The sequence below is a fragment of the Micromonospora aurantiaca ATCC 27029 genome, from assembly GCF_000145235.1.
Lineage (GTDB): Bacteria > Actinomycetota > Actinomycetes > Mycobacteriales > Micromonosporaceae > Micromonospora > Micromonospora aurantiaca.
Window position 1 is genome coordinate 5,593,753 of the sequence record NC_014391.1, and the last position, 227,570, is coordinate 5,821,322.

213 protein-coding genes, 2 tRNA genes and 3 pseudogenes (2 of these 218 only partly in view) are annotated in these 227,570 nt (G+C 72.7%); 90 read left to right on the top strand and 128 right to left on the bottom strand.

Translation table 11 applies throughout. The features are described 5' to 3' along the window. Positions 1-502 carry the 5' end (the start) of an Rv2231c family histidinol phosphate aminotransferase CobC gene (gene cobC, locus MICAU_RS24745; protein ID WP_013288083.1) on the bottom strand. 581 nt of this gene lie to the left of the window's left edge, so only the first 502 of its 1,083 coding nucleotides appear in the window; it begins with the start codon at positions 500-502; its stop codon lies beyond the left edge, outside the window. Between the two features lie 121 nt (positions 503-623). Here cobC and MICAU_RS24750 point away from each other — a divergent pair, with 121 nt between their 5' ends. Next, the gene (locus MICAU_RS24750; RefSeq protein WP_013288084.1) at positions 624-2,756 is read left to right on the top strand and encodes a transglycosylase domain-containing protein; all 2,133 of its coding nucleotides are present in this window, start codon (positions 624-626) and stop codon (positions 2,754-2,756) included. 112 nt (positions 2,757-2,868) lie between these two features. Here MICAU_RS24750 and MICAU_RS24755 read toward each other — a convergent pair whose 3' ends face one another. Both MICAU_RS24755 and MICAU_RS24760 read right to left on the bottom strand, forming a co-directional pair. Further along, positions 2,869-3,438, bottom strand: a complete 570-nt coding sequence (locus tag MICAU_RS24755) for a GNAT family N-acetyltransferase (RefSeq protein ID WP_013288085.1) — start codon at positions 3,436-3,438, stop codon at positions 2,869-2,871. Then, the gene (locus tag MICAU_RS24760) at positions 3,435-4,805 is read right to left on the bottom strand and encodes a cobyrinic acid a,c-diamide synthase CobB (protein ID WP_013288086.1); all 1,371 of its coding nucleotides are present in this window, start codon (positions 4,803-4,805) and stop codon (positions 3,435-3,437) included. Before MICAU_RS24760 ends, MICAU_RS24755 begins: the two co-directional genes overlap by 4 nt. 134 nt (positions 4,806-4,939) lie before the next feature. Here MICAU_RS24760 and MICAU_RS24765 point away from each other — a divergent pair, with 134 nt between their 5' ends. Both MICAU_RS24765 and MICAU_RS24770 read left to right on the top strand, forming a co-directional pair. Next, the gene (locus MICAU_RS24765; RefSeq protein WP_013288087.1) at positions 4,940-5,758 is read left to right on the top strand and encodes an SURF1 family cytochrome oxidase biogenesis protein; all 819 of its coding nucleotides are present in this window, start codon (positions 4,940-4,942) and stop codon (positions 5,756-5,758) included. Positions 5,759-5,839: 81 nt separating this feature from the next. Beyond that, positions 5,840-6,589 carry a hypothetical protein gene (locus MICAU_RS24770; RefSeq protein ID WP_013288088.1) on the top strand — a complete coding sequence of 250 codons (750 nt, stop codon included), beginning with the start codon at positions 5,840-5,842 and terminating at the stop codon, positions 6,587-6,589. A gap of 4 nt (positions 6,590-6,593) precedes the next feature. On the opposite strand, the gene MICAU_RS24775 is transcribed toward MICAU_RS24770, so the two are convergent. The 4 genes and pseudogenes from MICAU_RS24775 to MICAU_RS24790 all read right to left on the bottom strand — a co-directional run. Continuing rightward, on the bottom strand, positions 6,594-8,177 hold the full coding sequence (locus tag MICAU_RS24775) for an ATP-dependent DNA ligase (RefSeq protein ID WP_013288089.1): 1,584 nt from the start codon (positions 8,175-8,177) through the stop codon (positions 6,594-6,596). 88 nt (positions 8,178-8,265) lie between these two features. Then, positions 8,266-8,472 (bottom strand): hypothetical protein, encoded by a 207-nt coding sequence (locus MICAU_RS24780; RefSeq protein ID WP_030273275.1) that lies wholly within the window; start codon positions 8,470-8,472, stop codon positions 8,266-8,268. A 78-nt stretch (positions 8,473-8,550) separates the two neighbouring features. Next, positions 8,551-9,915, bottom strand: coding sequence for a dipeptidase (locus tag MICAU_RS24785; protein ID WP_013288091.1), 1,365 nt, complete (start codon positions 9,913-9,915; stop codon positions 8,551-8,553). Then, positions 9,890-10,590, bottom strand: a pseudogene (locus tag MICAU_RS24790) (uridine kinase family protein); the annotation flags it as partial. The pseudogene MICAU_RS24790 and the gene MICAU_RS24785, both read right to left, overlap by 26 nt. Positions 10,591-10,701: 111 nt before the next feature. On the opposite strand from MICAU_RS24790, the gene MICAU_RS24795 reads away from it, so the two are divergent. Further along, entirely contained in the window at positions 10,702-11,103 is a 402-nt protein-coding gene (locus MICAU_RS24795; RefSeq protein ID WP_013288093.1) for a rhodanese-like domain-containing protein, read from the top strand. On the opposite strand, the gene MICAU_RS24800 is transcribed toward MICAU_RS24795, so the two are convergent. The 3 genes from MICAU_RS24800 to MICAU_RS24810 form a co-directional block, all read right to left on the bottom strand. Beyond that, positions 11,097-12,641, bottom strand: coding sequence for a cobyric acid synthase (locus MICAU_RS24800; RefSeq protein ID WP_013288094.1), 1,545 nt, complete (start codon positions 12,639-12,641; stop codon positions 11,097-11,099). The genes MICAU_RS24795 and MICAU_RS24800 overlap by 7 nt on opposite strands. Continuing rightward, on the bottom strand, positions 12,638-13,663 hold the full coding sequence (locus tag MICAU_RS24805; RefSeq protein WP_013288095.1) for a cobalamin biosynthesis protein: 1,026 nt from the start codon (positions 13,661-13,663) through the stop codon (positions 12,638-12,640). The genes MICAU_RS24800 and MICAU_RS24805 overlap by 4 nt, the downstream gene beginning before the upstream one ends. A gap of 87 nt (positions 13,664-13,750) precedes the next feature. Then, positions 13,751-14,443, bottom strand: a complete 693-nt coding sequence (locus MICAU_RS24810; protein ID WP_244879669.1) for a single-stranded DNA-binding protein — start codon at positions 14,441-14,443, stop codon at positions 13,751-13,753. Between the two features lie 7 nt (positions 14,444-14,450). Here MICAU_RS24810 and MICAU_RS32295 point away from each other — a divergent pair, with 7 nt between their 5' ends. Beyond that, positions 14,451-15,995: a recombinase family protein gene (locus tag MICAU_RS32295; protein ID WP_167545745.1), complete on the top strand. Its 1,545-nt coding sequence runs from the start codon at positions 14,451-14,453 to the stop codon at positions 15,993-15,995. A 66-nt stretch (positions 15,996-16,061) separates the two neighbouring features. On the opposite strand, the gene MICAU_RS24820 is transcribed toward MICAU_RS32295, so the two are convergent. The 9 genes from MICAU_RS24820 to MICAU_RS24855 all read right to left on the bottom strand — a co-directional run bounded on the left by MICAU_RS24820 (position 16,062) and on the right by MICAU_RS24855 (position 22,553). Further along, positions 16,062-18,356, bottom strand: a complete 2,295-nt coding sequence (locus MICAU_RS24820; RefSeq protein ID WP_013288097.1) for a phage tail protein — start codon at positions 18,354-18,356, stop codon at positions 16,062-16,064. Between the two features lie 124 nt (positions 18,357-18,480). Beyond that, positions 18,481-18,765: a hypothetical protein gene (locus MICAU_RS24825; RefSeq protein WP_041799097.1), complete on the bottom strand. Its 285-nt coding sequence runs from the start codon at positions 18,763-18,765 to the stop codon at positions 18,481-18,483. Between the two features lie 49 nt (positions 18,766-18,814). Next, positions 18,815-19,228, bottom strand: coding sequence for a hypothetical protein (locus MICAU_RS24830; protein ID WP_013288099.1), 414 nt, complete (start codon positions 19,226-19,228; stop codon positions 18,815-18,817). Positions 19,229-19,372: 144 nt separating this feature from the next. Beyond that, entirely contained in the window at positions 19,373-19,672 is a 300-nt protein-coding gene (locus MICAU_RS32100) for an HNH endonuclease (protein ID WP_041799098.1), read from the bottom strand. 99 nt (positions 19,673-19,771) lie between these two features. Then, entirely contained in the window at positions 19,772-20,821 is a 1,050-nt protein-coding gene (locus MICAU_RS24840) for a hypothetical protein (protein ID WP_013288100.1), read from the bottom strand. Between the two features lie 25 nt (positions 20,822-20,846). After that, positions 20,847-21,119, bottom strand: a complete 273-nt coding sequence (locus MICAU_RS24845) for a hypothetical protein (protein ID WP_013288101.1) — start codon at positions 21,117-21,119, stop codon at positions 20,847-20,849. Beyond that, entirely contained in the window at positions 21,103-21,384 is a 282-nt protein-coding gene (locus MICAU_RS24850) for a hypothetical protein (protein WP_013288102.1), read from the bottom strand. Before MICAU_RS24850 ends, MICAU_RS24845 begins: the two co-directional genes overlap by 17 nt. 627 nt (positions 21,385-22,011) lie before the next feature. Then, on the bottom strand, positions 22,012-22,188 hold the full coding sequence (locus MICAU_RS32300; RefSeq protein ID WP_244879671.1) for a hypothetical protein: 177 nt from the start codon (positions 22,186-22,188) through the stop codon (positions 22,012-22,014). A 74-nt stretch (positions 22,189-22,262) separates the two neighbouring features. Continuing rightward, positions 22,263-22,553 carry a hypothetical protein gene (locus tag MICAU_RS24855; protein WP_013288104.1) on the bottom strand — a complete coding sequence of 97 codons (291 nt, stop codon included), beginning with the start codon at positions 22,551-22,553 and terminating at the stop codon, positions 22,263-22,265. Positions 22,554-23,055: 502 nt separating this feature from the next. Between MICAU_RS24855 and MICAU_RS24860 the strand changes: the two genes are divergently transcribed. Both MICAU_RS24860 and MICAU_RS24865 read left to right on the top strand, forming a co-directional pair. After that, complete coding sequence (locus tag MICAU_RS24860) at positions 23,056-23,841, top strand: helix-turn-helix domain-containing protein (protein ID WP_041799099.1); 786 nt, start codon at positions 23,056-23,058, stop codon at positions 23,839-23,841. Then, on the top strand, positions 23,832-24,023 hold the full coding sequence (locus MICAU_RS24865) for a DUF397 domain-containing protein (protein ID WP_041799100.1): 192 nt from the start codon (positions 23,832-23,834) through the stop codon (positions 24,021-24,023). Before MICAU_RS24860 ends, MICAU_RS24865 begins: the two co-directional genes overlap by 10 nt. Before the next feature lie 55 nt (positions 24,024-24,078). Here MICAU_RS24865 and MICAU_RS33250 read toward each other — a convergent pair whose 3' ends face one another. From MICAU_RS33250 to MICAU_RS32105, 4 genes and pseudogenes are all read right to left on the bottom strand, one after another. After that, a complete protein-coding gene (locus tag MICAU_RS33250) occupies positions 24,079-24,837 on the bottom strand; it encodes a helix-turn-helix domain-containing protein (RefSeq protein ID WP_013288108.1) in 759 nt (252 codons plus the stop codon). Then, a complete protein-coding gene (locus MICAU_RS31565; RefSeq protein ID WP_013288109.1) occupies positions 24,834-25,463 on the bottom strand; it encodes a helix-turn-helix domain-containing protein in 630 nt (209 codons plus the stop codon). The genes MICAU_RS33250 and MICAU_RS31565 overlap by 4 nt, the downstream gene beginning before the upstream one ends. Positions 25,464-25,465: 2 nt before the next feature. Beyond that, on the bottom strand, positions 25,466-25,750 hold the full coding sequence (locus MICAU_RS24880; protein ID WP_013288110.1) for a hypothetical protein: 285 nt from the start codon (positions 25,748-25,750) through the stop codon (positions 25,466-25,468). A 98-nt stretch (positions 25,751-25,848) separates the two neighbouring features. After that, positions 25,849-26,019 (bottom strand): annotated as a pseudogene (locus MICAU_RS32105) (single-stranded DNA-binding protein); the annotation flags it as partial. A gap of 285 nt (positions 26,020-26,304) precedes the next feature. On the opposite strand from MICAU_RS32105, the gene MICAU_RS24890 reads away from it, so the two are divergent. After that, positions 26,305-26,715, top strand: a complete 411-nt coding sequence (locus tag MICAU_RS24890; protein WP_013288112.1) for an HPF/RaiA family ribosome-associated protein — start codon at positions 26,305-26,307, stop codon at positions 26,713-26,715. A gap of 154 nt (positions 26,716-26,869) precedes the next feature. Next, positions 26,870-27,886, top strand: coding sequence for an alpha/beta hydrolase (locus tag MICAU_RS24895; RefSeq protein ID WP_041799101.1), 1,017 nt, complete (start codon positions 26,870-26,872; stop codon positions 27,884-27,886). 63 nt (positions 27,887-27,949) lie between these two features. Here MICAU_RS24895 and MICAU_RS24900 read toward each other — a convergent pair whose 3' ends face one another. Further along, on the bottom strand, positions 27,950-28,684 hold the full coding sequence (locus MICAU_RS24900) for a hypothetical protein (protein ID WP_013288114.1): 735 nt from the start codon (positions 28,682-28,684) through the stop codon (positions 27,950-27,952). 170 nt (positions 28,685-28,854) lie between these two features. On the opposite strand from MICAU_RS24900, the gene MICAU_RS24905 reads away from it, so the two are divergent. Both MICAU_RS24905 and MICAU_RS24910 read left to right on the top strand, forming a co-directional pair. Next, positions 28,855-28,927 (top strand) — tRNA-Arg (locus MICAU_RS24905). 89 nt (positions 28,928-29,016) lie between these two features. After that, positions 29,017-29,640 carry a DNA topoisomerase IV subunit B family protein gene (locus MICAU_RS24910; protein ID WP_013288115.1) on the top strand — a complete coding sequence of 208 codons (624 nt, stop codon included), beginning with the start codon at positions 29,017-29,019 and terminating at the stop codon, positions 29,638-29,640. 458 nt (positions 29,641-30,098) lie between these two features. On the opposite strand, the gene MICAU_RS24920 is transcribed toward MICAU_RS24910, so the two are convergent. After that, positions 30,099-30,545 carry a hypothetical protein gene (locus MICAU_RS24920; protein ID WP_157547423.1) on the bottom strand — a complete coding sequence of 149 codons (447 nt, stop codon included), beginning with the start codon at positions 30,543-30,545 and terminating at the stop codon, positions 30,099-30,101. 391 nt (positions 30,546-30,936) lie between these two features. On the opposite strand from MICAU_RS24920, the gene MICAU_RS24930 reads away from it, so the two are divergent. Next, positions 30,937-31,404, top strand: a complete 468-nt coding sequence (locus MICAU_RS24930) for an NUDIX domain-containing protein (protein WP_041799105.1) — start codon at positions 30,937-30,939, stop codon at positions 31,402-31,404. Positions 31,405-31,465: 61 nt separating this feature from the next. Here MICAU_RS24930 and MICAU_RS24935 read toward each other — a convergent pair whose 3' ends face one another. Together MICAU_RS24935 and MICAU_RS24940 are read right to left on the bottom strand one after the other, a co-directional pair. Further along, on the bottom strand, positions 31,466-32,002 hold the full coding sequence (locus tag MICAU_RS24935; protein WP_013288119.1) for a barstar family protein: 537 nt from the start codon (positions 32,000-32,002) through the stop codon (positions 31,466-31,468). Positions 32,003-32,092: 90 nt separating this feature from the next. After that, positions 32,093-32,821, bottom strand: a complete 729-nt coding sequence (locus tag MICAU_RS24940) for an SDR family oxidoreductase (RefSeq protein WP_013288120.1) — start codon at positions 32,819-32,821, stop codon at positions 32,093-32,095. Between the two features lie 75 nt (positions 32,822-32,896). Here MICAU_RS24940 and MICAU_RS24945 point away from each other — a divergent pair, with 75 nt between their 5' ends. Next, the gene (locus tag MICAU_RS24945) at positions 32,897-33,256 is read left to right on the top strand and encodes a MerR family transcriptional regulator (protein ID WP_013288121.1); all 360 of its coding nucleotides are present in this window, start codon (positions 32,897-32,899) and stop codon (positions 33,254-33,256) included. A gap of 27 nt (positions 33,257-33,283) precedes the next feature. Here the strand turns inward: MICAU_RS24945 and MICAU_RS24950 are convergent, their stop codons facing one another. From MICAU_RS24950 to MICAU_RS24960, 3 genes are all read right to left on the bottom strand, one after another. After that, positions 33,284-34,135 (bottom strand): hypothetical protein, encoded by an 852-nt coding sequence (locus tag MICAU_RS24950; protein ID WP_013288122.1) that lies wholly within the window; start codon positions 34,133-34,135, stop codon positions 33,284-33,286. A gap of 146 nt (positions 34,136-34,281) precedes the next feature. Then, positions 34,282-34,692, bottom strand: coding sequence for a TIGR03618 family F420-dependent PPOX class oxidoreductase (locus MICAU_RS24955; RefSeq protein ID WP_013288123.1), 411 nt, complete (start codon positions 34,690-34,692; stop codon positions 34,282-34,284). A gap of 41 nt (positions 34,693-34,733) precedes the next feature. Then, on the bottom strand, positions 34,734-35,174 hold the full coding sequence (locus MICAU_RS24960; RefSeq protein WP_013288124.1) for an Rv0361 family membrane protein: 441 nt from the start codon (positions 35,172-35,174) through the stop codon (positions 34,734-34,736). Between the two features lie 74 nt (positions 35,175-35,248). Between MICAU_RS24960 and MICAU_RS24965 the strand changes: the two genes are divergently transcribed. The 5 genes from MICAU_RS24965 to MICAU_RS24985 all read left to right on the top strand — a co-directional run bounded on the left by MICAU_RS24965 (position 35,249) and on the right by MICAU_RS24985 (position 40,054). After that, positions 35,249-36,049 (top strand): class I SAM-dependent methyltransferase, encoded by an 801-nt coding sequence (locus tag MICAU_RS24965; RefSeq protein WP_013288125.1) that lies wholly within the window; start codon positions 35,249-35,251, stop codon positions 36,047-36,049. A 148-nt stretch (positions 36,050-36,197) separates the two neighbouring features. Next, complete coding sequence (locus tag MICAU_RS24970; RefSeq protein ID WP_013288126.1) at positions 36,198-37,364, top strand: ATP-binding protein; 1,167 nt, start codon at positions 36,198-36,200, stop codon at positions 37,362-37,364. Continuing rightward, positions 37,354-38,550: a hypothetical protein gene (locus MICAU_RS24975; protein WP_013288127.1), complete on the top strand. Its 1,197-nt coding sequence runs from the start codon at positions 37,354-37,356 to the stop codon at positions 38,548-38,550. The genes MICAU_RS24970 and MICAU_RS24975 overlap by 11 nt, the downstream gene beginning before the upstream one ends. Then, positions 38,520-39,236 carry a response regulator transcription factor gene (locus MICAU_RS24980; RefSeq protein WP_013288128.1) on the top strand — a complete coding sequence of 239 codons (717 nt, stop codon included), beginning with the start codon at positions 38,520-38,522 and terminating at the stop codon, positions 39,234-39,236. Before MICAU_RS24975 ends, MICAU_RS24980 begins: the two co-directional genes overlap by 31 nt. Positions 39,237-39,310: 74 nt before the next feature. Continuing rightward, positions 39,311-40,054 carry a hypothetical protein gene (locus tag MICAU_RS24985; RefSeq protein ID WP_013288129.1) on the top strand — a complete coding sequence of 248 codons (744 nt, stop codon included), beginning with the start codon at positions 39,311-39,313 and terminating at the stop codon, positions 40,052-40,054. 46 nt (positions 40,055-40,100) lie between these two features. Here the strand turns inward: MICAU_RS24985 and MICAU_RS24990 are convergent, their stop codons facing one another. After that, positions 40,101-40,853 (bottom strand): lysophospholipid acyltransferase family protein, encoded by a 753-nt coding sequence (locus MICAU_RS24990; RefSeq protein WP_013288130.1) that lies wholly within the window; start codon positions 40,851-40,853, stop codon positions 40,101-40,103. Positions 40,854-40,952: 99 nt separating this feature from the next. On the opposite strand from MICAU_RS24990, the gene MICAU_RS24995 reads away from it, so the two are divergent. Both MICAU_RS24995 and MICAU_RS25000 read left to right on the top strand, forming a co-directional pair. Next, the gene (locus MICAU_RS24995; protein WP_013288131.1) at positions 40,953-41,612 is read left to right on the top strand and encodes an alpha/beta hydrolase; all 660 of its coding nucleotides are present in this window, start codon (positions 40,953-40,955) and stop codon (positions 41,610-41,612) included. A gap of 9 nt (positions 41,613-41,621) precedes the next feature. Next, positions 41,622-42,011: a VOC family protein gene (locus tag MICAU_RS25000; RefSeq protein ID WP_013288132.1), complete on the top strand. Its 390-nt coding sequence runs from the start codon at positions 41,622-41,624 to the stop codon at positions 42,009-42,011. A gap of 6 nt (positions 42,012-42,017) precedes the next feature. Here the strand turns inward: MICAU_RS25000 and MICAU_RS25005 are convergent, their stop codons facing one another. From MICAU_RS25005 to MICAU_RS25035, 7 genes are all read right to left on the bottom strand, one after another. After that, the gene (locus MICAU_RS25005) at positions 42,018-44,078 is read right to left on the bottom strand and encodes an amylo-alpha-1,6-glucosidase (RefSeq protein WP_013288133.1); all 2,061 of its coding nucleotides are present in this window, start codon (positions 44,076-44,078) and stop codon (positions 42,018-42,020) included. After that, the gene (locus MICAU_RS25010) at positions 44,078-44,449 is read right to left on the bottom strand and encodes an SCP2 sterol-binding domain-containing protein (protein ID WP_013288134.1); all 372 of its coding nucleotides are present in this window, start codon (positions 44,447-44,449) and stop codon (positions 44,078-44,080) included. The genes MICAU_RS25005 and MICAU_RS25010 overlap by 1 nt, the downstream gene beginning before the upstream one ends. A 160-nt stretch (positions 44,450-44,609) precedes the next feature. Continuing rightward, on the bottom strand, positions 44,610-45,026 hold the full coding sequence (locus MICAU_RS25015) for a CBS domain-containing protein (RefSeq protein WP_013288135.1): 417 nt from the start codon (positions 45,024-45,026) through the stop codon (positions 44,610-44,612). Positions 45,027-45,090: 64 nt separating this feature from the next. After that, on the bottom strand, positions 45,091-45,333 hold the full coding sequence (locus tag MICAU_RS25020; protein WP_013288136.1) for a hypothetical protein: 243 nt from the start codon (positions 45,331-45,333) through the stop codon (positions 45,091-45,093). Positions 45,334-45,386: 53 nt separating this feature from the next. Further along, the gene (locus MICAU_RS25025) at positions 45,387-46,409 is read right to left on the bottom strand and encodes an aspartate-semialdehyde dehydrogenase (protein ID WP_013288137.1); all 1,023 of its coding nucleotides are present in this window, start codon (positions 46,407-46,409) and stop codon (positions 45,387-45,389) included. Between the two features lie 97 nt (positions 46,410-46,506). Next, positions 46,507-47,850, bottom strand: coding sequence for a M16 family metallopeptidase (locus tag MICAU_RS25030; RefSeq protein ID WP_013288138.1), 1,344 nt, complete (start codon positions 47,848-47,850; stop codon positions 46,507-46,509). Further along, positions 47,850-49,139 (bottom strand): M16 family metallopeptidase, encoded by a 1,290-nt coding sequence (locus MICAU_RS25035; protein ID WP_013288139.1) that lies wholly within the window; start codon positions 49,137-49,139, stop codon positions 47,850-47,852. Before MICAU_RS25035 ends, MICAU_RS25030 begins: the two co-directional genes overlap by 1 nt. 85 nt (positions 49,140-49,224) lie before the next feature. Between MICAU_RS25035 and MICAU_RS25040 the strand changes: the two genes are divergently transcribed. Further along, the gene (locus MICAU_RS25040) at positions 49,225-49,938 is read left to right on the top strand and encodes a hypothetical protein (protein WP_013288140.1); all 714 of its coding nucleotides are present in this window, start codon (positions 49,225-49,227) and stop codon (positions 49,936-49,938) included. Here the strand turns inward: MICAU_RS25040 and MICAU_RS25045 are convergent. Next, positions 49,913-50,134 carry a hypothetical protein gene (locus MICAU_RS25045; RefSeq protein WP_013288141.1) on the bottom strand — a complete coding sequence of 74 codons (222 nt, stop codon included), beginning with the start codon at positions 50,132-50,134 and terminating at the stop codon, positions 49,913-49,915. The two genes, MICAU_RS25040 and MICAU_RS25045, sit on opposite strands and share 26 nt — an antisense overlap. A gap of 253 nt (positions 50,135-50,387) precedes the next feature. On the opposite strand from MICAU_RS25045, the gene MICAU_RS25050 reads away from it, so the two are divergent. The 3 genes from MICAU_RS25050 to MICAU_RS25060 are packed head-to-tail and all read left to right on the top strand — an operon-like array spanning position 50,388 to position 51,996. Then, a complete protein-coding gene (locus tag MICAU_RS25050; protein ID WP_030271308.1) occupies positions 50,388-51,485 on the top strand; it encodes a 3-deoxy-7-phosphoheptulonate synthase in 1,098 nt (365 codons plus the stop codon). Between the two features lie 40 nt (positions 51,486-51,525). Then, the gene (locus tag MICAU_RS25055; RefSeq protein WP_018786980.1) at positions 51,526-51,759 is read left to right on the top strand and encodes a hypothetical protein; all 234 of its coding nucleotides are present in this window, start codon (positions 51,526-51,528) and stop codon (positions 51,757-51,759) included. 27 nt (positions 51,760-51,786) lie between these two features. Further along, entirely contained in the window at positions 51,787-51,996 is a 210-nt protein-coding gene (locus MICAU_RS25060) for a hypothetical protein (RefSeq protein ID WP_013288144.1), read from the top strand. A 58-nt stretch (positions 51,997-52,054) separates the two neighbouring features. Here MICAU_RS25060 and MICAU_RS25065 read toward each other — a convergent pair whose 3' ends face one another. Genes MICAU_RS25065 through MICAU_RS25075 form a run of 3 tightly spaced genes read right to left on the bottom strand, consistent with a single transcriptional unit; the run spans position 52,055 to position 53,245 of the window. After that, complete coding sequence (locus MICAU_RS25065) at positions 52,055-52,594, bottom strand: DUF1360 domain-containing protein (protein ID WP_013288145.1); 540 nt, start codon at positions 52,592-52,594, stop codon at positions 52,055-52,057. Positions 52,595-52,628: 34 nt separating this feature from the next. Beyond that, complete coding sequence (locus MICAU_RS25070) at positions 52,629-52,946, bottom strand: hypothetical protein (protein WP_013288146.1); 318 nt, start codon at positions 52,944-52,946, stop codon at positions 52,629-52,631. Beyond that, on the bottom strand, positions 52,946-53,245 hold the full coding sequence (locus MICAU_RS25075) for a DUF6158 family protein (protein WP_013288147.1): 300 nt from the start codon (positions 53,243-53,245) through the stop codon (positions 52,946-52,948). The genes MICAU_RS25070 and MICAU_RS25075 overlap by 1 nt, the downstream gene beginning before the upstream one ends. Before the next feature lie 123 nt (positions 53,246-53,368). On the opposite strand from MICAU_RS25075, the gene MICAU_RS25080 reads away from it, so the two are divergent. Together MICAU_RS25080 and MICAU_RS25085 are read left to right on the top strand one after the other, a co-directional pair. Further along, complete coding sequence (locus MICAU_RS25080) at positions 53,369-53,797, top strand: hypothetical protein (protein WP_041799106.1); 429 nt, start codon at positions 53,369-53,371, stop codon at positions 53,795-53,797. 25 nt (positions 53,798-53,822) lie between these two features. Then, complete coding sequence (locus MICAU_RS25085) at positions 53,823-54,152, top strand: DUF3817 domain-containing protein (protein WP_013288149.1); 330 nt, start codon at positions 53,823-53,825, stop codon at positions 54,150-54,152. Positions 54,153-54,159: 7 nt separating this feature from the next. Here MICAU_RS25085 and MICAU_RS25090 read toward each other — a convergent pair whose 3' ends face one another. Beyond that, positions 54,160-54,678 carry a DUF6232 family protein gene (locus tag MICAU_RS25090; RefSeq protein ID WP_013288150.1) on the bottom strand — a complete coding sequence of 173 codons (519 nt, stop codon included), beginning with the start codon at positions 54,676-54,678 and terminating at the stop codon, positions 54,160-54,162. 415 nt (positions 54,679-55,093) lie between these two features. Here MICAU_RS25090 and MICAU_RS25095 point away from each other — a divergent pair, with 415 nt between their 5' ends. Continuing rightward, positions 55,094-56,059 (top strand): C40 family peptidase, encoded by a 966-nt coding sequence (locus MICAU_RS25095; protein ID WP_013288151.1) that lies wholly within the window; start codon positions 55,094-55,096, stop codon positions 56,057-56,059. Between the two features lie 72 nt (positions 56,060-56,131). Here MICAU_RS25095 and MICAU_RS25100 read toward each other — a convergent pair whose 3' ends face one another. The 3 genes from MICAU_RS25100 to MICAU_RS25110 form a co-directional block, all read right to left on the bottom strand. Continuing rightward, entirely contained in the window at positions 56,132-57,121 is a 990-nt protein-coding gene (locus MICAU_RS25100) for a sigma-70 family RNA polymerase sigma factor (protein ID WP_041784543.1), read from the bottom strand. A 482-nt stretch (positions 57,122-57,603) separates the two neighbouring features. After that, the gene (murQ, locus tag MICAU_RS25105) at positions 57,604-58,551 is read right to left on the bottom strand and encodes an N-acetylmuramic acid 6-phosphate etherase (RefSeq protein WP_013288153.1); all 948 of its coding nucleotides are present in this window, start codon (positions 58,549-58,551) and stop codon (positions 57,604-57,606) included. Next, positions 58,548-59,462 carry a MurR/RpiR family transcriptional regulator gene (locus tag MICAU_RS25110; protein WP_013288154.1) on the bottom strand — a complete coding sequence of 305 codons (915 nt, stop codon included), beginning with the start codon at positions 59,460-59,462 and terminating at the stop codon, positions 58,548-58,550. The genes murQ and MICAU_RS25110 overlap by 4 nt, the downstream gene beginning before the upstream one ends. Positions 59,463-59,719: 257 nt before the next feature. Here MICAU_RS25110 and MICAU_RS25115 point away from each other — a divergent pair, with 257 nt between their 5' ends. Then, positions 59,720-60,397: an SDR family NAD(P)-dependent oxidoreductase gene (locus MICAU_RS25115; RefSeq protein ID WP_013288155.1), complete on the top strand. Its 678-nt coding sequence runs from the start codon at positions 59,720-59,722 to the stop codon at positions 60,395-60,397. Here MICAU_RS25115 and MICAU_RS25120 read toward each other — a convergent pair. After that, a complete protein-coding gene (locus MICAU_RS25120) occupies positions 60,382-61,128 on the bottom strand; it encodes a dTMP kinase (protein WP_013288156.1) in 747 nt (248 codons plus the stop codon). The genes MICAU_RS25115 and MICAU_RS25120 overlap by 16 nt on opposite strands. Before the next feature lie 149 nt (positions 61,129-61,277). Between MICAU_RS25120 and MICAU_RS25125 the strand changes: the two genes are divergently transcribed. The 5 genes and pseudogenes from MICAU_RS25125 (at position 61,278) to MICAU_RS25140 (ending at position 63,702) form a co-directional block, all read left to right on the top strand. Further along, positions 61,278-61,859: a nucleotidyltransferase gene (locus tag MICAU_RS25125; RefSeq protein WP_013288157.1), complete on the top strand. Its 582-nt coding sequence runs from the start codon at positions 61,278-61,280 to the stop codon at positions 61,857-61,859. A 56-nt stretch (positions 61,860-61,915) separates the two neighbouring features. Beyond that, on the top strand, positions 61,916-62,125 hold the full coding sequence (locus MICAU_RS25130; RefSeq protein WP_225319459.1) for a hypothetical protein: 210 nt from the start codon (positions 61,916-61,918) through the stop codon (positions 62,123-62,125). Between the two features lie 10 nt (positions 62,126-62,135). Then, a pseudogene (locus MICAU_RS25135) lies at positions 62,136-62,916 on the top strand (metallophosphoesterase family protein). Next, entirely contained in the window at positions 62,907-63,053 is a 147-nt protein-coding gene (locus tag MICAU_RS32770; RefSeq protein WP_013288160.1) for a GPGG-motif small membrane protein, read from the top strand. Before MICAU_RS25135 ends, MICAU_RS32770 begins: the two are co-directional and overlap by 10 nt. Before the next feature lie 151 nt (positions 63,054-63,204). Further along, entirely contained in the window at positions 63,205-63,702 is a 498-nt protein-coding gene (locus MICAU_RS25140) for a TspO/MBR family protein (RefSeq protein WP_013288161.1), read from the top strand. A 43-nt stretch (positions 63,703-63,745) separates the two neighbouring features. Here MICAU_RS25140 and MICAU_RS25145 read toward each other — a convergent pair whose 3' ends face one another. Then, positions 63,746-64,522, bottom strand: a complete 777-nt coding sequence (locus MICAU_RS25145; RefSeq protein WP_013288162.1) for a M23 family metallopeptidase — start codon at positions 64,520-64,522, stop codon at positions 63,746-63,748. Positions 64,523-64,759: 237 nt separating this feature from the next. Between MICAU_RS25145 and MICAU_RS25150 the strand changes: the two genes are divergently transcribed. From MICAU_RS25150 to MICAU_RS25170, 5 genes are all read left to right on the top strand, one after another. Further along, on the top strand, positions 64,760-66,100 hold the full coding sequence (locus MICAU_RS25150) for an ABC transporter substrate-binding protein (protein WP_013288163.1): 1,341 nt from the start codon (positions 64,760-64,762) through the stop codon (positions 66,098-66,100). Between the two features lie 71 nt (positions 66,101-66,171). Further along, on the top strand, positions 66,172-67,218 hold the full coding sequence (locus MICAU_RS25155) for a carbohydrate ABC transporter permease (protein ID WP_013288164.1): 1,047 nt from the start codon (positions 66,172-66,174) through the stop codon (positions 67,216-67,218). A 1-nt stretch (position 67,219) separates the two neighbouring features. Continuing rightward, positions 67,220-68,179: a carbohydrate ABC transporter permease gene (locus MICAU_RS25160; RefSeq protein WP_013288165.1), complete on the top strand. Its 960-nt coding sequence runs from the start codon at positions 67,220-67,222 to the stop codon at positions 68,177-68,179. A gap of 61 nt (positions 68,180-68,240) precedes the next feature. Beyond that, a complete protein-coding gene (locus MICAU_RS25165; protein WP_013288166.1) occupies positions 68,241-69,311 on the top strand; it encodes a LacI family DNA-binding transcriptional regulator in 1,071 nt (356 codons plus the stop codon). Positions 69,312-69,352: 41 nt separating this feature from the next. Next, the gene (locus MICAU_RS25170; RefSeq protein ID WP_013288167.1) at positions 69,353-70,996 is read left to right on the top strand and encodes a glycoside hydrolase family 13 protein; all 1,644 of its coding nucleotides are present in this window, start codon (positions 69,353-69,355) and stop codon (positions 70,994-70,996) included. Between the two features lie 58 nt (positions 70,997-71,054). On the opposite strand, the gene MICAU_RS25175 is transcribed toward MICAU_RS25170, so the two are convergent. From MICAU_RS25175 to xylA, 3 genes are all read right to left on the bottom strand, one after another. Beyond that, positions 71,055-72,488 (bottom strand): MFS transporter, encoded by a 1,434-nt coding sequence (locus tag MICAU_RS25175; protein WP_013288168.1) that lies wholly within the window; start codon positions 72,486-72,488, stop codon positions 71,055-71,057. 109 nt (positions 72,489-72,597) lie between these two features. Further along, positions 72,598-74,040, bottom strand: coding sequence for a xylulokinase (gene xylB, locus MICAU_RS25180; protein WP_013288169.1), 1,443 nt, complete (start codon positions 74,038-74,040; stop codon positions 72,598-72,600). Between the two features lie 11 nt (positions 74,041-74,051). Further along, positions 74,052-75,239 (bottom strand): xylose isomerase, encoded by a 1,188-nt coding sequence (gene xylA / locus MICAU_RS25185; RefSeq protein WP_013288170.1) that lies wholly within the window; start codon positions 75,237-75,239, stop codon positions 74,052-74,054. Positions 75,240-75,292: 53 nt separating this feature from the next. Between xylA and MICAU_RS25190 the strand changes: the two genes are divergently transcribed. The 3 genes from MICAU_RS25190 to MICAU_RS25200 all read left to right on the top strand — a co-directional run bounded on the left by MICAU_RS25190 (position 75,293) and on the right by MICAU_RS25200 (position 79,381). After that, positions 75,293-76,552: an ROK family protein gene (locus tag MICAU_RS25190; protein WP_013288171.1), complete on the top strand. Its 1,260-nt coding sequence runs from the start codon at positions 75,293-75,295 to the stop codon at positions 76,550-76,552. Between the two features lie 133 nt (positions 76,553-76,685). After that, complete coding sequence (locus tag MICAU_RS25195; protein WP_030271342.1) at positions 76,686-78,353, top strand: PP2C family protein-serine/threonine phosphatase; 1,668 nt, start codon at positions 76,686-76,688, stop codon at positions 78,351-78,353. Continuing rightward, a complete protein-coding gene (locus MICAU_RS25200; RefSeq protein WP_013288173.1) occupies positions 78,350-79,381 on the top strand; it encodes a cobalamin B12-binding domain-containing protein in 1,032 nt (343 codons plus the stop codon). The genes MICAU_RS25195 and MICAU_RS25200 overlap by 4 nt, the downstream gene beginning before the upstream one ends. A gap of 1 nt (position 79,382) precedes the next feature. Here MICAU_RS25200 and MICAU_RS25205 read toward each other — a convergent pair whose 3' ends face one another. Further along, the gene (locus MICAU_RS25205; RefSeq protein ID WP_013288174.1) at positions 79,383-79,898 is read right to left on the bottom strand and encodes a MarR family winged helix-turn-helix transcriptional regulator; all 516 of its coding nucleotides are present in this window, start codon (positions 79,896-79,898) and stop codon (positions 79,383-79,385) included. Positions 79,899-79,992: 94 nt separating this feature from the next. On the opposite strand from MICAU_RS25205, the gene MICAU_RS25210 reads away from it, so the two are divergent. Then, the gene (locus tag MICAU_RS25210; protein ID WP_013288175.1) at positions 79,993-81,123 is read left to right on the top strand and encodes a PP2C family protein-serine/threonine phosphatase; all 1,131 of its coding nucleotides are present in this window, start codon (positions 79,993-79,995) and stop codon (positions 81,121-81,123) included. A gap of 10 nt (positions 81,124-81,133) precedes the next feature. On the opposite strand, the gene MICAU_RS25215 is transcribed toward MICAU_RS25210, so the two are convergent. The 7 genes from MICAU_RS25215 to MICAU_RS25245 all read right to left on the bottom strand — a co-directional run bounded on the left by MICAU_RS25215 (position 81,134) and on the right by MICAU_RS25245 (position 89,628). Continuing rightward, positions 81,134-82,615, bottom strand: a complete 1,482-nt coding sequence (locus MICAU_RS25215) for a sugar transferase (RefSeq protein ID WP_013288176.1) — start codon at positions 82,613-82,615, stop codon at positions 81,134-81,136. A 212-nt stretch (positions 82,616-82,827) separates the two neighbouring features. After that, positions 82,828-84,582, bottom strand: coding sequence for a substrate-binding domain-containing protein (locus tag MICAU_RS25220; RefSeq protein ID WP_049794844.1), 1,755 nt, complete (start codon positions 84,580-84,582; stop codon positions 82,828-82,830). A 177-nt stretch (positions 84,583-84,759) separates the two neighbouring features. After that, on the bottom strand, positions 84,760-85,794 hold the full coding sequence (locus MICAU_RS25225) for a lactonase family protein (RefSeq protein WP_174361738.1): 1,035 nt from the start codon (positions 85,792-85,794) through the stop codon (positions 84,760-84,762). A gap of 101 nt (positions 85,795-85,895) precedes the next feature. Further along, positions 85,896-86,498, bottom strand: a complete 603-nt coding sequence (locus MICAU_RS25230; protein WP_013288179.1) for a GTP-binding protein — start codon at positions 86,496-86,498, stop codon at positions 85,896-85,898. Then, entirely contained in the window at positions 86,479-86,868 is a 390-nt protein-coding gene (locus MICAU_RS25235; protein ID WP_013288180.1) for a DUF742 domain-containing protein, read from the bottom strand. Before MICAU_RS25235 ends, MICAU_RS25230 begins: the two co-directional genes overlap by 20 nt. Then, entirely contained in the window at positions 86,858-87,280 is a 423-nt protein-coding gene (locus MICAU_RS25240) for a roadblock/LC7 domain-containing protein (protein WP_013288181.1), read from the bottom strand. Before MICAU_RS25240 ends, MICAU_RS25235 begins: the two co-directional genes overlap by 11 nt. Next, entirely contained in the window at positions 87,280-89,628 is a 2,349-nt protein-coding gene (locus MICAU_RS25245) for a sensor histidine kinase (protein WP_013288182.1), read from the bottom strand. The genes MICAU_RS25240 and MICAU_RS25245 overlap by 1 nt, the downstream gene beginning before the upstream one ends. 303 nt (positions 89,629-89,931) lie before the next feature. Between MICAU_RS25245 and MICAU_RS25250 the strand changes: the two genes are divergently transcribed. From MICAU_RS25250 to MICAU_RS25270, 5 genes are all read left to right on the top strand, one after another. After that, complete coding sequence (locus MICAU_RS25250) at positions 89,932-90,531, top strand: hypothetical protein (protein WP_013288183.1); 600 nt, start codon at positions 89,932-89,934, stop codon at positions 90,529-90,531. A gap of 13 nt (positions 90,532-90,544) precedes the next feature. After that, positions 90,545-91,612: a hypothetical protein gene (locus MICAU_RS25255; RefSeq protein WP_013288184.1), complete on the top strand. Its 1,068-nt coding sequence runs from the start codon at positions 90,545-90,547 to the stop codon at positions 91,610-91,612. Between the two features lie 125 nt (positions 91,613-91,737). Next, entirely contained in the window at positions 91,738-93,396 is a 1,659-nt protein-coding gene (locus MICAU_RS25260; RefSeq protein WP_013288185.1) for a sodium:solute symporter family protein, read from the top strand. A 17-nt stretch (positions 93,397-93,413) separates the two neighbouring features. Then, on the top strand, positions 93,414-93,737 hold the full coding sequence (locus MICAU_RS25265; RefSeq protein WP_013288186.1) for a hypothetical protein: 324 nt from the start codon (positions 93,414-93,416) through the stop codon (positions 93,735-93,737). A gap of 74 nt (positions 93,738-93,811) precedes the next feature. Further along, positions 93,812-94,195, top strand: coding sequence for a hypothetical protein (locus MICAU_RS25270; RefSeq protein WP_013288187.1), 384 nt, complete (start codon positions 93,812-93,814; stop codon positions 94,193-94,195). Between the two features lie 108 nt (positions 94,196-94,303). On the opposite strand, the gene MICAU_RS25275 is transcribed toward MICAU_RS25270, so the two are convergent. Beyond that, complete coding sequence (locus MICAU_RS25275) at positions 94,304-96,112, bottom strand: glycoside hydrolase family 6 protein (protein ID WP_013288188.1); 1,809 nt, start codon at positions 96,110-96,112, stop codon at positions 94,304-94,306. A 648-nt stretch (positions 96,113-96,760) separates the two neighbouring features. Here MICAU_RS25275 and MICAU_RS25280 point away from each other — a divergent pair. Together MICAU_RS25280 and MICAU_RS25285 are read left to right on the top strand one after the other, a co-directional pair. Further along, on the top strand, positions 96,761-97,993 hold the full coding sequence (locus MICAU_RS25280; RefSeq protein WP_244879672.1) for a hypothetical protein: 1,233 nt from the start codon (positions 96,761-96,763) through the stop codon (positions 97,991-97,993). Further along, positions 97,980-98,780 (top strand): class F sortase, encoded by an 801-nt coding sequence (locus MICAU_RS25285; protein ID WP_041799107.1) that lies wholly within the window; start codon positions 97,980-97,982, stop codon positions 98,778-98,780. Before MICAU_RS25280 ends, MICAU_RS25285 begins: the two co-directional genes overlap by 14 nt. A 64-nt stretch (positions 98,781-98,844) precedes the next feature. On the opposite strand, the gene MICAU_RS25290 is transcribed toward MICAU_RS25285, so the two are convergent. Then, positions 98,845-103,908 (bottom strand): NAD-glutamate dehydrogenase, encoded by a 5,064-nt coding sequence (locus MICAU_RS25290; RefSeq protein WP_013288191.1) that lies wholly within the window; start codon positions 103,906-103,908, stop codon positions 98,845-98,847. Between the two features lie 288 nt (positions 103,909-104,196). Here MICAU_RS25290 and MICAU_RS25295 point away from each other — a divergent pair, with 288 nt between their 5' ends. Further along, on the top strand, positions 104,197-106,164 hold the full coding sequence (locus MICAU_RS25295) for a penicillin-binding transpeptidase domain-containing protein (protein WP_013288192.1): 1,968 nt from the start codon (positions 104,197-104,199) through the stop codon (positions 106,162-106,164). Between the two features lie 10 nt (positions 106,165-106,174). Here the strand turns inward: MICAU_RS25295 and MICAU_RS25300 are convergent, their stop codons facing one another. The 3 genes from MICAU_RS25300 to icmA all read right to left on the bottom strand — a co-directional run bounded on the left by MICAU_RS25300 (position 106,175) and on the right by icmA (position 110,189). Beyond that, a complete protein-coding gene (locus MICAU_RS25300; protein WP_013288193.1) occupies positions 106,175-107,344 on the bottom strand; it encodes an arginase family protein in 1,170 nt (389 codons plus the stop codon). Between the two features lie 58 nt (positions 107,345-107,402). Then, complete coding sequence (locus MICAU_RS25305) at positions 107,403-108,320, bottom strand: tetratricopeptide repeat protein (protein WP_013288194.1); 918 nt, start codon at positions 108,318-108,320, stop codon at positions 107,403-107,405. 180 nt (positions 108,321-108,500) lie between these two features. Continuing rightward, positions 108,501-110,189, bottom strand: a complete 1,689-nt coding sequence (gene icmA / locus MICAU_RS25310) for a coenzyme B12-dependent isobutyryl-CoA mutase large subunit (RefSeq protein ID WP_013288195.1) — start codon at positions 110,187-110,189, stop codon at positions 108,501-108,503. A gap of 318 nt (positions 110,190-110,507) precedes the next feature. On the opposite strand from icmA, the gene MICAU_RS25315 reads away from it, so the two are divergent. Beyond that, positions 110,508-110,888 (top strand): hypothetical protein, encoded by a 381-nt coding sequence (locus MICAU_RS25315; RefSeq protein ID WP_013288196.1) that lies wholly within the window; start codon positions 110,508-110,510, stop codon positions 110,886-110,888. 3 nt (positions 110,889-110,891) lie between these two features. Here MICAU_RS25315 and MICAU_RS25320 read toward each other — a convergent pair whose 3' ends face one another. Continuing rightward, positions 110,892-112,535, bottom strand: coding sequence for a PucR family transcriptional regulator (locus MICAU_RS25320; RefSeq protein ID WP_013288197.1), 1,644 nt, complete (start codon positions 112,533-112,535; stop codon positions 110,892-110,894). A 107-nt stretch (positions 112,536-112,642) separates the two neighbouring features. On the opposite strand from MICAU_RS25320, the gene MICAU_RS25325 reads away from it, so the two are divergent. The 5 genes from MICAU_RS25325 to MICAU_RS25345 all read left to right on the top strand — a co-directional run bounded on the left by MICAU_RS25325 (position 112,643) and on the right by MICAU_RS25345 (position 119,070). Further along, on the top strand, positions 112,643-114,175 hold the full coding sequence (locus MICAU_RS25325) for a CoA-acylating methylmalonate-semialdehyde dehydrogenase (RefSeq protein WP_047890592.1): 1,533 nt from the start codon (positions 112,643-112,645) through the stop codon (positions 114,173-114,175). A gap of 20 nt (positions 114,176-114,195) precedes the next feature. Beyond that, entirely contained in the window at positions 114,196-115,527 is a 1,332-nt protein-coding gene (locus MICAU_RS25330; protein WP_013288199.1) for an aspartate aminotransferase family protein, read from the top strand. A 118-nt stretch (positions 115,528-115,645) separates the two neighbouring features. Continuing rightward, a complete protein-coding gene (locus tag MICAU_RS25335; protein WP_013288200.1) occupies positions 115,646-116,776 on the top strand; it encodes a thiamine pyrophosphate-dependent dehydrogenase E1 component subunit alpha in 1,131 nt (376 codons plus the stop codon). Between the two features lie 27 nt (positions 116,777-116,803). Continuing rightward, the gene (locus MICAU_RS25340; protein WP_013288201.1) at positions 116,804-117,778 is read left to right on the top strand and encodes an alpha-ketoacid dehydrogenase subunit beta; all 975 of its coding nucleotides are present in this window, start codon (positions 116,804-116,806) and stop codon (positions 117,776-117,778) included. Positions 117,779-117,792: 14 nt separating this feature from the next. After that, positions 117,793-119,070: a dihydrolipoamide acetyltransferase family protein gene (locus MICAU_RS25345; protein ID WP_013288202.1), complete on the top strand. Its 1,278-nt coding sequence runs from the start codon at positions 117,793-117,795 to the stop codon at positions 119,068-119,070. A 75-nt stretch (positions 119,071-119,145) separates the two neighbouring features. Here the strand turns inward: MICAU_RS25345 and MICAU_RS25350 are convergent, their stop codons facing one another. From MICAU_RS25350 to pdxR, 9 genes are read right to left on the bottom strand one after another with little or no spacing between them, the layout of a single operon-like run. Further along, the gene (locus MICAU_RS25350; RefSeq protein ID WP_013288203.1) at positions 119,146-121,446 is read right to left on the bottom strand and encodes an arylsulfatase; all 2,301 of its coding nucleotides are present in this window, start codon (positions 121,444-121,446) and stop codon (positions 119,146-119,148) included. 8 nt (positions 121,447-121,454) lie between these two features. After that, positions 121,455-122,210 (bottom strand): SDR family NAD(P)-dependent oxidoreductase, encoded by a 756-nt coding sequence (locus tag MICAU_RS25355; protein ID WP_013288204.1) that lies wholly within the window; start codon positions 122,208-122,210, stop codon positions 121,455-121,457. After that, positions 122,207-123,031 carry an ATP-binding cassette domain-containing protein gene (locus MICAU_RS25360; protein WP_013288205.1) on the bottom strand — a complete coding sequence of 275 codons (825 nt, stop codon included), beginning with the start codon at positions 123,029-123,031 and terminating at the stop codon, positions 122,207-122,209. Before MICAU_RS25360 ends, MICAU_RS25355 begins: the two co-directional genes overlap by 4 nt. Continuing rightward, entirely contained in the window at positions 123,028-124,014 is a 987-nt protein-coding gene (locus tag MICAU_RS25365) for an ABC transporter ATP-binding protein (RefSeq protein WP_244879673.1), read from the bottom strand. Before MICAU_RS25365 ends, MICAU_RS25360 begins: the two co-directional genes overlap by 4 nt. A 5-nt stretch (positions 124,015-124,019) precedes the next feature. Continuing rightward, positions 124,020-124,904, bottom strand: a complete 885-nt coding sequence (locus tag MICAU_RS25370; protein WP_013288207.1) for an ABC transporter permease — start codon at positions 124,902-124,904, stop codon at positions 124,020-124,022. Then, a complete protein-coding gene (locus MICAU_RS25375; protein WP_013288208.1) occupies positions 124,901-125,845 on the bottom strand; it encodes an ABC transporter permease in 945 nt (314 codons plus the stop codon). Before MICAU_RS25375 ends, MICAU_RS25370 begins: the two co-directional genes overlap by 4 nt. A 22-nt stretch (positions 125,846-125,867) precedes the next feature. Then, positions 125,868-127,310, bottom strand: coding sequence for an aldehyde dehydrogenase family protein (locus MICAU_RS25380; protein ID WP_013288209.1), 1,443 nt, complete (start codon positions 127,308-127,310; stop codon positions 125,868-125,870). After that, a complete protein-coding gene (locus tag MICAU_RS25385; protein ID WP_013288210.1) occupies positions 127,307-128,551 on the bottom strand; it encodes a M20 family metallopeptidase in 1,245 nt (414 codons plus the stop codon). Before MICAU_RS25385 ends, MICAU_RS25380 begins: the two co-directional genes overlap by 4 nt. Before the next feature lie 11 nt (positions 128,552-128,562). Then, entirely contained in the window at positions 128,563-130,089 is a 1,527-nt protein-coding gene (pdxR, locus tag MICAU_RS25390) for a MocR-like pyridoxine biosynthesis transcription factor PdxR (RefSeq protein ID WP_013288211.1), read from the bottom strand. 185 nt (positions 130,090-130,274) lie between these two features. Between pdxR and MICAU_RS25395 the strand changes: the two genes are divergently transcribed. The 3 genes from MICAU_RS25395 (at position 130,275) to MICAU_RS25405 (ending at position 133,975) form a co-directional block, all read left to right on the top strand. Then, positions 130,275-131,363, top strand: a complete 1,089-nt coding sequence (locus MICAU_RS25395; RefSeq protein ID WP_013288212.1) for a 3-isopropylmalate dehydrogenase — start codon at positions 130,275-130,277, stop codon at positions 131,361-131,363. A 7-nt stretch (positions 131,364-131,370) separates the two neighbouring features. Then, a complete protein-coding gene (locus MICAU_RS25400; protein WP_013288213.1) occupies positions 131,371-132,333 on the top strand; it encodes a formylglycine-generating enzyme family protein in 963 nt (320 codons plus the stop codon). A 124-nt stretch (positions 132,334-132,457) separates the two neighbouring features. After that, a complete protein-coding gene (locus MICAU_RS25405) occupies positions 132,458-133,975 on the top strand; it encodes an ABC transporter substrate-binding protein (RefSeq protein ID WP_013288214.1) in 1,518 nt (505 codons plus the stop codon). Between the two features lie 686 nt (positions 133,976-134,661). On the opposite strand, the gene MICAU_RS25410 is transcribed toward MICAU_RS25405, so the two are convergent. From MICAU_RS25410 to MICAU_RS25425, 4 genes are all read right to left on the bottom strand, one after another. After that, on the bottom strand, positions 134,662-136,134 hold the full coding sequence (locus tag MICAU_RS25410) for a P1 family peptidase (protein ID WP_013288215.1): 1,473 nt from the start codon (positions 136,132-136,134) through the stop codon (positions 134,662-134,664). A gap of 191 nt (positions 136,135-136,325) precedes the next feature. Continuing rightward, on the bottom strand, positions 136,326-137,042 hold the full coding sequence (locus MICAU_RS25415; RefSeq protein WP_225319458.1) for a FadR/GntR family transcriptional regulator: 717 nt from the start codon (positions 137,040-137,042) through the stop codon (positions 136,326-136,328). Between the two features lie 114 nt (positions 137,043-137,156). Then, positions 137,157-137,567 (bottom strand): Asp23/Gls24 family envelope stress response protein, encoded by a 411-nt coding sequence (locus tag MICAU_RS25420; protein ID WP_013288217.1) that lies wholly within the window; start codon positions 137,565-137,567, stop codon positions 137,157-137,159. Between the two features lie 91 nt (positions 137,568-137,658). Next, positions 137,659-139,794, bottom strand: coding sequence for an ABC transporter permease (locus MICAU_RS25425; protein ID WP_013288218.1), 2,136 nt, complete (start codon positions 139,792-139,794; stop codon positions 137,659-137,661). A gap of 151 nt (positions 139,795-139,945) precedes the next feature. Between MICAU_RS25425 and MICAU_RS25430 the strand changes: the two genes are divergently transcribed. Then, a complete protein-coding gene (locus MICAU_RS25430) occupies positions 139,946-140,593 on the top strand; it encodes a TetR/AcrR family transcriptional regulator (protein ID WP_013288219.1) in 648 nt (215 codons plus the stop codon). A gap of 33 nt (positions 140,594-140,626) precedes the next feature. Here MICAU_RS25430 and meaB read toward each other — a convergent pair whose 3' ends face one another. Together meaB and MICAU_RS25440 are read right to left on the bottom strand one after the other, a co-directional pair. Next, on the bottom strand, positions 140,627-141,628 hold the full coding sequence (meaB, locus tag MICAU_RS25435; protein ID WP_013288220.1) for a methylmalonyl Co-A mutase-associated GTPase MeaB: 1,002 nt from the start codon (positions 141,626-141,628) through the stop codon (positions 140,627-140,629). Positions 141,629-141,633: 5 nt separating this feature from the next. Further along, on the bottom strand, positions 141,634-142,827 hold the full coding sequence (locus MICAU_RS25440; RefSeq protein ID WP_013288221.1) for an acetyl-CoA C-acetyltransferase: 1,194 nt from the start codon (positions 142,825-142,827) through the stop codon (positions 141,634-141,636). Between the two features lie 62 nt (positions 142,828-142,889). Here MICAU_RS25440 and mce point away from each other — a divergent pair, with 62 nt between their 5' ends. The 5 genes from mce (at position 142,890) to MICAU_RS25465 (ending at position 150,310) form a co-directional block, all read left to right on the top strand. Then, positions 142,890-143,354 carry a methylmalonyl-CoA epimerase gene (gene mce, locus MICAU_RS25445; RefSeq protein WP_013288222.1) on the top strand — a complete coding sequence of 155 codons (465 nt, stop codon included), beginning with the start codon at positions 142,890-142,892 and terminating at the stop codon, positions 143,352-143,354. Between the two features lie 300 nt (positions 143,355-143,654). Continuing rightward, the gene (ccrA, locus tag MICAU_RS25450; protein WP_013288223.1) at positions 143,655-145,010 is read left to right on the top strand and encodes a crotonyl-CoA carboxylase/reductase; all 1,356 of its coding nucleotides are present in this window, start codon (positions 143,655-143,657) and stop codon (positions 145,008-145,010) included. A 263-nt stretch (positions 145,011-145,273) separates the two neighbouring features. Further along, a complete protein-coding gene (locus tag MICAU_RS25455) occupies positions 145,274-146,524 on the top strand; it encodes a DivIVA domain-containing protein (RefSeq protein ID WP_013288224.1) in 1,251 nt (416 codons plus the stop codon). Between the two features lie 172 nt (positions 146,525-146,696). Next, the gene (locus tag MICAU_RS25460) at positions 146,697-148,793 is read left to right on the top strand and encodes a hypothetical protein (protein ID WP_013288225.1); all 2,097 of its coding nucleotides are present in this window, start codon (positions 146,697-146,699) and stop codon (positions 148,791-148,793) included. Between the two features lie 419 nt (positions 148,794-149,212). Next, positions 149,213-150,310 (top strand): AI-2E family transporter, encoded by a 1,098-nt coding sequence (locus MICAU_RS25465; protein ID WP_174361816.1) that lies wholly within the window; start codon positions 149,213-149,215, stop codon positions 150,308-150,310. A gap of 4 nt (positions 150,311-150,314) precedes the next feature. Here MICAU_RS25465 and MICAU_RS25470 read toward each other — a convergent pair whose 3' ends face one another. The 7 genes from MICAU_RS25470 to MICAU_RS25500 all read right to left on the bottom strand — a co-directional run bounded on the left by MICAU_RS25470 (position 150,315) and on the right by MICAU_RS25500 (position 156,814). Then, positions 150,315-151,124 carry an alpha/beta hydrolase gene (locus MICAU_RS25470; RefSeq protein WP_013288227.1) on the bottom strand — a complete coding sequence of 270 codons (810 nt, stop codon included), beginning with the start codon at positions 151,122-151,124 and terminating at the stop codon, positions 150,315-150,317. Between the two features lie 67 nt (positions 151,125-151,191). Beyond that, positions 151,192-151,518, bottom strand: a complete 327-nt coding sequence (locus MICAU_RS25475; RefSeq protein ID WP_490387452.1) for an Rv1322 family protein — start codon at positions 151,516-151,518, stop codon at positions 151,192-151,194. 68 nt (positions 151,519-151,586) lie between these two features. After that, complete coding sequence (locus tag MICAU_RS25480; protein ID WP_013288229.1) at positions 151,587-152,639, bottom strand: hypothetical protein; 1,053 nt, start codon at positions 152,637-152,639, stop codon at positions 151,587-151,589. Further along, entirely contained in the window at positions 152,636-153,130 is a 495-nt protein-coding gene (locus MICAU_RS25485; RefSeq protein WP_013288230.1) for a SigE family RNA polymerase sigma factor, read from the bottom strand. The genes MICAU_RS25480 and MICAU_RS25485 overlap by 4 nt, the downstream gene beginning before the upstream one ends. Before the next feature lie 40 nt (positions 153,131-153,170). After that, positions 153,171-154,961, bottom strand: coding sequence for a 3-hydroxyacyl-CoA dehydrogenase family protein (locus tag MICAU_RS25490; RefSeq protein WP_013288231.1), 1,791 nt, complete (start codon positions 154,959-154,961; stop codon positions 153,171-153,173). A gap of 123 nt (positions 154,962-155,084) precedes the next feature. Further along, the gene (locus MICAU_RS25495; protein ID WP_013288232.1) at positions 155,085-156,149 is read right to left on the bottom strand and encodes an alpha/beta fold hydrolase; all 1,065 of its coding nucleotides are present in this window, start codon (positions 156,147-156,149) and stop codon (positions 155,085-155,087) included. Positions 156,150-156,367: 218 nt separating this feature from the next. Continuing rightward, positions 156,368-156,814, bottom strand: coding sequence for an FHA domain-containing protein (locus MICAU_RS25500; RefSeq protein WP_013288233.1), 447 nt, complete (start codon positions 156,812-156,814; stop codon positions 156,368-156,370). Positions 156,815-157,032: 218 nt separating this feature from the next. Here MICAU_RS25500 and MICAU_RS25505 point away from each other — a divergent pair, with 218 nt between their 5' ends. Next, positions 157,033-158,535: an aldehyde dehydrogenase family protein gene (locus tag MICAU_RS25505; RefSeq protein WP_013288234.1), complete on the top strand. Its 1,503-nt coding sequence runs from the start codon at positions 157,033-157,035 to the stop codon at positions 158,533-158,535. A gap of 9 nt (positions 158,536-158,544) precedes the next feature. On the opposite strand, the gene nucS is transcribed toward MICAU_RS25505, so the two are convergent. Beyond that, positions 158,545-159,204, bottom strand: a complete 660-nt coding sequence (gene nucS / locus MICAU_RS25510) for an endonuclease NucS (protein WP_030271426.1) — start codon at positions 159,202-159,204, stop codon at positions 158,545-158,547. Positions 159,205-159,275: 71 nt separating this feature from the next. On the opposite strand from nucS, the gene MICAU_RS25515 reads away from it, so the two are divergent. Then, complete coding sequence (locus MICAU_RS25515) at positions 159,276-159,893, top strand: DUF4126 domain-containing protein (protein ID WP_013288236.1); 618 nt, start codon at positions 159,276-159,278, stop codon at positions 159,891-159,893. Positions 159,894-159,952: 59 nt separating this feature from the next. Further along, entirely contained in the window at positions 159,953-160,249 is a 297-nt protein-coding gene (locus MICAU_RS25520) for a DUF1540 domain-containing protein (RefSeq protein ID WP_013288237.1), read from the top strand. A gap of 105 nt (positions 160,250-160,354) precedes the next feature. Here the strand turns inward: MICAU_RS25520 and MICAU_RS25525 are convergent, their stop codons facing one another. The 4 genes from MICAU_RS25525 to MICAU_RS25540 all read right to left on the bottom strand — a co-directional run bounded on the left by MICAU_RS25525 (position 160,355) and on the right by MICAU_RS25540 (position 165,811). Beyond that, positions 160,355-162,358, bottom strand: a complete 2,004-nt coding sequence (locus MICAU_RS25525) for a protein meaA (protein WP_041799108.1) — start codon at positions 162,356-162,358, stop codon at positions 160,355-160,357. Positions 162,359-162,459: 101 nt separating this feature from the next. Beyond that, positions 162,460-164,613: an FtsX-like permease family protein gene (locus MICAU_RS25530; protein WP_013288239.1), complete on the bottom strand. Its 2,154-nt coding sequence runs from the start codon at positions 164,611-164,613 to the stop codon at positions 162,460-162,462. After that, positions 164,610-165,290: an ABC transporter ATP-binding protein gene (locus MICAU_RS25535; RefSeq protein ID WP_013288240.1), complete on the bottom strand. Its 681-nt coding sequence runs from the start codon at positions 165,288-165,290 to the stop codon at positions 164,610-164,612. Before MICAU_RS25535 ends, MICAU_RS25530 begins: the two co-directional genes overlap by 4 nt. Then, a complete protein-coding gene (locus MICAU_RS25540) occupies positions 165,287-165,811 on the bottom strand; it encodes a PadR family transcriptional regulator (RefSeq protein ID WP_013288241.1) in 525 nt (174 codons plus the stop codon). The genes MICAU_RS25535 and MICAU_RS25540 overlap by 4 nt, the downstream gene beginning before the upstream one ends. 86 nt (positions 165,812-165,897) lie before the next feature. On the opposite strand from MICAU_RS25540, the gene MICAU_RS25545 reads away from it, so the two are divergent. The 3 genes from MICAU_RS25545 (at position 165,898) to MICAU_RS25555 (ending at position 168,484) form a co-directional block, all read left to right on the top strand. Next, positions 165,898-166,746, top strand: coding sequence for an ABC transporter ATP-binding protein (locus tag MICAU_RS25545; RefSeq protein WP_013288242.1), 849 nt, complete (start codon positions 165,898-165,900; stop codon positions 166,744-166,746). Next, on the top strand, positions 166,743-167,588 hold the full coding sequence (locus tag MICAU_RS25550; protein WP_013288243.1) for an ABC transporter permease: 846 nt from the start codon (positions 166,743-166,745) through the stop codon (positions 167,586-167,588). Before MICAU_RS25545 ends, MICAU_RS25550 begins: the two co-directional genes overlap by 4 nt. An 86-nt stretch (positions 167,589-167,674) precedes the next feature. Then, a complete protein-coding gene (locus MICAU_RS25555; RefSeq protein ID WP_013288244.1) occupies positions 167,675-168,484 on the top strand; it encodes an alpha/beta hydrolase in 810 nt (269 codons plus the stop codon). Positions 168,485-168,541: 57 nt separating this feature from the next. On the opposite strand, the gene MICAU_RS25560 is transcribed toward MICAU_RS25555, so the two are convergent. Together MICAU_RS25560 and murA are read right to left on the bottom strand one after the other, a co-directional pair. Continuing rightward, positions 168,542-169,390 carry a 3-hydroxyacyl-CoA dehydrogenase family protein gene (locus tag MICAU_RS25560; protein WP_013288245.1) on the bottom strand — a complete coding sequence of 283 codons (849 nt, stop codon included), beginning with the start codon at positions 169,388-169,390 and terminating at the stop codon, positions 168,542-168,544. A 69-nt stretch (positions 169,391-169,459) separates the two neighbouring features. Further along, positions 169,460-170,881 carry a UDP-N-acetylglucosamine 1-carboxyvinyltransferase gene (gene murA, locus MICAU_RS25565; protein WP_030271442.1) on the bottom strand — a complete coding sequence of 474 codons (1,422 nt, stop codon included), beginning with the start codon at positions 170,879-170,881 and terminating at the stop codon, positions 169,460-169,462. On the opposite strand from murA, the gene MICAU_RS25570 reads away from it, so the two are divergent. Next, the gene (locus MICAU_RS25570) at positions 170,880-171,452 is read left to right on the top strand and encodes a cob(I)yrinic acid a,c-diamide adenosyltransferase (protein WP_013288247.1); all 573 of its coding nucleotides are present in this window, start codon (positions 170,880-170,882) and stop codon (positions 171,450-171,452) included. The genes murA and MICAU_RS25570 overlap by 2 nt on opposite strands. Next, complete coding sequence (locus tag MICAU_RS25575; RefSeq protein WP_013288248.1) at positions 171,428-171,844, top strand: VOC family protein; 417 nt, start codon at positions 171,428-171,430, stop codon at positions 171,842-171,844. The genes MICAU_RS25570 and MICAU_RS25575 overlap by 25 nt, the downstream gene beginning before the upstream one ends. A 60-nt stretch (positions 171,845-171,904) precedes the next feature. Here MICAU_RS25575 and MICAU_RS25580 read toward each other — a convergent pair whose 3' ends face one another. The 14 genes from MICAU_RS25580 to glyA form a co-directional block, all read right to left on the bottom strand. Then, positions 171,905-172,480 carry a hypothetical protein gene (locus MICAU_RS25580; RefSeq protein WP_013288249.1) on the bottom strand — a complete coding sequence of 192 codons (576 nt, stop codon included), beginning with the start codon at positions 172,478-172,480 and terminating at the stop codon, positions 171,905-171,907. An 862-nt stretch (positions 172,481-173,342) separates the two neighbouring features. Then, positions 173,343-173,798 (bottom strand): DUF2550 domain-containing protein, encoded by a 456-nt coding sequence (locus MICAU_RS25585; RefSeq protein ID WP_013288250.1) that lies wholly within the window; start codon positions 173,796-173,798, stop codon positions 173,343-173,345. Positions 173,799-173,810: 12 nt separating this feature from the next. Then, positions 173,811-174,089 carry a F0F1 ATP synthase subunit epsilon gene (locus tag MICAU_RS25590; protein ID WP_013288251.1) on the bottom strand — a complete coding sequence of 93 codons (279 nt, stop codon included), beginning with the start codon at positions 174,087-174,089 and terminating at the stop codon, positions 173,811-173,813. A 109-nt stretch (positions 174,090-174,198) separates the two neighbouring features. Continuing rightward, on the bottom strand, positions 174,199-175,344 hold the full coding sequence (locus tag MICAU_RS25595) for an LCP family protein (protein WP_041799109.1): 1,146 nt from the start codon (positions 175,342-175,344) through the stop codon (positions 174,199-174,201). A 214-nt stretch (positions 175,345-175,558) separates the two neighbouring features. Then, positions 175,559-177,004 (bottom strand): F0F1 ATP synthase subunit beta, encoded by a 1,446-nt coding sequence (atpD, locus tag MICAU_RS25600; protein ID WP_013288253.1) that lies wholly within the window; start codon positions 177,002-177,004, stop codon positions 175,559-175,561. Further along, a complete protein-coding gene (locus MICAU_RS25605) occupies positions 177,004-177,933 on the bottom strand; it encodes a F0F1 ATP synthase subunit gamma (protein WP_013288254.1) in 930 nt (309 codons plus the stop codon). The genes atpD and MICAU_RS25605 overlap by 1 nt, the downstream gene beginning before the upstream one ends. 4 nt (positions 177,934-177,937) lie before the next feature. Then, positions 177,938-179,590, bottom strand: a complete 1,653-nt coding sequence (gene atpA, locus MICAU_RS25610; RefSeq protein ID WP_013288255.1) for a F0F1 ATP synthase subunit alpha — start codon at positions 179,588-179,590, stop codon at positions 177,938-177,940. A gap of 85 nt (positions 179,591-179,675) precedes the next feature. Continuing rightward, positions 179,676-180,497 (bottom strand): F0F1 ATP synthase subunit delta, encoded by an 822-nt coding sequence (locus tag MICAU_RS25615; protein WP_013288256.1) that lies wholly within the window; start codon positions 180,495-180,497, stop codon positions 179,676-179,678. After that, positions 180,497-181,036 carry a F0F1 ATP synthase subunit B gene (locus MICAU_RS25620; RefSeq protein WP_013288257.1) on the bottom strand — a complete coding sequence of 180 codons (540 nt, stop codon included), beginning with the start codon at positions 181,034-181,036 and terminating at the stop codon, positions 180,497-180,499. Before MICAU_RS25620 ends, MICAU_RS25615 begins: the two co-directional genes overlap by 1 nt. Positions 181,037-181,063: 27 nt before the next feature. After that, on the bottom strand, positions 181,064-181,297 hold the full coding sequence (locus tag MICAU_RS25625; protein ID WP_013288258.1) for an ATP synthase F0 subunit C: 234 nt from the start codon (positions 181,295-181,297) through the stop codon (positions 181,064-181,066). 70 nt (positions 181,298-181,367) lie between these two features. After that, positions 181,368-182,165 carry a F0F1 ATP synthase subunit A gene (gene atpB, locus MICAU_RS25630; protein ID WP_013288259.1) on the bottom strand — a complete coding sequence of 266 codons (798 nt, stop codon included), beginning with the start codon at positions 182,163-182,165 and terminating at the stop codon, positions 181,368-181,370. Between the two features lie 11 nt (positions 182,166-182,176). After that, complete coding sequence (locus tag MICAU_RS25635) at positions 182,177-182,413, bottom strand: AtpZ/AtpI family protein (protein WP_013288260.1); 237 nt, start codon at positions 182,411-182,413, stop codon at positions 182,177-182,179. A 174-nt stretch (positions 182,414-182,587) separates the two neighbouring features. Next, the gene (locus tag MICAU_RS25640; RefSeq protein WP_013288261.1) at positions 182,588-183,019 is read right to left on the bottom strand and encodes a Cg1360 family ATP-synthase-associated protein; all 432 of its coding nucleotides are present in this window, start codon (positions 183,017-183,019) and stop codon (positions 182,588-182,590) included. Then, positions 183,012-184,301 carry a serine hydroxymethyltransferase gene (glyA, locus tag MICAU_RS25645; protein ID WP_030271779.1) on the bottom strand — a complete coding sequence of 430 codons (1,290 nt, stop codon included), beginning with the start codon at positions 184,299-184,301 and terminating at the stop codon, positions 183,012-183,014. Before glyA ends, MICAU_RS25640 begins: the two co-directional genes overlap by 8 nt. Positions 184,302-184,336: 35 nt before the next feature. Here glyA and MICAU_RS25650 point away from each other — a divergent pair, with 35 nt between their 5' ends. Then, positions 184,337-185,803, top strand: a complete 1,467-nt coding sequence (locus MICAU_RS25650) for an SDR family oxidoreductase (RefSeq protein WP_013288263.1) — start codon at positions 184,337-184,339, stop codon at positions 185,801-185,803. Here the strand turns inward: MICAU_RS25650 and MICAU_RS25655 are convergent. Further along, on the bottom strand, positions 185,800-186,642 hold the full coding sequence (locus MICAU_RS25655) for an SDR family NAD(P)-dependent oxidoreductase (protein WP_244879674.1): 843 nt from the start codon (positions 186,640-186,642) through the stop codon (positions 185,800-185,802). The genes MICAU_RS25650 and MICAU_RS25655 overlap by 4 nt on opposite strands. A 61-nt stretch (positions 186,643-186,703) precedes the next feature. Here MICAU_RS25655 and MICAU_RS25660 point away from each other — a divergent pair, with 61 nt between their 5' ends. After that, on the top strand, positions 186,704-187,330 hold the full coding sequence (locus MICAU_RS25660; RefSeq protein WP_013288265.1) for a TetR/AcrR family transcriptional regulator: 627 nt from the start codon (positions 186,704-186,706) through the stop codon (positions 187,328-187,330). Positions 187,331-187,340: 10 nt separating this feature from the next. On the opposite strand, the gene MICAU_RS25665 is transcribed toward MICAU_RS25660, so the two are convergent. The 4 genes from MICAU_RS25665 to prmC all read right to left on the bottom strand — a co-directional run bounded on the left by MICAU_RS25665 (position 187,341) and on the right by prmC (position 191,712). Further along, entirely contained in the window at positions 187,341-189,449 is a 2,109-nt protein-coding gene (locus MICAU_RS25665; protein ID WP_013288266.1) for a transglycosylase domain-containing protein, read from the bottom strand. Positions 189,450-189,565: 116 nt separating this feature from the next. Next, positions 189,566-190,177 (bottom strand): arsenate reductase/protein-tyrosine-phosphatase family protein, encoded by a 612-nt coding sequence (locus MICAU_RS25670; protein WP_013288267.1) that lies wholly within the window; start codon positions 190,175-190,177, stop codon positions 189,566-189,568. Further along, entirely contained in the window at positions 190,178-190,822 is a 645-nt protein-coding gene (locus MICAU_RS25675) for an L-threonylcarbamoyladenylate synthase (protein WP_013288268.1), read from the bottom strand. Next, positions 190,822-191,712 (bottom strand): peptide chain release factor N(5)-glutamine methyltransferase, encoded by an 891-nt coding sequence (prmC, locus tag MICAU_RS25680; protein WP_013288269.1) that lies wholly within the window; start codon positions 191,710-191,712, stop codon positions 190,822-190,824. The genes MICAU_RS25675 and prmC overlap by 1 nt, the downstream gene beginning before the upstream one ends. A 130-nt stretch (positions 191,713-191,842) precedes the next feature. On the opposite strand from prmC, the gene MICAU_RS25685 reads away from it, so the two are divergent. Then, complete coding sequence (locus tag MICAU_RS25685; RefSeq protein WP_013288270.1) at positions 191,843-193,396, top strand: GGDEF domain-containing protein; 1,554 nt, start codon at positions 191,843-191,845, stop codon at positions 193,394-193,396. Between the two features lie 68 nt (positions 193,397-193,464). Here the strand turns inward: MICAU_RS25685 and prfA are convergent, their stop codons facing one another. From prfA to argS, 12 genes are all read right to left on the bottom strand, one after another. Further along, a complete protein-coding gene (prfA, locus tag MICAU_RS25690; RefSeq protein WP_013288271.1) occupies positions 193,465-194,553 on the bottom strand; it encodes a peptide chain release factor 1 in 1,089 nt (362 codons plus the stop codon). Positions 194,554-194,644: 91 nt separating this feature from the next. Continuing rightward, positions 194,645-194,869, bottom strand: a complete 225-nt coding sequence (rpmE, locus tag MICAU_RS25695; protein WP_013288272.1) for a 50S ribosomal protein L31 — start codon at positions 194,867-194,869, stop codon at positions 194,645-194,647. A 352-nt stretch (positions 194,870-195,221) separates the two neighbouring features. Continuing rightward, entirely contained in the window at positions 195,222-198,647 is a 3,426-nt protein-coding gene (locus MICAU_RS25700; protein WP_013288273.1) for a phosphodiester glycosidase family protein, read from the bottom strand. Positions 198,648-198,788: 141 nt separating this feature from the next. Further along, entirely contained in the window at positions 198,789-200,894 is a 2,106-nt protein-coding gene (rho, locus tag MICAU_RS25705; RefSeq protein WP_013288274.1) for a transcription termination factor Rho, read from the bottom strand. A 337-nt stretch (positions 200,895-201,231) separates the two neighbouring features. After that, the gene (gene thrB, locus MICAU_RS25710) at positions 201,232-202,134 is read right to left on the bottom strand and encodes a homoserine kinase (protein WP_013288275.1); all 903 of its coding nucleotides are present in this window, start codon (positions 202,132-202,134) and stop codon (positions 201,232-201,234) included. Between the two features lie 64 nt (positions 202,135-202,198). Next, positions 202,199-203,443, bottom strand: coding sequence for an MFS transporter (locus tag MICAU_RS25715; protein ID WP_013288276.1), 1,245 nt, complete (start codon positions 203,441-203,443; stop codon positions 202,199-202,201). A gap of 9 nt (positions 203,444-203,452) precedes the next feature. Beyond that, on the bottom strand, positions 203,453-204,274 hold the full coding sequence (locus MICAU_RS25720; protein WP_013288277.1) for a polysaccharide deacetylase family protein: 822 nt from the start codon (positions 204,272-204,274) through the stop codon (positions 203,453-203,455). Between the two features lie 117 nt (positions 204,275-204,391). Further along, positions 204,392-207,637 carry an efflux RND transporter permease subunit gene (locus MICAU_RS25725; protein ID WP_013288278.1) on the bottom strand — a complete coding sequence of 1,082 codons (3,246 nt, stop codon included), beginning with the start codon at positions 207,635-207,637 and terminating at the stop codon, positions 204,392-204,394. A gap of 544 nt (positions 207,638-208,181) precedes the next feature. Next, positions 208,182-209,231: a threonine synthase gene (thrC, locus tag MICAU_RS25730; RefSeq protein ID WP_013288279.1), complete on the bottom strand. Its 1,050-nt coding sequence runs from the start codon at positions 209,229-209,231 to the stop codon at positions 208,182-208,184. 112 nt (positions 209,232-209,343) lie between these two features. Next, positions 209,344-210,648: a homoserine dehydrogenase gene (locus MICAU_RS25735; protein WP_013288280.1), complete on the bottom strand. Its 1,305-nt coding sequence runs from the start codon at positions 210,646-210,648 to the stop codon at positions 209,344-209,346. After that, complete coding sequence (lysA, locus tag MICAU_RS25740; protein ID WP_013288281.1) at positions 210,645-212,030, bottom strand: diaminopimelate decarboxylase; 1,386 nt, start codon at positions 212,028-212,030, stop codon at positions 210,645-210,647. Before lysA ends, MICAU_RS25735 begins: the two co-directional genes overlap by 4 nt. 4 nt (positions 212,031-212,034) lie before the next feature. Next, positions 212,035-213,702, bottom strand: a complete 1,668-nt coding sequence (argS, locus tag MICAU_RS25745; protein WP_013288282.1) for an arginine--tRNA ligase — start codon at positions 213,700-213,702, stop codon at positions 212,035-212,037. A gap of 98 nt (positions 213,703-213,800) precedes the next feature. Here argS and MICAU_RS25750 point away from each other — a divergent pair, with 98 nt between their 5' ends. The 8 genes from MICAU_RS25750 (at position 213,801) to MICAU_RS25785 (ending at position 221,137) form a co-directional block, all read left to right on the top strand. Further along, on the top strand, positions 213,801-214,637 hold the full coding sequence (locus MICAU_RS25750) for a thioredoxin-like domain-containing protein (protein ID WP_013288283.1): 837 nt from the start codon (positions 213,801-213,803) through the stop codon (positions 214,635-214,637). A gap of 10 nt (positions 214,638-214,647) precedes the next feature. Further along, positions 214,648-215,322, top strand: coding sequence for a DUF305 domain-containing protein (locus tag MICAU_RS25755; RefSeq protein WP_013288284.1), 675 nt, complete (start codon positions 214,648-214,650; stop codon positions 215,320-215,322). A 420-nt stretch (positions 215,323-215,742) separates the two neighbouring features. Continuing rightward, positions 215,743-216,438, top strand: a complete 696-nt coding sequence (locus tag MICAU_RS25760) for a winged helix-turn-helix domain-containing protein (protein ID WP_013288285.1) — start codon at positions 215,743-215,745, stop codon at positions 216,436-216,438. A 76-nt stretch (positions 216,439-216,514) separates the two neighbouring features. Further along, a tRNA-Arg gene (locus tag MICAU_RS25765) sits at positions 216,515-216,586 on the top strand. A 166-nt stretch (positions 216,587-216,752) separates the two neighbouring features. Next, positions 216,753-217,148, top strand: a complete 396-nt coding sequence (locus MICAU_RS25770) for a GntR family transcriptional regulator (RefSeq protein ID WP_013288286.1) — start codon at positions 216,753-216,755, stop codon at positions 217,146-217,148. Next, positions 217,145-218,044 (top strand): ABC transporter ATP-binding protein, encoded by a 900-nt coding sequence (locus tag MICAU_RS25775; protein WP_013288287.1) that lies wholly within the window; start codon positions 217,145-217,147, stop codon positions 218,042-218,044. The genes MICAU_RS25770 and MICAU_RS25775 overlap by 4 nt, the downstream gene beginning before the upstream one ends. Continuing rightward, on the top strand, positions 218,041-219,012 hold the full coding sequence (locus tag MICAU_RS25780; protein WP_013288288.1) for an ABC-2 membrane transporter-related protein: 972 nt from the start codon (positions 218,041-218,043) through the stop codon (positions 219,010-219,012). The genes MICAU_RS25775 and MICAU_RS25780 overlap by 4 nt, the downstream gene beginning before the upstream one ends. 115 nt (positions 219,013-219,127) lie before the next feature. Further along, positions 219,128-221,137 (top strand): helix-turn-helix domain-containing protein, encoded by a 2,010-nt coding sequence (locus MICAU_RS25785; protein ID WP_013288289.1) that lies wholly within the window; start codon positions 219,128-219,130, stop codon positions 221,135-221,137. A gap of 61 nt (positions 221,138-221,198) precedes the next feature. Here the strand turns inward: MICAU_RS25785 and MICAU_RS25790 are convergent, their stop codons facing one another. Both MICAU_RS25790 and MICAU_RS25795 read right to left on the bottom strand, forming a co-directional pair. Then, positions 221,199-222,326 carry a cupin domain-containing protein gene (locus MICAU_RS25790; protein WP_244879675.1) on the bottom strand — a complete coding sequence of 376 codons (1,128 nt, stop codon included), beginning with the start codon at positions 222,324-222,326 and terminating at the stop codon, positions 221,199-221,201. Between the two features lie 10 nt (positions 222,327-222,336). Continuing rightward, positions 222,337-222,681, bottom strand: a complete 345-nt coding sequence (locus MICAU_RS25795) for a hypothetical protein (protein WP_225319765.1) — start codon at positions 222,679-222,681, stop codon at positions 222,337-222,339. Between the two features lie 88 nt (positions 222,682-222,769). Here MICAU_RS25795 and MICAU_RS32550 point away from each other — a divergent pair, with 88 nt between their 5' ends. The 3 genes from MICAU_RS32550 to MICAU_RS25805 all read left to right on the top strand — a co-directional run bounded on the left by MICAU_RS32550 (position 222,770) and on the right by MICAU_RS25805 (position 224,419). After that, on the top strand, positions 222,770-222,913 hold the full coding sequence (locus MICAU_RS32550) for a hypothetical protein (protein WP_244879676.1): 144 nt from the start codon (positions 222,770-222,772) through the stop codon (positions 222,911-222,913). 105 nt (positions 222,914-223,018) lie between these two features. Then, entirely contained in the window at positions 223,019-223,801 is a 783-nt protein-coding gene (locus MICAU_RS25800; RefSeq protein WP_013285023.1) for an IS5/IS1182 family transposase, read from the top strand. 18 nt (positions 223,802-223,819) lie between these two features. Beyond that, positions 223,820-224,419: a DUF1275 family protein gene (locus tag MICAU_RS25805; protein WP_244879677.1), complete on the top strand. Its 600-nt coding sequence runs from the start codon at positions 223,820-223,822 to the stop codon at positions 224,417-224,419. A gap of 12 nt (positions 224,420-224,431) precedes the next feature. Here the strand turns inward: MICAU_RS25805 and ligD are convergent, their stop codons facing one another. Beyond that, the gene (gene ligD / locus MICAU_RS25810) at positions 224,432-225,391 is read right to left on the bottom strand and encodes a non-homologous end-joining DNA ligase (RefSeq protein ID WP_013288292.1); all 960 of its coding nucleotides are present in this window, start codon (positions 225,389-225,391) and stop codon (positions 224,432-224,434) included. Between the two features lie 90 nt (positions 225,392-225,481). Between ligD and MICAU_RS25815 the strand changes: the two genes are divergently transcribed. From MICAU_RS25815 to MICAU_RS25825, 3 genes are all read left to right on the top strand, one after another. Then, on the top strand, positions 225,482-225,883 hold the full coding sequence (locus MICAU_RS25815; protein ID WP_013288293.1) for a winged helix-turn-helix transcriptional regulator: 402 nt from the start codon (positions 225,482-225,484) through the stop codon (positions 225,881-225,883). Between the two features lie 91 nt (positions 225,884-225,974). After that, positions 225,975-226,520: a TetR/AcrR family transcriptional regulator gene (locus MICAU_RS25820; RefSeq protein ID WP_013288294.1), complete on the top strand. Its 546-nt coding sequence runs from the start codon at positions 225,975-225,977 to the stop codon at positions 226,518-226,520. A 27-nt stretch (positions 226,521-226,547) separates the two neighbouring features. Continuing rightward, positions 226,548-227,570, top strand: partial view of an MMPL family transporter gene (locus MICAU_RS25825; RefSeq protein ID WP_013288295.1) — the start only. It continues 1,158 nt past the right edge of the window; the window shows 1,023 of its 2,181 coding nt (coding positions 1-1,023); the start codon lies at positions 226,548-226,550; its stop codon lies off the right edge, out of view.

The following is a 227,570-nucleotide window of genomic DNA, read 5'->3' on the forward strand; positions in this document are numbered from 1 at the left end:
CGATGGTGTCCGCCGGGTGCAGGACCGAGGTCGGGTTCGTGGGGTTGCCGATCATGACCAGGTCGGCGTCGCCGGGGACGCGGGCCGGGTCCAGGCGGAAGCCGTCGGCCGGGTCGAGCAGCACCCGGTCGACCCGGTGCCCGGCGGCCCGCAGCGCGGCCTCCGGCTCGGTGAACTGCGGGTGCACCACAACGGGGTGGCGGACGCCGGACAGCGCGCGGGCGAGCAGGACGAAACCCTCGGCGGCGCCGGCGGTGAGGAGTACCTCCTCCGGGGGTCGCCCGTGCCGGTGAGCGACGGCGGCGCGGGCCGGGGCCGGGTCCGGATACGCGGCCAGGTCGCCCAGCGCCGCGGTGATCGGGTCGGCCAGCCAGTCCGGCATCGGGGCGCGGCGCACGTTCACCGCCAGGTCCACCAGGCCGGGAGTGGCCTCGGCGTCCCCGTGGTGGCCCAGGTCGGGCTCGTCGAGCGCGGCGGCGCTCCCGGTCGGTGCTGCGGGCATGTCCGCGATCCTGCCGGGTAGCCGCCGCCCGGGACAGCGCATCCCGGCGTGGGTCGCGTCACGGTCCGCCGGTTTATGAGTTCTTCTCATTTTCGAATCGGAAATGTCATAGCTTGACCCCGTGAGCAGTCGTCCCCTTGCTTCCGCTGGCCGTCTCGTTCCCCTTCTCCGCGCCGGGCTGATCGCCGGCATCGTGGTCGCCGCCGCCCTGTATCCACTGGTCGCCGTAACCGGCATCGGGGCCAAGGCCACCGCGCACGCGATCGAACAGAAGACGAGCATCCTCAAGACCGCGCTGCCGGCCGAGACCTCGTACGTCTACGCGCCGGACGGCAAGACCGTGCTGACGATGTTCTACGAGGAGTACCGGCAGTACACCAAGATCGAGAACATGTCGCCGAACATCCAGCAGGCGATCGTCGCCGCCGAGGACAACCGCTTCTACCAGCACCACGGCGTCGACCCGAAGGGCGTGGCGCGTGCTTTCGTGTCCAACGCCCGATCCGGCGGCGTCTCCCAGGGCGCCTCGACGATCACCATGCAGTACGTGCGGATGGCGCTGCGGGACAGCGCGACCACGCCCAAGGAGGTCCAGGAGGCGACCCAGCAGACCAGCCTGCGCAAGGTCAAGGAGATGCGCATGGCGCTGGACATCGAGAAGCACCTGAGCAAGGAGCAGATCCTGGAGCGCTACCTCAACTCGGCCTACTTCGGTCACCGCGCGTACGGGATCTACGCCGCCTCGCAGATCTTCTTCTCCAAGACCCCGGCCACGCTCACCCCGGTCGAGGCGGCCACGCTGGCCGGGCTGGTGAAGTCGCCGTCGGAGTACGACCCGATCACCTCGGACCAGAAGGACGCCACCGGGCGGCGCAACTACGTGCTGGACAACATGGCCCGCCTCGGCTACCTGTCGCCCGATGCCGCCGCCGCGGCCAAGGGCCAGCCGATCAAGCTGAAGCTGACCACCCCGCCGAACGACTGCGCCGCGATCGACGGCGGCCACCGCAGCTGGGGCTTCTACTGCGACTACCTGAAGAACTGGTGGAGCTCGCAGCCCGCGTTCGGCGAGAACCGGCTGGAACGGATGGACAAGCTGCGCCGCGGCGGCTACCGGATCGTGCTCGCCGTCGACCCGAAGACCCAGGCGGCGGCGGAGAAGAACGTCGGCGCCAAGGACAACACCGGCAGCCCGTTCGCCAACGGCATCGTGGTCGCCGAACCCGGCACCGGACGGATCAAGGCGATGGCGGTGAACCGGAACTACTCGCTCGACCTGGCCGAGAACCCGAACAGCTCGAACCCGGAGGCCGGCCCGAAGGTCAAGGCGAACTACCCGAACACCGTGGCGCCGCTGCTCGGCGGCGGGACGCTACCGGGCTACCAGGCCGGTTCGACGTTCAAGATGTTCCCGATGCTCGCCGCGCTGAACGCCGGGATGCCGCTGTCCACCGCGTACGACTCGCCGCACACGTACAAGTCGGCCGTCTACGACGGGTGGGCCCCGTCCAACGCCAGCGGCGCGATGACCGGCCGGCAGACCATGTGGTCCGGGTTCGGCAAGTCGGTGAACACGTACTTCGTCCAACTGGAGGAGAAGATCGGGGCGGACGCCGGGGTGCGCCTGGCCGAGCAACTGGGGCTGCGCTGGCGTACCGACGTGGACAAGGAACAGGCGTCGCCGGGCAAGGCGAAGAAGTGGGGCGCGTTCACGCTCGGCGTCTCCGACGCCACCCCGCTGGAGATGGCGAACGCGTACGCCGCCATCGCCGCCGACGGGCGCTACTGCGAGGCCATCCCGGTCAACGCGATCATGAACCGGGACGGCACGCCGGCCACGTACACGACGGCGGGCGGGGTGCAGCGGGAGGTCGCCAAGCCGCGGTGCCGGCAGGTGGTGAACGCCGACGCGGCCCGCGCCGCCACGGACGCGGCGCGCTGCCCGACCGGCGACACCCCGGCCAAGGGGAGCTGCGGCGGCTGGTCGACAGCCGACAGCGTGCGGGGCACCGTGGGCCGCCCGGTCGCCGGCAAGACGGGTACGACGGACAGCACCCGGTCGGCGTGGTTCGTCGGCTACACGCCGGAGCTGGCGGCGGCGAGCTTCATCGCCGACCCGGACAATCCGTTCAACGCGGTGGGTGACGGCCAGTCGCAGATCCCGGTGAACGCGGTGGCGCAGACCCTGCGGGACTCCCTGAAGGGCCAGCCCACCCGCCAGTTCACCCCACCCTCCGACCAGATGGTCGGCTGACCCACCTGATCCGCCCGGGGGTGCGCCCGGGTAGTTGATCAAGGAGTTTGCGTCCCGGATCGGCCGATCCGCCGACGCGAACTCCTTGATCGACGTTGTGGGGCGGGAGCGGTCAGCGGAGGTCGGCGGCGACGAAGGACCACAGCTCCAGGTCGACCCGGGCGCCGCGGACGATACCGGCGTTGCGCAGCAGACCCTCGTAGCTGAAGCCGGCCTTCTCGGCGACCCGCCGGGACGCCACGTTGCCGGCCGCCACCCGCAGCTCCACCCGCTGGAACCCGTGCTCCAGGATCAACGCGATGGCCACCGCGTCCACCGCCTCTACCGCCAGGCCGTAACCCCGGGCGTGCGGCGCGATCGCGTACGACAGCTCGGTGAGCCGGGCGCCCCAGTCGGTACGGCGGGCCCAGAGCGAGCCGACCACCCGCTGGTCCTCCCGGCGGACCACCGCCCAGTGGTCGCCGTCGCCGCTGTCGCGCCGCTGCCGGGCCAGCTCGGTGCACCACGCCCGCCCGTCGATCTGCCCGGACGCCTCGGCCAGCGGCAGCCAGCGCTGCGTCTGCCGGTCGGCGAACACCTCGTCCACCGCCTCCGCGTCGGCGGCGACGAGGTGCCGCACCTCGATGCGCGGGGTCGAGACGGTGAGCGCCGGGAACCGGCGTACCGCCACCTGCCCGATCACGCCGGCGCCCCCACCGGCGCCAGCGCGGCGGCCACCAGCCGGGCCGCGATGTCCGGATGCGCGGCCCAGTGCGGCACGAGCTGCGAGGCGTGCACCGCCTGCCGGACGAAGCCCTCCGGGTTGCCACCCTCCCAGCGCCAGGCCGGACGGTCACCGGCCCGCGGAGTGAGCACTGCGGCGTGCTGCTTGTGCCCGGTCACCGTCGTGCCGGCCGCGGCCACCACGCTGTCGGTGACAGCGGTGGCCGTGCGGTAGCCGACCACCAGGCCGTCCCGGATCGTGCCGACCGCGTCGAGCACCCCGCACATGGGCAGGCCGTCCAGCTCCCGTGCCAGCCAGAGCAGGCCGGCCCCCTCGGCGATCACCGGGCGGCCCGAACGGGCCAGCTCGGCCACCGCGATGCAGAGGCGGCGGTTGGCGGAGAGCTGCTCCGCGTACGTCTCGGGCAGCCCGCCGCCGACGACGAGCGCGCGCGCCCCGGCGGGCAGCGCCTCGTCGCGCAGCGGGTCGAGCGTGACCACCTCGGCGCCCGCGGCGCGCAGCAGCTCGGCGGTCTCGGGGTGGCTGTAGGCGCCGGCCGGTCCGCCGGCGAGCGCCACCACCGGCCGCTCCCCCGACGGCTGCGGCGCGTCGGCCGGCTCCGGCGACCACGGCTCCACGGTGAGCGCGGGGGCGGAGCGGGCCAGCGCCAGCAGCCGGTCGAGGTCGACGGTGGCGGCCACCGCCTCACCGAGCCGGCGTACGCCGCGTTCGGCGTCCGCGTCGGCACGCACCACGGGACCGGTGCCGTACCGGCGGGCGGGCAGCACCGGGGGCAGCTCGTGCCGGCGCAACGCCCCGTAGACCGGCACGCCCACGTCGTCGAGCGCCTCGCGCAACAGCGCCTCGTGCCGGGGCGAGGCCACCCGGTTGAGGATCACGCCGCCCAGCCACAGCTCGTCGTCGTACGCCCGGAAGCCGTGCACCAGCGCGGCCACCGACTGGCCCATCGCGGCCACGTCCACCACGAGCACCACCGGGCTGCGCAGCGCGGTGGCGACTGCTGCCGTGGACTCGCTCTCCGGTCGTCCGCCGACCGAGTCGTAGAGGCCCATCGTGCCCTGCACCAGCGCGAACCCGGCGCCGGCCGCGCCGTACGCGAAGAGGGGGGCGATCCGCTCCGGGCCGACGAGTCTCGGGTCCAGCGTGCGCCCGGCGCGCCCGGCGGCGAGCCCCAGATACGCCGCGTCCACCTGGTCCGGCCCGACCTTGAACCCGGCCACCGGGATCCCCCGGTCGGTGAACGCCGCGAGCAGGCCGAGGGAGACGGCGCCGGTGCCGTGCCCCGAGGAGGGCGCACTCAGCACGACGCGCGGCACGTCGGTCATCATCGACTCCTGATGTGGGTGGTTTCCGCCCGCGTGACCATACCCGTCCGGCCCGGCGCGCGAGAGCCGCGCACACCGCTGTTTCTGCCTGGCAGCGGCGAGTGGCATCGCTCATACGGGTAGCCTTGGCCAACGTGTACCGGTTCCTGCTGACCCCGCGCTGGCTCGGCTACCTCGCGCTCACGCTCGTCGCCGCCACGGTGATGGTGTTCCTGGGCAACTGGCAGCTGGACCGCTACCGGGGCCGGACGGCCGTCAACGAGCGCATCGACGCCGGGGCCACCATGACGCCCGCGCCGCTGCGCGACGCGCTCCCCGCGCCCAGCGGCGGCGACGTCGGTCCCGCGCCGTCCGAGGAGCTCACCTGGAGCCGGGTCACCGCCACCGGCCGGTACGACAGCGCGAACACCGTCCTGATCCGCGGCCGCACCGTCGACCGGACCGTCGGCTTCGAGGTGCTCACCCCGCTGGTGCTGGCCGACGGCACCGCGGTGCTCGTCGACCGGGGCTGGATCCCGCCCGTGCCGGGCGCCGGCGCGACAGTCCAGCCGGAGGTGCCGGCGGCGCCGGCCGGCGAGGTGACAGTGACCGGCCGGGTGGTCGGCAGCGAGAGCGGCGGCGGCGCGGTCAGCCGGCGCGACGGCAAGCTGGAGGCCCGGCGCATCGACATCCCCCGCCTGGCCGAGCAACTCCCCTACCCGGTGACCGGCGGCTACGTGCTGCTCGACGGCCAGACGCCGGCCGCCGACCCGGCCTTCCAGGCGGTCCAGATCGGACACACCAACAACTGGCAGAACTTCGGCTACGTGTGGCAGTGGTGGATCTTCGCGGTGATGAGCCTGTTCGGCTACGGCTGGGTGGCGCGCCGGGAGGCCCGCCGCCGGGCCGGGCTGGACACCCCGGGTGAGCCGGTGGACCGCGCCGCCGAGCCCGCCGCCCCCACCTCCGCCTGAGTACGTCGCCCTCCCGGTGGGCACACCTGGGGGCGGGGACGTTGTAGGGTCCGCGGATGATCGTCAATCGTGGGGGTCGCGGTGACCTCTGACGCCACGACGCCCCCGGCCGCCGAGCCACCCGCGTACGACCCGTGGTCGGCCATGCCGCCTGCGGTCGCGCCGCCCACCGAGCAGTTCCCGGTGATCGCCGCGCCGGAGGCACCCGTCACCCCCGCCCCCACCGCGCAGTTCCCCGCCCCGCCGGTGGCCCCGCCTTACTCCGCGCCGCCGTTCTCGGCCCCACCGGCGCCGCTCTCCGCGCCGCCGGCCACCGCGCAGTTCCCGGCCGCGCCGCAGTTCTCCGCGCCGCCCGCGCAGTACTCCGCGCCGCCCGCGCAGTTCTCGGCGCCGCCCGTACCGCCGGCCGGGGTGGTCGCGCCGTACTACGGGCCCGCACCCGGGGCGTATCCGCCGCCCGGGCCGGTGCCGCCCACGCAGTCGGCGGTAGCCGTGCAGATCGCCGAGATCATGGTGACGCCGCCTGTCATCCGCACCCCGGCCGGCGTCCTGCCGCTCGCCGGCGCCTCCTGGTACGTGACCGACTACTGGCAGAAGGAGGAGAAGATCGCCCAGTGGGCCATCGTCGCCGCGATCCTCGGCTTCTTCTGCCTGACCGTGTTCAGCCTCCTCTTCCTGCTGGTCAAGGAGACGCGGCACTACGGCACCGTGCAGGTGACGGTGAACAGCGGCGGGCACCAGTACGTCGCGCGGATACCGGTGACCGACCAGTTCCAGGTGCAGCAGCTCAACAACCAGGTCAACTACGCCCGGTCGTTGTCGGCCGGCTGAGCCGTCAGCCGGTGACCCGGCCGGCGTGGATGGCGCGGACCGCGTCGATGGTGTCCGCCTCGGCGGCGGTCTTGTCGTCGCGGTAGCGCAGCACGCGGGCGAAGCGCAACGCCATGCCGCCCGGGTACCGGCTGCTCGTCTGCACCCCGTCGAACGCGATCTCGACCACCTGCTCCGGCCGGACCCGCACCACCCAGTCGCCCTTCTCCACGGCGAGCGACAGGAACCGTTCGGTCTGCCAGCGCAGGAGCTCGTCGGTGAGCCCCTTGAACGTCTTGCCGAGCATGACGAACTCGCCGGTGCGCGGATCGCGGGCGCCGAGGTGCAGGTTGGACAGCCAGCCCTCCCGCCGGCCGCTGCCCCACTCGACCGCGAGGACCACCAGGTCGAGCGTGTGCCGCGGCTTGACCTTGACCCAGGCCGAGCCGCGCCGGCCGGCGTCGTAGGGCGCGGCCGGGTCCTTGACCACCACGCCCTCCTGACCGGCGTCGACAGCCGCGGCGAACGCCGTGGCCGCCTGCTCCACGTCGTCCACCTCGATTCGGTCGACGAGCAGCGAGGCGTCGACCGCGCCGGCCAGGGCCGCCCACCGCTCCCGTCCGGGCGCGTCGATCAGGTCGGTGCCGTCGAGGTGCAGCAGGTCGAAGAAGTACGGCGTGAGCACCGGTTCGCCGGTGCGCTCGGCGGCGGCCAGCACGGCGGGCGCGACCGGTGCCTGCCCGGTGGTGCTGGGCGTGGTGCGCCGGGCTGCCCGGCTGGACGTCTCCTGGAACGGCAGCGGCCGGCCGGCGGCGTCCAGCCCGATCGCCTCGCCGTCGAGCACCAGCTCGCGGGCGGGCAGCGCGCGGACGGCGGCCACCACCTGGGGCAGCCGGCCGGTGATCTCGTCCAGGCTGCGGGTGAAGACCGCGATGTCCGGGCCGGAGCGGTGCACCTGGATGCGGATGCCGTCGAGCTTCACGTCGACCATCGCCGGCACGCCGGTGGCGGTGAGCGCCTCGTCGACCGAGGGCGCGCTCTGCGCCAGCATCGGCGCGAGCGGCCGGCCCACCTGGAGCCCGAACCCGGCCAGCGCGGCGGCGCCGCCGGTGAGCGCCGCGACCGCCACCGCCCGCAGGTCACCGGCGAGCAGCAGGGCCCGCCGGACGGCCGTGACCGGGACGTCGGCGGCGCGCGCGACCGCGTCGGCCAGCAGCCCGGCCTGCGCGCCCTGGCGCAGCTCGCCCCGGAACAGGCCGGTCAGCAGGCGCTGCTCGTCGGCGGTGGCGGCGGCGAAGAGACGGCCGACCAGTTCCCGGCGCCGGGCCTGCGAACCGGCCCCGGCGACGCGGGAGATCTCCTCGATCGCCGCGTCGACGGCGGCGACGGTGAGCGTCGGCTCGGCGGCCGGCGGAGGCAGGTCACGCAGGCCCGCCCAGCCGACACCGGTCTGACGCTGGCGCAGCTCACCGGCGAGATAACCGGCACCGGCCGGGATCTCGCCCGGCTCCAGCCCGCGCAGCGCGGCGGCCAGCAACTCCACCTTGGCCCGTCGGCCGCTGGTGGCCCCGACCGCGGCCGAGGTGGCCGCCAGCTCCGCGAAACGCACGCCCACATCCTGCCAGTCGCGTGTGACATCGGGGTGGATCCGGCGGCCCGGCACACCGCACGGGTGCGCCGGGCCGACGGGCCGACGGTCAGGCCGAGACCGGTTCCTCGATGCGCAGGCCGCGCCCGCGCACGCCCTCGGCGACCCGGGTGAGCAGCGCGTCGAGCGTGACCAGGGCGGCGGAGAGCTCGCCGATCTGTTCGTTGAGCGTGTCCTCGGACCACGCGGAGACGTCGACGTCCCCCAGAGCACGGACGGCGGCCTGGAGCCGCTCCATCTCGTCGTTCGTACGCATGTTCGAAAGGCTATAACACCCCGCCCGCCGACACACCACAAACTCCGACATCCGCCCCGAAGTTACGGTTTCGACACCTCAGGCGCGGTTTCCGGCCTCGGCCACCCGGGCCAGCAGCAGCGCCTCGGCCAGGCACACCCGCGCGAACTCGCCCAGGTGCAGGCTCTCGTTCGGCCCGTGCGCCCGCGCGTGCGGGTCCTCCACACCGGTCACCAGGATCGCGGCCCGCGGGAACATCTCCTGGAACGTGGCGATGAACGGGATCGACCCGCCCACCCCGATGTCGACCGGGTCGGTGCCGTCCCAGGCCGTCCGGAACGCCGACCGGGCCGCGTCGAACATCGGCCCCGAGGCGTCGATGACGCAGGGCGCGCCGTCGTGCTCGAACGTCACCGACACCTGAGCGCCCCACGGCGCGTGCCGCTCCAGGTGCGCGGTCAGCGCCGCGTACGCCTTCTTCGGGTCGTCGCCCGGCGCCAGCCGTACGCTCAGCTTCGCCTTCGCGGACGGCACCAGCGCGTTCGGGGCCTCGCCGGTGGACGGCGCGTCCACGCCCAGGATCGCCAGCGCCGGCTTCGTCCAGAGCCGGTCGGTGATCCGGCCGGTGCCGAACAGCCGCGCGCCGTCGACCAGGCCGGCCTCGGCGCGGAACCGGTCCTCCGGGTAGTCGACGCTGGCGCCCTCGCGGGCGGCCAGCCCGTCCACCGCTACGTCACCCGCCTCGTCGTGCAGCGTGCCGAGCAGCTTCACCAGCGCGGTGAGCGCGTCCGGCACGGCGCCGCCGAACATGCCGCTGTGCACCGCGTGGTCGAGCGTGCGCACCTCCACGAAGCAGTTCACGATGCCGCGCAGCGAGGTGGTCAGCGCCGGCACGCCGACGTCCCAGTTGGTGGAGTCGGCGATCACGATGACGTCCGAGGCCAGGTCGTCACGGTGCTCGGCGAGCAGCCGCTCCAGCGAGTCCGAGCCGTACTCCTCCTCGCCCTCGATGAACAGCACCACGCCGACCGGCAGCCGGTCGCCGAACGCGCGCAGCGCGGCGACGTGCGCCATGATGCCCGCCTTGTCGTCGGCGGCGCCCCGGCCGTAGAGGCGGCCGTCGCGCTCCACCGGCTCGAACGGGTCCGACTCCCACAGCGACAGGTCGCCGACCGGCTGCACGTCGTGGTGCGCGTACATGAGCACTGTGGGCGCGCCGGCCGGGGCCGCCTTCGTGCCGATCACCGCGGGCTGGCCGCCGGACCGGACGATCCGCGTGTCGAGGCCGCAGCCGCGCAGCAGCTCCGCCACCGCCTCGGCGGAGCGCTCCACGTGCGAGTGGTCGAAGCCCTCGAAGGCGATGCCCGGGATGCGGACGAGTCGCTCGAGGTCGGCACGGACGCCGGGGAGTTCCCGCTCGACGGCGGCCCGCACCTCGGACTCGGAGAGGATCGGAGTGGTCATGACCGGAATCGTATGCTGGCCTTACCCCGCCACGTCGCCCGAGCCCGGTCGCCGCCCCACGCGCACGTAGTAGCGGTCCGCGTCGTGCGGCAGGTCCGGGGCGCCGTCGACGACCAGGTCCACAGCAGCCTCGGTGCCGTCGGCGGCGAAGTGCGACCGCTCCCCCGCGTGCCAGCGGCGCAGCTCCGGCAGGATCCGCTCGCCGTCGCGGGCCAGCGCCCGGCGCAACCCCAGCTCGGCCGGCGCGGTGACGAGCACCGACAGCGTCAGCTCGGGGCGTACCGCGGCGCGGGCGGCGCTCACCCCCTCGACGATCAGCACCGGACCGGCCGGCACCGGCACCACCCGGTCCAGGAAACGACGGCGCACCCAGCTGTAGCGGCGGTAACCGCCCGCCCGGCCGGCCCGCAGCGGGCCGAGGACCTGCTCCTCCAGCCGGGTCCAGAACGTGAGCTGGTCGTCCCAGCCGTCGAGCAGGTCGTCGGTGTGCACGAGCGGCGGGCGGACGCCGCCCACCCCCGCCGCCAGGGCGTCCGCGAGGCGCGTCGCGAACCGGCTCTTGCCCGCGCCGCTGGGCCCGTCGACGGCGACCAGCCGGGTACGCCCCAACCGCGCCGGCCCGGCCAGCACCCGACGGGCCAACCCGGCGTACGCCTCGATCAGGGCAACGTTCACCCGACCGACGCTAACGTTCCCCCGTCCGCTGGAAACTGCGACCCGGGCGGACCGTTTCGCCGAGCGGCGGCGCGGCGCGCTGGGCATCATCGGGGGGTGCTCCATGACGTGATGTGTCCGGGCGTCGACGCCCTCCTGGAACAGGCCCGCGCCGGTCTCCGCCGGCTCACCCCGCACGAGACCGTCGAGGCGGTCCGTGGCGGCGCGCTGCTGATCGACACGCGTACCGAGGCGCAGCGCCGCGAGGAGGGTGAGCTGCCCGGCGCGATCGTCATCGACCGCACGGTGCTGGAGTGGCGACTCGACCCGGCCAGCGCGTGGCGCATACCCGAGGCCACCGGGTACGACCGCGAGATCGTCGTGGTGTGCCGGGAGGGGTACAGCTCCAGCCTGGCCGCCGCCAGCCTCCAGACGCTGGGGCTGCGGCAGGCCACCGACATGATCGGCGGCGTGCAGGGCTGGCGGGAGGCCGGACTGCCGATGTCCGACCGCCCGGCCGACGTGCGCTACTGAGCCGGTGGCGCGCCGGGTGGCACGAACGGCAGTCCCGGCGGTGGGCCGGACTCGATCAGCCGCCACAGCGCGTCGGTGTCGAGGTGCTCCTCCACCAGGTCGCCCAGCAGGTCCAGCGTCCGTTCCCGGGCCGCCGCGAAGGACGTGTCCGGCGCGACCTTGAACCCGGTCCGTCCGGCCGCCTCCGCGACCTCGGTCAGGAACCGGCGGCGGAACGCGTCCGAGGAGAAGGCGCCGTGCCAGTGCGTGCCGTACACGGTGCCGAGGCGCGCGCCCTCGCCGGTGCCGTCGGCGTAGCGCAGCAGCGGCGCGAGGCCCGGGTCGGCGGCCGTGACCCGGCCGTGGTGGATCTCGTACCCGTGGACCGGCACGTCGCCGGCGGCGGTGCCCTCGGCCCGGCGGACCGTCTTGCGGGGCTCGAAGGTGATCTCGACGGGCAGCAGCCCGAGGCCGGGTACGGTGCCCCGGCGGCTCTCCACCGCATCGTGGATCGCCCGGCCCAGCATCTGGAAGCCGCCGCAGATGCCGAGCAGCGGCCGTCCGGCGGCGGCGTGCGCCCGGACCGCGTCGGCCAGGCCGGTCTCCCGCAGCCAGGCCAGGTCGGCGACTGTCGACTTGGTGCCGGGGAGCACCACCAGATCGGCGGCAGCGAGTTCGGCCGGCTCGACGGTGAGGCGGACCCGCACACCCGGTTCGGTCGCCAGCGCCTCCACGTCGGTGGCGTTGCTGATCCGGGGCAGCCGGACCACTGCGACGTCGAGCCAGTCGGTGCCCCGGGGCGCGGGCGGCCGGCCGAGCACCCGCCCGTACGCGAGCGAGTCCTCCGCGTCGAGCCACAGGTCCAGGGCCCAGGGCACCACCCCGTACGTCGGGCGGCCGGTGACCCGGTGCAGCATGTCCAGCCCCGGCTGGAGCAGGCCGCGGTCACCCCGGAACTTGTTCACCACGAACCCGGCCAGCAGCGCCTGGTCGGCCGCGTCGAGCAGGGCGACGGTGCCGAACATCGAGGCGAACACGCCGCCCCGGTCGATGTCGCCGACCACGATCGTGGGCAGCCCGGCCTGCCGCGCCAGCCCCATGTTGACGTAGTCGCCGTCGCGCAGGTTGATCTCGGCGGGGCTGCCCGCGCCCTCGCAGATCACCACGTCGTACTCGGATCGCAGCTCGGCCAGCGCCGCGTACGCCGTGCTGGCGAGCCGGGACCGTACCTCGTGGTAGTTGCCGGCGGTGACCGTGTCCACCGCCTCACCGAGCAGCACCACCTGGCTGGCGTGGTCGCTGCCCGGCTTGAGCAGCACCGGGTTGAAGCGCAGGTCGGCGTCGAGCCCGCAGGCGGCGGCCTGCATCGCCTGGGCGCGGCCCAGTTCGCCGCCGCGACCGTCCGGGCCGACCACCACGGCGGAGTTGTTCGACATGTTCTGCGCCTTGAACGGGGCGACCCGGACGCCCCGGCGGCGCAGCCAGCGGCAGATGCCGGCGGTGAGCACGCTCTTGCCGGCGTCGGAGGTGGTGCCGGCGACCAGCAGCCCGCCGCTCACCGCCCGCTCCCCCGGCCTGAGCCACGGGCCGCTCGGGTGACGACGCCCAGCGCGGCCCGGCCGGCAGCGCCGACCAGGCGACCGACTGTCACCGGGTAGAGCGCGGCCAGGCCGAGCGCGGCCACACCCACCGCGCCCGAGATCCGGGCGGCCCGCTTCAGGTGCCGCGCCTCGGGGCGGGGCCCGTCACCGAGGAAGGGCCGGGTCTCGGCGCGGCCGAAGTAGACGTTGCGCCCGCCGAGCCGGACGCCGAGCGCGCCCGCCATGGCCGCCTCGCACTGACCGGCGTTCGGGCTCGGGTGGTCGGCCCGGTCCCGTCGCCACACGTGCCAGGCGGCGGCTCGGTCCCCGTGTGCCACCGGCGCGACGGCCACCGTGAGCAGCCCGGTGAGCCGGGACGGCACGAGGTTCAGCGCGTCGTCCAGCCGGGCCGCCGGGGTGCCGAAGCGGGCGTACCGGGGCGAGCGGTGGCCGACCATCGCGTCGAGCGTGTTCGCCGCCCGGTAGCCGAGCAGGCCGGGCAGGCCCGCGACCGCGCCCCAGACCAGCGGGGCGACCACGGCGTCCGAGGTGTTCTCGGCGACCGACTCGACCGTGGCGCGGGCGAGTTCGGGCTCGTCGAGGGCCGACGGGTCGCGTCCGCAGAGGTTGCCCAGGCGGGACCGGGCGGCGGGCAGGTCGGCCCGGCCCAGTGCCCGTGCCATCACCCGGGACTCGTGCCGCAGCGTGCGCCCGCCCAGCACCGTCCAGGTGCCGGCGGCCACCAGCGCGGCCCGGGCCACCGGATGGCGGCGGGTCGCCAGCGCGGCGGCGGCGCCGAGCAGGACCGGCGCGCCGACGGCGAGCGCCGTGAACGCCGTGCCGGCCGTCCGGTCGGGGCGGTAGACCCGCCGTTCCAGCGCGCCGGCCGCCGTGCCGAAGCCGGCCACCGGATGCCACCGGCGGGGGTCGCCGAGCAGTGCGTCGAGCGCGTAGCCCACCACCAACCCGGTCGCGTTCGCCATGGCGGTCGCCTGCCGCACCCGTCACCACCTCCGGCCGGCCAGCCTAGTCGTACCGCGGGGTGGTGACGCCGACGTCACCACCCCGCGCCCCCGTCGGACGAAGGGTCAGGCGGGCACCGGGGTACGCCGCCGGCCACGGCGCCCCGACGCGGTCCCGCCGGTGCCATCGGTCCCGCCCGGGCTCGCGCCGCCCGGCTCGCCCTCACCCGGCCCGGAACCACCCGGTCCGCCGACCTCCGACGGTGCGACCTCGCCCAGTTCGTCGTCCTCGACCGGGGCCGGCCCGTCGTCCGCCACGTCGCCCAGCTCGTCCTCCTCCCCCGCCGGACCGCCCGGCCCGCGGTCGTAGTCGGTGGCCCGCGCACCGGGCCGGGTGTCGAACGGGTCGGGCTCGCCCACCCGCTCGACGGTGCCGACCAGCCCGACCCGGCTGCCCCCGTACTCCGACGGCGGGAAGTCGTCGTCGAAGGGCCGGTCGTCGAACGTCGCCGGCGCCTGGGCATCAGGCACCGGCTCGGTCGCCTCGCCGTGCACCCGCTGCTCGGCCTCCGCGTCCTCGACCGTGCTGGTGGCCGCGCGGGGCTGGTTGCGCAGGAAGCGGGCGCGGCCCCGGGACAGGTCGTGCCCGACGGCGACCGCCTCCAGCTCGTAGAGCGTGCGGTGGGTGCCCGCCTCGTCGGTCCAGTCCCGGGTGTAGAGGCGCCCGGCGACGATCACCGGATCACCGACCGCCACCGAGGCGGCCACCCCCTCGGCGAGGCGGCGCCAGCAGTTGACGCGCACGCAGAAACGTACCATGTCCCACATGACATTGCGAGATCCCCTCGGCCGGGTACGAGCGATCATCTACGTTCGACTGTCGTCTCATCGAGGCGACATCGACCCCTCCACCTCTCCGGCGAGGCAGGAGGAGGTGTGCCGGGCATATTGCCTGGCGAAGGGCTGGGAAGTCCATCCGCACGTCGTGCGTGACCTCGACGTCAGCGGCTCGGACAAGGGGCTCCGGCTCGACCGCCCAGGGCTGCGCGAGATTCGCGAACGTTGGCCGGATGTCGACGTGGTGATCTTCGCGAAGCTGGACCGGCTCGCCCGGAACGTGATCGACTTCCGGGCCTTCGCCGACGAAGCCGCAGAGAACGGCGCGGCCCTGGTCTCGGTCGCCGAATCGCTCGACCTCACGACAACCTCGGGGCGCTTTGTCGCAACCATCCTCGCGGCGTTCGCCGAGATGGAGGCCGCGACCATCGCCGAGCGGACGACGGCCGGCATCGAAAAAGCGCGAGAGCTTGGCCGCTGGGCCGGCGGCGCTGCTCCGTACGGCTTTCAGGTGGTGCCCGCCCCGGACGGGCCCGGCTTCGTTCTCGCCCCTGAGCCGGAAGCCGCCGCAGTTGTCCGCGAGGCAGCCGAGCGAGTCCTAGCGGGCGAGTCGCTCTATGCGATCTCGAAGGACTTCAACGCGCGGGGAGTGCCGACGCGGTCAGCAAAGCTCATCGCCGAGGGCCGCACGAAGCGGGAGAAGGCCGCGCCCTGGGCGACACAGACCCTTTCCCAGGTTCTTACCAACCCGGCAACCGTCGGCCGATCTGTGTATCGCGGTGAGCTGATCCGAGACGACCGCGGGATGCCGCGCCAGCTATGGGCACCGCTCCTCCCGCTCGAAGCCTGGCATCGGCTTCGAGCCGTCCTAGCAGTCAACGGCGAGGCCGCCGAGGGGCGCGGCCGGCGCGTGCGGGCGGCCCGGCTCCTCTCCGGGATCGCGTACTGCGCCGGATGCGGCCGGAAGCTCTACGCCTCTTCGCGCAAGCACCCGAGCGGGAACACGGTCCCGACCTACGCTTGTGCGGCGCGGCGCAACGGCCAGGGGTGCGAAGGGGTAGCGATCACTGCCGAGATGACCGAGGAAGCCGTCACGCGGCAGTTCCTCGCCCGTGTCGGCGCGTGGTCGGTCGTGGAAGCGGTCACCGTGACTGTCGATGACGGGCGACGGGCGGACGTAGAAGCGGGCATCGCCGACCTGGCGCGTCAGATGACCGAGCGGGGCGCGAACGTCGCGGCGCTGGCGGCGCGGTTGGCCGAGCTACACGCGGCGCGCGAGGCATTGCCAGCAACGGCCGCTACCGAGGTTCGTCGAGTGGAGACCGGGCGAACATTCGGCGAAGAGTGGGCCGCGCGAGACACCGACGGCCGGCGGGCGCTTCTCGCTTCGTGCGGCGCGCGGGCAGTCATTCACCGGGCGGCGGTACGCGGACGGAAGCTGTTCGACGAATCTCGCATTGACTTGCGGCTAGGCGAGTTCGACGACCCCGAGGCCCAGCGCCTCGCCGAGATTGCGGCCGAGGAGGCATCCTGAGCGTGTAAACGCCCCTGAACGCCGAAAGGCCCCGCCCCCGGGACAGTCCGGGGACGGGGCCTGCGTTCATCGGGCCCTTCCGTGCCGCGCCGTGATCGCCTGCCGGCGCTGGAGGGCGCGAAGCTGGGCGAGCGTGGCCTGCGAGTCGTGGAGGTGGTATTCGACCGTCTCTCCGGTGCCGGCCATGACGGGCTGGAGCGCGCTCGCGATGGTGACTCCGACGTTGCCGTTCGGCGCGGCGCGCTCGGCGATGCGGCTCAGGTTGGCGGCGGCGCGAGTCACGCGGCCGGCACCCTGGTTGATGCCCAGGGCCATGCCTTCGGCGACGTGGAGACCGAGCTTCGCGAAGACCCGCGACGGGCTGTGAATCCCGAGAGCGCTCCGGACGAAGCCGGGTAGCGCGTTGGTGATGGTCGAGCGGACGGCGTCGATGATCCGGCCCGCTCCGGCGCGGATGCCGCGGACGAAGCCGGCGATCACGTCGCTGGCGATCCCGTAGAACCGCGAGGCGAGACCCGAGAGCGCGCCGATTGCCTTGGAGGCCAGCCCGCGCAGCGCGGCGACGACGCGGCCGACGCCGGAGGTGACGGCGGATACGGCGCGGCCCATCATGGACGTGAAGAACGAGGCGACGCGGGAGACCAGCCCGGACACGGCTGAGATGGCTCGGCCGCGGAGGCTGACGAAGTGCCCGACCATGCGGGCGGCCCAGCCGGCGGCGGCTGATCCGATCTTGCCGAACATGCCGGCGAACCAGCCGCCGAGCTTGCCGACGAGGCCCTTCACCAGGCCGCCGATGCGCCCGACCAGCAGGATTTGCACCGTGCCGAGGAGCGACTTCAGGAAGCCGGACGCGATGGTCGTCAGGCCGGACCATATCTTCGACCAGTCGCCGGTGAAGATGCCGGCCAGGACGGTGAAGATGCCGCGGACGATGCGGATAGCGCCGGTCAGGACGTTCACCACGCCGCTGAAGGCGGTCTTGATCGTGTCGAGGACGATCTTCCCGAGGCCGAGCTTCGTCCAGAGGAAGCCGAAGACGGTCGCGATGCCCTGAACGATCGGCGTCAGGTTGGTGATGACCGACCGGATGGTCTGGCCCCACTCGGAGAACAGCGGTCCGAGCTTCGCGCCCAGCTCGGCGAAGAACGGCTGAAGCTGCGAGCGCCAGACGCCCATGAACCGGCGGCCGATGTCGGCCAGGGCCGCGCCGAGCTGCGCGAGGGGTGCCTTCAGGGTGCCGAGGAAGCCCTTCAGGCGGGCGAAGACGCCGTCGCCGGACTTCGCCCCGGCGATGAAGCTGCGGACCGCGGTCGCGACCTTGGAGAACGCCGGGGCGACCAACGCGGCGATCTGCCGGCCGGTGGAGACCATCAGCCCGAAGCGGTTCGTCAGGTCGCCGAGGTAGCCGGCGATCAGCGGCGGGGCCTTGGTCAGAACGGTCATGAAGCCGCTGATGAACGTCAGCGCGCCGGGCCCGGCCTCGGCCATGCGGGCGAAGAACGTCCCGAGGCCCGTACCGAACGCCGGTAGCTTCGCGGCGATGGTCTCGAAGAGCGGGACCGCGCCCTTCAGCCCGGCGAGTACGCCGGGAAGCATGTTCTTCGCCATCTTGGCCAGCGCCGGGGCGAGGAGGTCTACCAGCGGCGCGGTTGCCTTGCCGATCTGCGCCAGCTCGGGCGACATGCCCTTCAGCGCCTTGGAGAACGTCCCCGCGGCCCGGATCAACGGGGCCTCGAACGGCTTCGAGAACTTCGCGAGCGCGCCTTCGGCGGTCTTCCCGAAACCGGCCCACGCCTTGCGGACCTTCGACGACTTCGCGGCCCCCGCGATGCCTGCGGCGAGCACGCCGCCGCCGAGGCCCAGCAGCACGCCGGACGTGACCGCCGCGCCGACAGCCGGGGCGACGCCGACCGCGATAGCCGCTCCCGCGACAGCCGGCGCACCGGACGCAGCGAGCCCGCGCAGCGAACCGAGGACCGAGCCCGTCAGGGAGGGCCCTACGCCGTCGCTGACCGCGCTCGACAGCGACGCGCGCAGCTTCCCGTGCACGCCGTCCGCGCCCGACAGAACGCCGGTCCGGACGCCGTTCCGGGCTCCCTCGTGAGTGCCCTTGGAGACCCGGTCGCGCAGCGCGCCCGCCGCCTGGTCGCCGCCCGCCTCGGCACCGCTGGTGATGGATGCCGCGAGCCGGTCGCCGACACCCGTCTTCGCGACGGCGGTCGATATCTGGTCGCCGATGTCCCGCCCGGCGGTCTTCGCCCACGCGGAGAGGACCGGGTCGGCTTCCTTCTGAAGGTGGCGGCGCAGATTTTTGAGGCTGGGAAGGACTTGCAGGGTTGCGTAACCCACGTTGGACATAGGCGTTTCCTCGGGTGCGGGCACGCACGACAAGCCCGCGCACGCCTCGTGCGAGGGCGTGCGCGGGCTGTCGCGTGCGGGTGGTGGGTCAGGCCGGGCCAAGGGCTCTCAGGCCGTCTGAGGGCTACTCGTCAGCGGCCCACGCCGCGGGCTCCGGGTCGTGGCCGGTGAGCCGGTTGATTAGCTCCTGACGGCGCAGGCTCCCCGCACCGCTCGGCGTGCCCGGCGCGGCGTCGTACGCCGCTGAGAAGGCGTGCCAGGCGGCGCGGGCCGCGCCCCGGCGTAGGTCGTGGGCGCGGGCGTAGCGGACCGCCGCGAGCCATACGGCGTCGAGCGTCCAGCCCTCGGCGGGGCGGTCGACGTATTCGCTCGGCGTGAAGTCGGGCAGCTCGACGCCGGCCAGGTACACGGAGACCGTGTAAACGTTCGCGGTGCGGATCGGGCGAGAGCCCTTGCGGCTACCCATGGAAGCGGCCCCGCTCGCCGCGGGCGTGCGCCCGATCCCAGCGAGCACGCGCGGCCTTCGACGCCGCGCGTGAGCCCGCCATGCCGGAGCGCGGTGCGGGCGCTTCGTCGATCGGCAGGTCCAGCAATCCCAGCAGGCGAACCAGGATCGCGCGCTGTTGTCGGGCCTCGACCAGCAACGGCGACGGTCGTCCGTTCACGACCGGGCCGGTCTCGCGAATGGCGGCCTCAATCGCCGCCAGGGCGTCGATCGTCTCGGCGACCTGAAGGAGCGCAGCCTCCTCCGGCAACGTGAGGTCGTAGTCGGCGGCAACGCGGACGAAGAACTCGCGGCCGGCGTCGCCGAGGTGGGCCGGCGGGGCGACGTCGGGTCCCGGGTCGCCGTCAACGGCGTGAAGCTCGGTCAAGGTGCCCTCCTAGGGCGTAACACACGGTAGTTAGGGCGGGAGCGCCGGAGAACACGGCATGGCTCGCAGCCAGGAACGCCATGCCGGATAGGTAACGGGGTTTGCTCGACGAGGGCCCGTCCCCACCCCTCCCGGCTTCGTCACTCAGAGTGATCCGGGATGCCGCTCGGATGGACGCTCGCGCCTCGGCCTCGCGCGCCTCGCCTCGGCTGCCTCGGCTGCGGTCTTCTGTCCGTGGCAGTAGGTGCACAGGGCTTGAAGGTTCGCGTCGCGGTGGTCGTCGCCGCGCTGAATGTGGTCAACCTGGTTGGCCGGAGCGTTGCACCGCTCGCCCGTGCTGAACACCTGGCGGCACCTGTAGCCGTCACGGCGAAGGACGCGGGCGCGACGGGTGGCCCAGTCGCGGGGAAGGCGGGCTCGTCTGGTTGACCCCTCCCAACTCACAGGGGGTGGCCTTTCTCTTGGCAGGGGCAGGCTTTTCGAGGCCCCCCAGGTACGGCGAACGCCCCCAGGTGGTCCCGGGGGCGTCCGTGCGGGGGTAGGTCAGGCTTCCGTCTCGTGCGCCAGCGGTCGCCCGCCGTGGTAGCGGTCCCGGTAGCGCTGCTTCGACTCTTCCGGCGCGTCGGCCCAGATGCGACGCCAGGCATCACGCGACTGCGCGAATCCGCCGGGAAGGTAGATCGTGTCGGGGCCGGGAACCACCGTCGGGTCGCAACGGCGAAGCTGGCCGAGTGCGTCGCGGGCCTGGCCGAGAAGGTCGGCCGGGCTTCGGTGGTACCTCTCGGCGCTTCGGTAGAGCTGCGTCTTCGAGCTTTCGAGAAGATCGCCTGCGATCCTCATCCGCTGGTGCTCCGACACCCGTACGCCGTCCTTCTTCAGCCCGGCGGCGATCTCCAGCGACCGCCACACGGCGATGACGTCGAGGAGGGCTTCCGCTCCGGCCACCTTCTCGGCGGCGGCCTGAAGGGCGTCGGCGGCGTCCTCCAACTGAGGGGCCCAGCGTTCGACCATCGCGGCGGCGTACTGCGGGGCGTACTTCTCGGCGAGCTGGTCGGCCTTCCTCGCGGCGGTCGACGCTTCGGCGCGGCACCTGTCCACCACGCCGGACAGGACGGCGACCTCCCGGGCCTCGGCCTCCTCGCTGATCGCCGCGGGGATCGGCGGGCGGCGCTTGCCCTGATGGACAGCGGCGGAGGCATCCCGAATCGCGGCAGCCTCCGCAGCGCGGGAAGCCTGGGCGGTGTCGCGGTAATCCGCGACCGCGTCCACGGCGTCACGCCATGCGGCGTCGAGGCGGTCGAACTCGGCCATCGCTGCGGCATGGTCCTCAGGCACCTCGACGCCGGTCGGCGGGGCCAGGGGCTGAGTCGGGTCGCGGAACTCGCCGTCGTCGTGGTGGTGGCTCGCGGTCGGCGGGCGCGGCGGCATCTGCGCGGCAACTGCGGCGGCGTCGAAGGCTGGGCCGGCGTGGTCGTTCGCCGCGCGACCGGGGCTCAGGGCCAAGGCGGGGCCGCCGTCGATCGGCTTCGGCAAGCCAGGAAGCGGGTCGGCCGGGGTGAAGGGCGCGGGGTCGAGCGGGGCGGGGTCGGTCACGGTGGGGTCTCCTTTGTGGGGTCGGTCAGGACGGGTCGGCCGTGAGGCGGAAGGTCCACACGCGCGGGCCGTTAATGAGCTTGTGGCGACAGAAGTCGATCCCCAGCGCCCGCAGCTCGGCCCGCGCCGCGCGGACGGATAACGCGGCGGCGGTCGGGCTCTTCCCGGCGGGGCCGTCGGGGATCTGGGCCCGGAACAGCTCGCGGAGTTGCCCGGCCGACGCCTGGTATTCGCCGCGCCCCTGAAGGACGCGCTCGGCGAGGGCGTGAACGACGCGGGGGTCAGGCTGCGCGGGCATCGGGCTCCTTCGCGGGAGGGGTCGGGGTACCGAAGAGGGCGGCGGCCTCGCGGTCGATCTGGGCCAGGGCCTCGCGGTCCTGGGCGATCACCGCGGACGTCTGTCGCCGAAGGAGGTCGAGCGCCTTCGCGCGGAAGCGGGCGTCGGCCTCGGCGCGGAGCCGGCGGGAGCGCCGCTGTCGGCACCGATCGCCACAAGTAATCCGCTCAGGGCCGGCGGCGGCCTGGGCGAGAGCACTCCCGCATTCCGGGCACGGCTCAGCCATGGCTCCTCCTCTCTATTTGTGAGTCACGTCAATTGCCAAAGAAAAAGGCGGGCCGAATGACCCGCGGAGAAAAGGAGAAGACCGCCGCCGGACCCCGGGCGGCGACGGCCCTCCTACAGTGCTCATGCGCCAGGGGTGGGTGTCGCGATCGATGGGCGCAGATACGCGCAGGCCCACGTCTCGCATAGGGCGTCAGAGTGCATATGCGCCAGCGGGCCGCGGAGTGTTCACGCGGGGCGCGGCGACGCGCGCCGGGCGGCGGCCGGGCGCGGCTATAAGCGCCGGGAAGGGCCGGCGACGGCGTCAGGAGTGACGAAGTGCTCCCAGTAGCTACACTCCTATATTTCTTCTTCTAGGAGGAGGAGTCTTAGAGGGGTAATAGGAGAGTGTAGCTACTGGGGTCACTTCGTCACTCAGACTTTTCCCGGCGCTCCCCCGGCGCAAATAGCGGCGGCCCGCTCAGACGCTCTCAGAATTGTTGGAGGGGCCTCGCCCTACCCGACCCCCAGGTCCGGCCCTGCCGTGAATTCCTAGGCTTTCCTACGGGGCCGCACGACCCGCGCACAGAGACCCGCCCCGGGCTCCTCGGGGAGCACGCGGGACGGGTCGGCGGCGGGGCGGGGTGCGCTATTCCAGTAGGTCAATCGCCCACCCTAGGAAGCGGTCCGTCAGGCCCTCCGGGACGGTCCCCGAGTCCTGGGCCGCGTAGTCGTCGATCGCGTCGGCGAGCTGCGCGCCGAGAAAGAGGATCAACCCCGCGCGGTTGCCTGCGTACGCGACACGCAGCTCTGTCACGGCGGTCATGCATGGCCAGGGACGGCCCGTCGCGCGGCACGTCCACGCCGGGCGGACCGGGGAGTGGTCGTCGGTCGGCGGGTTCACGCGCTCACCCCCGCGGCGGCCAGGCGGCGCGGGGCCGCGGGACGGCGGGGTGGGGCGTCGAGCTTGCGGACGCCGTCGGCGCGGACATACAGCGACCGGCGGGCGGTCGCGCCACCGTCCGGGCCGAGCTGGTAGCCGTCAACCCAGCGCCACCCGTCGAACGTCGACCACTCCAGCTCGCGGATTACGCGGAGCGTGATCGGGTGCGCGAACTGAGGTGACGCCGAGCGGGTCAGGTGAAGGACGTCGCCCGCGCGGAACACTGGCACGGCCGGCGGCGCACTCACCGCGGGCCCTCGTTGCGCCGGAAGACGGTCGTCGTCGCGGGGGAGGACGTCCACGCGTGGCCGTTCGTCGGGCGGCCGGCGGCCGGCGGCGGAGGCGAGTACCACGGGGTTACCTGGGCCCGGCGGCGCAACTTCAGACAGTAGCGCCAGGTCATCAGTCCGCACGAACAGGCCAGGCCGGGCGGGAACAGCCGTAGGCGGGGGCGGTGGAAACGGGAGGACAGGACGGCAGTCCGGTAGAGCCTCGGCTTCTTCCTGGGCACGGCGCGCTCCTCTCGTAGGACTGGGAGGGGGACCGCCCCGCGCGGGTGCCAGCCGGGCGAGACGGTCCCCTGACGGACACGGACACCGGACCCTCATCACGCCGGCCGTGCCGTCTGTTCCAGGTTGGACGGCGAGCCGCTACCGTCGGAAGACAAAGGCCCACGTTGAACCGGGTGCGATGGTGGTTGCGGGGGCGCGAAGGAAACGCCGGGAAGTCTGAAGGGGTGGTGAGGGCGCGGTGAAGTCTGGCGCTGACTTCCTATTGGCGGAGCTTCGCGCAGCTCGCACGGCACGCGGGATGAGTCAAGAGGACTTTGGGAAGCTCATCAATTATTCGGGCACGCACGTGGGCAACGTCGAGAGCGGCACTCGCCCCCTGAAGGCTGACTATGTGGCTGCCGTCGACCAGGCGCTCAACACGAACGGGCTGTACTCGCGTTTGCTGGAGCGGCTCGGCGCTCCGATCTGGCTTCGTGAGTGGATCGATGAAGAGCAGCGCGCCACGGCCCTTCGTTGGTATGAGCCAGCATGGATGCCCGGTCTGTTGCAAACGCCCGAGTACGCGCGGGCGACGCTTGCTGATGAGCTGTTGAGCGCGGATGTGGCCGACCGGCTCGTTACGGCCAGGCTCGCGCGACAGGCGCTGTTGCGGAGGGACCCGCCGCCGTTGGTGACGGTGGTTCTTGACGGCACGGTAATTCGGCGCGTGGGTGACGGACAGGAAAGTATGATCGCGGCGCAGCTCGCGTACCTCGCCGAGTGTGCCGAGTTGCCGCATGTGCAGGTGCACATCGTTCCGGAGAGCGTAGGGATTTACACGGGCCTGACGGGGCCCTTCGTGCTCGCCAGCCAGCCCGGCGGGGGCTGGGTGGCATGCGCGGACGGGCAGCTCACCGCGCAGATAACCGACCGGCCCGAGGACATTGCTACGCTCGAAAGGCGGTGGGACCGCATCTGCGGCGTGGCGCTCCCGCGCCGCGACTCCCTCGAACTCATCAGGAAAGCGGCAGGATCATGGACATGACCGGCGCGTCGTGGCGCAAGAGCACCCGCAGCGGCAGCAACGGCGGCAACTGCGTCGAGGTCGCCGACAACCTTCCCGGCGTCGTCGGCGTGCGAGACTCGAAGGACCCGGCCGGGCCGGCGCTCGCCTTTGAGCCTGCGTCGTGGCGGGCGTTCGTCGCCCAGGTTGCCGAGCGCGGCTGACCCAACTCGACCCCAGAGCGCCCCGGACCCACGCGGCCCGGGGCGCTCTTCTGTGTCAGGCGGCGGCCGGCGTCGGCACGCGCCGCGCGCGGCGGCGCGCTGGCGGCACCTTGTCGGCGGGCAGGTAGCGGCGGGCGGTGCGCTCGCTCACGCCCAGGCGTGCGGCGATCTGCGCGGGCGTCGCCCCGGGCGTCTCGGCGAGGACCGCCGCCACGCGCTCGGCGGTCGTGGGCGGTGCCGCCACCGGGACGGGCGTGGCCGGCGGCGTGCCGACAACGGCGACCAGCGGCAACGCCCGGACGCCGGGCGGGACCACGGGCGGGCGCGGGCGAGGTGTGGGCGTGGCCGGGCGAGTGGCGGGCGAGAGCGGGCTAGCAGCGGCCGGCGGCGGGGCCGCCACGGGCGAGGCGCTGGCGGCTACCGGGCGAGCGGCGGGCGTACGGGCGAAGACCAGCTTGACTAGCGCCGTGAACGCCAGGGCCGGCACGGCGGACAGCAGCCAGCCCGACGGGCTCGGCTTCGCCACGGCGAGCTGAGCGGCCAGCGAGAGACCGCCCCCGGCGACCAGCAAGGCGAGCGGGTAGCCGACCGGGGCCGCCGCCCGGCGACGACGCCGGATCTCCAGCAGGGCCGCCACGGGGACCAGCTCGGACACGACGGCGTTGACCCATCCGAAGGCGTCCGGCGTGCCCGCGGGCGTGTTCGCCATCGTCCAGTCGTGGACGTGTGTAAACGACGCCCAGCCGGACGCCCCGCCGACAACGACGAGGATTGCGACCAGTAGCGCGCCCTCGGCGCGCTCGGCCCGGGTCACACGACACCGCCCAGCGCCTCGCCGCGGCAGGGGCCGCAGTTGCCGGCGGGACTCCCCCGGTGCCGCGGACACTGACCCGCGCGGGGGTCGGTCGGGAGCGCGACGCCGCCCCGAAGGGAGCGGGCGCGCGGGGATGGTTCTTTAGGGTTCAAGGACGGTTCGTACGTCGTGGGCGACGTGTCGTTGCGTCGTGGGCGACGTGTCGTCGCGTCCTCGGCGACGCGTCGCCGGACCGGGGCGACGCTGACGACGCCCCGGTTATCCACAGGCTCTAGCAGCTCGGCCGGGCGGCCCGACTGCGGCTCGGCGAGGTTGCTCAGCTCGGCCGGCGTCTCCCGTCGGCGCTCGACCGCCAGGTCCCACACGACGGGCCGCCGGTCGGCCGGCATGTGCTGTACGTGGCGCTGGTTGCCGCGCCGGATCAGGCCCCGGCGCTCCAGCTCGGCTAGGTCACGCTGAACGGCCCGGACGCCCTTCCGGCCGTAGTGCGCCAGGCGGGTCTGAGACGGCCACGCGGCCCGGCCGTCCGGGTGCGCGTGGTTGGCGAGACCGATCAGGGTCACGAGGGCGGTAGGCGGGACCTCGGGGGCGTCGTTCAGCGCCCAGGAAACGGCTTCGATGGACACGCTCAGACCTCGGCGAGCATCGCGGCGAGGTCGACCACCGGAACGCCCAACTCACGGGCGAAGACCGGCTCCCAGAGGGCTTCAGCGCCGGGCAGCGCGACCATGACGTCCGCCCGCTCGATGGCGGCCTGATCCGCGGCCACGGCCCCGATCAGGTCGTCGGCGGTGTCCCCGATCGGGGAGGCGGTCACGACCTCGAAGCCGAGAGCGAGGATCGCAGCGACAGCGGCGGCCAGCGCGACGGCAGAGCGCGCGGGAGCGGTCAGGTACACGGTAGGATTGCGCATGGTCAGGGCCTCTTCCTGATCCGTGCCCCGGGGGGTGTTCCCGCACCCGCCGGGGCTCTCTTCTCGGTCGGCGGGCTGTTCGTGTGGCACTGCTTCACAACCCGCACCCGAAGGCTGTTGCCGTCGACCCAGCGGCCGCTGTCGCGGTCGAGCCGGCGGGCGGTCGAGGCGACCTTGAAGTTGGCCACCAGCGTTCCGCTCTGCGTGGTCCGGCGCCACTCCGGCGCGGTCAGCACGTTGCCGACGATCGTCACGTACGTATCGAACATCGCCCCTCCCAGGGATCGACTTGTCCCGGTGAGCGTCGGCCGGTCGCCCGGCCCGGACCACCCGCCGGCCCGGACCTGTGGACGACGGGCCGCCCTGTGGACAACCACCTGATCAAGGTCCCGGTCTGCTAGGCCGACCGGCCCTACGTGCCTGACCTGCGGCGACGCATGATCGAAAGGAACCGGCAAGCAGGCGTTCCGGAATCCCGCCGGTTGGGTAAGTACTTGATCAACCGAGAGAAAGGGAGCTCCCATGCTTCTCCGAGACGTCCGCGAGGCAGCGCGATGAGCGCCGTGGCGAACCCCGCGACCGTGGCCGAGTGCCTGCGGGTCGGCGCCGGGTTCTCCCAGGGCGACCGCAACTGGATCGCCGAGCAGTTCGCGACCCTGGACGCCCGGCTCGCCGGCTTCCACGCCGACGCCACCGAGCTGGAGGTGTCCGTCAAGGACCGCGAGGCCCGGGGCCAGAAGGTGACCCTGGAGTGCTGGGTCGCCGGGCGGCAGAAGATCGTCACCACCTCGACCGAGGAGGATCTGCACGCCGCGCTCAACGACGTCCGGGACGACCTGCGCCGCAAGCTCAACGACGCGAAGACCCGGCAGGAGCCGCGCCACAACAAGCACCTGCGCGCCGTCGACCAGCCCGAGGGCACCCCGTTGCAGGACGCCGAGCGCGAGGACGCCGAGACCGTCTGAAGTCCGGCACGGCCCGCCCGCACGGTGCCGGCGGGCGGGCCGTGCCGTTTGTTAACAAGGGGCCCTTCCTCTACCGGATGCGTTAACAAGGGCCCCCTCGTTACAACCCCAGCACCCCTACCGCCGGGTAGCAAGGCGGCGTACCGTCGCGGTCGTGGAACCGGACGTGCTGGGCGCCCCCTACGAGCGGCGGACGATCGAGCTGGGCACCGACGACGAGGGGCCGGTGGTCGCGACCCTGGTGCGGCGGCGCGCCGACCGCCCGACCGGCCGCGCCGTGCTCTACGTGCACGGCTTCGTCGACTACTTCTTCCAGACCCACGTGGCCGACTTCTTCGCCGAACGCGGCTGGGACTTCTACGCGCTCGACCTGCGCAAGTACGGCCGCAGCCTGCTCCCGCACCAGACCCCGAACTTCTGCCGCGACCTGAGCGACTACTTCCCCGAGCTGGACGCCGCCGCGGAGATCATCCGCGCCGAGGAGGGCCACGACACCCTGCTCGCCATGGGCCACTCGACCGGCGGCCTGATCATCTCGCTGTGGGCGCACGACCGCCGCGACGCCGGCCTGGTCGACGGCATCGTGCTCAACAGCCCCTTCTTCGACATCAACGCGCCCTGGATGGTCCGTCGACCCCTCGCGGCCGCCGTCTCCCGCCTGGGCCGCAGGGCGCCGCAGCGTGTGCTGCCGTTCGGCCTGGGCACCGTGTACGGCGAGAGCCTGCACGCCGACCACCGAGGCGAGTGGCGGTACGACCTGGCCTGGAAGCCGCTCGCCGGGTTCCCGGTGCGGGCCGGCTGGATCAACGCGATCCGCGCCGGTCAGCGTCGCCTGCGGGCCGGGCTGGACATCCCGGTGCCGGTGCTGCTCGCCTGCTCGACGCGCAGCTTCCGGGGCACGAAGTGGCACGACAGCGCGACCGGCGCCGACGCCGTGCTCGACGTCGAGCACATGGTGCGCTGGGCGCCCCGCCTCGGCCGGCACGTCACGCTCGCCCGCTTCGACGGCGGGCTGCACGACCTCACACTGTCCAGTCCCGGCGTACGCGAGAAGGTCTTCGCGGAGGTCGGACGGTGGGCGGAGGGATTCCTGCGCGCCGGGCCGACCGAGCCGGAGCCCACGACGCCGCCGGCCCCGCGGCGGCCGGCCGACGCGACCGCCGAGGGCTGAGGCCAGGCGTCCCGGCGGCGGGACGCCCGGCTCGGTCGGCCGTCCCGCCGCCGGACGGCCGGTTCAGTCGGCGACGACCGCCGTGAGCGCGGCGCGGATCCGGTCGAACGTGGCGATCGGATGGCCACCGGCCTGCGGCGGCAGCACCACGCCCAGGCAACGCAGCGCGGGCCCGCCGTCCGGCCCGGCCTCGACCGCGAACACCGGCGCGCCCACGTAGCCCGCGGGCAGCTCCGTCGTGACCCGCACCTCGCCGCCGTCGCGGGCGACCCGCTCGACCACCGCCTCCAGCGGCCGCGACCCGCCGTCGCCGACACCGAGGGCCAGCACGAACGCCGAGGCGGGCGCCGCGCCGATCCGGGCGACCGCTTCGGCCGGTGCGGCCACCGCCTCGGTGACCTGCTGGGTACGCCAGCGCCAGCCCCGATCGTCGGCGTAGCCGTGCAGACCGCCGGTCGGCATCGCGGCGAGCCCCAGTTCCGGCAGGTGCAGCCAGTAGTCGGCGAAACCGGGCAGGTCGATCGGCTCGTCCGCCCCCTCGGCCGGGTCGGTGACGCTCGGCCGCAAGCCGATCTCGCCGTACGCGCGGTCGGTCAGCGCGTCGGCGGTGAGCAGCCACTCGTGCGCGATCTCGCCGTCGTCGGTGGCGCCGACCAGCTCGCTGTAGAAGAAGGCGGTGCCGAGCACGCCCGCCGGAGCGCCCGGCGCATCCGAGCCGGTGAGGGGCAGGATGGCCCGCCCGAGGAGCTGGCACAGCTCGAAGACGATCTCGTTCTCGGTTTCCTGGTCGAGCAGCATCCGACGAGGGTACGGATCGCGTCCCGCCCGGCCCGCGCCGGACCCGCCGCAACTGTGGTGCCGGTCCGGGCCCCGGCGTGGGACGCTGAGGGGCGGAACGGACGCGCCGACCCGTACCCCCGGGCACGCGGGGAGCGGCGGTACCCTCTTGGCGCGACGACCGTCGGCGCGCGCCCGTAGCTCAGCGGATAGAGCAGGGGACTTCTAATCCCAAGGCCGCAGGTTCGAATCCTGCCGGGCGCACCTCACCACCGTGAAGCCAAGTCGGCCGAAGACGAGACGTCCTGTCATGCCGATAGCCGCGTGGGCCTCGGCTGGATAGCGTGGGTGGCGTGACGGAGCCTGACTACAGCCTCGCGAAGATCAGGGTCCTGGAGTTCGACGAATCCGTACGCGAGCGACCCGGTATGTATTTCGGGGTAGGCAGGGACGATCCGCGTCTGGCGACTCGGGTGCTGTGCGCGGTCGTGGGGCACGCGTTTCACCCGGCAACCATTGTCGCCGCGAGCCACACGCCCGACGTCGTAGCGGAGATCAACGCTGACCTCATCTTCTCGGTGACCGACGACCAGGCGGACGTCCTGACCGGCCGGGGCATGCCGAAGCTCGGCTACCACGGCTCGCTGCTCACCAGCGAGCGCTGGTCGAGCGCCGCGGCGGCGGCAGTGAGTTCGCAGACCACTGTCGAAGTCTGGCGACACGGCCACGGCTTTCGGCAGCGCCTCGTCGGCTTGCGGCCGGTCGAGCCACCTGCGGAGTTCGCCGCTCCCGCCGGAGCCGGTACCCGTGTGGCCTTCGTCCTCGATCCCGCCTACTTCGGCTCGGCCGCGATCACCACCGATATCGCCAGCCTCGACGTACACGGCCCGGACTGCACCAATACCATCGGGTCCGGCAAGGTCGTCATTCGGGACCGCAGAGAGCGGAGTCGCCCGAACGAATACCGGTGTGCCTGACTGCGGGCATCCGGATCTGCCGCCGTCGCCGAGTTCGGAGACGCTGTCGTGCAACAGCCTCAGCCCGTCCAACCCGGCCATGCCGCTGCCCTCGAAGCCCAGCCCCATCTCGTCGAAGTGGGCGGCCAACTCCTCCGCGAGGTGCGCTGCGGGGTCGAGCTGATCCAGGAACCGCTTATGGGCCGGCGTAATGAACACCGTCAGGTCATGGACGTTGTTGACGGCCGCTGACTCGGCATCGAACTCCGACTGCTCCAGGTCTACGTCGCGGTCCTCCAGATAGCTCAGGACGTGCAGCACGCAGTACCCCGACCAGTCGTACGCTTCCTGGAGTTCGCGGCCGTGTTCGGTCAGGTACGAGCGAAGTGACGAGGACGAGGTGCGGGCCGACCGAGCCAGCTCGGGGACGCTGCTCCTGGGGACCGAGGTCAGTGACACGACAGCAGACAAGACAGGCCTCAGAGATGCCGCCGCAGATCACCCGCTGCGGCTATCAGAACCACCGGACCGTGGGTGTCGCACAGGCCGACGCCGACACAGATACTCCGATCTTCAAGGTGCCACGCGGACACCTCCGACACGATTCCGGCGAGGAACCCGGGAAGTTCAGGCACCGCCTCGCCGCGCACCATGCTGTCCATGAACGGCCGGAGGTCGACGCTCACTGGTGGTCCCCAGAATTCGCTCACTGCCGCTTCAAGGCCGGCGCAGTCCTGCTCGAAGCGCTCCAGGACCTCGACCACGTGTCCGTTGTCATCGAACTCTTCGCTGGCACTCAAGTACAGGACCAGGTAGTCGTCTCCCACGACCCGCGAAGCGGCGGTATCGGGACCGGGTAGAGGTTGCGTTGCGAGATCAAGCGTCCGAAGGTCGAGCACCCGCTCCACGCTGCCGGTGAGATCCACAGCCCCGGACTCTAGGCGTTCCGCGATCTCCCCTCAGTCCCGAGGCCGAGGTTCGACACAACCCCCGGGCCATCGGCCTAGCCTTGGAGCCGCTGCGCCCAGTACACCTGCCCGTCCGGACCCATGTAGACGAGGGCCAGCAGCAGGTCGGACATCTGAACCGGAGCGGTCGCCATCAACGTTTCCGGGTCAGGCTCCTCGACGTACGGGAAGAGCGCGACGAAAGTGACCGGGGATGCCGTGGAGAGGCCGGGGCGGGGTCTGCCAGGAGAGCCGGCCGAGCACCAACTGGTCACGTCCGGAGGCGAACGGAGCGGATCCGTTCTCACCGAGTGCGGCCTGGGCCGCCTCGTTCGTCACGAAGGCGACGCGCAGGGGCTACCGTGCCCTGATGGCCATCTCCCCGCACCTGGCCCGGCTCCGCACGATGATCGGCCACGAGTTGATCCAGATGCCGTCGGTCTCGGTCGTCGTCGTCGACGAACGCGCACGGGTCCTGCTCGTACGTCATGCCGAGGACGGGAACGGGTGGGCGGTGCCCGGCGGCGCTGTCGACATCGGAGAGTCCCCGGCCCAGGCGGCCGTGCGCGAGATCCGCGAGGAGATCGGCGTGCGGATCAGCCGGCCGCGGCTGCTGGACGTGCTCGGCGGCCCCGACTACGAGGTGAGCTACCCGAACGGCGACCGCGTCGCCTACGTCACCGCGGTCTACCAGGCGACCATCGCCGACGGAGAGCCGCTCCCCGACCACGACGAGATCAGCGAGCTGGACTGGTTCACCCCACCGCAGCTAGCCGGTGCCGATCTCAACCGCTTCTCCCGGGCTCTGCTGCGGGCCACCGGTCACCTCGCCGGTTGACGGCCACCGCTCCTCGCAGGCCGCTCCGCCGCCGACGGTCGACCGAAAGGCAGCTTCCCGGTCAGTCCGGTCGGCGGTTGGCGTCCGCCCACTCCGCGTCGTTCCAGAGCGCGGGGACCGCGCCGACCGGCTGGAACCGGATCTGCGGATCGTTGCTCTGCACGAGACACATGAGACGGCGGCCGATCAGGCTTGCGCTTCGGGAGTGACACGCCATCGTGTCCAGCACGATCTGGGCGGACCGCGGGCAGTGCGTGGCGAACGTGTCGTAGCCGGTGAACACGAGGACGAGCCCGGCCGCCTCGGGCGTCCACCCGTACTCCTGGCTCACCACGTCGCGCATGCAGTCGTTGAGGGCATCGAGGTTGTGCCCGTAGTAGCCGGGGAACCCGAGCACGGCGGCCATGTCCCGGTGCATGGCCTCCTCGGTCGTCCAGCCCGAGGCGTCCAGGTGGGTGACCTGGTAGCCGTGATCACGCAGCCATCCGGTCGTCCGATCGAGGATCGACGAGCGCCAGAAAAGAGTCACCGGCGTATTGCTCATGAGGCGGAAAGCCCGGTCCCCGCTGAGATCGGCTTCCGCGTCGAAGGCGGCCACGACCGGGAGAGTACAGCCATGCCCGTACGCGAGTACGACGCTCCTCGACGGCGTCTTCCCGGCCGTCGAGGAGCGCGGCCGGTAGGCCGATCAGGCCGCCGTCAGCGCCGCCAACGCCCGGTCCATCGCGGCGTTGAACTCCTCCGGCGTCAGCGTCAGCCGGGACTTGACGTCGCGGCTCCACTGGTCGGCCAGCACCTCGGCGGCACCCGCCTCGACGCCGTCGAGCGCCGCGTCGGCCAGGTCGGACGGCGCGATCTTGTCCACGAGCCAGCCGGCGGACATGTCGGTGTCGGCCAGGCCGAGGTGTACCGCCGTCACGAGCGTGCCCTGGTCGGCGAGTTCCAGGCGTACGCCGTTCGTCATCGCCCACGCGGCGGCTTTGGTCAGGTGGTACGCGCCTGCGCCTCTGGTCCCGAACCACGACATGGCGGAGAGCACGTTCACGATCGCGCCTCCGCCGTTGCGGGCGAGTGCCGGCGCGAATGCGCGGATCATCTCCAGGTGGCCGAGCACGTTGGTGTCCACCTCGTGCCGCACCGCGTCCAGTGAACCGGCCACCAGGTCGGTTCCGGTCTGGATCCCGGCGTTGTTGACGAGCAGCGTGACGTCCGGGGCGGCAGCGGCGACGGCGCGTACGGATGCGGGACTGGTGATGTCCAGCGGCAGCACCTCCACGCCGGGCAGGTCCACGGTCTCGGGCCGGCGTGCGGTCGCGTAGACCTTGTGGGCGCCGCGTTCGAGCAGGCGCTGGGCGAAGGCGCGGCCCAGGCCACGGTTGGCTCCGGTGACGAGGGCGACCGAGTTGTTGATGTCCATGCCCGGTACGCTAAAACCTGACGTCGACGTCAGAGGCAAGTGTTCATCGCCGAGACCGGGGTGAGAGGAGTCACCGTGACCGAGCCGCTGATCCGCATCGGCGAGGTGGCGCGCGACGCAGGTGTGTCGGTGCGGGCCGTGCGCTACTACGAGGAGCAGGGTCTTCTCTTCCCCAGGCGCAGCGCGTCCGGTCAGCGCCTCTACCGGCCGGACACGGTCACGCTGGTGCGCTTCATCCAGCAGATGTACGCGGCGGGCCTGACCAGCAGCCGGATCGCCGAACTCCTGCCGTGCTGGGACGCCGGGCACACCGACCCCGGGCAGCGGGCCATGCTGCGCGCCGAGCGCGAGCGCATCCAGGCCAAGGTCGACGACCTCCGGGCCGCGCTGGACCGCCTCGACGAGGTCATCGCGATCACCGACACGCACCCGTAGGCGCGGCCCGCCGGACGCCGTGGGTTCTCAGCGGCCCGCGGTCTCGCGGTGGGCGCGCAGTGCACCGGCGACCGCCAGCCCCACGCCGCCGAGAGCGACAGCCGTCTCCACTGCCGAGGACACCTGAAGGGCGCCTCCCGGAGCAGCACCCACGCTCATCATGATTCCCGGTTGCAGGAAGGCGTCCTCGGCGGGCCTGACCAGCGGCCACCAGCTCGCCCAGGCGGCGGCGAGATCGGCGCAGACCCGCACGGCGACCAGCGACAGCAGGACCATCCCCGCCGGGAGGAGCCCACGCCGGTCGCCCCGCCGTCCGGACCACGCCAGCACCCCGGCCGTCACCAGCACGGCGAGCAACGCCGGCCACACCGCCGCGAACAGGTCGGGCAGCGGCGGTTCGCCGGGCGTCAGCGCCACGCTCGCCACGCACCAGACGAGCACTGCCACCGCCAGGACCGTCGTCACCACACCCCGCCGCCCGCCGCGTGCCGGCAACGCCGACACGGCAGCGCCAAGCAGGAGTACGCCGAGAGCCAGGCCCCCGGCTGTCAGCCGCTGCCGGTCGATGCCGTACTGCCAGCTCTCCAGCAGGTACGCCCCCGCCCCAGCCTGGCCCCGTGCCGGCTCGCCCACCTCCGCCACCTGTTCCCGGTACCGGTGCAGGTTCGCCACCGCCACCAGGGCGAACAGCCCGGCACCGGCGGCGACGCCCCACTTCACCCGGGGCATGGCGGTGGCGGTGAACGCGTGGCCGGCCAGCGCAGCCAGCGTGACCACTGCCCACAGAAGCGACGCCTCCCGCATGGCGAGCAGCGCCGCTCCGACCGCCAGCAGCCCGGCCACCACCGCGGCGACTCGCAGACCCGACGACAAGCGCATGGCGCAGAGAGTGGCACAGGAATCCGGGCCGCGATGACCCGCCGGTTTCGTCGGTGGTCTCGGGCATGATCGCGTGCGCCGCCGTGCGGTGCCGGATCCCCGGACCGCGTCGGCGAACTGCGCCGCCAGGTCTTCGGGGCCGGGAACTAGCGTGCCGTTCCGGCGAGCAGCCACCGCCGGACGGGCACCTCCAGCAGCACGCGGTCCCCGTCCGGGGTGACCGGCTGCCGGATGTCCCATCCCCCGTACTTCTCCGCGAACGCCGCGACGACCCCGGGCGGGAAGCCGGCTCGGTGCAGGCGGGCGGTGCCCTCCGCGACGACCGGGTGGACCCCGTCCTCCAGGGCGAGTGAGACGCGGGGGTCGGCCGCCACGTTGCGGGCCTTGACGCTGCGCGCCTCGCAGCCGATCCACCAGACGCCGTCGGCGTAGACGAACCACACCGGCGTGACGTGCGGGGAGCCGTCACGGCGCAGCGTGCAGAGCCAGACGTTGCGTTCGCGGGCGAGCCGGTCCGCGACGGCCGGCGGAAGCGGTGCGGTGGGAGGTGGGGCCATGCGACAAGTGGATCAGGTGCGCGCGGAGGCCCGCTACCGGCTCACTCGCAGATCCGCCACTCCCCGTCCTCCTTGACCATCGGGAACGACTGCGTCACGTTGGTGCCGACCGCCGGGGTGAAGCGGATGGTCGTCGACCCGCTCACCCGCCCGTTGTTGTTGGACACGTTCAGCCCGGTGATGTCGTAGCCGGTGAACTCCGGCTGAGAGGACTGCTGCCGGGTGAAGTCCGCCTCGCTGACCCGGTCGCGTACGCGGGTGCAGAGCTGCCGGTACGCGGCGGGATAGTCGCGGTCAACGATCGCCTCGGCGAACGTCTCCGCTGTGGACCGCGCCGGACCGGTGGCCTCCTGCACGGCCCGGAAGAGGAAGAAGCCGCCGAGCACACCGCCGGAGCAACAGATCGCCAGCACCACGCCCAGCACGATGAACAGGGTTCGCTTGGACTTCTTCGGCGGCACCATGGCCGGCTGGTATGCCATGCCCGGCAGGGTAGGCGGGCCGGGCAACCGCTAAAACGGATGCCCGTGCTCCGCTTCTCGGCGACCATCGATCGATGCCCGCACACCGCCCGGCCGAGCCGGACATCAGTCGCTACTACACCGAGATCTACGTCGAGGCCGACCGGCTGGAAGGGTCGCCGCAGGGCCGGCTGGAGGCACGGCGTACCCGGGATCTGCTCGCCCGGCTGCTGCCCGCCGCACCGGCGGACGTGCTGGACGTCGGCGGCGGTCCCGGGGCGTACGCAGGTCCGCTCGCGGCGGCCGGCTACCGGGTGCACCTGGTCGACCTGGTGCCCGCGCACGTGGCGGCCGCACGGTCGGCGTACCCGCTGGTCACGGTGTCGGTGGGTGACGCCCGCGCGGTGCCGTCGCCCGACGCGGCGGCGGACGCGACGCTGCTGCTCGGCCCGCTCTACCACCTGCCACGGCAGGCCGACCGGGTGGCGGCGCTGCGCGAGGCGGCGCGGGTGACCCGGCCGGGCGGGACGATCGTGGCGGCGGCGATCAGCCGCCACGCCGCGCTGATCGACCTGAGCGTGCAGGGCCGCCTCGACGAGGACAACCGGCGGTCGTTGCGCGCCCAGTACGAGACCGGGGTGAACGACCCGGCCACCGGCTTCACCACCGCGTTCTTCCACCGGCCGGAGGAACTGGTCGCCGACTTCGTCGCGGCCGGACTGCCCACCCCGGAGGTGTACGGGGTGGAGGGTCCGCTGTGGCCGCTGCTGAACGCGCTCGGCACCGGGCCGCACGAGCGGTTGTTCGCCGACGCGGTGGCCTGCGCCGAGACGTTCGAGCGGGACGCCGCGATCCTCGGTGCCAGCGCCCACCTGCTCGCCGCCGCGCGCCGCTGACCGCCGGGCCGGAGAGCCGGCTGCTTTACGCCGGAGCGAAACTCGTCAAGCACCAAGGGTGACCAGTTGCGACAAACCATGTTATTCTCCAGCGTCAATCTATGCCGCGCGGACCCGGCCGGGTCGCTGCCGGAAGGACATCCCCCCGATGCCGGTCGCTGCCGCCATGCCTCTGTCACGGGCCCCGCTGGCCCGCCCGGCGGGTGACGCGTTCAGCCTGATCTTCACCACCCTGCCGGCGCTGCTGCGGCTCACCTGCGGCCTGGTCGGCGCGGTGGTCGCGCTGGCGGTGCGTACGCCGCCGGTGCGGGTGGCGCTGCTGATCCCCGCGGTCGTCGTGCTGACCGCCTGGTCGGTCTGGTACGCGTTCCGCGCGTTCCGGCACGGCATCGGCGGCGCGCTGGTCGCCGGTGACGTGGCGCTGACCACCGCCGCCGCGCTCGCCGTCCCGTGGCTCGTCGCGCCGGAGGTGCTGCCGGGCGAGGCGAGCTGGATCGCGGTGCTGGCCAGCTCGACAGTCATCAACGCGCAGGCCACCGCCCCGGCCCACTGGTCCGTGCCGGCCGGCCTGCTGGTCACCGCCGCGTACGTCACCGGCACCACGCTGGCCGGCAACCCGGTCGAGGCGCGGGCGCACGCCGGGACGCTGCTGGTGCAGACCGGCAGCGCGGCGGTGATGACAGCGGTGATGCGCCGCCGGATCGCCCGTGCCGACGCCGCGTTCGCCGACTACCAGCGGTTGTCCCACGAGGCGGTGGTGGCGCGCGCCGCCCGCGAGGCCGAACGGCGGCAGAACCGCGACCTGCACGACACCGTGCTGGGCACGCTCACCATGGTCGGCCTCGGCGCGGTGCCCGACTCGGCGACGTTGCGCGAGCGGTGCGCGGACGATCTGCGTACCCTCTCCGCCCTGGCGGGTGCGCGGACCACCACCGCGGCCGGCGAGGCCGACCTGGACGAACGGCTGCGCGAGGTGCTGGCCGGGACGGCGGTGACCGCCACGCTTGCGCCGTGCCGGCTGCCGGCGGAGGTCGCCACGGCGCTCGCCGACAGCGCCGCCGCCGCGCTGGCGAACGTGGCGCGGCACGCGCCGGGGGCGGCCGCGTCGCTGCGTCTGGCCCGCGAGGGCGGCACCGTCGTGGTCGAGGTGGTCGACGACGGTCCCGGTTTCGACCCGTCCACGGTCCCGGCCCACCGGTACGGGCTGCGCGAGTCGATCCACGGGCGGATGAGCACTGTGGGCGGCCGGGCGGTGGTGACTTCCGCCCCTGGCGCCGGCACCCGGATTCGGCTGGAGTGGTCCGATGTCGAGTGAGTCGGGCACGGCGGTGACGGCCGCCCCCGCGCTGCGCCCGCTGCCCCGGCCGCGGGCGGCGACGCGCTCCGGAGCGGTCACCGCCCCGCCCGAGGCGCACGCGGTGGCCGACGCGTCGGACCGGGGCGCGCGGGTCGCCGCGATCGTCATCGCCGCGGCCTGGCACCTGGCTGTCGCGTTGCCGGCCGTGCTGCGGGCCGGGCAGGGGATGGCGGCCCCGGCCGTGGTGGCGGCGGGCTGGCTGGTGACCGCGCTGGTCGGGGTCGGAACCGGGGTACGCCTGCTGCGCGGCGGGCTGCCGGCGGCCGGGCCGCTGGCACTGGCGCTGCTGGTGGTCGACGCGGCGGTGGTCGCGGGCGCCGGCGAGCGGTTCCTGTTCAGCACCGCCAACTGGGTGTGGGGCGGCCTGGCCTGGTTCTTCCTGCTGGTGCTCTGGCGGCGGCCGGTGCGCTGGCTGCTGCTCATGCTCGCCGCGCACGGCACGATCGCGCTGGTCGCGGTGGTGCTGTACGGGGCGACCGCCCCGGCCGACCTGAGCCGGACCGCGATGTACGTCTACGGCACCTCCACCCTGCCGGTGGCGGTCTTCGTCGGCGCGGCGGCGATCACCGCGCAGGCCCGGGACCGGGCCGCGACCGCGGCGGCGACGCTGGCCGTGGCGGCGGAGCAGGAGGCGGCCGAGCGGGCCCGCACCGAACGGCAGGCGCGGCTCGCACTGGTCAGCGGCACCGCCGAGGAGGTGCTGGCCGAACTGGCGGCGGGCGACGCCGACCCGGCCGACCCGGCGGTACGGCGACGCGCGGTGCTGGCCGCGGCCCGGCTGCGCCGGCTGATCGCCGAGTCCGACGACGTGCCGGACGCGCTGCTGCACGAACTGCGCGCGGCGGCCGACCTGGCCGAGCGCAACGGACTGCCGATCGACCTGGTGTCGGTCGGTACCCCACCGGAGCTGCCGGTGGAGATCCGGCGCGGGCTGGCCGACCCGCTCACCGCAGCGCTCGCCGCGGCCGAGGGCTGGGCGCGGCTCACGGTGGTGGCGGGCCCGGACGAGGTGGTGGTCAGCCTGGTGACACCGGATCACGACGGCCCGGACGAGCCGGCGACCGGCGGGGACGGGCCGGTGGAACACCTGCACGAGCGGGACGGGGAGATCAGATGGACGCAGACCCGCTGGCGGCGGACGTGAACGCCGGAACCCCGATCGGGGTGGCGATCGTGGACGACCATCCGGTGGTGATCGACGGGGTGCGCGCCTGGCTGGCCGGCGAACCCCGGTTGCGGGTGCTGGCCACCGGCGACGACCCGGACGAGGTGCTGCGGGCCGCGCCGGACGCCGAGGTGGTGCTGCTCGACCTGCGCCTGCACGGCCGGATGGTGCTGGACAAGCTGGCCGAGCTGAGCGCGGCCGGGCGCCGGGTGGTGGTCTACTCCGAGCACAGCGACCCGCAGACCATGCTCGCCGCGCTGGACGCCGGGGCGGTCGCGTTCCTGGCCAAGCACGAGGGGCGCGAGCACTGCGTGGCGACGGTGCTGGCGGCGGCGAGCGACCGGCCGTACGTGCCGCCGGCGCTGGCCGGGGCGATGGTCGGTGACGCCCGTCCGGACCGTCCGTCCCTGTCGGACAAGGAGCGCGAGGCGCTGCTGCTGTGGTTCCAGTCGATGTCGAAGGCATCGGTGGCGCGCCGGATGCAGATCAGTGAGCACACCGTGAAGCAGTACGTCGACCGTGCGCGGATCAAGTACACCCGAGCGGGCCGTCCGGCCGCCACGAAGGCGGCGCTGCTCGCCCGGGCGATCGAGGACGGACTCGTCCGACCGGAAGATATCGGCATCTACCGGTCGCAGGCTTCGGCCGACCGGCCGACCCCCTAACAGGTGTCATGACAGTCACCCCAGGAATCGGGCAGGCTCACCGGTACCGCCAACCGTCATCGGGAGGTCGTACCGTGCCGGAGGACGCCACACCCTTCTTCGTCGGACCGCATCGGTTCGACGCCGACGACGACCCCACCCGTCCCGTGCTCGACCGGCGTTACGAGCTGGTGCCCGAGCCGGGCGAACGCCTGCTCGGTCAGCACGTCCTGCGCGTCGCCGGTCACCTGCTCGGCCCGACCGAGGACGTCCGCTGCTGGTCGCTGCCCGCCCCGGCGACGATCACCGTGACCGAGCGCCAGCTGGCGTACGTCTGCACCGGCTCGGACCTGTCGGTGGTCTCCGGGCGGGACAGCCGGGCGGCCGCCCGGCACCGGCGTCCGGTCCGGCTGTCCCGCCTGGTCAGCGGGCAGATCCGCTGGCAGTGGCCGTCCCGGCTGGAGCTGGCCGAGGTGGGCGACGGCATCGGCGAGCTGCGCATCGTGTGCGACGCGCTGCGCACCATCCGGCAGCCGGCGCTGGCGCTGACCGGCCCGGTCGGTCAGGTGGCCGCGCTGGCCCGGCAGGTACGCCGCTCGGTGGCCGGTTTCCGGCTCGCCAACGCCGAACTGGTGGACCTGTCCCCGCCGGAACGGGACGTCCTCGCCGTCCGGGCGGCCGCCTCCCCCGGCCCGACGCTGGGCACCGTGACGCTGCCGGGCTCGCTGCCGGTGGAGTTCCTGTCCCGCGACGACTACTACCGTCCGCCGGAGGACGAGGCGTCGCCGTGGGCGTGGTCCGGCTTCCCGGCCCACGGCCAGCCCGGCTCCGCCTGCTGACGGTCCCCCGTCACGGGCGGCCGGCCGGCCGGGCGCGCGGGCGCGGTCAGGAGGCGCTGCGGGTGCGGCGCTCGGACCGGTCCAGCTCGACCGCCTCCTCCGGGGTCGGCGCGCTGCCGCCCAGGTGGGCCGGCTGCCACCAGGTGTCGTCCGGGCCGGACGGCTTGTCCGGGTACTCCCGTTGGGCCCGGTCGACGAGCGCCGACAGGCGGGTACGCAGGTCGGCGGTCATGGCCGTGGCGTCCGGGTAGGCGGACGGGTCCATCGGCTCGCCGACGATGATGGTGATCGGCGTGTGCCGGCGGGTCAGCGTGCGCGGGCGGCCCTTGGTCCACAGCCGCTGGGTGCCCCAGAGCGCGACCGGCAGCAGCGGCACGTCCGCCTCCTGCGACATCCGGGCCGCGCCGTTCTTCAGGTCCTTGACGGTGAAGGAGCGGCTGATCGTCGCCTCCGGGAAGACGCCGACCACCTCGCCCCGGCGCAGCGCGCCGACAGCGGCGGCGTACGACCCGGCGCCGGCGGCCCGGTTGACCGGGATGTGCTTCATGCCGCGCATCAGCGGACCGGAGACGCGGTGCCGGAAGACGCTGTCCTTGGCCATGAACCGGACCAGCCGCTTGGCCGGGTGCGCGCCGTAGCCGCAGAAGATGAAGTCGAGGTAGCTCACGTGGTTGGACGCGAGCACCGCGCCGCCGGTGTGCGGCACGTGCTCGCTGCCGGACACGTCCAGGCGCAGGTCGAGGAGCCGGAACATCGTCTTCGCGGCGGTGATCACAGGGGGGTACACGAGTTCCGACATGTCGAAACTTTACCCCGAGTAGGTTACGCGACCGTAGGGCCGATCTGCCCTCGGCAGACCCGGGTCGCGCACCGGCCCGGGCCCGGCGACGATGGCGTCATGACCGAACGCGCGGTGCTGCTCTGGATCCACGGCGGAGGCTGGCGGGCCCGCGCCGAGGAGGACGGGGCCGCGCTCGCGTCGCTCGGGCTGCGCGTGGTCGAGGCCACGTACCGGTTCTCCCACCAGGCGCGCTGGCCCGCTCAGCTCGACGACGTCCGCGCCGCGGCCCGGGCCGCCCGGGCCGCGGCGGGCGGCCTGCCGCTGCTGGTGGCCGGTGACTCGGCGGGCGGGATGCTGGCCCTCCAGCTCGGCCTGCGCGGGGTGGACCGGCCCGGCGACGTGGCGGGCGTGCTCGCGTACTGGGCCCCCGTCGACCCGCTCGACCCGGAGCAGCGGCGCCGGCGCGCCCCCGGCGACGACCCGTGGACGGACCTGCTGGGCCACCCGCCGGCCGCCGGTGACCCGGCCACCGCCGACGCGACGGTCGCCACCCACCTCGGCTCCGGCGTGCCGGTGCTGCTGGTCCAGGGCCGCGACGACGTGGCGGTGCCGGCCGCCCAGCCGGTCGAGCTGACCGGCTGGCTGCTCGCCGCCGGGCACCCGGCGCATCTGTGGCTCACCCACGGCGGGCACGCGCTCGACCTGGCCCGGCCCGACCTGCGCGCGGCTGCCGCCGCGTTCCTGGACAGCGTCCTGCCCGCCGTCGCGGGCCACTAGGTTCGAGGCATGCCCGATCTCGCCGCGATCGTCATCCACTGCCGCGACCCCTACCTGCTGGCCCCGTTCTGGAGCGCGGTCACCGGGCTGCCGGTGGTCGAGGCGGACCAGGTGAAGCTCGCCGAGGGCACGCTCGCGCCGACCGAGGCGGTGCTGCTGCACGATCCGCACGGGCGGCGTCCGGACCTGTGGATCAGCCCCGCCGACGTGCTGCCGGAGCCCGGCCGGATCCACCTCGACCTGGTCGGCGACGCCGAGGAGCGGGCCGCGGTGCTGGAGGCGGGCGCGACAGTCGTCCGCGAGCTGCCGCGCTGGACCGTGCTGGCCGACCCGGAGGGCAACGAGTTCTGCCTGCTCCCGCCGAACGAGGCGCACACGGCGTCGCCGCCCGGGCACTGAGCCGGCTCAGTCGGCCAGTTCCTCGATGTTGAGCCGACCTCGGGCGAACGCGTCCACCCGGCCCCAGCGACCAGGGATGTCCAACACCTCGATCCGTCCCATGCCCACCGGCAGCCGTGGGTCGACAGCCAGGTGCTGCTCGTGCGGCTCCAGACCGAGCATGGTGCGCAACAGCAGCAGCGGCGCCCCTGTGGACCAGGCCTGCGGGCTGCACGCGGTCGGGTACTCCACCGGGAACTTGGTCAGCTCGCGCGGGTAGCCGCCGAACGCCTCCGGCAGCCGGCCGTCGAAGTAGGTGGCCGCGTCGAGGATGCCGTTGGCCACCGTGGCGGCCTCCTCGGCGAAGCCGTACCGGCGCAGACCCCAGGCGACGAACGAGTTGTCGAACGGCCAGATCGTGCCGTTGTGGTAGCCGATCGGGTTGTAGCGGACCTCGCCCTCGGCCAGCGTCCGCACCCCCCAGCCCGACCAGAGCCGGGGACCGACCAGATGCTCGGCGACCTTCGCCGCCCGCTCGTCGTCCACGATCCCGCTCCACAGCAGGTGGCCCATGTTGGAGCTGAGCACGTCGCACTGACGCCCGTCCGGGTCCAGCGCGAGCGCGTAGAAGCCGCGGTCGGCGACCCACCAGTCGTTGTTGAAGCGCCGCTTCAGCTCCGCCGCCTCGCGTTCCAGCTGATCGGCGTACGCGGGGTCGTCCCAGAACAACCGGGCCATCCGGGCGGCCCGCATCTTCGCGTCGTACGCGTACCCCTGCACCTCGCAGGTGGCCCGGGGGAACGGCGGCAACGTGCCGTCGGCGTACGAGATGGAGTCCCACGAGTCCTTCCAGCACTGGTTCTCCAGGCCGGTGTCGGTGTTGCGCCGCTCGTACCAGATGTAGCCGTTGCCGAGCAGGTCGGCGTAGTCGTCGACCCACTTCAACGCCGCCCGGCACTCCCGTTCCAGCTCCTTGACCAGCGCGCCGTCGCCGCTCCACCGCTCGTACTCGTCGAGCAGCACCACGAACAGCGGCGTCGCGTCCACCGAGCCGTAGTACGGCGAGTGCGGCTGCTCCTCGAACGCGGCGGTCTCGCCGTACCGCATCTCGTGCAGGATCCGGCCCGGATCCTCGTCCCGGAAGTCGTCGAACCGGGTGCCCTGGAGCGCGCCGAGGATCCGCAGCGTGGTCTTCGACATCTCCGGCGCGAACGGCAGCACCTGGAGGCAGGTGAGAATGCTGTCCCGGCCGAACATGGTCATGAACCAGGGCAGGCCGGCCGCGGGCAGCGTCTGCCCGCCGAGCGACAGCGGCGAGAAGCGCAGCGCCGCGAGGTCGACGAGGCTCCGCCGGTACGTCGCGGCGAGTTCCTCGTGCTCGCTGTTCAGCTTCGGTGCCCGGCTGATCCACTCCTCCAGGTCGTGCTGGAGCGCGAGCCGCTCGGTGCCGTGCGCGCGCAGCCCCATCCGCAGGTCCCGGCCGCCGGGGCCGATCGCGAACGTCTGCACGTCGATGACCGCTTCCCACTGCTCGTTGGGTTCCAGCCGGATGCTCCAGGCGAAACCACGCTGGTCGTAGCGGGCCGGCTGGTTGGCGGAGACGAGCGTCTCGCGCCGGAAGTTGCCCCGCCGGTAGCCCAGGCGCAGCCGGTCCGACTCGGCCTCGGCGTAGTGTTCGCCCTTCTTGTTCAGGATCTCGTCCTTGACCTGGAACAGGTCGGCGAAGTCCGATCCGGCGTCCATCCGGATCTCCAGGTCGACCGGCTTCTCGTCGTGGTTGAGGATGGTCAGCGTCTCGCGGAAGCTGCCGCCGACCGCCCGCTCCCGGATGACCGACAGCTTCGCGTCGATGTAGTGCGTGGCCATGCCGGGCACCAGGAAGAACCGGGCCTCGTAGTACTGGAGGTCGTCGTAGGACAGCGCGTTGAGCCGCTCGCCGTTGATCGTGAGCACCCATTTCGACAGGTACCGCGTGTCGAGCGAGAACAATCCGGTCGGCTCGCTCGGTGTGGCCTCGATGTCGCCGGTGTCCTCGCACACCACGAACGTGTTGCCGTCCAGGATCCGGACGGAGTTGCTACCGGGCATCAGGCACCCCTCCCGCCGAACGTGTGGTGCGGTCCCCGGGAGTCCGGCGGACCGGGGAAGACCCGCTCGACCTGCAACATGAGCCGCAGGTCGCCGACGACTGTCATGTCGCCCCGCAGCAGCGCCGCGACGGCGTTCTCCTCACCGCCGACCAGCTCGGCGAACAGGCGCGGCTCGGTACCGACCACCGTGTCCGCCTCGCCGTCCTCCTGCCGGACCCGCAGGTTGCCGTGATCGATCTCCAGCAGCCAGTGCGTGGTGTGCGGGCCCTCGTGCAGGTCGAAGCGGAGCGTTCCGGATGTCTTGACCAGCAGCGGCTCGAACCCCCGCCGATCCAGGTCCTCGAAGAATCTCGTGGTCATGTCCACCATCCGGGCGACTCCTCCCGCGATCCGCGGTCTACCTGTCGAGGCTCGTGTCCCCACCCGATCCGGGGTCAACCTCGCCCGAACCGGGTGAGCGCGGCGCCACGGCACGGACGCGCGACGCCGGCCCCCGAACCGGGAGCCGGCGTCACCGCGGCAGGCAAGTCTAGTTGTTGGGCTCGTCGGCGCTGATGTCCGCGAGCACCGACTGGGGTTCCCGCTCCACCGCCAGGTCACCCATGGAGATCAGGCCGACCAGCCGGCCGTCGTCGATCACCGGGAGGCGACGGACCGCGTACGTGCGCATCAGGTCCGCGGCGGCCACGGCGTCGTCGTACTGGCTGACGGTCACCACGTCCTTGCTGGTGACCTGGTTGAGCCGGGTGGCGGTGGGGTCCATGTTCTCGGCCACGCCCCGCACCGTGATGTCCCGGTCCGTCACGATGCCGACCACGTTGTCGCCGTCGGTCACCACCACGTCGCCGATGGCACTGTCGCGCATCTCCTGCGCGGCGGCCATGAGCGTGTCGTTGCCGTCCATCGTCACCAACCGGGTCGTCATGAACTCTCCGACCGTTGTCATGGTGCTCCCCTCTCGCTGTCGGCACCGCGGTCTACCCGCCGGCGCAGGCGGGGTAACGCGTGCCTCACCGCCGGTGGCGCAGCCGTCGGCGCAGGTCGTAGGAGCCGTTGCTGGACAGCCCGTAGAAGATCGGCAGCAGCAGGAGCACCACGAGCGCCGCCGGCACGCTCAGCAGCACGCCCACCAGACCGGCGATCGCGTACGCGAGCACGCCGAGCAGGGCCCGGACGCATTCGGCCTCGAAGAACCGCAGGTCATCGGCACCCCCGCCCTGCCGGCACGGGGCGGCCGGCGACCCGGCGGGCATACCCGCTGAGCAGGCGTCCGTGCCGGGTGGCCCGGCACGGACGCCCTGGCGGGTCAGCGCTCGGCGGCGACCAGCTCGGCGAGCTGCACGGCGTTCAGCGCCGCGCCCTTGCGCAGGTTGTCGTTGGCGCAGAACAGCGCGAGCCCGTGCTCGACGGTCTCGTCGGCCCGGATCCGGCCCACGTACGTCGGGTCCTGGCCGGCCGCCTCCAGCGGCGTCGGCACGTCGCGCAGCGCCACGCCGGGCGCGCCGTCGAGCAGCTCACGGGCCCGGTCCGGGTCGATCGGCCGGGCGAACCGGGCGTTGATCTGCAGCGAGTGGCCGGTGAAGACCGGCACCCGCACGCACGTGCCGGAGACCTTCAGCCCGGGGATCTCCAGGATCTTGCGGCTCTCGTTGCGCAGCTTCTGCTCCTCGTCCGTCTCGAAGGAGCCGTCGTCGACGATCGAGCCGGCCAGCGGGAGCACGTTGAAGGCGATCGGACGGGCAAACGAGCGCGGCTCCGGGAACTCCACCGCCCGGCCGTCGAAGGCGAGCCCGGCGGCGTCCTCGGCCACCTTGCGGACCTGCTCGTCCAGTTCCGCCACACCGGCCAGGCCGGCGCCGGAGACCGCCTGGTAGGTGGCGACGACGAGGCTGACCAGTCCGGCCTCGTCGTGCAGCGGGCGCAGCACCGGCATGGCGGCCATCGTGGTGCAGTTCGGGTTGGCCACGATGCCCTTCGGGCGGTCCGCGATCGCGTGCGGGTTGACCTCGGCCACCACCAGCGGCACCTGCGGGTCCATCCGGAACGCCGAGGAGTTGTCGATCACCACGGCGCCGGCCTCGGCGACCCGGGGAGCCAGCTCCTTCGCGGTCCCCTTGCCCGCCGAGAAGAGCACGATGTCCAGGCCGCGGTAGTCCGCGGTGGCCGCGTCCTCCACGGTGACCTCGCCGTCGCGCCAGGGCAGCGTGCGCCCGGCCGACCGGGCCGAGGCGAACAGGCGCACCTGCTCCGCCGGGAACTCGCGCTCCGCCAGCACCTGCCGCATGACGCCACCGACCTGGCCGGTGGCTCCCACAATGCCGATCCTCATGCCCGCGAGGCTACCCAGCCGGGCGGTGCGGGTGGGAAACGTTTCCCACCGCGCGGATGCGGGGCGACGGGAATCACAGGCCCGCCGCCCCGCCCGGTCACGTGTGGTCGACCACCTCGCCGAGACCGCTGGCGACCAGCTCGTCCCGGATGACCGCCGCGTCCCCCTCGATCACCATCGTCAGCGACTCCGGGTGCAGATAGGTGGCGGCCGCCGCGGAGACGTCCTCGACCGTCGCCGCGAGCAGTTGCTCCCGCAGCCGCGCGTGGTAGTCGTCCGGCAGGTCGTGCACGACCAGCGTGGTCAGGGCCGCGGCGATGGCCCGCGGGCTCTGCAACTCGACCGAGAGCTGCCCGGCCCGCCAGGAACGCGCCACCTCCAGCTCGTCCTCGGTGACACCGGTGAGCTGGGTACGCGAGATCTCGCCCACCGACTCGACGAGCGCCGGGGCGGTCACCGCGGTCTGCACGCCGGAGCTGACCGCGAACCGGCCGAACCGCCGGGACGAGGCGAAGTCGCCGCGGATCCCGTACGTGTAGCCGCGTACCTCCCGGATCAGGTGGTTGAGCCGGGACGTGAACGCGCCGCCGAGCACGGTGCCGGCGAGCGTCATCGGCACGTGGTCGGGGTGGGCGCGATGCGGGGACGGGTGGCCGAGCCGCAGCGTGGACTGCACCGAGCCGGGCCGGTCGACCAGGATGACCCGGCGCTGCCCGGCCAGCGGCACGTCGATCGGGCCGCCGCGTTCCACCGGGCCGCCGCCGGCGCCGGCGAACGCCGTCGCGGCGAGCGCGTCCAGGTCGATCCGCTCCAGGTCGCCGGCGACGACGAGCGTGCCGGGGCGGATGAACCACTCCGAGTGGAAGACGGTGACGTCGTCCACCTCCAGCGCGGCCACGCTGTCCGGGTCGCCGTAGAGCGGGCGGCCCCACCGGTGCTCCGCGCCGAACAGCTCGGCCCGGAGCACCGCGTCGGCACGCGGGCCGGGGTTGGCCCAGTCCATCCGCAGCGCGGTCGCCTCGTCGTCGCGTACGCGCAGTACGTCGGCCGGGTCGAGCCGGGGCGTACGGACCGCCTCGGCCAGCAGCTCCACCGCGGCGGTCAGCCGGTCCACCGGCACCTGCACGCTCACCTGGAACGAGTCCCAGTCGAGCCCGGTCGCCAGCTCGGTGCCGAGCGCCTCGATGGCCAGCGCGTACGCGGTGGCGTCCCGCTGCGCGGTGCCCTCCTCCAGCGCCTTGGCCAGCACCGCGCCGAGGCCCTCCTTGCCGACCGGCTCCCGGCCCGCGCCGCCGTCGAGCAGCAGCAACGCGACGGCGAGGTTCTGCCCGGGCAGGTGCGCGGCGACCACCTGACCGCCGGCCACCGTCCGCCGGACCACCTGCGGGAACCGGTAGGCGCGGGCGGCGCCGGGGCCGGGACGGGTGGCGATCAGCGACATCAGTTCTCCTCGGGCAGGTAGGTCAGGATCACCCGGTCGGCGGCGCCGAGCAGCTCGGCGGCCTGCTCGGCGATCTGCTCCGCGGTCACCGCGAGCCAGGCCGGCAGCCGGTCGGCCGCGCGGGCCGGGTCGCCGAACTGGGTGGCGTAGCGGCCGAGCGTGTCCGCCCGACCGTCGACGGTGGACATCTGCCGCCACCACATGGTGCTCAGCAGCGCCTTGGCGCGGTCCAGCTCGGCGGCGGTCACCGGCACGGTGGCCAGCTCGTCGACCACCTCGGCGAGCCCGTCGCGCAGCCGCTCGGCGCTCACCCCGGGACGGGCCGTGGCGGTGGCGATCAGCGGGGCGGGCGCGTGCGCGAGGTCCACCCCGTACGCGCCGACCAGGTCCGGCTGGGCGATCCGCTCACCGTCGGCGAGCCGCTGGTAGAGGCGGCTGCCCCGGCCGCTGCCGAGCACGGTGCCCAGCACCGTGGTCACGTCGTACCCCTGGGTGCCGAACGGGTGGGTGCGGTGCGCGACGTAGACGCGGGGGGCGGGCACGTCGGCGGTGACTGTCTCCACCGCCGGGCGGCCGGTGGCCGGCACGGTGCGGCCGTCCGGCGCGGCCGGGATGTCGGCGCGCGCGGTGAGACCGCCGAAGTACTTGTCGGCGAGCGCGAACACCTCCGCCGCCTCTGTGTCGCCGACCACTGTGAGGACCGCGTTGTTCGGCGCGTAGTACGTGCTGTGGAACTCCTGGAAGGTGGCCAGGTCGGCGGCGTTCAGGTCGGCCATCGACCCGATCGTCGCGTGGTGGTACGGGTGGCCCGGCGGGTAGAGCAGCGGCAGCAGCCGCAGCCACGCGTCGCCGTACGGCACGTTCTCGTAGCGCTGACGGCGCTCGTTCTTCACCACGTCACGCTGGTTGTCCAGCGTCTCCTGGGTCAGCGCCGGCACCAGCCCGCCCATCCGGTCGGCCTCCAGCCAGAGCGCCAGTTCCAGATGCTCGGCCGGGACCGTCTCGAAGTAGTTGGTCCGGTCCGGGTTGGTGGTCGCGTTGAGCGAGCCGCCCGCGCCCTGGATCAGCTTCATGTGCTCGGTCTTCGCCACGTTCACCGAGCCCTCGAACATGAGGTGCTCGAAGAGGTGGGCGAAGCCGGTCTGTCCCGCCGGTTCGTGGCGTGAGCCCACGTCGTACCAGAGGTTGACCGCCACGGCCGGGGCGGTGCGGTCCTCGCTCACCACCACACGCAGGCCGTTGTCCAGTCGGGTCGTCTCGATCGGCCAGGGGAAACCGCTGTCGGGCATGAGACGACGCTATCCGATCTCGGAGGCGGAAAGGTGACACGCGCGCCGGAGCATCGCCGGTGCGCGCCGGGGTACCCGTGCGGGCATGGCCGCCACCGCACCCTCCGCCGCCGAGCGCGCCGCCGCCGCGTTGGCCCGGCTCCGGCACGCCCGGCTGCTGCATCCGGCCGGGCGCACGTTCGCCGGCGAGACCCGGATCTGGGGTACGCCGGGACCGCCGACCGGGGTGCCGCTGCTCGACCTGCCGGGCCGGTGGCCGGCCACGATCCGCCTGTCCAAGGGCGTGCCGACGCCGGGTGGCTGGCCGGACGTGCTGGGCGTGGCGGTACGGCTGCACCGCGATCCGGAGCCGCCGGTGGACCTGCTGTGGAGTTCCAGCGCCGCCGCGCCGGTGCTGCGGAACCTGCCGCTGCCCCGGCGGCGCTTCACCGGGACGTACACGTCGATCATGCCGTTCCGGGCCGGCGGGCGGCGGCTGTTCCTGGCCGTGCTGGCCGACCCGGAGTCACCCGACCTGGGTCGCGGCCTGGCCGAGGCCGGCGCGGCGGTGGCCGGCGACGAGCCCCGGCTGGTGCTGGCGGTCGCCTCGGCGGTGGGCCGGTGGCGGCCGTTCGGCGAGGTACGCCTCGACGACGAGCGCGGCGCCGCCGAGGACGCCGCGCTCGCGTTCGATCCGATCGGCAACGTGCCGCCGGGGTTGCGTCTGGCCGGCCCGCTGGCCCGGCTGCGGGACGACAGTTACCGGGGTTCCCGCCGGGCCCGGGGTGCCGGGCTCAGTCGGGCGGCTCGACGGGGGTGACGGTCTGCTCGGACGTGCGGTGCTCCAGCACCGTGTCGGGGGCGGCGTTCTGGTCCGCCTCGCGGATGTCGGACTCGGTGAGGATCGCGTCGGCCTGCGCCTCCGCGTCGTCGCTGCCGGCCGCCGCCTCCTCCGGCAGCAGATGCGCTCGGGACTCGATCCGTTCCTGGTCGCTCGGGTCGTGGCTCGTGGTCATGCCGATCACATACCCCGCGTTCCGCACTTCGGAACGACAGCGGGCTTTCCGCCGCGCGTCGGGTACGCTGGCCGACGTGACGCGGTCGTATCGATGGTTTAGGCAGCCGGCTGGAGGAGCCGGTGACTCGACCATGAGCTGACGTCACCACCTCTTCGAGCCGGCGGGCAGGGATCGATTTCCCTGCCCTTTCGTATGCGAGCAGCCGGCTCGATCCCCCGGACCCGGCACGGGGGCACGGTCGGCGGAAGGAATCCCCACCGTGACCACGTCCCAGGACGCCCATCGGGTCATCGACCAGCGCATCGACCGTGTGGTGCCGCTGACCACCCCGGCCCTGCTGCACCACCACCTGCCGCTCGAGACCCCGCTGGCCGAGGCCGTCGTGGCGGGCCGCCGTGCCGTCGGCCGGGTGCTGGACCGCGACGACGACCGGCTGCTCGTCGTCGTCGGCCCCTGCTCCGTGCACGACCCGGCCGCCGCCCTGGAGTACGCGGGCCGGCTGCGCGAGGCCGCCGCCCGGGTCGCCGACGATTTGCTCGTGGTGATGCGTGTCTACTTCGAGAAGCCGCGCTCGACGGTGGGCTGGAAGGGCCTGATCAACGACCCGGCGCTGGACGGCTCCGGCGACGTGAACACGGGCCTGCGTACCGCGCGGGCGCTCCTGCTCGACGTGCTGCGGCTGGGCCTGCCGGTGGGCTGCGAGTTCCTCGACCCGATCACCCCGCAGTACATCGCGGACACGGTGGCCTGGGGCGCGATCGGCGCGCGGACGGTGGAGAGCCAGGTGCACCGGCAGCTCGCCTCCGGGCTGTCCATGCCGATCGGCATGAAGAACCGCCCGGACGGCAGCATCGCCACCGCCGTGGACGCGATCCGGGCCGCCGGGGTGCCGCACGTCTTCCCCGGCATCGACGTCTCCGGCACCCCGGCGATCATGCACACCCGGGGCAACGCGGACGGGCACCTCGTGCTGCGTGGCGGGGGCGGCCGGCCGAACTACGACGCGGAGTCGGTGGCCGGGGCGCTGGAACTGCTGCGGGCCGCGGGCCTGCCGGAGCGGGTGGTGGTCGACGCCAGCCACGCCAACAGCGGCAAGGACCACCGCAACCAGCCGCTCGTCGCCGCCGACGTGGCCGCCCAGCTCGCCGCCGGCCAGCGCGGGATCGCCGGCATCATGCTGGAGAGCTTCCTGGTGCCGGGCCGGCAGGACCTGGACCCGACCCGGGAGCTGGCGTACGGCCAGTCGGTCACCGACGCCTGCATCGGCTGGGACGCCACCGCCGAGGTCCTCGACCACCTCGCCCAGGCCGTGCGGGCCCGCCGGGCCACGCTCCCGGCGCCGGCCTGAGCGGGGTTGGGGCGAGTTTGACCGGTTCGGTGCCGGGTAGGTGGTCGGCGTGACCGATGACGCGCCCGTGACCGAGCAGCCCGACACCAGGCCGCTCGACGACCTGCTCGACGACATCTACCACGGCCAGGAGCGGATCACCCAGGCGGACATCTACCGCCGGGCGGTGGCCGCCGAACTCCCCGCGGAGCTGCTCACCCGGATCGCCGCACTCCCCCAGGGCGAGTACGCGGCGGACGAGGCGGCGGATCTGCTGGGCGGCACGGTCGCCTGAGCCCCCGGAAGACCGAGAGGACGCGAGATGACCGATCGCAACCCCGACCACGAGCACCTGGCGGCGCTCGGCCAGCCCCCGGAGGGCGTCGACACGCTGCCGGAGCCGGACTTCGCCAACGAGCACGAGCGCACCGCTGTGGACCGGGACGTCGTCACCGGGGAGGACGAGGACGAGCGGGAGCCGGAGGCGTCGCGCGGCTGGGCCGGCGAGGACCACGGCACCACCCCCACCTGACCGTGGGAGACACGGAAAAGGGGGCCGGCGCGCGCCGGCCCCCTTTCGTGTCCTCGGGTCACGCCTCGTGGCGACCGCCCTCGGCCGCCTGCTGGGCGACCGCGTACCCCATCTGGAGGAAGTCGGAGGCGGCCACCGCGGTCAGCGCGGTGGCGACCAGCCGGGTCAGCCGGGGCGCCAGCACCAGACCGCCGGTGAGCCCGGTGGCCACCCACACCGCCAGGCAGAACGGGCAGCTCACCAGCTCGCCGAGCGCGTGCCGGGTCGGGCTGCCCTCGTCGCGGACCTGCTCCATCACCTCGCCGCTGCCGATCGGGTGGTCGTAGCGGGTGAACGGCGCCCGCAGCGGGCTGGTGATCGCGTCCTTGGACAGCAGCCGGCTGAGCTTGTGCGTGGCGATCGAGAGCAGCACCACGTCCGCGGGCGTGGGCCGCTCGGGCACCGGCCGGCCGGTCGCGCGGACCAGGCCGACGAGCGCGGCTGTGACACCGGCGTACGTGCCCATCGCCTTCAGGTAGCCCTCCAGCGGCCGGTGCTCGTGCGGTGCGTACGCCTGGCGCAGGCGCGCCACCTTCTGCTTCAGGCCACTCCCGGTCAACCCGGCCTCCTCGTGCTCGTCGTGCGGGCCGGGCTCAACCGGCGGTCAGGTTGTCGGCCACCTCGCGGTCGAGGTTGGCCAGGATCTCGTCGGCCAGGTCGTGGTCCGGCCCGGCCAGGTCCAGCCGCACCCGGGCGCCGCCCGCGCCGGCCGGCTCCACGTCGATCTCGGCGGACCAGTCCGCGGCACTCCACCGGGCCCGCATGTCGTCGGCGTCGACGACCTCGACCCGGCATGTGCCGGAGCTGCGCAGCCGCTCGGGCAGCCAGGCCGAGGAACGGTCCGGATCGGTGGCCGTGTTGAACACCACCTCCGGCGGCGCGGACATGCCGCGCTCGGCGTGGCTGGCCATCAGGCGTCCCGCAGCCGGCTCGGGTCGACCTCCCGGCCGGGGTGCCGGGCCAGGTACTCCGTCTCCAGTTCGGCGGTGCGCCGCAGGTGGTTGGCGAGCGCCGAGTCGGTGGCGTGCCGCAGCGTGTCCAGCCGGGTGCGGTGCAGGCTCTGCATCTCCCGGACCAGGTCGTCGTCACCCAGCTCCACCGGGTCCACCCCGAGTTGCTCGCCGTCCGCGTCGACGGTACGGGCGTGGTCGCCGTCCCACTCCGCGACCCGCTGTTCCGGGCTCGCGTCCCGGCGTACCGATTCGGTCATCGTCGCCCCCTCGTCTCGTTCGGGTTGGCACCTGTTCGGATGCCCAGCGGGCGTGTCACCAAACCCCGCCCGGACTACGACGCCGTGTCGGAGACGACCGGCGGCCCCGGTACTCTCGTTGGCATGAATCGGCTCTGGACACCGGCGTGGATCGTCCGCCACGTGGCCATGGTCGTGCTCGTGGCGGGTTGCCTCGGCATGGGTTGGTGGCAGGTCACCCGCGCCGCCGGGGGGAACGCGATCAGCTTCGGTTACGCGATCGAGTGGCCGGTCTTCGCCGGTTTCGTGATCTTCGTCTGGTGGCGTGAGGTCCGCCAGACGCTGCGCGCCGCCGACCCGGCGTCGGCGCCGGCGGAGGACACCGCGCCGTCGGCCGGTCCCGCGCCGTCGGTGACCGCCGGCACCCCGGCGGTACGCCGGCCGGTGCGCGTCGTGCGGGCGCCGTCCGCCCCGGCCGACGGGGCGGACGACGCCGAGCTGGCCGCGTACAACAGCTACCTATCCTGGTTGAACGCCAATCCGGGCGCCCGGCCCGGCGACTATCCCGGCTGAGGCCGGTGCGGAAGGACGGACGACGGTGGGCGGAGCCTTTACCCGGTACCGCGTGATCGCCTGGATCGTGGGCGTGGCGCTCGTGGTGCTGGTCCTGATCGGCATGCCGCTGAAGTACGGCTTCGACAACCCGAGCGTGGTGGCCGTGGTCGGCGTGGCGCACGGCTGGCTGTACATGCTCTATCTGGCGCTCACGTTCGATCTGTCGCGCCGGGCGAACTGGCCGCTGAAGCGGATGCTGCTGGTGATGCTCGCCGGCACCGTGCCGTTCGTCTCGTTCTACGCCGAGCGGCGGGTGAGCCACTGGGTGGCCGCCGAGGCCCGGCCGCGGACGCCGGAGCCGGTCGCGGGCTGACCGCGTCTCACCGGGCCGGCCGCCACGGCTCGGCCGCCGGCGGGTCGGCCCAGCCGCCCAGCCGCGCCGCCTCCCGGGCCCGCCCCAGCGCGCGGGCGACCTGGCCGAACTGCCGCTCGTCGTCGCTGCTGAACAGCAGCACCTCGGTGCCGCGCACCCGTCCCCACAGCTCGTGCGAAGGGGGCCGCACGCGGTCGCCGATCAGCACGAGCAGCAGCGGCACCAGCCCGACGGCGCCGAGCATGAGGTACGCCCCGGCGGTGAGCCGGTGCAGGCCGCCGGTGAAGCCGAGCAGCAGGCCGACCGCGGCGATCATCGCGGCGGACACGGCGACCGCCCGGATCGCGAGCCGGTCGTGCGGCCCGCGGTCGGTCCGGAGCTGGGTGATCTCGGCCACCGGCCAGCTGTTGCGGCCGACGGTGAAACGCTCGGCGGTGACGACGATGCCGGGCCGGGCGTAGAGCAGCCTGGGTGCGGCCGGTCGCGGCGAGCGGGGCGGCTGGGCGGCGGAGCGGTCGGTCTGCACGGCGGCCTCCCGGGAGCAGGGATCCCGTGGTGGGATTTCCCGTCCGGGCTTCATTGTGTTGGCCTCGCGCCACCTGACCTCGGGGTTTCGGCGGTCGCGGGGGTCATCGGCCCGGCCCTGCCCGCCGGAAACAGAGAACGATTTCCGTCTTTGTCATGACTTTGCCTGGCGTTGCCTGGCGACATCCGCCCAGAACGACGAATCGGGCGAGTCGCCTCATCCACCCACCGGTTCCCCCTCATCACTTTCCGCCACTTTGCCAACTTTCGCCCCTGCTTGAACTCCCGACTACTGCGATCACGGGTTAGGTTGTCCAGGTCGGCCCGGTCGACAGCCGTCCACCCGGACGGCCCCGGGCCGGTGTCGCCGGGTCGCGAACGTGCCCGGCGACCGGTGGGAGAGGAGCTTTCCGCTCTTGTCGTCCTTACGGATGCTGCTCCGCTCGCTGGCGGTGGCCGGCCTCTCGGCCGCGTTGCTCGCCCCGGCGCAGGTGGCCCGGGCCGAGCCGACCCCCGCCGAGCTGACGAAGCAGATCGAGAAGTCCTCGACTGAGCTGGAGCGAATCGTCGAGTCCTACAACAAGCTCAACGAGGACATCAAGACCAACAAGGCCACCGCGGCCAAGTTGGAGGCCCGGATCGGGCCGCTGCAGGAACAGGCCGAACGCAGCCGCGCCGACGTGGGCGTGCTGGCCGCGACGGCGTACAAGACCGGCGGCATGCGCACCGCGGCGGCCCTGCTGGACCCGGGCGGCCAGGCCACCCTGCCGGAGCGGCTGGGCACGCTCGACCAGCTCACCCGCCAGCGGCAGCGCACCATCAACAGCTTCACCGCCGACCAGAAGCGGCTGATCGACCAGAAGACCGCGCTGGACGTCACGCTCGCCCGAGAGGCGGCGCAGGCCAAGCAGCTCAAGTCCGCGAAGACGCGGATCGAGGCGGACCTGTCCGACCTCTACGAGATGCGGCGCAAGGCGTACGGGCGGGCCACGGAGGCACCCGGCAACCCCAGCTCGGCGGGCAAGCCGCCGGCCGTCTCCGGCGACGCCGGCACGGCGGTGCGGTACGCCTACGGCGCGGTCGGCAAGCCCTACGGCTACGCCCAGGACGGCCCCGGCAGCTACGACTGCTCCGGCCTGACGCTCGCCGCCTGGCGGGCGGCCGGGAAGTCGCTGCCGCACAGCGCGGCGCAGCAGTGGGGGGCCACCACGCGGATCAGCCGCAGCCAGCTGCAACCGGGTGACCTGGTGTTCTACTCCGGGCTCGGGCACGTGGCGCTCTACGTCGGCAACGGCCAGATCATCGACGCGCCCAGCGCCGGACGCAACGTCAGCAAGCGCGGCATGAACATCATGACGATCGCCGGCTACGGCCGGGTCTGAGCACCGCGAAGACGGCGAACGGCCGGCGTCCCCCTGTCGGACGCCGGCCGTTCGCCGTTCATTGTTACCAGGTCAGGCCGCCTGGAGCCCCTCCGCGCGAGCCAGCTCACGCAGCCGGCCGAGAGCCTGGATCTCCAGCTGGCGGATGCGCTCGCGGGACAGCGAGAACCGCGACGCGACCTCGGTCAGCGAGTGCTCCCGCCCGTCCTCCAGGCCGTACCGCGCCCGCATGATGCCGGCGGAACGGTCGTCGAGGTGGTTGAGCAGGCCCTCGATCCGCTGCCGCTCCAGGCCGGTCAGCACGATCTCCTCGGGCGACGGCGCGTCGCTGTCGGCGACCAGGTCACCGAGGTTGGTGTCACCGTCGTCACCCACCGGGGTGTCCAGCGAGACGGTGTCCTGCGACCAGCGGACCAGCTCGTTGACCCGCTCGACGGTCACGCCGAGCGCGGTCGCGATCTGCTCCGGCTCCGGGTCGCTGCCCAGCTCACGGGTGAGCTGCCGGGCCACGTTGCGCATCCGGTTGACGTCCTCGACCAGGTGCACGGGCAGCCGTACGGTCCGCTCCTGCTGGGCGATCGCCCGGCTGATGGCCTGACGGATCCACCAGGTCGCGTAGGTGGAGAACTTGAAGCCCCGCTCGTAGTCGAACTTCTCGACCGCCCGGACCAGGCCGGTGTTGCCCTCCTGGATCAGGTCCAGCATGGGCATCCCGGAGCGCACGTAGCGCCGGGCGATCGACACGACCAGTCGCAGGTTCGCGCGGATGAACAGGTCCTTCGCGCGCTCACCCTCGGCGACCAGCCGCTCCAGGTCCTCCCGGTCGACGCCGTCGGGGATCCGATCCTCGTCGAGCAGGTGCTCGGCGTAGAGGCCCGCCTCGATCGCCTTGGAGAGGTCGACCTCCCGGGCGGCGTCGAGCAGCGGCGTCCGGGAGATCTCGTGCAGGTAGACGCCGACCAGGTCCCGCTCCTCGGCGACCTCGTCGGTACGCATGCCGATGTTCTTGTCCACGATTGCCACGGTCCCCTCGCTCGCGCCGGTTGCCCGGTTCCTTGCCATCCCCACGTTCATCAGCCCTCCCCGTAACCTCCGCTGTGCCCGTAGGTGCTGACACCTACACAACAGATGTGACGCGTCGGGGATTCCATGTCGTGAGTCGAAACTGTCACGAATGCCTGAGTAGTAGCTGAGAGCCCGGTCCATGTTTCCTGTTACCGGCCCGGTTCGGGCGGCTCGCGGGCGCCGTTTTCGGCGCACACCGGAGCTGCGAAATCGCCGTTCGCCCATGGAATGGCACCATTGCCTGTTCCATGAACACAGCGAGCCGCGTCACCGAGTCGTTGCGATCCTGGTCACTGCGAGATACGCGCCTGCGGACCGGTCGGTTCAGCCGTGCTCAAGGATTACCCTCCGCCTCGTTGAACAATCCGTGCGGGAGGAGTCGTCCCCTCCCTGCACGTGATACGCGTCGCACCCGCCTGGCGGATGCGCCGGGCGGGTGGATCGGCGGTACGGGGCCGGCCCGCGGGCGGGCCGGACGGTCAGGAGGCGAGCAGTTCGAGCGCGCCGCGTACCTGGTGGGCGGAGCGGGCCAGCGCGGCCCGGGCGGCCGGCACCTCGGCGCCGGAGACGAGCGCGACGAGCGCGGTCTTGAGGTCGCCGTCGGCCTCCCGCAGGGCGACCCGGCACACCTCCTCGGCGCAGCCGGTGGCCTCCATGAGAATCGAGATCATGCGGCCGCGCAGTTTGGCGTTGGTCGCCACCATGTCGATCATGAGGTTCGAGTAGACCCGGCCCAGACGCACCATCACGGCCGTGGAGAACGTGTTGAGCACCAGCTTCTGCGCCGTGCCGGCCTTCATCCGGGTCGACCCGGTGACCACCTCCGGCCCGGTGTCCACCCCGATGAAGACGTCCACCGACGCGGCGGCCTCGGCCTCCGGATTCGCGCAGAGCAGCACCGTACCGGCCCCCTGCGCCCGGGACGCGGCGAGCGCCCCGAGGACGTACGGGGTGCGCCCGCTGGCCGCCAGGCCCACCACGAGGTCGCCGTGGCGTACGCACTCGGCGGCGTCGGCGGCGCCACCGCGCTCGTCGTCCTCGGCGTCCTCGACGGCCCGCCACATCGCGTCCGGGCCGCCGGCGAGGTGCGAGCAGAACCAGTGCCGCGGCGAGTTGAACGTCGGCGCCAGTTCGGCCGCGTCCAGCACGCCGAGGCGACCGGAGGTGCCGGCCCCGAAGTAGTGCACCCGGTGCCCGTCGCGCAGCGCGGCCACGGCCAGGTCGACCGTCTCGGCGATCTCGTCCAGCACCGCGGCGACCGCGGCCGGCACCCGCCGGTCCGCCTCGTTGATCACGGTGAGCACGTCCCGGGTGGACATCAGGTCGAGGTCGACGCTGTGCGGGTTGCGCCGCTCGGTCGGCGCGCCGACGCGCACCACCGGTCGCACCGCCGCCACGCCGTCCCGCTCCACCCGACCCGCCGTCATCCCCGCCTCCGCCCGGGGCCGACCCGGTGCGACTGGACCGCCTCGGCGGTGGCCTCCAGGGCCTTCTTCGTCCGGGCCCGGCTGCGGGCGGCCACACCGACGAAGAGGCAGTCGACCACTGTGAGCTGGGCCAGCCGGCTGGCGGTCGCGCCGGAGCGGTATGTCGTCTCCCGGGCGGCAGTGGTGAGCACGTGGTCCGCGACCTCGGTGATCGGCGAGCGCGGGAAGTTGGTCAGCGCCACTGTCGTGGCACCGCGCGCCCGGGCCTGCTCCAGCACCTCGATGACGTCGGACGTGGTGCCGGTGTGCGAGATGCCGACCGCCACGTCGCCGCGGCCCAGCAGGGCGGCGGAGGTGAGCGCGGTGTGCACGTCCGGAAAGTAGAACGCGATGCGGCCGATGCGGTGCAGCTTCTGCTGGAAATCGGAGGCGACGAAGCCGCTGGCGCCCGCGCCGTAGACGTCGATCCGGCCGGCCGCGCCGATCGCCTCGACCACTCGCTCGCAGACCGCCGGGTCGAGCTGCTCGGCGGTCTCCTCCACGGCCCGGGCGTCGTTGAACGCGATCGTGGCGATGATCTGGGCGAGGTCGGCACCCGGCGGGATGTCGCCGCCGACCACCCGCGCGTCCGGCGGCTCGATCCGGCGGGCGGCCTCGGCGGCGAGCCGGATCCGCAGCTGGGGGTAGCCGTCCATGCCGACCGAGCGGCAGAAGCGGATCACTGTCGCCTCGGACGTCTCGGCGGCGGTGGCGAGGTCGGTGATCGTACGCCGGGCCGCGTCCGCCGGATCGGCGACGACCAGCCGGGCCACCCGCTGTTCGGCCGGGGACAGCGAGGGCAGCAGGCCGCTGATGTGGACGATCAGTCCACCGGGCTCGTGACTCGCAGAAATCTTCGAACTCTTCGCCACGGATGAAACTTACTTTCACACGGCGTGAGCGTCAACCATGACACCGCGTATCGGGAAATTTACCGTCTTCCGTGCCCGCCGCCGGGCCAAGGATCCCATTGTCGCAGCCCCGCCGCCTCATCCGCTCCGGTCGAGTCACTCCTGCCGCCCGACGTGCCGGTCCGCCGTCGCGCGGCAGGGCCTGCCTGGTCGGCCTCGACCGGACGGGCCGGACGGCCCACCGGTCCGTCGGCAGGGCGGTTGGCTAGCGTGTGTCCATGACGGAACGCACGGTGCTGGTGACCGGAGGCACGGGTGGGCTCGGCGGCGCGGTCACCGCCGCCTTCCTCGACGCGGGCTGGCGGGTGGTCGTACCCCAGCGGGAGCCCGGGACGGACGACGGCCCGGTCCGGGTCGTGGCCGACCTGCTGACGCCCGAGGGGGCCGCGCGGGCGGTCGAGGCCGCGACCGCCGAACCGGCCGCACCGCTGCGCGCGGTGGTCAACCTCGTCGGCGGGTACGCCGCCGGCGCCCTGGTGCACGAGACCCCGGTCGAGGACTTCGAGCGGATGCTGCGGCTCAACCTGCGCCCGACGTACCTGGTCACCCACGCGGCGCTGCCGCACCTCATGGCGTCCGGCGACGGCGCGGTGGTCTGTGTCTCGGCCCGGGCGGCGGTCACGCCGTTCCCCGGCGCCTCCGGCTACGCCACCGCGAAGGCCGCGGTGCGGGCGTTCGCCGAGACGGTCGCGGTCGAGTACCGGCAGCGCGGCGTGCGGTGCAACACCGTGCTGCCGAGCGTCATCGACACCCCGGCCAACCGCGCCGCCCAGCCCGACGCCGACCACGGGCGCTGGGTGCCGCCGGCCGAGATCGCCGAGGTGATCCGCTTCCTGGCCTCCCCCGAGTCCGCGCCCACCAGCGGCGCGAGCATCCCGGTCTACGGGCGGGCCTGAACCGGCACCGGCCCGTCCCGCCCGGCGCCACCGACCGGGCGGCGCGGGCCGGCCGGAGCCGGGCCGGCCGGAGCCGGGCCGGGACCGGCTGACGGGTCGTCGGGCAGCCACTCGCTCAGGTGCGCCCGGATCCGGCGGGCCACCTCCTCCGGCGGGCCGGTGCCGTCCACCACCACGAAGCTGCCGTACTCCGGCAGGTCCCGGTACGCGGCGGCCGCGGCGGTCAGCCACTCCATGGTCTCGTGGTCGGTGCCGCGCCGCTCGATCCGCCGGTACGCCTCGGCGGGGTCGACGGTGAGCAGGAACGTCACCCGGGGCGCCGGGAAGATCCGGTACCCGGCCCGGGCCAGCCGCTCCCACCGCTGCCCGCCGTGTGCCCGGATGCTGGCGTACTGGCAGGCGGACCACCTGTCCATCACCGCGGTACGCCCGGTCACCAGACAGCTGAGCAGCGCGAGCGCGATGGCCAACCATCGCAGCACCGACTCGACCACGAGCAGGCCGTCGCGCCCGACGAGCCGCTGCGCGTCCGGACGGCCGACCCGCTGGGCGATACGGCCGAGCCAGCGTCGGCCACCGGCGTTGCGGTGGTACGTGGCGGGACGGCCGGCCGCGGTGAGCGCCTGGGCGAGCCGGTGGGCCTGGGTGGTCTTACCTGAGCCGTCGATGCCGATCAGGGCGACGGTGCGCAGTCGGGCCCTGCCCCGCCGCGTCCGCAGTGAGCTGGCCACCCTCCCGAGGTTATCCGACCGATGCTCACACCGGCCCGTATGTCGCTTTCCTGCCCTGGCGGGCCGATCGCGCCGCAACAGGTGTGACCGGAGCGTCCGCCGGGTACGCATCGTGGTCCCACCGCCCAATGACGACGAGGGAGCCGCAGATGGCCGAGCGCGGGGACGAGACCCTGGTGCACACGCTGAAGAAGGTCGCCGCCGTGCTCAAACAGTCCGAGATCCCGTTCGCGCTCGGTGGCAGCTTCGCGGTGTACGCGCACGGCGGTCACTCCAGCGACCACGACGTGGACTTCCTGCTTCGCGAGGTGGACGTCGACCGGGCGCTGGAGGCGCTGGTCGAGGCCGGCTTCACCGCCGAGCGCCCGCCGGAGGACTGGCTGGTCAAGGTCTACGACGAGGACCGGATGGTGGACCTGATCCACCGGCCGGTGGAGACGCCGGTGACCGAGGAGACGTTCGCCGACACGATCGTGCGCCCGGTCGACGCGATCCACATGCCGGTGCTCTCGGCCAGCCAGCTCATGGTGCACAAGCTGCTCAGCTTCTCCCAGCACTACTGCGACTTCGCCCGCGCCCTGCCGCTGGCCCGCTCACTGCGGGAACAGATCGACTGGGAACGGGTACGGAAGGAGACGCAGCACTCGCCGTACGCGGAGGCGTTCCTGGTGCTGCTCGACCGGCTGGACGTGCTGCCCGGCGGCGCGCCTGGCGGAAGGGAGACCCTGTGACCGGACTGTCCGGCGACATTCCCCCCGACGAGTACGTCGAGGCGGAGATCCAGAGCATGCTGGCCGAGGACCCGACCGTGGCCGAGCAGGGCATCACGGTGGTGCGGCGGGAGAACGGGCTGGTGCTCTACGGCGAGGTGGAGAGCCCGCACCGGCGGGAGGAGATCCTGCGGCGGGTGGCCGAGCGCTTCCCGGACACCCACGTGACGAGCGACATCGGGGTGATCCGCACGCAGGCGCCCACCCAGGTCGAGGAGTTGCCGTGAGGGAGGTTCGATGGTGATCCGGATCGCCGCCGTGGGCGACGTGCATCTGGACGAGGACGTGGTGGGCCGGTTCCGCCCCGCGCTGGAGGAGTTGCCCGGCTGCGCCGACGTGCTCCTGCTCGCCGGTGACCTGACCCGGCACGGCACCGAGGCCGAGGCGCGGTGCGTGGCCCGGGAGTTCGGCGACCTCGGCGTACCGGTGATCACCGTGCTCGGCAACCACGACCACCAGTGCGACGAGGTGCCGCAGGTGGTGAAGGTGCTGGAGGACGCCGGGATCACGGTGCTGGAGGGCACCGGCGTCGTGGTGGACACCCCCGGCGGACGGCTCGGGGTCGCAGGCGTGAAGGGGTTCGGCGGCGGGTTCGCCGGGCGGTGCGCCAGCGACTTCGGCGAGCCGGAGATGAAGGCGTTCGTGCGGACCACCAGGGAGAGCGCCGACGCGCTGACCGACGCGCTGCTCTCGCTGGACTGCGACGCGCTCGTCGCGCTCACCCACTACTCCCCCGTACCGGACACGCTCGCCGGCGAGCCGCTGGAGATCTACCCGTTCCTCGGCTGCTACCAGCTCGGTCAGGCGATCGACTCCGCACCTACCGCGCTGGCGCTGCACGGGCACGCCCACCACGGCACCGAGCGCGGCACCACACCGGGCGGGGTCCGGGTCCGCAACGTGGCCCACCCGGTGATCAAACAGGCGTACAGCGTCTTCCACCTGGGCGGTGATCAGCTCGACTGAGCGGGAGGTTTCCGGTATCGGGCGCACGGGTATCCAGCCGACATGGAGCTGATTCTCTGGATTCTCGCAGTCGTACTGGTGGTCGCCGGAATTCTCGCCCTGTTCCGCCGGCAGATCCTCTGGGGCATCGTCCTCATCGTCGTCGGCCTGCTGGTCGGCCCGGGTGGCGTCAGCATCTTCAACACGTAACAGCGGTTCTCGTACCCGCCGGGGTCGCCGGGCCCGGGTGTTCCGTCCTGCCGGACCGGAACGTCCGGGCCGGGTGACTCCGGCTTTTCCGCGTCCGGGTCCGGCGGCGCCCGGGCGTTTGCCGGGCCGGTCGAGCGGAAACATCTCGGCCATGGAGATGCCGCAGAGTGTCACCCGGCGCACCGCCGGAGCCCGCCAGTGGTTGGCGTTGCTCGGCTTCGGCGCCGCCACCTTCGCCGCCGCCGCGATCGGCGGGCTGGGTGTCCAGGGCACCTCCGCCGAGTACCAGGGCCTGGAGCAGCCCGCCTGGGCGCCGCCGTCGTGGCTGTTCGGCCCGGTCTGGACCGTGCTCTACGTGCTCATCGCGATCGCCGGCTGGCTGGTCTGGCGGCGGGTCGGTTTCGGCCCCGCGCTCTGGGCCTGGGTCGTGCAGCTCGTGCTGAACGCGATCTGGACCCCGCTGTTCTTCGGCGCCGGGGCGTACGGGCTGGCGTTCGCCGAGATCGTGCTGATGTGGCTGGCGATCGGGGTGACGGTGGCCCTGTTCCGGCGCGTCTCCCGACCGGCCACGCTGCTGATGCTGCCGTACTGGGCCTGGGTGACGTTCGCGTCCGCGCTGAACTTCGCGGTGTGGCGGCTGAACTCCTGACCGGTACGGGCGCGGGAGCCGCTCGCCCCCGCGCCCGCCCGGTTCAGCAGCGGGGTACGCCCGGGATGTAGCCGTCGTACCCGGTGTAGACGTACGCGTCGGAGATGAACCGGCCGGAGCCGATCCGGTCCCAGATCGAGCTGGTGCCGTAGGTGCCGGTGACGCTGGTGCCGCTGGTCTGGCACTGGATGGTCACCTTCGCCCCGTCGGCCACCGTGCCGACCGAGCTGTAGCCGGTGCCGGGGCCGGAGCGGACCGTCAGCGGGGAGCCGGCCGTGTTGACGGTGCCCTCGCCGGTGTTCGTCCCGCCGCAGCCGTTGTCACTGGTGTAGGTCTTGGTGCCCCAGTAGAGCGCCTGGACGCCGTTGAACTTGATCTTCACAGAGCTGCCGTTGAGACGCTGCTCGTAGTGCAGGTGCGGGCCGGTGGAGCCGCCGGTCGTGCCGACGTACCCGATCACCCGGCCGTAGCCGACGGTCTGCCCGACGGAGACGTTGAAGGCGTTCAGGTGGGCGTAGTAGGTGGTGTGACCGCCGCCGTGGTTGATCCGGACGTACTTGCCGTAGCTGGTGTCGCCGAGGTTGGTCACCACGTCGACAGTGCCGGGTGCGCTGGCGACCACCGGGTCGCCCAGGTCGTCGGTGCGGTTGAAGTCGATCGCGTTGGCCGGGCTGTGGTTGGTCCGGGTCTGACCGGACCAGGACTGGTTGCACGGGAACGGGACCTTGAACGTCGGGGCGGCCATCGCCGGCGCGGCCGGTACGAGGGTCGCCGCCAGGACCGCGGCGCTCGCCCCGAGGGCGAGCCATCGCTTACGCATCCACTGCCTCCAATGTTGAAAGTCTTCAATGTGATGCGGACATCCTGACAGAAAGTTCCGTTCCCGGGAAGATTCGTGGGAGCGCACCCATCACCGGTGGTCAGGGTTTCGGGATTGTTACCGGGCCGTGTCCGGCCAGGGGTGGACCCGGCACGATGCAAGCGCTTACATGTGAGGACGACCATCGGACCGGCGCGGGTTCGATCCCCCCACGCGCCGGCAAGGAAGGAGATCGGCATGGCGTTTGCCAGATCGCGCCAGGCGCTCGCGGTCGCCGGCGTCCTGGGGCTGGCGCTCGGCGTCGCCGCCTGCGGCACCGGCAACGACAAGAAGAGCAGCAACGCGGGCTCGGCCGAGTGCGGCGCATATGAGAAGTACGACGGTCACGACGGCAAGAAGGTGACCATCTACTCCTCGATCCGTGACATCGAGGACGAGCGCCTCCAGCAGTCCTGGAAGGAGTTCGAGGACTGCACCGGCATCGAGATCGACCACGAGGGCTCCGGCGAGTTCGAGGCGCAGCTGCCGGTGCGGGTGGACGGCGGCAACGCCCCCGACCTCGCCTTCATCCCGCAGCCGGGTCTGCTGAAGCGGTTCGTCGACTCGGGCAAGCTCAAGCCGGTCGGCGCCGACACCAAGGCGATGGCCGAGCAGAACTACTCCGCCGACTGGCTGAAGTACAGCACCGTCAACGGCCAGCTCTACGGCGCCCCGCTCGGCTCGAACGTGAAGTCCTTCGTGTGGTACTCGCCGAAGACCTTCAAGGAGAAGGGCTGGACGGTCCCCACCACGTGGGACGACATGATCAAGCTCTCCGACCAGATCGCGGCCAGCGGCACCAAGCCGTGGTGCGCCGGCATCGAGTCCGGTGACGCCACCGGCTGGCCGGCCACCGACTGGATCGAGGACGTGCTGCTGCGTACCGGCGGCCCGGACGTCTACGACAAGTGGACCACCCACGAGATCCCGTTCAACGACCCGCAGGTGGCTGACGCCCTCAACCGGGCCGGCAGCATCCTGAAGAACGAGAAGTACGTCAACGGCGGCTTCGGCGGCGTGAAGAGCATCGCCACCACCTCCTTCCAGGAGGGCGGCACGCCCATCACCGCCGGCAAGTGCGCGCTGCACCGCCAGGCGTCCTTCTACGCCAACCAGTGGCCCGAGGGCACCAAGGTGGCCGAGGACGGCGACGTCTTCGCGTTCTACTTCCCGGCCATCGACCCGTCGAAGGGCAAGCCGGTGCTGGGCGGCGGCGAGTTCGTCGCGGCCTTCGCCGACCGTCCCGAGGTCCAGGCGGTGCAGACCTACCTGGCCTCCGGCGAGTACGCCAACAGCCGCGCCAAGATCGGTGACTGGGTCTCCGCGAACAAGAAGCTGGACCTGAACAACGTCCCGAACCCGGTGGACAAGCTCTCCGTGGGCATCCTCCAGGACGAGAAGACGGTCTTCCGCTTCGACGGTTCGGACCTGATGCCGGCCGCGGTCGGCGCCGGCACCTTCTGGAAGGGCATGGTGGCCTGGATCAACGGCAAGGACACCACCGCCGTCCTGAACGACATCGAGGGCAGCTGGAAGTGATCTAGCAGGTGGCCCGGTCCGCGGACGCGGACCGGGCCACCTCTGCTAGCCGAACCCTTGAGGGAGGGTCGATGGAGTTCGACTTCGCGGCGGAGCAGCCGAAGTTCCTCATGCTCATGTACGGGCTGATCGCCTTCGTCGCGGTGGTGGGCGGGCTGCTCCTGCTTCTCGACGTGGTGCCGTCGTTCTTCGCCCGGCGCCGGGAGGCGCAGCTGGTCGCGGCCTCCGCGAGCGGCGCGCCGCTGCCCCGCCGGCGCAAGCAGCGCGAGGGCACGTTCGCGTTCTTCTTCCTGTTGCCGACGCTGCTGCTGCTCGCCGTCGGGCTGGTGGTCCCCGCCATCCGCACCACGCTGCTCTCCTTCATGGACTCCGGCAGCAACAACTGGGTGGGCCTGGACAACTACCGCTGGATGTTCGCCGAGGACTCGATCGTCCGGGTCCTGATCAACACGCTGATCTGGGTGCTCCTGGTGCCGCTGGTGGCCACCGGGTTCGGCCTGATCTACGCGGTCCTGGTGGACAAGGCCCGGTTCGAGGCCGTGGCCAAGTCCCTGATCTTCCTGCCGATGGCGATCTCGTTCGTCGGCGCCTCCATCATCTGGAAGTTCGTCTACGCCTACCGGGGCGAGGGCGACCAGATCGGCCTGCTCAACCAGATCGTGGTGAGCCTGGGCGGCGAGCCGAAGCAGTGGCTGCTGGACTCGCCGCTGAACACGTTCCTGCTCATCGTGATCATGGTGTGGATCCAGGCCGGTTTCGCGATGGTGGTGCTCTCCGCCGCGATCAAGGCCATCCCGGCCGACATCGTCGAGGCGGCCCGGCTGGACGGCACCACCCCGTGGCAGATGTTCTGGCGGATCACCATGCCGAGCATCCGGCCGGCGCTGATCGTCGTGGTGGTGACGCTGTCCATCGCGACGCTCAAGGTCTTCGACATCGTCCGGACCGCCACGAACGGCAACTACGACACGAACGTGATCGCGACCGAGATGTACAACCAGGCGTTCCGCTACCAGGAGAACGGTCAGGGCTCGGCGCTGGCGGTGTTCCTGTTCGTCCTGGTGATCCCGATCGTGATCTACCAGATCCGCAACCTGCGCAAGCAGCGGGAGGGCTGAGATGACCACCGCCACGCCCACCGTCGGAGTCGGCGCCCAGGCCACCGAGCCGACCACCCGGGGCGCCCGGGTGCGCAAGCGCCTGAACAGCCGTACCGCCACGCTCGTGTCGATCGTGATCGCGGTGCTCTGGACGATCCCGACCTTCGGCCTGTTCATCTCCTCGATCCGGCCGGAGAACGAGATCAAGACCACCGGGTGGTGGACGTTCTTCAGCAACCCGCAGATCACGCTGGAGAACTACCAGGAGGTGCTGTTCAGCCGCGGCTCGTCCGGGCAGCTGGCCAGCTACTTCATCAACTCGCTGGCGATCACCATCCCCTCGGTGCTCTTCCCGCTGGCCTTCGCGTCGCTCGCCGCGTACGCGCTGGCGTGGATGAACTTCAAGGGGCGGGACTGGGTCTACATCGGGATCTTCGCGCTGCAGATCGTGCCGTTGCAGATGGCCCTTGTGCCGCTGCTGCGGTTCTTCTCCACCGGCGTCACCATCGCCGGGGTGCAGATCCTCCCCGCGTGGGACCTGGTCGACGAGCAGAAGTTCGCCCAGGTGTGGTTCGCGCACACCTGCTTCGCGCTTCCGTTCGCCGTGTTCCTGCTGCACAACTTCATCTCGCAGCTCCCCGGCGACCTGATGGAGGCGGCCCGGGTCGACGGGGCCACCCACCCGAAGATCTTCCGCACCATCGTGCTGCCGCTGATCACGCCCGCGCTGGCGGCGTTCGGCATCTTCCAGTTCCTCTGGGTCTGGAACGACCTGCTGGTCGCGCTGATCTTCGCCGGCGGCGGCGACGAGACCGCCCCGATGACAGTCCGGCTCGCGGAGCTGGCCGGCACCCGCGGCAACGAGTGGCAGCGGCTGACGGCCGGCGCGTTCGTGTCGATCGTCGTACCGCTGATCGTGTTCCTGTCCCTCCAGCGCTTCTTCGTGCGAGGTCTGCTCGCCAGCAGCGTCAAGGGTTGATCCGGCGCCCCGCCGCCGGCACGGCCGGCGGCGGGGTCCGGGTCACAGCGGGGAGCTCACGATGACCAGGATTGACGACGTCGCCCGTCTGGCCGGGGTCTCCACGGCCACCGTCTCCCGGGCGCTGCGGGGCCTGCCGACGGTCTCGGCCGCGACCCGCCGCCGGGTGCTCGCCGCCGCCGAACAGCTCCAGTACGCGGTGTCGCCCAGCGCGAGCCGCCTGGCCGGCGGCCGGACCGGCACCGTGGCGGTGGTGGTGCCCCGGATCACCAGATGGTTCTTCGGCACCGTGGTGGAGGCGGTCGAGGAATTCCTCCAGGACAGCGGCTACGACCTGCTGCTCTACAACCTCGGCGGCCGGGAGCAGACCCGGCAGCGGGTGCTGCGCACGGCGAGCCTGCACAAGCGGGTGGACGCGATCATCCTGGTCGCGACCCCGCTGCGCGCGGCCGACGTGCACGCGCTGACGAAGCTGGACCTGCCGGGCGTGACGATCAGCTCCGGCAGCGAGGTGCCCGGGTGGCCCTGCGTCCGGATCGACGACGTGGCCGCTGCCCGGACCGCCACCCGCCACCTGCTCGACCTCGGCCACACCCGGATCGCGCACATCTCCGGCGACCCGGACGACGAACTGGCCTTCACCACCCACCTGGACCGGCGGCGCGGCTACCAGGAGGCGTTGCGGGCCGCCGGGCTGCGGCCCGACCCGAGCCTCGACGTCGAGTCGCGCTTCACCATCGACGGGGGCACCCGGGCCACCACCGAGCTGCTGGCCCGGGGCGAGCCGCCGACGGCCATCTTCGCCGCCTGCGACGAGATGGCGATGGGCGCGATCACCGCGCTGCGCGACGCCGGGCTGCGGGTGCCGGAGGACGTCAGCGTGATGGGCATCGACGACCACGACCTGGCCGGCGTGCTCGGGCTCTCGACGATCGCCCAGCCGGCCGCCGAGCAGGGGCTGCTCGCCGCCCGCATCCTGCTCGACCCGCTCGGCGTACGGGCCGCCGAGCCGTACCCCGGCCTGGTGCCCGCGCCGCGCGGCCCCGACACCGACGACGGGACACCGCCCCCGGTGATCCTGCCCACTCGCCTGGTGGTGCGCGAATCGACAGCGCCGCCCCGGGCACACTGAAGAACTCGCTCGTCCCGCACCACCCAGACAGGAGTAAGGCGCTGAACACCGACGCGACGCAGCAGGCCCCGGGCACCGGCTGGTGGACCGAGGCGGTCATCTACCAGGTCTACCCGCGCTCGTTCGCCGACTCCGACGGCGACGGGATCGGCGACCTGCCGGGCATCACGTCCCGGCTCGACCACCTCGCCGAGCTGGGAGTCGACGCGCTCTGGCTGTCCCCGTTCTACCCGTCCCCGCAGGCCGACGCCGGGTACGACGTGTCCGACTACCGCGACGTCGACCCGCTGTTCGGCACGCTCGCCGACGCCGACAAGCTGATCGCCGAGGCGAAGGCCCGCGGGCTGCGGGTGATCGTCGACCTGGTGCCCAACCACACCTCCTCCGCGCACCGCTGGTTCACCGCGGCAGTCGCCGCCGCGCCGGGCAGCCCGGAACGGCAGCGCTACGTCATCCGCGACGGCAGGGGCCCGGACGGCGCCGAGGCGCCGAACGACTGGGTGAGCGTGTTCGGCGGCCCCGCCTGGACCCGGCTGCCCGACGGGCAGTGGTACCTGCACCTGTTCGACTCCGGCCAGCCCGACCTCAACTGGGACAACCCGGAGGTGCGCGAGGAGTTCCTCGACGTGCTGCGCTTCTGGCTGGACCGGGGCGTGGACGGCTTCCGGGTGGACGTGGCGCACGGCCTGATCAAGCAGGCCGACCTGGCCGACTGGCAGGAGCCGCAGGAGATCCTCTCCGGCAGCGAGGTGGACAAGCCGCGCCCGCCGATGTGGGACCAGGACGGCGTGCACGAGATCTACCGGGAGTGGCGGCGGGTGCTCGACTCGTACCCCGGTGAGCGGATCCTGGTCGCCGAGGCGTGGGTGGAGCCGGCCGAGCGCCTGGCCCGGTACGTGCGCCCGGACGAGATGCACCAGGCCTTCAACTTCGAGTACCTGCTGGCCGCGTGGACCGCGCCGGCCCAGTACGCGGTGATCACCCGCTCGCTGGAGGCCACCGACTCCGTCGGCGCGCCCACCACCTGGGTGCTGTCCAACCACGACGTGGTGCGGCACGCCTCCCGGCTCGGGCTCGGCACCGCCGGCGGCCGGGCCAACGGCGTCGGCGTGGACGACCCGCAGCCGGACGCCGCGCTGGGCCTGCGCCGGGCCCGGGCGGCCAGCCTGCTGATGCTCGCGCTGCCCGGCTCCGCCTACCTCTACCAGGGTGAGGAACTGGGGCTGCCGGAGCACACCACGCTGCCCGACGAGGCCCGCCAGGACCCGACCTGGAAGCGCAGCGGGCACACCGAGCGCGGCCGGGACGGCTGCCGGGTGCCGATCCCGTGGGAGGCCGACGCCCCGTCGTACGGCTTCGGGCCGACCGACGCGAGCTGGCTGCCCCAGCCGCCGGTGTGGGCCGAGTACGCGCTGGACCGGCAGCGCGGCGTGCCCGGCTCGACGTACGAGCTGTACCGGACCGCGCTGCGGCTGCGCCGCGAGCACGCGCTGGCCCGGGGCCCGCTGCGGTTCCTGACCTCCGGCGACGAGGTGCTCACGTTCACCAACGGCGACCTCACCGTGCTGACCAACTTCGGTGCCGACCCGGCGCCGTTGCCGGCCGGCGCGCAGGTGCTGGTGTCGAGCGCGCCGCTGGACACCGCCGCGGTCCCCACGGACGTCACGGTCTGGTTCCGGGTGTAAGGAAGGGCCCCTTCTTAACGCCTCCGGTAGAGCAGGGGCCCCTTCTTAACACTCACCGTTAAGAAGGGGCCCTTCCTTCCTCCAGGCGGTCGGCGCGAGCGTGCAGCAGGTCGTGCACCTGCGCGATGTCCCGCGGCGACGTACGCGCGGCCAGCCAGTACATGATCCCGGTCGGGATGAAAAAGAGCTGGAACGCGGCCAGCCCGACCGCGTAGTTCAGCGGCGGCGGGAAGGCCGCCCGCAGCCCGGCGAACGCCACGCCGACCAGCCCGTTGCCCGCCGCCCGGCCCACGCCGTTGACCAGGTTGCCCAGGCTGTAGACGGTGCCCCGGTGCTCGGGCGGGTTGACGTCGGCGATCAGGGCGAACCAGTTCGGCGAGTTCGCCGACGTCAGCGCCAGCGCCACCACGGCGGTGAGCAGGCTCAGCCCCACCGACGGCTCGGTCAGCACGCTTGCGAGCACTGCCGTCACCACCGCGCCGGAACCGGCGCCGTCGGGCACGTCGATGCGGATCGGCACGAAGAACAGGACCAGGTAGAACGGCAGCGCCGCGAGGATGCCGACGGCCGCGACCATGGCCCGGCCGCTCGGCGTACGCCGTTGCAGCGCGTCACCCACCAGACCGCCCACGATGGACAGCACGCCGCCGAGCTGGAACAGGGTGGCGAAGACGCTGCCCACCACCACGGCTGTGGCCGGTGAGTAGCCCTGCGCCTCGGCCCGCTGGCTGAACAGCACCGGCAGCCATACCAGCGAGCCGAACGCGGCCTGGGCGGTCAGCCCCTGCATGATCAGCCAGCGGTTGGTCCGGCGGGCCAGGATCCGGGGCAGGTCGGCACGGCTGATCCGGTAGTCGTACTCGTTCCCGGCGTCGATCGCCCCGGCCAGCTCCGGTTCGCTCTGCCCGCGCCGGATGTCGTAGGTGAACAGGTACGCCACTGTGGCGGCCAGGCCCACGCCGGTCAGCAGCAGGAACGGCCGCCGCCAGTCGGTAGCGCCGAGCACGCCGCCGAGCAGCGTCCCGGCCAGCGTGCCGACGCCCTGGGACAGCCCCCAGAAGCTCATCACCAGGCCCCGGCGGCGCGGTGAGATCAGGTCCGTGACCACCGAGAAGCCGACCGAGCCCACCGCGCCGAGCCCGACCGCGCCGACGAACTGCGCGACCAGGAACGTCGCGTACCCCCCGGCGAGCGCGCTGCCCGCGGTGCCGGCCGCCCAGAGCAGCGTGCCGACCATGAGCAGCGGCTTGCGGTTGGTGCGGTCCCCCACGTAGGCCCAGGCCACCGCCGCCACCGCGCTGACCAGGAAGCTGACGGCGGTGACCAGGCCGAGCATCCGCTGGGGTACGTCGAGGGCGGTGGAGATCGGCCCGTACAGCGGGGGCACCAGGCCGATCGCCACGTTGTCCAGCGAGGCGAGCACCACGAAGACCACGACGCTGTAGAACCGGTGTGCCGTGTTCCCGCGCCGGGAGATCCTCGTGCCCTTCATGCAGGGCAGCCAATCAGGTGCGGGCCGGATCCGGGACACCGCCCCCGGCCGGCGCGCGTGTTAAGAAGGGGCCCCTCCTCTACCGCAGGCGTTAAGAAGGGGCCCTTCCTTACCCCCGGGCGTGGGCGTAGCGCTCGCGGATGGCGGGCACCGCCTCGCCGGTGTACTCCTCGGTGTCGCCGATCGACCAGGCGGGCGGGGTGTCGCCGCCGAGCGCCACCCAGGCGGCCTGCCGGGCCGCGCCGTCGGCCACGTACTCGCCCGGCGGCGGCACCACCACCGGGCGGCCGAAGACCTGCGGCGCGATCCGGCGCACCGCCTCGGACCGGGCGCCGCCGCCGACCAGGATGATCCGGTCGGCGCGGGCACCCTGTGCGATGAGCGCGTCCAGGCCGTCGGCCAGCCCGCAGAGCATGCCCTCCACCGCCGCCCGGGCCAGGTGCGCCGGGGTCGAGGTGCGCAGCGTCAGGCCCTTCAGCTCGCCGGTGGCGTGCGGCCGGTCCGGCGTCCGCTCCCCTTCCAGGTACGGCACCAGCACCAGCCCGTCCGCGCCGGGCGGGGCGGACAGGGCCAGCTCGCCGAGCCGGTCGAGGTCGACGCCGAGCAGCGTCGCGGCGGCGTCCAGCACCCGGGCGGCGTTGAGCGTGCACACGAGCGGCAGGTACCGGCCGGTGGCGTCGGCGAACCCGGCAACCGCGCCGGTGGAGTCGGCGGCCGGCGTGTCCGCCACCGCGAAGACGGTGCCGGAGGTGCCGATCGAGACGACCACGTCGCCCGGAGCGGCCCCGGCGCCGAGCGCCGCGGCGGCGTTGTCCCCGGTCCCCGGCCCGAGGAGCACCGGGCCTCCGGACGGACCGGCCGCGCCGGACGCCGCGCCGCCGCCGAACACGGCCGGGTCGAGGTGCCCGGCCACCTCGGCGGGGCCGAGCACGACCGGCACCTTCGGGCGCCGGCCGAAGGCCCGCTCCAGCAGGTCCAGCCGGTACTCGCCGGTACGCGGCGACCAGTAGCCGGTGCCGCTGGCGTCGCCCCGGTCGGTACGCAGCGCGTCCAGCCCGGGCGCGCCTGCGAGCCGCCAGGTGAGCCAGTCGTGCGGCAGGCAGACGGCGGCGACCCGGTCGGCGTTGTCCGGCTCGTGCCGGGCCAGCCAGCGCAGCTTCGTCGCGGTGAAGCTGGCCACCGGCACCGCGCCGGTCGCCTCGGCCCAGAACCGGCGGCCGGTCTCCCCGCCGCCGGCCTCCTCGACCAGTTCCCGGGCCGCGTCGGCGGAGCGGGTGTCGTTCCACAGCAGCGCCGGGCGGACCACCTCACCGGAGGTGTCCAGGCAGACCATGCCGTGCTGCTGGCCGCCGACCGAGACGGCGGCCACGTCGCCCAGGCCACCGGCCTCGGCGACCGCCGCCTGCAGGGCCTCCCACCAGGCGTACGGGTCGACCTCGGTGCCGGGCGGGTGCGGCGCGCGGCCCTGCCGGACCAGCGCGCCGGTCTCCGCGTCCCGGACGACCACCTTGCAGGACTGGGTCGACGAGTCGACCCCCGCGACGAGCGGCATGGCGGGCCGCCTCAGCGCGCGCCGAGCACGTGCTCGACGGCGAGCTGGTTGAGCCGGACGAAGCCGAAGCCCTTCGCCCCGGCGGCCTCCGGGTCGAACTCCTCGAACGCGGTCCGGTCGGCCAGCAGCTCGCGGTAGCCCTCACCGGGGTTGAGCGTCGGGGTGGCCAGCTCGGCCACCCGGGCGGCGGCGAGCGCCTCGACCACCTCCGGGTCGGCGCGGAACGCCGCGGCCCGCTCCTTGAGCAGCAGGTACGTCCGCATGTTCGCCTCGGCGGAGGCCCACACGCCGGTCATGTCCTCGGTGCGGGACGGCTTGTAGTCGAAGTGGCGCGGGCCGTCGTAGGCCGGGCCGCCGTTCGGGCCGCCGTGCTCCAGCAGGTCGACCAGGGCGAACGCGTTGAGCAGGTCGCCGTGGCCGAAGACCAGGTCCTGGTCGTACTTGATGCCGCGCTGGCCGTTGAGGTCGATGTGGAACAGCTTGCCCTGCCAGAGCGCCTGGGCGATGCCGTGGGCGAAGTTCAGCCCGGCCATCTGCTCGTGCCCGACCTCCGGGTTGAGCCCGACCATCTCCGGGCGGGCCAGCGTGGAGATGAACCCGAGCGCGTGGCCGACCGTGGGCAGCAGGATGTCGCCGCGCGGCTCGTTCGGCTTGGGCTCCAGGGCGAAGCGCAGGTCGTAGCCGTTGTCGACGACGTACTCGCAGAGCAGGTCGACGGCTTCGCGGTAGCGGTCCAGCGCGGCCTGGACGTCCTTCGCGACGTCGTACTCGGCGCCCTCCCGGCCGCCCCACATGACGAACGTCTTCGCGCCCATCTCGGCGGCCAGGTCGATGTTGCGCAGCACCTTGCGCAGCGCGTACCGGCGGACGTCGCGGTCGTTGCTGGTGAAGCCGCCGTCCTTGAACACCGGGTGGTTGAACAGGTTGGTGGTGACCATCGGCACGACCAGGCCGGTCTCGTCGAGGGCCTTGCGGAAGCGGCTCAGCCGGGCGTCGCGGGTGGCGGCGTCCGCGCCGAACGGGACCAGGTCGTCGTCGTGGAAGGTGATGCCGTACGCGCCCAGCTCGGCGAGCCGGTGCACCGCCTCGACGGCGTCCAGCTCGGGCCGGGTGGCGTCACCGAACGGGTCACGGGCCGGCCAGCCCACCGTCCAGAGACCGAAGGAGAACTTGTCCGCGGGGGTGGGGCGGGGTGCCATGGCAGACCTCCAGGTGGTGGTGTCGTCCGCGATTTGTTCAGCGGTTGAATTAAATGGCGGCGATGTGGCAGTGTCAAGAGGTGACAAGCGCCAGCACCGCCGGGGCGGTCCGGCAGGGCAGCCTGCGCGAGTTGAACCTCGCAGTGGTGCTGCGGCGGATCGCCGCCGCCGACCGGCCGCCCTCGCGCGCCGGGATCGCCGCCGACACCGGCCTGACCCGGGCCACCGTCTCCGCCGTCGTGGACGACCTGATCGCCGGCCGGCTGGTCGCCGAGGCGGAGCCGGAGCCGCGTACCGGTGCGGGCCGTCCCGCCCGGGGCCTGGTGCTCGCCTCCGACGGCCCGGCCGGGCTCGGCCTGGAGGTGAACGTCGACTACCTGGCGGCCTGCGTCGTCGACCTGACCGGCACGGTCCGGCACCACCTGGTCCGCCGCGCCGACCTGCGCCCGGTCTCCCCCGCCGACGCGCTCGCCCGGCTCGCCGCGCTCGCCGCCGAGGCGCGCGCTGCCGCCGTACGCGACGGGCTGACCTTGGCCGGCGCGGCGCTCGCCGTGCCGGGCCTGGTGGGCGACGGCGGCCTGGTCCGGCTCGCGCCGAACCTGGGCTGGCGGGACGTGGACGTGCCGGCGCTGCTGGCCGGGCACCCGCTGGCCGAGCCGGTCGACGGGGTGCCGCCGCTGGTGGTCGACAACGAGGCGAACCTGGCCGCGCTCGGCGAGCTGTACGCCGGCCCGCCCGGCCCGCGCAGCTTCCTGCACGTCACCGGCGAGATCGGCATCGGCGCCGGGATCGTGCTCGACGGCGCGCTCTACCGGGGCGCGCGCGGCTGGAGCGGAGAGATCGGTCACTTCCCGGTGCAGCCGCAGGGGCGGCCGTGCCGCTGCGGCGGCCAGGGCTGCCTGGAGCGGTACGCGGGCCAGGAGGCGATCCTGGCCGCCGCCGGGCTGCCCGGCGCGGAACTGCCGGCTGATACCGCCGCCACCCGGCTCGCCGACCTGGCCGAGGCCGGTGACCCGGCCACGCTGACCGCCCTGACCGACGCCGGCACCGCCCTCGGGGTGGCGGTGGCGGGCGTGGTGAACCTGCTGGATCTGGACACGGTGGTGCTCGGGGGCGGATACGCCCGGCTCGCGCCCTGGCTGCGGCCGACTGTGGAGGCGGAGGTCTCCCGCCGGGTGCTCACCGCCGGGTGGGCGCCGGTCACTGTGCGGCCGGCCGTGCTCGGCGCGCAGTCCGCGGCGGTCGGCGGCGCCGGGTCGGTGGTCCGCCGGATCGTCGACCGGCCGGTGGGCTGGCTGGCCCGGACCACCTGACCCGGGATGATCCTCGACGGGCATTCCGTGCCTGCGCTCGGTACGCTTGCCGCCGGGCAACAAGTCCGCCGAGCGAGGGGTGCACCGACAGCATGCGCAGGGGTCGACCGACCGAAGCGCCCGGCCACCGGAGGTGACCGCCGCGCGCCGGGGCGGTGTCGCGGGGCCGGTCAGCGGCGGTGGACACGCCTCGCGGAGACGGCCCCGGCGGGTTGCCGAGGCCGCGCTACCGGCTGACGACCGTCTGGCCCGGGAGCTGCTGGACGGGCTCGCCGAGGCCGTCGTGACGGTCGACCACGCAGGCGTGGTGACGCTCGTCAACGCGATGGCCGCCGACCTGCTCCCCGAGGTGGCGCCCGGCGTCGACCTGGCCGCGTGCCGGGTACCGGCGCTGGCCGACGCGGCCGCCGCCGGATCGGACGCGTTCGAGACCGAACACCACGGCCGGCGGCTGCGCGGCCTGCGGCGTCCCCTTGCCGACGACCGCAGCGCCTGGTACGTGCGGGACGTCACCGAGGAACACGCGCGCACCGACGCGCTGCTGGCCGAACGGTCGCGCACCGCGTTCCTCGCCGAGGCGGGCAGCCGGCTCGGGCTGTCCCTGCACCGCGAGCAGACGCTGCGTACCGCCGTGACGCTGCCGGTGCCCTACCTGGCCGACGCGGCAGTCGTGGTGCACCGCCCGCCTCCGCCCGCCGAGGACCAGCCGCACTGGATCCGGTACGCCACCGGCGATCCCGGCCCGGTCACCGGCCTGGCCGGCTGGCACACGGTGGAGTCCGTCCCCGGCCTGGTCGAGGCGCTCGAAGGCGACCTCACCGAACCGAGTCCCTGGCTGGACGCCGAGCTGGCCGACCTGGCCGAGGTGCTGCCCGCCGGGTTCGGCCGCCCGGGCACCGTGTTGATCAGCCCGATGCCCAGCGCGGGCGGTCCGGCCGGCGCGCTGGTGCTGGCCCGCCGCCGGGAGCGGCCCGGTTTCGACAAGCGGGAGATCGGCCTGGCCCGGGAGTTCGCCGGCCGGGCCGGTGCCGCGCTGGCCGCAGCCGAGCTGTACGGCGAGCAGGCGCACCTGGCCCGGGTGCTCCAGAACAGCCTGCTCCCGCCGGCGCTGCCCCGCCTGCCCGGGATGACGCTCGCCGGCGGTTACCGCGCCGCCGGGGACAGCCTGCGCATCGGCGGCGACTTCTACGACCTGTTCCCCACCGGCGACGGCGGCCTGTTCGCGCTCGGCGACGTCTGCGGCAAGGGCGTCGGTGCGGCCGTGCTGACCGGCCGGGTCCGCCAGTCACTGCAGACCCTGCGCCTGGTCGAGCAGCGTCCCCGGGAACTGCTGGAGCTGCTCAACCGGGCGCTGCTGGACGCTCCCGACGCGGCCCGCCGGGCCCAGTTCACCACGCTCCTGCTCGGCGCGCTGCGCCGTGAGCCGGACGGCGGGCTGCTGATCCGGGTGGCGGGTGGCGGGCACCCCGCTCCGCTCGTCGTCCGTGCCGGCGGCGGCGTCGAGACGATCCGGGTCGGCGGCATGCCGGTGGGCGCGCTCACCGACGCCCGGTTCGCCGACGCAGAGGTCCGGCTGGCCCCGGGTGACCTGCTGCTGGCGTACACCGACGGGGTGACCGAGGCCCGGGGCGGCCCGACCGAGCCGGCCATGTTCGGCGACGCCCGGTTGCGTCAGGCGCTCGCCACCGGCACCGGGCTTCCGCCCGCCGCGCTCGTGGACCGGGTGCTCCAGCTCGTCGACGAGTGGCTGGACGGGCAACCCCACGACGACATCGCCATGCTCGCCGTGGCGGCCGGGTGACACCACCGCCGCCCGACCGCCCCACCCCCGCGGCCGGGCGCCGGATCGGGCCGGAGACGCTCGCCGCGTACCTCGACCACCTGGACGCCGCCGACCGGTCCGGCGCTGTGGCGCTGGCGCGCGGCCTGCTGGCGGACGGCTTCTCGGTCGCGGACGTCCTGGTCGACCTGGTCGCGGTGGCGCAGCGGGAGGTCGGTCGGCGCTGGCTCACCGGCTCGTGGAGCGTCGCCCAGGAGCACGCCGCCACTCACGTCAGCGAGCAGGTGGTGGACGCGCTGGGCGCGACGGTCGGCCCACCGCGACGCGGGCACGTGGTGATGGCCTGCGTGGAGGGCGAGTGGCACGCGCTGGCCGCCCGCATCGTCACCGAGGTGGTCCGGGCGGCCGGCTGGCGGGTGACGTTCCTCGGTGCCAGCGTGCCGGCCCGGCATCTGGTCTCGTACCTGCACCAGACCGGCCCGGACGCGGTGCTGCTGAGCTGCGTGCAGCCGAACCGGCTGGTCCGGGCGGCGCGGATGGTGGAGGCCAGCCGCGCGGCCGGTGTGCCGGTGCTCGCCGGTGGTCCCGGCTTCGGCCCGGACGGCCGGTGGGCCACCGCGATCGGCGCGGCGGGCTGGGGCGCCAGCGCCCGGGACGCGGTGGCGCTGCTGGAACGGCCGTTGTCGGCCGCGCACACCGGGTCGCCGCCGCCCCCGCCCGACGACGCGTACGTGGCGGTACTGCACCGGCGGCGTGAGCTGGTCGGGCTCGCGCTCGCCGCGGTGGACCCGCCGCAGGAGAGCGCCGAGGAGGTCGCCGCCGGCATCGCGCACCTGGTGGACGCGCTGATCGCGGCCGTGCGGGTGGACGACGACCGGCTGCTGCGCGACTTCGTCGGGTGGCAGGAGGAGGCGCTGACCTCCCGGGGCGGCCGGGCGCTGCTGGACGAGGTGCTCGGCACGCTGGAACGGGCGCTCACCGAGCATCCCCGGGTGGCGGCCCGGCTGCGGGCCGCCCGCGAAGCCGCGCCGGACGGCCGTTCAGGCTGAGTCAGGCGGTACGGGCCACCGGCGGCTCACCGGACGGCCGGGCGGGGTCGCCGATCCGTTCCCCGGACGGTTGCAGCATCGGCCAGCCCTCCGCCACCGGGGCCTCGCCTCGCCGGCCCACCTCGTCGAACTCGCGCATGCCGCGTACCAGCGCGGCCCGGCCCTCCGGGCTCATCCCGGCGAGGATCCGCTCCAGCCGGTGCCGCCGGTCGGCACGCAGCTCGGCGAGGAGCCGGAGGGCGGCGGGCGTGAGGTGCAGCGAGATCTCCCGCCGGTCGTAGCGGCCCGGCTCGCGTTCCAGCATCCCGGCCGCGACGAGCCGGTCGCACAGCCGGCTGGCGGAGGAGAGCAACATGTCGGTGAGGGTGGCGAGCCGGCGGAGGTTGATGCCGTCATACTGCTCGACGACCATGATCGCGCGTAGCTGGGCACTCGACAGCCGGCTGGTGGTGCGCTCCCGGGCCGCCTCCCAGACGGCGAGCAAGGTGCCTGCCGCCTCGTCCAGTGCGGCGGACATACTCGTTTCAGGTTCCCGGGGACTGCGCTCTTCGGTCATGGTGGCCCGAGACTACTCCCCGGATCTGCCCGGCGACCTGTGCAAAGGAGCAAAGATGAGCGGAGCGGAGGGCCGCGCGCGCCGGGTCCTGACCGAGGCGCCGACGGATCTCATCGTGGACCGGCTCGCCGCCGAGCTGGCGCGCACGTACGGCGTCGCCCGCACCGAGCTGTACCAGGTCGACTACCGGCTCGCCGAGCTGCTGCCGCTGGATGACGGCCCGTCGGTCACCGGCCCCGGCCACCCGGCCTGGCGCGCCTTCGACCACCAGGAGCCGGTGATCGCCGACGGCGTCGGCTGGTTCCCGGTGGGCATGCGCGGCGAACGCCGGGGCGTGCTGAAGGTCTCGCCGGTACCCGCCGACCCGCACGCCCGCCGGGAGCTGGACACCATCGCCACTGTGCTCGGGCACGAGCTGAGCGCGGTCACGGCGACCACCGACATCTACCGCACCGCCCGGCGCAGCCGGCGGCTCACGCTGGCCGCCGAGATGCAGTGGGAGCTGCTGCCCGGGCGCAGCCGGATCCGGCCGTCGTTCAGCCTGGCCGGGCAGTTGGAGCCGGCGTACGCGGTGCGCGGGGACAGCTTCGACTGGTCCGACGACGGTCACCGGCTCTGGCTGGCGGTGCTGAACGGCTACGGCGAGGGGGTTGCGGCGGCGCTGCTCGCCTCGCTGGCCACGTACGCGCTGCGCAACGCGCGCCGGGCCGGGCTCGACCTGGCCGACCAGGCGGCGCTGGCCGACCAGGCGATCTACGCCCAGCACCGGGGCGAACAGCACGTCTCCGTGCTCCTGATCGAGCTGGACCTGGCCACCGGCGAGATGACTGTGGTCGACGCCGGTTCGCCGCGGCTGCTGCGGCTGCGGGCCGGTGAGGTGACCGAGCAGGAGCTGGACAAGCAGTTCCCGCTCGGCATGTTCGAGGGCACCGACTACCGCCCGCAGCGGTTCCGGCTGGAGCGCGAGGACCGGCTCTTCGTGGTCAGCGACGGCGTGATCGACGCCACCACCGAGCAGGTGCGCTACGGCGAGGTGGCGCTGGACCGGTTCCTGCGCCGGACCGGCCCGATGGAGCCGCTGGACGCGGTCCGGTCGCTGATCGGCGACCTGCGGGCCTTCGTCGCCGGTGACCTGGTGGACGACGCGGTGGTGGTCTGCCTGGACTGGCTCGGGCCGCAGCCCTGACCCGCCCCCCTCAGTACGCGCCGCGGCTGTTGAGCACCGCGCCGAACGTCTTCCAGAGGATGGTCAGGTCCGCGGCCAGCGACCAGTTCTCCACGTAGTAGAGGTCCAGCCGGATGCCGTCCTCCCAGCTCAGGTCCGACCGGCCGCTGACCTGCCAGAGGCCGGTCATGCCGGGCTTGACCAGCAGCCGGCGTGCCACGTCGCCGTCGTAGCGGGCAACCTCGGACGGCAGCGGCGGGCGCGGACCGACCAGGCTCATCTGGCCGAGCAGCACGTTGGCGAGCTGGGGCAGCTCGTCCAGCGACCACTTGCGCAGCAGCCGGCCGACCCGGGTGACGCGCGGGTCGTCGCGCATCTTGAACATCAGGCCGTCGGTCTCGTTGCGCGCGGCCAGCTCGGCGAGCAGGGCGTCGGCGTTGACCACCATGGTGCGGAACTTGAAGACGCCGAACTCCTCGCCGCCCTGGCCGACCCGGGTCTGCCGGAACAGCACCGGGCCGCGGCTGTCGATCTTGATAGCCAGCGCGATCACGATCAGCAGCGGCGCCAGGACGAGCAGGGCGATCAGCGAGAGGGACCGGTCGACGAAGCCCTTGACCAGCTTGCGGGCGCCGCGGAACTCGGGCGCCTCGACGTGGATCAGCGGCAGGCCGGCGACCGGACGGGTGTGGATGCGGGGGCCGGCCACGTCGGTGAGCGCCGGCGCCACCACCAGGTCGACGCCGGTGCCCTCCAGCTGCCAGCCGAGGCGGCGCAACCGGGTCGCGGTCAGCTCGCCCGAGGCGGTGACCGCCACCGTGTCGGCGCCGATCGCGGTGGCGGCCTCCGGGATGCCCCGGAAGCTGCCAACCACCGGCACGTCGCCCAGCCGCTGCGGCACCGGGGCGAGCAGCGCGTCCGGGATGCACGCGCCGACCACCTGGTAGCCGGCGTACGGCTCCCGGCGCAGCGTGTGCACCAGCTCCAGCACGTGCGCGGTGTCGCCCACCACGAGCACCTTGCGGGACCAGCCGGCGCCCCGGTCGCGGGCCCGGTGCAGCCGCTTGCGGGCCGCAAACCGCGCCACCTCCAGGCCGATCGTGCCGACCGCGAAGGAGATGGCCAGGAAACCCCGGGAGACGCCGACGTCGGCGATGTACCCGGCGATGGCGATGCCGCCGGCGAGTCGCATGCTGGCCGCGCTGACCCGGCGGTACTCGTCGGCGCCGTAGCCGAGCACCTGGTCGTCGTAGCAGCGCATCGCCTTGAGCGAGACGAGCCAGACCAGCAGGAGCGCCGGGGCGACCACCACGTACGGGATCTCGGACCCGGTCGGTTCCTCGTCGCCGAACCGGGCCAGGTAACCGACCAGGATGGCCACGGCGAGCACGGCGGTGTCCAGCACCACCAGGACCCGGATGTAGGCCCGCTCCGCGGCTCGTGTCGTCTTGCCGGGGCGTTCACCACCGGGTCGCGACGACGTGGCAGGGGTCAACAGCGTCGCCGAGGTCACCGGCCCTCCCCACTTCGCTCAGGACCGCCCCGTCGCCGCCCGGCTCCGGTGTGGAGCCCGCGGTCGAGGCACCCGGTCATCATGCCTGGACAATTATGGTTACCGATTGATTCGGACGCATTACCGTCAGTTCTCATCCCGTGTCTTGACCCGGGAAGCCTTCCGCCGTACCGGATTTCCGGTACGGCGGAAGAGTAGCGCTGAGCTTCAGGTCAGCGGGGGGCGGGCGGCCGCAGCGCGATCGCCCGGAGGAAGATCTCGCCGATCTTGCTGGGGTCGGTGGTGACGAAGGCGCCACCGCCGGTGACCTTGGTGATCGACTCCAGCTCGGCCCGGTTCACCTCGGTGCCGATGCCGATGATGATGACCTGGACCGGCTGCTCGTCGTCCTTCAGCTTGTTCAGCTGGTCCAGCAGCGCCTTCTGCGAGATGCCGTCGTCGTCCTCGTTCTTGCCGTCGGTGAACAGCACGATCGAGTTGACCTTGCCCGGCTCCCAGTCCTGCTGCACCTTCTTGTACGCCGCGAGCATGGTGTCGTACAGGCCGGTGTTGCCGCTGGAGGGCTTGATCGAGGCCAGGCCGCGCTGGAGCGAGCCCCGGTTGCTGGACAGAGGCTTTATTCCGACCAGCTCGCTCCAGTCCTGCGAGCCCTGGAGGTTGGTGGAGAACGTCCAGAGGCCGATCGACCAGGAGTCGTCGAACAGCCCGAGGCCCTGGCTCGCGGCGGCGACTGTGACCTGCTCCCGGCTCGCGCCGTTGGCGGTCGCGACCGGCTTCTTCATCGAGCCGGACACGTCGATGACGCAGAGCATCCGGCCCGACTGGGTGGCCACCGACCAGGTCGTGGTCGCGGTCGAGATGGCACCCGGGTCGAGGTCGGCCGCGCCGCCCTGGCCCGACGGCGGCACCTGGCTCGCGCCGCCGTTGGCCGGGCTCGGTGCGCCGGTCGGCGCCTGGAAACCCCGGCCCCAGTTGCCGTCCGGCGCGCGCAGCGCCTGCGAGGCGAGCCGGTCCTTGAAGCCCGGCGTACGCAGGACCTCGAAGAGGACCCGGGCGGCGGACGCCTTGGTCGGCTCGATGCCGGGCAGCACCGCGAACGGGTAGTCCAGCGGGATCGGCGCCGGCTCCAGGTAGAGCGCGGCGAGCCGGATCGGCGGCTTGGTGCTGTTGTAGGCGATCACGTCCTCCTCGGACAGCGCCGCCGCCCCCAGCCCGTTGGCGATCGCCGTCGGGTCGGACGAGCGCGGGAACCGCGCGAGGAGGTCCTGCCGCAGCGAGGAACGGTTGGTCGCCAGCGCCCGCAGTGCGCCGACCATCGCCTCCTGCGCCTTCGGCGAGCCGGACTCGCCGGTGGAGCTGGCCGCGGCGGTCAGCGACAGCAGGCCGGACAGGCCGGCCGCGTCCTGGGTCGGCTCGACGATCCCGGCCCGCAGCGGCTTGCTGGCGGTGACCTGGGTCAGCAGGTCGGACCAGCGGAGCTTCTTGTCCGGCCACCCTATGCGCGAGGCCACCGGCTCGGGCAGCGCCACCACGACCGGGCTACGGGCGATCGAGGCGCCGTTGGTCGGCGCGAACGCGCTGGCCCCGCCGCTCTTGAGCCGGACCAGCCAGGTCGACGAGTCCGGCACCCAGACGTCGGGGGTGACAGCGGTGCCGCTGGCCTGCCCGACGCCGGCGAGCGTGGCGCCGTGCTTGCTCGCCACCGCGGCGGCCACCTCGACCGACTCGGACGAGGAGACGTTCACCGCGATGCAGGTCCCGCCCACCGCCGCACCGTCGGCGACCCACTGGTCGGCGGCGGCGCGCACCGCGGGGGCGATCTCCGGGGCGGTCGCCACCGACAGCTCGATCCGGCCCGAACAGTTCGGGCCGGCCAGCTGCTGGTAGCCGAACCAGGAGCCGGCTACGACGGCGACCAGGGCGGCCGCCACGGCGGCGGCACCTGCTCCGCGGAGGTGAGAACGCATGCGATGGCGGCCAGACACGGTGACCATCTTGCGTACCTCGTGGGGTTACCACCACAACCGTTCGGACGAAAGTTACGCAGCAGAAACAGTTGATCAGCTAACTCATACGCTAAGTTACTGGTCAGTCATTTATGGTGATGTCAATCCACTTCGGACCGCCAATTGGTAACCGTCCGGTCACGGTAGGACGCACGTCGGGCTCGCCACCGGCACCGGCTCCCCCACCGGCTCGGGCACCCCGCCGTCCGGATCGACCCGGAAGATCCTGATCATGTCGGCCCGCTCGTCGGCCACGTACAGGTGCTCACCGGCGAACGCGAAGTGCCGCGGCCACTCACCGCCGGTGTCGACCTCGGCCACCAGCTCCGGCGCGGCGCCGTCCAGCGCGAAGACAGCGATCGTGCCCACGCCGCGGTTGCCCACGTAGAGGAAACGCCCGCCCGGCCCGACGGCCACCTCGGAGGGCTGGACGTGGCCGGTCCGGCCGCTGGCGTCGACACGCGTCGACTGACGCGGCCCGTCCGGCGTCAGCTCGTACGCGGTGACAGTGGCGTCCAGCTCACCGACGAGCCAGCAACGCCGCCCGTCCGGGTGCCGGGCGAGGTGCCGGGGACCGGTCCCGGGCGCCGTCCGCAGCCGGGGCTCCCGCTCGGCCAGCCGGCCGGTGGACGCGTCGACGTCGTACCGGTAGACGGAGTCGGTGCCCAGGTCGACCGCGAGCAGCCCACCCCCGGCCGGGTCGGGCGAGACCATGTGGCAGTGCGCGTGCTCCTGCCGCTGCGGGTCGGCGCCGTGCCCGGAGTGCCGGACCAGGTCGGTGCGCTCCCCCGGCACGCCGTCGGCGTCCAGGCCGAACACCGCCACGCTGCCGCCGCCGTAGTTCGCCACGAACAGGTGCCGCCCGTCCGGGGCGACCGCCAGGTGGCACGGCTCCGCGCCACCTGTCTCGCGGACGCCCAGCGGCGTGAGATCGCCGTCCGGGGCGAGCCGGAACGCGCTCACCAGCCCGTCGGGCAGCTCGTTGCACCCGTACAGCACCGGCAGCGCCGGATGCCGCACCAGGAACGACGGCGACGGGGTGACCGCCACGACGCCCAGCGGGGTCAGTTCCCCGGTCGCCCGGTCCCGCCGGGCCGCCACGACGCCCTCGGCCCGCCCACCCGTCTCCGCCGTGTAGCCGCCGATGTGGACGATCTCGTCCTGCCCGGTCACCGCTCCCACCTCTCGTCGGTCCTGACTGCGATCCAACCAGAGGCTTCCCGGTGACGCGCCCGGTCAGTCCTGCCAGACCCGACGGATCGGGCGTCGAGGGCTCAGCCCACCGGCACCGGCTCGCCGCGCTGCCGCGCCACGTGCTCGACGAGCGAGATCAGCACCAGCTTGCCCGACTGCCGGTCCCGGGCGTCGCAGAGCACGAGCGGGACGTCCGGGTCGAGGTCCAGGGCGTCGCGGACCGCCTCCAGGCCGAACCGGCGGGAGCCCTCGAAGCAGTTGACGCCCACCACGAACGGGATGCCCCGCTGCTCGAAGTAGTCGATCGAGGGGAAGCAGTCGGCCAGCCGCCGGGTGTCGGCGAGCACCACCGCGCCGAGCGCGCCGAACGCCAGCTCGTCCCAGAGGAACCAGAACCGGTCCTGGCCCGGGGTGCCGAACAGGTAGACCTGGAGGTCGTCGTTGATGGTGATCCGGCCGAAGTCCATCGCCACCGTCGTCGTCGACTTCTGCTCGACCCCGGAGACGTCGTCGGTGCCGAGCCCGGCCCCGGTCAGGACCTCCTCGGTCTGCAACGGCCGGACCTCACTCAACGCGCTGACCAGCGTCGTCTTTCCGGCGCCGAAGCCACCGGCGATGAGGATCTTCAAAGCCAGCGGCACTCGCGGCGCCCCCGGCTCCCGGTCATAGCGCACGGAGTCCACTGACCACCGCCTTGAGGATGTTGTCGTCGGGCAGGTACGCGGTGGCCGGTGGCCGGTGCACCGCGACGAGCCCATGGGCGAGAAGGTCGCCGAGCAGCACCCGGACCACGCCCACGGCGAGGTCCAGGTCGGCGGCGAGGTCGGCCACGGCCTTCGGCCGCCGGGCCAGCTCGATCAGGCGGCGGTGCTCCGGCTGCAGACCGGGCGTGCCGGCCGGGTCCGCGTCAGAAGTGGCGAGCACGAACGCCAGCAGGTCGAAGCCGTCGACGGGTGGGCGCACCCGGCCGCCGGTGAGCGTGTACGGACGCACCACCGGCCCGGCGTCGGCGTCCAGCCACTCGTGCTGCGGCCCCGGCGACTCAGCGCGCATCGGTCCGCTCCCCCGCCACCCGGCTCGGCGCGGCCAGGTTCTCCCCGACCCGGATGACGAGCATCGCCATCTCGTACGCCACCAGGCCGATGTCGGCGTCGGCGTCGCTGGCCACCGCCAGGCAGGCGCCCTGCCCGGCGGCGGTCACGAACAGGTAGGCCGACTCCATCTCCACCACCGTCTGGCGGACCGCGCCGCCGCCCAGGTGCCGGGTGGCGCCCTTGGCCAGCCCGGAGAAGCCGGACGCCAGCGCGCAGAGGTGTTCCGCGTCGGTGCGGTCCTGGTCGGTGGAGGCGCCGAGCAGGAGCCCGTCCGCCGAGAGCACCACCGCCTGGCGGGCGGCGGGGACACGCTCCACCAGGTCGTCGAGCAGCCAGTCGAGATCGGCGTTCTGCCGCGTCGTGTGCACCACTAGGCGTCCCTCTCAGTCGCGGTTCGTTGGTCCGGCGCCGGCGGGGCGGGCTGAACGGCTGGCCCCGCGGTGGTGGACGGCGTACCGGTGTCGCGCGGTTCGGTGGTGGGGGTGGTCGGATCGGTTCCGGCGGCGCGCGAGCCGTCCCGGCGTCCCCGCGCGGTGCCGGCCTGCAACGCGGACATGGCCCGGCGGGCCTCCTCCGGGGTGCGGTGGGCCGGGGTGTCGGCGACCGCCGCGCGGGGTCGCGCGGTCGCGCCGCGGCGCCGGATCCGACGAGGCAGGCCGTCGCCGTCGGCGGGTGGCTCCACAGTCGAGGCGCGGGCCGACTGCAACGGGACGACTGTGTTCTCCGACCGGTCCCGGCCCGGCCGGGCCGGCCGCCCCGGCCGGGGCACAGTGGTCAGCCGGGTCACCTTGGCCAGGCGCCGCCGTTCCGGCCCGGCGGAGGCGTCCGCGCCCACCGGCGGCTCGTCGGTGATCAGTTCCGACGGTACGAACACCGCGGCGACGATCCCGGCCGGGCGGGACGGCCGCAGCTCCACCCGTACGCCGTGCCGGGCGGCCAGGCGGGCCACCACGAACAGCCCGAGCCGGGCACTGCCGGCCGGGTCGAACTCCGGCGGCTCGGCCAGCTTGCGGTTGGCCTCGGCCAGGGCCGGCGCGGACATGCCCAGCCCCCGGTCGGTGATCTCGATGGTGTAGCCGCCCGGGACGCTCCGGCCGCTGACGTCCACCCGGGTGCCGGGCGGGGAGAACGTGGTCGCGTTCTCGATCAGCTCGGCGAGCAGGTGGATCACGTCGCCGACGGCCCGGCCCAGCACCCCGGCCGGCGCCACCTCGCCCACGTCGACCCGGTCGTACGCCTCGACCTCGGAGATCGCGCCGCGCATCACGTCGACAGCCGCGACCGGGCGGCGCCAGCCCCGTCCGGGCGCGGCACCGGCGAGGATGACCAGGTCCTCGGCGTGCCGCCGCAGCCGTGTCGCCAGGTGGTCGACCTGGAACAGCCCGGCCAGCTCGTCCGGGTCCTCGGTCCGCCGTTCCAGCCGGTCCAGCAGCGCCAGCTGCCGGTGCACCAGCCCCTGGCTGCGCCGGGCGAGGTTGAGGATCACCTCGTTGAAGCCCCGGCGCAGCGTGACCTCGTCGACGGCGGCGCGGACAGCGGTCCGGCGCACCTCGTTGAAGGCGCGCGCCACCTGGCCGATCTCGTCGCCGCCGTGGTCCAGCTCGGGCGCCTCCCGGGCCACGTCGACCTCCTCGCCCCGGCGCAGCCGGGCGACCACGTCGGGCAGCCGGCGTTCGGCCACCTCGGTCGCGGCGGCGCGTACGCCGGTCAGCCGCTGCGCCAGCGACCGGCCGACCCGCAGCGCCACCAGCACGCACACCACGATCGCGATCAGGCCCAGCACACCGGCGGCGGCGAGCTGCACGAGGATCCGGGTGGCCATCGGCACCGACCGCTCGGCCAGGGCGTCCGCGCCGCGCAGCTCGAAGTCGCGCAGGCTCTGCCAGACCTCGGCGTGACCGGTGTCCCACGCCCGCATGTCGAACCGGGCGGGCAGCGCGGACGAGCGGATCAGGCTGTCCTGGAGCGCGCGCAGCTTGAGGAACCCGGCACCCTCGGTCATCCGCTGGTACGCGGTCCGCTCCCCCGGCGGCAGGTCGGCGACCGCGATCTCGGCCAGGAAACGCTGGTTCTCGACTGTGCGTACCAGTTGCTCGTGCTCGCCCTCGGCGTACCGGCCCGCGGTGACGGCGCCGGCCAGCAGCGCGTCGGCCTGGCCGAGCAGTTCCCGGGACCGGCCCAGAGCGGTCAGCGCCGTCGCCTCCCGGTTGAGCTGCGCGTCGGGCAGCGCGGCCATCGCGCCGAACGCCTGGAACGCCGAGCCGATCATGCCGCTGTAGAGCCCGACGGCGCCGGCCCGGTCGACCTTCCGGTCGTCGATGAAGGCGCGCCCGGCGGGCAGCGCGTCGAGCGCCGAGACCAGTTGGTCGAGCCGGTTGTCGAGCTGGGCGTCGGCGACGTCGCGCAGGTCCCCGCCGTCGACCTTGCGGCGCAGCTCGACGATCGCGTCGTCGGTGCGTACCCGCTGCTCGGTCAGCTCGGGGAGGGCGCGGTCACCGGCGAGCTGGACCACCGACAGCCGCCGCTCCCGTTGCAGCTCGGCCACCACGGCCTCGCCGGGACGGCCCAGATCGTAGAGGAGGGTACGCGCGGAGAGCAGGTCGAGCGCGGGCCCGAAGGTGAGCGTGGTGGCGAAGATCCACAACGCCAGCAGCCCGGTCACCGGGCCGATGACCAGCGCGGTCAGCTTGGCGCGGATCGGCCAGTCACGGGTGTTCAATCAGACCTCGCCCGGGAAGGTGTCGCTCGGTGGCGCCGGCAGCGGCCGTCACGTTCGCCGGCCACGACGCCGGGCCCCGGCCCGGACGCCTTGGGCAGGATACGTAATCCGGGGCGGATGCACTACCGGCCGTCTCGGCTCTCGCTACGGTCCGAGACGGGCAGGAGGGCCTCAGTCGGACATCGGCCCGGCACCGGACGGCGGTCGCGACATCGCGCCTTTTCCCGGCCGGGGCGGAAAGTACGGCACAACGGGATTGGCGATCACCCGCGCGAGGGAATACCAGCGTGCGAAGGAGGAGCCATGTCGTCCACCCAGGTAGTCGTCATAGTCATCGTCGTCGCCGTCATCGCCGCGCTCGTCGCGGTCGCCGTGGTCGCCAGCCGCCGCCGGGCGCTGCGCGAGCGCTTCGGCCCCGAGTACGACCGGGTCGTCGCCGAGCAGGACAGCCGCAGCGCCGCCGAGCGTGAGCTGCGGGAACGCGAGCGCCGGCACGCCGAGCTGGAGCTGACCCCGCTGAGCCCGGAGTCCCGGGCCCGCTACGCCGCCGCCTGGGAGGAACTCCAGGTGCGCTTTGTCGACTCCCCCGCGGAGACCGTCGGCGAGGCCGACGAGCTGGTGAGCCGCCTGATCGCCGAGCGCGGATACCCCACCGGGGACTTCTCGGACCAGATCGCCCACCTCTCCGTCGAGCACGCCCGCACCCTCACCCACTACCGCGACGCCCACGAGATCCGGCAGCGCAACGAGCGCGGTGAGGCCGGCACCGAGGACCTCCGGCAGGCGCTCGTGCACTACCGGGCCCTCTTCGCCGACCTGCTCGGCGAGGAGCCGGTGCCCACGTCCACGCAGCAGCCGGAGCAGCGCCACCCCGACCACGACCACGACGTCCCGAGCCGCTGAGGAGGCCGCCGCCATGCGCCAGGAGGAACAGCAGGTCACGCAGGACCACCCCGAGGCCGTCCGGTCCGCACCGGTGCCGGTGCCGCAGCCGGGTGAGCACACCGACGCCGGCCGGCGCGACGCCGACCGGGCCGACGTACCCGAGGACGCACTGGACGACCGGGGCACCTTCGACGACCCGGCGGTCGCCGACGAGCGGCGCGACGCCGAGGTCGACGAGACCCGCGCCTACGACGCCGGGGAGCTGCGCGACGCGGCCGACCGGACCGACGACGACGGGCGGGCCCCGTACCACGAGCCGGCGCCGCTGCCGACGGCGTTCGGGGCGGCCACGGTGGGCGACGCGGTCGCCGCCTCGGCCCTGGCGGGCGGTCGCCCGCAGGACGAGCGCGACGCGCGCGACGAGGACACCGCGGCGCCGGGCGACGGCGCGCCGGGACGTACCGACCCGCTGGACGACGAGCGGGCCGACCCGACGGCCGGGGACCGCCTGCACGACCGCGACCGCTGGGACGCCGAGCACACCGACGGCGACGGCCGGGACGACCGAACCGGCGACGACGTGGCCCGGGACGACCGCGTGGTCGACGGCGTCCGCCGGGACGACGCGGTCGCCGACGGCGCGGTCGGGTACGGCAGCGCCGAGCCCGGCCTGGTCGACCCGGACGCCGAGGCCGTCCCCGCGGCCGACGGCGCCGACCGGCGGCACGACCGGGTGGACACCGACACCGCCACCGCGGCGGCGGGCGCGGCAGCCGCCGGCGCGGCGCTGTCCGGCGCGGAGCGGCCCACGCCCGGCGCGGTACCCGCCGACGCGGCGACGCTGTTCGCGCCGGAGGCCGCGCAGGGTTTCCGGGATCGCTGGCGCGACGTGCAGCTCCGCTTCGTGGACGACCCGCGCGCCGCGGTCGGCGAGGCGGAGTCGCTGGTCGAGGAGGCGATCGAGGCGCTCTCCACCGCCCTGCGGGAGCAGCGCACCCGGCTCGGCGCCTGGCAGGAGTCCGGCTCCACCGACACCGAGCAGCTCCGGGTGGCCGTACGCGGCTACCGCGACTTCCTGGACCGCGTGCTGGGCCGCTGAGAAACCGCCACGAAGCCCCGGCCGGTGACCGGCCGGGGCTTCCGCGTACCCGGACCGAACAGCAGGTATGAAACCTCGCAATCCGGGTAGGTGCGGGCAGCGGTGCACACGAGGGGAGCACGGGCATGGGCGGCGGCGGCCTGCGGTTGAACATGAACGCCCTGGACTATCTGATCCTGGCGCTCTACTTCGTCACGGTGCTCGGCGTCGGTTTCGCCGCCCGGCGCGCGATCCGTACCAGCGTGGACTTCTTCCTCTCCGGCCGCTCGCTCCCCGCCTGGGTCACCGGCCTGGCGTTCGTCTCGGCCAACCTGGGCGCGCTGGAGATCATCGGCATGGCCGCCAACGGCGCCCAGTACGGCATCATGACGGTGCACTACTACTGGATCGGCGCCGTGCCGGCGATGGTCTTCCTCGGCATCGTGATGATGCCGTTCTACTACGGCTCCAAGGTCCGCAGCGTCCCCGAGTACCTGCGGCTGCGCTTCAACCGCCCCACCCACCTGCTCAACGCGATCAGCTTCGCTGTCGCGCAGGTGCTCATCGCGGGCGTGAACCTCTACGCGCTGGCCCTGATCATGCAGGCGCTGCTGGGCTGGCCGCTCTGGTTCGCGATCATCGTCGGTGCGGTGATCGTGCTGGCGTACATCACCGTCGGCGGGCTCTCCGGCGCGATCTACAACGAGGTGCTCCAGTTCTTCGTGATCATCGCCGGTCTGGTGCCGATCACGGTGATCGGGCTGGTCAAGGTCGGCGGCGTCAGCGGCCTGATGGACGCGGTCCGCGACTCCAGACTCGGCGAGGCCGGACTGCACGCCTGGGAGGGCACCGGCAGCACCGGCAACCCGCTCGGCGCGCACTGGCTGGGCATCGTGTTCGGCCTGGGCTTCGTGCTCTCCTTCGGCTACTGGACCACCAACTTCGCCGAGGTGCAGCGCGCCCTGTCCGCACGGAACATGAGCGCCGCCCGGCGTACGCCGATCATCGCCGCGTACCCGAAGCTGCTCATCCCGGCGGTCACCGTGATCCCCGGCCTGATCGCCCTGGTCACCGTGAAAGGGCTGGGCGCCGACGAGGGCGACCTGGTCTACAACAACGCGATCCCGCTGCTCATGCGCGACCTGCTGCCCAACGGCGTGCTCGGGATCGCAGTCACCGGCCTGGTGGCCTCGTTCATGGCCGGCATGGCGGCGAACGTCAGCGGGTTCAACACCGTCTTCACGTACGACATCTGGCAGGCGTACTTCCGGCGGGACCTGCCGGACGAGCACTACGTGAAGGTGGGCCGGATCGCCACCGTCGGCGCGGTGGTCATCGGCATCGGCACCGCGTTCATCGCGGCCGGGTTCAGCAACATCATGAACTACATCCAGGCGCTGTTCTCGGTCTTCAACGCGCCGCTGTTCGGCACGTTCATCATCGGCATGTTCTGGCGGCGGATGACGCCGCTGGCCGGGTTCTGGTCGCTGCTGTCCGGCACTGTCGTCGCCACCGCCACGTACCTGCTCTACAAGGGCGGCGTGATCAGCTTCAACTCCGACCTGGAGGAGAGCTTCTGGGGCGCGGGCCTGGCCTTCGCCACGGTCGCGGTGGTGGCCGCGATCGTCACGCCGCTGACCCGGCCGAAGACCGACGACCAGCTGACCGGGCTGGTGTACGGCCTCAGCGACACCACGCTCGCCGACGACTCGCTGGCCGGCGACACCGCCTGGTACCGCTCCCCGGTGCTGCTCGGCGTCGTCGCCGTGATCCTCGCCGCCCTGTTCTACATCCCGGTCTTCTGAAGGAGGGGACGCACGCCATGGCAGACAACGCGGACCGCCACTACCAGGGCGGCGAGGCGCACGACCCGCTGGTCGACGAGACCGAGGACGCCCGGGAGGAACGCTCCGCCGCGGCCCGGCTGTTCGACATCCGCCGGGTCATCGGCGGCCTGTTCGTGGTGTACGGGCTGATCGTCGGCCTCATGGGGCTGTTCGACACGTCCGCCGAGATCGACAAGGCGCAGGGCGTCCGGATCAACCTGTGGGCCGGCGCGGCGATGCTGGTGTTCGGCCTGCTGATGCTGCTGTGGCAGCGGCTGCGCCCGACCGAGACGCCGGAGCCGCACCGCGACGAGTCCTGACCCCTCCGCCCGCATGGCGCGGCCCGCACCGGGTAGGCCACGGGGATCACGCGAAGGGACAGGAGGGCAGCAGCATGACCGATCGTGACCGCGGTGGCGAGCGGCCGCTGGAGGAGACCCCCGAGGTGGCCGCGGCGGTGGACGACGACAGCACGGTGCCCCAGTTGCGCAACGACGGCACCGACCCGGACAACCCGACCTTCACCGAGCCCGACGGCGCGGTGCCGGACACCGGGTCGCCGAACCTCATCGGTGACCCGTACGCGGCCGGGACCGGCGCGACCGGCACCGGTACCGGCGCCGCCCCGGACGACATCCGCACCGGCGCCGAGCAGCCCTGGGATCCGGAGGACCTGGTGCAGGCCCGGGGTCAGGACGTGACGCCGGAGAACCTGGAGCGGGCCCGCCGCGACCTGGCCGAGCTGGGCCGGGCGGCGATCGAGCGCACCGTTCCCTGACACCGGAACGGCCGAGGGCCCCTGGCCGACGTGGGCGTCGACCAGGGGCCCGGGGAACCCGCGCGGCGGTGCCTCACTCCCGCCGCCGCGGGTGGCCCTCACCGCGGCTCAGGAGAGCGGCGGGTACGCGTTCTGCATGAGCTGCTGGAACTGGGCCGGGAACCACGCGCCGGAGATCGGCGCGTCCGGCAGGGCGCCGGACATGCTGTTGCCGTTGCGGGCGTTACCGGTGTAGGTCGGGTCGCACATCCGGTCGAAGCCCTTGCCCTCGTTGTTCGGGATCTCCTTGCTGGAGCCGTCCGACTCACCCGGGGGCTTCACCCAGACGTAGGCGTCGATCCCGGTCTCCGGGTTGGCCCGCGGCCGCTCGCCGAGACCCGCGCCGGCCTGGTTGCACCAGTTGCCGGCGTGAATGCGCCGGTCGACCCGGCCGCCGTCGACGTAGGCGTCCACGCTGGTCATGGGGCCCGGGCCGGTGGGCCGGGCGGAGCCGCCCCAACCGTTACGGGAGGTGTCGATCAGCATGCCGATGTTGCTGTCGAAGCCGACCGAGACCAGCTTCTGCCGGAACGCCTGGGCGAACGACAGCTCGTCGACGTACTGGTTCCAGTCGATCCACTTGGACTGCCGGACCGTCTGGCCGTTCACCGAGTCGGTGACCTTGACGTACGGCTCCTTCAGGGCGGAGTAGTTCGCCGTGTTGACGATGAAGCCCTGCACGTTGGCGACGGTGCTGCCGGACGCGACGGCGGCGGCCTTGAGCTGGTCGGCGACCGGGCCGAAGTTGCTGTCCCAGCCGATCCAGCCGTGGTGGGCGGCGTCGATGTAGTTGTAGACGTTGCCGATCGCGCCCAGCTTCGCCAGGGCGTAGCCGACACCGTTCACGTACGCGCCGTTGGCCTTCACCGTGTCGCACATGACCGTGCCGCCCGGGTTGCCCGAGGTGTTGGTCACCAGGTTGGGCAGCGAGTCGATCTCGATGATGTTGACGATGCGCAGGTTCCGGTACTTCGAGTCACCCTGGATCGCGGCGATCGGGTCGATGTACTCGGCCTTGTAGCGGGGCAGCTCGTCCGGGCCCAGCTCGCCGTTGGAGGCCAGCGCTGCGCAGTCCCGGCCGGGCAGGTTGTAGATGACGAACTGGATGTAGCCGGCGCCCTGGGCGAGCGCGGCGTCCAGGTGGTCACGGACGCCCATCGCGCCGTTGGAGCTGCTGTCCGGCGTGCCGTTGATGGCGGCGATCCGGTCGATCCAGACCGCGGTCGGGTTGTTCGACACCCGGCTGCCGCCGGACACCGATTCGGCCTTGGCCTTCCACTCGGGGTTCACGTACCCCTTCACACCGACGTACGGGTTGTCGACCCGCTGCCCGGGCGGCGGGGTGCTCGTCGGCGGCGTCGAGGTCGGCGGGGTCGACGTCGGCGGCGTGCTCGTGGGCGGCGTGCTGGTCGGCGGCGTGCTCGTCGGCGGCGTGCTGGTGGACGGCGTGCCGCCGTTGCACACAGTGCCGTTGAGCGTGAACTGGGTCGGCTTCGGGTTGCTGCCGCTCCAGGAGCCGTTGAAGCCGATGGTGGTGCTGGCGCCGCTGGCGAGCGACCCGTTGTACGACTCGTTCTGCGCGGTGACGTTCTGGCCGCTCTGGGACCACCTCGCGGACCAGCCGTTCACCACCCGCTGCGAGCTGTTCGGGAAGGTGAAGCCGAGGTTCCACGAGCTGAGCGCGTCACCGATGTTCTTGATGGTCACGGTGCCGGTGAATCCACCGGGCCAGTCGCTGGTCGTGTACGTCACGCTGCACTGGGTGGCGGCCTGCGCCGCGGTGACCGGGAGGGTCACCAGTCCACCGGCTACCAGGACGCCGGCGCCGGTGAGCGCGAGCGTCCGGTTCCGGCCGGACAGCCTTCTCCACAGATTCATGCCACTGATCTCCTTGGGCGAGACCGGATCCGCGTACGGCCCGGCGCAAATGGCGGCGGCGGTCGTCCTGCGGGAACGACCGTGCGCGCCACGGGTTTCTTCGGGGGACGCCCGACCCGGACGGGCGTTGTGGGGGTGGTGGTGCCGACCGGTCCGCAGGACCGGCCGATGGAGCCGGACGTCGGCCGGTGGTGCCGGCTGCCCTCGACGTCTGAGCTCGCGGTGTGGCTCCCCGAACCGCGTGCAGCGATTCTTGCATGGGAGCGCTTCCATGGCAATGGCTCGATACGCCTGCCGCCCACCCTACCGGCGCCCGGCGCCACCACACCCCCACTCCCCGCCGCCCACCGACGCCCCTCAGCTCGGGTGGAACGTCATGGGTGTCAAAACGACCCGGAGACACCCATGACGTTCCACTCGGTACGCGGACCGCGCGGAGGGGCGCCGACAGCACGAGTGGGACCGGCGTCGCGGGACCGCCGTGGAGAGCCTGATCGGCGCTACCGGTCGGGCAGCACGCGCCGGGGCCACATCACCGGCAAATCCCTAAAAGCGAATCTTTCCCCGGATAAGTCGCGAAAAGGTCTAACGTCAGCCTTAGCTCGACTGACGTCGGGCTCAGGACGAACAGGGATGGAGACGCTGGTCATGGCTAAGAAGATGCTCGGGAAGGTGGTCGCGGGCGCCGCCCTCGGCGGAGCCGGCCTTCTCGCGTTCACCCCGGGAATGGCCTACGCGGGCGGGCACGACGAGGGCAAGGTCATCGCCAAGCCCCACGTGGTGAAGGCGGGGGACACCGTCGAGCTGCTCGCGATCTGCTCCGAGCCGCAGAAGCACGCCACCGTCTGGTCGAAGGTGACCGGCAAGGTCGACCTGCACCCGGCCCGCGACGGCGAGCACGGCGACTGGGCCGACCGCGGCGGCGACTGGGGCGGCGACCAGGACTGGGGCTGGGACGACAAGGGCCCGGACGGCAAGGACGACCACGGCAAGGACGAGCACGGCAAGGGCCCCGACGGCAAGGACGAGCACGGCAAGGGCCCGGACGGCCGCGGCGAGCCGGGCGGGGAGGGGCACGGCCCGGACGGCAACGGCCCCGGCGGCAGCGGTCCGGGTGGGAACGGCCCCGGTGGCAACGGCCCGGGTGGCGACGGGCCGGGCGGGAACGGGCCGGGTGGCGACGGCATGCCGCAGCCTCCGGCGAACCAGCCCCAGCCGCCCGCCGGCCAGCCGGAAGGGCAGCCGCAGCCGGGTGGCGCGGGCGCCGGCGCGGCCGTCGACCCGGGCGACTGGCAGGGGCACGACGAGTACGGCCAGGACGCCGAGCCGGGCTGGGAGAAGGAGAAGGCGGGCGCGCCGGACTGGACCAAGGACGAGCACGGCCCCGACGGCAAGGACCGGTACGGCAAGGACGCCAAGGACGAGCACGGCAAGGACGACCGTGGCGGCCGGCCGGACGACAAGGGCAAGGACGGCAAGGACGAGCACGGCTCCTGGCAGGACGGCAAGGACGACTGGCAGGGCGGCAAGGACGACTGGCAGGCGAGCGGAGGCGCCTGGCAGGAGGACAAGGGCGACTACGGCAAGGACGCCGAGCGCGACTACGGCAAGGACGAGTGGGAGCACGGGAAGGACTTCGTCTACTACGGCGAGGCCACCGTGTCGCACGACGCCCGGCCGGGCCGGTACGAGCTGCGGGGCACCTGCGGTGAGGGCGAGCTGGTGGTCCTGCCGCGCGGTGGGGTCGACGGCGGCGACGGTGGCATGACGACCACCGGCGTGGACCGCAACCTCGCCACCGGCGGCGCGGGCATGATCGGCGCCGCGGCGCTGGGCGGCCTGGTGCTGCTGCGTCGGCGGCGGGCCGGTGGCCTGGTCTGACCGGACGACGACCCGGGCCGGCGGCCGTCACGGAAGTCCGTGGCGTGCCGCCGGCGCGGCCGTCGTCGTCCTGCTCGCCATGGCCGGGGCCGGTCTGATCGGCGCGTCCGTCCGGACCGTCCCGCCACCGTCCCCACCGCAGCCGATCTCGCAGGCGGCACCGGGCACCACCGGCCAGTCCACACCGGACGGCACCGGCCAGCCGGCAGCGGACGCCGCCGGGGGCGGCCCGGCGACGCCGGGCCCACTGACCGGCGCACCCGGCGCCACCCCGGGCGCCGCAGCCGTCCCGGGCACCCCGGACACGACGGGCGCCGCCCCGGCTCCACTTCCCCGGTCGGCGCCGGTCACCATCTCGATCCCCCGCATCGGGGTGCAGGCGCCGATCATGTCGCTCGGCACGAACCCGGACGGCACGGTCCAGGTGCCCCCGCTGGGCCAGGCCATGAACGCCGGCTGGTACTCCCCCGGCGCCAGCCCGGGCGAGGCCGGCAACGCGGTGATCGTCGGTCACGTCGACTCCGCCCAGCTCGGCCCGGCGGTGTTCTTCAACCTCGGCGCGCTGGTGGCGGGCGACACGATAGTGGTCGCCCGGCAGGACGGCTCGTCCGCCACGTTCACCGTGCGGGAGGTCGCGTCGTACCCGAAGACCGCCTTTCCCGCCGCGCAGGTCTACGGTCCGTCGGACGTCCCGGCCCTGCGCGTGGTGACCTGCGGCGGGGTGTTCGACAAGACGGCCGGGAGCTACCTGAACAACATCGTCGTCTACGCCCCGATGACCAGCTGAGGGCGGCAACGGCAGTGGCCCGGTGGTCGGGGAACCGACCACCGGGCCACTCGTGCGTCAGCGGTCAGGCCGCCGCCGAGGTCCGGACCAGGGTACGGATCTGGCGCAGCAGCACCGACAGCGCGGACAGGTCGGCGCGGGACTCGTCGAACTCCCCCATCGCCCGGTGCGCCCGGTGGATCGAGGTGGCGTTCGCCTGCTCCCACTCCTGCACCCGCTCCACCGGCGGCACGTCCTCCGGCGTGGACCCGAGCACCTCGGCGGTGAGCGCGGCGAGCGCGGCGTACAGGTCGTAGCGCAGCGCCATCCGGGCCAGCGTCTGCCACCGGTCCTCGCGGGGCAGCAGGGAGATCTTCGACAGCAGCGCGTCGACCCGGAACCGGTCGGAGAGCACGAAGTAGACCGAGGCCACCTCGCTCACGTCCCGCCCGGTGCCCTGCGCCGTCTCCACGATGTCCAGCAGGCCGAAGCTGTACATCAGGCGGGTCGCCTGCTCGGCCAGGTCACGCGGCAGCCCGCGCTCGACCAGCGACTCGATGTGCGCCGCGATGGCCTCCCGCTCGGTGCCCCAGAACCGGTTCTCCAGGTCCGGCAGGAGCCGGGCCACACCGTCGCGCAGCCGGGCGATCTCCGCCGGCACGTCGATCGGTGACCTCCGGTTGGTGACCAGCCAGCGCACCGCGCGGTCGAGCAGCCGCCGGGTGTCCAGGTAGACGGCCGTCTGCAACTCGGGCGAGACCTTGTTGTCCAGCGCCTCGACCGCGTCCCACAGGTCGCGCAGGCCGAACACCTCGCGGACCACCACGTACGCCCGGAGCACGTCCGCCGCGGACGCCGCCGTCTCCTCGACCACCCGGAAGACGAACGAGATGCCGCCCCGGTTGATCGCCTCGTTGACGAGGACGGTGGTGACGATGTCCCGGCGCAGCCGGTGCCGGCCCATCCGCTCGGCGAAGCGCTGCCGCAGCGGCGTCGGGAAGTAGTTGACCAGGACGTCGGTCGTCCACTCCTCGTCCGCCAGGCCCTCGCCGACGATCTCGCGCTCCAGCACGATCTTGACGTACGCGAGCAGCACCGCGAACTCCGGAGCGGTCAGGCCGCTCTCGGTGCGGACCGCCAGTTCCTCGTCCGACGGCAGCGCCTCCAGCGCCCGGTTCAGCGCGCCGGACCGCTCCAACTCGTTGATCATCCGCCGGTGCACCGGGAGCAGCGAGGCGGCCTGGGCCTGGGCGTTGTTGAGCGCCCGTGCCTGGTCGTAGTTGTCCCGCAGCACCAGCTCGGCGACCTCGTCGGTCATCTGGGCCAGCAGCTCGTCGCGCTCCGGCCGGTCCAGCTCACCGTCGGCGACGGCCGTGTTGAGCAGGATCTTGATGTTGACCTCGTGGTCGGAGCAGTCCACACCGGCCGCGTTGTCGATGAAGTCGGTGTAGATGCGGCCGCCGGTCGAGGCGTACTCGATCCGGCCCTGCTGGGTGAAGCCCAGGTTGCCGCCCTCGCCGACCACCCGGCAGCGCAGGCCCTTGCCGTCCACCCGGATGGCGTCGTTGGACTTGTCCCCCACCTCGGCGTTGGTCTGGCTGGACGCCTTGACGTAGGTGCCGATGCCGCCGTTCCAGAACAGGTCGACCGGCGCGGTGAGGATCGCCTTCATCAGCTCCTGCGGGCTGAGCTGCGTGACGTCCTCGTCGAGGCCGAGCACCGCGCGGACCTGCGGCGATACCGGCACCGACTTCGCCGTACGCGGGTGGACGCCGCCGCCTTCGGAGATCAGCTCGCGGTCGTAGTCCTCCCACGACGAGCGGGGCATGTCGAACAGCCGCTTGCGCTCCTGGAAGGACCGGGCCGAGTCCGGATCCGGGTCCAGGAAGATGTGCCTGTGGTCGAACGCGGCCACCAGCCGGATGTGCTGCGACAGCAGCATCCCGTTGCCGAACACGTCGCCGGACATGTCGCCGACGCCGACCACAGTGAAGTCCTGCGTCTGGGTGTCGTGCCCCAGCTCCCGGAAATGCCGCTTGACCGACTCCCAGGCGCCCCGGGCGGTGATGCCCATCTTCTTGTGGTCGTAGCCGGCCGAGCCGCCGGAGGCGAACGCGTCGCCCAGCCAGAAGCTGTGCGCCTCGGAGATCTCGTTGGCGATGTCGGAGAACGTCGCCGTGCCCTTGTCGGCGGCCACCACCAGGTACGGGTCGTCGCCGTCGTGCCGCACCACGTCCTCGGGCGGCACGATCTCGCCGCTGACGATGTTGTCGGTGACGTCGAGCAGCGCGGAGATGAACTCCTTGTAGCAGATCACCGCCTCGTCCCGGTCACCCGGCTTCTGCTTGAGCACGAAGCCGCCCTTGGCGCCGACCGGCACGATCACGGCGTTCTTCACCATCTGCGCCTTGACCAGGCCGAGCACCTCGGTCCGGAAGTCCTCACGCCGGTCGGACCAGCGCAGGCCGCCGCGGGCCACCGGCCCGTAGCGCAGGTGCACGCCCTCGAACCGGGGCGAGTAGACGAAGATCTCGAACTTGGGTCGCGGCGCCGGCAGGTCCGGGATGGCCTGCGGGTCCAGCTTGAACGCCACGTACGCCTTGGGCCGCCCGCCCACCGGCTTCTGGTAGAAGCTGGTACGCAGCGTGGCCTGGATCAACGTCAGGTACGACCGCAGGATGCGGTCCTGGTCGAGGCTGGCCACCTCGTCCAGCGCCTCGCCGATCGCGTCGACCAGTTCGCCGCTGCGCTGCCGCCGCTCGTCGAGCGTGGTGGCGCCCGGGGCGAACCGGGTCTCGAACAGCTTCACCAGCAGTTCGGCGATCTGCGGGTACGCGATGAACGTCTGCTCCATGTACTCCTGGGAGAACACGGTGCCGGCCTGCCGCAGGTACTTCGCGTACGCGCGCAGCACGACGACCTGCCGCCAGGTGAGCCCGGCCCGGAGCACCAGCTCGTTGAAGCCGTCCACCTCGGCCTCGCCCCGCCAGGCGGCGGCGAAGGCGTTCTCCACGTGCGGACGCACCTCGGCCAGGTCCTGGTGCCGCTCGGGCAGCTCCAGACCGAAGTCGTAGAGCCAGATCCGGCCGTCGACGCGCTCCACCTCGTACGGGTGCTCGTCGACCACCTTCACGCCGAGCGAGTGCAGCACCGGCAGCACGGCGGAGAGCATCATCGGCTCGCCGTACCGGTAGACCTTGAACCGCACGTCCATCGCCTCGTCGGCGTCGGCGGCGCGGGCCGCGTACGGACGCGGCGGCGCCTGCTTGCGGAACAGGTGCATCTCCAGCTGGCCGGGCTCCTCCAGCAGCTCCAGCTTCGCCAGATCCTTCATCGCCTCGTACGGCGTGTGCCCGTCCTTGTAGCCCTCCGGGAACGCGTCGGCGTACCGGGCGAACAGGTGCTTGGCCTGCTCGTCACCGAGCTTGCGTTCCAGCACCAGCCGGTAGTCGTCGTCCCACAGCCGGGTCGCGTCGGCCAGCTCCTCGGCGAGCAGGTCGGCGTCGATGTCTCCGGGCGGGTTGTTCGGGTCGGTACGCACGATGAAGTGCACCCGGGCCAGCATCGACTCGGTCACCCGCGTGGTGTAGTCGACGCCGACGCCGTTCAGCTCACGCAGCAGGATGTCCTGCATGCGCAGCCGGTTCTGTGTGGTGAACCGGTCCCGCGGCAGGTAGATCAGGCAGGAGATGAACCGGCCGTACGCGTCGCGGCGCAGGAACACCCGCAGCTGCCGGCGACCCGCCATCCGCAGCACGCCGATCACCGCGTGGTAGAGGTCGTCGGTCTTGATCTGGAACAGCTCGTCGCGCGGGTAGGTCTCCAGGATCTGCAACAGGTCCTTGCCGGAGTGGCTGCGCAGGCTCAGGCCCGAGCGGTCGAGCACCTCGGCGACCTTGCGCCGGACCACGGGCAACTCCTGCACGCTGGTCCGGTACGCGGCGGTGGAGAACAGGCCCAGGAAGCGCCGCTCCCCGACCACCTCACCGGCCTCGTTGAAGATCTTGAAGCCGATGTAGTCGAGGTACGCCGAGCGGTGCACTGTGGCACGCGAGTTGGCCTTGGTGATGATGAGCAGGCGCTTCTCCAGCACCTTCTCGTGCGCCTCGGGCGTCATCGAGTTCAGCGACCGGGCCTCCGGCGAGTCGGAGCGCAGGATGCCCAGCCCGGTGCCGAGCACCGCCTCCAGGGCCTGCCCGCCGCGCGCGCCGTCGGTGTCGACCAGCCGGTACTCCCGGTAGCCGAGGAACGTGAAGTGGTCGTGCGCCAGCCAGCGCAGCAGCTCCACCGAGTCGGTGATGTCCTTCTCCGGCACCGGCGGGCGGTTGTCCGACGTCCGGGCGGCGGCCAGCTCGTCGGCGAGCGCGAGGGCCCGCTGCCGCATCTTCGGCCAGTCCTCGACCGCCTCGCGCACGTCGGTGAGCACCCGCTGCAACTCGCGCCGCAACGTCTCCCGCTCGGCCGGGTCGCGGACCGGGTCGATCTCGATCCGCATCCAGCTCTCGACCAGGTCACCGGCGATCGCGTCGTCCGGCTCCACGTCCGCCGACACCTCGGTGAGCCGGCCCAGCGGCTCGCGCCGCACCACGACCAGCGGGTGCACGAGCAGGTGCACGTCCAGGTGGCGGGAGTTCAGCAGGGCGGTCACCGAGTCGACCAGGAACGGCATGTCGTCGGTGACGATCTCCACGACCGTGTGGTGCTGCTCGGCGTCCGGCTCGTGGATGCGGAGCTTCAGCTCGCCCGGCACCCGCTGCTGGGCCAGGTCCCGGTGGGCCCGGGCCGCCTCCAGCATCTCCTCGGCGGTGAAGCCGATCAGCTCCTCGTCCGGCGCGAACCGCCAGAAGCGGTCCACGAGTGTGGCCGCGTCGTGGTCGTCGCCTGCCAGCGCGACCGCCTGGGCGACCAGCCGCTCCGCGTTGGGAACGGGCTCGTCCAGCTCGGCGTCCTCCGACTCGTCGGCCAGTGCCTGCGCAGGCAGGCCCAGGTCGTAGAGGGTGTCGATGCTGGAACCGGTCATCCCGGTCACTCCTGTGTCGAGACGGCTGAAACCGTCTCCGTCGGTCGCCGAATCGAAGCTGTCGTCGTCCCGGCCGGTGTCAGCCTGCCGGAGGTCGGGTCCCGGTTTGATCGCCGGACGCCGGTCCATCGGTGCCACTCCCCTCGACCCACCGCGTTGTGGGTCACTCTGCCGCCCAGCCTAGGCCCTACCGCGCGGTACCTCCCGCGGCGGACCACTGGCCGGACGTCCGGATCGGGACTCTGTCCTTTCACCCGTTGCGGGTCCGTGGTCGGCCGCTCGCGGAGTACCCCGACTGGCGATGTTCATCACACTGCCACACGCCGCTTCTGGCGCTGCCGGAGGCCGTGGCGGGGCGGTGGGGAACGCCGGGCCGTACTAGCGTGCAGGGCAGTTGAGCACCGGAGGGACTGCTTCATGCCCGTGTCGTACCCCGTCCGCCCCCGCCGTCACACCCGTCACCGCGCCCTCGCGGCGCTGACCGCCGTCCTGGTCACGGCCGGCGCGCTGACCGGATGCTCCGGGGACGACGGCCCGGAGACAGCCGTCGAGGCGTTCCTCGGCGGCTGGCGCTCCGGTGACCTCCAGGCGGTCGGCTTCGTCGAGCCGACCGGCGGGCGGCTGCCCGCCGGTGAGGTGACCAAGCAGATCCAGGCACTCGCCGGCGCGCTCGCGGCCGACCCGCCGGAGCTGGCCCGCACCGGCGACATCACCACCAAGGGTGACGTCGCCACCGCCCGGGTCAAGGTGAGCTGGGCGCTGCCCGGCGGCGGCACCTGGGCCTACGAGAATCCGGTACGCCTCAAGCGCGGCGGCGACGACCGGTGGCAGGTGATCTGGGAGCCGTCGGTGGTGCACGAGAAGCTGGAGAGCGGTGACAAGATCGCGCTGCGGCGGGAGCCGGCGCAGCGCGCCGGTGTGCTGGACGCGGCCGGTCAGCCGATCGTCGCGCCACGCCCGGTGGTCCGGGTGCAGCTCGTTCCCGGCGAGGTCGACGACGTCCCCGGCATGGTCCGGAAGCTGGACGCCGCGTTCAAGGCGATCCGGCCCGCGCTCACCCCGCCGGTCGACCTGGGCGACCTGCCGAAGCGGCTCAAGGAGGCCAAGCCGGACGGCCTGGTCGAGGTGGTGACGTTGCGCGACGAGGCGTACCGGCAGATCAAGCCGCGCATCTACGACCTGCCCGGCACCCGGTTCGTCTCGGAGCAGCTCATGCTGGCGCCGACCCGCGAGTTCGCCCGGGCGCTGCTCGGCTCGGTCGACCAGGCCACCGCCGACGACCTCCAGGCCCACCCCGACCGGTACGCGCGCGGCGACCTGGTCGGCCACGGCGGTCTCCAGGGCCGGTACGACGAGCGGCTGCGCGGCGTCCCCGGCGTCACCGTGATCACCCAGCGGACCACCCCGGACGGCAAGGTGGAGCCGACCGGCACGGAGCTGTTCCGCGCCGACCCGAAGCCCGGTCAGCCGGTGAAGACGACAATCGACGCGGCCACCCAGAACGCCGCCGACGCCGCGTTGCGCGGGCAGACCCGCCGCTCCGCCCTGGTCGCCGTGCGGATCAGCGACGGCGCGGTGCTGGCCGCCGCGAACGGCCCGGGTGCGGCGGGCGACAACCTCGCCTTCACCGCCCAGGTGCCGCCCGGCTCGACGTTCAAGATGGTCAGCGCGCTCGGCCTGCTCGACCGGGGCGCGGTGACGCCGCAGACGACAGTGGACTGCCCGAAGACGTCGACAGTCGAGGGCCGGGTCTTCAAGAACTCGGACAACTTCGAGCTGGGCCCGGTGCCGTTCGCCACCGACTTCGCCAAGTCGTGCAACACCGCGTTCACCGCGCTGGCGCCGAAGCTCGGCCCGGACGGGCTGGCCCAGGCCGGCCGTACGCTCGGCCTGGAGGCCGCGTGGGATCTGGGCACCGACGCGTTCACCGGCAAGATCTCCGCCAACGGCTCGGCCACCGAGCAGGCCGCCGCCGCGATCGGCCAGGGCACCACGCTGGTGAGCCCGCTGGCCATGGCGAGCGCCACGGCGGCGGTGGCCCGGGGCAAGTTCGAGCAGCCGAAGCTGCTGCTCGACCCGGCGCCGGCCAAGCCCGCGCCGGCCGGCGAGGCGCTCAAGCCGGAGTCGGTGACGGCGCTGAAGTCGATGATGCGCGGGGTGGTGACAGCGGGCAGCGGCAGCGCGCTGGCGGACGTGCCGGGCGAGCCGGTGCACGGCAAGACCGGCACCGCGGAGTACGACAACAATCCGGCGCACACGCACGCCTGGTTCGTCGGCTGGCAGGGCGACGTGGCCTTCGCCGTCTTCGTCGAGCAGGGCGGGGCGGGCTCGAAGGTGGCGGCGCCGATCGCCGAGAAGTTCCTGCGCGGCCTGGCCGCGAGCTGAGGCGTACCGGTCAGGCGATGTCGATGCCGGAGCGGGCCGGGTCCGGCTCGTCTCCGGCGGGGGCGCGGCGCAGCAGGCCGGGCCCCAGCGGGTCGTCGCCGAGGTCGTCGCCGACGGTCGGGTCGGGGCCGATCGGCTCCACCGCGACCGCCGGCGCCGGTACGGCCGCCGGGGCGGGCAGCGGCTCGGGCTCCGGCCGGCTGTCGGCGGCGCGGGGCGCCGGTGCGACAGGCCCGGCCGGCAGCAGCCGGGGCGGCACGGCGCCCGGCGCGACGACCGGGGCGAGCCCGGCCACCACTGTGTTCACGATCTCGGCCGCGTACGCCCCGTCCGGGTCGTAGTCGGGGTCGAAGACTGTCAGCTCGACGCCGAGGCAGTGCGGGGTGTCGACCAGCCCGGCGAGCAGGATCTCCAGCTCGGCGAAGGCGATGCCGCCCGGGTCGGGCGCGTCCACGGCGGGCATCACCGCCGGGTCGAGCACATCCACGTCGATGTGCACCCAGTAGCCGGCGCAGTCGACGAGCTGCTCGTGCGCCCACTGGGCGGTACGGGCGGCACCCTCGGCGCGCAGCGCCGGCACCGGCCGGGTGGTGATGCCGGCGGCCTGGAGGTCGAGCCGGTACTCGTCCTGCGCGCGGATGCCGAGCACCACCACGTCGATGTCCCGGAAGTACGGCCTGCGGCCCTCGATCGCGGCCAGGTCGGGCTGTCCACGGCCGGTCACCAGGGCCAGGTCCTCCCCGGCGGCGGCGCCGACGTAGGAGGCGTTGCCGGGGTGCCGGAAGTCGGAGTGGCCGTCGACGAAGACCAGCCCGATCCGCCCGCCGACCGCCTCGCCGAGGCGGTGCATGGCCAGCGCCGAGCCGAGCAGCACCGAGCAGTCGCCGCCGAGCACCAGCGGGAACTCGCCCCGGTCGATGATCGCGCCGATCCGGTCGGCGAGCGCCACCGAGTACGCGGAGATCTCCGGCGCGTGGCAGACGCCGTCGCCGGGCCGCCAGTCGCCCGGGTCGTACCGGGGCGGGGTGAGGCAGCCGGCGTCGCGGGCCCGCAGCCGCGCGAGCAGGCCGTGGTCGCGCAGCGCACCAGGCGCCTTGCCGCACCCGGGGACGGAGCTCGCGGTGGGCGGGCGCAGTCCGAGGTTCGTCGGCGCGTCGAGGACGGCGATCCGGCGCATCATGGGCTCCCGTCCTCGGCGGTCGGGCGGGCCGGCGGTGCGCCGGCCCGCGCGGGTTGACTCAGAACAGCGCGCTGGCCAGGGCGCGTCGGGCGGAGGCCACGGCGGGGTCGTCCGGGCCGGCGATGGTGAACAGGCCGAGCAGGTGCTGGCGTACCCGGTCCCGGTCGTCCCCGGCGGTGCGCCGGACCAGGCCGACCAGCCGCTTGTACGCCTCGTCGGCGAGGCCGCTGAGCACCTCGATGTCGGCGGCCAGCAGCTGGGCGTCGACGTCGTCGGGGGCGGCGGACGCGGCGTCGAGCGCGCCCTGCGGGTCGGCGCCTGCCACCCGGCGGGCCAGCCCGACCTGCGCCAGGCCCGCCTCCGCAGCCGCGTCCGCCGGCGACTCGGCCAGGATCTTCCGGTACGCCGCCTCGGCCGCGTCGAGGTCACCGCTCATCAGCGCGTCGTCGGCGGCGTCGAGGCGCGGGTCCTCCGGCTCGGCGACTGTGACGCCACCGGCCTTGAGGACCGCCTGGAGCCACTGTCGCAACTGCGACTCCGGCACCGGGCCGGGGAAGGCGTCGATCGGACGGCCGCCGACGATGGCGTACGTGGTGGGCAGCGTCTGGAGCTGGAACATCTGCGCGAGCCGCGGCTGCTGCTGTACGTCGACCCGGGCCAGCAGCCACGCTCCGCCGCCCTCGGCGGCCAGCCGCTCCAGCACCGGGGCGAACTGGTCGCTCTCCGGGTAGCCGGCGGCGCCGAAGAAGACCACCACCGGTGTGGTGAGCGAGCGTTCGAGCACCTCGGACTGGATGTTCGCCTCGGTCACGTCGATCACGGCGGCGGAACCGGCGGGGCTGCCCGGCAGCCCGGTCGGCCCAGCGCCCTGGGACGGTGTGGCGGAGGCGGTGTCGGCCGGTGCGGGGGTGCGCAGCGCGCTGAGGTCGACCGCGCCGCGGGTGAAGATCGACGAGGTGATCCGTGGGTCGCTCATGGTTGTCTAGTCTCGCACGTACGCGACGGATCTCCGACCAGCCGCGACGGCGACAGTCACCACTCTCCCCCAGCTCAGCCCGCCCGCAAGGAAGGGCCCCCTGTTAACGCCTCCGGTAGAGGAAGGGCCCCTTCTTAACAGCAGCTGTTAAGAAGGGGCCCTTCCTTGCAGAGCAGCGGGTCAGAAGCGGGCGGGCTCTCGGTAGACGCCCCACTCGGCGCGCAGCGCGTCGCAGATCTCGCCGAGGGTGGCCTCGGCGCGGACCGCGTCGAGCATGGCGGGGATCATGTTCTCGCCGGTCCTCGCCACCTCGACCATTCGCGCGACGGCGGCGGTGACCGCGGCGTCGTCGCGGGCCGACTTGCGCTCGGTCAGCACCCGGCGCTGCTCCAGCTCCACCTCGTGCGAGATGCGCAGGATCTCCAGGTCCTTGGCGACGGTGCCGGTGTGGCAGTTGACGCCGACGATCCGCTTGTCGCCCTTCTCCAGCGCCTGCTGGTAGACGAACGCCGACTCGGCGATGTGCCCGGTGAACCAGCCGTCCTCGATGCCGCGCAGGATGCCGGAGGTCATCGGGCCGATGGTGTGCGGACCCTCGCCGCCGAGCTGCTTGATCCGGGCGAAGATCTCCTCCGCCTCGGCCTCGATCCGGTCGGTGAGCGCCTCGACGTACCAGGAGCCGCCGAGCGGGTCGGCCACGTTCGTCACCCCGGTCTCCTCCATCAGCACCTGCTGGGTACGCAGGGCGATCTCGGCCGACTCGTCGGTGGGCAGGGCGAGCGTCTCGTCGAGGGCGTTGGTGTGCAGCGAGTTGGTGCCGCCGAGCACCGCGGCCAGGGCCTCCACGGCGGTGCGTACCACGTTGTTCACCGGCTGCTGAGCGGTCAGCGACACCCCGGCGGTCTGCGTGTGGAACCGCAGCCACTGGGCCTTCTCGCTGGTGGCGCCGTACACGTCGCGCAGCCAGCGGGCCCAGATCCGGCGCGCGGCGCGGAACTTGGCGATCTCCTCGAAGAAGTCCACGTGGGAGTCGAAGAAGAAGCTCAGGCCGGGGGCGAAGGTGTTCACGTCCAGGCCGCGCGACAGGCCCAGCTCGACGTACCCGAATCCGTCGGCCAGCGTGTACGCCAGCTCCTGCGCGGCGGTCGAGCCGGCCTCGCGGATGTGGTAGCCGGAGACGGACAGCGGCTTGTACCGCGGGATCTCCCGGGCGCAGTACTCCATCAGGTCGCCGATGAGGCGCAGGTGCGGCTCGGGGTCGAACAGCCACTCCTTCTGCGCGATGTACTCCTTGAAGATGTCCGTCTGGAGTGTTCCGTCCAGCGTGGACAGGTCGGCGCCCTGCCGTTCGGCGGCGACCAGGTACATGCAGAAGACCGGCACGGCCGGGCCGGAGATGGTCATCGAGGTGGTCACGCCCGCCAGGTCGATGCCGTCGAACAGCACCTCCATGTCGGCGGCCGAGTCCACAGCGACACCACAGTGGCCGACCTCGCCGAGGGACTGCGGGTCGTCGGAGTCGCGGCCCATCAGCGTCGGCATGTCGAAGGCCACGGAGAGACCGCCGCCGCCCGCGCCGAGGATCATCTTGTAGCGCTCGTTGGTCTGCCGGGCGTTGCCGAAGCCGGCGAACTGCCTGATGGTCCAGGTCCGCCCGCGGTAGCCGGTCGGATACAGGCCCCTGGTGTACGGGAACTCGCCCGGCCAGCCGATCCGCTCGAACCCGGGGTACGCGGTGTCCTCCGGCGGGCCGTACACCGGCTCGACCGGCATTCCGGACAGCGTGGTGAAGTCCGCGTCGCGCTTGCGGGCGGCGTCGTAGCGGGCCTGCCAGCGGGCCCGACCGGCGGCGATCTCGTCAGCGTCCATGCGCGGAGCTCCTTCTCAAGTCGTCGTCCCGAGTCCGAGTGTAGAGCGAGATCCTGAACGATCCTTAAGGGCTCGCGTACCGGCCGGTAACCCGGCGACCGGCCCCGCCGGGGCGACCCATCACCGTCGATCCGCAGGTCAGGGCGCTGTCTCACGTGGCGGACGACTGCCCGGCGCAGCCTCCCGGCAGCCGGGTTCCCGTGCCACACTCCCGCCGTGGGCAATCGAATCGCGACCCGGCTGATTACCTAGGCGGCGTACGCCTCCGCGTGCGTCGCCGGCCAAGCGATCCTGTCGGCTCGTCCTAGTGAGGCCCCCGTGAGCGTGTCCGCATCCACCCCCGCAACCGTCGACCATCCCCGGCCCGCCCCCGGCCGCCCGTACGACGAGCCCGCCGCCGAGCACGGCACGCCGAGCACGATGGTGATCCACCTCGGCGTGGGCCACTCCACGACCGGCCTGCTCAAGGTGCTGTCCGTGCTGCACTCCCGCCGGGTCGCCGTCTCACACGTCCAGTACGTGCAGTGCCCCGACCGCTCCGCTGTGATGATCGTCGAGTGCACCCCCGGCACGGCGCCGCTGGAGACGGTCCGCAAGAGCGTCGCGAACGCCGTACCTGTCGTCAGCGTCAGCGTGCACAGCGCGCCGGCCCGCGACGGCGTCCGGCGCCTGCGGTCGGGCCGCGGCACCCACAGGTGACCGTCAGCCGGGGGGCTCCGGGCCACCGGCGCGCATGACGTCCCGGGCGGTGAGCGCCACGTGCAGCGACAGGCGCCGCTCGCTCGAGTCCAGGTCGACGCCGAGCACCCGCTCGATCAGCTCCAGCCGCTGGTAGAGCGCCGACCGCGACAGCGACATCGCATCCGCCGCGCGCCGCTTGTTGCGCCCCTCCACCAGGTACGTCTCCAGCAACGCGACGTGGTTCGTGCCGTGGCGCTGGTCGTAGGAGAGCAGCGGGCCCAGCTCGCGCTCGACGAACGTCTGGAGGCGCACGTCGTCGCGCAGCAGGTACAGCAGGCCCCGGAGGCGGACGTCGTGCAGCCGGTAGAACGGGCGCGGCTCGGCGGTGTGCACTGTCGCATCGGCCACCTGCGCCGCCTCGACCAGCGAGCGCCGGGCCAGGTCGAGCGTCCGGACCACCGACCCGGCGGCGACCACGACGTCCGCGCCGGCCCGGTGGCCCGCCCGGGTGAGCGCGGCGGACAGGCTCCCCAGCGCCGCCTCGTCGGAGCCGGTCTCGTCGAGCGCGACGAGGAGGGTGACGCCGGTGCCGCCGACCGCCTCGTCCACGTCGCCGGCGAGCGCGGCGAGCCCGCACTCGCGTACCGCCGTCTCCACCGCGTCGAGCAGTGCCCGCCGGTTCGCGTTCCCGTCGGCGCCGGTGCCCGGGGCCGGCCGGCGCCGCCGGACCACGACGCCGAGCAGCAGTCGCTGCTCCAGGACGACACCGAGCCCGCGCGCCCGCAGCGCCACGTCCCGGGTGGGCGCGGAGTGGTTGACGATGCTCAGCAGCAGACTGCTGCGGGCCTGCCGCTCGACCGACGACGAGTCCCGGGCGACGAGCTGGTTCAGCGCGATGGTGGACGCGGCGCGTTCCAGCAGCACCCGGGTCCGGGCCGGTGGCTCCTGGTCGCACAGCAGCACGAGACGCCCCCACCGGTTGCCCCGCGCCTCGACGCTCGTCACCAGCCAGCCCGATCGCGGCTCGTAGCCGGTGCCGGACGGGACCTCGACCGCGCGCGAGCGGGTCTCCCAGCGGTCGAGCAGCTCCTCGGCGGTCAGCGGGCCGGTCTCGTACGCCAGCACCTGGTGGGCGAGGTTCTCCAGCACGGCGGGACGCCGGGACAGGCGGGTGACCTCGCGGAGCACCTGCCGGGGCTCGGCGCCCTCCACCGACAGCTCGGTGAAGATGCGGTGGATCTCGTCCTTCGCGAGCAGGTCCGCCGTCTGCTCCTCGACGATCACCGAGTGGACGACCTCGGTCACCGCGACGAACCGCATCTCGCGCCGCAGCGCGATCAGGGGCAGGTTCCGGCTGCGGGCGTGCTCGACCAGCCCGGCCGGCAGCGTGCCGCCGAACCGGCGGCCCAGCTCGACCACCACACCCGCCACCCCGACGGCCGCCAGGCCGTCGATCCACCGGCGCAGCCCGTCGTCGTCCGGGGGCAGGCCGATGCCTGTGGTCAGGACCAGCTCGCCACCGCGGAGCAGGTCGGCGATCTCGGGGATCTCGGCGACGTGCACCCAGCGCACCGGCGCGTCCAGCCGGTCCCGGCCCGCCAGGACGCGCGGCCCGGCCTGCTGCAGAGCCGGCAGTTCGAGCACGTCACGGACGGTCATCGGCATCGGAGCGCCTCCCCCTCTCCTCCGGCGCACAGTATGTGCGCTTCCCGCGGACGGGAACGACACAGTGCCCATTGCCCGGACCTGGGGAAGCACAGATGATCCCGGGCATGACCCAGACAGCACCCGGCACCGCGCCCGCTCCCGTCCCGCTGGAGCGGGTGACCCACTGGATCGACGGCAAGCCGTTCGCCGGCGTCACCGAGCGTACGGCCCCAGTTTACGATCCGGCGCTGGGCGCGGTCCGGACGGAGGTGCCGCTGGCCTCGGTCGACGAGGTGGACCAGGCGGTCGCCTCCGCCGCCGCCGCGTTCGCCTCCTGGCGGACCTCGTCGCTGACCAAGCGCACCCAGGTGCTGTTCGCGTTCCGGGAGCTGGTCAACCGGCACAAGCAGGAGCTGGCCGAGCTGATCACGGCCGAGCACGGCAAGGTCGTCTCGGACGCCCTCGGCGAGGTCACCCGCGGTCTGGAGGTCGTCGAGTTCGCCTGCGGCATCCCGCACCTGCTCAAGGGCGGCTACTCCGAGGGCGTCTCCACGAACGTGGACGTCTACTCGATCCGGCAGCCGGTCGGCGTCTGCGCCGTCATCTCGCCGTTCAACTTCCCGGTGATGGTCCCGATGTGGTTCGTGCCCATCGCCATCGCGGCGGGCAACACCGTCGTGCTCAAGCCCAGCGAGAAGGACCCGTCCGCGTCGCTGCTCGTGGCCCGGCTGTGGGAGCAGGCCGGCCTGCCCGCGGGCGTCTTCAACGTCGTGCACGGCGACAAGGTCGCGGTCGACCGGCTGCTGGAGCACCCCGAGGTCAAGGCGGTGTCGTTCGTCGGCTCCACGCCGATCGCCCGGTACGTGTACGAGACCGGCACCCGCAACGGCAAGCGCGTCCAGGCCCTCGGCGGCGCGAAGAACCACATGGTGGTGCTGCCGGACGCCGACCTCGACCTGGCCGCCGACGCGGCGGTCAACGCCGGGTTCGGCTCGGCCGGCGAGCGGTGCATGGCCATCTCGGCCCTGGTGGTCGTCGAGCCCGTCGCCGACGATCTGGTGGCCCGGATCCGGGAGCGCATCGCCACCCTGAAGGTCGGTGACGGGCGGCGCTCCTGCGACATGGGTCCGCTGGTCACCAAGGAGCACCGCGACCGCGTCGCGTCGTACCTCGACGCGGGTGTCGAGGCCGGCGCCGAGCTGGTGGTGGACGGCCGCGACGTGCGGGCCGACGGCGACGAGTCCGGGTTCTGGCTCGGGCCGAGCCTGCTCGACCGGGTGTCGCCGGAGATGAGCGTGTACACCGACGAGATCTTCGGGCCGGTGCTCTCAGTGGTGCGCGTCGGCAGCTACGACGAGGCGCTCGCGCTGGTGAACGCCAACCGGTACGGCAACGGGACGGCCATCTTCACCAACGACGGCGGCGCGGCCCGCCGCTTCCAGAACGAGGTCGAGGTCGGCATGGTCGGCGTCAACGTGCCGATCCCGGTGCCGATGGCCTACTACTCCTTCGGCGGCTGGAAGGACAGCCTCTTCGGCGACTCGCACGCCCACGGCGCCGAGGGCGTGCACTTCTTCACCCGCGGCAAGGTCGTCACCTCCCGGTGGCTCGACCCCAGCCACGGCGGCATCAACCTCGGCTTCCCCGAGAACGTCTGAGCAGCGGAGAGAGAACGCCGATGAGCAGCAGCGCACAACGCACCTACGAACTCGACCGCGCGCACGTCTTCCACTCCTGGTCGGCTCAGTCGCTGCTCGACCCGATGGTGGTCGAGCGGGCCGAGGGCTCGTACTTCTGGGACGGCGACGGGAACCGCTACCTGGACTTCTCGTCGCAGCTCGTCAACACCAACATCGGCCACCAGCACCCGGTGGTGGTCGCGGCGATCCAGGAGCAGGCGGCCCGTCTGTGCACGATCGCGCCGTCGTACGCCAACGACGCCCGCGGCGAGGCGGCCCGGCTGATCACGGAGCTGACCCCGGCCGGCCTTTCCAAGGTGTTCTTCACCAACGGCGGCGCGGACGCGATCGAGCACGCCGTCCGGATGGCCCGGCTGCACACCGGCCGGCCGAAGGTGCTGTCGCAGTACCGCAGCTACCACGGCGGCACCCAGACCGCGGTGAACCTCACCGGCGACCCGCGCCGCTGGCCCAGCGACAACGGCACCGCCGGGGTGGTGCACTTCTTCGGCCCGTTCCTGTACCGGTCGGAGTTCGGCGCCACGACCGAGGAGGAGGAGTGCGCGCTCGCGCTGCGCCACCTCGAACGCGTCGTGGAGATGGAGGGCCCGTCCACCATCGCGGCGATCGTGCTGGAGACGGTGCCGGGCACCGCCGGCATCATGCCGCCACCGCCGGGCTTCCTCGCGGGCGTACGGGAGCTGTGCGACAGGCACGGCATCCTCTACATCGCCGACGAGGTGATGGCGGGCTTCGGGCGTACCGGCGCCTGGTTCGCGCTGGACCACTACGGCGTGACGCCCGACCTGATCACCTTCGCCAAGGGCGTCAACTCCGGTTACGTCCCGCTCGGCGGTGTGGTGATCGCCGAGCACGTCGCGGAGACGTTCGCCACCCGTGCCTACCCCGGCGGCCTGACCTACTCCGGTCACCCGCTGGCCACCGCCGCCGCCGTCGCGACCATCAACGTGATGCGGAACGAGCAGATCGTCGAGAACGCCGCCACGATCGGCGCCGACGTGCTGGGCCCGGGGCTGCGCGAACTCGCCGAACGGCACCCGAGCGTCGGTGACGTCCGCGGACTCGGCGTGTTCTGGGCGCTGGAACTGGTACGCGACCGCGGGACGAAGGAGCCGCTGGCGCCGTACGGGTCGTCGTCGCCGGAGATGAACGAGGTGCTGGCCGCGTGCAAGCGCGGCGGCCTGGTCGCGTTCGCGAACTTCAACCGGATCCACGTGGTGCCCCCGTGCACCGTGTCGGAGACGGAGGCCAAGGCGGGCCTGGCGATCCTCGACGAGGCGCTGACACTCGCCGACCGCCACACGGTCTGAGGCACTGCCCACCACCGCCCGCCGGGTCCACCCCGGCGGGCGGTCCCGTATCCGAGAGATCCGCGAGACGGCCGGCGACCCCGGTGACGCGGAGACCGACGCACCCAGAAGGTGACGAATGACTACCGTAGATCTCGCCGACCCACCGGTCACCAACCCCTTCACCGGCACCACCGACCTTCCGCGTACGTCCGAGGGCTGGACCCAGCTCGTCACCCCGGACGGGCGCCTGCACCCGGACGTCGACGCCGACCGCGACGCCCTCGGCCGCCTCACCCGTGAGCTGTACCGGGGGATGCGGCTCGCACGCCGCCTCGACGACGAGGCGTTCGCGTTGCAGCGGCAGGGCGAGCTGGGCCTGTGGCTGCAGTGCCGCGGCCAGGAGGCCGCCCAGGTCGGCTCGGTCGCGGCGGTACGCTCCGACGACTACGTCTTCCCGAGCTACCGGGAGCACGCCGCGGCCCTGTGGCGCGGCATCGGCCCGGCCGACCTGCTGCGGCAGTGGCGCGGCGTCGCGCACAGCGGCTGGGATCCGGAGCCGTACTCGTTCCACATCTACACGCTGGTCCTGGCCGCCCAGCTGCTGCACGCCACCGGATACGCCCTCGGTGTGCAGCGCGACGGCAGCGACACGGTGGTCGTGACGTACTTCGGTGACGGCGCCGCGAGCGAGGGCGACGCGAGCGAAGCCATGAACATCGCCGCCGTCAACGCCGCCCCGATGGTGTTCTTCTGCCAGAACAACCAGTGGGCCATCTCGACCCCGACCGCGTCGCAGACCCGTACCCCGATCCACCGGCGCGGCGCCGGATTCGGCCTGCGCAGCGAGTGGGTCGACGGCAACGACGTGCTGGCGGTGTACGCGGTGACGTCCGCGGTGACCGAACACGCCCGGTCCGGCCACGGCCCTGCGATCGTCGAGGCCACCACGTACCGGATGGGCGGGCACAGCACGTCGGACGACCCGACCCGGTACCGCACCGACGACGAGTTGGCGGCGTGGCGGGCGCGGGATCCGCTGGCCCGGGTCGAGGCGCTCATGCGCGCCGAGGGCTGGAGCGACGAGGCGTTCCTCGATGGGATCCAGGCCGAGGCGGACGAACTGGCCGACCGTACCCGCCGGGAGTGCCTGGCGCTGGAGGCGCCGGACCTCGCCGACGCCTTCGCCACAGTGCTGGCCGACGTGCCCCCGCTTCTGCGGGAGGAGCGCGACGCGTTCGTCGCCTACCGCGCTTCCTTCCTCGACTGACGCCCGCCCCGATCGGAGAACTCGTTCATGCTCACTCTCTGTCAGGCACTGAACTCAGGCCTTCGCCGCGCCATGGAGGACGACGACAAGGTCCTCCTGATGGGCGAGGACGTCGGCCGGCTCGGCGGCGTCTTCCGGGTCACCGACGGTCTCCAGAAGGACTTCGGCGAGGCACGGGTGGTGGACACCACCCTCGCCGAGTCCGGGATCGTCGGCACCGCCATCGGGCTGGCGCTGCGCGGGTACCGCCCGGTCTGCGAGATCCAGTTCGACGGCTTCGTCTACCCCGCGTTCAATCAGATCGTCTCCCAGCTCGCCAAGATGCGGGCCCGCACCGGCGGCCGTACCGCCCTGCCCGTGGTGGTGCGCATCCCGGTCGGTGGCGGCATCGGCGCGGTGGAGCACCACAGCGAGTCGAACGAGGCCTACTTCGCGCACACCGCCGGGCTTCGGGTCGTCTACTGCGCCAGCCCGGACGACGCGCACTGGATGATCCGGCAGGCCGTCGCGGGTGACGACCCGGTGATCTTCTACGAGCCGAAGCGCCGCTACTGGGTCAAGGGCGAGGTGACGCCCGAGGACGCCGGGCCGCCGCTGCCGCTGGACCGCGCCCGGACCGTGCGGCCGGGCACCGACGTGACGCTGCTGACGTACGGCGGCACAGTCGCCACCTGCGTCGCCGCCGCCGAGGCCGCGGCACAGGAGGGGCGCGACGTCGAGGTGATCGACCTGCGGTCCATCTCCCCGCTGGACGTGGCCACGGTCGAGGAGTCGGTCCGCCGTACCGGCCGGGCGGTGGTGGTCCACGAGGCGCCCACGTTCGCCGGGTTCGGCGCCGAGGTCGTCGCGCAGGTGACGAGCCGGTGCTTCTACTCGCTGGAGGCGCCGGTCGAGCGGGTCGGCGGATTCAACCTGCCGTACCCGCCGGCGAAGGTCGAGGAGGAGTACCTGCCCGACCTGGACCGGATCCTCGACGCCGTCGACCGCGTCCTGGCCGCGTGAAGGGAGAGGTACCCGTGAGCGTTCAGCAGTTCCGTCTGCCCGACGTCGGCGAGGGCCTCACCGAGGCCGAGATCGTCACCTGGCGGGTCGCACCGGGCGATCCGGTCGGCCTCAACGACGTCATCGTGGACATCGAGACCGCCAAGGCCGTGGTCGAGCTGCCCAGCCCGTACGCCGGAGTGGTGGACCGCCTCCTGGCCGCGGAGGGGCAGACCGTCGAGGTCGGCTCGCCGATCATCGCGATCCGGACCGGGGACGACTCGGACGCGCCGGATGCCGCGCCGGCCGCCGCATCGCCGCCGGCCGAGGAGCCCGCCGAGGAGCGCACGGCGGTGCTCGTCGGCTACGGGGTGTCCGCCCAGGCGCGGACGCGGCGGCCCCGTCGCGCCACACCGTCCGTCCGGCCGGCCGACACCTCCCGCCCGGCGCACACGTCCCGGCCGCCGGTGCTCACCAAGCCGCCGCTGCGCAAGCTCGCCAAGGACCTCGGCGTGGAGCTGGCGGACGTCCGCGGCAGCGGCCCCGACGGCCGGATCACGCGCCAGGACCTGCTCGACCACACCACCGGCCCGGCGCCGGTGGCCGACCACCGGCGGGACGAGCGCCTGCCCGTGCGCGGGGTGCGCAAGGCGACAGCCGCCGCGATGGTCGCCAGCGCGTTCACCGCGCCGCACGTCACCGAGTTCCTCACCGTCGACATGACAGGCACCGTCGAGTTCGTGGACCGGCTGAAGCAGGACCCGGCGTTCCAGGGCGTGAAGGTCAGCCCGCTGCTCGTGGCGTCGCTCGCGGTGCTGGACGCGGTCCGCCGGTATCCGGACGTCAACGCCCGGTGGGACGAGGAGAACCAGGAGATCGTCCGGTTCGCCGACGTCAACCTGGGCATCGCCGCCGCGACGCCGCGCGGCCTGCTGGTGCCGAACGTCAAGGCCGCGCAGAACCTTCCGGTACGCGATCTCGCGGTCGCCCTGAACGAGCTGGCGAGCACCGCGCGGGAGGGCCGAACCCGTCCCGCCGACCTGGCCGGCGGGACGATCACCATCACCAACATCGGCGTGTTCGGCGTGGACGCCGGCACTCCGATCCTCAACCCCGGCGAGGCGGCGATCCTCTGCCTCGGCGCGCTGCGCCGGATGCCGTGGGTGGTCGACGAGCAGGTCGTCCCCCGGTGGACGGTGCAGTTGTCGCTGTCGTTCGACCACCGGCTGGTGGACGGGGAACTGGGCAGCCGGGTGCTCGCCCACGTCGGCCGGTTCCTGGAGGACCCGCTGTGGGGTCTGGCCCTGCGCTGAGGCCCGACAGACGGACGGCGCGTGGACGGACGAGGAGGTCCGTCCACGCGCCGTCGCCGTACGCGCGGGCGCGCGTCAGTCCACGACCTCGAACCCGACGCCGGCCGACGGACGCGGCGCGACGTCACCCGCCGGGGCGATGGGCTCCCCCACCTCCTCGGACGCGGCGAGCCGGAACCGCACGTACTCCAGTTCGCCGGAGAACTCGTGCCGGGCCGGGTAGCTCGACGACACCGGCGAGTGGATGCTGCGCCCGATGTCCATGCCGGCGAACCCGTGGAAGAACGGCAGCAACCGCGGGAACAGCGCCTCGCCCGCCGCCTCGCCGTCCACGAACAGGCGGCCGGTGCCCTGGCAGTCGGCGGTCTTGGTCAGCTCGAAGGTCAGCTCCACCGGGCCCAGCGGCAGCTCGCCCTCGGACCGCAGCACGTAGTGGGTGCCGAGGTGGTTGTACTCGTACACCAGGTGGTTGTCCTTGATGTGCAGCACGTACCCGCCGCTGACGTTGCCGAGCACCACGATCACGCCGCCCTGGGTGGCGTCGGTGCGGTGCACCCGCGCGGTGATGGCGTGCGAGCGGTTCATCGTCGGCGGCACCGCCGCGCCGGAGATCGTCGGCACGCCGGCCAGGTAGGTGAAGTCCAGCCGGTCCCGCACCGATCCGGGGCGCGGCACCCGGGCCCGGATCGCGAATCCCCTGTCGTCCAGCGGCAGCACGTCGTAGCGGGCCGCCTCGATCCAGAACTCCTCGATGAGGCGCCGCAGCACCTCCGGGTACTCGGCGGCCAGGTCGCGGCTCTCGGTCGGGTCCTCGTCGATCCGGTACAGCTCCCAGCGGTCCTCGTCCCAGGAGGTGCCGCGCTCGTGGAACGCGACAGCCTTCCAGCCCTGGTGGTAGATGCCACGGTGGCCGAACATCTCGAAGTACTGGCGGTCCCGCGACGGCGGCGCCGCCGGGTCGCGCAGCCCGTCGCGGAAGCTACGGCCGTGCAGCGGCATCTGCGGGACGCCCCGGCGCACCGCGGGCGGCTGCACCCCGACCAGGTCCAGCACCGTCGCGGTGACGTCGATGCTGTGCTGGAACTGCGTCCGCACCTGCCCGCCGGGTACGTCACCGGCCGGCCAGCTCAGCACGAACGGCACCCGCACCCCGCCCTCGTGGGTGTGCTGCTTGTAGCGGCGGAACGGGGTGTTGCTGACCTGCGCCCAGCCCAGCGGGTAGTTGCTCTGCGCCCGCGGGCCGCCGATCTCGTCGATCCGGTCCAGGCTGTCCTGGAGGTTCTCCGGCACCCGGTTCTGGAACGCGGTGGGGTTGAGCGTGCCGAGCGGCGTGCCCTCGGGGCTCGCGCCGTTGTCCGACATGACCACGAAGATCGTGTCGTCCAGCCGGCCGATCCGCTCCAGGAAGTCGACCAGGCGCCCGAGCTGGGCGTCGGTGTGGTCGACCATCGCCGCGTACGCCTCCTGCATGCGGGCGAACAGGCGCCGCTGCTCCGGCGGCACGTCGTCCCACGGCACGACGCCCGGGTTGTGCGGCGGCAGCGGCGCGTCCGGCGGGATGATGCCCAGCCCGATCTGCCGCCGGTGCCGGTCCGCGCGGATGACGTCCCAGCCGGCGTCGTAGCGGCCGCGGTACTTCGCCAGGTACTCCGGCGGAGCTTGGTGCGGGGCGTGCGCCGCGGCGTACGCCAGATAGAGGAAGAACGGCTTCTCCGGGGTGAACGACGTCTGGTCCCGGACGAACCCGATGGCCCGGTCGGTCAGGTCCTCGGTGAGGTGGTAGCCCTCCTCCGGGGTGGCCGGCGGGTCCACCTGGTGGTTGTCGTACACCAGCTCCGGATAGAAGTTGTCGGTCTCGGCCTCCAGGAAGCCGTAGTACCGCTCGAAGCCGCGTCCCAGCGGCCACTGGTCGTACGGCCCGGACGGCGTGGTCTGCTCCAGCGGCGCGACGTGCCACTTGCCGACCGCCATGGTGTTGAACCCGGCGTCGGCGAGCATCTCCGCGACGGTGGCGGCGGCGTGGGTGATCCGCCCCCGCCCGCTGGGGAAGCCGCTGTCGAAGTTGGACAGCATGCGCATGCCGACGCTGTGGTGGTTGCGGCCGGTGAGCACGCTGGCCCGGGTCGGCGAGCACAGCGGCGAGGTGTGGAAGTTGGTGTACCGCAGCCCGGAGGCGGCCAGCCGGTCGATCGTCGGGGTGTCGATCTCGGCGCCGAAGCAGCCGAAGTCGGCGAACCCGACGTCGTCCAGCAGCACGTACACCACGTTCGGGGTACCCGCGGCGGCCGACGGCGGCGTGCTCCAGTGCTCCGTCGACTCGCCGTAGGTGCGTCCGATGGTCCCCTCGTACGGAGGGTCCGCCAGAGGTCCGGTCACGGTACGCCTCAGCCGGCCGTCGTGCCGCCGTCGAGGACGAGCGTGTGGCCCGTGATCATGCGCGCCTCGTCGCTGGCGAGGAACACCACCGCGTCGGCGGAGTCGCGCGGCGTCGCCATGCGGCCCAGCGGGATCGACGCCCGGAAGTTCTCCCGCGCGCTGTCCGGCACGTCACCCATCCCGCCGAGGAACGCCGAGAGCATCGGCGTCTCGGTCGCCGCCGGGGCGATCGCGTTGACCCGGACGCCGTGCGGCGCGAGTTCCAGCGCCAGCGCCTTCATCAGGCCGATGACGCCGTGCTTGGCGGCGGTGTACGGCGCGTACCGGGGGCGGGCGATGACGGCCTGGAGCGACGCGGTGAACACGATCGCGCCGCCACCGGCCTCGATCAGCGCGGGCGCGGCGGCCTGCGCGGTCCAGAACGCCCCCTTGAGGTTCACGTCGACCACGCGGTCCAGCGTCGCCTGGTCCACCTCGTCCAGCGGGCCGGTGAACGGCGTACCGGCGTTTGCGTGCATGAGGTCGAGCCGGCCGAACCGCTCGACGGCGGTCTCGACGGCGGCGCGGCAGTCCTCGGCCCGGGTGACGTCGCAGGCCACGCCCACGACGGCGGACCCGAACCCGGCGGCCGCCTCGGCGGCGCGGTCGCCGTCGAGGTCGGCGATGACGACGCGCGCGCCCTCCTCGACGAGCCGGCCGACTGTGGCCAGTCCGATGCCGCTGGCGCCTCCGGTGACGACGGCGACGCGGTCAACCAACCTCATGTGCTGCTCCTGTTGAATCGGTCCAGGAGGTCGCCGCTCAGGGTGGGCACCGCGGACAGCAGCCTCTGGGTGTAGGGGTGCCGGGGGTCGGAGTAGATCGATTCGGTGTCACCCGTCTCGACGATCCGGCCCTGGTTCATCACCGCGATCCGGTCGCAGAGGTACCGGACGACGGACAGGTCGTGGGAGACCAGGATCAGGGTCAGCTTGAACTGTTCGGCCAGGTCGGTGAGCAGGTTGAGGATCTGCGCGCGCACCGAGACGTCGAGCGCGCTGACCGGCTCGTCCCCCACGATGACCTTCGGCCCGGCCGCGAGGGCGCGGGCGATGGCGATGCGCTGCCGCTGGCCGCCGGAGAACTGGTGCGGGTAGCGGGTCACCGCCTCCTCGGGCAGACCCACGGAGTGCATCAGCTCGGCGACGCGGGCCCGGTGGTCGCCGGGCAGGCGCAGCGCGCGCATCGGCTCCGCGATGATGTCCGCGACGCGCATGCGCGGGTTCAGCGACGACATCGGGTCCTGGAGCACCATCTGCACGTCGCGGCGCAGGAACCCGAGCCGCCGCTCCGGTACGCCGCTGATCCGCTGCCCCTGGTAGAACGCGGTGCCGGAGGTCGGCTGGTCGAGGGCCATGAGGATGCGCGACAGCGTGGACTTGCCGGAGCCGCTCTCCCCCACGATGCCGAACGCCTCGCCCTCGTGGACCTGCACGCTCACACCGTCGAGCGCGCGGATCGGCCGGCCCGGCGTACGCAGCGACCGCCGCGGGGCGCGGTACTCGCGCACCACGTCGACGGCTTCCAGCAACGGGGTGGTGGTCATGCGCTGGCCTTCCCGCTTCCTAGGGGCTGGTCGCTCTCGATCGGGTGGTGGCAGGCCGCCCGCTGGGTGCTGCCGGGCGGCGCCGTCAGCAGCGGCACCGTGCCGCAGACGTCGTCGGCGCGCGGGCAGCGGTTGCGGTACACGCAGCCGGTGGGGAACGACCCGAGCGACGGGACGCGGCCCGGGATGGTGGACAGCCGGCCGCTCCCGTCGGTGCTCTCCAGCACCGTGGACGCCCGCAGGCCCGCCGTGTACGGGTGCCGGGGCGAGTCGAACACCGTCGCCACGTCGCCGTGCTCGACGATCGAGCCGCCGTACATGACGAGCAGTTCCTCGCAGATGCTGGCGACCACCGGCAGGTCGTGGGTGATGAGCAGCAGCGACGCGCCCTCCTCGCGCACCAGCGTGTCCATCAGCCGCAGCATCTCCGCCTGCACCGTGACGTCCAGCGCCGTGGTGGGCTCGTCCGCGATCAGCACGGCGGGGTCGCACGCCAGCGCGATGGCCAGGACGACGCGCTGGCGCTGGCCGCCGGAGAGCTGGTGCGGGTACTTGCGCGCGGTGCGGTCGGGCTCGGGCAGCTGGACCCGTTCGAGCAGTTCGACGGCCCGGGCCGAGGCCGCCGTGCGGCTCATCCCCTTGTGCAGCCGCAGCGACTCGGCGACCTGGTTGCCGACCCGCATCAGCGGGTTGAGCGCCGTCATCGGCTCCTGGAACACCATGGCGATGTCGTTGCCGCGGACCGCGCACATCTGCTTGTCGGACAGGTCGAGCAGGTTACGGCCGTTCAGCAGCACCCGGCCGGACGCTGTCACGCCGTGGGGCAGCAGGCCCATCAGCGCGAGCGCGGTCAGGGACTTGCCGCAGCCGGACTCGCCGATGAGTCCCATCCGGCGGCCCGGCCCGATCTCGAACGAGACGCCCTTGACGGCCTGGATGTCGTGGACCTCGACGACGAGGTCCTCCACCACGAGCCCGCTCACGCCGCTCACCGTCCTCTCAGCCGCGGGTCGAGGGCGTCGCGCAACCCGTCGCCCATGAGGTTGAAGCCGAGCACCGACAGGGCGATGGCCAGACCGGGCCAGACGGCGAGCATCGGCTGCACGACGAAGTAGTTCTGGGCCTCCTGGAGCATCCGGCCCCAGGTGGGGGTCGGCGGCGGGGTGCCGTACCCGAGGTAGGACAGCGCCGCCTCGGCGAGCACCGCGTGCGCGAACGACACCGACGCCTGCACGATGAGCAGGGCCGCGATGTTCGGCAGCACGTACCGGACCATGAGCACCACGCCCCGGCGGCCGTAGCTGCGCGCGGCCAGCACGAAGTCGCTCTGCAGCACCTGCATCGCGCCGGCCCGGGTGAGACGGCCGAACACCGGCACGTTGGCGACGCCGATCGCGATCATGCCGGTGAGCGTGGAGGCGCCGAAGCCTGCGGCCAGGATGATCGCCAGCAGGATGGCCGGGAACGCGAACACGATGTCCAGTGCCCGCATCACCGGCTCGCTGAGCCAGCGGTGCCCGGTGGCGGCGAGCAGACCCAGCGGTACGCCGACGGCGGCGGCGATCGCGACGGCGACCACACCGACGAACAGTGTGGTCCGCGCGCCGACGAGGAGCTGGCTGACGATGTCCCGGCCGAAGTGGTCGGTGCCGAGCCAGTGGTCCCCGCCCGGGGACAGCAGCGTCTGCGACGGGTCGACCCGGGTGGGGTCGTACGGCGTCCAGAGGAACGACACGAGCGCGGTGAGGACGACCAGGCCCACCAGGCCGGCGCCGATCACCAGCGTGAGGTTCCAGCGGCGGCGCGGCTTGACCGGGCCGGCCGCGACGACGTCGGCGGTGGCGTCCGGTGGGGCGTCGGCGACTGATGTCATGCCTTGCTCCTCAGCCTGGGGTCGACCGCGTGGTACACCACGTCGACGACGAAGTTGATCAGAAGCACCGCGGCGGTCAGCACCATCACGGTGCCCTGCACCTTCAGCAGGTCGCGGTTGCCCACGTCCTGGAGCAGCATCCGGCCGAGACCGGGCAGGCCGAAGACGTTCTCGATCACGACGGTGCCGATGAGCAGCGTCGCGAGTTGCAGACCGAGGACCGTGATGACCGGGATGGCCGCGTTGCGCAGCGCGTGCCGGGTCAGCGCCTGCGAGCGGCTCAGCCCTTTGGCCCGCGCGGTCTGGATGAAGTCCTCCTGCATGACCTCGACCACAGCGGACCGGACGTAGCGCATCAGGATCGCGCCCTGGGCCACGCCGAGGACCAGCGCCGGCATCAGCAGAGCCTGCACGGCGCCGCCGACGTCGTCCCATCCGGTGAACCCGCCGGCGGGCAGCCACTGCAACTTCACCGCGAACACGGTGATGAGCAGGATGCCCAGCCAGAACGACGGCACGGCGATGCCGACCTGGCTCAGCGCCGACAGCGCCGTTCCGATCGCGGTACGGCTCTTCACCGCGGCGAGGATGCCCAGCGGTACGGCGATGAGCAGCGCCAGCGTCATCCCGGCCAGGATGAGCGGCACCGTCACGCCGAGCTTGTCGGCGATCTCCGAGCCGACCGACACCCCGCTGAGCGGCGAGATGCCGAAGTCACCGCGGATCAGGCCGCCGGCCCATTCGAGGTACCGCTCGGTGAACGGCCGGTTCGTCCCGAACTGCTCCCGCAGCGCCTCCAGCGCCTCCGGGGTGGCGTTGACGCCGAGCATCGCCTGCGCCTGGTCGCCCGGCAGCAGCGCCAGCATCGTGAAGACGAGGATCGACGCGGCGAACAGCGATACCGCGAGGATGGCCAGCCGCCGGACGAAGTAGATCACCATGCGTGTGTGCTCCCACTCCGAGTCATGGCCTGATCATCACCATCTTGGTCACGGTCAGCTCCTCCATGGCGAAGCGCGGTCCCTCCCGGCCGATGCCGGAGTCCTTGACGCCGCCGTACGGCATGTTGTCGGCGCGGAAGCCGGGCACCTCGTTGACGAGCACGCCGCCGACGTCGAGACGGCGTACGACGTCCAGGGCGACAGCCAGGTCGCGGGTGAAGACGGCGGCCTGGAGCCCGTAGCGGGACCGGTTGACCAGCTCGACCGCCGCGTCCATGTCGGGCACCGACCGGACGCAGACCACCGGACCGAAGATCTCCTCCGCCCAGCACTCGGCGTCCTCGGGGACGTCGACGAGCACAGTCGGTTGCAGCACCCGGCCCTGCGCCGTACCGCCGGCCAGGCAGCGCGCCCCGGCGGCGACCGCGCGGTCCACCCACGAGTGGACCCGCTCGGTGGACGCCTCGTCCACCAGGGCGGACACGCGGGTGTCGGCGGACCGGGGGTCGCCGGTGGTGACCGAGGCCAGCAGCGGCCGGAGGCGGTCCAGCAGCGCCTCCCGGACCGGCTCCTCGACGATCACCCGCTGCACGCTGATGCACGCCTGGCCGGAGGCGTAGAACCCGCCGCGTACGACGGCTTCGGCGGCCCGGTCGAGGTCGGCGTCGCGGCCGACGACGAGCGCCGCGTTGGACCCGAGTTCGAGCAGCACCTTGCGCGGGGCCGCGGCGCGGGCGATCTGGTGGCCGACGTGCGCCGACCCGGTGAAGGACACGGCCGCGACGCCGGGGTGCGTGGTCAGGAGCTTGCCGACCTCGACGCCGCCGGTGACGAGCTGGGCCCCGGCGGCCGGGCAGCCGGCCCGGCGGAACAGGTCGACCAGCACCAGCGTGGCCAGCGGCGTGTTCGGCGCCGGCTTGACGATCACCGGGCAGCCCGCCGCGACCGACGGCGCGACCTTGTGGGCGGCCAGGAGCAGCGGGTAGTTGAACCCGGTGATGCCGACGACGACACCGACCGGGCGGCGTACCCAGAAACCGAGCATGCCCTCGCCGGCCGGCTGCATGTCCAGCGCCACCGTCTCGCCGGTCAGGTGCCCGACCTCCTCGGCAGCCGTCTCCAGCGTGACCAGCGTGCGGGCGACCTCGACCCGGCAGTCCACGAGCGGCTTGCCGGTCTCCAGGACCAGCAGCTCGGCCAGCGAGCCGGCGCGGGCGCGGACCTCGGCGGCGACTGCCGTCAGGATCGCGCGCCGCCGGTGGCCGGGCAGCCCGGCCATCTCCGCGGCGACCTCCTGCGCGGCTTCGACAGCCGCTTCCGCGTCGCCGGGGTCGCCCCACGGCGCCTGGGTGACGGTGCTGCCGTCGTACGGGAAGCGCACCGGCGCGGTCTGCGCGGCGCTGGTCCAGCCCGCGCCGATCGGCAGGCCGGCGGGCAGCGCGGTCAGCAGCTCCTGCGCGGTCACGACGCCGCACCCGCCCGGGCGCCAGTGGCGCCGGTGAGGAAGGCCAGGGCCGCCTCGGCGTAGACCTTCGTCTTACGGACGACGTCATCGACCTCGACGTACTCGTCGGGCTGGTGGGCGATCCACTTCGGGCCGGGTCCGTACACCACGTTCGGGATGCCGCTGTCGCGCCACAGGATGGTGCCGTCGGTCGCGCCGGGCACGCCGCCGAAGACGGGCTCGGCGCCGGTGACGGCGCGGTGCGCCTCGGCCACGGCGAGCGAGACCGGGTGGTCCTCCGGGGTGACCGCGCACGGCCGGTCGTCGACCACCTCGACGGCGAAGGTGACGCCGTGCCTGGTGCCGATGGCGTCGGCGTCGGCGCGCACCCGCGCGGCGAGCGCGGCGTGGTCGACACCGGGTACGGTCCGGCAGTCCACGCCGAGGACGGCGCGGCCGGGGATGACGTTGAGCTGGTCGGCGGAGCCGGCGTCCAGGACCGTGGGGGTCAGGTACGTCAGGCCGAGGTGCTCGTGCTCACCCGGGTCGGCCTGCAGCTCCTTCTGGTACCGGCCGAGCGCGGCGACCAGCTCGGCCACCGCCGGTACGGGGTTGCGGCCGTGCTGCGGCATCGCGCCGTGCGCCATCTTGCCGGTGCAGGTGACAAGCAGCCGGACGGCGCCCTTGGCGACCGCGCAGATCTCCTCCGCCTCCGGCTCACAGATGATCGCGGCGTCCACCTCGCGGGCGAGCGCGGTGGTGGTGAAGTGCTTCGCCCCGAGCATCTGGCCCTCCTCGTCCACCAGGGCCGCCACCACGATCCGGCCCGGGAACGGCCCGGCCAGCTCGACGGCCCGGGTCGCGTGGATCATCGCGGCGACACCGGCCTTCATGTCGGCGGAGCCGCGACCGTACAGCCGCCCGTCGACGATGTCGCCGCCGAACGGGTCGACGGTCCACTCCTCGGGAGCGCCCTCGGTGACGACGTCGGTGTGCCCCTCGAACATCAGCGTCGGGCCGGGCAGGCCGCCGTCCACCACCGCGACGACGTTGGGGCGCCCGGGGACGACCTCGGTGACCTCCGGCCGCCAGCCGAATCCCCGCATGACCTGCGCGACGAGTTCCGCCACTGGCTGCTCGCTACGCCCTCGGCCCGCGTCCCAGGTCGAGGGGATGCGGACCAGGTCCTGGGTGAGCGACACGACGGCTTGTTCGTCCACGAGATGGCCGGCGCGGAGGGAGGCGTGGGTGTCCGACGTCATGGCGTCGGAGGTTACGAACTCCGCCCTCGGAGGGGAACGTCCAGTTTCCGGGTCGGTGGGGGTACCAGCCGTGGCCGGACCTGGTCTTCTACGGCCGCGGCGACCCGCCGTACCCCCTCCTCGATGCGGTCCAGCGGCATCACCTGGTACCCCAGGCGCAGGTGGTGACGCGGCGCCGGCCGGGTGGCCCAGTACGGCGCGCCCGGGTCCAGCAGGACGCCCTGGCGGCGCAGCTCGCGGGCCAGTTCTCCGGCGTCCAGCCCCGGCGGGCCGGTGATCCAGCGGGCCAGCCCGCCGCGCGGCACCGGCTGCGGTCCCCAGCGCACGTGCCGCTCGACCGCCCGCACCATCTCCTCGTACAGCCCCTGGTAGTGGGCGCGGACGCGGCGCACGTGGCGGGCCAGGTCCCGGCTGGCGATCATCTGCGCGAGGGCGCGCTGCATCGGGCCGGGCGGGTGACGCAGCACGTAGCGGGAGCGGGCCCGCATGGCGTCCACGAGCGCCGGGGACGCCACCACGTAGCCGAGCCGCAGCCCGGGTGCCAGCAGCTTGCTGAAGCTGCCGAGGTAGACCACGCGGTCCTCGTCGTCGAGCGCCCGCACCGCCACCGCGGGCATCCCCCGGAACGTCATCTCCGGGTCGTAGTCGTCCTCGATCACCACCGCGTCCGCCGCGCCGGCCCGGCGCAGCAGCTCCTCACGCCGGGACGCCGACATGGTCGCGCCGGTGGGGTACTGGTGGCTCGGCGTGACGTACACGAGCTGGGCGCCGTGCAGGTCCGCCGGCAGGTCCTCGACGACCAGGCCGTCCTCGTCGACCCGGCCGGGCACCACGTCGGCGCCGGCCATCTGCATGATCGTCCGGGCGTCGGGGTAGCCGGGGTCCTCGACGAGCACCACGCTGCCCGGCCGGACGAGGACGCTCGCCAGCAGGTGCAGCGCGTGCGTCGAACCCAGCGTGATCATCACCTGGTCCGGGTGGGCGGAGATGCCGCGCGCGGGCAGCACGTGCTCGCAGAGCTGACGCACCAGCTCCGGGTCGTCGGCCTGGCCGGCGTCCCCGATGACCCGGGACAGCCCGTCCTGCCGCAGCGCCTCACGCTGCGCCCGCTCCCACGCGCCGATCGGGAACATGGACGGGTCGGGCTGGCCGACCACGAACGGGAACGGCGCCCGCGCCCAGGCCGGATCCCGGTGCACCGGAGTGGGCGGCGGTTCCGGCAGCCGCGCCTCCCAGTCGATCGGCTGCATCGGCGAGCGGGCGGTCCGCCGCGCGGCCCGCATCCGCACCACCGCGTCGGAGGAGACGTAGAGACCGCGCCGCGGGACGGTCACGATCAGACCCTGCTCCATGAGCCGGTCGTACGCGGTCAGCACGGTGTTCCGGGAGACGCCGAGCGCCTCGGCCAGGCGGCGCGTGCTGGGCAGCGGGCCGTCGTCGTACTGCCCCGCGAGGATGGCGTCCTCGAGCCCGGTGATGATCTGCTCGTAGAGCGGAACCGTGCTCTGCGGGTTGACCGGCAGCAGGAAATCCGCCACCTCGACCTCCCACTCCCGCGGGGGTCTCGCCTCGTCCCGTCGTCGTACGCCCTGCACACGCCCTGTGCGTCCCGCTGGTACTAGCCTAGCCGGAGACCTGGACCTGTTGCGGAGGGCCCGTTCCCGCCACGCTTGGCCGGGCGATGGCAGGTGACGGTCTCCTGCACGCGGACAGGGGTGGACTCATGAGCGCCCAGCGAATCGCGCTGGTGCCCGGCGACGGCATCGGACCGGAGGTCACCGCGCAGGCGGTCAAGGCGTGCGACGCCGCCGCCCGACGGTTCGGGATCGACCTGGTCTGGGAGGACTACGAACTCGGCGCGGACTACTGGCGGATAACCGGCCAGGTCGTACCGCCGGACGTGGAACAGGAACTGGCCAAGGCGGACGCCATTCTCTTCGGGGCCGTCGGTGACCCGTCGGTGCCGCCCGGCGTGCTGGAACGCGGCCTGGTCATCCACCTGCGGACCGCGTTCGACCAGTACGTGAACCTGCGGCCGGTCAAGCTGCTGCCAGGCGTGCCCACGCCCATCGGCGGGCTCCGCCCGGAGCAGTGCGACCTGGTGATCCTGCGGGAGAACACCGAGGGCGCCTACGTCGGCGCCGGCGGCTTCATCCACCGGGGCGGGCCGGACGAGATCGCCACCCAGGAGTCGGTGAACACCCGCAAGGGCGTCGAACGCCTCATCCGGCACGGCTTCCGGCTGGCCCTGAGCCGCCGCAAGCACGTCACCCTGGTGCACAAGGCGAACATCCTCACGTACGCCGGCGACCTGTGGCAGCGGACCTTCGCGGAGGTCGCCGCGGAGTATCCGGACATCGAGGTGGACTACGTGCACGTCGACGCGATGTGCCTCTACCTGGTGACGCAGCCGGAGCGGTTCGACGTCGTGGTCACCGACAACCTGTTCGGCGACATCATCACCGACCTGGGCGCGGCCGTGCAGGGCGGTCTCGGCCTGGCCGCGAGCGGCAACCTCAACCCGACCGGGTCAGCGCCGAGCATGTTCGAGCCGGTGCACGGTTCCGCGCCGGACATCGCCGGCCGCGGCTGGGCCAACCCCGCCGGGTCGATCCTCAGCGCCGCGCTGATGCTGGAGCACCTGGGTCACCCCGAGGCGGCCCGCTGCCTGGAGGACGGGGTGAAGGCGGTGCTGCCGCGCCTGGGCGCCATGCGCGGGCCGGAGATGGGCATGTCGACCGAGGACTTCGGCGACGCGGTCGCCGCCGTCATCGGCGAGGGCGCGTACCAGGCGGACGCCCTGCCGGCGTGACACGGATGTGAGCACCGAACCGGTCGATCCGGGCGACGGCGGGGGCACTCCCCCGCCGTCGCCGTGTTGCGCGCCGCGACGCCCGCCCGCCGCCGCCGACACCGGCGCCGCGGCGGGCGCGAGCGCCGTCCGCTCACCATTCCGGGGTACGGACGACCTGATCGCGCTGCCCGGCGGCACCTTCCTCATGGGCACCGACGACCCGGAGGGCTTCCCGGAGGACCTGGAGGGACCGGTCCGGCCGGTGGCTGTGGCCCCGTTCGCGATCGCCGCGACACCGGTGACGAACCGGCAGTTCGCCCGCTTCGTCGACGCCACCGGCTACCGCACGGACGCGGAACGGTACGGCTGGTCGTTCGTCTTCCACCTGTTGCTGGCGCCGTCCGCGCACCGGTACGTGCTGGACGCGTCGGTGCCGCAGGCGCCGTGGTGGCTGGCGGTCGAGGGAGCGCACTGGGCCGCCCCGGACGGGCCCGGTTCGGACGTACGCGGGCGCGAGCGGCACCCCGTCGTGCACGTCTCCCACCGGGACGCCGAGGCGTACTGCCTGTGGTCCGGCACCCGGTTGGCCACCGAGGCCGAGTGGGAGTACGCGGCGCGCGGCGGCCTGTCCCAGGCGCGCTACGCCTGGGGCGACGAGCTGACCCCGGACGGGCGGCACCTGTGCAACATCTGGCAGGGTGCCTTCCCTGCTGTCAACACCGCTGAAGACGGGTTCGCAGGCACCTCTCCGGTGACCGCGTTTCCGCCGAACGGCTACGGCCTGTACGACGTCGCGGGCAACGTTTGGGAACTCACGGCCGAACCCTGGCGCGACCGCCGCGGCCGTATCTCACCAGGTGAGAGCGTCATCAGGGGTGGTTCGTACCTGTGCCACGACTCTTATTGCAACCGTTACCGCGTGGCAGCACGGAGTCGGACCACCGTTGACTCCTCAAGTGGCAACACCGGGTTCCGCGTGGCGCGGTAGTCCGGCGCTGATTGGTACCTGCCGACCCCGCTGAACTGGCCCTTTTGCATCGGGTAGCACGCTCATAGTGTCCCGCCTCACAGGCTACGAGCGCCCTTGGCGTTCTTCGCGATGGGACACACGAATGAATCGGCTGAAGATAACGCTGCCCGCCGTGCTGCTCGCCACGGCGCTGGCTCTGACCGCGTGCAGTAGCGATGGTGACTCGGAGACCACCACCGGCGGTGGTTCCGGCAACGGTACGGTCACCCTCGGCGCCTACCTGGAGCCGGTGAGCCTCGACCTGACCGCCGAGGCCGGCGCCGCGATCCCGCAGGTCCTGCTCTACAACGTGTACGAGGGCCTGGTGCGCCAGAACGCCGGCACCGGCGAGGTGGAGCCGCTGCTGGCCAGCGAGTGGAAGGTGTCCGACGACGGCACCAAGTACTCGTTCAAGCTGCGCGACGGCGTGACCTTCCACGACGGCCAGAAGCTCACCGCGCAGGACGTGGTGTGGAGCTTCAAGCGGGTCACCGCCGAGGGCTCGACGAACCCGTTCAAGTCGCAGATGACAGTCGTGAAGACCGTCGAGGCGCCTGATGCCTCCACCGTGGACGTGACGCTGTCCCGGCCCAGCCAGAGCTGGCTGTTCGACGTCGCCGGCCGCGTCGGCGTGGTGCTCAAGGAGAACGCCACCGACCTGGGGACGAAGCCGAACGGCACCGGTCCGTTCAAGTTCGACAAGTGGAACCGCGGCGACAGCATCACGCTGGTGCGCAACGACGGCTACTGGGGTGAGAAGGCCAAGGTCGGCACCGCCGTCTTCCGGTACATCACCGACGCCAACGCGCTGAACAACGCGATGCTCTCCGGTCAGCTCGACATCGTGGCCAACATCCAGGCGCCGCAGCTGCTCGAGGTGTTCAAGGGCAACAAGCAGTTCGAGGTGGTCGAGGGCAAGACGACCGGTGAGGTCGTCCTGGCGATGAACAACGCCAAGGGCCCGCTGGCCGACGCCCGGGTGCGCCAGGCCATCCGCCACGCGATCGACCACGACGCGCTCATCAAGACCGTCTGGTCCGGGTACGGCACGAAGATCGGCAGCATGGTGCCGCCGAGCGACCCGTGGTACGAGGACCGCACCGGAGACTTCCCGCACGACCCCGCCAAGGCCAAGCAGCTGCTCGCCGAGGCCGGCCACGCCAACGGGCTCACCCTGACCATGGACGTCCCGCCGCCCGGCTACGCCCGCGCCTCCGCGCAGTTCGTCGCCTCGCAGCTCGCCGAGGTCGGCATCAAGGTGACCCAGAACAACGTCGAGATGCCGCAGTGGCTCGACAAGGTGCTCGGCAAGGCCAACTACGACCTGTCCATCATCGCCCACGTCGAGCCGCGTGACCTGGTCCGCTACAGCCAGCCGGAGTACTACTACCGCTACAAGAACCCGGCCGTCACGCAGCTCATGAACGAGGCCGACACGGCTCTGGACGCGGCGACCCGGGACAAGAAGTTCGCCGAGGCCGCGAAGGTCATCTCGCAGGAGGCCGCCAGCGACTGGCTGTTCCTGCTGCCGAACCTCGCGGTGATCCGCGACGGCGTCGAGGGTTACCCGAAGGACGCGGTGACCCAGTCCTTCGACGTCACCAAGGTGTCCAAGAAGTAGCCCAGCACCACGCACAGAAGGACCTGGTGGGCTCCCGCCCACCAGGTCCTTCCGTCATTCCCCCGCTCCCCCTCCCCGCTCCCCCTCCCCGCGATCTTGCACTTGCTGCCCCTGGTGCGGGGGATTTGACCCCGTTCGTCGGGACACCAAGTGCAAGATCGACGGTCCAGGAGGGCCGGGGTTGTCCGGGAGCCGTGGTCGGTGCGCAGTGGACTGTCGCAGTCGAGGTGTGTCGCCTCCGTGAAACCCTGCGCGCCCGGGGGCTCGGGGCGTCGACACAACGCACGGCCGAGTGAGGGCTGAACCGCGGGCGAACGCGTTCCACCCGCCCGACGACCACGCCCAGCCCTACGGTGTGGCCTCTGTGCTCTGCGCCAGCGCGACGCAACGAGCTGCCGAGGGCAGCTCGTTCCCGCTCCCTCGGCACACCGAAGGGCTGACGTGCTGCCAAGTGGCTCGGCTTTGAACGCCCTCCTCCGTCGATCTTGGAGTTGTGGCGCCTGGGATGCGCTGTATGCGAGCTGTGCGAGGTGCCACAACTCCAAGATAGACGGTCATACCGGGCGCGGACGATCCACCGGCCGGCGACCTGGGAACGACGCGAGGCGGGCCCCGTCCGGGTGGACGGAACCCGCCTCGATCGTCACGCGCCTACTGTGCCGGCGCGAGGTGAGACAGCGTGTGTGTCAGCTGAGCCGGGCGGACGGCGCCCGGCGGCGTCCCCGCAGGTGCATGCCCAGCAGGCCGACACCGAGGACGGCGGCGGCCAGCAGGCCCGTGGTCACGCCCGTCGAGAGCGTGGGGCCACCGGTGTTGCCGGAGGCGAGAACCATGCCGTTCTGCGACTCCTGACCGGCGTCGTTCGTGGTGTTGCCCGCCGGAGCGGCGTTCGGCTTGCCCTTGCCCTTGTCCTTGCCCTTGTCGGCACCGGCCGGCGCGGGGACCGGCGTCTGCTGCAGCGCCTGGGTCGCCTGGGCGAAGGTCTCCGGCGTCACGTCCGGGGCGTTGCCCTGCGTACGCCACTGCTTGAGCTGCTTCATGCCCTTGCAGGCCGAGGGGTAGCGGTCGCAGTAGCTGGTGGTGTTGCCGATGCTCTCGGACGAGAGGACCGCCTTCGCGATGGCACGGGCGAGCGTGCTGGCGCCGGCGTTGAAGATGGCGTTGAGCTGGCGGCTGTCGGCCGGGTCGTTGATCTGGAGCGCCTCGCCCTTGCCGGTGGACACCGCGAACACGGTGTCGCCGTCGCCGAGCGTGTGGATCGGGCTGATCGCGCGGGCCATGCCGTCGTGCGCGTTGCCGGACATGCGCTGCGCGGCGGCCTTCTCCAGCGGGGCGTTGGTGGCCACCACGGCGATCGTGGTGTTGGCCGGCTGCTCGGCGGCGGCGGCCGGCGGGGTCGGCGGGTTGCACTCCTTCTTCTTGGGAGCCTTGTACCCGGCGAACTCGTTGCCGATGCCGTACTTGACGCCGTACAGGGTGCAGTCGGCCGGGTCGACCGGGGAGCCGGCCGGGTTCACGATCACCATCGCGCCGACGTAGATACCGTCGCCGAGGTGGACGCTCGCGGTGCCGACGCCGCCGCGCATGCCGCCGCCACGGGCGCCGGTGCCGCCGCCGACGCCGCCCTGGCGAACGGGACCGTCCGAGGTGGCCTGTGCCGCGAGGTAACCCCACTCGGCGGAGGTGCGGGCCTTCGGGTCGCCGCCGCGGCCGAGGTCGAAGATGTCCGCGGCCGGCACGATCGGGGCCACGCCGCCGGCGCCGACGCGTACGCCCTCGCCCCGGTCCTCCAGCCAGCGGATGATGCCGTTGGTGGCCGACAGCCCGTACATGCTGCTGCCGCCGAGCTGGATCGCGTTGACGCCCGGGTTGGAGTTGAGCGGGCTGAGCAGGTCGGTCTCCTTGGTGGCGGGGGCGCCACCACGCTGGTCCACACTCGCCACGGACATCTGCGGCATGTAGACGACCGAGGTGCCGGTCAGGTACGGAGCGGTGTCGGACTGGACCTGGCCGACCTGGATGCCGGGAACGTCGGTGATGGCGTTGTGGGCACCCGGTGCGCCGGCGGCGGGGTTGGCCGACGCGGGCGACGCGACGAGCACGAGTCCCGGACAGACCAGGGCTGCCGCGGCGAGCGCGGCGAATCTGGACGACTTCATGCAGCTTCTCCCATGCGAAGCGGTGCGACCTCCGCCCCGATCCGGGGCGGTCGATGCATTGGGCAACTGGTGGTCCCCCGTGGTACACGACGAGATGTGGGGGAGGCTACTGGTCAGACCAGTTGAAGGGAAGAGCCTGCTCAGCTGATGGCCGCCTCGGATAATCCGAGGTCAGGCCACATCAGGCGGATTCAGAGCAATACGTCCACCATCGAGCGCCGCGCCTCCGGCACGTACTCGGCGTAGTAGTGGTGCAGTTCCTGGCGGGTCAGCCGGGCCACCTCGTCGGCCTCGCCCGCGCGCATCGCGTCGATGACCCGGCGGTGGTGCGCGAGCGTGCGCTCCATCAGCGCCTCACGATCCGGGGCCTCCGCGAGCTTCGTGGAGATCAGATCGAGCACCATGCTGCGGACCGCGTCGAGGCAGAGCACCAGAAGTTCGTTCCCGGACAGGCGGGCGACGTGCTCGTGGAAGCGGACGTCCGCCGCGCTGAACGCCTCGTAGCCGTCGGCCACCGCGTCCCGCATGCCCGCCAGCGCCTGCTCCAGTTCGTCCAACTCGGACGGTGACGCCTGCCGGGCCGCGACCGATCCCGCCGCCGATTCGATGATCATGCGGAACTGGAGCAGCTCCGCCACGCCGAGCCGCCGGCTGTCCACGACCCGGGCGAACAGCTTGCGCATCGCCGAGGCGGTCGAGGCGATCACCTGGGGCCCGAGCGGGTCACCGGGGCGCGAGCGGACCAGGCCGCTGCTCTCCAGCACGCGCAGCGCCTCACGCACGGTCGACCGGCTGACGTCGAACTGGGTCGTCAGCTCGCGCTCGCTGGGCAGCCGGTCCCCCGGCCGCAGATCGCCGGCGGCGATCCGCTCCTCGACCTGCCGGACGATCCCCTCGTACGCCCTCACGGTTCGCACTGGAGCGAACGAGACAGCCTTCGGCATGGCGAACCTCCCGACGCACGGCGGCCTCGCGCCGCTGGGAACAACGGTACGGGTCGTCTGCCCGCCGGAGGGGCAGGGTCAGGCGGCAGGAGGCGGCGAGCCCATCGCCACGTCGTCGACCTTGATGTTGATCTCGTCGACCCGCAGCCCGTACGCCTCGACGGCGGACGCGACAGCGGCCCGCACCTCGTCGGTGACCTGCGGAACCGGGTGACCGGCCGCGATCACGAGGACCAGGTTGATCACCGCCGCGCCGTTCGTGACGTGGGCCGAGCAGCCCCGGCGGGCGTCGCCGACCTGATCGAGCCCGACCCGGTCGAGCACCGCGTTGAAGAACCGGGCCACGTCACCGCCCAGCTCGGCCACCCCGGGCACCCCGCGGGTGGCGGCCACCGCGATCTTCTCCACCACCTCGTCGGAGACGTGCGTGGTCCCGCCCGCCACCGCGTCCGGCGTGATCGACAGTTCCTGGGTCGCCTCGTCAGCCATGCTCTCCCACCCGTCGCACCGCCCCGCGCCGACGGCGTGGGGCGGTGCGAGCGTACTAGGCGCGGGCGCTCCGCAGTGGACGGAGCCCGGTTCAGCGCGCCCCGGCCGGCGCCGGCTCGCCGACGATCCCGTCCAGCCCGCCGGAGGTGTCCGGCGCCGGGTGCGGCCCGGTTCCGCCGGCCGTCCGCTCCCGGCGCCGGAGCCACCAGTCGACGCCGAGGTTGAGCAGCAGGCCGACCGCTGCCCAGATCGCCACGACGGCGAGGTTCCGCCCGACGCCGACGCCGTCGAAGTAGGTGAGCGACCGGGCCGTGTCCACGGCGGCGGGCAGCGGCAGGACGCCCTGGAGCGTCCGGAAGAACTCCGGCACCATGTAGATCGACAGGCCGCCGCCGGAGGCCGGTACGCCGGCCATCATCAGCACCACCATCATCGGGACGATCGCGGCGAGGCCGAAGGTGCGGGTGAAGACCCCGGTCACCGACGACACGGCGAAGATGGTGAGGGCCCCGAAACCGATCATCTCCAGGGCGCTCCCGTCGACCGCGCCGATGATCACGTCGAACAGCAGCCACAGCCAGGTGGCCATGCCGATCGCCCAGCCGCCGAGGATCGGCAGGAACTGGCGCAGCCGCCGCAGGTGCGGTGCCCCGCCCCGGAGCACGGCGAGCATCAGGAACCCGGACATGATCCAGGACATGCCGACGTACAGGCTGTTGCTGCCCATCGTGTCGGTCCTGCTGAGCGGCGCCACGTCGGTGACCGCCAGCGGCGTCTGCTGCCCGGCGGCGACCTGGCGGAACATGGTCTGCACCATCATGTGCTGGCTGGAACCGGCGGCCGACGACGAGTACAGGGTCGCCTCGCCGCCCGGTGTCGCGGGCAGCACGTACGCGGCGACCAGGTCCTGGGCGAGGATGCGCTCCCTCGCCTCGTCCACCGACGCGGCCACGGAGATGTCGGCGACCCCGCCGAGACCGGCCCGCAGGCCGGCGGCGACCTGCTCCGCCTGCTCGGGGACGGCGGCGACCACGGCTACCGGGATGTCGTGCGGCTCGGGCTTGTGCATGGAGAAGCTCATCAGGCCCACCACGGCGACCAGGATGCTCAGCGGGAACGCCGCCACCGTCACGTACCGGAACCGCTTGGACCGCGGCGGGCCGCCGGCGAGCGCGGGCAGCGGCGTGTCCGGGCCGTCGACCTGCGGCGCCTGCGGGATCGGCGCCCCGCCGCGCTCCTTGAGCAGGCAGAGCAGCACGGCGGCGACGATCCAGGCGGCGAGCGTCAGCAGGTGGACGCCGATGCCCCGGCCGTCGAAGTAGAGCGCCGACCGCAGCGCCTCACCGGCCGCCGGCAGGGGCAGCACCCCGTGCAGGAACTGAAAGAAGCCGGGCATCGTGTCGACCGGCAGCGCCAGGTTCGACGCGGGCATGCCGAGCACGACGAAGAACAGCATCCCGAGCAGGACCGCCAGCGGCCCCATCACCTTGGTGAAGAGCAGCTGGGCGAGACCGACGGCACCGGTCGTGAGCATGCCGACGCCGAGGAACGTGAGGTAGTGGCCGTCGACCGCGCCCACACCGGGTCCGAGGATCAGCCAGATGATCGTGCTGGTCAGCGCCGACCAGCCGGCCGCCAGCGGAACGAACCGCCGCAGGCGCAGCAGGTGCGGGGTGGCCATCAGGAGCATGCTCAGCGGTACGTAGCCGGCGAGCATCATGCCCATCGCGGCGAACAGCACCGAGATGCCGGCCCGGTCGTCGTCGGGCAGCGGCGCGACGTCCTCGGTGGTGGACGCCCACTGCTGCTGCACGGCGACCGGGGCGAGGAGCTGTTGCGCGGTGCCGGCGCGGGAGGCGCCGGCCGCCGACGCGGTGATGATCGTCGCCTGGTCCGAACCCGCCGCCGGGAGCTGCAACGCGCCGCTGATCTCCCGGTCCCGCAGGAGTTCCACGGCGGCGTCCCGGGACGCGACCAGCCGGGCCTCGACCGGCTCGCCGGCTGTGGCGTTCAACGCGTCGACGACGCCCTGGGCCTCGGCGCCGCTGCCGATCACCGCCACCGGCATCTGGCGGGGGTGCGGCGAGTGCATCGTTCCCACGTAGGTCGCGAACATCATCGTGACCATGAGGAACGGCATGACGAAGAGGGCGACCGAGCGGATGATCCGCTCCTTGCGGTCGGCGGCGGTCGGCTCGGCGGGCGCCGGGTCGTTGGAGGGCGGCACAGGCAGGCTCCGGAGGGGTTCACGGCTGCGTCGGCAGCCAAACGTAAGTCAAGTGACTTACGAAGTGTAGGTGACGCGGTCGCCGGAGGACGAAACGACTAGGTTTGGCCTGCGCCACAGCTGGGCGCCGGTCCAGGGGAAGAGAGGGTTCATGGCACGGTCGGAGGCGGCCCGTACCGCGCTGCTCGACGCCGCCGAACGCCTGTTCGCCGAGACGGGGATCGCGCAGGTCTCCGACCGCAGGATCGCCGAGGTCGCGGGCAACACGAACCACTCCGCGGTGCGGTACTACTTCGGCGGCCGGGAGGGCCTGCTCCGGGCACTGGTCGCCCGGCACATGGACGCCCTGGCCGAACCCCGCCGGGCGATGCCCGCGCAACCCGACTCGGTGCTCGGCGACGTCCGCAGCCTCGTACAGCCGTCCATGGCGGTGCTCGCCGGCCTGCCCCGGCCGAGCTGGCGGGCACGTTTCCTCGCCCAGGCCCTGCACGACCCGACGCTGCGGGTGCTGATGCGCGAGGCGTTCGAGTCGGCCTTCGTCGACCTGCCGGTCCGCGCCTCACTGGCGTCCCGCCTGGCGCACCTCGATCCGGGGGTGGTGGCCGGCCGGGCAGCCCTGATCGCCCGCATCGTCATGACCGCCACCGCCGAGGTCGAGGCCCGCGCCGAACAGGACGGGCAGGACCCGCGCTGGCTGGACGTCGGGGACTTCCTCGCCGACGCCATCGCCGGCATGCTGGCGGCCCCGGTCAGCCGGGCCGCCGGAACCGCCAACCCGCTCACCGAAGCGGAACTCTGAGAGGCCGGCCGGGGCGACCCGGCCGGCCGCGCCTCAGGAGCCGAGCTGGGAGAGCAGTTCCTCCGCCGCGGCGTACGGATCGATGGCGCCCTCGGCCACCTTGGCCGCGAGCGTCGGGAGCTGCGTACCGTCGCGCAGTGAGCCGATCCGGGCGCGCAGCACGCCCAGCGCGATGGCCTCGATCTCGGCGGCGGCCCGCGCCTCCCGGCGGCGGCGCAGCTCGCCGTGGCGCTCCAGCCAGTCGCGGTGCTTGTCGATCGCGGCGGCGATGTCGTCGATGCCCTCGGCGCGGGCGGCGATCGAGCGCACCACCTGCGGCCGCCACTCCCCCGGCCCGCGCTCGCCGAGCGCGATCATGCCCTGGATGTCGCGGACGGTGGCGTCCGCGCCGTCCCGGTCGGCCTTGTTCACCACGAAGACGTCGGCGATCTCCAGGATGCCGGCCTTGACCGCCTGGATCGCGTCGCCCATGCCCGGCGCGAGCAGCACGAGCGTGGTGTCGGCCAGCGAGGCCACCTCCACCTCGGCCTGCCCGACGCCGACGGTCTCGACGAGCACCACGTCGCAGCCGGCGCCCTCCAGCACCCGCACCGCCTGCGGCGTCGCCGCAGAGAGACCGCCCAGGTGGCCCCGGCTGGACATCGAGCGGATGTAGACGCCCGGGTCGGTCGCGTGGTCCTGCATCCGGACCCGGTCACCGAGGATCGCGCCGCCGGTGAACGGGCTGGACGGGTCGATGGCCAGCACGCCGACCCGGTGACCGCGCGCCCGCAGCGCCCGGACCAGCTCGTTCGTGGTCGTCGACTTGCCCACGCCGGGCGAGCCGGTCAGGCCGACCACCTGGGCGTGCCCGGCGTACGGCGCGAGCGCCGCCGCCACCTGCGGCAACACCTCGTCGCCGGACTCGACCAGGGTGATCAGCCGGGCCACCGCGCGGGGGTCACCCGCGCGGGCCCGTTCCACCAGCATGGGTACGTCCCGGCTGCGGCGCACCGGGCCGGTGGCCGCCGCCGGGGCGTTACTCGCGTCGTTCAAGACAATCAGCTCTCGGCGCCGTTCGGTACGTGGATGATCAGCGCGTCGCCCTGCCCGCCACCGCCGCAGAGCGCGGCCGCGCCGGTGCCGCCGCCGCGCCGCTTCAGCTCCATCGCGAGCGTGAGGACGAGGCGGGCGCCGGACATGCCGATCGGGTGGCCGAGCGCGATCGCGCCGCCGTTGACGTTGACCTTGTCGGGGCTGATGCCGAGGTCACGGGTGGACTGGATGCCCACCGCCGCGAACGCCTCGTTGATCTCGATGAGGTCGAGGTCCTCGATGCTCAGGCCACCCTTCTTCAGGGCGTGGTTGATCGCGTTCGACGGCTGCGAGTGCAGGGAGTTGTCCGGGCCGGCCACGTTGCCGTGGGCGCCGATCTCGGCCAGCCAGGTCAGGCCCAGTTCCTTGGCCTTGGCCTTGCTCATCACGACCACGGCGGCGGCGCCGTCGGAGATCGGCGAGGAGCTGCCGGCGGTGATGGTGCCGTCCTTGGCGAAGGCGGGACGCAGCTTGCCGAGCGACTCGGCGGTGGTGTCCGGGCGGATGCCCTCGTCCTCGCTGATCACCAGCGGGTCGCCCTTGCGCTGCGGGATGACCACCGGGGTGATCTCGTCGCCGAAGTGGCCGTTCTTCTGCGCGGCGGCGGCGCGCTGGTGGCTGGCCGCGGAGAACGCGTCCTGCTCCTCGCGGGTGATGCCGTGCTTCGCGCCGTGGCGCTCGGTGGACTCGCCCATCGAGCAGCAGTCCCAGGCGTCGGTGAGGCCGTCGAGGGCCATGTGGTCCTTGACGGTCACGTCGCCGTACTTGTAGCCGGAGCGCTGACCGAGCAGCAGGTGCGGGGCGTTCGTCATGGACTCCATGCCGCCGGCCACCACGACGTCGAACTCACCGGCCCGGATGAGCTGGTCGGCGAGCGCGATCGCGTCCAGCCCGGAGAGGCAGACCTTGTTGATGGTCAGCGCCGGGGTGGACATCGGGATGCCGGCCTCGACGGCCGCCTGCCGGGCCGGGATCTGCCCGGCGCCGGCCTGGAGCACCTGGCCCATGATCACGTACTGGACCTGCTCGGGCGCGACGCCGGCGCGCTCCAGGGCCGCCTTGATCGCGATGCCACCCAGCTTGGTCGCGGGGAGGTCCTTGAGGTTGCCCAGCAGGCGCCCCATGGGGGTCCGCGCGCCGCTGACGATCACCGAAGCCATTGCCTGCCTCCGAGGGGGTGCCGACCTGTACGCCTTAACGATTGTTCGGTCAGACTAGCGTCATGGCTGAGAACTCCCCCGTCGAGCCCGCTGCCGAGTTTGTCACAGACATCGGCCTGCGCCGCATCGACCACGTCGGGATCGCCGTCGGCGACCTGGACGCCGCGATCGACTTCTACCAGCGCACGTTCGGGATGCGCTGCGTGCACACCGAGACCAACGCCGAGCAGGGCGTACGCGAGGCGATGCTCGCGGTCGGCCCGGACGCCTCCGGCGGCATGGTGCAGCTGCTCGCCCCGCTCTCGCCGGACACCACGATCGGCAAGTTCCTGGACAAGCGTGGTCCCGGCATCCAGCAGGTGGCGTACACGGTGGCGGACATCGACGTGGCCTGCGCGGCGCTGCGCGAGCGCGGCGTCCGGCTGCTCTACGACGCGCCCCGGCGCGGCACCTCGGACTCCCGGGTCAACTTCGTGCACCCCAAGGACGCCGGCGGTGTGCTGATCGAGCTGGTCCAGCCCGCCTGAGCCGCAAGGAAGGGCCCCTTCTTAACAGACGTCTGTTAAGAAGGGGCCCTTCCTAACACGTGGGAACACGCGCGGCAGTGCGCGCTTGCACGTTCCCACGGACACCTCCACGCATCGGTGGATGCAGTTTTTCACAGAGGGGTTCCCGCTTTAGCTACCGTTCAGTAACGTCCGCCCGAACAGCAGCGGCGACCGGTGCCGGAAGTGTCGATTGCCGACATGGCGGTCCCGTCGCACCGGCGCCGACGATGGCAGCACCCCTGCCCGCGTCGTGCGGGTGTGGACTAACGGGAGGTCACCGTGCAGGACATCCTCGAAGCGATCATGGCGGCGGAGGGTTCGTCGCAGCCGGAGCGGGAGCTCGGCGGCCTCGCCGGACTGCCCGTGCCGGAGAGCTACCGGGGCGTGGTGGTGCGTGCCGAGGACACCCGCATGTTCGAGGGCATGGCCACCCGCGACAAGGACCCGCGCAAGGCGCTGCACGTGCAGGAGGTGCCCACCCCCGAGCTGGGCCCGGGTGAGGCGCTCGTCGCGGTGATGGCCAGCGCGATCAACTACAACACGGTGTGGACGAGCATCTTCGAGCCGCTGCCCACGTTCAAGTTCCTCCAGCGCTACGGCCGGCTCTCCGAGCTGACCCGCCGCCACGACCTGCCGTACCACGTGGTCGGCTCGGACGCCGCGGGCGTGGTGCTGCGCACCGGGCCGGGCGTGACCAAGTGGAAGGCCGGCGACGAGGTGGTGGCGCACTGCCTGTCGGTCGAGCTGGAGGACTCCGCCGGTCACGACGACACGATGCTCGACCCGCAGCAGCGGATCTGGGGCTTCGAGACCAACTTCGGCGGCCTGGCCGAGCTGGCGATCGTCAAGGCCAACCAGCTGATGCCGAAGCCGCGCCACCTGAGCTGGGAGGAGGCGGCCAGCCCGGGGCTGGTCAACTCCACCGCGTACCGGCAGCTCGTCTCGCACCACGGCGCGAACATGAAGCAGGGCGACGTGGTGCTGATCTGGGGCGCCTCCGGCGGCCTCGGCGGGTACGCCACCCAGATGGCCCTCAACGGCGGCGCGATCCCGGTCTGCGTGGTCTCCTCCCCGGAGAAGGCCGAGCTGTGCCGCAAGATGGGCGCCGAGCTGGTCATCGACCGCACCGCCGAGGGGTTCAAGTTCTGGTCCGACGAGCAGACCCAGGACCAGGACGAGTGGCGCCGCTTCGGTGAGCGCATCCGCGAGCTGACCGGCGGCGAGGACCCGGACATCGTCTTCGAGCACCCGGGCCGGGAGACGTTCGGCGCCAGCGTCTACGTCGCCAAGAAGGGCGGCACGATCGTCACCTGCGCCTCCACCAGCGGCTTCAACCACCAGTACGACAACCGCTACCTGTGGATGCACCTCAAGCGGATCGTCGGCAGCCACTTCGCCAACTACCACGAGGCGTGGCAGGCCAACCGGCTGGTCGCGCTCGGCAAGGTGCACCCGACCGTGTCGAAGACGTACGCGCTGGAGCAGACCGGCCAGGCCGCGTACGAGGTGCACCGCAACGCGCACCAGGGCAAGGTCGGCGTGCGGTGCCTCGCCCCCACCGACGGGCTCGGCGTCCGCGACATCGAGATGCGTTCGCGCCACGAAAGCGCCATCAACCGGTTCCGCGGTCACTGACCGTACGGTCGCCCCGGATTGCCTTTCCGGCCGACCCGGTCACCATTCGACTGACGTACGCAACAAAGGGCCGCGGGTTCCGACCCGCGGCCCTTTCGCGCCACCTTCCCCGGTGACGTCCCACTCGACCGACCCGCGCGGGAGCTGCCAAGATCGCCGATTGGTCCGGTCCGCACGGCCGACGGAGTTGACCATGTAAACCGGACGCGAAAGCTGCCGACCACTCTTGCGAACCACCCTGGGGGGTCTGCGAGTATGTCCCAATGCCCCAGCAGCAGTCCTCCCCTCTTGCGTTCTTCGATAACGCGAACTCACAGCCCGATTTCACCGTTGGCCTGCGTGGTTACAACACCAACCAGGTCGACGACTTCATCGGCCGCCTCAGCGCCGCCCTGAGCCAGTCCGAGCAGGCCCGTGCCGAGGCCGAGCAGCGGATGAACGACGCGCAGCGCCGGCTGCGGCAGGCCGAGCAGCGCCAGAGCGCGCTGGAGCAGAAGCTCACCGAGACCAACAAGCAGCTCGAGGAGAACAGCCGGCCGACGCTCTCCGGCCTGGGCACTCGCGTCGAGCAGATCCTGCGGCTGGCCGAGGAGCAGGCCAACGACCACCGCAACGAGGCCAAGCGCGAGTCGGAGGGCATCCTCTCCGCCGCCCGCCTCGAGGCGCGTGAGATCACCGACAAGGCCCGCGCCGAGGCCGCCGCCATGAAGGCGACCGCCGAGCGCGAGGCCGGCAGCGTCCGCACCGCCGCCGAGCGCGAGGCCGCCGAGGTCCGGGTGCAGGCCCGCCGTGAGGCCGACACGCTGCGCGCCGACGCCGACCGCGAGACCAAGCAGCTGCGTACGGTCACCGCGCACGAGGTGGCCGAGCTGAAGTCGACTGTCGAGCGCGAGGTCGCCACGCTGCGCGCCACCGCCGAGCGGGAGATCACCCAGCAGCGGGCCAAGGCCGCCCGGGAGGCCGAGGAGAAGCGCGCCGAGGCGACCAAGCTGCTCACCGACGCACGCGACAAGCGCGACAAGGACCTCCAGGCCCTGGAGCTCCAGCTCGCCGAGCGGCGGGAGAAGGCCGAGCGCGAGGAGTCGGAGCGGCACGCCGCCCAGGTCGCGCAGACCCAGAAGCTGGTGAACGAGGCCGAGCAGCGGGCCCGTGCCGCGCAGGAGCGCGCCAAGGAGATCGAGCAGCGGGCCGAGGCCCGGCGGGTCGAGTCCGAGCGCACCGCCAACGAGACCGTCGACAAGGCCAAGGCGCTGGCCGACAAGACGCTCAACGAGGCCCGTGCCGAGGCGCAGCGGGTGCTCAACGAGGCCCGCACCGAGGCCGAGCTGACCACGCAGGCGGCCCGTCGCGAGGTCGAGGACCTGACCCGCCAGAAGGACGCGGTCACCTCGCAGCTCGGCCAGATGCTGTCCGGCCTGGCCGGCATCGTGCCGGGCGTGCCGGCCGGCGGCAAGGCCGAGACGCCGAAGGCGGACGCCGCCGGGCAGAAGGTGACGGCCGAGTCGGCCGGCTGATCGGCACACCCGCTGTCGGGGGCATGAGCCACGGCGCGGGGTGACACCGGGTGACCGGTGTCGCCCCGCGCCGTCATGCTTGTGCGGCCCGTTTCGCCAGGAGGGTGAAGTAGCTCCCAGAAGGGGCGTCCGTATCGCCCCAGCAGAGCCGGATGCGTGTGAGGATGGGGGCATGTCGCACGGCGAGGAACTGTTCGCGCTCGGCGGGGACGTGACGACGGAGCCCAGCTTCGAGTCCGCCCTGCGGGGATACGAGAAACGACAGGTCGACCGCTACGTCGCTCGCGCGGAGCACGAGATCGCGGCGTTGACCACCGAGCGGGAACAGGCGTACACCCAGATCCACAAGCTGGCCGGTCAGGTCGAGGTGCTCCAGCGCGACCTGGCCCAGGTGCGCAAGCAGGCGGCGGTCGTGGACCGGGCGTCGTTCCGGCACCTGGGTCCGCGCGTCGAGCAGATCCTCACCATGGCCGAGGAGCAGGCCGACGAGATCCTGGCCGCCGCGAACGAGGAGATCGAGGCCCGTCGCGCCGCCGCCGAGCACATCGTCGAGGAGGCCCGGGAGCAGGCCGCCCAGGCGCTCAAGGACTTCGAGATCGCGCTGGCGGCCCGCCGGACCGAGGAGGAGCGGCACACCGCCGCCCGCAAGGCCGAGGCCGAAGCCACGCTGAAGGCCGCCAAGGACGAGTCGGCGAAGCTGCGCAAGGACGCGCAGGACGAGTCGACGAGGCTGCGGACGGCGGCCCAGGACGAGGCCGAGAAGCTGCGCCGGACCGCCCAGGACGCGCTGGCGAAGGCCCAGCAGGAGGCCACCCAGCTCCGCGACACCGCCAAGGAGATCCACTCCCGGGCACAGCAGGAGGCCGCGCGGCTGCGCGAGGCGGCCAAGGAGGCGCTGGCCAAGGCCCAGCAGGAGGCGAGCCAGCTCCGCGAGGCGGCCAAGGAGGTGCACGCCAAGGGCCAGCAGGAGGCCAAGCGGCTCACCGACGCCGCCGCCGAGGCCGGCCGGGCCACGCACGCCAAGGCGCTGGCCGAGGCCAAGAAGATCGTGGACGACGCGGAGGAGGCCGCCAAGGCCACCCGCGGCCGGGCCCGCAGCGAGGCCAACCGGCTCACCACCGAGGCCGCCGACGCCGGCAAGCGCAACCGCGCCGAGGTCGAGGCGTACGTGCAGCGCATGCGCACCGAGACCGAGGCGTACGTGCAGCAGGCCCGCGCGCAGACCCAGCAGGAGCTGGGCGCGTGGCGGGCCGGGGTGGAGAAGGAGGTCACGGAGCGGCGGGACGGCGCGGAGAAGGAGCTGGCCCAGCGCCGGGCCGCCGCCGAGCAGGAGTTCGCCAAGCGCCGCGACGAGCTGGACAAGCAGCACGCCAAGCGGCAGGAGGAGTTGGAGCAGGCGTACACCACGCGGCGCGACGAGATCGAGCGCACCGCCGCCGACGTCCGGCAGGCCGCCGAGGCCGACGCGCTGAGCATGCGGCAGCAGGCCGAGCTGGAGGCCGCCGAGCTGCTGCGCCGCGCCGAGGCGGACGCCGGCGCGCAGCGCCGCAAGGCCGACGAGCACGTCGCGGCCTCGCGACGCCAGTTCGAGGAGTACGCGGCCACGACCCAGCAGCACCTCGCCACCACGCAGCAGCACCTGGCCGCCACCCAGCAGGAGGTGGCCGCCGGCCGGCAGCAGCTCGCCGGCGTGATGCTGGAGATCGCCAAGGCTCAGCAGGAGCTGGCCGACCTGCGTACCGAGACGTGGAAGTCGCGGCAGGAGTCCGACGACCTGCAACGCCGCCTCACCGACCTGCGGCGCGACGCCGACTCGGCCGGGATCGCGGCCACCCCGGTCGACCCGGACGATCTCGCCGCCGCCTCCACCGGCCGGTCCACCGGCGACGGCACGCCGGCGGGCGAGGGCACGCCGGTCACCAGCGGCGCGGAGAGCCCCGGCGACACCCCGGCCGGCGGCGGTGCGCCGGTGGCCGCGAAGGGCACCGCCACCGCGGTCCCCAACGGCGCCGGGCCGGCCAAGGGTGACGGCGAGCCCGCCGACGCGGGCAAGGCGAAGCCGGTCGGCGAACCGGTGACCACGATGGACTCCCCCGGCGGAGCAGGCGTCGACGGCGAGCCCACAGTGGCTGCCGTGCCGGGTGAGGGCGGCCGGGGCGCCACCCCCACGAAGATCACCAGCACCGGTGAGAACGGCAAGCGCCCGACAAAGCCGACCACCGACGAGCGCAGCGCCAAGCCCAGCACGGTGACGGTCGACAAGGACTGATCCACCCCGAACTGGCGGGCCCAGCGCCACGTCGGCGAAGTGGCGGCATCCCACCCACCCGGACCACACCACCTCCCCGAACTGGCGGGCGACCCGCGCCAGGGCGGCCTGCCGGGACGGCCCGGCGGGGCGGCCCGCCGGGACGGCCCGGCGGGTGGCGGTGGTGGGATGGTCGGGGCGGACGGCGGCGACTACCCTGCGGGCAGAGGGCCGCGCGTCGGCCGGGGACGGCACCGGCGGGCGAGCCGGGCAGCGGGGAGGCACGGGTGTCACAGGAGGGTTCCGCCGCCCGGGACGACGAGGCCGCGGACGTGAACACCTCCGGCTCCCCCACCGGCGACGCGAGGCCCGCAAGCGGCACCACGGGCACCGCGAGTGAGACCACGCGCACCGCGGAGCACACGCGGACCGGCACCGGCATGAGCGGCGAGCGGCCCGTCGACGTCGAGCCGGGTGAGTTCGAGCCGAGCGGGCGCTTCGGCGTACCGGGGCGGCCACTGCGGCGCAGCGCCTTCCTGGTCGGGTTTACCGGCGCGCTCGGCGTGCTGCTGGCGTACGCGTTGTTCCTGGGCATCCGCAACGCCGCCGGCATCCTGGTGCTCGTGGTGATCGCGCTGTTCCTCGCGGTCGGCCTGCACCCGGCGGTGGTCCGGCTGCGCAAGTGGGGCCTGCCGCGCGGGCTGGCGGTGGCGGTGGTGACGCTCACCGTGGTGCTGCTGATCGTCGCCGGCCTGCTGGCGCTGGTGCCGCCGGTGGTGACCCAGTCCGGCCAGTTCCTCCAGCAGCTACCCGGCTACGTCGAGGAGCTGCGCCGCAATCCCACTGTCAACGACCTGGTGATCCGGTACGACGTGATGGAGCGGGTCCAGGCGGCGGCGAACGCGGACACGATCGGGCGGGCGCTCGGCGGCGTGCTCGGCGGGGCACAACTGATCTTCGGGACGATCTTCCGCCTGCTCACGGTGCTGGTGCTGACGATCTACTTCCTGGCGTACTTCGACAAGCTGCGCGAACTCGGGTACGCGATGGTGCCGCGCTCGCGCCGGCAGCGGGTCCGGCTGATCGGCGACGAGATCCTCACCCGGGTCGGCGCGTACATGGTCGGCGCGCTCGCCATCGCAGTGCTGGCCGGGGTGACGACGTTCGTGTTCGCGCTGGCGGTCGGCCTGCCGTACCCGTTCGCCCTCGCCGTGGTGGTCGCGGTGACCGACCTGATCCCGCAGATCGGCGCGACACTCGGCGCGGTGGTGGTGACGCTCGTCGGGCTCGCCACGGACCTGCCGGTGGGCATCGCCTGCCTGGTGTTCTTCGTGCTCTACCAGCAGGTGGAGAACTACCTGATCTACCCGAAGATCATGCGCCGGGCGGTGTCGGTCAACGAGGTGGCGGCGTTGCTCGCCGCGCTGCTCGGGGTGGCGCTGCTGGGCGTGGTGGGCGCGCTCATCGCGATCCCCACCGTGGCCGCGTTGCAGCTGATCCTGCGCGAGGTGGTGCTACCCCGCCAGGACGCCCGCTGAGCGGTTACTCGGCGCGCCGCTGGGCCGGGCCGGGAACCGGGGTGTCCGCGAACGCGGCGACGGTGCGGTCGGCGTACGCGCTGACGTCGCCGGTCTCCATCGGGCCGTCCCAGGTGGTCGGCAGCGGCAGCGGTACGCCGGGGGCGACCCGCCGGACGATCTCGTCCAGCACCTTCTCCGCGTCGCCGACCCAGAGGTGCTTGGCGCCGTCCACGCCCACCACCTCGGCCTGCGGCACGGCGGTGAACCGCTCCCGGGCCTCCTCCGGGCGCAGGTAGTCGTCGAACTCGGGGACCAGCGCGGTGAGCGGCTTACCCGTCTCGGCCCAGACCCCCAGGTCCTCCGGCGCGGAGTAGCGCAGCGGCGGGGAGAGCAGGATCGCGCCGGCCACCGCCGGGTCGCAGCCGTACTTCAGCGCCAGGTCGGTGCCGAACGACCACCCGACCAGCCAGATGTTCGGCAGCTCGTGGAACTCGGCGTACTCGATCGCGGCGGCCACGTCGAACTTCTCGCCGACCGCGCCGTCGAACGTTCCCTCGCTGGTGCCGCGGACGCTGCTGGTCCCCCGGGTGTTGAACCGGAGCACTGCGAGGCCGGCCAGCGCGGGCAGCCGCCAGGCCGCCTTGCGGAACACGTGGCTGTCCATCATCCCGCCGTGGGTGGGCAGCGGGTGCAGGCAGACGAGCGTGGCGGCCGGTTCGCGGTCCAGCGGCCGGGCCAGCTCGCCGACGAGCGTCAGCCCGTCGGCGGTGTGCAGCTCGATGTCCTCCCGGCGACCGGGCAGGATCGACGACGCGCGAATCGGAGTGCTCACGCCTGCCAGTCTCCCGCGTCGGCGGCCCCGCCGCCCAGCGGGACGGGAACCGGGTGATCCAGATCGCTCAGCCGTAGCGCGGGGCGCCCCGGCCGCGCTGGAGGTTCGGCCCGCGCCGGTCCCGGGCCCGCCAGCAGCCGGAGTGCCAGTGCCGGCGGTCGGTCAGGTCACCCCGGTCGTCGGCCGGCCAGGCCACCAGATGTGCCACGCCGGGACGGATCTCCTGGTCACAGCCGGGACAGCGGTACGTCTTGACTGATGCCCCGCCGCTGATCGCGCGTACCTGCCAGTCGCCGTCGCGCCACTGCTGCACGGTCGGCACGCCGTGGCGGGCACGTTCGGCGTCCAGGCCGGGGTTCTCCTCCCGGCGAGGGCGGTTGCGACGAGGGCTCACGGTCACCAAGCGTACGGTCCGCCGGCCGGACCGGCCCGGGTCGGGCGGTCCGGCCGACGGGCGGCCGCTCAGTCCCAGGTCTCCGGACGGGTCGGGTCCGGCGCCACCTGCACGCCACCCAGCACGAGCGCCGCGTCGAGTTTGTCGAACCCCTGCTCCGGCCAGCCGTAATCGGCGAGCAGGCGCGACTTCGGCACGCCCAGCAGCTCGACCCGGCCCTGTTCCGGGTAGAGGTGGGCGGGCCGCCCGGCGATCGTCATGTTGCCGTCCACCGTGCGGGGCGAGATCTCGGCCGCGTACTGGTAGGAGACGCTCATCGTCCGGGTGGAGGTGCCGACGATGCCGAACCGGGCGGTCACCAGCCGCGGGAAGCCGGTCACGTCGACCCGGCAGCCGGCAACCCGGGCGCCGTCCGGCACGGTCGTGAGGCGGACGGGCGCACCGCAGCGGCGCGCCTCGGTCAGCCGCAACGCCTCCACCGCGACGGTCAGCGCCGTGTCCTGCGGCGCCCACACGCTGGCCCGCGCGTACAGGCCGGGGGCCGGCTTCCACTGCCGGACCTGGATCGGCAGCCCGTCGACGGTCGTGCTGCTGGTCCGGCCGTCGAACGCCGCTTCCTCGGCGAACATACTGATCTTGAAGGGCACCCCCTCGGCGCCGGACTCCCGTAGCGTCCGCGACGAGCGCGCCAGCTCGACGGTGACCTTTCGCCCGCCGCCGACGTCCAGCTGGGCGCTCTCCAGGCCCTGCGCCACCTCCCAGCGCAGGTAGCGGACCTTGGTGGTGTCGACGCCGAAGTGCAGCACTCCGGCATCGGTGCCGACGACCTCCGGCGCGGCCGCCGCTCCCGGCGCGGCCGGCATCAGCGGTGGCGCCGCCTCGGCCGGGATGGCCGGGGCAGCCGGGCCGGTGAACGGCCGGTCCAGGCCCGGCAGGGCCGGGACGACGGCGAGGCCGCCGAGCAGCGCGACCAGGGCGAGACCGCCACCGAGCACGGCCCGGCGACGGCGTAGCCGACGACGGCCACCCGTCACGGCCCCGGCGGTCAGCCGGTCGATGTCCACGTCTCCTTCGGCCTGCTCCCGCAGCACCGAGGCGATCCGCTGGTCGAGGTCGGTCACGGCCGGCTCCCCTTGGTCATCGGGACGCCGCAGCGCTCCCGGAGGTGGGCGAGCGCCCGCATCGCGTGGGTGCGGACGGTGACCGGGGAGCAGTCGAGGATCTGGGCGATCGTGGCGTCGTCGAGATCCTCGTAGTAGCGCAGCACCAGCACGGCGCGCTGGCGGTCCGGGAGGGCGCGGATCAGCCCCCACATCTCGTCCCGGTCCGCCGCCTCGCCACCGAGGTCGCCGCGCTGGGGCCGGTCGGCGAACGTGTCCACCGCCAGCTCGCGGTTGGACCGCCGCCGCCACCAGGACGTGTTCGCGTTGACGAGCATCCGGCGCACGTACACGTCGGGCCGGTCGGCCCGGGCGATCCTCCGCCAGTGCACGTACGCGCGGGCCAGCACGTCCTGCGTCAGGTCCTCGGCCCGGTGTGTGTCGCCGGTGAGCAGCCGGGCCAGGCGCAACAGCGCCGGGCCGCGGCTGCCGACGTACTCCTCGAATGTCACACCAGGAAGACGCCGTCACCGCCGCCGGGCGTTGACCGGATCAGCGCCGGGTGTGGTCGCGGAAGCCCCGGCCGGACTTGCGGCCCAGGTAGCCGGCCGTGACCAGGTGCTCCAGCAGCGGGGCCGGGGCGAAGCCGGGCTCGCGCAGCTCCAGGTACAGCTCCCGCTGGATGGCCAGCGAGACGTCCAGGCCGACCACGTCGAGCAGCTCGAACGGACCCATCGGGTAGCCGCAGCCCAGCTTCATCGCGTAGTCGATGTCGTCGGCGGTCGAGTAGCTGGCCTCCAGCATCTTCACCGCGTCGTTCAGGTACGGGAACAGCAGCGCGTTGACGATGAAGCCGGACCGGTCGCCGCAGACCACGCCGGTCTTGCCGAGCTTCGCGCAGACCGCGCGGGCGGTGGCCGACGTCTCGGCGGAGGTGCGGATGGTCTGCACGATCTCCACCAGCGGCATGATCGGCGCCGGGTTGAAGAAGTGCAGGCCGACCACGTCGGCCGGGCGCTGGGTCGCCATCGCCACGTCGATCACCGGCAGCGACGAGGTGGTGGTGGCGAGCACGACGCCCGGCTTGCAGATCTCGTCGAGGCTGGCGAACAGCGCCTTCTTGACGCTCAGCTCCTCGATCACGGCCTCCACCACCAGGTCGACGTCGGCCAGGTGCTCCAGCGTCGCGGACCAGGTGATCCGGCCCAGCGCGTCGTCCCGGTCGGTCTCGCTGAGCTTGCCCCGCACCACGCCCTTGTTCAGCGAGGTCTTGACCGCCTCGCAGACCTTCGCGGACTTCTCCGCGCCCCGGGTCACCGAGATGACCTCGTACCCGGCCTTGGCGAACACCTCGATGATGCCGGTGGCCATGGTGCCGGAGCCGACCACGCCGACCTTCGCGATGGCGCAGGCGCCGTCGGCGAGCGCGGCGTCCGCGGCGAGCGGCGTGTACTCGTCGGGTACGACCTTCGGCGAGCCCGGCCGCTCGTAGGTGTAGAAGCCGCGGCCGGACTTGCGGCCCAGCAGCCCGGCGGTGACCATCTGCTTGAGCAGCGGGGCGGGGGCGTGCCGCCGGTCCCGGCCGCCGCGCCGGTACATGGTGTCGAGGATCTCGTACGCGGTGTCCAGGCCGATCAGGTCCATCAGCGCCAGCGGGCCCATCGGCAGGCCGCAGCCGAGCTTCATGGCGGCGTCGATGTCCTCGCGGGTGGCGTAGCGGGCCTCGAACATGCCGACCGCGTGGTTCAGGTAGCCGAACAGCAGCGCGTTGGCGATGAAGCCGGCCCGGTCGCTGATCGTCACGTCGACCTTGCCGAGCCGCTCGCAGAGCGCCTCCACGTCGGCGACCACGTCGGCGGAGGTGACCACCGTGCGGACCACCTCGACCAGCTTCATCACCGGGGCCGGGTTGAAGAAGTGGATACCGATGACCTGGTTGGGCCGGGTGGTGGCGACGGAGATCTCGGTGACGCTCAGCGAGGACGTGTTGGTGGCCAGGATCGCCTCGGGCTTGCAGACCCGGTCCAGCTCGGCGAAGATCCGCTGCTTGAGGTCCAGGTGCTCGGGCACCGCCTCGATCACCAGGTCCACGTCGTGCAGAGCGTCCAGCCCGACCCGGAAGTCGACCCGCGCGAGCAGGGCGTCCCGCTCGGCCTCGGCGAGCTTGCCCTTGGCGACCGCCCGGTCGGTGGAGCCGGTGAGCGTGGCCCGGCCGCGTTCCAGCGCCGCGTCGGAGATCTCGACGGCTGTGACGTCGACGCCGTTGCGGGCGAACACCTCCACGATGCCGGCACCCATGGTGCCCAGACCCACCACGCCCACCCTGGTGAACTCCCGCGCCACGACCGGCCTCCCCTGGCTCGACTCCGCCGTCCGCGACATGAACGGCCGCTAAGGTTATGCGCCGGAGTCTGCCACGTGACGCTGTGTTGTCGAGACGCCGTGGGATATTTCACGCACCGCGCCTCACCCGGTGGCGTTCTCCCCGGCCAGCGCCAGCAGTTCGGCGACGAACTCCGCCGGCCGCTCCAGGTGCGGGCTGTGCCCGCAGCCGGGCAGCACCACCTCGCGGTACGTCCCGCCGGCCGCCGCGTACCGGTCCAGCACCGCGCGGGTCTGCCCCACCATCGGCTGCGGCGGGCACTCCGCCTCACCCGGCCAGCCGGGCACCACACCGAGCCGGCCGAGGTACGCCAGGTCGAACAGCGAGGTGTCCGAGACGATCACGTCGGCGTCCCCGCGTACCCAGGTCACCGGCGGCTTGACCGGCACGGCGACCAGTTCGTCGGCGAGCCGGAAGTGGGCCGGGGCCAGCGCGTTGAGGACGCCGCGCGGCCCGGCGGCGGTCCCCGGCCAGTGCGCCGAGGCGACGGCCGTGCCCGGGTAGTTGTCGTCGCCGGTGGCGGTGGTCAGCATGCTCTCCAGCAGCAGGTCCTCGTCGTCGCCGAGTGACGCCGGGTCGGCCACGTACGCGGCGCGCAGCACCGCCCGCGGGCTGGTCGGGCCGTCCGCGCTCCGGTCACCGGCGGCGAGCCGGGCCACGAAGTCGGGGTTCGCGCCGCCGGCGCCGGTGCCGGCGAAGTCGGGCGTGGTGGGGGTGCCGTCGAGGTCCCGGGTGCCGCCGAAGCCGTACGGGGACACCGGCGCCTCCAGCAGCAGCGCGGCCACCCGCTCGGGGTGGCCGACGAGCAGCCGCATCGCCACGCCGCCGCCCAGCGAGTGCCCGGCCACCACCGGCCGGGCGCCGGGCGCGAACAGCCCCGGGGCGTCCAGCAGCGCGGCCACGTCGTCGGCGAAGTCGTCGAGCCCTCGGGTGGCGTCGACCGGCGCGGTGTCGGTCTCGCCGTAGCCGCGCAGGTCGGGGGCGACCACCCGCAGCGTCTCCGGCAGCCGGGCGAGCAGCGGTTCCCAGAAGGCGGAGGAGGAGACGTTGCCGTGCACCAGCAGCACCGGTACGCCGTCCGGTGGACCGGCCACGCGGACCGCCTGGGTGATGCCGTTGGCCTGGACGGTGAGCCGTGCGCTGCGCATCCGCGCATGCTGGCACGGGCACCGGCCCCCGGTCCATGTGCCCCACCGACACACCGGCCCGCCGAGAGGTGGGCGCCGGACCACCCCGCCCCCTCACCGCGTCGATCATGAGGTTGACGGCGACATATCGGACGCAGAACACCGCCAACTTCATGATCGACCGGGCCTGGGAGCCCAACCCATCAGCGGCCCCGAGGGCCCGGCGGATGCCCGGAGGTCTAGCTGACGTCGGCCGGCTGCGCCTCGCGCGCCTCGATCGGCTGGCGCGGCCCGGGGACGGGCAGCGGCAGGGTGGGACGCTGGTCGCGGCGCAGCGCGCCGAAGCTCATCCCGACCGGGTCGGTCCGGGCCACGCCCGGGTCGTAGAGGCGCAGGTCGGTGCGGCCCAGCCGGACCACGTCGCCGTCGGCGATCGCCACGCTGCCGGTGACCCGGGTGTCGTTGAGCCAGGTGCCGTTGGTCGAGCCGAGGTCGGTGAGCATCACCCCCTCCGGGGTGGCCCGGACGGTGGCGTGCCGCCGGCTCAGGTGCGGGTCGGCGAGCACGATGTCGGCGGTCGGCGCACGGCCGATCACCTGCGCGTCCTGGCCGACCCGGAACGTGAGCCCCCGCATCGCCCCGCCCGACACCGTCAGCAACGGCATCAGCTCAGGATGCTCCTCCATGGACAGTCGACCTCCACCCCACATCGCCCCGCGGCGTCAGCCTGCCACCTCACCGTAGTGGCTTGCACCACCGCGCGGTCACCCCCGCGACCCCGGCCGGTCATCTCCCGTTCGCCGTTTCGGACGGCACTTCCGTCGATGCGACGGCTGATCGTCGGCGCAGCGTACGGCGCGTTCGACACCTACCGGCGAGTAATCCTCGGGTCTAGACTTCGGCCATGACCGCTGTACACGTGCCGGGCGCCCCGCTCATCTCCGAGGGTCTATTGGTCTCGACCAGCCCGGCCACCGGCGCCGAGGCAGGCAGATTCCCGCTGGCCGACGAGGCGGACGTGCGTGCCGCTGTCGACCGCGCCCGGGCGGCCGGCGACTGGTGGGCCGGGCTCGGCTTCGCCGGCCGGCGGGACCGCCTCCAGCGCTGGCGCGGCGTGCTCGCCCGGCGGATCGACGAGCTGGCCGACCTGATGCACACCGAGGGCGGCAAGCCGGTCGGTGACGCCGTGGTGGAGATCCTCACCGCGCTGGAGCACATCGACTGGGCGGCCCGCAACGCTCAGCGGGTGCTCGGGCCGCGCCGGGTCCGCTCCCGCCTGATCCTCGCCGAGTTCACCGGTCACCTCGAATACCAGCCGTACGGCGTGGTCGGCGTCATCGGCCCGTGGAACTACCCGGTCTTCACGCCGATCGGCTCCGCCGCGTACGCGCTCGCGGCCGGCAACGCCGTGGTGTTCAAGCCGAGCGAGTACACCCCGGCGGTCGGTCAGTGGCTGGTCGACCGGTTCGTCGAGGTGGTGCCGGAGCAGCCGGTGTTCCAGGCGGTGCACGGCTTCGGCGCGGTCGGTGCCGCGCTGTGCCGCTCCGGGGTCGGCAAGGTCGCGTTCACCGGCTCGACCGCCACCGCGAAGCGGGTGATGGCCGCCTGCGCCGAGTCGCTCACGCCGGTGCTGCTGGAGGCCGGCGGCAAGGACGCGATGATCGTGGACACGGACGCCGACCTGGACGCCGCGGCGGAGGCGTGCGTGTGGGGCGGGCTCACCAACGCCGGCCAGACGTGCATCGGCATCGAGCGGGTCTACGCGGTCGACCAGGTCTTCGACACCTTCGTGGAGAAGGTGGTGGCGAAGGCCGGGCGGCTCACTGTGGGCGCCGACGGGTCCGACCTCGGCCCGATCACCATGCCGTCGCAGATCGACATCATCCGCCGGCACATCGACGACGCGCTCAGCCGGGGCGGCCGGGCCGTGCTCGGCGGCCCGGAGGCGGTCCAGCCGCCGTACGTGCACCCGACGGTGCTCGTCGACGTGCCGGAGGACTCGGCCGCCGTGCAGGAGGAGACGTTCGGCCCGACGCTCGTGGTCAACCGCGTCCGCGACGTGGACGAGGCGGTCGAGCGGGCCAACGCGCTGCCGTACGGGCTCGGGGGTTCGGTCTTCGGCCGGGCGCGGGCGGTGGCGGTGGCGCGGCGGCTGCGTTCCGGGATGGCCTCGGTCAACTCGGCACTGACGTTCGCCGGGATGTCGACGCTGCCGTTCGGCGGCACCGGCGAGTCCGGCTTCGGCCGCATCCACGGCGAGGAGGGGCTGCGCGAGTTCGGCCGGCCCAAGTCGGTCACCCGCCGCCGGGCCCGGTCGCTGCTGCCGGCGATGACGTTCGAGCGCACCCCGGCCGACGTCGCCCGCCTGGTCAAGATCGCCAAGCTGATGTACGGCCGGGGCCGCTGAGGCGGCGCCTCAGAACAGCGTCAGCTCGTCGCGCTCGATGCCGCGCAGCTTGTCGTAGTCGACCACCACGCACCGGATCCCCCGGTCGGTGGCGAGCACCCGCGCCTGCGGCTTGATCTCCTGCGCGGCGAACACGCCGGCCACCGGCGCGAGCAGCGGATCGCGGTTCATCAGCTCCAGGTAGCGGGTGAGCTGCTCCACGCCGTCGATCTCGCCGCGCCGCTTCACCTCCACCGCCACCGCGCCGCCGACCGCGTCCCGGCAGAGCAGGTCGACCGGCCCGATCGCGGTCATGTACTCGCGCCGGACCAGCGTGTACCCCTCCCCCAGCGTCGCCGGGTTCGCGGCGAGCAGCTCCTGGAGGTGCGCCTCGACGCCGTCCTTGCGCAGGCCCGGGTCCACGCCCAGCTCGTACGAGGTGTCCTGGAAGATCTCCTCCAGGGTGATGCGCAGCTCCTCGCCGGCCTTGTTCACCACCCGCCAGACGCCGGGCGCCTCCTCCAGCCGGCAGGGCGGGCTCATCCAGTTCAACGGCTTGTAGGCCCGGTCGTCCGCATGGATCGACACCGACCCGTCCGCCTTCACCATGAGCAACCGGGTAGCCGGGGGCAGGTGGGCCGAGAGCCGTCCGACATAGTCCACCGAGCACTTCGCAATCACCAACCGCACCCGCCGAGGGTAGCCGAGGCCCCGGCGGACGCCGACGAGCGCCACTGGCGTACCGGTGCCATATTGAGATCGTGCTCGAAGTCCTCACCGGTTCCGGCCTGGCCGCCTCGGCGGGCCTGAACGCCTACATCCCGCTGCTGCTGATGGGGCTGCTGTCCCGCTACACCGATCTGGTCGAGCTGCCGAGCGGCTGGCAGTGGCTCGGCAACGGCTGGGTGGTGCTGATCCTCGCCGTGCTGCTCGCGGTCGAGGTGGTGGCCGACAAGGTGCCAGTGGTCGACCACGTCAACGACGTGGTGCAGACGGTGGTCCGGCCGACCGCGGGCGGGCTCGCGTTCGGCGCGGGCGCCGGCTCGGAGACGGTCACCGTGAGCGACCCGGACACGTTCTTCTCCACCCATCAGTGGGTGCCGGTGGTGGTCGGCGTGCTGATCGCGCTCGGCGTACACCTGCTCAAGGCCGCCGCGCGGCCGGTCATCAACGCGACCACGGCCGGGGTGGGCGCGCCGGTGGCCAGCACCGCCGAGGACGCGACGAGCGTGGTCATGTCGGTGGTGGCGCTGCTGCTGCCGGTGCTGGTGCTGGTGTTCCTGGTCGCCCTGGTGTTCTTCGTACCGTGGCTGTTCCGCCGCCGCCGGGAGCGGCGCCGCGAGCGCGCCGCGGCCCGCGCGGCCGGCTTCCGCGTCTGACCCGCACCGACTCCCGAAACCCCTAAAATCGGGTCAAGAAACCCAAGGAGGTACGGGAGATGACCGCGTCGTTGGAGATGCCCCGGGTCCAGGAGTGCGCCGTCCGGTCCTGCGCCTACAACCACACGAACGACTGCCACGCGTTCGCCATCACGATCGGCAGCAGCGACCACGCGCACTGCCACACGTTCGTGGAGATGCCGGTGCGCGGCGGCCTCGACCAGTTGGTCGCGCAGGTGGGCGCGTGCTCGCGCGCCGACTGCCGGCACAACGCCGACCTGGAGTGTCACGCCCCGGCCATCACCGTCGGCCCCGACATGGACATGGCCGACTGCATGACCTACGAGAGCCGCTGACCCACCCGCGCGGACGCGGCGCCTGCTTGCGGGCGCCGCTTTCGCGCGCGGTTGTTAAGAAGGGGCCCCTTGCCTACCGGAGGCGTTAATAAGGGGCCCTTCCTTTCACGACAGGGTGTTCGCCTCGCGGATCACTGTGACCAGCTCGTCGATGATGCCGGTGAGCGCGAAGTCCTTCGGCGTGAACACCCGGGCCACCCCGGCGGCCCGCAGCGCCTCGGCGTCGGCGGCCGGGATGATCCCGCCCACCACCACCGGCAGGTCGCCCCGCCCGGCCGCGCGCAGCCCGTCCAGCACCGCCGGCACGGCGGCCAGGTGCGAGCCGGAGAGCACGGAGAGGCCGACCAGGTCGACGTCCTCCTCCACCGCGGCCGCCACGATCTGCCCGGCGGTCAGGCGGATGCCCTGGTAGACCACCTCGAAGCCGGCGTCGCGGGCGCGTACCGCGATCTGCTCCGCGCCGTTGGAGTGCCCGTCCAGCCCCGGCTTGCCGACCAGCAGCCGCAGCCGCCCGCTGCCCAGCTCCCGGGCGGTCGCGACGACCCGCTCCCGCACCCCGGCGAGGGTCGCGTCACCGGCTGTGCCGACCGCCCCGGCCAGGCCGGTCGGCGCGCGGTACTCGCCGTACACCCGGCGCAGCGCGCCCGCCCACTCGCCGGTGGTGACACCGGCCCTGACACATCCGAGCGTCGCCGGCATCAGGTTCGCCGTGGTGGCGGCATCGGCGCGCAGCCGGTCCAGCGCCGCCTCGACCGCCGCCGCGTCCCGGTCGGCCCGCCACCGGCGTACGCCGTCGGTGGCCGCCTCCTCGACGGCCGGGTCCACCTGCTCGATCGCCTCCGCGCCGGCCGCTGTGAGCGGCGACGGCTCGGTCTCGGTGAACCGGTTGACGCCGACCACCACGTCCGAGCCGGACTCCATCCGGCGGCGCCGGTCGGCGAGCGAGGCCACCAGCGCGCTCTTGAGGTAGCCGGACTCGACGGCCGTGACCACGCCGCCCATCTCCAGCACCTTCTCCAGCTCGACCCGGGCACCGGAGACGATCTCGTCGACCAGCGCGGTCATCACGTGCGAGCCGGCGAACAGGTCCGGATACTCCAGCAGGTCCGACTCGTACGCCAGCACCTGCTGCATGCGCAGCGACCACTGCTGGTCCCACGGGCGGGGCAGGCCCAGCGCCTCGTTCCAGGCGGGCAGCTGCACCGCGCGGGCACGGGCGTCGCGGGACAGCGTGACGCCGAGCATCTCCAGCACGATCCGCTGGATGTTGTTCTCCGGCTGCGCCTCGGTCAGGCCCAGCGAGTTGACCTGGACGCCGTAGCGGAACCGGCGCTGCTTCGGGTTCTCCACGCCGTAGCGGTCGCGGGTGATCTCGTCCCAGAGCGCGCCGAACGCGCGCATCTTGGCGATCTCCTCGACGAAGCGCACCCCGGCGTTGACGAAGAACGAGATCCGCTGGACGACGTCGCCCATCCGCTCGGGCGGCACCTGACCGGAGTCGCGCACGGTGTCCAGCACGGCGACGGCGGTGGCCAGCGCGAAGCCGACCTCCTGCACCGGCGTCGCGCCGGCCTCCTGGAGGTGGTACGAGCAGATGTTCACCGGGTTCCACCGGGGCATCTCGCGCAGCGTGTACGCGATCACGTCGGCGGTCAGCCGCAGCGAGGCCGCCGGCGGGAAGATGTACGTCCCCCGGGACAGGTACTCCTTGATGATGTCGTTCTGCGTGGTGCCGGCGCAGCGGCTCAGCTCCGCGCCCTGCTCGGCGGCGACGGTGCCGTAGAGGCCGAGCAGCCACATCGCCGGGGCGTTGATGGTCATCGAGGTGTTCATCTCGGCCAGCGGGATGCCCTCGAACAGCGCCCGCATGTCACCCAGGTGCGCCACCGGCACGCCGACCCGGCCCACCTCGCCGGCGGCCAGCTCGTGGTCCGGGTCGTACCCGGTCTGGGTGGGCAGGTCGAAGGCGACCGACAGGCCGGTCTGCCCCTTCGCCAGGTTGCGGCGGAAGAGCGCGTTGGTGGCCGCGGCGGAGGAGTGCCCGGCGTACGTGCGCATCACCCACGGGCGGTCCCGCTCGGGCAGCCGTCCCGGCATCGCGTCGTCCATGGCCGGAGTTTAAGTTACCGTTCAGTAAAAGGGAGTGTGGAAAACCACACAACCCGATGCCCGCACCGGTGGGCCGGCGGGCGGTCGGCCCACCGTACGGGTCATTCGCTGCGGGCGGTCTCCGGGCCGGTGATCCGTTCCAGCAGCGGCAGGGTGGCGGCGACGACCGCGAGGCAGCCCAGGACGCCGAGGGCCGTCACCGCGGCGAACCCTATCCCCGGCAGGCGCAGGTCGTACTGCATCTGCGCGCGCAGGAACAACTGTGCGGCGACCAGTCCCATCCCGACCGCGACCACGGCGACGGTCAGCAGCGGCACCACGCTCTCCACTGCTACCACCCGGCGCAGCAGCCGTACCGGGGCGCCGCTGAGCCGGAGCAGGCTGAACGGCCGCTTCCGTTCACTGAGGCCGGCCGCCACTGCGACGGCCAGGCTGCATCCGGCGAGCACGAGACCGGCCACCACGACGATGTCGGCCAGCCGCTGCCAGCCCCGCATGGTGTCGGCGAAGTCGGCCTCGAAGTCGCCTGGCACGTTCGGCGCCACGAAGAAGGCGGGGAACGCCGCTTCGAGGACCGTCCGGGCCCGCTCCACAGCGACCGGGTCCGCCGCCTCGACCGCCACCGAGCCCGCCGGGAGCCCCGCGAGGGCCGCCGGGTCCACCGGGGACGACGGCCAGATCCGGTCGGCCGAGGCGGCCCCCCGCCAGGGGATCAGGTCCGGCGGCACCTCGGCGACGCTCGCCCCCGGAGCGCACCGTCCGTAGGCGGGCGGGATGTCCGCGCAGGCGATCACGCCGAAGTCGCGGCCGTTCTCGCGTACCGGGTTCTCCCGCACGAGCACCGGGTTGCGGACGCCGGGAATCGCCGCCAGGTCGGCCGGCAGCGTGCCGGGTACCGGCGGGTCGTCCGTCAGCACCATCGACAGCCGGCCGGCCTCCAGGGAACCCCGGGGTGCGGGACCGCGCTCGTACGTGATCGTCCCCATCACCCCGACCGCCACCGTCGTGACGAACAGCGCGAGCATCACCCCGCCCACCGCGCGGAACCCGGCGGCCGGATTGTCGGCGAGCCGGCGCGCGGCGATGAGCGCGGCGGGCCGGCCGGCGCGAGCGGCCATCGCCCGGGCGCCGACCATGGTCAGCCACGGCCCGCCCGCGATCAGCCCGACCATGACCAGCAACAGCGCGGGCAGGAACAGCGCGGTCTGACCGTCCGAGGTGGGCGGCCGGTACACCAGGGCGAAGCCCAGCCCGGCCAGGCCGAGCGCGAGCGGGATCAGCCGGTACGCACGGGGCGGCCGGGGCGTGACCCGGCGGGTGACGCCGAGCGGGGAGATCCGGACCCGGCGCAGCGCGATCCAGGCCGCGGCCGCCGCGCCCGCCGGCACGCCCACCGCCACCACGAGGGCCTCCGGCGCCCCGACGGCCATGTCCTCCGGGAAGAACGGCATGCCGGTGAACGGGATGCCGGCGAGCTGCCCGCGGAGCGCGAAGAACACCGCGAAGCCGACCGCCGCCCCGGCCGCCGCCGCGAGCGCGGCCTCGACGGCCGCGATGGCCGAGATCTGCCGGGGCGTGGCACCGACCAGCCGCATGGCGGCGAACCGCTGCTCCCGGCGGGCGGCGCCGAGCCGGGTCGCCGTGCCGATGAAGACGAGTACGGGGAACAGCAGGCCGCCCGCCACCACGCCGAGGATGAGGTCGACCGTGGCCCCGGGCAGCGGAGCGCTGTTGCCGTCGAGCCGGGTGACCTTCCGGACCTGGTCGAGCCCGCCCACCTGCTCCGGCGTGCCGCCGACCAGGACGAGCAGGGTGTCCGGCGAGGTGAGCGCCGCCGGCCCGACGGCGCCGAGGTCCCGGCCCGGATAGCGGTCGGCGAGCTGGTCGGCGGGGACGGTCGCCAGCAGCTTCCGCAGCGCCGGGGAGGCGTAGAACTCCCCAGGCCCCGGGGCTCGGGGAACACCGACCGGCGTGGGCGCGTCCGGGCCGGTCGCGGCGACGTCGACGCGGATGATCTGGTCGCCCCGGAAGTAGTCGGTCCGGGTGGACCACAGCAGCGGGTCGGCGGCCCCGTCGGCCGTCTCCTGCGGGTACATCGACGCGTACCGGGTGAGCTGGGCGTCGGCGGCGTGCACACCGGCGAGCGTGGTGAGCAGCAGCCCGGTGCCCACAGCGACGGCGGCGGCGATGGCGACCAGCCGGACCAGCGCCTCCCGCCCACCGGCGACGGCGAGCCGGAGCGCGAGCCCGATCACGAGACGACCCCGGCGGGGGCGTTGACCCGGCCGTCGCGCACCATGACCTCGCGGTCGGCGTACGCGGCGATGCGCGCCTCGTGCGTCACCAGGACGACAGTGGTGCCACGCTCGCGGGCGGCGTCCACGAGCAGCGTCATCACCTCCTCGCCGGTGAGCGAGTCGAGCGCGCCGGTGGGCTCGTCGGCGAACAGCAGACGGGGCTCGGCGACCAGACCGCGGGCCAGCGCGACCCGCTGGGCCTGCCCGCCGGACAGTTCGCCGGACCGGCGGTGCTCCAGGCCGGCCAGGCCGAGCCGCTCGAACCAGCCCCGGGCGGCGCGCAGCGCCGGAGTGCGGCGGACGCCGCGCAGCAGCAGTGGCAACGCCACGTTCTCCGCCGCGGTGAGTTCCGGCACGAGCTGCCCGAACTGGAAGACGAAGCCGAAGCTGTCGCGGCGCAGCGTGCTGCGGTCGGCCTCGCCGAGGGTGTCGATCCGGGTGCCGTCGAACCGGACCTCGCCGGAGTCGGGGCGCAGGATGCCGGCCAGGCAGTGCAGCAGCGTCGACTTGCCGGAGCCGCTCGGTCCCATCACGGCGACGACCTCACCGGCCGACACGGCGAGGCTCGCGCCGCGCAGGGCGGGTGTCTCGCCGAACGCGTACGTGACGTCCCGGGCCTCGATCATCGGGCTCATGGCCGAACCGCCTTTCTCAGGGCGTCCAGCCGGGCGCCCGTCGTCTCGATCCACCGCAGGTCCGCCTCCAGGTGGTAGAGGCCGTGGTCGGCGAGCATCACGTCGACGAGTTCGCCGCTGCGTTTGATCTCGGTGAGTTCGCGCATCCGGCGCAGGTGGGCGGCGCGCTGGGTGTCCAGGTACTCCTCGGCCGGGCGGTCGAGCATCAGCGCGAGCACGACCTTGGTGAACAACAGGGTCTGGAGGTGCGGTTCCGGCTCGACCGGCTCGGTCAGCCAGTGCTCGACCTCGGTGGCGCCCCGGTCGGTGATGACGTAGCGCTTGCGGTCCGGCCCGGCGCCGGGAGCGACGTCACCGACCACCACCTTGCCGTCGCGGGCCAGCCGGCTCAGCGTCGAGTAGACCTGCCCGTACGGCAGCGGCTTGCCGCGCCCGAAGAAGGTGTCGTAGTCGCGCTTGAGGTCGTAGCCGTGGCTCGGTTCGCGTTCGAGCAGCCCGAGCAGGGTCAGGGGAACCGTCATGACCAGAGACTACACTGAGTGTATACCCCGCGTATATAGCTGACCCGGCAGTGGAACGGGCGACCGCACGACGCACACTTGACGTCATGGAGAACGAGCTCGCGATTTCCGTGCGAGGGCTGCGCAAGGCGTACGGCGACAACGTCGCGGTCGCGTCGGTGGACCTGGACGTCCGCCGGGGCGAGGTGTTCGCTCTGCTCGGTCCCAACGGCGCCGGCAAGACCACCACGGTCGAGATCCTGGAGGGCTACCGGCAGCGCGACGCCGGCGAGGTACGCGTCCTCGGCGCCGACCCCGCCCACCCCGACGCCGGCTGGCGCTCCCGCGTCGGCATCGTGCTCCAGGGCACCGGCGAGTTCGACGAGCTCACAGTCGGCGAGGTGGTCCGCCACTTCTCCGGCTTCTATCCCGACGCCGACGACCCGGACAAGGTGGTCGAGCGGGTCGGGCTGGGGGCCAAGGCCAAGGCGCGTACGCACACGCTCTCCGGCGGGCAGAAGCGCCGCCTCGACGTGGCGCTGGGCATCATCGGCCGCCCCGAGCTGCTCTTCCTCGACGAGCCGACCACCGGCTTCGACCCGGAGGCCCGGCGCGAGTTCTGGGAGCTGATCCGGGACCTGTCCGCCGCGGGCACCACGATCGTGCTCACCACCCACTACCTGGACGAGGCCGAGGCGCTCGCCGACCGGGTCGGCGTGATCGCCGCCGGACGGGTGATCGAGGTCGCCCCGCCGAACGCGCTGGGCAACCGGCAGGAGTCGCTCGCGACCGTCTCCTGGCGTACCCCCGACGGGACGCCGGCCTCGGCGGAGACCGCGACGCCGACGGCGCTGGTGGCCGACCTGGCCGCGCGCTTCGGCGGCGAGGTGCCCGGCCTGACGGTGACCCGGCCGACCCTGGAAGACGTCTACCTGCGGATGATCGGACACTCATGACCACCACGACGAAGCCGGCGGCCCCGGTCGCCGCCACCTCCGCCCGGCGGTCCGGGGCGGGCGCGCTGGCACTGCGTCAGGGGCGGCTGGAGATCACCCAGTTCCTGCGCAGCCGGGAGTCCGTCGTGTTCACGATGGGCTTCCCGATCATCATGATCCTGATCTTCGCGGCGATCTTCAGCGACGAGATCGCGCCCGGGGTCAGCTACACCCAGTACTTCATCACCGGCATGATCGCGACCGGCCTGATGACCGTGAGCTTCCAGAACCTCGGCATCTGGATCCCGATCGAGCGGGACCGGGGCGTGCTCAAGCGCTACCGCGGCACGCCGATGCCGAAATGGGTCTGGTTCGCCGGCAAGGTGATCATGGTGGTGGTCATCGGCATCGCCGAGACCGCGCTGCTGCTCGCCGTCTCGGTGGCGATGTTCGACCTGCAACTGCCGCAGACCACCGGCAAGTGGCTGACGTTCGCCTGGGTCGCTGTCCTCGGCGTCACCGCCTGCACGCTGTGCGGTATCGCCATCTCGTCGCTGGCCCGCACCGCCCGCAGCGGCTCGGCCGTGGTCACCCCGGTCGCGCTGGTGCTCCAGTTCATCTCCGGCGTGTTCTTCGTCTTCACCAGCCTGCCCACCTGGATGCAGCAGGTCGCGGCGATCTTCCCGCTCAAGTGGATGTGCCAGGGGCTGCGCTCGGTCTTCCTGCCGGACAGCTTCGGCGCCCGGGAGCCGGGCGGCTCGTTCGAGCTGGGCACCGTCGCGCTGGTGCTGGGCGCGTGGTGCGTCATCGGCCTGGTGCTCTGCCTGACCACGTTCCGCTGGACCACCAAGCGCGACGGCTGAGGTGTAAGGAAGGGCCCCCTCTTAACGCCTGCGGTAGAGGAAGGGCCCCTTCTTAACGCGCGCCTCGCGGTGGCACACTCGCCGGCATGGCATCGACGCTGACCCGGCGTACCCTGCTCGGCGCCGCCGCCGGCGTGGCCGGCGCCGCGGTGGTCGGCGGCCTGGCCGCCCGGCAGCTCTCCGGCCCTCGCCCGGGACCGGCACCGGCCCTGCCGGACGCGCCGGCCGGCGACGAACGGCTCATCCGCATCGCGTCCGGCGCGCGCGGCCGCGAGGTGGACTTCTGGACGGCCGTGCCCGACGGGTACGGCGACGGCCGCGGCCTGCCCGTCTGCCTGGTGCTGCACGGCGCATCGGCCACCCCGCGCGACTACGGCCGGTTCGGGCTGGCCCGCTTCCTCACCGACGCGGTACGCCGCGGCGCCCCACCGTTCGCGCTCGCGGGCGCCACCGGCGGGCGGCTGTCCTGGCGCGCCGCCGGTGACGACGACCCGCAGCGGATGGTGCGCGAGGAGGTGCCCACCTGGTGCGCCCGGCGCGGGTTCGACAGCAGCCGGCTGGCCGTGTGGGGCTGGTCGATGGGCGGCTTCGGCGCGTTGCTGCTCGCCGAGACGTACCCGAAGTGGCTGCGGATGACCGCGGCCTTCTCCCCCGCGGTCAGCGCCGGCGACGCGGTCTTCACCGGCGTGGAGAGGCTGCGCGGCACCCCGGTCGGGCTCTGGTGCGGGCGGCAGGACAATTTCCTGAAGGACGTGCGCGCGCTGGCCCGGGCGCTGCCCGAGGAGCCGGTACGCGCCGCCTGGGCCGACGGGCGGCACAACTTCGGCTACTGGGGCACAGTCATCCCGGACGCGTTCGCGCTGATCGGCGCCGCGCTCAACCCGCCCCGGACGTGAACCGGCACCGCACGTGAACCGCCCCCGGCCGCGCGGGCCGGGGGCGGGACGGGTTGGTCAGTACGAGTAGAAGCCCTGGCCGGTCTTGCGGCCCAGGTCGCCGGCGGTCGCCATGCGCTGGAGCAGCTCCGGCGGGAAGAACTTCTCGTCGGCGGTGTCGGTGTAGATGTTGCGGGTGGCGTTGAGCAGCACGTCCACGCCGGTCAGGTCGACCGTCGCGAGCGGGCCCATGGCGTGGCCGAAGCCCAGCTTGCAGGCGGTGTCCAGGTCCTCGGCGGAGATCACGCCGGACTCGACGAGCTTGACCGCCTCCATCGCCAGCGCGCAGATCAGCCGGGTGGTGACGAAGCCGGCGATGTCCCGGTTGACCACCACGACGGTCTTGCCGATCTCCTCGGCGAACGACTTGACCGTCTCCATGGTCGCGTCGCTGGTCTTGTAGCCGCGTACCAACTCGCAGAGCTTCATCATCGGCACCGGCGAGAAGAAGTGCGTGCCGACGACCGACTCCGGGCGCTCGGTGGCGGTGGCGATCTGGGTCACCGGGATGGCCGACGTGTTGGTGGCGAGCACCGCGTCCGCCTTGCAGATCTTGTCGAGCGCGCGGAACACCTCGTGCTTGATCTCGATCTTCTCGAAGACCGCCTCGACCACGATGTCCGCGTCGGCGGCGGCCTCCAGGTCGGTGGTCGGGGTGATCCGGCCCAGCGTCGCCTCGACGTCGGACGCCTCGATCTTGCCCTTCTCGGCGAACTTCGTCAGCGACTTCCGGATGCCGTCCACACCGCGCTTCGTGGCCGCGTCGTCGATGTCGCGCAGCGTCACCTGCCAGCCCGCCTGCGCCGCCACCTGGGCGATGCCCGAGCCCATCAGCCCGGCACCGACGACCGCGAGTCGACCCGCCATCTGCTTCTCCCTCGCCGTGTTCTGCAACGTCTGGGAGAACCCTACTTAACGAGGGATAAGCCCCGGCCGTCAGATGGCCAGGTCCGGCTCCTCCGGCGCGGTGCCGCGCTCCACCTCGACGCCGAGCGCCCGCAGGTCGGCCACGAAGTCCGGATAGCCCCTGTCGACGTGGTGCACGTGCGAGACCTCGGTGAGGCCGTCGGCGCAGAGCCCGGCGATGATCAGGCCGGCACCGGCCCGGATGTCGGTGGCGCGTACCGGGGCGCCGGACAGCCGCTCCCGGCCGCACACCAGGGCGTGGTGACCGTCGGTACGGATCTCCGCGCCCAGCCGCATCATCTCGTTGGCGAACATGAACCGGCCGTCGAAGATGTTCTCGGTGATCAGCGAGCCGCCCTCGCTGACCGCCGCCAGCCCGATCGCCATCGGCAGCAGGTCGGTGGCGAAGCCCGGGTAGGGCAGCGTGACCACGTCGACCGCCCTCGGGCGGTCGTCCATGCGTACCCGGAAGGCGTCGCCTCGCGTCTCCACCAGGCCGCCGGCCGCGACCAGCTTGTCCAGCGCGACCTCCAGGTACGCCGGGTCCAGGCCGGTCACCGTCACGTCGCCGCGGGTCATCGCGGCGGCGAACGCCCACGTGCCGGCCACGATCCGGTCCCCCACCGTGGCGTGCCGGACCGGCCGCAGCTCGGGTACGCCGACGATGTGCAGCGTCGACGTGCCGGCCCCCTCGATCCGCGCGCCCATCCGGTTCAGCATCGTGCAGATGTCGACGATCTCCGGCTCCCGGGCCGCGTTGTCGATCGTCGTGGCGCCCCGGGCCAGCACCGCCGCCATGACCAGGTTCTCGGTCGCGCCCACGCTCGGGAAGTCCAGCACGATGTCGGCGCCGTGCAGCCCGCCCGGCGCCTCGGCGATGACGAAGCCGTGCTCACCGGAGATCTCCGCGCCCATCCGGGCCAGCCCGGCGATGTGCATGTCCAGACCGCGCGAGCCGATGGCGTCGCCGCCCGGGTGGGCCACCCGGACGTACCCCCGGCGGGCCAGCAGCGGGCCGAGTACGCAGATCGACGCGCGCAGCCGCCGCACCAGGTCGTAGTCGGCTTCCGCGCCGGGCCGCTCCGGCACGTCGATGAGCACCGACCGGGACCGCTCCACACCGCCGTGCGCCACCATCGGGTCGACCGGGTCGTCCGGCCCGAACCGTACGCCGCAACCGAGCCGCCGCAGCACCTCGCCCATGATCGCGATGTCGGTGATCCGGGGCACGTTGGTGATCAGGCTGCGGCCGGGCGCGAGCAGCGCGGCGGCCATCAGCTTCAGCGCGGAGTTCTTCGCACCCACCACGTGCACGGTGCCGGCGAGCCGGGCGTCACCGCGTACCCGGATGACGTCGACGTCGTTGACCGCCGGATCTCCCGCGTCCCCCGGCCCCACCGGGCTCGGCCGGGCCGGGATGGTCAGGTCCGGTATCCGTAGGCTGTGCGTCATGGCCGTCCACCTCACGCGCATCTACACCAAGGCCGGCGACGCCGGCATGACCAGGCTGAGCAACAACGAGCAGGTGCCGAAGACCGATCCGCGCATCGCCGCGTACGCGGACGTGGACGAGTGCAACGCCTCGATCGGCGTCGCGCTCGCCCTGGGGCAGCTCCCGGACGAGCTGCGGGCCGTGCTGGAATCCGTGCAGAACGACATGTTCGACGTCGGCGCGGACCTGGCGACGCCTGTGGAGCCGGATCCGAAGTACCCGCCGCTGCGGGTGACCGAGGAGTACGTCGAGCGCCTCGAGGGCTGGTGCGACGAGTACAACGCGCGCCTGAGCAAGCTCGACTCCTTCATCCTCCCCGGCGGCACCGCGGGCGCGGCACTGCTGCACGTGGCACGGACGACCGCCCGGCGCGCCGAGCGTGCGGCATGGGCGCTGGTCACACACGACCCCGATCGGACCAGTCCCCTCCCGGCAAAGTATCTCAACCGGCTCTCCGATTTGCTCTTTATCCTGTCAAGAACGGCAAATCCGGACGGCGACGTGCTATGGGTGCCGGGCGGGAAGCGCTGACCATCGGCGGCCTCCATCACGTGGAGGTGTGGGTACCCGACCTGGCAGCGGCCAGTCGTTCCTGGGGCTGGCTTCTCGGCGAACTGGGCTGGACGCCGTACCAGGACTGGCCCGCCGGCCGCTCCTGGCGGCTCGGCGCCACATACGTCGTGCTGGAGGAGTCACCCGCGCTCACCGGCCGCACCCACGACAGGTGCGCGCCCGGCCTGAACCACCTGGCCTTCCACGCCGGCCCGCCGGCCGCCGTCGAACGCCTGGTCGCTGCCGCTGGAGAGTACGGCTGGACGCTGCTGTTCCCGGACCGGCACCCACACGCGGGTGGCCCGGACAGCTACGCCGCCTACCTCACCGACGGGCAGGGGTACGAGGTCGAGTTGGTCGCGGAGACGTGAGAAGGCCGGCACCCCGTTGGTTCGGGGTGCCGGCCTTCAGCTTGGTCTTGCTTGTTGGTCTTAGCTGTTCCAGTGCTGGGCGACGAGGTCGGCGGCCTGCTGCTCCCACTGGGCGTAGTGGTCCGGGTAGGCCGACACCTGGACGGTCTGGGCGGCCTTGGTCAGGGGCATGTCCTGCCAGCCGTCGACCTGCTTCAGACCCTTCAGGAACGCCGTCGTGGAGTACTCCGGGTCGGTGATCTGCTCCACCGTTCCCCAACCACTGGACGGGCGCTGCTGGAACAGGCCCTGCGAGTCGTGGTCGTTACGGTCACCGAGGTGGCCGAGGTTCTCCAGCTTCGACTCCTGCAGCGCCGTGGCGATGGAGACGACGGCGGCACGCTCGTCCATGCCGGCCTTCTTGGTGGCGGCGATGATGGCCTTGACGTTGGCGGTCTGCTCGTCGTTCAGGTCGATGCGCGACTGGTTGCCCTGCACGCCGTGCGGGATCAGCTTGTCACCCTGCACGCTCACACTGACCGGCTTCGCCACGTGCGTGGTCTCCGCCGCGTGAGCGGCCACCGGGCCGGCGAACACGCCACCGGTGAAAGCCAGACCAGCAACACCCAGAATGCTCTTACGCAGAATCGTGTTCATGGGGGGCTCCATTCGGGGGTAGACACACCCCGCAGGGGGACGGGGATGCGTGGGCACCGTCAGGCGCTCAAGAAAGTCTTCGGGGGATCCGGCTGCTCGCGAGGGCAGGGGGGCCTCGTCGCGGCGCCGGAAGCATGTTCAACGACCCACCACCCGCCACCATTCCCGGAGGCGCCACACGCCACCGGAGAGCAGGCGCGGGGGTCACGTCGTCGGAACCGTGTTCAACGACCAGCCGGCCAGGATGATTCCCAGGCTTGCGGACACCGCCCCGCTCGCAGGGCGCGCCGCCGACGCTCGGTCGTTCACCCGGTTACAACGCCACCCACCCGCCCGCGATTCCACCCTCAGAGTGCCACCCACCACCCCCGAACCAGACACCCCCGCCCAGGTCAGCACGGATCGCACCACACGCACCCGCCCCCGCGCCGTCGATCATGAAGTTGACGCCGACAAACCGGACACCAAACACCGCTAACTTCATGATCGACCCGAACCAGGCAGGGCTGACCCGGAGCGGGCTGACCCAGGGCAGGGCTGGCCCGAGCGGGGCTGGCCCGAGCGGGGCTGGCCCGAGCGGGGCTGGCTCGGTGCGGGGGCGCGACGCCAATCGGGTCGCCCGCACGACCACCCGCGCGATCTTGCAGTTCGAGCCCTCTGGGCGTCTCATTTGCGAGGTTTGCCGGGCACCAAAGTGCAAGATCGCGGGAGGTGCCGGGAAGGGTGCGGCGATCTTGGAGTTGTGGTGCCTCACTAACGGCGCGAACCGGGCATTTCCCGGCGCCACAACTCCAAGATCGGCGTCAGCGGCGGCGACCCGGCACGACCCCCGTGACCCGTTGACGGGGTGTTGGGGTGAGGGTCAGGCGGCGGGCCAGTCCTGGGAGGCCAGACGCGGCGAGGCCGCCCCGGGTGGGGCGGCCTCGAGCCAGGACAGGAATCCGGTGACCGTGGATCGCGCCATGGCGATCTCGATCGGCGCGTGGTGGCTGGTACAGCGCAGGATCACCCACTCGGCGGGCATCGACATGCGCTCCTGCCCCTCGGGCAGCCGGCGGCGCTCGACCGCCAGCCCCTTGCGGGAGAGCACCCGCTTGGGGCGCAGCGCGAAGCTGAACATGCGGTACCAGCGGAGTTCGTCGCCCACGAAGCGACCGAACCCGGGTGACCAGCCACGACCGTCGAGGATCGTGTTGACCCGGACGCTCAGCCGGATGATGCCACCGCTACGCGTGAACAGGGCCCGCCGGATGAAGAGGATCAGAAGCGCGACGACGACGATCGCGACGCCGATTCCGATCCCTTCGACGATCTCCATCGGCGGGTCGGCTCAGCGGGCCGGGGTGGCGGGGGTTGCGCTCTCGGCGAGGACTGTGACGCCCTCACCGGTCACCGACAGGAAGCCGCCGGCCACGTCGTACGCGATCTGCTGGCCACCGGCCTGCTTGATGCGTACCTGGCTGGGTTCGGCGAGCTGGCCGAGCAGCGGTGCGTGCCCAGGCAGCACACCGAGCTCACCCTCGGTCGTCCGGGCGACGACCATCTCGGCCTCGCCGGTCCAGACCTTCTCCTCGACGGCTACGAGCTCGACGTGAAGCTGCTGTGCCACGCTGTCTCCTTGCTGCGGCGGCGGATTGCCGAAAGTCTAGTCGCGACCCCGCAGCCCACCCAACGCGGGTGGTGAGAGCCGGACCACCACGGTCCCGCACCCGCTCAGGCTACTTGGTCTTCTGCTTGAAGTCGGGGTGCTCCAGCAGGAATGCGTCGAGCTGTTCGGTACGCAGGGCGGTGAAGAAGTCCTCCGCCGGTTCGAGCAGTTGCTCACCCCGGTAGTTGCTGCCGGTCCCGATCGGGCCGCCCGGCAGCTTGATCGTCTCGATCGCCTCGGGCCGGATGTCCTTCAGGGCCAGCCCGAAGTCGACCACGCTGTTGCCGCGGCCGTTGAACACCAGCGACTTCCCGGCGGCGCGCAGCACCCGGTCCAGCTTGACCGGGTTGGCCACCACGTCGGCGCTGAACGCCTGGCTCACCATCGCCTTGACGAACTGCTGCTGGTGCCGCTGCCGGCCGTAGTCGGCGTCCGGCACGCCGTTCTTCGGGTAGCGCTGCCGGACGTAGTCCAGCGCCTGCCAGCCCTTGAGGTGGGCGTTGCCCTTCTTGTACACGGCCTGCGGCCCGAGGTAGCCACCACCGCCGGGCTTGAGCTGGCGCGGCGTGCCGTCCGGCTGGAGGTGCTCCGAGCGCACCTCCCGCTCGATGTACATGTCGACGCCGCCCATGGCGTCGACGATCTTCTTGAACCCGCTGAAGTTGATGATCGCACCGGCGTCGAAGCGCTTGATGCCGGTGACCTCCTGCACGGTGTTGGCGAGCAGCTCGAAGCCCTGCGGGGTGCTGGGGTTCTGCCCCGGCACGTTGCTGCCGTGCGACATGGCCGCGTTGAGCCGGTCGTTGGCGCCCGAGTAGTCGGCCTTGGGGAACTCCGGGATGTCTACCCGCAGGTCACGCGGCAGCGAGAAGAGGTAGCCGCGGTCCATGGTGGCGGGCACGTGCAGGACCATGATCGAGTCGGCGAGCGGGCGGGCGGTCGCGGTCCGGGGGTCCACGCCGACGAGCAGGATGTTGAGCGGGCCCTTGATGTCGCTCTTCTTCTCGTTGGCGCCGGCGGCCTGGTCACCGAAGAGGTCGGCCTTGCCCACCGATCCCTCGTAGCGGGCGACGAGGGCGCGCGAGCCGATCAGCACGGAGCCGCTGAGCACCACCATGACGATGCCCAGGATCGTGCAGACGCGGGCCCACCGGGGCACGCCGCGCCACATGGACCGCTTCCCGCGATCCGCGCCGCCCTTACCGCCCACGAGCATCTCCAATCGTCGCGCCCACGGGTAGGAAGACGGGCGCGGGGGTCCGTTTGGTTGCAGAGATCAACGGCCGGATGTGAAGTCGTGTCAGGAACGGTACCGCGCGATCCGGCGAACTGCTTGCCGGAGAACCGGGCATCTGGTAGTGCAGTGCCCGGAAAAGGCGAAGGCCGCCCCGGCTTTCACCGGGACGGCCCTCGTGGGTGTGAGCGGGCTCTCAGCCCTCCTCGCCCATCAGCTCCTTGGCCTTGGCCCGCAGGTCGTCCAGGCCGCCGCACATGAAGAACGCCTGCTCCGGGAAGTGGTCGAACTCCCCCTCGCTGATCCGGCGGAAGGCGTCGATGGTCTCGGCGATCGGGACCGTCGAGCCGGGCACGCCGGTGAACTGCTCCGCCGCGTACGTGTTCTGCGAGAGGAACCGCTCGATCCGGCGGGCGCGGCCGACGGTGAGCTTGTCCTCCTCGGAGAGCTCCTCGATACCGAGGATGGCGATGATGTCCTGCAGGTCCTTGTAGCGCTGCAGGATCCGCTTCACCTCGGTGGCGACGGCGAAGTGCTCCTCGCCGACGAACTCCGGGGCGAGGATCCGGGACGAGGACGCCAGCGGGTCCACGGCCGGGTAGATGCCCTTGTCGGAGATCGACCGCTCCAGGTTGGTGGTCGCGTCGAGGTGGGCGAACGTGGTGGCCGGCGCCGGGTCGGTGTAGTCGTCGGCGGGCACGTAGATCGCCTGCATCGAGGTGATGGCCTGGCCCCGGACGGAGGTGATCCGCTCCTGGAGCTCGCCCATCTCGTCGGCCAGGGTCGGCTGGTAACCCACGGCGCTCGGCATGCGGCCGAGCAGCGTGGAGACCTCGGAACCGGCCTGGGTGAAGCGGAAGATGTTGTCGATGAAGAGCAGCACCTCCTGCTTCTTCACGTCACGGAAGTACTCCGCCATGGTCAGCGCGGACAGCGCGACCCGCAGGCGGGTGCCCGGCGGCTCGTCCATCTGGCCGTAGACCAGCGCGGTCTTGTCGATGACGCCCGACTCGGTCATCTCGGCGATGAGGTCGTTGCCCTCGCGGGTGCGCTCACCCACGCCGGCGAAGACCGAGGTACCACCGAAGTTGCGGGCGACACGGGTGATCATCTCCTGGATGAGCACCGTCTTGCCCACGCCCGCGCCGCCGAACAGGCCGATCTTGCCGCCCTTGACGTACGGGGCGAGCAGGTCGATGACCTTGATGCCGGTCTCCAGCATCTCGGTCTTCGGCTCCAGGTCGGCGAAGGCCGGGGCCTTGCGGTGGATGCCCCACCGGTCGTCGGCCTGGATGGTCTCGCCCTCGGTGAGGTTGAGGCACTCGCCGATCGCGTTGAACACGTGGCCCTTGACCGCGTCGCCCACCGGCACGCTGATCGGCGCGCCGGTGTCGCGCACCTCGGTGCCGCGGACCAGGCCGTCGGTCGGCTGCATCGAGATGGCGCGGATCAGGTTGTCACCCAGGTGCTGGGCGACCTCCAGGGTCAGCGTCTTCTCACCGCCGGAGAGGGTCACGTCGACGTGCAGGGCGTTGAACAGCCCCGGCATGGCGTCGCGCGGGAACTCGGCGTCGACGACCGGGCCGATGACCCGGACCACGCGACCCGTGGCCGTCTTGGTCTCAACTGCGGATACAGTCATCACACTTCACTTCCCGACGCGGCCAGCGCGTTCGCGCCGCCGACGATCTCACTGATCTCCTGGGTGATGCCGGCCTGACGAGCCGAGTTCATCTCACGCGTGTACTTCTCGATCATCTCTTCGGCGTTGTCGGTGGCGCTCTTCATCGCCCGCCGACGGGCGGCCGACTCACTGGCCGCCGACTCCAGCAACGCCGCGAAGATCCGCGTGTTGATGTACTTCGGCAGCAGGGCGTCGAGCAGCGACTCCGGCTCCGGCTCGAACTCGTACGCCGGCAGCAGGCCCTCGGACCGGGGCCGGTCCTCGACCTGCATCGGACCGACGATCCGGGTCACCGGGTTCTGCGTCATCAGGGACTTGAACTCGGTGTAGACGATGTGCAGCTCGTCCACGCCGAGGATCCCGTCGGCGCCGGCCTCGTTGTCGGTGTCGTCCGCGCCGGCGGTGAACGCCTTGATCAGCGTCTCACCGACCTCGCGGGCGTCCTCGAACGACGGCTGCTCGGAGAAACCCGTCCAGCTGGCGGCGATCTGCCGGTTGCGGAACCGGTAGAACGCCACGCCCTTGCGGCCGATGACGTAGAGCACGGGCTCCTTGCCGTCGGCACGCAGGCGGGCGATCAGCGACTCGGCGGTCCGGATCGCGTTCGAGCTGTAGCCACCGGCCAGGCCCCGGTCGGCGGTGACCAGCAGGACGCCCGCCCGCCGCACCCGCTCGCGCGGGGTGAGCAGCGGGTGGTCGATCCGCGCGTTCGAGGCCAGCGCCGTCAGCACGCCGGTGATCGCCTCGGCGTACGGCAGCGAGGCCGCCACCTTGGCCTGGGCCTTGGCGATGCGGCTCGTCGCGACGAGCTCCATCGCCTTGGTGATCTTCTTCATCCCCTTGGCGGAACGGATCCGCTGCCGGAGAACGCGTACCTGGGCGGCCATCGGATCAGCTCTCGGCCGGGCGGTCGGTGGTGCCGTCGCGGAAGCGGGTCACCGTCTCGCGGGTCTCCTCGCCCTCCAGCGGCTTGGCCGGCGCGTCGTTGACCCGGACCTCGTCCTCCTTGCCCAGGAAGACCTGCTTGAACTCACTGATCGCGGAGTCGAGCGAGGAGATGATCTCGTCGTCCCACTTGTTGTCGGCGATTCCGGCCAGGACGCCCTCGTGCTTGTGGCGGAGGTACTGGAGGAACTCGGACTCGAAGCGGCGGACCTCGCCGACCGGGACGTCGTCCAGCTTGCCCTCGGTGCCGGCCCAGACGGAGACGACCTGCTCCTGCACCGGGTACGGCGAGTAGTTCGGCTGCTTGAGCAGCTCGACCAGGCGGGAACCCCGGTCCAGCTGGGCGCGGGAGGCCCGGTCCAGGTCGGAGGCGAAGGCGGCGAACGCCTCCAGCTCGCGGTACTGGGCCAGGTTCAGCCGCAGCGAGCCGGCGACCTTCTTCATCGGCTTCACCTGCGCGGCGCCACCGACCCGGGAGACCGAGGTGCCGACGTTGATGGCCGGCCGGACGCCCTGGTTGAACAGGTCGGTCTCGAGGAAGATCTGGCCGTCGGTGATGGAGATGACGTTGGTCGGGATGAACGCCGAGATGTCGTTCGCCTTGGTCTCGATGATCGGCAGACCGGTCATCGAGCCGCCGCCCAGCTCGTCGGAGAGCTTGGCGCAGCGCTCCAGCAGACGCGAGTGCAGGTAGAAGACGTCACCCGGGTAGGCCTCGCGGCCCGGCGGGCGGCGCAGCAGCAGCGACACGGCGCGGTACGCCTCGGCCTGCTTGCTCAGGTCGTCGAAGACGATCAGGACGTGCTTGCCGCCGTACATCCAGTGCTGCCCGATGGACGAGCCGGTGTAGGGGGCGAGGTACTTGAAGCCGGCCGGGTCGGAGGCCGGGGAGGCGACGATGGTGGTGTACTCCATCGCGCCCGCCTCCTCCAGCGTCCCCTTGATGGAGGCGATGGTGGAGGCCTTCTGGCCGATCGCGACGTAGATGCAGCGGACCTGCTTCTTCGGGTCGCCGGAGCGCCAGTTCTCGCGCTGGTTGAGGATGGTGTCCAGGGCGACAGTGGTCTTGCCGGTCTTGCGGTCACCGATGATCAGCTGGCGCTGGCCACGGCCGATCGGGGTCATCGCGTCGACGGCCTTGATGCCCGTCTGCAGCGGCTCGTCGACCGACTTGCGGGACATCACGTTCGGGGCCTGGAGCTCCAGCTCGCGGAAGCCCTCGTTGGCGATGTCGCCGAGGCCGTCGATCGGCTCGCCGAGCGCGTTCACCACGCGGCCGAGGAACGCGTCGCCGACGGGCACGGAGAGCACCCGGCCGGTGCGCTTGACGCGCTGACCCTCTTCGATCCCGCCGAAGTCACCGAGGACGACGACACCGATCTCCCGGACGTCGAGGTTCAGCGCCACGCCGAGCGTGCCGTCCTCGAACTCCAGGAGCTCGTTGGTCATGGTCGAGGGGAGACCCTCGACGTGGGCGATGCCGTCACCGGCGTCGGCGACGGTGCCGACCTCCTCGCGGGAGACGTCGGCCGTGTAGGAGGAGACGTAGCGCTCCAGGGCGCCGCGGATCTCCTCCGTCGAGATGGTCAGCTCGGCCATCCTCTGCTTCCTTAAGTATCAGGGGCCCGGGATACCTAGTACCGACCGGTCCGATGGCGTCGAATCAGGGCTGCTAAGACGCTGGTCAGCGCTTCGCGAGCGCGTTGCGGGTCTCGTTGAGGCGGCGCAGGACGGTCCCGTCGTACAGGTCGGATCCGACCCGCACGCGCACTCCGCCGAGCACGTCGGGGTCGACCGTCTGCTTGACGGAGACCTCCCGACCGTACATCTGGGAGAGGCGGGCGCCGAGGCGTCGCTCCTCCTCGTCGTTCAGCGGAGCCGCCACGGTCACGTACGCGACCTGACGGTCCCGCCGGTCGGCGGCCAGCTCGACCAGCCGGGTGAGCGCACCGGTGAAGGAGCGTCCCCCGAAGCCGGCGAGCGCGGCCTCGACGAGGCGGACGGTGACCGGCCGGGCCTTGCCGGCCAGCAGCTGCTGGGCCAGTTCGGCCCGCCGCTGCACCGGGGCCATCGGGTCGGAGAGCGCGTTGGACAGCTCGCCGGAACCGGAGACGACCTTCCCGAAGCGGAACAGCTCGTCCTCGACCTCGCCCAGATCGCCGGTCGAGTCGGCGCTCGCGAGGAGCGCCTCCACGCCGATCCGCTCGACGCCGTCGAGCAGCTCCGACGGGGCCGACCAGCGACCGGAGACCAGCGTGGTGAGCAGGTCGAGCGCGTCCGCGCCGACCTTCCCGCCCAGGATCCCGGTGAGCAGAGCCGCGCGGTCCTCACCCGAGCGCGCCGGGTCGGCCAGCGCCCGGCGCAGCCGCGGCTCGCGCCGCAGCAGGTCGGCGACGGAGAGGATGTCGTCGGCGGTGGAGGCCACCGCCGACGGCTCCGCGCCGCGGGCGTACGCGTCGAGGCGCTCGGCCCCGGCGGAGTACGACTCCCGGCTGGCGGCCTGCATCAGCGGGCCCCCGTGCTCTCGAGACCGCTCAGGAACCGGTCGACGGTGCCCTTGCGACGCGCCTCGTCGGCCAGCGACTCACCGACGATCTTGCTGGCCAGGTCCACCGCGATGGTGCCGACCTCGGTGCGCAGCTCGCGCACGATGGTGGCCCGCTCCGCGGCGAGCTGCTCCTTGCCGGCGGCGATGATCCGGTCGGACTCCTCGCGCGCCTTGGCGAGGATGTCCTGGCGGATGCCCTCGGCGTCGGCCCGGGCGTCGTCCCGGATCTTGGCGGCGTCGGTACGCGCCTCGGCGAGCTGGGCCCGGTACTGCTCGAGCAGCTGGTTCGCCTCGGCCTGCGCGGCCTCGGCGCGCTTGATGCCGCCCTCGATCGCGTCGACCCGGGCCTGGAACGTCTGCTCCATGCGCGGGAAGACGAACTTCATCAGCACGAAGCAGAGCACGATGAAGGCGATCCCACCGACCACGATCTCCTGCCAGACAGGGATGATCGGGTTGTGGGTCGTCTCACCACCCTCAGCGGCGAGGAAGTACATCGGAAACCTCCCGGTCTCAGGGCCGAATTAGAGGTTGCCCTGCCAGATGAAGCCGAAGGCGATACCCAGCAGCGCGAGGGCCTCGATGACGGCGAAGCCGATCCAGACGTACGGCAGGGTCATCCGGGACGACTCCGGCTGGCGGGCGGTCGACTGGATGTAGGCCGAGAAGACCAGGCCCACGCCGATGCCCGGGCCGATGGCCGCGAGACCGTAGCCGATGGCGGCGGTGCTGCCCTCTACCGCGGCGTAGATGTCCATTGGTTGGTTCCTCCTGGTTATCACGCGTGACGGTCACGCGGGACGACAACGGTTGGTGCGAAAGATCGGATCAGTGCTCGTCGGCGAGGGCGCCCTGCACGTAGCTGGCGGTCAGCACCGTGAAGACGTACGCCTGCAGACAGATCACCAGGAACTCGAGGAAGGTCAGCGCCACAGTCATCGTCCAGGACAGCACCGAGACCGGTGCCAGCCAGGCGTTGGCGCTGATCATGGCGAACCCGCCGAGCGTGAAGACCAGCAGGAGCATGTGGCCGGCGAACATGTTCGCGAAGAGACGGACGGCCAGCGAGAACGGCCGGACGATGAAGGTCGAGAACAGCTCGATCGGGATCAGCAGCGGCAGGATGAACCAGGGCGCCGGCGGGACCAGAGCGTTCTTGAAGTACTTCACGAAGCCGTGGTGCCGGATGCCGACGTAGTTGAACATCACGTAGCTGATCACGGCGAGGAAGGCCGGGAAGGCGATGTGCGAGTTCGGCGAGATCTGGAAGAACGGCACGATCGCGAAGAAGTTCGTCAGCAGGATGAAGCAGAAGAGCGTGGTGAAGTACGGCGCGAACCGCACTCCCGCGTGACCGATCATGTCCACGGCGATGTTGTTGCGCACGAAGCCGTAGATCGACTCGGCCAGCCACTGCTTCTTGGTGGGGACCAGCTGCGGCTTCCGGTACGTGGCCAGGAAGAAGATGATCAGCACGCCGACGGCGATCCACACCATCGCCGTGATCTTGGTGAACCAGTACGAGTTCTCCGCACCCCAGGGCAGGATGCTGGGCAGGTAGAAGTCCCCCACGCTCGGTGGGAATTCCGCCTGGCCCTGAGCCAGGACGTTCGCCTGTCCGAACACCGCGTCCCTTCCTAAGTAGGCGTGCCAAGTCGGCGGACGACCAGGATGATCCCCCCGGCCATGCCGAGCACGACCCCGATACCGGTGGCGATGCCGCCGGTGTCGAGCCAACGGTCGACCAGCCAGCCGATGAAACCCCAGACGAGCATGCCCCCGATGAGGTATGAGAGCGCGGTCCAACCCTGACCGGCACCGGACGGAACGTCGCCCGAGCCGCCAGTGTTGGGGGGTTTCTGGTCACCGGCCATGACGGGGCGAACGATATCAGTCGAGCAGAAGAGGTTGTGCCTCACCCCCCGCACAACCTGGTTGTGTGGGACACGGGCGGGCGAAGTCGTCTGGAGGAACGGTACTCCTCCCCCGCCACTGAGAGAATGACCGATCGCGGACAGAACCACGCGTCGCCCGAAGGGTGGGACGGCTCAGCGCAGCATCCGTCGGGCATGGACGGTCGTGAGCCACCAGACGTGCACGCCGGTCCAGACCACCACGCCCGCGGCGATGCCGAAACAGAACGGGATCAGTCCCGGCCAGCCGGTCGAGGCCACCAGCACCATCACCCCGCCGAGCGCGGTGATCTTGGCGACGTAGAGGCCCAGCCCGAACGGCAGCACGAGCTGCGGATCCTTCGAGTCCGCCCAGGCAAGCACCACTGTGGTGAGCGTGTAGCTCGCAGCCGTGACGGCCACCCCGGCCGCCGCGCCGAGCGCGCCGTCCGCGCCGCGCCACACCCCGCCGACCACCGCGGCGACAGCGGCCAGCACCGCCACCGCGGCCAGCAGCACCGGCAGATGGCGCAGTCGCCAGCCGCGGTCCGCCGTCGCCTCCGCCGCGCGCGTCCCGGGCTCAGCCACGGGGGTACGCCGGGAACTCGGTGACCAGCTCGGTCACGTCGGCGGCGATCCGGGTCAGCTCGTCGCCGCCCCCGGGGGACTCCGGATCGGTCCGCACCGCCCGACCGATCAACGTGGCGATCCGGCGCATCTCCCCTTCCCGCATGCCCTGGGTGGTGACGCTCGGCGAGCCCACCCGGATGCCGGAGGCCACCGCCGGCGGCTGCGGGTCGTACGGGACGGCGTTCTTGTTCAGCGTGATGCCGGCGGCGTCGCAGCGGGCCTCGGCCTGGGCGCCGGTCACACCGGTCTCGCGCAGGTCGAGCAGGGCCAGGTGGGTGTCGGTGCCGCCGGAGACCGCCGGCAGTCCCTCCGCGGCCAGCCCGTCGGCGAGCGCGCGGGCGTTGGTGACCACCTGGGCGGCGTACGTGCGGAACTCGGGCTGCGCGGCCTCGCGCAGCGCGACCGCCTTGGCGGCGACGGCGTGCATCAGCGGGCCGCCCTGGGTGAACGGGAAGACCGCCTTGTCGATCCGGGCCGCCAGCGGCTCCCGGCAGAGGATCATGCCGCCGCGCGGGCCGCGCAGCACCTTGTGGGTGGTCGCGGTGACCACGTCGGCGTACGGCACGGGCGACGGGATCGCGCCGCCGGCCACCAGGCCGATGAAGTGCGCGGCGTCCACCATCAGGTACGCGTCGACCTCGTCGGCGATCTCCCGGAAGCGGGCGAAGTCGATCAGCCGCGGGTACGCCGTCGCGCCGCAGATGATCATCTTCGGCCGGTGCGCGCGGGCCAGGTCGCGTACCTCGTCGTAGTCGATCGTCCCGGTGTCCCGCCGGACGGTGTAGCCGACCGGGTGGAACCACTTGCCGGAGAAGTTCACCCGGCTGCCGTGGGTCAGGTGCCCGCCGTGCGGCAGGTCCATCGCCAGCACCGTGTCACCCGGCTGCACCAGGGCGGCGTACGCGGCCAGGTTGGCGCTCGCCCCGGAGTGCGGCTGGACGTTCGCGTGCTCGGCGCCGAACAGCTCCTTCGCCCGGGAGATCGCCAGTTCCTCGGCCCGGTCCACCTCGGCGCAGCCGCCGTAGTAGCGCCGCCCCGGGTAGCCCTCGGCGTACTTGTTGGTGAGCGTGGAGCCCAGCGCGGCCAGCACCGCGGGCGAGGTGAGGTTCTCGCTGGCGATCAGTTGCAGGCCGCCGCGCAGCCGGTCCAGCTCACCCAGCACCACCTCGGCGATCTCCGGGTCGACGGTACTGAGCTGCTGAAAGTCCGGCCCCCAGAAGGTGTCCCTCGCGTTCTCCACAGCGAAGGAGTCTACGGAGCCGCACACTGGATGCCGTGAGATGCCTCGTCACCGGTGCGACCGGCTACATCGGCGGACGCCTCGCGCCCCGGCTGCTGGCCGAGGGGCACACCGTACGCTGCCTGGCCCGCACCGCCGGACGGCTGCGGGACGTGCCGTGGGCGGCCGAGGCGGAGGTCGTCGAGGGCGACCTCCGCCGGCCGGAGACGCTGCCGGCCGTGTTCGCAGGCGTGGAGGTGGCGTACTACCTGGTCCACTCGCTGGGCCAGCGCGGGTTCGAGGCGGCCGACCGGGAGGCCGCGACGAACTTCGCCGAGGCGGCGCGCGCCGCGGGCGTACGCCGGATCGTGTATCTCGGCGGGCCGGAGCCGGCGGAGCGCGACGGCCTGCCCTCGGCGCACCTGCGCTCCCGGACAGAGGTCGCGCGGATCCTGCTGGACAGCGGCGTGCCCACTGCGGTGCTGCGCGCCGCCGTGATCATCGGATCCGGTTCGGCCTCGTTCGAGATGCTGCGCCACCTGACCGAGCGGCTCCCGGCGATGGTCACCCCGCGCTGGGTGCGCAACCGGATCCAGCCGATCGCGGTCCGGGACGTGCTGCGCTACCTGGCCGGCTGCGCGCACCTGCCGGCCGACGTCAACCGGGCCTTCGACATCGGCGGCCCGGACGTGCTGACGTTCTCCGAGATGATGCAGCGGTACGCCCGGGTGGCCGGGCTGCGGCGCCGGGTCATCCTGCCGGTACGTCCGCTCACCCCGTCGCTCTCCTCGCACTGGGTCGGCCTGATCACGCCGGTGCCGAACGCGATCGCCCGGCCGCTCGTGGAGAGCCTGGTGCACGAGGCGGTGGCGCACGAGCACGACATCGCCCGGTACGTGCCGGACCCGCCGGACGGGCTGATCGGCTTCGACCAGGCGGTCGCGCTGGCGCTGACCAAGGTGCGGGACGCGGAGGTGGAGACGCGCTGGTCGAACGCGAGCGGGCCGGACGCGCCCGCCGAGCCGCTGCCGTCGGATCCGCACTGGTCCGGCGGCACCGCGTACACCGATCTGCGGGAGCGGACGGTGGACGCGCCACCGGCGGCGTTGTGGCGGGTCATCGAGGGCGTCGGCGGCGAGAACGGCTGGTACTCGTTCCCGCTCGCCTGGTCGGTGCGCGGCTGGATGGACCGCCTGATCGGCGGCGTCGGGCTGCGCCGGGGCCGGCGCGACCCGCACCGGCTCCAGGTCGGCGAGGCGCTGGACTTCTGGCGGGTCGAGGAGATCGTCCCGGGTGAGCTGCTGCGGCTGCGCGCCGAGATGCGGCTGCCCGGGCGGGCCTGGCTGGAGATGCGCGCCGAGCCGGACGGGGACGGCCGCAGCAGGTACGTCCAGCGGGCCGTGTTCCTCCCGCGCGGCCTGCCCGGCCACCTCTACTGGGCCTCGGTGGCCCCCTTCCACGCCGTCGTCTTCGGCGGCATGGCCCGCAACATCGCCCGGGGCGCCGAACACCCCGCCGGTTAGGACGGAGAGCCGTTCTTCAGTGCGGGGCCGAGGAGCAGCCCTCCGTCGATGACGTACTCGGCGCCGGTGATGAAGGCCGCGTCCGGCGACGTGAGGAACAACAGTAGCGCGGTGATGTCGGTGGGCTGCCCGAGTCGCGGGACGGCGAACGGCTCGGGCGAGTAGAAGTCGGCGATCGGGGCGTCGCTGCCGGCCGCCGGCTCGGTGATGAACGGGGTGGCGACCACGCCGGGGTGGATCGCGTTGACGCGGATGTTGTCGCGGCCCAGTTCGAGGGCGGCGGTCCGGGTGAGCCCTCGAACCGCCCACTTGCCGGCGACGTAGGGCGCGTAGAGGGCGGTACCGCCGAGGCCCGTGGTGGAGCCGATGTTGACGATCGTTCCTCCCCCCGCGCGCCGCAGCGCCGGGGCGGCTGCCCTGATGCCGAGGAACGTGCCGGTGAGGTTGACGTCGAGGATGCGGGCCCACGTGGCCAGGTCGGTGGACTCGATGACGGCCGGCGGGTTCTGCACCCCGGCGTTGTTGACGAGGATCGTGAGCGCACCGAACGCCTCCTCGGTCTCCGCGACGGCGGCGGCCCACGACTCCTCCCGGGTGACGTCCAGGCGGACGGAGAGGGCCCGGTGTCCCAGCTCGGCGGCGAGGCCGGCGCCACGGTCGGCGTCGATGCCACCGATGACGACGTTGGCGCCTTCGGCGTGCAGGGCGCGGACGTGGCTGGCCCCCTGCCCGCCGCTGCCTCCGGTGACGAGAACTGTCTGATCGGCGAAACGGGACATCGGATCCTCCGGTACGTACGGGACGACCACCCGGGACGGGTGGTGAGTCGAGCGACTCACCATCCGAAGCTACGCCCCCGCAGATGGTGAGTCAACCCACTCACCTCGCTATGATGGGCGCATGACCCCAGCGCCGTCGGCCTATCACCAGCGCGTGGCGGAGGAGAAGCGCGCGCTGATCCTGCAGGCCGCCACCGAGCTCTTCCTGGAGTCGGGCTACGACCGGGCGTCACTGGCGCGTATCGCCGAGAGCGCCGGCGTGTCGAAGGCGACGCTGTTCAAGCAGTTCCCGACGAAGGCGGCACTGTTCGATGCCATCGTCATCGACTCCTGGGCCCGCAACGACGTCGCCGACGTGCCGCCCGCCGGTGACCTGACGGCCGGTCTCACGGTTCTCGGGCGGCACTACGCGACGCTGTTGAGCCGGCCGGAGATGACCGATCTGTTCCGCATCGTGATCGCCGAACTGCCACGCTTTCCCGAACTGGCCCGAGCGCACTTCTCCCAGGGCAAACTGCCGTACTTCGAGTCCGTCCGGACCTACCTCGTGGCCGAGCACGAGGCGGGAGCCGCGGACGTCGACGACCCGGAGATGGCCGCTACGCAGTTCCTCGGGATGATCTCCAATTACCTGTTCTGGCCGCGCCTGGTCCTGCCGGACTGGACGGTCACCCCCGACCGCACGACAGCGGTGGTGGACGAAGCCGTCCGGACCACTGTCGCGCGGTACGGCAGGTCGACGAGCTGACGGAAGTCTCTCAGTTGCCGGTGCGCGGGCTGGTGTGCTGGAAGGCCACCGCCTGGCCGGGCGGGACGAAGTCGCGTACCGGCTCGTCGCGCAGCGACCACGCGAGGATGCGGCCCACGGCGGCGATCTGCCGCTTCTGCACGCCGCCGCCGACCGCGTCCCGGGGGTCGTCCGGGTTCGCGGCGATCGTCGCCACCGACAGCTGCGGGGTGAACGCGACGACCGTCTCGGTGGCGTTCCGCTCCGAGCTGCCGGTCTTGCCCGCCACCGGCCGGCGCAGACCAGGGGCCAGTTCCTCGGCGGTGCCGCCGTCGCAGCGCCGGTACATCGACTGGTCGCCGACCGGGCAGCGACTGGCGTCGGCCGCCGCGCGGGCCACCTCGGTGTCGAGCACCTGCCGGCAGTCGGTGTTCCCGGCCGGCACCGTCCGGCCGCCCGGATCGGTGATCGAGGTGACCGGCGTGGGCCGGCACCAGGTGCCCTCGGCGGCCACCGCGGCGTACGCGCCGGCCAGGTCCAGCGGCGTGGTGGCGGAGACCCCGAGCGTGAACGGTCCCCAGCTCTTGGCGCCCTCGCGGGCCATCCGGGCGTCCGCCGGGGCACGGAAGACGATGCCCAGCCGCTGGGCCATCTCGACCACCCGGTCCGCGCCGACGCGCTCGGTCAGCCACGCGAAGTACGTGTTCACCGACCGGCCGAACGCGTCCCACATGTCCCGGTCGCCGTCCATCCAGTAGGTGTTGGCGTTCGCCGGGCACCACCGGCCGCCGCAGCTCGCCGGGCCGGCGCCGACCGGGTACTGCGTCACGTAGACGCGCGGCGCGTCGAACTCGGTGTCCAGCGGCAGCCCGGACTCCAGCGCGGCCAGCAGGGCGAACAGCTTGAACGTGGAGCCCGCCTGATAGCCGGTGATGCCGCCACCACCGGCCACCAGCTGGTTGACCGTGTTCGGGTAGTTCTGCTGCCCGTCCGGGTTGGCGGTCGTGCCGTAGGTGCGGTTCACCGCCATGGCCAGCACCCGGCCGGTGCCCGGCTGCACCACGGCGGTCGGCGCCGCCCGCGCGATCGTCTCCGGGTAGATCTCCCGCACCTGCTCGCTCGCCTTGGCCTGCACGTCCGGGTCGAGCGAGGACACGATCTTCCAGCCGCCGCGGCGCAGCGTCCGCTGCCGCTCGTCGACGTTCTCGCCGAACGCCGGCTGGGCGTTCCACCACTGGGTGAACCAGTCGCAGAAGAAGCCCCAGTCGTTGTGGTCGGCGGGCACCGCGGCGCAGTCGTTCGGTGTGGTGTTGGGCTTGAGGGCCAGCTCCGTTGCCTTCGCCGTCTCGGCGTCGGCCGCGCTGACCCGGCCGGTCTCCACCATCCGGTCCAGCACGTACGCCCGCCGCTGCCGGGCCGCGTCGGCGTCGCCGTTGATCGGGTCGTCGGCCGGGGACCGGACCAGCCCGGCGAGCAGCGCGGCCTGGGCCAGCGTGAGCCGCTCCGGGGTGGTGGAGAAGTAGCGCTTGCTGGCGGCGGCGATGCCGTACGCCCCGGCGCCGAAGTACGCGATGTTCAGGTAGCGCCCGAGGATCTCGTCCTTGCCGATCTGCCGTTCCAGCGTCAGCGCGTACCGCATCTCGCGGATCTTGCGCCCGACGGTGATCTCGGTGGCGGCGGCGCGCTGCTCCTCGGTCAGCCGGGGGTCACCGGCGAGCGCGTTGCGCACGTACTGCATGGTCAGCGTGGAGGCGCCCTGGCGGGTGCCCTCGCGACGGTTGGCCGTGAACGCCCGCGCCACGCCGCGCACGTCGACGCCGTGGTGCTCGTAGAAGCGCACGTCCTCGGCGGCCACGATGGCGTCGCGCATCACCGGCGCCACCTCGCCGACCGGCACGTCCACCCGGTCCTCGACGTAGAACGAGGTGATGAGCGTCCGCCCGTCGTTGGCGTACAGGTTGGACCGCTGCGCCGGCTGCGGCGTCTTGAGCGCCTCCGGCAGCACCGTGTACGGCATCAGGTTCTTCACGCCCAGCCCGAAGACCAGCGCGGCCGGCAGCGCGGCTGCGGCCAGGGCCAGTCCGGCGAGCACGCCGGCGAGCACAACGGTGAACAGCTTGTCGAGATAGGCCCGGTTCATCAGCTCTCCCCGCAGGAGCCGGCCGTACGGACCCGTTCAGAATGACCGGAATGGCCGCTTTCGCCGCCGTCTTCCGCGAAATGCGCAGGAAGTTCGCGAGGAAGGATGAACCGCGATCAGGGGAGCAGCACGGCAGCCAGCGGCTGCACCGTCTCCTCGATCTCGTCGGCGACCCGGCTGAAGCACTGGTCGCCCCGCCCCCACGGGTCGTCCAGGTCGTCGGTGGGCAGCGCGGAGGCGTTCTGCCGGGCCGCGTCGACGGCCGCGACGAGGGCGACGCCGCGCGCGTACACGGCGTCCGGCGTCGGCTCGGCCGGCGGCAGGGCGGACCGGTCCAGCGCGCCGAGCAGGCGGCCGAACTCCCCGAGCACGAACGTGCGGGCGACGGCGTCCGGTCGCAGCGCCACCACGTACTCCTGCTGGTCGGCGGTGGCGGTGAGCACCAGGTCGGCGGCGTCGATCAGGTCGGAGCGCAGCCGCCGGGCGGCGAACCCGTCGGTGTCACCGCCGCGCGAGATCACCTGCCGGGCAGCGGGCGGGTTCATCTCCTCCCCCGCGTGCCAGCCGCCGGTGCCGGCGCTGTGGCTGTGCACGAGCGCGTCCGACCCGGCCGGATCGACGTCGAGGCGGGCCAGCCGCTCCCGGACCGCGAGCAGCAGCAGCCGCTCGGCCATCGGCGACCGGCAGATGTTGCCCATGCAGACGTGCAGGACGGTGAAGGGCGGCACTCAGACCCCCCGCTCGTCGAGGATGTCCGGCACGACCTCGCGCAGCTTCGCCAGCGTCACCGCGCCCTCGCGCAGCACCCGCGGCACGTCGCCGGTCAGGTCGACGATGGTGCTCGGCACCGGGTCCACCGCCGGCCCGGCCTCCAGGTACGCCCGGACGCCGTAGCCGAGCTGGTCACGCGCCTCCTCGGCGGTGAGCGCGGCGGGCTGGCCGATCTTGTTGGCCGACGCGACGGCCATCGGCCCGGTCTCCCGCAGCACCTCCAGCGCGACCGGGTGCAGCGGCATCCGCACCGCCACCGTGCCGCTGGAGTCGCCCAGGTCCCAGGCCAGGCTCGGCGAGTGCTCCACCACGATGGTCAACGCGCCGGGCCAGAACGCCTCGACCAGGTCGCGGGCCGCGCCGGGCAGCGAGAAGACCAGGCCGTCGAGCGTGTGCCGGGAACCGATGAGCACCGGGGGCGCCTGCCGGGCGCCACCCTTCGTGTCCGCCAGGGCCTTCACCGCGTACGGGGTGAAGGCGTCCGCCCCGATGCCGTAGACCGTGTCGGTCGGCAGGACGACGAGTTCCCCGTTCTTGACCGCCTCGATGGCAGCGGCGATGCCGCGGTCCCGGTCGGCGGGCGACCGACAGTCGTAGAGCATCACGAGGAGTCAGTCTGCCACGCCCGGGCGGGGTCGGCGTGGGTGCCGTCCGCCCGCCGGGACGCGCTCGCCCAGCGGGGCCGCCCGGCCAGGTCCCGGTGCTCCTCCACCCGGTCGTAGCGGCCGTCGCCGCGCAGCAGCGCGGGCACCGCCGCCGCGTGCGTGTCGTCGTGCTCGATGCCGATCGCCCCGCCCGGGCGCAGCAACGCGGCGGCCCGGCCGACCACCGGACGGATCACGTCCAGCCCGTCCGCGCCGCCGAACACCGCCTCGTCCGGGTCGTGCCCGGCCACCTCCGGCGGCACCGCCACCGACCTCGGCACGTACGGCGGGTTGCACAGCAGCACGTCGACCCGTCCGGCCAGGTCGGCCAGCAGGTCCGGATCGGTCACGTCGGCGGCCACCACCTCGACCGGCCGGTCCCCGGCGGCGGCGCGCCCGGCCGCGTTGCGCCGCAGCCAGGCCAGCGCGGCCGGGGACCGCTCCACCGCCACCACCCGGGCCGCGGGCACCTCCTGCGCGACAGCGAGGGCGATCGCGCCGGAACCGCTGCACAGGTCGACCACGAGCGGCGCGGCGTGCTCCCGGGCACGCTCGATCCCCCACTCGGCCAGCAGCTCGGTCTCCGGCCGGGGCACGAAGACGCCCGGCCCGACGGCCAGCTCCAGGTGCCGGAAACCGGCCGAGCCGAGCAGGTGTTGCAACGGCTCGCGGGTCACCCGCCGGCCGACGAGCGCGTCCAACCGGTCGCGCTGTGCCGGGGTGAAGCCGTCGGCGAGCGCCAGCCGGCCACGCGGCACGTCCAGGACGTACGCGGCGAGCTGCTCGGCCTCGGCGCGGGGCGCCTCGACGCCCGCCGCGGCGAGCGCGCGCGCCACCCGGATGATCACCAGCGAGGGGCGTTCGCGTTCTGTCCCTTCGGACGGGTGTTGCGGGAGTGCGGTCACGCAATAATCATGAGGCGTCGCGGCCCACCTCACGAGCGGGTGCGTCCGGGCGCACACCGCAGGGAGGTCGCGAGTGGGCTGGCTCGACCAGGTCGAGGACCAGGTTGACGCTCTCCGACGCGCTCGGTCACTCCAGGAGGCCAGCCGGTCCGCGGAGGCGTGTGCCCTGCTCGACCGCGTCATCCGCACCACCGACGACCCGTACGCCCGCGCCGACGCGCTCGTGCAACGCCTGTCCGCGCTGATCAATCTCGGCCGGACCGCCGAGTTCACCCGGGCCGTCGAGGACGCCTCCGCCGCCGTACGCGACCTGACCGAGCCCTACCTGCACGGGCACCTCAACGCGCTGGCCGCGCTCGCCGCACACCACCAGGGCGCGCTGGACCGATGCGTGATGCACCTGGTCCGGGCCGCCCGCGCGCTCAGCGCCGACGACACGCCCGACCGGGACACCGCCTGGGGCTGGCACGACCTGGCGATGGCGTACTCGTACCTGAGCTTCCACGGCCACGCGCTCGGCGCGATCGAGCGGGCCCGGGAGGTCGGGCTCAGCGTCGGAATCCCCGAGGAGACGTTCGCCGCCCCCGGGATCCGGCTGCGCAACGCGGTCGCGCTCGACCACAACGGCGACAGCGACGGCTGCCTGCGGGTGCTGCGCGACGTCGCCGGTGACCTCGCCCGGTTCCTGCGCGGCGGGGGTGCCGGCAACCTGCGCCCGAGCAGCCTGGCCGCGTACGGCTACGCCGCCGCCCGGCGGGCCGCGCTCGGCGACCGGGTGGAGTCCGCCGGGGACGCCGACCCGAACCGGCTGCTCGGCCACGGCGGTGACAGTGCCCGCGCCCGCGACCTGCGCCAGCTCGGTCAGGTCTGCCTCGCGGTGGCCGCCGGCCGCCCGATCGAGGCGGTCACCCGCCTGGACTCGCTGCGGGTATCCGACGAGACGCTCGGCGCGGCCGAGGCACCCCGGCTGCGCAGCGTGGCGCTGGCCCGGGCCGGTGACCATGCGGGCGCGCACCGGGCCGACCGGCACGCGTTCCGGCTGGCGGCGCGGCGCAGCGACCGGCTGCGGGACGTCTACATCGACGGCATCGCCGCCCGGATCGACCACGAGGAGATGCGCCGCGAGGCGGCCCGGTACGAGGGCGAGGCGCTCACCGACCCGCTCACCGGCCTGCCCAACCGGCGCCGGCTGGAGCGCTACCTGGGCGCCGTGGTGTCCCGGGGCGAGCGGGTGGTGATCGGCGTCTGCGACCTCGACGGGTTCAAGGCGGTGAACACCCGGCACGGCCACCACTCCGGGGACCTGGTGCTGCAACGGGTCGCCGGGGTGATCAACCGGGTGATGCGGCGGGGCGACTTCGTGGCGCGCTACGGCGGCGACGAGTTCGTCGTGGTGCTGCCCGACACCGGCATGCCGGAGGCGGTCGAGGTGGCCCGCCGGATCGAGGCGGCCGTCCGCACCGAGGACTGGGAGTCCCTGGTCCCGGGCACGCCGGTCGGGGTGACGATCGGCTTCGCCGAGGTCGACGGCAGCACCACTGTGAGCGTCCGGGAGGCGCTGGGCGCCGCGTTCGAGCTGGCCGACCGGGAGATGCTGCGCGCCAAGGCGCGGTTGCGGGCGAGCTGAGCGGTAAGGAGGGGGCCCTTGTTAACGCCTCCGGTAGAGGAGGGGCCCCCGCTTAACACCCCCGGCGGTCAGCGGCGGGACAGCTCGGTCTCGCCGGCCAGCCGGGCCGCGCGGTCCGCCTCGGCCAGCGCGTCGAGCACCCCGTCCAGTTCGCCGGCCAGCGCCAGGTCCAGGTTGTACGCGGTGTAGCCGATGCGGTGGTCGGTGATCCGGTTCTGCGGGAAGTTGTAGGTGCGGATCCGCTCGGACCGGTCCACGGTCCGGACCTGCGCCTTGCGGGCGTCCGACGCCGCCGCGTCCGCCTGCTCCTGGGCGGCGGCCAGCAGCCGGGCGCGCAGGATGCGCATGGCCTGCTCCCGGTTCTGCAACTGCGACTTCTCGTTCTGGCAGGAGACCACGATGCCGGTCGGCACGTGGGTGATCCGTACCGCCGAGTCGGTGGTGTTCACCGACTGCCCACCGGGGCCGGACGAGCGGAACACGTCGATGCGCAGCTCGTTCGGGTCGATGGTGACGTCCACGTCCTCCGCCTCGGGCAGCACCAGCACGCCGGCGGCGCTGGTGTGGATCCGCCCCTGCGACTCGGTGACCGGGACGCGCTGCACCCGGTGCACGCCGCCCTCCCACTTGAGCCGGGACCAGACGCCGTTGCCGCCCTCCGGGACGCCCTTGCTCTTGATCGCCAGGGAGACGTCCTTGACGCCGCCGAGGTCGGAGTCCTGCGCGTCGATCACCTCGGTGACCCAGCCGTGCCGCTCGGCGTACCGGGTGTACATCCGCAGCAGGTCACCGGCGAACAGCGCGGACTCCTCGCCGCCCTCGCCGGCCTTGATCTCGACGATCACGTCCTTGGCGTCGTGCGGGTCGCGCGGGATGAGCAGTTCCGCGAGCCGTTCCTCAAGGGCCGGCAGGGAGGCGGCGATGGTGTCCGCCTCGACGGCGAACGTCGCGTCCTCGGCGGCCAGTTCCCGGGCGGCGGCCAGGTCGGCGCGGGCCTGCTCCAGCTCACCGGCCGCCTTGTGCAGCGGGACCAGTTCGGCGTACCGACGGCCGACCCGCCGGGCGGTGCCCTGGTCGGCGTGGATGGCCGGGTCGGCCAGCCGCCGCTCCAGCTCGGCGTACTCGTCGAGGAGGGCGGCCAGGCGCTCACTGCTCATGCTGCGGATGCTCCTTGGGGGAGATGAAACCGGCGCAAACGGACGAACGCCCGTGCCCGGCAGGAGCCGGACACGGGCGTCGTCGACGGAGCTACTTGGCCTTCTTGGCCTGAACCTTGGCGTACTTCTGCTGGAACTTCGCGACCCGGCCGGCGGTGTCCAGCACGCGCTGCTTACCGGTGTAGAACGGGTGGCAGGCGCTGCAGGTCTCGACGCTGATGGCGCCGCCCTTGGCGGTGCTGCGGGTCGTGAACGTGTTGCCGCAGGAGCAGCGGACCTCGGTGGTCACGTACTCCGGGTGGATGTTGGGCTTCATGTCGCCTCGGTCCTTTCGTCGGTGGTCGCCGGGTCGCCGTCGGTGCGCCCCGTCGTCACGACGGGCTCGGGCGTGAACCGGAACCGGTGGCCGATTGACCAGTCTGCCACGGGCATCTTTCACCCGGCACAGGAGGTCCGCCACCCCCAACGCCGGCCCACCCGTCAGCATTCCCACCCCCACCCCACCCACTCCCCCACCGACCCGGGGCGCCGGGCCGACCCGGGCCGGCCCGGCCCCGGCGATCATGAAGATAGCGGCATTTCCTGTCGCTTTTGTCCAGGTCAACTTCATGATCACCGGGGCGAGAGCCAGGTGGGCGAAGGCCGGGGCGGGGGCGGGGCCCCGGGGGTTACGGGGTGGTGGTCACCTGGGCCTCGGCCTTCACTCCGTTCACCGTCACAGTCAGCTGGACCTGGGCGCCGGGGTGCAGGGCGGTCAGTTTGCCGGTCAGCGGGTCGAATCGGGCGGCGTGCCAGGGGCGCACGCCCGCGGCGCCGCCGATGTGCAGGTTCGGCGAACCGGACCAGTCGGCGCTGACCGGCGCGGCGACCGGCACCACACGCCCGCTGGGCTGGGTGAGCGTGGCCGTGACGTCGGCCGGCGTACGCCGGGACACCTGCGCGGGTGCGGTCAGCGCGAGCCGGTCGACGTGCGCGTGCATCTCCGCGCTCACCCACCGCGGTCCCTCGGCCAGCGGGTCACGGCGGGCCCGCTCGGCCTCCCCCGGCGTCACCGGGTCCACCCCGAACTCGGTCCACCCGGTGAACCCGCCGAGCGCCGCCGGGGTGGACGGGTCCTTGCCCGAGTTGCCGTTGATCACGTACGGCACGCCGTCCACCCGGTCGGCGTGGAACGTGCCGACGTGGCCGTTGACCATCAGCGCGCCCTTGCCGGTGCGGTGCTGGAAGTCGGCCAGCCACTGCTCGACCAGTGCCGCCTCCTTGCGGTCGCCGAGCTGGCTGGCCTTGGCCGGGCTCGGGTCGCGCGGCGGGTGGTGGAAGAACACCGCTACCGAACCGACCGAGCGGTCGGCGGCGGCCTGATCGAGCGTCCGGCGCAGCAGCTCCACCTGGTCGAACCCGCCGCCGCGCAACGAGCCGGTGGCGGTGCTCAGCGTGAGGAAACGGGTGCCCCGGTGGTCGAAGACGCGCGAGGTGTCCCCGAAGACGCTCCGGAAGTTGTCGATCGGCGCGCCCATGATCTCGTGGTTGCCGGGCACGTAGTGGTACGGCACCTCGCCGCCCAGTTCCTCGTCCAGGATGCGCTTGGCCAGGGCGAAGTCCGCCGGGTAGGCGGTGTCCACGAAGTCACCGTTGATGATCAGGAAGTCCGGCCGGGCGGCGCGGACCTCGCGCAGCGTACGCCGGGCCTGGGCGACCAGGTCGCTGTCCGGGTTCGCGGCGACGAACTGGGCGTCGGAGAGCACCGCGAAGCGCCAGGGCGCGCCGTCCACAGTGCCGTCACGCACCACCACCCGGTCGGTGCGGTTCGGCTCCGGCGGCGCCTGCACGTCCGGCGGCACCCGCGCCACCAGGTCGTCGATCACGACCTCGCTGCGGTACTGCTCGGCCGGGTCGGTCTCGGCCACGTAGAACCGGCGCACCCGCACCGGGTACTGCACGCCCGGCGGTACGGCGAACTCGACGTACTTCCAGCCGGTCCAGTCCAGGTACGGGCCGCGCAGCACGAACTGGGTGTCCTGCGCGTCGTGCAGGTGCAGGCTGGGCCACTCGCCGGTGCCGTTCGCCTTGATCCACATGCCGAACGCCTGCGGTTGGCCGGGTACGTCGATCCAGGCGGGCGGGTCGGCGTACGCGGCCCGGGTGCCGGTGGACTGGCTGAAGTCGTACGACATCCGCAGCCCGCCCCCGGTGTGCCCGTCGGCCGGTGCGACCGACCCGGAGGCGCGGGCCTGGCTGAACTTCCAGGACGCCGCGTCGTCGAACCCGGCCACCGGCACGTCGGTCAGCCCGACGGTCACCGGCAGGACCGTGGTGCGGTTGCCGACCTGCGCGGTGACCAGCGCCGAGCCGGTCTCGGCGAGCGCCGTGACGGACAGGTTGCCGTCGGCGGTGGGGGTGACGGAGAGCAGGTCGCTGTCGTACTCCAGCCTCAGGTCGGCCGGCTCGATCGGCGCGGTGTTGCCCTCGGCGTCGTAGCCGACGACGCCGAACAGGCCGCTGTCGCCGGCCCGGTCCAGGCCGACCCGGTCGACGGTGCCGTCGATGCGCGCGAGCGGGCCGAGCACCGTCAGCTCGATCGTGCCCCGGGCGCGGCCGCGGGCGGCGGTGACGGTGCTGCGGCCGGGGACGGCGGCCCGGAACACGCCGTCGCCGTCGACCCGGCCGTGGGTGGCGTGCCAGCGCGGCTCGCCGGCGGCCGGGCCGTACGTCTCGTCGTATCCGGCGGCGGTGAGCCGGCGGGTGAGGCCGGGGAAGACCCGGTCCGGCCGGCCGCCGCGCACCGGCGCGACACCGGGTGCGGCGGTCGGGTCGCTGGCGGTCTCCAGCCAGTAGCCGGCGAGCCGGCCGCTGCCCTTCGGGGCGTAGACGGCGAGCCCGTTGGGCACCGGCCGCTCGCTGCCGTCGGACGGACTGTTCTCCACCTGGACCGTCGCCGCGCCCGGCTCCCGGGCGAGCAGCGTGGAGGAGCCGCCGCCGTCGAGGTTGAGCGCGTTCGCGGCGCCCAGCTCGGCCATCATGCGGCCCATCTCGGTCTGGGTGACGCCCCGGCTGTCCACCTGCCGGCCGTCCACGGTCAGCATGATCATCTTGCGGCCGTCGGCGGAGAAGCCGACAGCGGTCCGCGGGGCCAGCGACGCGTCGGCGATGCTCTGCACCACGCCGTCGCGGACCAGCACGTTGCCGCCGCCCACGGCGGCGCGCAGGTCACCGCCGTCGGAGGCCCGCGGCCGCCAGGTCAGGTCCACCGCGTCGCCGGGACGCAGCGCGGCGAGCGCGTCGGCGCCGGCCTCGCGGCCGAGCAGCACGGTGCTGCCGGCCGGGATCGGTCCCTCGCCCGCCGTGGTGGCGACGCTCGCCACCCGGCCGCCGGTCAGCGTCACCTCGACCGTCCGGGCCGCGCCCTCCACCGCCCGCTTGCGGGTGTACGAGCCCCAGAGCGGCGTGAACACTCCGACGCCGTCGCGCTGCACCATGTTGTTGAACTGGGTGAGCGGCACCGGCCCGGCGGGCAGCGTCGCGGTGCCCTCGAAGCCGACCTGGACGACCCGGCCGATGCCCTGGGCGCTGATCCCGACGGCGTTGGGGTGCCCGGCGACTGGCGACTGCACCAGCTCGCCGGAGCGGACGCCGACGCCCTGGGCGGCACCGGAGTTGTTGATGTCGAAGAAGTCGCCGTTCACCGCCGCGACGGCACGGGACCGGTCCACTGCGGTGCGCAGCGGCTCGTCCTTGGTGACCTCGCCGGAGTTCACGTAGTCGACTGTCAGCCCGCCGGCCAGGTCGGCGGTGAGGGCGTCGGCGCGCAGCCAGCCGGCCGCGTCGTACCTGTCGAAGGAGGTCAGGTCGAGGCCGGGCGCGACCGGCCGGGTGGTCTTGGCGGTCTCCAGGCCGCCGGCCGGTTCCACACCGGCCAGCGCGACGGCGGAGTCGGGGCGGGACGAGGCGCGTGGCGCGTCCTCGGCGGCGGTGCCCGGCGGCGCGACGGCCGACGGCGCGGCAGTGGCGGCGGACGGTGCCGGCGCGGTGAGGGTCAGCAACGGCGTCAGCAGCAGGACGCCGGCGAGGCGGGCGGGTCGACTGCGGGTTCGCATGGACGACAGTCAACCCGACGATGAACAGAAGTTTCAATACCTAGCGGCTTAACCGTAGAAAAACTTCACGGCCTGCGGCCCGGTACGCGACGAGGGGCACGGCCGATGCGGCCGTGCCCCTCGTTCGTCGGATCCGTCAGCTCACTCGCCCGGAGTGGACTTCGCGATCTGCATCAGGAACTCGATGTTGGTGCGGGACTGCTTGAGCCGGTCCAGCAGGAGGTCGAGCGCCGCCTGCGAGTCCAGCGAGTGCAGCACCTTGCGGAGCTTGTGGATGATCGCCAGCTCCTCCGGCGCGAGCAGGACCTCCTCCTTGCGGGTGCCGGAGGGGTTGATGTCGATCGCCGGGAAGACCCGCTTGTCGGCGATCTTCCGGTCCAGCTTCAGCTCGGCGTTACCCGTGCCCTTGAACTCCTCGAAGATGACCGTGTCCGCCATGGACCCGGTCTCCACCAGCGCGGTGGCGAGAATGGTCAGCGAACCGCCGTTCTCGATGTTGCGCGCCGCGCCGAGGAAGCGCTTGGGCGGGTAGAGCGCGGTGGAGTCGATACCACCCGACATGATCCGGCCGCTGGCCGGCGCCGCCAGGTTGTACGACCGCCCGAGCCGGGTCACCGAGTCGAGCAGCACGACCACGTCGTGGCCCAGCTCGACCAGGCGCTTCGCCCGCTCGATCGCCAGCTCCGCCACCGTGGTGTGGTCCTGCGGCGGACGGTCGAACGTGGCCGCGATGACCTCGCCCTTCACCGACCGCTGCATGTCGGTGACCTCTTCCGGCCGCTCGTCGACCAGCACCACCATCAGGTGGCACTCCGGGTTGTTGCGGGTGATCGCGTTCGCGATCGCCTGCAGCACCATCGTCTTACCGGCCTTCGGCGGCGACACGATGAGCGCCCGCTGGCCCTTGCCGATCGGCATGACCAGGTCGATCACCCGGGTGGTGAGGATGTGCGGCTCGGTCTCCAGCCGCAGGCGCTCCTGCGGGTAGAGCGGCGTGAGCTTGTAGAACTCCGGCCGGCGCTTCGCCTCGTCCGGCTCCATCCCGTTGATGGTGTCCAGCCGGACCAGCGGGTTGTACTTGTCGCGCCGCTGCTCGCCGTCCCGTGCGGCCCGCACGGCGCCGGTGATCGCGTCACCGCGGCGCAGGCCGTACTTCTTGATCTGGGACATCGAGACGTACACGTCGTTCGGGCCGGCCAGGTAGCCGGTGGTCCGGACGAAGGCGTAGTTGTCGAGCACGTCGATGATGCCGGCGACCGGGACGAGCACGTCGTCCTCGCCGACCTGCGGCTCGCGACCGCCACCGCTCTCGCCCTCGCCCCGCTCGCCGCGGCCGCGGCGACGGTCCCGGAACCGGCTGCGCCGGCCCCGCCGGCCGCCGCCCTCGCCGTCGTCGTCGCCGTCGTTGTCCCGCTCGGCGCGCTGACCACGGTCGTTGCGGTCACCACGGTCGTTGCGGTCGTTACGGTCGCCGCCCCGGTCGTTCCGCTCGTTCCGGTCGTTGCGCTCGGCGCGCTCGCCCCGCTCGTTGCGGTCGCCACGCTCGGCCCGGTCGCCACGCTCGGCACGGTCACCACGGTCGTTGCGCTCACCACGGTCGTTGCGCTCACCGCGCTCGGCCCGATCACCGCCGCGCTCGCCACGGTCGGCCCGCTCGCCGCCACGCTCGGCGCCACGCTCGGCCCGGTCACCGCCGCGCTCACGGCCCCGGCCCTCGTTGCGCTCACCGCGCTCGGCCCGGTCACCGCCACGCTCGGCGCGCTCACCGGTCTCGGCGGGCGCCTCCTCGGCGCGCGTCGTCTCGGCCGGACGCGCCTCGGTCGCCGGCGCCTCGGCCGGTCGCGCCTCGGTGGTCGCGGCGGCGGCCCGGCTGCGGCGACCACGGGTACGACCCTCGGTCACCTCGGCGGCCGGCGCCTGCTCGGCGGGGCGTGCCTCGGCCCGCTCCTCACGGACCTCCGCGTGCACCTCCTCACGGGCGGGAGCGGACGCAGCCGCCACCTCGGCTCGCGGTCGAGGGGTTCCGGCCGCGCCGCCCTGCTGCCGCTCGGTGATAGCACTGATCAGCTCGCCCTTGCGCATGCGAGCGGTACCAGAGATGCCGAGCGACGCGGCCAGGCTCTGCAGCTCCGGCAGCAGCATCGCCGACAGACCGGTGCCGCTCCGCCGGCGGCGCGTGGGGGCGGCGGTGGTGGCATCGCCAGCGACGTTGGAAACATCCGACGTCACGTCGGTGGTGTCGCTCAATGGATTCCTTCCCTCGATAGGCCGGGGCTGCCCGGAGTCGTGGAACCAGGTGGCCGGGCGGCCTCGGTGCACCCGCCTCGCATGGACGCGTCGCGGGAGTCTGTGACACAGCAGCCGGTGGTTTCCCAACTCACCACCATCGGTGAGCAGGTCTCGCCGTCTGCGGCGACCTGTGGAAACTGCGGTGCGGCGTGGGCCTTGAGCAGGGGTGACGGGCTACCGCCGAGAGCTTCGGGGGTGCGCCGAACCGCAGGAAGATCGCATGCTTCGCGGCTGTGCTAGGTCTAGAGCGTAATCGCCTCGTCCGACCTGCGGCAACAGGGCCCCGCTCGGCGTGTCAAAGTCTACCCCGGATGACCCGGGCACCGCTGACATCTATCGGCAACTCCCACCGGCGCCAATCTGTTCCCGCCTGGAATCCCGCCGGGACCTCGGAGAGCGCCAGCACCGTCGGCCCCGCCCCACTGACCACAGCCGCCACACCCGCCGCACGCAGCTCACCGACGAGCGCCGCCGTGGCGGGCATCCCCGGCGCCCGCTGCTCCTGGTGCAGCCGGTCGACGGTGGCCGGCAGCAGCAGCGCGGGATCAGCGGTCAGCGCGTGCACCAGCAGGGCCGCCCGGCCCGCGTTCGACGCCGCGTCGGCGTGCGGCACGGTGGCGGGCAGCGCCGCCCGGGCCACCGAGGTCAGGCCGCGCTCGGCGGGCACGAACACGGTCGGGTGCACGGCCGGCGCCACCGGCAGCGAGACCGCCCGCGCGCCGCCCGGTTCGGTCCAGGCGATCGTGAAGCCGCCGAGCAGACAGGGAGCGACGTTGTCCGGGTGCCCCTCCAGCTCGGCCGCCAGTCGCAGCGCGGCGTCGTCGTCCATCCGCCGGTCGCCGTCGGCCACCAGCGCGCGGGCCGCCAGCACCCCGGCCACGATCGCCGCCGACGACGAGCCGAGCCCTCGGGCCTGCGGGATGCGGTTGACGCACTCCAGCGCCAGGCCGGCCGGCTGCGCGCCGAACGCGTCGAAGGTGGCCCGCATGGCGGTGACGATCAGGTGCCGCTCGTCCGACGGCAGCTCGCCGGCGCCCTCCCCGGTGACCGACACCCGTACGCCGCCGTCTGTCACCTCGGCCGTGACGTCGTCGTGGCGGCCGAGGGCCAACCCGAGCGCGTCGAAGCCGGGGCCCAGGTTGGCGCTGGTCGCGGGCACCCGGACCCGCACCGGGCCGGGGGTGAATGTGGTCGGCACCGGCTCATGCTAGGACGTCACCCCGACAGCCCGGCCGGACCGCCCGGAGCGTGGGACCGGCGTGTCAGGCGGCGCGCTCGGGGGCCGGCGCGTCGACCGGGTCGGTGAGCGAGAGCCGCCGGGTGGCGAACCGCCAGCCGATCGCGTACACGACGGTGACCAGGCCGCAGCCGGCCAGCACGGTGCGCTCGTCCACCCGGTCCACCACGAGCGCCACCACGAGCTGGCTCACCGCGATGGCGAGCGTCGCCAGCATCATGTCGGTGGCGAAGACCCGGCCGCGCAGCCGGTCCGGCACCTCGCCCTGCAACGCGTAGTTGGACAGCACCCAGTTGCTGCCGCCGCCCAGGTGGGCCAGGAACACCAGGACCAGCACCAGCGGGAACCAGGTCACCACCGAGGCGCCCAGGTAGGCCAGGCCGTACAACGACATGGACAGTGCCAGGCCGGTGAGCAGCCAGGCCCTGTTGCTCAGCACCCGGCGCATCATGATCGGGCCGACCAGGGCTCCGGCGCCGCGGGCGGCGAAGAGCAGCCCGGCGCCGACCGCGCCCACCCCGTACACCCCGGCGAGCAGCGGGAAGACGGTGAGCACGCCGTTGCCCAGGCCGACCGCCGACTTGACCGTGACCAGCGCCAGCACGCGCGGGCGGTGGGCGATGTAGCGCAGCGCCTCGCGGATCGCCGCCCAGGTGCGCGGCACCGTCGCCGCCGGGTCGCGCGGCGCCTGCAACGGCCGGCGGATCAGCGCGGCCAGGCCCGCGGCGGCGACCAGGCCGACTGCCGCCACCCAGAAGCTGGCGTACGGGCCCGCGACGGCGCTCAGGATGCCGCCGAGCGAGGCCCCGACCACAGTCATCGTGCCCCACGCCGAGCCGGCGACCGCGTTGCCCGCGGCCAGGTCCTCCGGGTCGACCACGTTCGGCAGCGCGGCCTGGGCAGCGGGCGAGTAGAACGCCTTCGCCACCGCCACCAGCGCGATCGCCGCCAGCGCCAGCCAGGCCGTGCCGGCGCTGCGCACGCCGAGCAGCAGCAGCACACCGGCCAGCGCGCCCACGTTCGCCACCATCATCACCTTGCGGCGGTCGAACCGGTCGGCGATCGTTCCGGCGTACGGGAGCAGCAACGCGGTCGTGCCGGTGTCCACCGCCAGCACCAGCGCGCCCCAGACACCGCTGCCGGTCAGGTCGGGCAGCAGCACCAGCAACGGCACCATGACGAACCAGTCCGCGCCGAAGACCACCAGCTCGGCGAGGAACAGATGGCGGAAGTCGCGGTTGCGGACGAGGACCGAGAGGGTGGGTGACACGCGGGCACCCTACCGGGCCGCCCCGGGCGCGGCAGCGCGGCGCAGCAGGTCGGAGACCGTGACGAAGGTGTATCCCCGGGCCCGCAGACCGCCGATCATGTCGGGCAGGCCGCGGAGCGCGACGAGCCGGCCGTCGTTGCCGACGTCGTGGCCGAGCACTATCGTGCCGGGGCGCACGTCGGCGACGATGCGCCGGGCGTGCCCGGCCGGGTCGTGCGGGAACTCGCTCTCGACCATCTGGAGCGTCCAGAGCACCAGGCGGTAGCCCAGCCGGGCCGACGCGTACAGCACCGACCCGCCGAGGTGCCCCCAGGGCGGGCGGAGCAGCCGGGGCGCCGAGCCGGTGGCCGCCGTGATCGCGTCGTGGCTGCGGCGCAGGTCGTCGTAGACCGTCGCGGCGTCCATCCGGGCCAGGTCGCGGTGCGCCCAGCTGTGGTTGCCGACCTCGTGGGCGTCCATCCGGCCGCGGACCAGCGCGGCGTGCTCGCGGGCCCGCTCACCGACCAGGAAGAAGGTGGCCGGGACGCGGTGCTCGGCGAGCGTGTCGAGCACCATCGGGGTCCACTGTGGGCGGGGACCGTCGTCGAAGGTGAGCGCCACCAGGGGCTCTTCGGTGCGTACCCCCCAGACGACCTGCACCCCGCCGGTGCCGACGTCCTGATGGCGGTTGCCGAGCGTGGCGCTCGCCGGGCCGCCCGCGATCGGGAGCCTCCGATCGGCCACCCAGGTGCTCTCGGCGGTCGCGAACGAGCCGACCACGGCCCCGCCGAGCAGCAGCGCGGAGCGGCGCAGCACGGTGCGCCGATCCCACCGGCCCGCTCCCCCCGCCATCGCACCCCCGAACCGAAAGTAGGCAGCAGCTCACTGAGCGTACCGCCCGGCGCGGTTCGGGTGTGTCCCGCACGCCGAGGTGCCGGGAGGGGCCCGCGCGGGGCCCCTCCCGGTCCGTCACTCGGTCGGCGGGAGCGGCGACTGGCGGCTCTTGGGCAGGCGGAGCACCTCGAACTGGTCGGTGCCGTCGACCAGCGCGCCCGACGGGCGGGTCGGCGGCGGCGCCACCACGCCCCGTTCCTCGGCGCGCTCCCCGCCGCCGACCGCCACCGGCACCGGGTCCGGCTCCGGCTGCGGCTCGACCGGCTCGGGAGCGCCGCCCCGCCGCCGGTTCCGGAACGAGCCCTTGGTGTGCTCGACCATCGTGTAGAGCGTCGGCACCAGCACCAGCGTCAGCAGCGTCGAGCTGAGCAGGCCGCCGATCACCACGATCGCCAGCGGCTTGGAGATGAAGCCGCCCTCGCCGGTCAGGCCGAGCGCCATCGGCAGCAACGCGAAGATGGTGGCGACGGCGGTCATCAGGATGGGCCGCAGGCGGCGCCGGCCGCCCTCCACCACGGCCTCGGTCACGTCCATGCCCTGGGCCCGGTACTGGTTGATCAGGTCGAGCAGCACGATCGCGTTCGTCACCACGATGCCGACGAGCATGAGCACGCCGATCAGCGCCGGCACACCCAGCGGCGTACCGGTGACCAGCAGCAGCCCGATCGCGCCGGTCGCGGCGAACGGCACCGAGATCAGCAGGATCAGCGCCTGGGTCAGGCTGCGGAACGTCGCCACCATGATCAGGAAGACGATCGCGATGGCGGCCAGCACCGCGAGGCCGAGGTCCGCGAACGCGTCGGCCTGGTCGGCGCTGACGCCGCCGATCACGTACGTGGCGCCCGGCACGTCCAGCGCGTCCAGCCGCTTCTGCAGCTCCTGCGTCGTGGCGCCGAGGTTCGAGCCGGTCGCCGTACCGGTGACCGAAACGCTGCGCTCCCCGTCGATCCGGGTCACCTGCTGCGGGCCGTCGACCTGCTCGACGTCCGCGATCGCGTCCAGCGGCACCGCGCCGACCCGCAGCGCCCGCAGCTCGTCGACGGTCAGCGGCGGCCGGGCACCGCTGCTCAGCACCACGCTCTGCGCCGTACCGTCGAGCGTCACCTGCCCGAGCGGCGCTCCCCGGTACGTCTGCGCGACGAGCTGCCCGACGGCCGCCTCGGTGAGACCCGCGCGGGCCGCGGCCACCCGGTCCACAGTCACCTCGACGCGCGGCACCTGGGTGGCCAGGCTGCTGGTGACGTCCTCCACGCCCGGCGTGCCGGCCATCGCGCCCCGTACCGCCTCGGCCGCCCGGGTCAGCGTCTCCTGGTCGGCGGCCTGCACGACCACCTCGACCTGGTTGGCGGAGGCGTTCTGCCCGCCGCCGAACGTCAACTCGCCGACCTCCGGGCCGAGCGCGTCGAACTCCTTGCGCAGGCCCTGCCGTACCGTCGCGGCGTCGGTGTCGTCGGACAGCGACAGCGACCAGGTGGCCTGGTCACTGCCGCCGCCGGCGAAGGGATTGTCCCCACCACCGGCGCTGACCTGGTAGGTCTCCACCCCCGGGGTACGCCGCAGCACCTCCTCGACCCGGGCGGCGGCCCGGTCGGTGCCGGCGAGCGAGGTGCCGGCCGGCATCTCCTGCCGGATGGCGAGCGTGTCCTGGCCGGAGTCGTCCAGGAAGTTCGTCTCCAGCTTCTGCGCCAGGCCGAACGTGCCCAGGAGCACCAGCAGGCCCAGGCCCACAGTGGCCCAGCGGGTCTTCCGCGAGCGGGTGGCGAAGTCGATCACCGGCAGGTACGCCCGCTGCAACGGGTTGCGCAGCTCCTTCTCCTCGGCGGCGCGCCGGGCGGCGGCGTCGTCCGCACCGCCGCGCGGCCGCAGGAACCAGTACGCCAGCACCGGGATGACGGTCAGCGACACCAGCAGCGAGGCGAGCAGCGCCACCGTCACGGTGATCGCGAACGGGGCGAACAGCTGCCCGACGAAGCCGCCCACCAGGGCGATCGGCGCGAACACGGCGACAGTGGTGAGCGTGGACGCGGTCACCGCGCCGGCCACCTCGCGGACCGCGGTGAGGATCGCGTCCCGCTTCGGTTCGCCGTACTCCAGATGGCGTTTGATGTTCTCCAGCACCACGATGGAGTCGTCCACCACCCGCCCGACCGCGATGGTCAACGCGCCGAGGGTGAGCAGGTTCAGCGAGTAGTCGCCGGACCAGAGCACGATCAGCGCGACCAGCACCGACAGCGGGATGGACACCGCGGTGACCACCGTGGAACGCACCGACAGCAGGAACACCAGGATCACCACGACCGCCATGACCAGGCCGAGCAGGCCCTCGGTGGTCAGGCTCTCGATCGACCGCTCGACGAACGGCGCCTGGTCGAAGACCACAGTCAGCTCGGCGCCCGCGGCGTCACCCAGCTCGTCCAGCCGGTCCCGGATGTCGTGCGAGATGTCGACCGCGTTGCCGTCCGGCGCGGCGGTCACCGCGATGCCGAGGCTGGGCTTGCCGTTGGTCCGGGTCAGCGAGGTGGCGGGGGCGAGCTGCTGCTCCACGGCGGCCACGTCGCCGAGGCGTACCGGGGCGGCGGGAGCCGTGGTCAGCACGATGCCGCGCAGGTCGTCGACGGTCCGGATCGGCGTGCCCACCTGCACCGGCAGCGACCGGTCGCCGTCGGCGAGCGCACCGGCCGGCACGGCCACGCCGTTGCTCTTGAGTGCCGACGCGATGGCGGTCGGCGCCACCTTGGCGGCGGCCAGCTTCGCCGGGTCCGGCGTGATCGTCACGACCTGGTTGCGGGCGCCGGTGACGTCCACCGAGCGGACGCCGTCCAGCGCCTCCAGCTCTGGTACGACGGCGCTGCGCAGCTTCTCCGCCAGCGCCCGCTCGTCGCCGTCACCGGTCGCGGCGACCACCACTGCGGGCAGGTCGTCGGTGCTACCGGCGATCACCTGCGGGTCGACGCCCTCGGGGAGCTGGGAGTCGATCCGGTTGAGCGCGGTCTCCATCTTGTTGACCACGTCGTCCAGGTCGGTGCCGAACTCGTACTGCACCTGGACCGTGGCCGCGCCCTCGCGCGAGGTCGAGGTGACCTTGTCGAGGCCCGGGATGCCCTGGAGGCTGTTCTCGATCGGCTCGGCGACCTGGGATTCCACGATCTCCGGCGCGGCGCCCGGGTACGTCGCCACGATGAACGCGGCGGGGAACTCCAGCGACGGCAGGAGCTGCTGCTTCAGCGACGGCACGGCGAACAGGCCGAAGGCCGTGGTCACCAACGCGACGAGGGCGATCAGCCCCCGGTTGGCGAGGCTGAATCTGGCGAGCAGCGACATCGGCGTTACTCACTCCTGAAGAGGTGTCCGGCGGGGGTGTCTGAGTCTGCCGCACGCCCCGACACTCCCGGCATCCGCCCCAGCCGATGACACTTCCGCGCTCGGGGGTCGCCCGTGCCCGCCTTGATCGACACCAGCTCGCCGAAGTGGCTGCATTCCACCCACTCCGACCCGCGACCTCCCCGAGCTGGTGTCGATCAAGCACGACGCCGGGAGCGCGGACGCGCGAGGCGAGCGGGGATGCCCTCCGTCGGGCCGACCCGCCACCTCCTCACCCTTGATCGACTCCATTTCGCCGAAGGGGCTGCATCCCACACACCCCGATCCCGCCACCTCCCCGAGCTGGAGTGGATCAGGACGGGGGATGCCACCACCTCCCCGAGCTGGTGCAGATCGGGGGATGCCGTCACCTCCCCCAAGTGAGGTCCGGCAGAGGAAGCGCGGAGGCCCGCGAGGTCCAGCGGAGTGCGTCGCCCGAGGCACCCCGGACGGAGGTGTGAATCGGGGCCGGGCAAGGCCCGGGGAAGCCGCGGGGACGGAGCGATCAGACCAGGTCTAGCGAGCGGGCGGCGGCCAGCGCGTCGTTGGCGATGGTCACCGGCGCCGGCGCGGTGGAGATGGCCCACTCCGGGTCCTTCAGGCCGTGCCCGGTGACCGTGCAGACCACCCGCGACCCGGCCGGCACCCGCCCGGCCTCGGCCTGCTGGAGCAGACCGGCGACGCTGGCCGCGCTGCCCAGCTCGACGAAGGCGCCCACCTCGCGGGCCAGCAGCCGGTACGCCGACAGGATCTCCCGGTCGGTGACCGCCGAGATCAGACCGTCGGAGGCGTCCCGCGCGTCGATGGCCTTCGTCCAGCTCGCCGGGTTGCCGATCCGGATGGCGGTGGCGATCGTCGACGGCTCCGGCACCACCTGACCGGTGACGATGGGAGCGGCGCCGGCCGCCTGGAAGCCGTACATCCGGGGGGCCTTCGTGGCGTTGCCGTCGCGCAGGTCCTCGGAGTAGCCCATCCAGTACGCGGTGATGTTGCCGGCGTTGCCGACCGGCAGGCAGTGGATGTCGGGCGCGTCGCCGAGCGCCTCGACGATCTCGAAGGCGGCTGTCTTCTGGCCGTGCAGCCGGTCGATGTTGACGGAGTTGACCAGCGCGACCGGGTAGTCCTGGGCGAGCTTGCCGGCGAGCCCGAGGCAGTCGTCGAAGTTGCCCTGCACCTGGAGCAGCTTCGCGCCGTGCACGAGCGCCTGGGCCAGCTTGCCCAGCGCGATCTTGCCCTGCGGCACCAGAACCGCGCAGGTGATCCCGGCGCGGGCCGCGTACGCGGCGGCGGAGGCGCTGGTGTTGCCGGTGGAGGCGCAGATGATCGCCTTGTCACCGGCCTCGACGGCCTTGGAGACCGCGACAGTCATGCCGCGGTCCTTGAACGAGCCGGTCGGGTTGGCGCCCTCGACCTTGAGCCACACGTCCGCGCCGACCCGGGCGGAGAGCACCGGTGCCGGCAGCAGCGGCGTGTTGCCCTCGTGCAGGGTGACGACGGGAGTCGCCCCGGTGACCGGCAGCCGATCCCGGTACGCCTCGATCAGTCCCCGCCACATGTCGTGCTCCTCGCCTCCGTCGCCCCGCTCCGGGGCCTGTCACCAGCGTGGACCAGCCTGCTCGGCCGACCACCGGCACACCCTGCTCTAACCATCAGGCGGGACGCGCGGGTTACGCGCCACCCTCCACCCGCAGCACACTCGTCACCGAACGGACGATGTCGAGTCCGCGCAGCTCACCGACGGTGGCCGCGAGCGCGGCATCCGGCGCGACGTGGGTGACGATGACCAGTTCGGCGTCCCCGCCTGCCGGACCCTGCCGGACGGTGGCGATGGACACCTCGTGCCGGGCGAAGACGCCTGCCACCCCGGCCAGCACGCCCGGCCGGTCGGCCACGTCGAGGCTGATGTGGTAGCGGGTGAGCGCCTCGCCCATCGGGCGCACCGGCAGGTCCGCGTACGCCGACTCGCTCGCCGCGTGCACCCCGGCGAGGCGGTTGCGGGCCACCGCCACCACGTCGCCGAGCACCGCACTGGCGGTGGGCGCGCCACCGGCGCCCCGGCCGTAGAACATGAGCTGCCCGGCGGCGTCGGCCTCGACGAAGACCGCGTTGAACGCGTCGCCGACGCTCGCAAGCGGATGCGTCAGCGGGATCATCGCCGGGTGCACCCGGACGTTGACGGTCTCCCGGCCCTCCGCGTCGACGCCCCGGGCCGCGATGCAGAGCAGTTTGATCGTGCAGCCCATGGCCTTGGCGCTGGCCACGTCGGCGGCGGTCACCTCGGTGATGCCCTCGCGGTGCACGTCGGCGGCGGTCACCCGGGTGTGGAACGCCAGCGAGGCGAGGATGGCGGCCTTGGCGGCGGCGTCGAAGCCCTCCACGTCGGCCGTCGGGTCGGCCTCGGCGTACCCCAGCTCGGTGGCCTCCTCCAGCGCCTCGGCGAACCCGGCGCCGGTGGCGTCCATGGCGGAGAGGATGAAGTTCGTGGTGCCGTTCACGATGCCGGTGACCCGGGTGATCCGGTCGCCGTGCAGCGACTCGCGCAGCGGGCGCAGCAGCGGGATGGCCCCGGCGACGCTCGCCTCGTAGTAGAGGTCGGCGCCACCCTCGGCGGCGGCGTCGTGCAGGGCCGCGCCGTCCTCGGCGAGCAGCGCCTTGTTGGCGGTGACCACGCTCTTGCCGGCGCGCAGCGCCTCGACCAGCCAGCCGCGGGCCGGCTCGATGCCGCCGACCACCTCGACCACCACGTCCACGTCGTCGCGCTTGATCAGCCCGAGCGCGTCGGTGGTGAACAGCGCCGGGTCGACCGGCAGGTCGCCGCGGTCACGGCCGATCCGGCGTACGGCGATCCCGGCGATCTCCAGTGGGGCGCCGATCCGGGCGGCGAGGTCTTCCGACTGCTCGTGCAGCAGCCGGACCACGTCGCTGCCGACAGTGCCGCAGCCGAGCAGCGCCAAGCGAACCGGTGAGGTCATCCCACATCCAATGCCAGCAGGTCGTCTTCGGTCTCCCGGCGGACGATCAGCCGCGCCCGACCTTCGCGGACGGCGACGACCGGGGGCCGCGGGACATGGTTGTAGTTGCTCGCCATGCTCCGGCAGTAGGCCCCGGTGCCGGGCACCGCGACAAGATCTCCGGGCTGCACGTCAGCGGGCAGGAATTCATCCTTCACCACGATGTCCCCGGACTCACAATGCTTTCCCACCACGCGGGCGAGCATCGGCTGCGCGGTTGACGTGCGGTTCGCCAGCGTCGCCGAGTACGAGGCGTCGTAGAGCGCGGTACGGATGTTGTCACTCATCCCCCCGTCCACGCTCACGTAGGTCCGCAGGCCGTCCACATCTTTCACGGTCCCGGCCTGATAGAGCGTGAACACCGCCGGGCCGACGATCGCGCGGCCCGGCTCGACGGACAGATGCGGCACGGCCAGGTTCTCCGCCGCGCACTCCCCGTCCACGATCTTGCGCAGCCGCTTCGCCAGGTCGTGCGGCGACGCCGGGTCGTCCTGCGTGGTGTACGCGATGCCGAAGCCGCCGCCCAGGTCCAGCTCGGGCAGCTCCACGCCGCGGGCGTCGCGGATCTGCGACTGGAGGGCGAGCACCCGGCGGGCGGACACCTCGAAGCCGCTGGCGTCGAAGATCTGCGAGCCGATGTGCGAGTGCAGGCCGCGCAGCTCCAGCACGTCCTCGTCGAGGATCTTGAACGCGGCCGCCGCGGCGGCCCCGCCCGCGAGGGAGAAGCCGAACTTCTGGTCCTCGTGGGCGGTGGCGATGAACTCGTGGGTGTGCGCCTCCACCCCGACGGTGACCCGGACCAGCACCTTGGGGCGTACCCCGCGCTCGCGGGCCAGCTCGGAGAGCCGGTCGATCTCGGTGAACGAGTCGACGATGATCCGGCCCACCCCGGCGTCGACCGCCCGGGTCAGCTCCGCCACCGACTTGTTGTTGCCGTGGAAGCCGATCCGCTCGGGCGGCATCCCGGCCGACAGCGCGGTGGCCAGCTCGCCGCCGGTGCAGACGTCGAGGAACATGCCCTCCTCGGCGATCATCCGGACCACGGCGCGGCACAGGAACGCCTTGCCGGCGTAGTAGACGTCCGCGTCCGGGAAGGCCGCCCGGAACTCGCGGCAGCGCTCGCGCAGGTCGTCCTCGTCCAGCACGTACGCCGGGGTGCCGTACTCCGCGGCCAGGCCGCGGACGTCCAGGCCCGCGACTGTGAGCGCGCCGCCGGAGCCGCGCGCCACGTTGCGCGGCCACAGTTGCGGCACCAGGGCGTTGACGTCGACCGGGGTACGCAGCCAGGCAGGCCCTCGGGTACCGATCTCGCCGTGCAGTGCGCCTGCCTCGTGAGCCCGCATGTCGCTACATCCGCTCCGGCGCGGACACCCCGAGCAGGTGCAGGCCGTTGGCGATGACCACCCGGGTGGCGTCGTTGAGCCAGAGCCGCGCCCGGTGGGTGTCGGTGATCTCCTCGTCGCCCTGCGGGGCGATCCGGCAGTTGTCGTAGAACCGGTGGTACGCCTGCGCGACGCTCTCCTCCAGGTAGCGGGCGACCCGGTGCGGCTCGCGCAGCTCGGCGGCGGTGGCCACCACCGCGGGGAACTCCGCGAGCGCCTTGAGCAGCTCGTTCTCCTTGTCGTGGCCGAGCAGCTCCGGCTGGAACGCGGCGGCGTCACCCCGGGTCAGCCCGATCTCGGCCGCGTTGCGGGCCACCCCGGCGGTACGGGCCGCGACGTACTGCACGTAGTAGACCGGGTTGTCGTTCTTGGCCCGGGTCCACAGCTCCACGTCGATGTCGATGGGCGAGTCGGCCGAGTAGCGGGCCAGCGCGTACCGGGCCGCGTCCACACCGATCGCGTCGACCAGGTCCTCCAGCGTGACCACGGTGCCGGCCCGCTTGCTCATCCGCACCGGGGCGCCGTCGCGGACCAGGTTGACCAGCTGGCCGATGAGGATCTCCAGGTTGCGCGCCGGGTCGTCGCCGAAGCACGCGGACATCGCCTTCATCCGGCCGATGTAGCCGTGGTGGTCGGCGCCCAGCATGATCACGACCCGGTCGAAGCCGCGCTCCCGCTTGTTCAGGTAGTAGGCGCAGTCGGCGGCGAAGTACGTCCACTCGCCGTTGGACTTGCGCAGCACCCGGTCCTTGTCGTCGCCGAACTCGGTGGTGCGCAGCCAGGTCGCGCCCTCGGACTCGAAGACGTGCCCCTGCTCCCGCAGCCGGTCCAGCGCCGCGTCCAGCGCACCCCCGTCGTGCAGGTCCTTCTCGTTGAAGTAGGTGTCGAACTCCACACCGAAGTCGCGCAGCGAGGACTTGATCTCGGCGAACATCAACTGGACGCCCTCGTTCCGGAACACCTCCTGGGCGGCGTCCTCGGGGAGGTCGAGCACGTCCGGCCGCAGCCGGACCACCTCGGCGGCGATCTCCGCGATGTACGCGCCGCCGTAGCCGTCCTCCGGCGCGGGCTCGCCCTTGGCGGCGGCCAGCAGCGAGCGGGCGAACCGGTCGATCTGCGAGCCGGCGTCGTTGAAGTAGTACTCCGTGCCCACGTCGGCGCCGGTGGCGCGGAGCAGGCGGCTGAGCGCGTCGCCGACGGCCGCCCAGCGGACCCCGCCGATGTGCACCGGGCCGGTCGGGTTCGCCGAGACGAACTCCAGGTTGATCCGCTGGCCGGCGAGCGTGTCGCTGCGCCCGTACGCCGGACCGGCCTCGACGATGACCTTGGCGAGCTGACCGGCGGCGGCCGCGTCGAGGCGGACGTTCAGGAAGCCGGGCCCGGCGATCTCCACCGACTTGATCCCCGGCGCCTTGGCCAGTTCGTCGGCCAGCGCGGTCGCCAGCTCCCGCGGGGGTACGCCCACCTTCTTGCTGAGCTGGAGCGCCAGCGTCGAGGCGTAGTCACCGTGATCGGGATTACGGGGTCGCTCGACGGTGGTCTGCGCGGGCAGCGCGGCGCGGTCCAGTCCCCGCTCGTCGAAGACGGCGTGGGCTGCGGCGAGGACGACCTCGGCGAGTTCTGCGGGAGTCACCGAACCATGTTATCGGGGGTAGACTCGGGCACCGCGGAGGCGACCCAGCATGTGAACCGGCCCCGCGCTCCCCTGACCGACCGACCTGACGAGGCACGATGAGCATCAGCACCCCGGGCGGCCCGGAGCGCCGTCCCACCGTGGTCAGCACCGGCAAGAAGCCGGCCGCCGGCCGGCCCGCGGCTGCCGACAAGCCCGCCGCGAAGGCCGGCTCGGGCAAGGCCGGGGGCGGCAAGGGCACGCCACGGCAGGGCGCCGGGGGCAAGGGCCGCAAGCCGGTCACCCCGGTGAAGGTGAGCCAGGGCCGCTCCTGGGGCCCGATCGCCCTCTTCGTCGCGGTCGGCGTTCTGGCCGTGGGCATCATCGGCGTCGGCGCCTGGGCGGTCTACCAGGGCGGCCAGCCGTGGCAGAAGCGCGCCGAGGCGATCGACGGCATCGTCGACTACCGCGCGAAGGACAAGGACCTGGTCAAGGGCGGCAACCACCAGCCCGGCGCGATCAAGTACGACATCACCCCGCCGGTCGGCGGCCCGCACAACCAGGCGTGGCAGAACTGCATGGGTGACGTCTACGACGCCCCGATCGCCAACGAGCACGCGGTGCACAGCCTGGAGCACGGCACGGTCTGGATCACCTACCGCCCGGACCTGCCCGCCGACCAGGTGGAGAAGCTCCGCAGCAAGGTGCAGGGCAAGGAGAAGCTGATGCTCAGCCCGTTCGAGGGGCTGGACAAGCCGATCTCGCTCCAGGCCTGGGGCTACCAGCTCAAGGTCGACAACGCCGACGACGGCCGGATCGACGACTTCATCAAGACCCTGCGGGTGAACGCCTCCATCGAGGGCCCGAACGCGCTCTGCGACCAGGGCGTCACCGCCACCGGCACCACCCCGCGCGACAACCTCCAGAACACCATGCCCCAGCAGCCCACCCAGTAAGGACGCCGCGATGACCGCTCCGGTGACCACCGACAGCGAGACCGACGAGGCTCCGGCCGCCGACCAGGGCGGCCGGGGCGCGGTGCGCCGTTACGGCCTGCTGGCCGTGGCCGCCGCCCTCGTGGTCGGGCTGGTCCTCGGGTACGCGGGCGGCCTGCTCACCCCGACGCTCACCCGTCCGGGTGAGAACTCGGCGGAGGCCGGGTTCGCCCGGGACATGACCGCCCACCACAACCAGGCCGTCGCGATGGGTCTGCTGGCGTTCGGCCAGGGCCAGGACCCGGAGGTACGCCAGGTCGGCGTGGACATCGCCACCGGCCAGCAGGGCGAGATCGGCACCATGCAGACCTGGCTGCGCTCCTGGAAGCTGGACCCGACCGGTGACCAGGCCCCGATGGCGTGGATGCCGGACGGCGGCGGGTTGGTCAAGAACGGCCTGATGCCGGGCATGGCGACGCCGGAGGAGATGGCGAAGCTGCGCGCGGCGAGCGGCCGCGAGTTCGACGTGCTCTTTCTCCAGATGATGATCCGCCACCACATCGGTGGGGTGCACATGATCGACGGCATCCTCGACGAGGGGCACGACGACGACGTGCTGGCGGTCGCCCAGACGATGAAGAACACCCAGCAGAACGACCTGACCAACCTGGGCGCGGCGCTGAAGCGCCTGGGCGGCACCCCGTAACCACCCGCCCCACCCGATCCACCGAGGCCCGGTCCCCCTCCCAGGGGCACCGGGCCTCACCGTCTCCGCGCTCCCCCGCCCCGCCCCCGCCCCGCCCCGCCCCGCCGCGCCGCGCCGCGCCGCGCCGGCGATCTTGCAGTTGCTGCCCCGGTGATGCCGGATTCACCCCGTTATCGGAGGGCGGCAAGTGCAAGATCGCGGGGACGGGGGCGGCGGGGTCGCGCCAGGAGATCTTGGTACGGAAGGGCCCCCAGGAGGGCCGTTTCGTACCAGGATCTCGAACTCGGGAGCCTCAGGGCTGCCCGGAATGTTCTGTATGGGTGTTTGTAACGGTTTGGGGTTAACGGGTCATTGTGGAGGTTGGAGAGTTTTCTACCCACATATCGTGACCAGTTGCGATTCGGGCTCGTTGCCCAAGACGTGGGGGTTGCACTCAGAGACGCAGGGCGGTCGGTGACCAGCTGGTGCCGACGCCACACCATCGGCGGTGACGGAGCGGTGGCAGCCGTCCGTCGCGGACTGCGGCAGGGCGAGCCGGGAACGCTCAGCCGCGAACAGGAACTCGAACTCATCGACGTGCTCCGGGGGGTCCACCCCGACAAGTTCGGCCTCGACGAGGAGCTCTGGACACGACAGAGCCTGACCGCCCTCATCGAGCGCCGGTTCGGGCTGGCGATGGACGCCGGCACCGTCGGGGCGTACCTCCGGGCCTGGGGTCTGGGGCCGCGCGAGCCGCGCGAGCGGGCCTGCGGCCTGTGCGTCGGCGCGGTCGAGCGCTGGGTACGCAGCGAGTACCCGGCGATCACGCGGGCGGCCCAGGAGCACGCCGCGGAGGTCTACTGGATCGGCCGGGTACGCCTGCGCGGCACCATGCCCGCCGCCGACGTGGTGTCGGCGGTCTCCTCGCGGGGACGGGTGCGGTTCATGGTCACGACGCCGTCGGTGGATCCGCCACTGCCCCGGGACTTCGTGCTGCGGCTCAGCGGCGCCGAGGAACGCACCGTGCACCTGATCGTGGACGGCTCGTGGCCGCGCAACGAGTGGCCCCGCCGGCTGCCCCGCCGGGTCGTGCTGCACCCGCTGCCGAGCTGCGGTCGCGCCGTCGCCGCCGCCTGATCCGACGAAGATCGACTCGCGGGGGTACCGATTCGGTGATCCGGGAGGGGGTTTGCTACTCTTCTCGGGTCGCTGAGCCCCCGTAGCTCAGGGGATAGAGCACCGCCCTCCGGAGGCGGGAGCGCAGGTTCGAATCCTGCCGGGGGCACACTTGCTAAGAAATCGCACCAAGAGACCTTCACGAGCCCGACAGCCGCCCTGGCTGCCGGGCTCGTTCCGTTTCCGGGCGATCCCTCGGCTGGCCGGGCGCGCCGGCTTCCTTGACCACCGACCCACTGCTTTACTACGTTACTAGTAAAGCAGTGAGGAGCACCGTGTTCGTCTTCCGGCTCGACACCCACTCCGGCGTGCCGCCCTACCTGCAACTCGTCCAGCAGGTCCGGCAGGCGGTGCTGCTGGGCTTCCTCCAGCCCGGTGACCGCCTCCCGCTCATCCGCGAGGTGGTCGAGGACCTGGCGATCAACCCGAACACCGTCGCCAAGGCGTACCGGCAGATGGAGCAGGAGAACCTGGTCACCGGCCGGCCCGGCCAGGGCACGTTCGTCAACGCACAGCAGTCGGCCGTGATGTCGGCGTCGACGTACACGTCGCTGCGCCGCGGCCTGGAGACCTGGTTGCGCCGCGCCTACGCGGCCGGCCTCGACGAACAGGCGGTCGACGCGCTCTTCACCTCCGTCCACCAGCAGACGAGGAACGAGGACGTGGCGTGACAGCGACCGGGTTCGCGCTGCGCACCGACGGTGTGGGCAAGCGGTACCGGAAGGGCTGGGCGCTGCGCGACTGCACCCTGGCGCTGCCGGCGGGCGGCGTGATCGCCCTGGTCGGGCCGAACGGCGCGGGCAAGACCACGCTGCTGCGCCTGGTCGTCGGGTTGCTGGCACCGAGCACCGGCACGGTGGAGGTCCTCGGCCGGGACGTCACTGCGAGCACCCCGCAGACGCTGTCCCGGATCGGGTTCCTGGCCCAGGACCACCCGCTGTACAAGCGCTTCACAGTCGCCGAGATGCTCCGCTTCGGCCGGGCCTGCAACCTCCGCTTCGACCAGGGGTTGGCCGAGCGCCGGCTGGCGAAGCTGGGCATCCCGCTCGACCGCAGGGCCGGCACGCTCTCCGGCGGGCAGCAGGCCCAGGTCGCGTTGGCCCTGGCGCTGGCGAAGCGGCCGGACCTGCTCGTCCTCGACGAGCCGGTGGCCAGCCTCGACCCGCTGGCCCGGCACGAGTTCCTCCAGGTCCTCATGGGCGCGGTGGCCGAGGGCGGGGTGACCGTCCTGTTCTCCTCCCACGTCGTGCACGAGCTGGAGCGCGTCTGCGACCACCTGGTCGTGCTCAACCAGGGCCGGGTCACGCTCACCGGTGACATCGACACCCTCCTCGCCGAGCACCGGCTGCTCGTCGGCCCGCGCACGGCCGACGACCTCGACCGGGCCGGCACCGTCGTGGAGGCCGTCCACAGCGACAGGCACACGACCCTGCTGGTACGCGACGGCGGGCTCCCGGCCGCGCCCGGATGGCAGGCCCAGCCGGTCGCGCTTGAGGATCTGGTGCTGGCGTACCTGCGCCGGCCGTCCGAGCCGGGCGCCGCGGTCACCTCGGGGGTGCCGGCGTGACGTGGTTGATCTGGCGCCAGCACCGGACCGAGGTCTGCGTCCTGGGTCTGCTCGTCGGCGTGTTCGGCGTCGCCCTGCTCGTTCTCGGGACGCAGGCCCACGACCTGTTCCCCGGCGGTCCCGCCCGGTGCGCGGGACAGGCCGGCGTCGACACGGCCTGCACGGCCTCCTTCCGCCGGCTCGACGAGGAGTACGGGTACGTCGAGAACCTCCTGGCGGCCTTCTACCTGGTCCCCGTCGTCATCGGCGCGTTCCTCGGCGCACCGCTGCTGGCGCGCGAACTGGAGGACGGCACCTGGCAGCTCGCCTGGACGCAGGCCGTGCCGCGGATGCGCTGGCTGGCGGCAAAGCTCGCGGCACTGGCCGGCGTCACCGTCGCGCTCACCGGGGTGTTCACAGCGGTGCTCACCTGGTTCCGTCAGCCGTTCGACGCGTGGGAGGGGCGGTTCCAGTACGACGCATTCGACCTGGAGGGACTCGTTCCGGTGGCGTACGCGCTGTTCGCGTTCGGCGTCGCCACCGCCGCGGGGGCGATCCTGCGGCGCAGCCTGCCCGCGTTCGGCGTCGCGTTCGGGGCGTTCCTCGCCGCCCGGATGTCGGTGGGGCTGTTGGCCCGTCCCGCGTACGCCACGCCGCTCACCACCATGGAGCCGGTCCCCGCCGGCGGTTCGACGGACCGGGCGGGGCACCTGCCGGGCGTCGCCGACTGGGTGATCGAGCGCGGCTACGCCGACGCCACCGGGCGGCGGCTGAGCGGGGCCGAGTACGCCGAGCTGACGGACGCCGCCGACCGGGCCGGCACCAACCTCAACCAGTTCCTGCACGCGCGCGGCGTCCAGCAGTTCGGGGTCTACCACCCGGCGGACCGGTTCTGGACGTTCCAGCTCATCGAGGCGGCAGTGTTCGTCACCGTCGCGGCGATCCTGGTCGGTGTGGTGGTGTGGCGGGTCCGGCGCCGCGTCATCTAGCGGCCCGCACCGGAGATCCGGAGCCGCCCTCACCTTTGTCCCCCGATTCGGGGATGAGCAGGTCGTGAGCTGGCTAACCTCGCGGTGAACGGGTCGAAACCCAGCACCTGCGAAGGTGAGCCAGTTGCCCGAGACGCCGTTGACCAACCGTCCCAAGATGCACACCGGCGTACCCTCGTCGCTCACCACTGCGCAGCGGTGGGTCCTGCGCGGCGTCGCCGTCGCGGACGCCCCCTGCGGCCTGTGGTTCCTCGAAGCGGTGGCCGTTCGCACCGGCACCACGCCGGACGAGCCGGTCGACGCGACGGTGGAGGAGCTGATCGCGCGCGGGTTCCTCGTCGACACCGCGGCCGGGCTGCGACTGGCCTCGATCGCGCTGCGCGACGACGTCCTGCGGGACACGCCGGCCTCGGTGCGCCAGGCGCTGCGCGAGGCGGCCGCCGAGGTGCTCGCCGACGCCGGACGCCCGGCCCAGGCCGCCCGGCAGCTCCTGCGGGTCCTGCCGGCGGTGAGCCGGTCCGCCCGGGCGCTCGCCACGCGGCTGGCGGCCGACCCGGCGGTCGGACCCAGCCTCGCCGCGGACCTGCTGCTGGCCGCCCCGGCACCGGGCCCGGCCGACGAGCGCCTGGCCTGGCTGGTCGACGTCGCCGACAACCTCTACCTGGCCGGCCGGGTGGACGAGACGCTGCGCATGCTGCACCGGGAGGTCGCCGCCGACAGGTACGGGCCACGGCAGCGGGCGATGCTGCTCGGGCGGCTCGGGGCCTACTACGCGACACAGCGCCCCTCGCTGTCCCTGACGTACCTCGGGCGGGCGCTGAACCAGGAGCTGGACGCCGCCGGGCGGAGCTGGACGCTCACCATGCTGGCGTCGCTGGCGGCCCGGTTCGGGCATCCCGACGCCGCCGAGCTGGTGGCGGCGGCGGAGCGGGCGCACGAGCGCAGCCCCTCCCCCGGCGGCGGCATCCGGCTGGCCCTGGCGAACGCGTCCCGGGCCACCGCCACCGGCGACCTGCCCCGCGCCGCGCGGATCCTGCGGGAGGTGGACGCGGGCGAGCCGGCTGCCCGTACCCAGGCGATCTTCCTGCGCGTCGACCGGGTGGCGAACCAGATCGCGCTCGGCCGGTACGTCGACGCGGCGACCGCGCTCGACGGCGTCGCCGGGGAGATCGACACGCTGGGCGCGGTGGCGCAGCCGCTGGTGACCGCGCTGGACTGCGTCCTGCGGCTGAGCACCGGCGAGCTGGCCGAGGCCGAGGCGCGGGCCCGCCTCGCGTTGTCCGAACGCGGTGTCGCCCTGCCGGCGCAGGCCCGGGTGGACCTGCTCGCCACGGTCGTGGAGGTGCTGCTGCGCCGGGGTGAGGTGGCCGCGGCCCGGAAGCTGCTGGCGGACGAACGCCCCACGGTGGGCTGGCCCGACGACATGCAGTGGTTCCGTCTGGGCTGCGCCGCCGCGGGCGACCCGGAACCGGGCCGGCACGCCGCGCTCCTGGGGGCCGCGTTCGCCATGCCGGACCGCTCGATGGCTCCCCTGCTGCTGGTGCCGCACCACGGCCCGCGGCTGGTCCGCGCAGCGCTGGCGCTGGGTGACCGGCAGCGGGCCGAGATCCTCGCCGACCACCTGAAGCGGGCCGCCGGGATGGCGAACAACGCGCTCTGGCGCGGGGTGGCGCACCAGGTCGACGGGCTGCTGACCGATGATCCGCCGGCGCTGCGCGCGGCGGTACGGCTGCTCCGCACCACCTCCGCCCGGCCGGCCCTGGCCGACGCGCTGCACGACCTGGCGCGGTCGCCCGGGCTGCCGCCGGCGGAGGCGCCCGGCCTGCTCGCCGAGTGCGCCGCGATGTACACCCGGATGGGTGCCGGCGTCGCCGGGGACGGGACGCCGGAGCCCGACGGCACGACGGGAGACGACGCCAGCCGCCGGGCCGTGGCCGCGCTGACCCCCGCCGAGGTACGGGTGGCCGAACTGCTCGCGGTCGGCATGACGAAGCAGGAGGCGGCCCGGGACCTGTTCGTCTCGTTCCACACCGTCGACACCCACCTGCGTTCGATCTACGCGAAGCTCGGCGTCCACAACCGGGTGGAGCTGGCGCTGGTCTGGGAGTCGCGGGACGAAGGTTGAGGAATGCGGCGCGGAGCGCGGACACCACAGGGTCGCGGCGTCCGCGCTCAGCACCGCGTTCTCAGTGCCGTTGCAGCGGGCTCTTCGTCTTCGGAAGGGCCTCGATCAGCTCGCGTGGCACGTTGATCGTGTCCGCGACCACCTCCGGCGGGACGTTGGCCAGCCACTGGGCGAGCGACACGTCCTCGAACTTCGCGGTCCGGAACAGCTCCAGGTAGACGAAGGGCTTGTCACCGATGTTCTCGATGTAGTGGCCCATCGAGATCGGCACGTAGCCGACGTCGCCGGTCTCCATGTTGAAGGTGCGCGCGGTGCCGTGGTTGGCGAAGACGCCCATGCGTCCCTTGCCCGAGATCACGTACTGCATCTCCGCGCCGTTCGGGTGCCAGTGCAGTTCCCGCATCGCTCCGGGTTCGATCTCCACCATGGCGACCGTGGTGGTGATCGCCGCGGCGAAGTTGCTCGAGTCGGCGATGCGTACGCTGCCGCCCTCGAACTTCTCCGGCGTCTGGGCGAGCAGGCTGTGCTTGAACGTCCGGGGCACGTCGCCGGTGGGGCTGAAGACCCGGTCCTCGGCCAGCGGCGGCGGGCTCTGCCCCGGGAAGATGTACCGCTCGGACTCCGGCGGGAAGTTGGCCATCTGCTGCATCGTCCAGCCGAAGTTCTTGGCGATGACCTCCTTCGGCACGTGCGAGAAGAAGTCCGTGAGCTGGAACGTGGCGTCCTCGGAGTAGCAGCCGTCGTCGAAGACGAGCAGGAACTCCACGCCCTCGTCGTGCGCCTGGATGTGGTGCGGGATGCCGGCCGGGAAGTACCAGAGGTCGCCGGCCTTGACGTCCTCCAGGAAGTTGCGGCCCTCCTGGTCCACGGCGGCGATCCGGCAGCTGCCGGTGAGGACGAAGGCCCACTCGGACTGGATGTGCCAGTGCAGTTCCCGGTACGCCCCGGGGTTGAGCTTCATGTTCACGATCGCCAGGTCGTGGGCGATCGGCAGGAGTCGGTTGGTGACCTCCCGGGTCCAGCCGCCGCTCTCCTGCCGCGTGTGCGCCAGCGAGAACGGGAACACCAGGTTCGGCATGAGCCCGTTGTCTGTCGACGGCGGATGCACCAGGTCGGGGTGTGACTGGTCGATCGCCGGATTCCGCGGGACCGTGCCGACCATCTGGTGGTCCTTGGGCGATGATCCCATTCCGGCACGGTCATTGGATCGGGGCATGACGGATTTCCTTCCGGGTGTGGACCGCCGATTCGGCGGCCCGGGACGGGACGAACAACGCCCGCAGGTGTTCCGGGCTCTGAAAGGCCACCGCGAGCGGAATCGCGACACAGAGGAACAGCGACGCCGCAATGCTCCAGACCGGAGCATCCGTGGCGACTCCGGCGACGGCCAGCGCCGCGATCGAATAGAACGTGACGCGGATTCTGGCGACAGGGAGCACGAACATGCGCTCGGCCTCCTTCGGCTTCGAGTCTCGCCGTCGAGACGCAATTGCGATGCTGCCGAACCGGATGCCATTGGTGAATAACGCGATCGCGCCATTCACCGGAAACGACAGGAAACACTTTTCCCGGCACTTCTGCGCATCGCGGGCCGCAACGGTTTAACGGGCGGAACGAGGGGTAGGGAGGGCGATGTCCAATAACGCGGAGGATCGCTGGCGGGTGGGGGAATACGACTTCCACATACCGTTTCTGGCACTTGCGCTCTCCACCGGCCTCGCCGGTGTGGTAGACGCCTTCTCGTTCCTCAAGTACAAGGAGCCATTTTCATCGTGACGGCGCAGGTCACGGGCGGTGTGGGAGGCCGGTGTCCAGGTAGGACGAGGCTCCCGGTAAGACAGCAATCGACCAAGATCAGATGCCCCAACCGGGAGCCTCGCTGTGCTGTCTTACCCTGCCGCGATTCCGTTGTCCACCCGCAGCCTGAACCACCTCGCCGCCCTCATCCGAACCCGCCGCCAGCAGCAACGGTCTCGGTGGCGACGCCTCGACCCCGGCCGGCAAGCCCTGCTCGCCCTGGCCCACCTGCGCAACGGCGACACCTACACCCGCCTGGCCGCCGGATTCGACATCGGCGTCACGACCGCCTGGCGTTATGTCCGCGAGGCCATCGACCTGCTCGCCGCGACCGCCGACGACCTGGCCACGGCCATGACCAGGATCCGTCTGCTCGCCTACGCAATCCTCGACGGCACCCTGATCCCGATCGACCGGGTCGCCAACCAGAAGCCGTACTACTCCGGAAAACACAAGCGTCACGGCGTGAACGTGCAGGTCATCGCCGACGCGGCCGGGCGTCTCGTCTGGGCCTCGGCCGCGCTGCCCGCCTCGACGCACGACCTGACCGCCGCCCGCACCCACGGCATCATCGACGCCCTGGCCAGCACCGACGTGATGACCTTCGCGGACAAGGGCTATCAAGGCGCCCCCGGCAGCGTGCGCACCCCGTTCAAGCGGCGCCGCTTCCGGCCGAAGCTGTCACGCCGGCAGAAGGCCGTCAACCGAGCGCACGCGAAGATCCGCGCCCGCGGCGAACGCGCGATCGCCACCCTCAAGACCTGGAAAATCCTGGTCAAGCTGCGCTGCTGCCCACGCCGAGCGACCGCGATCGTGCAGGCCATCCTCGTCCTGCACCGCGTCGAAGCCGACCGCCACGCAGGATGAAAATGGCTCAAGGTGTTCGTGGGTATTCAGACCGGCAACGTGGCGTTCGTCGGAATGGGTGCCGCCGATCACCTGCCGGCGTGGCCGTCCGCGCTGGCGTCACTTGTCGCGTTCGGCCTGGGCGGCCTGCTCGGCGCCGGGATCCGCCGCGTGCGCCCGGCCGGACCGCTCACCCCGCCGGGCATGGAACTGCTCGCCATGCTGGCGCTGCTCGTGCTCTGGGGGCTGGTGGACCGGTCCCTCGACTCGGGGCGCGACTCGCTGACCGAGCGCACGATCCTGACCGCGCTGCTGGCGTTCCCAGTCGGCATCCTGGGCGGGCTCGTCGTCCGCACGTTCGGCGTGCAGACCGCCACGTCGTACCAGACCGGCACAGTGCTGCGCACCACGAAGGGCATCGCCGACTGGGTGTTCGAGCCGGAGGGCCGCAGCGCGGCCGGGCGGCTCGCCGCGACCGGCCTGCTCTGCCTGGTCAGCTACGCGATCGGCGGGTTCGTCGGCGCGGCCACCGAGACCCGCCCGATCTGGACGATGATCGTCACCTGGGCGCTGGCAGTGGTGCTCATCGCGTTCACCTGGGGCAAGCGGCCACCGGCGACGGCGACCCGGCGCCACTGACGCGGACCGGCGTCACCCGGCCTCGCGGCGGGCCTTGGCGCGGCGCTTGCCCTCGTGCATCGCCTGCACCCGGGCAACCGGGATGGTCCGCCCCTGCTCGACCAGGTCCGCCGGCAGGCGCTGCGGCGCGGGCAGCGCCTCAGCCCAGGGATCCCGGTCCCCCAGCAGGCCCGGCACGGTCCGCACGGTGAAGTCGGCCGGGGTCGCGCTCTCCAGATCGGTCCAGCCCACCGGGTACGACACCGGGGCGCCGGGCCGGATCCGAGGGCTGTAGGCGGCCACCACAGTCGCGCCGTACGCCCGGGTGGAGTCGACGAAGACGCGGCCGCCGCGGTCGGCGACGATGAACGCGGTGGTCGCGACCGCCGGGTCGAGCCGTTCGGTACGGACGGCGAGAGCGCGGGTCGCGGCGGCGGCCTCCTCCGCCGTGGTGGCCGGGTCCACCGGCACGACCACGTGCAGCCCCTTGGCGCCGCTCGTCTTCACCGCGCCTGCGAGCCCGGCGTCGGCGAGCGCCTGCCGGACCAGCAGGGCGACCCGCACCACGGCGCCGAACGCGTCCCCCTCCGGCGGGTCCAGGTCGAGCACCAGGTGGGACGGGTGCTCGGGCACACCGGCGCGGGCCAGCGTCGGGTGGTACTCCACCGCCCGCTGGTTGGCGAACCAGAGCAGCGTCCGCCGGTCGTCGCAGAGCGCGTACGAGATGCGCCGGTGCGACGCCTCCGCCCACACCTCGGTGCGGCGCACCCAGCCGGGCGTGTACTTCGGCAGGTTCTTCTGCATGAACGGCTCCTGGCCGGGCCGCACCCGCAGCACCGACAGCGGCCGGTCCCGCAGTTCCGGCAGGATCCGGTCGGCCATCGCGTCGAGGTAGTCGACCAGGTCGCGTTTGGTCGCCCCGGCGCCGTCGAACAGCGGCTGGTCGAGGTTGGTCAGCGACACTCCGGCCCGGGTCTCGTCGGCGGCACCCATCGGACCACCATCCCGGGCCGGGCCCGGCTCGGCAACCCCGACACGGTGCCCGGCGCGCCGCACCGGCCGGCACCTGCGACGATCGGGGGCGTGGGTGAGGCGGAGTCGGAGCGGTGCGGACCGGACACGGCGGAGCAGGCGAGCGCCTGCACCGTGCGGGAGGCGCTGGACCGGGTCGGCGGCAAGTGGGCCATCGGCATCCTGATCGCCGCCTCGGCCGGCCCGGTCCGCTTCACCGAGCTGGAGCGCCGGGTGGAGGGGATCAGCCGCCGGATGCTCACGCTGACGCTGCGCAACCTGGAGCGGGACGGGCTGCTTCACCGGCACGTGCATCCCACGGTGCCGCCGAAGGTGGAGTACACCGCCACGCCGATGGCCCGGGAACTGTACGAGTCGCTGGTGGCGCTGACGAGCTGGGCGGAGCGGCACCGGGAGGCGATCAGCGCGGCCCGGGCCGAGTACGACCGCACACACGGCCGCCCACCGGCCTGACCTGCGAAAACGGGTCGTTGTGGCGAACGCCACGCGCGCGATCTGACCGATCGGTCAGCACCTGACCGATCGGTCAGGCATGCTGGAGGACATGGCGCGACCCACCACCGCCACCCACGACGAGCTGCTGGCCGCGGCCGCTCGCCGGTTCGCCGTCACCGGGTACAAGGGCACCTCGCTGCAAGACATCGCCCGCGATGTCGGCTGCTCCAAGGCGACGGTGCTCTACCACTTCGCCAGCAAGGACGCCCTGCTCTGCGAGCTGATGGCCCCGGCCATCACGATGCTGGAGGAGCTGGACGTCCGCATCGCCGCGCACACCGGCGCCGAGGCCCAACGCGTCGCCGCGGACGGCTTCGTCGACCTGGCGGTCCGCTTCCGCCGGGAGATCGCGCTGCTCCGGGGCGAGTTCCCCGATCTGCTCCAGCAGCCCGCGTTCGCCCACATCCAGCAGATCTCCGAACAACTCATCGCCGCCTTCTCCGGCTTCTCCGACCGTCCGGAGGCACGCGTCGCGGCGCTCGTCGTGCTCGCCGGCATCGCCGAGACCTGCGGCGAGTTCCTGGACATCCCCGACGACCAGCTGCGACCCGCGCTGCTCGCCGTGGCGTACCGCGCGCTCGAAGTCACCACCTGATCCGAACCCCGAGGACAAGGAAGGTCCATGGCGACCCTGCTGTACCGGCTCGGCCGGGCATCCCTGCGCCGGCGGCGACTCGTCGCCGTCGTCTGGCTCGTCGTACTCGTCGGACTCGGCCTGGCCGCGGCCACGCTGAGGGGCCCGACGGCGAGCAACTTCACCATGCCGGGCACCGAGTCGCAGAAGGCGATCGACCTGCTCGCCGACCGCTTCCCGGCGGCCAGCGGCGCCACCGGCACGATCGCGATCAAGGCGCCGCAGGACGGCGCGCTGACCTCACCCGACGGACAGGCGGTGGTCAAGCAGGTCACGCAGGAGGCGGCCACGCTCCCGGGCGTGGTCGGCGCGGTCGACCCGTACCAGGCGCAGGCGCTCACCCCGGACGGCCGGTACGCGCTGATCCAGGTGCAGTTCGCCGGCGGCGCGGACGAGGTGACCGACGAGCAGCGCGACGCGTACGAGAAGGTCGGCGCGCAGGCCGAGGCGCAGGGCTGGCAGATCGCCCCCGGCGGCGAGGTGCTCAACGGTGAGCCGGAGGTCGGCTCGACCGAGGCGATCGGCGTGCTGGTCGCGGCGATCGTCCTGGTGATCACGTTCGGCTCGCTCGTGGCGGCCGGGATGACCATGCTGAACGCGCTCATCGGCGTCGGCGTCGGCATGGCCGGTCTGTTCGCGCTCAGCGGCGCGGTCGAGCTGACCAGCACCGCGCCGATCCTGGCGCTGATGCTCGGCCTCGCGGTCGGCATCGACTACTCGCTGTTCATCACCTCCCGGCACCGGCAGAACCTGCTCGACGGGCTCTCCCCGGAGGAGGCGGTCGGCCGTGCGGTCGGCACCGCCGGCTCGGCTGTGGTCTTCGCCGGCGCGACGGTCGTGGTGGCGCTCGCCGGCCTTGCCGTGGTGGGCATCCCGTTCCTCACCGTGATGGGCCTGGCCGCCGCCGGCACCGTCACAGTGGCCGTGCTGGTGGCGATCACGCTGGCTCCGGCGCTGCTCGGCTTCGCCGGACACAAGGTGCTGCCGCGCAAGCTGCGTGACCGCAAGGCG

Excerpts from the sequence above, each read along its gene's own strand:
- MICAU_RS24760 (WP_013288086.1), bottom strand. The coding sequence starts at position 4,805 with ATGACCGACGTGCCGCGCGTCGTGCTGAGTGCGCCCTCCTCGGGGCAC.
- MICAU_RS24780 (WP_030273275.1), bottom strand. The coding sequence starts at position 8,472 with ATGCGTACGAACGACGAGATGGAGCGGCTCCAGGCCGCCGTCCGTGCT.
- MICAU_RS24785 (WP_013288091.1), bottom strand. The coding sequence starts at position 9,915 with ATGACCACTCCGATCCTCTCCGAGTCCGAGGTGCGGGCCGCCGTCGAG.
- MICAU_RS24795 (WP_013288093.1), top strand. The coding sequence starts at position 10,702 with ATGTGTCCGGGCGTCGACGCCCTCCTGGAACAGGCCCGCGCCGGTCTC.
- MICAU_RS24810 (WP_244879669.1), bottom strand. The coding sequence starts at position 14,443 with ATGGTACGTTTCTGCGTGCGCGTCAACTGCTGGCGCCGCCTCGCCGAG.
- MICAU_RS32295 (WP_167545745.1), top strand. The coding sequence starts at position 14,451 with ATGACATTGCGAGATCCCCTCGGCCGGGTACGAGCGATCATCTACGTT.
- MICAU_RS24820 (WP_013288097.1), bottom strand. The coding sequence starts at position 18,356 with ATGTCCAACGTGGGTTACGCAACCCTGCAAGTCCTTCCCAGCCTCAAA.
- MICAU_RS24845 (WP_013288101.1), bottom strand. The coding sequence starts at position 21,119 with ATGCCCGCGCAGCCTGACCCCCGCGTCGTTCACGCCCTCGCCGAGCGC.
- MICAU_RS24850 (WP_013288102.1), bottom strand. The coding sequence starts at position 21,384 with ATGGCTGAGCCGTGCCCGGAATGCGGGAGTGCTCTCGCCCAGGCCGCC.
- MICAU_RS32300 (WP_244879671.1), bottom strand. The coding sequence starts at position 22,188 with ATGACCGCCGTGACAGAGCTGCGTGTCGCGTACGCAGGCAACCGCGCG.
- MICAU_RS24865 (WP_041799100.1), top strand. The coding sequence starts at position 23,832 with ATGGACATGACCGGCGCGTCGTGGCGCAAGAGCACCCGCAGCGGCAGC.
- MICAU_RS24880 (WP_013288110.1), bottom strand. The coding sequence starts at position 25,750 with ATGCGCAATCCTACCGTGTACCTGACCGCTCCCGCGCGCTCTGCCGTC.
- MICAU_RS24890 (WP_013288112.1), top strand. The coding sequence starts at position 26,305 with ATGAGCGCCGTGGCGAACCCCGCGACCGTGGCCGAGTGCCTGCGGGTC.
- MICAU_RS24900 (WP_013288114.1), bottom strand. The coding sequence starts at position 28,684 with ATGCTGCTCGACCAGGAAACCGAGAACGAGATCGTCTTCGAGCTGTGC.
- MICAU_RS24930 (WP_041799105.1), top strand. The coding sequence starts at position 30,937 with ATGGCCATCTCCCCGCACCTGGCCCGGCTCCGCACGATGATCGGCCAC.
- MICAU_RS24940 (WP_013288120.1), bottom strand. The coding sequence starts at position 32,821 with ATGGACATCAACAACTCGGTCGCCCTCGTCACCGGAGCCAACCGTGGC.
- MICAU_RS24950 (WP_013288122.1), bottom strand. The coding sequence starts at position 34,135 with ATGCGCTTGTCGTCGGGTCTGCGAGTCGCCGCGGTGGTGGCCGGGCTG.
- MICAU_RS24955 (WP_013288123.1), bottom strand. The coding sequence starts at position 34,692 with ATGGCCCCACCTCCCACCGCACCGCTTCCGCCGGCCGTCGCGGACCGG.
- MICAU_RS24960 (WP_013288124.1), bottom strand. The coding sequence starts at position 35,174 with ATGGCATACCAGCCGGCCATGGTGCCGCCGAAGAAGTCCAAGCGAACC.
- MICAU_RS24965 (WP_013288125.1), top strand. The coding sequence starts at position 35,249 with ATGCCCGCACACCGCCCGGCCGAGCCGGACATCAGTCGCTACTACACC.
- MICAU_RS24970 (WP_013288126.1), top strand. The coding sequence starts at position 36,198 with ATGCCGGTCGCTGCCGCCATGCCTCTGTCACGGGCCCCGCTGGCCCGC.
- MICAU_RS24975 (WP_013288127.1), top strand. The coding sequence starts at position 37,354 with ATGTCGAGTGAGTCGGGCACGGCGGTGACGGCCGCCCCCGCGCTGCGC.
- MICAU_RS24980 (WP_013288128.1), top strand. The coding sequence starts at position 38,520 with ATGGACGCAGACCCGCTGGCGGCGGACGTGAACGCCGGAACCCCGATC.
- MICAU_RS24990 (WP_013288130.1), bottom strand. The coding sequence starts at position 40,853 with ATGTCGGAACTCGTGTACCCCCCTGTGATCACCGCCGCGAAGACGATG.
- MICAU_RS24995 (WP_013288131.1), top strand. The coding sequence starts at position 40,953 with ATGACCGAACGCGCGGTGCTGCTCTGGATCCACGGCGGAGGCTGGCGG.
- MICAU_RS25000 (WP_013288132.1), top strand. The coding sequence starts at position 41,622 with ATGCCCGATCTCGCCGCGATCGTCATCCACTGCCGCGACCCCTACCTG.
- MICAU_RS25005 (WP_013288133.1), bottom strand. The coding sequence starts at position 44,078 with ATGCCCGGTAGCAACTCCGTCCGGATCCTGGACGGCAACACGTTCGTG.
- MICAU_RS25010 (WP_013288134.1), bottom strand. The coding sequence starts at position 44,449 with ATGGTGGACATGACCACGAGATTCTTCGAGGACCTGGATCGGCGGGGG.
- MICAU_RS25015 (WP_013288135.1), bottom strand. The coding sequence starts at position 45,026 with ATGACAACGGTCGGAGAGTTCATGACGACCCGGTTGGTGACGATGGAC.
- MICAU_RS25020 (WP_013288136.1), bottom strand. The coding sequence starts at position 45,333 with ATGCCCGCCGGGTCGCCGGCCGCCCCGTGCCGGCAGGGCGGGGGTGCC.
- MICAU_RS25025 (WP_013288137.1), bottom strand. The coding sequence starts at position 46,409 with ATGAGGATCGGCATTGTGGGAGCCACCGGCCAGGTCGGTGGCGTCATG.
- MICAU_RS25030 (WP_013288138.1), bottom strand. The coding sequence starts at position 47,850 with ATGTCGCTGATCGCCACCCGTCCCGGCCCCGGCGCCGCCCGCGCCTAC.
- MICAU_RS25035 (WP_013288139.1), bottom strand. The coding sequence starts at position 49,139 with ATGCCCGACAGCGGTTTCCCCTGGCCGATCGAGACGACCCGACTGGAC.
- MICAU_RS25040 (WP_013288140.1), top strand. The coding sequence starts at position 49,225 with ATGGCCGCCACCGCACCCTCCGCCGCCGAGCGCGCCGCCGCCGCGTTG.
- MICAU_RS25045 (WP_013288141.1), bottom strand. The coding sequence starts at position 50,134 with ATGACCACGAGCCACGACCCGAGCGACCAGGAACGGATCGAGTCCCGA.
- MICAU_RS25060 (WP_013288144.1), top strand. The coding sequence starts at position 51,787 with ATGACCGATCGCAACCCCGACCACGAGCACCTGGCGGCGCTCGGCCAG.
- MICAU_RS25070 (WP_013288146.1), bottom strand. The coding sequence starts at position 52,946 with ATGGCCAGCCACGCCGAGCGCGGCATGTCCGCGCCGCCGGAGGTGGTG.
- MICAU_RS25075 (WP_013288147.1), bottom strand. The coding sequence starts at position 53,245 with ATGACCGAATCGGTACGCCGGGACGCGAGCCCGGAACAGCGGGTCGCG.
- MICAU_RS25080 (WP_041799106.1), top strand. The coding sequence starts at position 53,369 with ATGAATCGGCTCTGGACACCGGCGTGGATCGTCCGCCACGTGGCCATG.
- MICAU_RS25100 (WP_041784543.1), bottom strand. The coding sequence starts at position 57,121 with ATGGCAAGGAACCGGGCAACCGGCGCGAGCGAGGGGACCGTGGCAATC.
- murQ (WP_013288153.1), bottom strand. The coding sequence starts at position 58,551 with ATGACGGCGGGTCGGGTGGAGCGGGACGGCGTGGCGGCGGTGCGACCG.
- MICAU_RS25115 (WP_013288155.1), top strand. The coding sequence starts at position 59,720 with ATGACGGAACGCACGGTGCTGGTGACCGGAGGCACGGGTGGGCTCGGC.
- MICAU_RS25125 (WP_013288157.1), top strand. The coding sequence starts at position 61,278 with ATGGCCGAGCGCGGGGACGAGACCCTGGTGCACACGCTGAAGAAGGTC.
- MICAU_RS25130 (WP_225319459.1), top strand. The coding sequence starts at position 61,916 with ATGCTGGCCGAGGACCCGACCGTGGCCGAGCAGGGCATCACGGTGGTG.
- MICAU_RS32770 (WP_013288160.1), top strand. The coding sequence starts at position 62,907 with ATGGAGCTGATTCTCTGGATTCTCGCAGTCGTACTGGTGGTCGCCGGA.
- MICAU_RS25140 (WP_013288161.1), top strand. The coding sequence starts at position 63,205 with ATGGAGATGCCGCAGAGTGTCACCCGGCGCACCGCCGGAGCCCGCCAG.
- MICAU_RS25145 (WP_013288162.1), bottom strand. The coding sequence starts at position 64,522 with ATGCGTAAGCGATGGCTCGCCCTCGGGGCGAGCGCCGCGGTCCTGGCG.
- MICAU_RS25150 (WP_013288163.1), top strand. The coding sequence starts at position 64,760 with ATGGCGTTTGCCAGATCGCGCCAGGCGCTCGCGGTCGCCGGCGTCCTG.
- MICAU_RS25155 (WP_013288164.1), top strand. The coding sequence starts at position 66,172 with ATGGAGTTCGACTTCGCGGCGGAGCAGCCGAAGTTCCTCATGCTCATG.
- MICAU_RS25160 (WP_013288165.1), top strand. The coding sequence starts at position 67,220 with ATGACCACCGCCACGCCCACCGTCGGAGTCGGCGCCCAGGCCACCGAG.
- MICAU_RS25165 (WP_013288166.1), top strand. The coding sequence starts at position 68,241 with ATGACCAGGATTGACGACGTCGCCCGTCTGGCCGGGGTCTCCACGGCC.
- MICAU_RS25175 (WP_013288168.1), bottom strand. The coding sequence starts at position 72,488 with ATGAAGGGCACGAGGATCTCCCGGCGCGGGAACACGGCACACCGGTTC.
- xylB (WP_013288169.1), bottom strand. The coding sequence starts at position 74,040 with ATGCCGCTCGTCGCGGGGGTCGACTCGTCGACCCAGTCCTGCAAGGTG.
- xylA (WP_013288170.1), bottom strand. The coding sequence starts at position 75,239 with ATGGCACCCCGCCCCACCCCCGCGGACAAGTTCTCCTTCGGTCTCTGG.
- MICAU_RS25190 (WP_013288171.1), top strand. The coding sequence starts at position 75,293 with ATGGCGGCGATGTGGCAGTGTCAAGAGGTGACAAGCGCCAGCACCGCC.
- MICAU_RS25205 (WP_013288174.1), bottom strand. The coding sequence starts at position 79,898 with ATGTCCGCCGCACTGGACGAGGCGGCAGGCACCTTGCTCGCCGTCTGG.
- MICAU_RS25210 (WP_013288175.1), top strand. The coding sequence starts at position 79,993 with ATGAGCGGAGCGGAGGGCCGCGCGCGCCGGGTCCTGACCGAGGCGCCG.
- MICAU_RS25220 (WP_049794844.1), bottom strand. The coding sequence starts at position 84,582 with ATGCGTTCTCACCTCCGCGGAGCAGGTGCCGCCGCCGTGGCGGCCGCC.
- MICAU_RS25235 (WP_013288180.1), bottom strand. The coding sequence starts at position 86,868 with ATGCGCGCTGAGTCGCCGGGGCCGCAGCACGAGTGGCTGGACGCCGAC.
- MICAU_RS25250 (WP_013288183.1), top strand. The coding sequence starts at position 89,932 with ATGTCGTCCACCCAGGTAGTCGTCATAGTCATCGTCGTCGCCGTCATC.
- MICAU_RS25255 (WP_013288184.1), top strand. The coding sequence starts at position 90,545 with ATGCGCCAGGAGGAACAGCAGGTCACGCAGGACCACCCCGAGGCCGTC.
- MICAU_RS25260 (WP_013288185.1), top strand. The coding sequence starts at position 91,738 with ATGGGCGGCGGCGGCCTGCGGTTGAACATGAACGCCCTGGACTATCTG.
- MICAU_RS25265 (WP_013288186.1), top strand. The coding sequence starts at position 93,414 with ATGGCAGACAACGCGGACCGCCACTACCAGGGCGGCGAGGCGCACGAC.
- MICAU_RS25270 (WP_013288187.1), top strand. The coding sequence starts at position 93,812 with ATGACCGATCGTGACCGCGGTGGCGAGCGGCCGCTGGAGGAGACCCCC.
- MICAU_RS25275 (WP_013288188.1), bottom strand. The coding sequence starts at position 96,112 with ATGAATCTGTGGAGAAGGCTGTCCGGCCGGAACCGGACGCTCGCGCTC.
- MICAU_RS25280 (WP_244879672.1), top strand. The coding sequence starts at position 96,761 with ATGGCTAAGAAGATGCTCGGGAAGGTGGTCGCGGGCGCCGCCCTCGGC.
- MICAU_RS25290 (WP_013288191.1), bottom strand. The coding sequence starts at position 103,908 with ATGGACCGGCGTCCGGCGATCAAACCGGGACCCGACCTCCGGCAGGCT.
- MICAU_RS25295 (WP_013288192.1), top strand. The coding sequence starts at position 104,197 with ATGCCCGTGTCGTACCCCGTCCGCCCCCGCCGTCACACCCGTCACCGC.
- MICAU_RS25300 (WP_013288193.1), bottom strand. The coding sequence starts at position 107,344 with ATGATGCGCCGGATCGCCGTCCTCGACGCGCCGACGAACCTCGGACTG.
- MICAU_RS25305 (WP_013288194.1), bottom strand. The coding sequence starts at position 108,320 with ATGAGCGACCCACGGATCACCTCGTCGATCTTCACCCGCGGCGCGGTC.
- icmA (WP_013288195.1), bottom strand. The coding sequence starts at position 110,189 with ATGGACGCTGACGAGATCGCCGCCGGTCGGGCCCGCTGGCAGGCCCGC.
- MICAU_RS25320 (WP_013288197.1), bottom strand. The coding sequence starts at position 112,535 with ATGCCGATGACCGTCCGTGACGTGCTCGAACTGCCGGCTCTGCAGCAG.
- MICAU_RS25325 (WP_047890592.1), top strand. The coding sequence starts at position 112,643 with ATGACCCAGACAGCACCCGGCACCGCGCCCGCTCCCGTCCCGCTGGAG.
- MICAU_RS25330 (WP_013288199.1), top strand. The coding sequence starts at position 114,196 with ATGAGCAGCAGCGCACAACGCACCTACGAACTCGACCGCGCGCACGTC.
- MICAU_RS25335 (WP_013288200.1), top strand. The coding sequence starts at position 115,646 with ATGACTACCGTAGATCTCGCCGACCCACCGGTCACCAACCCCTTCACC.
- MICAU_RS25340 (WP_013288201.1), top strand. The coding sequence starts at position 116,804 with ATGCTCACTCTCTGTCAGGCACTGAACTCAGGCCTTCGCCGCGCCATG.
- MICAU_RS25355 (WP_013288204.1), bottom strand. The coding sequence starts at position 122,210 with ATGAGGTTGGTTGACCGCGTCGCCGTCGTCACCGGAGGCGCCAGCGGC.
- MICAU_RS25360 (WP_013288205.1), bottom strand. The coding sequence starts at position 123,031 with ATGACCACCACCCCGTTGCTGGAAGCCGTCGACGTGGTGCGCGAGTAC.
- MICAU_RS25370 (WP_013288207.1), bottom strand. The coding sequence starts at position 124,904 with ATGACATCAGTCGCCGACGCCCCACCGGACGCCACCGCCGACGTCGTC.
- MICAU_RS25375 (WP_013288208.1), bottom strand. The coding sequence starts at position 125,845 with ATGGTGATCTACTTCGTCCGGCGGCTGGCCATCCTCGCGGTATCGCTG.
- MICAU_RS25385 (WP_013288210.1), bottom strand. The coding sequence starts at position 128,551 with ATGACGTCGGACACCCACGCCTCCCTCCGCGCCGGCCATCTCGTGGAC.
- MICAU_RS25395 (WP_013288212.1), top strand. The coding sequence starts at position 130,275 with ATGAGCGCCCAGCGAATCGCGCTGGTGCCCGGCGACGGCATCGGACCG.
- MICAU_RS25405 (WP_013288214.1), top strand. The coding sequence starts at position 132,458 with ATGAATCGGCTGAAGATAACGCTGCCCGCCGTGCTGCTCGCCACGGCG.
- MICAU_RS25410 (WP_013288215.1), bottom strand. The coding sequence starts at position 136,134 with ATGAAGTCGTCCAGATTCGCCGCGCTCGCCGCGGCAGCCCTGGTCTGT.
- MICAU_RS25420 (WP_013288217.1), bottom strand. The coding sequence starts at position 137,567 with ATGGCTGACGAGGCGACCCAGGAACTGTCGATCACGCCGGACGCGGTG.
- MICAU_RS25430 (WP_013288219.1), top strand. The coding sequence starts at position 139,946 with ATGGCACGGTCGGAGGCGGCCCGTACCGCGCTGCTCGACGCCGCCGAA.
- MICAU_RS25440 (WP_013288221.1), bottom strand. The coding sequence starts at position 142,827 with ATGGCTTCGGTGATCGTCAGCGGCGCGCGGACCCCCATGGGGCGCCTG.
- mce (WP_013288222.1), top strand. The coding sequence starts at position 142,890 with ATGGCTGAGAACTCCCCCGTCGAGCCCGCTGCCGAGTTTGTCACAGAC.
- MICAU_RS25455 (WP_013288224.1), top strand. The coding sequence starts at position 145,274 with ATGCCCCAGCAGCAGTCCTCCCCTCTTGCGTTCTTCGATAACGCGAAC.
- MICAU_RS25460 (WP_013288225.1), top strand. The coding sequence starts at position 146,697 with ATGTCGCACGGCGAGGAACTGTTCGCGCTCGGCGGGGACGTGACGACG.
- MICAU_RS25465 (WP_174361816.1), top strand. The coding sequence starts at position 149,213 with ATGAGCGGCGAGCGGCCCGTCGACGTCGAGCCGGGTGAGTTCGAGCCG.
- MICAU_RS25495 (WP_013288232.1), bottom strand. The coding sequence starts at position 156,149 with ATGCGCAGCGCACGGCTCACCGTCCAGGCCAACGGCATCACCCAGGCG.
- MICAU_RS25500 (WP_013288233.1), bottom strand. The coding sequence starts at position 156,814 with ATGGAGGAGCATCCTGAGCTGATGCCGTTGCTGACGGTGTCGGGCGGG.
- MICAU_RS25505 (WP_013288234.1), top strand. The coding sequence starts at position 157,033 with ATGACCGCTGTACACGTGCCGGGCGCCCCGCTCATCTCCGAGGGTCTA.
- MICAU_RS25520 (WP_013288237.1), top strand. The coding sequence starts at position 159,953 with ATGACCGCGTCGTTGGAGATGCCCCGGGTCCAGGAGTGCGCCGTCCGG.
- MICAU_RS25525 (WP_041799108.1), bottom strand. The coding sequence starts at position 162,358 with ATGGACGACGCGATGCCGGGACGGCTGCCCGAGCGGGACCGCCCGTGG.
- MICAU_RS25535 (WP_013288240.1), bottom strand. The coding sequence starts at position 165,290 with ATGAGCCCGATGATCGAGGCCCGGGACGTCACGTACGCGTTCGGCGAG.
- MICAU_RS25540 (WP_013288241.1), bottom strand. The coding sequence starts at position 165,811 with ATGACGGTTCCCCTGACCCTGCTCGGGCTGCTCGAACGCGAACCGAGC.
- MICAU_RS25545 (WP_013288242.1), top strand. The coding sequence starts at position 165,898 with ATGGAGAACGAGCTCGCGATTTCCGTGCGAGGGCTGCGCAAGGCGTAC.
- MICAU_RS25550 (WP_013288243.1), top strand. The coding sequence starts at position 166,743 with ATGACCACCACGACGAAGCCGGCGGCCCCGGTCGCCGCCACCTCCGCC.
- MICAU_RS25555 (WP_013288244.1), top strand. The coding sequence starts at position 167,675 with ATGGCATCGACGCTGACCCGGCGTACCCTGCTCGGCGCCGCCGCCGGC.
- MICAU_RS25560 (WP_013288245.1), bottom strand. The coding sequence starts at position 169,390 with ATGGCGGGTCGACTCGCGGTCGTCGGTGCCGGGCTGATGGGCTCGGGC.
- MICAU_RS25570 (WP_013288247.1), top strand. The coding sequence starts at position 170,880 with ATGGCCGTCCACCTCACGCGCATCTACACCAAGGCCGGCGACGCCGGC.
- murA (WP_030271442.1), bottom strand. The coding sequence starts at position 170,881 with ATGACGCACAGCCTACGGATACCGGACCTGACCATCCCGGCCCGGCCG.
- MICAU_RS25575 (WP_013288248.1), top strand. The coding sequence starts at position 171,428 with ATGGGTGCCGGGCGGGAAGCGCTGACCATCGGCGGCCTCCATCACGTG.
- MICAU_RS25580 (WP_013288249.1), bottom strand. The coding sequence starts at position 172,480 with ATGAACACGATTCTGCGTAAGAGCATTCTGGGTGTTGCTGGTCTGGCT.
- MICAU_RS25585 (WP_013288250.1), bottom strand. The coding sequence starts at position 173,798 with ATGGAGATCGTCGAAGGGATCGGAATCGGCGTCGCGATCGTCGTCGTC.
- MICAU_RS25595 (WP_041799109.1), bottom strand. The coding sequence starts at position 175,344 with ATGCTCGTGGGCGGTAAGGGCGGCGCGGATCGCGGGAAGCGGTCCATG.
- atpD (WP_013288253.1), bottom strand. The coding sequence starts at position 177,004 with ATGACTGTATCCGCAGTTGAGACCAAGACGGCCACGGGTCGCGTGGTC.
- MICAU_RS25605 (WP_013288254.1), bottom strand. The coding sequence starts at position 177,933 with ATGGCCGCCCAGGTACGCGTTCTCCGGCAGCGGATCCGTTCCGCCAAG.
- atpA (WP_013288255.1), bottom strand. The coding sequence starts at position 179,590 with ATGGCCGAGCTGACCATCTCGACGGAGGAGATCCGCGGCGCCCTGGAG.
- MICAU_RS25615 (WP_013288256.1), bottom strand. The coding sequence starts at position 180,497 with ATGCAGGCCGCCAGCCGGGAGTCGTACTCCGCCGGGGCCGAGCGCCTC.
- MICAU_RS25620 (WP_013288257.1), bottom strand. The coding sequence starts at position 181,036 with ATGTACTTCCTCGCCGCTGAGGGTGGTGAGACGACCCACAACCCGATC.
- MICAU_RS25625 (WP_013288258.1), bottom strand. The coding sequence starts at position 181,297 with ATGGACATCTACGCCGCGGTAGAGGGCAGCACCGCCGCCATCGGCTAC.
- MICAU_RS25635 (WP_013288260.1), bottom strand. The coding sequence starts at position 182,413 with ATGGCCGGTGACCAGAAACCCCCCAACACTGGCGGCTCGGGCGACGTT.
- MICAU_RS25660 (WP_013288265.1), top strand. The coding sequence starts at position 186,704 with ATGACCCCAGCGCCGTCGGCCTATCACCAGCGCGTGGCGGAGGAGAAG.
- MICAU_RS25665 (WP_013288266.1), bottom strand. The coding sequence starts at position 189,449 with ATGAACCGGGCCTATCTCGACAAGCTGTTCACCGTTGTGCTCGCCGGC.
- MICAU_RS25675 (WP_013288268.1), bottom strand. The coding sequence starts at position 190,822 with ATGCTCTACGACTGTCGGTCGCCCGCCGACCGGGACCGCGGCATCGCC.
- prfA (WP_013288271.1), bottom strand. The coding sequence starts at position 194,553 with ATGAGCAGTGAGCGCCTGGCCGCCCTCCTCGACGAGTACGCCGAGCTG.
- rpmE (WP_013288272.1), bottom strand. The coding sequence starts at position 194,869 with ATGAAGCCCAACATCCACCCGGAGTACGTGACCACCGAGGTCCGCTGC.
- MICAU_RS25700 (WP_013288273.1), bottom strand. The coding sequence starts at position 198,647 with ATGCGAACCCGCAGTCGACCCGCCCGCCTCGCCGGCGTCCTGCTGCTG.
- MICAU_RS25720 (WP_013288277.1), bottom strand. The coding sequence starts at position 204,274 with ATGGCGGGGGGAGCGGGCCGGTGGGATCGGCGCACCGTGCTGCGCCGC.
- MICAU_RS25725 (WP_013288278.1), bottom strand. The coding sequence starts at position 207,637 with ATGTCGCTGCTCGCCAGATTCAGCCTCGCCAACCGGGGGCTGATCGCC.
- thrC (WP_013288279.1), bottom strand. The coding sequence starts at position 209,231 with ATGTGGCGGGGACTGATCGAGGCGTACCGGGATCGGCTGCCGGTCACC.
- MICAU_RS25735 (WP_013288280.1), bottom strand. The coding sequence starts at position 210,648 with ATGACCTCACCGGTTCGCTTGGCGCTGCTCGGCTGCGGCACTGTCGGC.
- lysA (WP_013288281.1), bottom strand. The coding sequence starts at position 212,030 with ATGCGGGCTCACGAGGCAGGCGCACTGCACGGCGAGATCGGTACCCGA.
- MICAU_RS25750 (WP_013288283.1), top strand. The coding sequence starts at position 213,801 with ATGAGCATCAGCACCCCGGGCGGCCCGGAGCGCCGTCCCACCGTGGTC.
- MICAU_RS25755 (WP_013288284.1), top strand. The coding sequence starts at position 214,648 with ATGACCGCTCCGGTGACCACCGACAGCGAGACCGACGAGGCTCCGGCC.
- MICAU_RS25790 (WP_244879675.1), bottom strand. The coding sequence starts at position 222,326 with ATGGGATCATCGCCCAAGGACCACCAGATGGTCGGCACGGTCCCGCGG.
- MICAU_RS32550 (WP_244879676.1), top strand. The coding sequence starts at position 222,770 with ATGTCCAATAACGCGGAGGATCGCTGGCGGGTGGGGGAATACGACTTC.
- ligD (WP_013288292.1), bottom strand. The coding sequence starts at position 225,391 with ATGGGTGCCGCCGACGAGACCCGGGCCGGAGTGTCGCTGACCAACCTC.
- MICAU_RS25820 (WP_013288294.1), top strand. The coding sequence starts at position 225,975 with ATGGCGCGACCCACCACCGCCACCCACGACGAGCTGCTGGCCGCGGCC.